Below are 230,686 nucleotides of genomic sequence, written 5' to 3'. Positions count from 1 at the left end.
ACAGGAGGAACGCGGCGACGAGCGCCAGGATCACCGTCAGCGCCATCGGCTCGAACATCTTCCCCTCGACGCCGGTGAAGGTGAGAAGCGGGATGTAGACCATGATGATGATCGCCTGCCCGAACACGGAGGGCTCGATCATCTCGCGGCTGGCCAGCAGGACCTCGTGCAGGCGTTCCGCCAGGGTCAGCATCCTGCCCTCGTGGTGCTGCCGCTCGGCCAGACGCCTCAAGCAGTTCTCGGTGATGATCACCGCGCCGTCGACGATCAGGCCGAAGTCGAGGGCGCCCAGGCTCATGAGGTTGCCGCTGATGCCGCCGCGGATCATGCCCATGCCGGTCATGAGCATGGCGAGGGGGATCACCATCGCCGTGATTAGGGCGGCGCGGACGTTGCCCAGCAGTGCGAAGAGGATCGCGATGACCAGGATGGCGCCCTCGGTCAGGTTCTTCTCAACCGTGGCAATCGTGCGGTCCACCAGCTTGGTGCGATTGAGCACGGTCTTCGCCCGCACGTCCGGCGGCAGCGATTTGTTAATCTCCGCGATCTTCTTGTCCACCGCCTCCGAGACGGTCCGGCTATTCTCGCCGATCAGCATGAGCGCGGTGCCTACGACGACTTCCTCGCCGTTCTCGGAGGCAGAGCCGGTGCGGAGCTCCTTGCCGATCCCGATCGTCGCGATGTCCTTGAGGCGGACGACGCGGCCGCCGCGGTTGGCGATGACGACGTTGCCGATCTGGGCCGTATCCTGGACTCGGCCGTCGGCGCGGACGACATAGGCCTCGCCGTTTTTCTCGATGTATCGCGCGCCGATGCTGGTGTTGTTGCGCTCGAGGACGTCGGCGACGTCCCCGAAGCCCAGGCCCATGGCCACCAGCTTTTGCGGGTCCGGCTGCACGTGATATTGTTTCACGTAGCCGCCGATGGCGTCGACCCCGGCCACGCCGGGCACCCCTTTGAGCTGCGGGCGAATGATCCAGTCCTGCGCGGTCCTCAGGTAGGAGGCCTGCTCGACTTCGGAGTTGAGCAGCTGGCCATCGGGCGTGAGGTAGCCGCCCTCGGGCTGCCAGCCCGGCTCACCGTCCTTGGTCGGGGCGTCTTTGCCCTTCGGATGCTGGTATTCTACGGTCCACATGTAGATCTCGCCCAGGCCGGTGGAGATCGCGCCCATCTTGGGCTCGACGCCCTGGGGGAGATATTCGCGCGCCTGCGACAGTCGTTCGTTCACCTGCTGGCGGGCGAAGTAGATGTCCACGCCGTCGCGGAAGACGGCGGTGACCTGGCTGAATCCATTGCGGGAGAGCGAGCGGGTGTTTTCGAGGCCCGGGATGCCGGCGAGGGCGGTCTCGACGGGGAAGGTCACCTGCTTCTCCACCTCCATGGGCGAGAACGCCGGAGCGACCGAATTGATCTGGACCTGAACATTCGTGATGTCTGGCACCGCGTCGATGGGAAGATCCTTCAGCGAGTAGATCCCGAACGCGGCGGTGGCGGCGGTCAGCAACGCGACCAAATAGCGGTTCCTGAGGGAGAAGGTGAGGATACGATCGAGCATCGGTGTACGTCCGTGTTATGGCAGGTTCAAAAGCGTCGGCACCACGCCGTGTTCGCGCAAGGCGCAGAGGCCTTCGAGGAGCGGGATGATCAGGAAGAAGACGGAGCCATCCAGGGCGGCCCGGAGCACGAAATAAGGCCGGACGTTCATCTCTCTCTGTCCATTCCACCGACTCTGGGCGGGTAACATCCAAAGATTTCGCTCCGGCAGCCAGCGCGGGACGCGCTCCACGTATTTTCGATAGCGGGCGCCGAACTTACGATGGAGGAAGATTTCCTCGCGCATCACCGTAATCCTGTAGTAGAGGAGAAAGGCCGCCAGCAGGACGCCGGTGAAGGTGATGCTGCCGGTCAGCAATACGAGGCCGGACATGGCGAGGAACGAACCGAGGTAGAGCGGATTCCGCACGACGGAGAATGGCCCTTCCGTGATCAGCATTTCGTTTTTCCGGCCGCCGATGAAGAGCGATGAATAGATGCGGATTAGTACGCCGCCCGCCACGAACAGATGGCCCCAGAATGTCATTATCTCATAGGGCAGGGTGTGCACTTGCCAGCGGGGCGAAGTGACTGCCACGAGGGGGACTAGCAGCAGGCAGAAGATGCGAGTGTGGCGAATTCGGGCTTTGAGCAGGATCTCCCTCGTCGAATTACCCGCTTCAGTCGCGGGCCCGGATGTCTTGTGCGTGGTCATGCCCCGTCTCAATCCTCGTCCTCGGCGCCGGCCTTGCCGATGTCGGCCTTGACCACGAAGCTGTTCTTCGCGACGTATCGCTGCCCGGCCGCCAGGCCGCCCGCGATCTCCGTCCAGGCGTCGTCGCTGCCGCCGAGGTCGACAGGCTGCGCGCGGTATGTGCCGTCCTGGTCGAGCACGAAGACGACGTTCTTGCCCTCCATGCGCTGGATCGCCTCGGTCTTCACCGCCAGGGGCACCCGGCGCTCTTCGAGTACGACGTTGGCGCGGATGTTCATACCCGAGCGCCAATGGTTGTTCGGGTTCTGGATCACGGCGCGCGCCACGACGGTCTGGCTGGATGCCTCCGTCGTCGGCAGGACGAGCGAGATGCTGGTTTCGGCCGCCAATGGGTCGTCGAGGCAGAGGATGCGGACCTTCTGGCCTGCTTTAAGGCGTTCCCCGTCCTTCGAGAAGACGAAGAGTTCGGCCCAGAGCAGGTTCAGGTCGGCCAGCACGAAGAGCGGCTCGGCCCCGGCCAGCTCGCCCGCGTTGGCGTTGCGCGAGATGATGGTTCCCGAGACGGGCGCGGTCACGGGGTAGACCTGCAGGCTGTCGTTGCTCTCGACCGTGGCGAGCGTGACGCCCGCCTCGACGAATTCGCCCGGCTCCTTCGTCACGCTCTTCACGATGCCCGGGAAGCGTGCCTTCACCTGGGTCGTGGTGTTCTGGTTGAGCGTGACTCGGCCGCTGACGGAGAGGGTTTCACGCACGGTGGCGGGGCCGACTTGGAGGGTTTCCAGATCCAGGTTCTTGGCCGCATTTTCGCTGATCCGAGTCGACTCCGTATGCCCCTCCCCTCCTTCTGCGGCAACACCGCCAGCTGGTGCGGCCTGGGGCTTATTGTCACCGGCTGCGACCTTGCCGTGCTCACGCTCGTCGGCCGAACGGCCCTCGACGACGCCGGAGTAAGCGTAGACTCCGCCGGCAAGCGCCAGCGCGGAGAGGAGGAGGAGCGGCTTTCGGCTAGTCAACATGAGGTTCTCCCGGATTCTGAAGTTTGGGTAGATTCGCCGCCGTCAGCCGCTCCACGGCGGCCCGCGCGACGTGATAGTCCCTCGAGGCGGCGACGTGCTGCCGCTTGACCTCGAACAGGCTCCGCTGCGCGTCCAGCACCTCGAGATAGGGGAAGCGGCCGAGACCGTATCCCTCCCTGGCGAGGGAGAAGGCCTTCTGGGCGGAGGGCAGGATATTGTTCTTCAGCGTGGTGGCCTGGAGGTAGGCGTTTTCCAGCTGCTGCTGCGCCCGTGTCAGGTCGGAGCTCAGGAGAAGCTCAGCCTGCCGGCTCTCCTGCTCGGCTCTGAGAACATCGCTGCGAGCCCGCTGGATGTTGCCGCGATTCGCGTTCAGGACCGGTATGGGGAGGGCCACGCCGACCAGTAGGGCCTGGCCGTTCGCGCTCGGGATCCGGGTCAGGCCCGCGTCGATGCGGGGATTGGGGATGGCATTCGCCTTCTCCAGGTCAAGCCGGGCCTTCGCCTGGCCCTGCAGCGAGGCTTGCCTGCGCAAATCGGGCCCGGCTTTCAGGGCGTCCTCGGCAGCCGGGCTCTCCGGCTTGTCGATGGAGAACAATGCCTTGCTATCGAGGGTGAACCCGCCGACTTCGTCTCCGATTAATGTTGCTAGATATTTATATGCAATCTCGCGGTTGCGCTTCGCGTTGTCGAACGCGACCGAGGCGGCGTGACGCTCGACGTCGGCACGGCTCTTCTGGATCTGCGGCGCGGCGGCGGCGTCCACGCGGGTGCTAACGGATGCGAGCACCTCCTGCGCCAGGGATTTCTGCTCGGCGGCCAGACGGACGAACTCTTCGGACGCCACCGCGTCAGCGTAGGCGACGGTGACGTCTCGGATCAGGTCCAGGGCCGCCGCCTGATGATCGAGAGTGGCGATCTCCAGGCCTTTATCCGCGACCTCCTCGCGTGCCGCAATCTTGCCTCCGATCTCCACCAGTTGCGAGACACCGTATACATTCTGGCCAGGGCTTAGGACCTTGTATGCCGAGCCCGCCGCGAAGTTCTGCTTGCTGAAGCTCACCTCGGGGTTCTGGCGGGCGCCGGCCTGACGCCGCTCGCCGGCTGCGGAGGAGATGGCGCTGCGGAACGCCTGCAGGCGGGGCGATTGCGCGAGCGCCTTGGCTACCGCGGAATCGAGCGAGAGGCGTTCACCGGCCACCTCCTTCGCTGCCTTGGTCTTCTTGCTGGCGGTCGGACGGTCTTGGGCTGCGGCGATACTGGCCGGCATCGCTGCGGAGCAGATGAGGCTCAGCGCGCATAGGGGAAGCAGTTTTTGACGTGGGGGTTTCATCGCGTACTCCTTGGATTCGAACGAGCGGGGCATGCGCTGTCGGACCGCCCGCAGGGGCGCATCCGGGCGTCGGCCCGCGGTCGGTAAGGACTAGGCGAATGAAGGGGGTTGGAGCGGTGGGCCCACGACGACCGATGCCGGGATTCCGTCATCGAGAAGTGTGTTCCTGGACGCGGCCAGCGATTCGGGAGGGACCGTGATGCGCTCTATTGACTGGGTCGATGCGTGGCTGCAGGCGCAATGGTGGTCCGCGCTGGCAGCCTTACCCTCGTCTTTCTTGTCGGCCGATGCGTCCTTGACCTGGTGCAGGGACTGGGCACCCGACCGATCACCGCAACCGTACCCGGCCGCGTGCGCCGCCGGGTTGATCGTGATCGACAGTATCAGAGCAATTAATATGAATAGTTTATTCATTCGCCAAAGAAATAACACAAACAATTAATATCGCAACGGCATAATAATTATAGAACAAATAATGGCCAAGATTCGTTAATTTTCAATTAAATAGAGTCTATTATTTATGCCGGTCGCACAGGTTTGCGATCCCGAAGCTTCTGCGTTTTGCGATTCGGCCGGAGTTCGGGATATGCCCTCGCAGCTCGGAAAGCGGGCTCCCAGGCCGCCCGCATGCATCAGAAGAGAGATTTCATTTAAGGATGGGAATATCCATCGGGGTGCGAACTTATGGGGACGCCCGCTCCCGCATTCACGAGGCCGCCGCAGCGCAGGTAGCGGGCGATTGGGTTATACCCACACCCAAGCCTACGCCTTCTTTTTGCACTCCGCGCAGAAGTGCCGGGGCAGTCCGTGCCCCTTGGGGCACATCTCGATGTCGTACTTCTTGGCCACCTCGGGGTGGCACTGGGTTCAGATGTCCTCCGGCAGGTCGCCGTGCTCCTTACATGCGACCAGCTTGCCCTTCAGCTCCTCGTGGCAGAGCGTGCAGAACTTCTCCGGGACGCCGTGCTCCTTGCAGTAGAGCCCCGCGTCGGTGGAGACGGCCTTCTTAACCGGGGTGGACGGTGATGGCGCGGTCTGGCCGCAACCGGTCGCCAGTAATCCCCCGATCATCGTGATTGCTGCCGCAAGCTTCGAGCCGCGAATGGTCCCGTGCATGTGTTGCTCCATCGGCCAGTCGAGGGCGTCCTCGATGGTGAGGGACGCGGGGATTGACGGGCCGGCCGGTCTTCTCGCCGATTATCGCAAGTTTGCCCGAAAACTGAACCCCGTCCCGACTCGCTTCGCCGATTTCGCCACGCGAGATCACTTGAAGTACGGCTGGGCCTCACGGAACTTGTATGCCCGCTCCTCGGCATCGGCCCAGTCGCCGGCCCGGGCCTTCCCGATGATCTCCTGCAGATCGCTGTGGCGAGAATCCGAGAGCTGCCCGGACGCGTGCCGCTCGTCGATCCTCCCGGCGTCCTTCTCCAGCTCCTTGGGGTTGCGGAGCGTGATCGCCGTGAGGAGCATCTCCAGCGACTTGCGGTTCTCCCGCTCGCGGTCCGTCGGGCCTCCGCAGCCGGCGAGGGCCAGCAGGAAAACGGCGATCATGGTTGCTCTTCGTCGAAAAGATGGCATCGCTGTCCCTCTCATTCGGGGGCCGATTATCAGAAGTCCGAGGAGACGATCTCGCCGGCGCCACGGCTTGAGAGGGCCGGCCAGATGGACAGTCGGAGCGACTCCTTGATGAAACGCACCGACCCGTCGCAGAACAGGGCGTTGGCGCCGCCCGGGTGCAAAGAATACATCTCGTCGGTGTGGCCGAGCGGGCTGTTGGGCGGGTGGATGGTCTGCGGGTCTTCGTAGATAGATGGGCCGCTGTTCGCCCCGACATAGCTGCCCGCGTTATCGTAGTTGATGCCAGTCCCGCCGGTGCCGGAGCTGGCGAACTGGCCATAGGAGTAATGCTTCGCGCCGGGGACGACACCCGGCCAGACGGCGTCGGCGAGGTTGGGCGAGCGCTCGCCGGCCGCGACCGTGTTGCTCAGGCCGTCCGTGATCGCCGCAAACCGGGTGCGGCTGTTGCGGTACATCACGCCGTTCGCGCCCAAGGCCGCGTTCTCATAATCGACGGTCGACGGGGCGCTCCAGATGTCGTTCCAGCCGACGTTGTGGACATAGTTGGACCTCCCGAAGACGGCGTTCTGCCAGAGCTTCAGGTCGATGTCCGTGACGCCGACCGTCGCGTCCGGGTTCGCGGCCGAGGGGCAGAGATAGACCTGCAGGCTCGTCCTCACGGCCGTGGTGTTGGCCCCGTCCCAGCAGGGCAGGTTGATGTTCGTCGCGTTGTAGAGGTTTCCCTGCTCGACGCCGGGGAGCAGGGCAGTCAGCCAGCCCCAGCCCGGGCCCCAGTCGCCCGTCTGGGCGTCGCGGAACCCGACGCCCGCGCCGGTCAGGTAGCCGGCGGGGAAGCATCCGTGGCTGCTCTCGTAATTGTGCAGCGCCAGGCCGATCTGCTTGAGGTTGTTGACGCACTGCGTGCGACGCGCGGCCTCGCGGGCCGCCTGGACTGCGGGTAGGAGTAGCGCGACCAGCACGCCGATGATGGCGATCACCACCAGCAACTCGATCAGCGTGAAGCCGCGGGTAAGGCCCATCCTAGTCCGGAAACGGTCTCCGCCACGACGCATCGGGATCTCCATCGCGGCTTCCGCCGCTCTATGGGCACTCGAACCGCTTAACCGATGGAGATCCTACGAAGAAGTCGCGTTCCTTCCAATACATTTTTTTGGTCTACCAAAATTTCGCTTCACGTTTCCCAAAGTGCCCTGTACGAGTCCGGGTTTTCGTCGAGCTTAAGAATCGAGTCCTGTCGGCCGATTAAAGGCAATGACAGAATGCGCTCCTCGAAGCAAGCAGCAGGACCGTCGCAATCGTTCGGGCTTGACCCGGGCGAGTTAGTCCCTATCATTTGAGGACGGGGTCTATCTGTTTTCTCGGGGTATTTTCCCGGTGCGAAGTCTCATCAACACACTTTTGACCTGCCTCATCCTGGCCTGCCCCTTCCTCTGCGGGGCGGACGAGGTCGGTCATAGCGTGCAGCATGGGCATGCCTCCGGTAAGACCGGGAACGACAACGCCCCGGCCCACTGCCCCGAAAGCAGCGATAATTGCGTCTGCCGGGGGGCCGTCCAGGCGACCGACTTGCGGGCGATCGCACCCGATGTTGATACGCCTGCTCCGCTCTTCCTCTTCGCCCCACCGATCCACCTCGCCCACCCTCTCCACCATCTCACGTGGGAAGGTTCGCCCACCGGCCTCGCAAGCTGGGGCGATTCCCTGACCATCCGCGCGCTCCTCCAAAACTTCCGCTGCTGAGCGCTCCCTTCCTTCTAGGCCCGCCTGGATGCCTCTGCGCGCCCTGAGCTGCGGCCATCCGCCCGATTCCGGGCCATCTAACACCTTCTCGCTACCGACGCCAGCATGGGGTCTACCCATCGGCGTGGGGTGTTGCGCATCCATTTCCGAACATGAAGGGTTTAGCCATGAAGCGATTCATCGCCATGGGTACGGCCGTCGTGGCGGCGGCGCTCATCATCGGCGCGGCCGTGGCCGTGTCCCGGCCCAACTGGTTGCCCGCCGGGGTCCGTGCTCGTCTCCCGTTCGCACAGCCCGGGGGGGCCGCCGAGATGGCCCCCGAGGACTCGGGGCTCTACTGCAAGGAGCACGGCGTCCCGGAGAAATTCTGCACGCTCTGCCACGAGGAACTCAACAAGACGCTCCAGATCTGCACGGAGCACGGCAACATCGCCGAGGACATCTGCACGCAGTGCCACCCCGAGGTGGCGAAGAAATACAACATCGAGATGTGTCCCAAAGGGCACGGTCTGCCCAAGGAGTTCTGCTTCAAGTGCGGGAAGGTGACCTCCGCGTCGGCCGCGCTGCCGGATGACGGGTGGTGCGCCACGCACGGCAAGCCCGAGGCGCTCTGTGCCGAATGCATCAAGGACCCCAAGACTCACGGGGCCGTCCCGGGCGGAGTGAAGGTCTGCCGCCAGCCACTGCCGACCGTGAAACTCGCCTCCGCCAAGCTCGCCGGACAGGTCGGCATCCAGACGGCGGCGGTGACCGAGGAAACCCACTCCCACAAGCTCGCGGCGAATGCCGAAACCGCCTACGATGCCAACCGATACGCCGACATCACGCCCCGCGTCACGGGGTTCCTGCGCGAGGTCCGGGCCGATCTCGGCAAGGCTGTCAAGCTTGGCGAAGTGCTCGCCATCGTCGACTCGGCCGAGGTCAGCGGCGCCAAGGCGCAGTACATCACCGCACAGGCCGCGGTGGGCTTAGCCCAGGTGACTTACGAGCGGACCAAATCGCTCGCGCAGTCTGGGTCCGTCGCCGCGAAATCCGAACTCGAAGCCCTCACCGCGCTCAACCAAGCCAAGGCATCCTCGCTCGACGCCGAGCAGAAGCTCAGGAATTTCGGCTTCGACGAGGCCCAGCTCGCCCGCATCATCAAGGACAACGACACGAAATCCTTCCTGAACGTCGTCGCGCCACTCGACGGCGTGGTCGTCGTGCGGCACGCCGTCAAGGGCGAGCCGGTCCAGGCGACGACGCAACTCTTCGCCGTCACCGACACCTCGAAGATGTGGCTCTGGATCGACATCTACGAGTCCGACATCACCTCGGTGAAGCCCGGCCAGAAGGTGACCTTCGTCGTCTCGGGCAACGACTCGCCCGCCTTCTCCGGCACCGTCAACTGGGTCGGCACCGAGGTCAGCCAGCAGACGCGGACGACGCGCATCCGGGCCGAGCTTGCCAACCCGGAAGGAAGGCTCCGCGCCAACCAGTTCGGCCAGGCCGAGATCCAGGTCGGCGACGAGCACAAGGCGGTGATCGTCCCCAAGGCGGCCGTACAGCGCAAGGACGGCGTCGATCTCGTCTTCCTCCCCCAAGAGGAGGGCGGCGTCTACCGACCTCAGCGTGTCATGGCGAAGCCCACCGACCGCGGCGACGTCCTCGAAGTGGCCTGGGGGTTGAAGCCCGGCCAGCGTGTCGTCACCAAGGGGGCGTTTCTGCTCAAGACAGAGATCATGAAGGGCGCCATCGGCGCCGGGTGCTGCGAATAAACCCGACGCCCATGGAGGCCGCGTAAATGCTCAATGCCCTGATCGATTTCAGTCTGAAGAACCGGTTCGTCGTCCTGCTCTTCGCGGGCATCCTCGTCACGCTCGGGTTCCGGGCGGCGACGCGCTTGCCGCTCGACGCCTTCCCCGACACCACGCCCGTCCAGGTGCAGGTCAACACGAACGCCCCGGAGCTTTCGCCCGAGGAGTCCGAGCGGCTGATCACCTTCCCCGTCGAATACGCGATGGGGGGCCTTAAGGGCCTCGAAGAGGTCCGCTCGGTCTCGAAGTTTGGGCTTTCCCAGGTCGTCCTCATCTTCTCCGACGAAACCGACATCTACTTCGCCCGCCAGCAGATCGGCGAGCGGCTCGGCGAGGTGGACCTGCCCGCGGGGATCGCCCGACCGACGATGGGGCCGGTCGCCACGGGGCTCGGCGAGGTCTACCACTACCTGCTCACGAGCGAGAACCCCGAATACGACCTGACCGAGCTGCGGACCCTCCAGGACTGGGTGATCCGGCCCCGGCTCCGTAAAGTCTCGGGGGTCGCCGAGATCAACCCCTGGGGCGGGCTGGCCAAGCAGTTCGAGGTGCAGGCCGACCCCATCAAACTCGCCAAGTTCGGCCTCACGCTCGACGAACTCGCCCTGGCATTGACCGAGAACAACAAGAACGTGGGCGGCGGCTATGTCGTGCGTGCCGGCGAGTCGAGCCTCGTCCAGGGCGTCGGCCGCACGACCACGATCGACGAGATCGCCGCCGTCGTCGTAAAAGCCGTCGACGGGGTGCCGATCCGTGTCAAGGACATCGGCGAGGTCGCCGTCGGCCACGTCATCCGCCGCGGCGGCACGACCGCCAACGGCAAGGGCGAGGCGGTACTAGGGCTCGCCTTCATGCGGATGGGCGAGAATTCGCGCGACGTCACCATGGCCCTCGACAAGGCGATGGACGACATCAAGCGGACGCTTCCTCCGGGCGTCACGATCGAGGTCGCCTATAAGCGGACCGACCTGGTCAACCACGTCCTGCACACCGTCGAGCGGAACCTTTTTGAAGGTGCCGTCCTCGTCATCGCCGTGCTCTTCGCATTCCTGGGGAATTTCCGAGCCGGGCTCATCGTGGCGAGCGTCATCCCGCTCTCCATGCTCTTCGCCGTCACGATGATGGAGCGGGTCGGCATCGCCGGCAGCCTCATGAGCCTGGGTGCCATCGACTTCGGGCTCGTCGTCGACAGCTCCGTCGTCATGGTCGAGAACTGCGTGCGGCACCTGGCGCACGACCGTGCGACCCGGCCGAAGCTCGACGTCATCCGCGACGCGGCGGTCGAGGTCCGCAAGCCGACCATGTTCGGTGAATTGATCATCATGATTGTTTATTTGCCAATTCTTACACTCCAAGGCATCGAGGGCAAGCTCTTCCGTCCGATGGCGATGACGGTCATCTTCGCGCTGATGGGCTCGATGGTGATGTCGCTGACACTCATGCCTGTCCTCGCGTCGCTCGGCCTGTCGCGAAAGGTGAAGGACAAGGAGACCTTCATCGACCGGATGGCCCACAAGATTTTCCAGCCGATCCTTCATCTCGGGCTCAGGTTCCCGTGGCCGACCCTCATCGTCGTCGGAGCGATCACCTTGGGCGCGACGATCCTCGGCCTTGGCCTGGGTTCGGAATTCGTCCCCCGGCTCAACGAGGGCTCGATCGTCATCAACACCGTGCGGCTGGCGAGCGTCTCCCTGGAGGAGTCGCTCGAATACGGCACCCACGTCGAGGCTATCCTGAAGGATGCCTTCCCCGACGAAATCGAGTCCATCTGGAGCCGGACCGGCACCGCCGAGGTCGCCACCGACCCGATGGGCTTCGAGGTGTCCGACGTCTACCTCATGCTCAAGCCGCGCGAGGGGACATATTCGCTTGACCGACCGCCGCTCCTGAGCCCGCCCGCGGCGTGGTGGCGCTACTGGACTCAGAAGCCGGTCGGCGGCTGGAAGAAGGCCGAGACGCAGGACGAGCTGGTCGCCAAGATGGCCGAGGTGACCGAGAAACTCCCCGGCATGCGGGCCGTCTACAGCCAGCCGATCGAGCTGCGCATCAACGAGATGGTAGCCGGCATCCGCGCCGACCTGGGGATCAAGATCTTCGGGCCCAACCTCGACGTCCTAAAGGACAAGGCCGCCGAGGTCGAGCGGGTGGTGAAGGAGATCCCGGGCGCCGCCGATGTCTCCGCCGAGCAGATCACCGGCCTGCCGGTACTGCGCATCGTGGTCGACCGCCAGGCCCTCTCCCGCTACGGCGTGTCGGCCCGGCAGGTACTCGACGCCGTGTCCGAGGCGGGCGGGATGAAAGTCGGCGAGGTCATCGAGCCCGACCGGCGATTCCCGCTCGCGATCCGCCTGCCCCTCTCCTATCGGGACGACCCCCGGGCGTTCGAGAAAATCCTCTTTACCACCGCGGCGGGCCAGCGGCTCCCGCTGACCCGGCTGGCCAAGCTGGAGGAAGTCACCGGGCCGTCGACGATCCAGCGCGAATGGGGCGAGCGTCGGATCATCGTCCAGTCGAACGTCCGGGGCCGCGACATCGGCTCCTTCGTAGAGGAGGCCCAGAAAAAGATCGCCGCCCAGGTCAAGCTCGACGGCGACTACCGGATCGAATGGGGCGGCCAGTTCGAGAACATGAAGCGGGCCGAGACCAGGCTCCTGATCGTCGTGCCGCTGGCGCTGGCGCTCATCCTGAGCCTGCTCTATCTGACGTTCCACTCGTTCCGGGATGCCCTGATGATTTTCAGCGGCGTCCTCTTCGCTCGGGTCGGCGGCGTCCTCGGGCTGTGGATTCGCGGCATGCCGTTCACCATCTCGGCGGGCGTTGGCTTTGTGGCGCTGGCTGGGGCGTCGATGCTCGAAGGGCTGATCCTCGTCAGCTACATCCGCGACAAAATGGCCCAAGGCCTGCCCAAGCGCGAGGCCATCGAAGCGGCCCGACTCGCCCGGCTCCGGCCGGTCCTAATGACGGGCACCGTCGCGGCGCTCGGATTCGTCCCCATGATGCTCTCCTCGGGCGTCGGTGCCGAGGTCCAGAAGCCGCTGGCCACCGTTGTTTTCTTCGGGATGGTCTGCGACACGTTCCTGACCATGCTCGCGCTGCCGGTCCTCTACCTCCTCTTCGGCAAGGGCCCGCAGGTTGAGGCGGGGCCGCGCGACGACGATCGCCGCGACCCGGAGCCCGAGCCCGGCCCCGAGCCGAGTTTCGACGCGAACGGGGAGCATCGCCCGGCCCTGGTGCCCAGGGCCCCCGAACCGGTGGGGGTCTAGCCATGGCCGACAAGGATGGCGGTGGGCTGGCTGTGAAGCGCGGAGAGTCAGATCGCAACCCGAGCCCGAATTCCCCGCCATGCGGGCGTAGCAGGAGGAGCAAAATCATGCCGTTGAAAGATCATCGGAGCCGGCGGTATGCAGAATGGACCGGCCCGGACGAGGAACAGCCGAACATGTACTTGTAGATCATCGATCAAATCGGACGCTTGCGCGAGGAGAATGACGACCTCCGGGGTCGCGTCCGGCGTCTCGAAGCCCGCTCGGGCCGCGGGATCATGCACCCTTCCGAATTCTCGGACGGCATGACCCCGAGGTCCGCATGATTGCGAACAAAGGCATCCTCAGCACCGGATGTGCTGGCGGGTGCGACGAACACCCGGCGAGGGACTCGCGTCCACGCCCGGGCGGGGGCGGCTGCAAAGCCGTCCGCCTCTCCCGGCGACCCGCACAGGGCGGGTCGTCCGCACCGCGTCTCACAACCAAGGAGCAACCGATGGACCGCAGGCAGATGCTCGGCACCCTGGGAGCCGCCGCGGGACTCGCCGCCGCCAGCGGCGTGGCCCACGCGCAGCAGGAGAAGGGCCACGACCACCACAAGAAGGGCGACGTCCACCACAAGTGCGCCGAGGCGTGCTTCGACTGCGCCCACGAATGCAGCGAGGGCTTCCACCACTGCTTCGAGCAGGTCGAGGCCGGCAAAAAGAACTACGCCAAGGCGATGCACCTCTGCCGCGACTGCGCCGACGTCTGCGCGACGGCGGGCAAGCTCGTCGGTGGCATGAGCCCGCTGATGGTCCACACCTGCCACGCCTGCGCCGAGTGCTGCGACGACTGCGTCGCCGAATGCCAGAAGCTGAACGCCCCCGAGATGAAGGAGGTCGTCGAGGCGCTCAAAGCGTGCGCCGCGAGCTGCCGCGAGATGGTCAAGGCCATGGGCGGCGCCGACCACCACGAGAAGAAGAACTAATGGTCGTCGCCCCCGCCCGCACGGGCTCACGGGCGGGGGCCCCATCCTACTGTTTGTTCAGGACAAAAGCGGGACCGTGATGGGGTCGAGTCCCGCAATCCGGAAGAGTGCGAGTCGAGCCGAGACCGGGACCAGCCAAATCGACACAGCCGTCACGACCGCGCACCCAGGCCTCACATCCAATTACGGCATATGCACATCCCGTTGGCGACGAACCGAACATGATGATGAACCCGCATTAGGCGAGGCCGGTCGGCGGCGGATGAGGTGCGGGAGGGGTAGGATGCCAATCCATTGACCAGGAGGGTTCCATGGTGTTGCCTTATCGTCTCTGTCTTTGCGGGCTCGTCCTCGCGGGCGCTTCTGGACTTTGCGAGCGGCAGGCCCGGGGCCAGGGGGCCGCGGCACTGGCCGACGAAATCATCATCATCTCCTCCGGCCAGCGGGCCAAGGAAAGGGGTCGCGACAGCACGACACTCGGCCCGGTGCATGGCACCGCCGAGCGGCCGTTCCCGAAGATCGCGGGCGCCGACGAGGCCCGGCTCGGCGGCCGAACCTATAACCCGAGGCCGGTCGACGTCCTCTCGGCGGCATCCCAGCCGAACCGGGCGGGTTCTATCACCGACCGCCGAACCGGCATACTGCCGCCCGCCCTTCCTGAGCCGTCCGCGGCGGCCATCCCGCTCTACGGGCCGCTCGAACTTTCCGCCATCGAGGATGAGGGGCCGGAAGGTGGCCTCACCCTTGAACAAGCTATGGGCGGCGTCATCCGCTCGAACCCGGAACTCGCGGTGAAGTTCCAGGAGATCCCCAAGGCCCAGGCCGACATCCTCACCGCCGGGCTCTGGGGCAATCCGCTCGTCTTCGCCAGCGCCGGCAACGTTCCCTACGGCAAATACTCGCCGCAGCGGCCGGGCTCGAACACTTACGGGGTCACCATCGTCCAGCCCTTCGACGTCAATGGCAAGCTCTGGGCCCGGACCCGGCTCGCCGAGACGGCCAAGAACGTGCTCCAGGCGCAATACCAGGACGCCGTGCGGCTCGAATTGGAAAAACTCCACCTCGCCTGGATCGACGCCCTGAACGCCCGCACGTCGGTCCAGTACCTGAAGACGAGCCTCGACGGCTACGGGGCGCTCCTGACGACGATCCAGGAGCGGGTGACGAAGAAGGTCGCGCCCGAATCGGACCTCGACACCGCGGTGATCCAGCAAGAGACCGCGATCGTGGCCTACGAAGAGGCGGTCACGCGATATCGGCAGGCCAAGCGGAACCTCATGGTGCTCCTCGGTGTCCCCTCTGCCCAAGGCGACGGCCTCGACTTGCGCGGGACGATTCGCGACCTCGCCCCTCCCCCCCCTCCGCCCGAAGAACTGGTCCGCATCGCGCTCTGCCAGCGGCCGGACGTCATCGCCAACCGGCTCGGGGTGAGATCGGCCCTGGCGAACGTCGACGTGCAGCGGCGGGAGCGATTCCCGGACGTCTTCGCCCTCTACACGCCTTACGACTTCAACGCGAATAACGACGCCCCGGGAGCCAAGGGGGCAACCTCCTGGAGTGCGGGGGTTTTTGCTACCGTGCCGCTCTTCAACCGAAATCAAGGCAACATGCGCCGCGCCGAGCGCAACGTCCACCAGACCCAGCTCGAAGTGTCCGGCCTTGAGCGCCAGGTGGTCGCCGAGGTCGAGGGGGCCGCCCTGGAGTACGACTCCTCACGGGCCGCTGTCGCACGCTTCGAGCGGACCATCCTCCCCCGCGCCAAACATTTGCGCGACGACAAGTTCCGACTCTTCAGTTCGGGCGAGGAGGGGCTCGTTACCTACCTGAACGCCCAGCGGGACTACAACGAGGCGATCCGCCAGTACCGGGACACGCTCATCAGGCACCGGCGGAGCATGCTGGGCTTGAACACGGCTGTGGGCCAGCGAATCTTGCCATGAGCCACGAAAGCTGCCATAGTCCCGCTCCGATTCTCAGTTGAGCATTCGTTCTGATATGGAGACTGTGTGACCCATCCCGCCCTCATCGCTGGAGCCTATGCCCTCATCCCGGCGGCGGCCGTCGCCGCCGGAGCAGCAATTGCGGCCTTTCGTCCACCGGGGCCGTTCGTGCGAAGCGCCACCCAGCATTTCGCGGCGGGGGTGGTCTTCGCCGCGGCGGCCGGCGAACTCCTGCCCGACATCATGCACCGGGGATCGCCCGGCGGCGTCTTCGTCGGGTTCGCCTTGGGCACGGCCCTCATGCTGGCGGTGAAGTGGTTCACGGATCGGCGGGAGGCGTCAGGCTCGGGGGGTGCCACGGGGCTCACGGCGACGGTCGGGATCGATCTCCTGATCGACGGCATCGTCATCGGGATCGGATTCGCGGCCGGCGCCAAGCAGGGCATCCTCCTCACGGTAGCACTCACCATCGAGGTCCTCTTCCTCGGGCTCTCGACCGCGTCCGCCTTAGTGAAGGCCGGGGCGTCGCGGAGCAGGGTCATCGCCATCCCCTCGGGCCTGGGCCTCCTCCTGGCAGGGGGTGCCGCCGCCGGTGCGGGCCTCCTCGGAAATCTCTCGGGCGCCGTCATGGAGGGGGTTCTGTCCTTCGGCCTCGCGGCCCTCCTCTATCTCGTGACCGAGGAACTCCTGGTAGAAGCCCACGAGGAGCCGCAATCTCCGCTCATCACCGCCATGTTCTTCGCAGGCTTTCTGCTCCTTTGCATGATCGAGATGATCGCGTAAAGCCCACCCCAACTTTGCCGGATGCACCCCATGAGTCTTCGCCGAACGACCATCGACCTCACCTCCCTCCTGCCCGAGCTGCCCGACGCCGACGATGCCTGCGTCGACCGCCTGGAGGCGATCATCGGCGAGGGACGAGGCATCAGCCGCGCCCATATCCAGGGCCAGGACGGGAAAGCCCCGTCCCTCTGCCTGCACTACGACCCGGAGGTAGTGACGCTCGCCCAGGTCGAGCGGCTGGCCACGGCCGCCGGCTTGCAGATCACCGAACGCTTCGGTCATGCGATCATCCCGTTCCGCCTGATGAGCGGCGAGGATGCGGCCCGGCGTATCGAGGCGGAACTTTCCCGCCTGGACGGGGTGCTGGGCGTCTCGGTGAGCCTCCCGGCCCAGGCCGCACGGGTCGAATTCGATCGCTCGATCGTCTCCTTGGAAACGATCGAGCAGCGACTGAAGGACATGGGTATAAATATTCCCCCACGAGGCGAGACACGCACGGCGAAAACCACCGGAGCGGCCGAGGCCGGTGGCGAAGAAAGCGAGGACCAGGAGGAGCATGGAGAGGGCTGGTATGCCCATCACAAGGAGCTGGTCTGGAGCCTCATCGGTGGCCTATTCCTCGGCCTCGCCTGGGCGGGTGAGCGATGGGTGGGCCTTCCGCGCGGGGTCGCCGTTGCCCTCTATGTCGTTTCCTACGGCTTCGGCGGCTTCGACCTCGCGGGGCATACCGCCAAATCGCTCCGCAAGGGACATTTCCACTTCGACATCGACCTCCTGATGCTCCTCGCCGCCCTCGGGGCGGCCGTGCTGGGCCAGTGGGTCGAGGGGGCGTTCCTCCTCTTCCTCTTCTCCTTCGCCCACGCGCTGGAACACTTCGCCCTCGACCGCGCCCGGGGGGCCATCCGTGCGCTCGCCGACCTCGCCCCGCCTGTAGCCCGCATCCTGCGCGACGGCCGGGAAGTCGAGGTCCCGGTCGAGCAAGTGGCCCAGGGCGAGGTGGTCATCGTCCGACCCGCCGAACGGATTCCCGTGGACGGCACCATCCGCTCCGGCCGCTCGGCGGTCAATCAGGCCCCGATCACGGGCGAGTCCGTCCCTGTGGATAAGGAGCCTGGGGCCGAGGTCTATGCCGGCACGATCAACGGCGAAGGGGCGCTGGAGATCGAAACCACCCGCGCCGCAGGCGACCGGACGCTCGACCGGGTCATCAAGCTCGTCTCCGAAGCCCAGACCCAGAAGGCCCCGACCCAGCAATTTACCGACCGATTCGAGGCGATCTTCGTGCCCGTGGTCCTCGTGGCGGACCTCCTCCTCATCGTGGTGCCCCCGCTGTTGGGCTTCTGGCCCTGGCAGACGAGCTTCTATCGGGGGATGGCGCTCCTCGTGGCAGCTTCGCCCTGTGCCCTGGCCCTGGGCACGCCAGCGGCGGTGCTGGCCGCCATCGCCCAGGCCGCTCGCAAGGGCGTGCTGATCAAAGGCGGCGTCCACCTGGAGAATTTGGGCACGCTCCGGGCGATCGCGTTCGACAAAACGGGCACGCTCACCGTAGGCAAGCCCGCGGTAACGGACCTGGTCCCCATGACCGGCATTGACGAGGACCAGCTCCTCGGCATCGCCGCTTCTGTCGAACGGCGCAGCCAGCACCCGCTCGCCCAGGCCGTGGTGCGGCGTGCGGAAGAAGCGAAGCTCGAACTTCAAGAAGTCGGGGAATTGGAGAGCGTTACAGCCCGCGGCGTTCGCTCGACGATTGCAGGCCAGAAGGTCGAAATCGGCACGCTGCGTCTGTGGGAGGGCGGCACGATCCCGGAAGAGATCCAGGCGGCCGTGAACAAGCTCCAGGACGCCGGGCGAAGCATCATGGCAGTTCGGTACGCAGACCGTTGGCTCGGTGTCATCGGGGTCGCGGATCGGCCCCGGGAAAGCGTGAAAGAGATCCTCGGCCAATTGCGCGCCCTGGATATACGCCCGCTCGTCATGCTGACCGGTGACAATCGGGGCGTCGGAGAGGCCATCGGCAAGGAAGTCGGTGTGGACGAGGTGAAGGCCGATCTCCTGCCCGAGGACAAGGTCTCGGCCATCAAGGCGATGCTCGCGAAGCACGGCCGGGTGGCGATGGTGGGGGACGGCGTCAACGACGCGCCCGCGCTCGCCCACGCGACCGTGGGCATCGCCATGGGCGGTGCCGGAACGGCCGTTGCGCTGGAAACGGCGGACGTGGCCCTGATGGGGGATGACCTGGGCAAACTGCCCTTCGCCGTGGGCCTCAGCCGCATGGCCAAGGGCATCATCCGCCAGAACCTCTTCGTCTCTCTCGGCGTCATCGCCTTCCTGATCCTGGCCACGGCGACGGGGTATTTCGGGATCGGCCCCGCAGTCTTCGTCCACGAGGGGAGCACGCTCGTGGTCCTCGCCAACGCTTTGCGCCTCCTCACGTTCGGGAATCGGGTCGCCTCTGTCGCCGCGTAATTCACGGCATACGCTTGGTGGCGAGGACACTCAGGGCCCTCATCGAGCGAACTGGGGGCCACAACATGAAAAGCCGCCAGCATCTCGCTCGGCGTACGGGCCGTCGGATTCGCCGCGGCAGGCGGCTGGGTCAATGACCGCACGACGCGCGATGGAATCGGCGCCTTCGTCGCTTGCTCCGCGGGCGCGGGATCGGCCGGAGTTTGGTAGGATTGGCGGTACAAGCATGTCCTGTTGGACGCCGCGTCGCCGTGCAAATATGTGGCCGAGCGCGCTCAGTCGGCTTTGACAGCGGTAGCGGCCGGCAGGCCGGGAGGGGTCGGGGATGTCGAAGTTTCGCCGGATTCTGTGCCCGCAATGCCACCAACCTCTCACACCAGCCCAGAAGCCGGACGGCAAAATCGTCAACAGGTGCGGCTGCCCGGGCCTGGAGAGGGAGCAAGGCGGTGAGGACCGGGACATCGAGTCCGGGGCATTGGAACTCGGCCCCGAGGAAGATGACGCCGCGAAGAGGTAATCAGGATCGAACCCGCTCACCGGCCATCTGCCCATTGCCGGCACAGCCTCATGACTACCTGGCCTTGGTGGTCGAGGCGGCGGGCCTGCGCACCACCATACCGATGATCAAGGCTCTCGATCCGGCGAAGCGCGCATCTGCTTCAATTCGGCGATCTCCTCGACCTGCTTGTCGATGATCTCCTGCGCCTTATCCTTCACCGACTGATTCTTCCCGGACTTCAGTTCCGACTTCGACATCTCGACCGCACCCTGATGATGGGTGATGGTCATGTCGAAGAAGCGACGGTCGAATTCCTCGCCCGAGGCCGACTCCAGCTTGCTCATGTCCATCATCGCCATCCCCGGAAGCTTCCGATTGACCGCCGAAGGGGCCTCTGCATCGACGTCCTCGCGCATCGACTTCAGCACCCGGATTTCGGCTTCCTGGTCATCGATCATCTGCTGAGCCTTGGCGCGCAGTGAGTCACTTCGCGCCTTGTCGACGGCCAGCCGAGACATCCGGATGGCCTCGCCGTGATGCGCCGCCATCGTGTCCAGGAACTGAACATCGTAAGGTGCCTTCGCCGCCCCGGGCGAGTTTTGCATCGCGGCGTCGACCTTGGCGTCATCATGGGCCAGCGCGAGCTGGGAGAACGCCAGGCTGAAGGCCAGCGAGGAAACAACCAAGAGGTTACGCATGCTTACGCTGCCTTCTTCATTTTGCTCATCTCGCGGCAGCTCTGCGCGCAGCGGCGGCATGCCTCGGCACAGCTTTCCATCTCCTTGCCGCCGATGCGATCGCAGGACTCGGCGCAGGCCTCGCAGATCTCGGCGCAGGCGGCGCACAAGGCACCGTGATGTGGCGAGTTTCGGTTCATGAACTCCGCGGCGGTGACGCAGGCCTGGATGCAGTCGGTCATCAGCTTCACGTGCTGGGCTTCGGCATGCTCCCCGCCCATCTCGAGGCAATGGTTGTAGAGCGTGTCCTGGCAGACGTCGCTGCATGCCCGGCACTCCTGAATACAGTCTTCCATCCGGCGATCGATATTGTGCATAATATAAGTACTCCAAAATTATTAGGATTCGCGGCATTTCGTGCAAAGTCCGTATAGGATAGAATTGCAGTCATTAAGCATCCATTCCGAATTGCGCTACAAACATAAGGAATTAGTAAATGCAGGGCATTCGGGGGGACGGCTGTGACTTCCTCGCGTTTAAACTCGAATGGCGTACATGTCCGTCTTCAGTGCTCCGATCGTGGCGGCGGGAGACGTGACTTCCACCGATATTTGGCGGGGAAGGCTGGGGGCTCCGCATTGCCGCGGGTGGGATGGATTTTCGCGTTTAGGTGTGATTTTTAGGCCTGGGATCGATGCGGCTCGCGGTGCCTGGCGGGCGTTACCACGAAGGGGGCACGCCCGCCTCGATCCCGACGCGGGCCTCCGCTGGAGTACTTGGCCACCGCGCGGTGCTTGGTCCTCGATCTCGATCCGGACAGCCGCCGAAGCACGCGGGGTTCGGCGGTGCCCTACTATTCCAGGTCCAGCTTGCGGAGCCGCAATGCGTTGGTGATGACGGAGACGGAGCTGAGAGTCATCGCGGCGCTCGCGATCATCGGGCTGAGGAGGACCCCGAAGAACGGGTAGAGAACCCCGGCCGCGATCGGCACCCCGAGCACGTTGTAGAGGAACGCGAAGACCAGGTTCTGGCGGATGTTCCGCATCGTTGCGCGGCTGAGCTTCCGTGCCCTCCCGATGCCCCGCAGGTCGCCCTTGACGAGGGTGATCCCCGCGCTCTCCATCGCCACGTCCGTCCCCGTGCCCATCGCGATCCCGACATGGGCCTGGGCCAGCGCCGGGGCGTCGTTGATGCCATCCCCGGCCATCGCCACGACGTGGCCTCCGTCCTGGAGCTGCCGGATCACCTCCCCTTTCTCACCGGGGAGGACTTCCGCGCGGACGTCGTCGAGCCCGAGCTTCCTCGCGACGGCCTCGGCCGTCGTCCGGCTGTCTCCCGTAAGCATGACCACCCGGAGGCCCTCCGCGTGGAGCTGCTTGACCGCTTCTGCGGCCGACTCCTTGATCGGGTCCGCGATGCCGAGGAAGCCCGCCATGCGGCCGTCGACCGAGACGAAGACCGTGGTCTGGCCCTCCGCCCTGAGCGTCTCGGCAGGCGCCGCGAACCCCCCGGGGTCTTGGCCCAGCTCCTGGAGCATCTTGAGGTTCCCGATCGCCACGGCCCGCCCGTCGACCTCCCCCTTCACACCACGGCCGGTGAGCGATTCGAACGCCTTCACCTCGGAAATCTTCAGCCCCCGTTCTTCCGCGCCCCTGACGATGGCCGCCGCGAGCGGGTGCTCACTCCCGCGTTCGAGGCTGGCCGCGAGCCGGACGAGTTCGTCCCCGGCGATACCTTCCACGGCGACGACTGAGACGACCCGCGGCTTCCCCTCGGTGAGGGTGCCGGTCTTATCGACCACGACCGTGTCGACCTTCTCGAGGGTCTCCAGGGCTTCGGCCTTCCGGATGAGGACGCCCGCCGTGGCCCCCCGGCCGGTCCCGACCATGATCGACATCGGCGTCGCGAGTCCCAGGGCACAGGGGCAGGCGATGATGAGGACGGCGACGGCGTTCACGAGCGCATAGGCGAGCCGCGGCTCGGGCCCGAAGACGGCCCAGACGGCGAAGGTCAGGATCGAGACGACGAGCACCGCAGGGACGAAGTAGCCCGCGACGATGTCCGCGAGGCGCTGGATCGGCGCCCGAGTTCGCTGCGCCTCCCCCACCATACGGACGATCTGGGCGAGCATCGTCTCCGAGCCGACCCGCTCGGCCCGCATCACCAGGCTTCCGGTGCCGTTCACTGTGCCGGCGACGAGCTTCGCACTCGCCCCCTTCTCGACGGGCATCGGCTCGCCCGTCACCATGGACTCGTCGACCGAACTCGTGCCCTCGAGGACGGCGCCGTCGACGGGAACCTTCTCCCCGGGGCGGACCCGGAGGCGGTCTCCGACCCGGACGTCGCTGATCGCGACGTCTTTCTCGCTTCCGTCATCGCCGAAAAGGCGTGCGGTCTTCGGCGCGAGGCCCAAGAGCGCCTTGATGGCGCTCGAGGTTTGGCTCCGGGCGCGGAGTTCCAGCACCTGGCCGAGGAGGACGAGGGTGGTGATGACCGCCGCCGCCTCGAAGTAGACCGGGATCATGCCCCCGTGGCCGAGGAGGGAGGCGGGGATAAGCCACGGGAAAATTGTGGCCAATAGGCTGTAGCCGTAGGCGACCCCGGTGCCCAGCGCGATGAGGGTGAACATGTTGAGGTTCCGGCTGCGGACGGAGGCCCATCCGCGCTCGAAGAACGGCTTCCCGCCCCAGAGGACGACCGGGGTCGCCAGGAGGAGCTGGATCCAGAGGATCACGCGGCCGGAGAGGGCCGGGAGGGGGGACCGGCCGAGGACCATCTCGCCCATGGCGAGTAGGAGGAGCGGGGACGTGAGGACGAGTGAGGCCCAGAACCGGCGGGTCATGTCCGCGAGCTCGGGGTTCGCCTCCTCCTCGCCGGTGATCACGAGCGGCTCGAGGGCCATCCCGCAGATGGGGCAGCTCCCGGGGCCGATCTGTTGGATCTGCGGGTGCATCGGGCAGGTGTAGACGGCGTCGCTCGGGGCCACTTCTCCCGTGTGATACGCGCTGCCCGCCTCGGCGGCGCCACCGAGGAACTTTCCCGGGTCGGAGCGAAACTTTCCGAGGCATCCCTTGCTGCAGAAGTGGTAGGTCTGGCCACCATGGTCGAAGGTCCCGGCCGCATCCTTCGGGTCTATGTCCATCCCGCACACCGGGTCGTGAACCGTTACGGCCGGAATTTCGCCCCCGGAGTGATGATGTTGGGGCAGAACGCGACTGTCACTGGAGGAGGCTTCCTCCGGCGGATACCCGGCATCCGTCAACACCGCGGCGAGGGCAGAACGCGAGACGCCCTCCTCATGGTCCACGGTGACGATCTTCCCGACGATGTCGACTGCGACCGCCGAAACGCCGGGTACGGTGCCCACCGCCCGCTTGATCGCCCCGGCGCAACCGCCGCAGGTGATCCTGGGCGTTTTGAAAGTTGTTTCCATGGTCGTTACCTCTCTTTTTGTTTTTTAAAACGGGCGCGGACCGTGCGGAGTTCGTCCGCAAACGGGCCCCTGATCGATTGATCTTATCGCCGCACCGGCCTATTTGTTGAACCGACGATAAAGCTCCTTGAGTTCGACAAGTTTACCCGCCTTCTCCGCCCCATCCCCTGATTCCATCGCGAGGGCAACGCACGAATCGATGTGAGTCGCTAGGATATCGGCCTCGATCGTGTTTACCGCCGCGCGCACTGCCCGTAGTTGCGTGAGGATTTCGGGGCAGTAGCGTTGCTCCTCGATCATTCGCTTAACGCCTTCAATCTGGCCGGCGACTCGATTAAGGCTTGGTAGGTGCTTGCTGTGTTCAGGATGGGCGGTCACCCGGGGACCTTTTGGTTCACGAGTCATAAATATAATATATGTGAATTTCTTGTTATGACTGGTACCCCGTGGGGTATGCAAAGTCAAGGACGCGATGACGTATAATTCCGAACTGAGAGGTCCGGATTTTTTCCAACCTGTCGTCGTGCCAGCGCTTTCCCGTCTCTGGCCCCAAGCCGTCGAGGTCGGCAGCACAAAATCAGTCACATAGCACGATGATTTTCCAGGAATCGTCCTATTCTGGCGTCGAGTCGACGTCCACCGTACTGGGCATGTGCTTCGCAATAATAACGGTCACATCGTCTTGCGGAGACACCGGCCCTCGGAACGTGGCGGCGCGATCCAGCAATCGGGCGACGACCTGGGCGGGCCGATCGGCCTCGCCCGACCGGAAGACCGCGAGCATTTCATCGCTTCCCCACAGCTCCCCGTCCAGCCCCATGGACTCTGGCAGGCCGTCGGTGTAGGCCAAGAGTTCACCACCGGGCTCCAGCTCTACCGACTCGCTGCCGTGCGGCACATCCGGCAGCACACCAAGGAGCGGGCCTGTAGGCCCTAATTCTCTCGGCGAGCCGCGCGGCGATACGAGGTAAGCCGGCGGGTGTCCGGCGTTGGCATAATGCAATCGGCCGGAACGGGCGTCGAACCATCCGAAGAAGGCCGTGGCGAAATGCTCCTCCGGGAGGTCCCGGCACAGCCGCTCGTTGAGCCGCTCCAGCACCTCGCCCGGCGACGCCGCCTGCTCGGCCTCGCGCCAGACGATCGCCCGCACCATGGCGGTGTGCAGGGCCGCCGCCACGTTGTGCCCCGACAGATCGGCCACCAGGATGCCCACGCGGTCGCCCGGCAGCGGCTGGACGTCGTAGAGGTCCCCCCCGACCGGGCCGGCCTGGATGCACCGCCCGGCGAACTCCAGGCGGCCGATCCGGGATTCCGGCGGGGGCAGGAGGTGGGCCTGGACCCGCCGCGCCGTCTCCAACTCCCGACGGTCCGACTCCGCCTGCTCGGCGATCACTCTCGACATGGCGTTGAACCGCCGGCCCAGCGCCCCCAGCTCGTCACCGCCTTTCGCGTCCACCTGGACGCCTAGCTGCCCCTGTTCGAGCAGGCGCACCGCCCGCGACAGCCGCCGGATCGGGCTGAGCACCGTTCGGCGCATCACGGCGTTGACCGCCGCCAGCAACACGACGCCTAGGCCGAGGTACCAGCCGGCCATCATTAGGATGCGTGCCCTCACCCGGGCGCGGAGCGCACGCGTCGATTCGGCCACCACGACCTTCCGGCCTTCCTGGTCGGACACCCGGACCAGATACGATTCCTGGCCCCGCCTCCGGAGCCAGGCCCCCTCTCCCAATCCCGCCAGCTCGAGCGGGTCCATCGGTTGCCGCGCGTGCACCGCGGCCTCGGCGATCAGGCTGCCGCCATCGACCAAGGCCACCTGGTGCTCGGGCGACGCGGCCGCGTCGGTGGCGTGGCAGAAGGCCCCCAGATAGTCGGCGAACCGGGTCGAACCGCCCAGCGATTCGTGGGCCGCCCGGATGAAACGGGCCTCCTCGTCGAGGCGGGCGTGGAGAACGGCCAATTCCGTCGCCTCGGACCTCCGCCATTCCCAGGCGAGGGCCGCCCCGAGGACGAGCACCAGGATCATGTTGATCGGCAGGACGAGCTTCGAACGGAGCGTCACATGAACCTCCGTCGCCCGAAGAGCGCAAGGTTCGATCCGTTTCGACGTGTCCCAGCACGGGGCAGATCGCTGACGCCCTCGCGATCACGGTCCCGGATCAGGGCCATCTGGCCGAGACCCCGTTCGCCCGTGCGGCCGTCATGGGCGACGAGGCCCAGTCGCCCGAGTTCATCGCGACTGAATGCGCAAACTGGATCGATGCAGATCATCGTTCTTCCCCTCCCCGTGGATGGATCGCCGATCGGGGCCGACGACCGTCCGCGCGCCATCCTTCACGCGACGTCGAGCCTCCAGGGCGCGACGCGAGCGAGGGGCGCAACGGGGACGCGGGGCGGTCCCGAGACATCGATTGCGATGGCCGGTGTGTTGTCGCGGCTATCTGACGCGGCCGATGGCCGCAGGCGCCGAGTGGGACGGCGGCCCGGGGGAAGGGCTCAATTCAGGAGGGGGAAGGTGCGCGGCGGTGCGGCGTGCATGGGGCGCCGCGTCGCCCGCAAGCGGTCGCAGGGCGAGGCTGCGGGGGCGATCGTCGGGCTGGACGAGTCTGCGATCCAGAGGGGGACCGAGGCGGCACGCCCGCCGGTCGTGAGGCGGTCGGTCGCCGTGCCCGGGGCGGCAGGCTCGGCGGGGCCGCACTGACAGGCCGCCCTCGGAAGGCGGCAACCGGCCGGGGCGGATTCGCCGGCAGGGATGCCGGGCCCGGACGAGCAGCAACCGCCGCATCCCGGGGGGTAGGCGTCGCAACAGGCGGCCATCGGCCGGGCTTCCGCGGGTGCCGCCCACGACGCCCCCCAGATCGCCATCAAGGCGATCCAGAGTGCTCCGGACTGGCGGCGGGCGGCGTTCATGGGCTCGAACCCTGAGTCATCGATTGCTGACCGTCGGCTTCCGAGGGCAATTCGGGCCTCGACGGACTCCAACAATCGTTATTTCGGCCGCGAACGCAACTTTGTTCGCCGAATCCCGGTCCCATGGGCGGATTCGTATCGGCAAGACGAAGGCACGGGCGTACGTTCTTGGCGGTAAATCGCCCGCCCGTGAGCCCGCGGGCGGGTCCGCCTTCCCTGGTGTTGAGCCGACATGCGGCCGGTCTTCCCAGACCGTCTCGGATTGTATGCCGGTTCGCGTCATGATACCAGCCGAATTGCCTGGGGCTGGACTCGGTACGGCGGCCATCCGTCTCCGATGTTCTCGCGTTCGATCATCCAGGCGGGAACAAGGCGATTGACGATTCAAGGAGCCGGCCGAGCCGAAGGTGCCGACGCGCCATCCGGCCTGCCTTTGGCGATCTTCCGTAGGACCGTGTGGTCGTCTCCGAATTTGCACAGGCCGGCGCAGTGCTCGCAGAGCTCCCGGAAGAGGATGTAGCGGAGTTCCAGGGCTCCGAGGTCGCCGAAGGCCGGGCGGCGCAGTTGGGCCTGGATCTCCTTCTCCCGCGCATTCGGTGCGACCAGGTAGAAGTGCAGCGAGGGATCGCCCACCGACTTGGCGAGATCCACGAGCCGGAGGATGCCCGAGTAGATCGACGTGCTCTTCTCGACCTCGAACGCGCAGACGACCCTGCCGGTGTCGGCCCGGAGCCAGAGGACGTCGATCAGGGCGATCGTCTGGGCCGTCTCGTCGGCCAGGCCGAGGTCGGGGAGGCGTTCCACCGTCAGGGACGCCAGGCATTCACCCTCGTAGGTGCGCCCCCGGTCGTTCGTCGCCACGTGGACCGAATAGCCGAGCGAGCGGCCGACGGTCGTGAGCATGTGCTGGATCTTCAGGTGCTCGTTTTCCTCGGCCCGGTCCTCCTCGACCTCGCGATGACGCCTGCGGACGATCTTCTCGACCCCTTCCCGCTCGCGGGCAAGCCCCTCGGCCAGGTTGGATTCGATAAGGACCTTCCCGACGCCGATGTCGAACAGCAAGCCGGCGAACGCGCCCAGATCGTTGGAGAGCGGGGGGCGTAGCCCCGCATTGGCGGACCTGATGACCTCCCGCATCTCGAGGTAATCCGGCCAGGAGCCGAGCTTCTTGGCGTCGGCGAAGAGCGCGTTGAAGCCACGGACGATGGCGGTGTTGAACGGCGGGAAGAGGGTCGGGTGGAGGAAGTAGAGGATGTTGGCCACGGCGGGGCCGAGCCCCTTGATGCGCCGGCGGTCGAGATCGAGGATCTCGCGCAGGAGCCGCTCCTCGCCGGGCGAGCCGAGCGCCCGCTCCAGGAGCTGGCCGAAGGCCCGCTTGTTCTCCTCGTCCTCGTAGATGTCGGGGATGCGGAGCTTGGGCTTCCAGTAGAAGGGATGGGCCGCGCCCTCGAAGACCTGTTTCTGCTCGGTGATGCTCTGCAGGACCGTCTCCAGCGGCGAACCTTTGAAATCGGCCCCGAAGCTCTCCTCGCGGATCGCCTTGACGACCTCCATCACCCCGCGCCGGATCGAGCGGAATGCCTTGAGACGTTCCGGGCTGCGGACGAACCAGGTGTTATAGACTGATTCCGGATCGCTCCGGTAACGTCTCACGACCTCGCCGAGATCCTCCGTCGTCTTCAGCACTTCCGCACCCCCGATGCAACTCGCCGCCCAAACATGGCCTCATTCAAACGCGGCACGAGGCCGAAGTCAAATCCTAACACGAGTGACACAGAGCAACAGGGGACCGTCGTCGGATCGCGTCTGACGAATCCGTCTCGCTGGCCTTTGACGCCACGGGGCGTCGCCACTTCCGCATGGCGGCCGGAAATCCTGGGAAGCTTCGCCGTAGTTGGCGTGCGTGAAAAACGCGAGCCCGCGCTCTGCCGACGGGAGCTTGGCTCGGTGGCATGAGGTTCCGCGATGCCACAGCAATGTACGGGGCCCAGCGGGCCATGCGTCCGAAGTGGAAGTAATTGTTGGGAGAATCTAGGATTTGCAGACAATGAGGCGAAGCCCTGCCGTCCGCAGGGCCGATACTCCCGATGTCTATCCGAACGCGGCGGGCTCAGCGCGTCGGACCGAGGAGCGAACGATGTTCAGGATGAACGCGAAGGGCAGGCCGCAGACGGCCCGTCCGGCGCTCGCCCACGCCCTCGGGACCGGGACGACGATCGCCTGTCTGGCGTCGCTCCTGGGTCCCCCGGTCTGGGCCAGTGCCGAGGATGTCCGAGTGCGGAGGGTCGCCCAGGCGCCGACCCACGACATGTCGTCCCACAATGCGGCGGAGCCCTCGAGAGCGGCGCTACCGGCCGCCCTGCCGGAGCCGATGGCGGCGATGGCAAGCCCGCGGCCACCCGACCCCGCCGCGGCCGGCCCGGTCGCCACTTTGAGCCTCGCCGATCTCGAGCGGCTGGCGATGGAGCGCAACCCGACGCTCCGGCAAGCCTTCGCCCAGATCGACGCGTCCCGGAGCCGCTCCTTCCAGGCCGGGCTCTACCCAAATCCGAGAATCGGCTACCAGTCCGAGCAGATGGGGGCCCCGGGCGCTGAGGTGCCGACGGCCGGCGGCGTCCTCGCCCGGGGGAGGCCGTCTCCCGGGGAGCTCCAAGGTGGCTTCGTCCAGCAGGAGATCGTCACCGGGGGCAAGCTCCGGCTCAGCCGCGCCAAGTTCGCCGAGGAGGCCAACACCGCCCAGTGGCAGGCCGAGGTCCAGCGGCTCCGGGTCTTGAACGGCGTCCGCATCGCCTACTTCGCGGTCGTCGCCGCCCAGCGGCTGGTCCAGGTCGAGGGTGAATTGGTCCGGATCAACGAGGATGCAGTGCGAACCACCGAGCAACTCGTCAACGTCGGCCAGGCGAACGAGCCCGACCTGCTCCAGGCCAAGGTCGAGGCCCACCGCGCCCGCGTGGCGCTGAGGAACGCGGAGAACCGTTATCGCGGGGACTGGCAGAAACTGATCGCCCAGGTCGGGGCACCGGAGCTGCGCCCGGTCCCGCTGGACGTCCGGCCGCTGGAGGCGGAGGCCGCCCCCCTCGACTTCGACGCCACTCTTGCGAACCTGCTCCGAAATAGCCCTGAAATTCAGGCGGCGCTGTCCCAGATCAAGCGAGACCAGATCACGGTCCGCCGCGAGCGCGCCGAGCCGATCCCGAACGTCACCTTGCAGGCGGTCGTCGGCCACAACTACGAGGTCAACACCACGACCGCAGGCGTCCAGGCGAGCTTTCCGCTGCCGGTCTGGAACCGGAACCAGGGGACCGTCCGCGAGGCGATGGCCGATCTGGCGCGTGCCCACGCCGAGCACGACCGCGTGGCGCTGACGCTGCGCCAACGCCTGGCCGATACTTTCACCCGCTACCAGGACGCCCAGCAATCGGTGCTGGACTACCGCATTGAGAGCCTGCCGTTGGCGCGGCGGGCTTTTGAGGTCCAGTCGGAAAACCTTCGGCAGCGGCGGGCGGCCTATCCGCAGGTTCTGGTGGCCCGGAGAACGCTGGTCTCGCTGGATGCAGACTACGTCCAGTCGCTCCTCGAACTCCGACGGGCCGAGGTCGAGATTGGCGGCATGCTCCTGGTCGACGGGCTAGCCGTGCCCGATGCCCCGACCGGGCAGGGCCACATCGAGGCGAACCCCCAGCCTCGGTGAGCCGGGTTCTGGCGGATACGGGGCTTTCCGCCGTCGGCGATCGTTACGGAGTCGGCTCGCGGGCGGGCGGCCCATGCGCGCGTGACCGGCCGAGGGTGCCTCGGTCCGTGCCCTCCGATGGCCGTCGCCCCGCCGCGAGGTCACGATCCCGGCTTGGTCTCCTCATCATGCTGATGACCGCCTTGCATGGGCATGGGGCCGCCGGCCTCTCCTCCGTGCGAATGACCTCCACGAATCTCGGGGGCGAGGAGCTTGGGCGAAACGCCGGCACCACCGTGATAGACGATATAACCGCCCAAGGCCCCCCCGATCAACAGGAGGACCGCCGCAACCAGGACGACGACCCGGCTCCCGACCGGTGACGGCCCGGCTCGGTGTCGGCGACGGGCGATGGCGACCCCGGTGAACAAGGCGAGCATCGTCACGTTCAGGGCGAGGTGCCAGATCATCAGCCCGTGCGCCTCCTCGGTATGAGCCATCACGGTCAAGTAGGCGACGAGCCCGGCGAGGGCCGTCAACCATCCGGTCGCGACGCCGGCGACCAGCAACCCGTACACGACCCGCGACAGGTCGTCGCGACGCCGGACCCAGGCGTAGGTATCCAGGGCCACGGAGCCTAGCAGGAAGGCGATCGGGAAGTGGACCAACGCCGGATGGATCTCCCAAGGTCTCATGGTCATTCCTCCATTGGTTCAAAGGGGATTTCGGGAGAGGGAGGCCAGTGGCCCTCGCGATATTCCGACTCAGTTGCCATGTCGATGGGGCATTGCCTCGCCCGACCTCGCCCCGGGCACGCTCGCTCCGGATTCAACGTCGCCCTTGCCCGACATCACCTGATCGAAGAGGTCCGGTGGGAGGACGCGGACCACGGTCATCAGCCCCTCGACGCCATTGAACCAGTCGCTGCGCATGCCCCGCGTCTCGCGCTTGCCGGTAAGCTTCCGGATCTCCGTCGCGGGCCTCTCCATGCCCATCATCGCTTGCGGGTAGCCCGGAACGTCTCGAGCCTCCCCCATCCGCATGCCGCCGCCCTGCGACCCCATGCCGGGCATGCCGGCCATCCCGCCCTGGTGCCCGGACCCCATGGCGGACATCGGCGGCATGTTGCCGACGGCGCGGTCCAAGCTCGTCTGCTCGCCCATGCTGCGGCCGAAGCTCGGGCCGTACGCCTCGGACGACAACGCCGAGCCACCAGTGGCGATCCCCATCCCGCCGGTCGTGCTCTGGCCGGCCCGCATCCCCTGGACCGTGTGGCCGCCCATCGGGCCGACCATCGTGCTCATGAAATTCATCATGTGGTGGAACATGTGGCAGTGGAACGCCCAATCGCCCGGGTTCTTGGCGACGAATTCGAAATCCCGCGACTGTGCGACCGCCACCAGGACGTTGTTGCTGGGGATCCAGGCGGTGTCCGGGATGCGGCCCGCTTCGGTCCCGGTGATCCAGAAGGTAATCCCGTGCAAGTGCATCGGGTGGTGGTCGATGGCGCTGAAGTTGAAAAGGCGGATGCGCACCCGCTCGCCCTGCTTGATGACTATGGGTGTACAGTAAGGGCCCGCGCAGCCATTGAGGGTGAAGAGATTGAACTCCATCGACATGGTGTTCGGGATCGAGGATCCCGGCAGGATGGCCCATTCCTGGATGATGAGGGCGATGTCGCGGTCCACCGGCGGGTCGTGGGCCACCTTGGGATGGACGATGAACAGGCCCACCATCCCCATGCCTTGCTGCATGGCCACATGCGTATGGTAGGCGAACGTGCCGTTTTGCTCGAGGGTGAACTCGTAGGCGAACGACTCGCCGGACTTGATCGGCTCCTGATTAAGGAACTCCACGCCGTCCATGGCGTTGGGGACTTCGATGCCGTGCCAGTGCACGATGGTCGGCTCGGGGAGCTTGTTGTGGACGATGACCCGGACCTTGTCGCCCTCCACGACCTCGATCATCGGGCCGGGCATGCTGCCGTTGTAGCCCCAGACGTCGATCCAGATATCGGGCAGGAACTCGCGCTTGACATGCTCTGCGGTCAAGTGGAACTCCTTGGCCCCATCGACCATCTTCCAGGCGAGCTTCGGAGGGCCGTCCGGCACCTCGACCGGGACGGGCGCCAGACCGGCCGCCCGGAAGCCCGGTACGAGCTTCCCGCGATCGGTCTTGCTCCCCACCGCGGGCCGCTCGCGCGGCTCGCCTCCCGCTTGGCCGTGGCCCTCGTGGCCCCCTCCGGCCGGGGCATCCTGGGCCGCCGCGGGGGCCGCCCCGGCGATGAGGCCGGCCGCCGCCATAGTGCCGCCTTGGAGGAATGTCCGCCTGGTCGCCTCGCTGTCCATCACATCACCTCGGTTCGGGAACAACACGTTGTGGAGACGGCCAGGAGCCCACCAGCCTGTCAGAGTTATTCTACCTGCGCTATCGGGCAGGCGCCGTGGTCGTTCGAGACCACCAGCTAGCTGGACCTTTGTTCCGGGCGGTCGACGAGAGCCCCTGGCGGCAGGCATTCGGTCATATCAAGGCGTGCCGCGCCGATCCGGCTATCAGCCATCCCATAATAAACGTCGAAGCGGTCCGGCGCGCCGAGATCGTCGCGCCGGTCGATTCCGGTGGGAAACACGACGTTCGTGACGGTACCCCGGCGTTCCTCTGGCAAGTCCGGCGCCAGCACCGGCCGCGGCGAACGGTAGCGAATGACGTGCGGATGCTCCGCCGAGAGCACCATCACCCCCGCCGAGTAGCTCAGTTTGCGCCCTCGTGTGTCCGGCTCCTCCGTTTCGCCCACGCCGTGGTACAGGACCAACCAACCGTGCCGGGACAGGATCGGGGGAGCTCCCCCGCCGATCTTGAGCCGCTCCCAGAGCGCCACCGGACTGGCCAGCCGACGATGCGAGGTAAAGTGGCAGAGATGGTTTGGCCCACAATTCTCCATGGCGAGTGGGCAGTAGGAAATCCAGATGCTTTCGCGACGGAGATCCACCGCACGGCACCCAGGGTCGCACGCCTTTTCGTCCGGACAAGTCCCGGGGAAGAGCGGCCGATGCAGGATGGCCATTGCCGGGTTCCCGGAAGGATCGGGAATGGCTACGGGGAAGACGCAGGCGTCTGTGTTGCCGACGCCGTCGAACTCGACGCCTTGATACGGACGGAAGGTGGCAAGCCCCAGACGCTTCCAGCTGAACAGGTCCTCTGATAGTGCCAGCGCGATCCGCGGACCATTGGGCGAAAGCGCCGTGTAGGTCATCACGTATCGCTGGAGCGGTTCGACAAACGAAATCCGCGGGTCCTCGCAGCCGCCGCTGCCGTCCGCTCGTCTCTCGTAATCCGCTTCGGGCTCCAGCGCAATGCCGGGACGCTCGACGCCCGTCGGATTGCCGGTCTCATTAAACCGCACTCGCGCGATCCCGATGCGCGAATAATTGCCCCGCGCGACCAGCCGCGGGAAGAGGTAAAGTTGACCATCACGGCCCCCCGAACCGCGGCCGGATTCAAGACGCCTTCGGCCTCCAGAGGGTTGCCGGGCCCCGGATCCATCACCAACCCCAGGCGTTGCAACTGAAAACCTGGCATCGACTCACCTCATAAACTCACGTGTTAATTAATATAAAACATGCACACATTTCACGTATGACCATGCAGCTCGTTGCCACTTCTTGCCTTCACTGCTGAGGACGTTATTCCGACGTAGGGTAGCGAGGTGTACCAGTGCTTTGCAGTTCGACCAAACCCTCGGCTCAGGGCGCTATGGCTGGCGCCACCCTCGCTCACATCCGCTCAGGAGCCGGTCCGCCTCGATCGGCCCCCAACTACCGGCCGAGTAATTGGGGAAGCGCGGTGCAGGCTGCCCTTCCCACGCCTCCAGGATGGGCGTGATGAACTCCCAGGCGGCCGCCACCTCGTCGGAGCGCGTGAACAGAGTCGCGTCGCCCCGTAGTGCATCCAGCAAGAGTCGCTCGTATGCCTCGGGCAGGATTTGCGGGAACGAATGCGCATAGCCAAACTCCATGCGCACGGGCTGAAGCACGAGTTGCATCCCAGGACGCTTTGCCGCGAAGGTCAGGCTGATGCCCTCGTCGGGCTGGATACGAAAGACTAGTGTCCCGGATTGCTCTCCCGCATGACAACAGTTGCAGACGGGGTGACAATGACAACGACGGTCGCAGAGGTCGCCGCCGTGCGGTGCAGCAGTGAACAGACGCCGGGGAGGCCGTTTGAACTCTACGGCAATTTCCGTCACCTGCCGGGCCAGACGCTTGCCGGTGCGGAGCAGGAACGGCACGCCGGCCCAACGCCACGTGTCCACTTCGGCCCTCATCGCGACGTACGTCTCAGTGGAAGAGTCACGGGCAACCGCTTTCTCCTCGACGTAGCCCGGCCGGGACTCGTCGTTGGCGAGTCCCGGCCCGTATTGGCCGCGCACCACCCACTCGTCGGCCGACCGGCCCTCGGGTCGAACGAGGTTGCGCAGCACCTTGACTTTTTCGTCGTGTATGTCCGTCGCCCCAAGTGATGCGGGAGGTTCCATCGCCACCAAGGCCAACAACTGCAAGAGGTGGTTCTGGGCAACGTCCCGGATGGCTCCCGCGTGGTCGTAATAGGCTCCGCGGCGTCCCTCCATTCCGCCCGTCTCGGCCATGGTGATTTGAACGTGGTCCACATATTGGCGATTGAACAGCGGCTCGAAGATGGGGTTACCGAAGCGGAATGCCAAGATGTTTTGCACCGTCTCCTTGCCTAAATAGTGGTCGATGCGAAACACCTGCTCTTCGCGCAGCACGCCCAGAATCTGCTGGTCCAGCGCCTCGGCACTGTCGAAGTCCTTTCCGAACGGCTTCTCGACCACGACCCGGGTCCACGGGCGGCCGGGTTCGCGACGCACAAGACGCGCGGCGGCCAGTTGCTCGACGATAAATGGAAAGTAATCGGGATCCGTTGCCAGGTAAAACAGGCGGTTTCCGCCCAGGCTATGTTGCTGTTCCATCTGTTCGAGCCGCGCCGAAAGCGTACGGTAGCCGTCCGCCGTAGTGAAGTCGGCGCGGTGGTAATAGAGGCTGGGGGCAAACTGCTGCCACGCTGCGTCCGCGCCGTCATCGGCCGGACCACGCGCATGGATGACGCGTTGCGCTTCCTCCCGAAGCTTGGCGTCGTCCTTGTCACGCCTCCCCACACCGACGACCGCAAACGGCTGACGCAAGAACTCGCCCCGCCACAACCGGAAAAGGGCCGGGAGCAGCTTGGAAGCGGTCAGCTGGCCAGTCGCGCCAAAGATAACAAGTGCGAACGGCTCCTCGACACACGGCCCAGACGGGTGGCCGGCGGTTGCGGGTTGGTTGCCTTGGCCCGGGATCGCCTCGGTGGACGCCATCGCGTTTGCCTCCTCCGCTCGGGTGCCTTCGCCGCAGGTAGAACGCCCCTCCGAATCACGGTCGCTACTTGTCGAGCCTCCGTTTCAGGTACTCGCCGACCAGCAGCGCCGCCGGGTAGAGGACTTCCTCCTCTTCCCCGATATGCAGGGTGAGCTGCTCCGCGAAGCCGGCGTAGTCCGTCTTCCCCTCGGCCTTGGCGGAGTCCGCGAGCCTCTCGAGCCCCTTCACGAGCTCGCCGTGATCGCGGCGAATTTGCGGCAGCGCGGCCCTCAGTCGCTCGGCCTTCCCGATGGCCTCACGCATCGCGGGCGTGACCTCCCCCGCCGCGAGCCGGGACAAGAGCCCCAGGGGCGCGAATGCCTCCTTCGCCTTTGCGAAATGGGCCTCCGCCAATTTCTCGATCGACCGGGCCGCCTCCCCGACGTTGCCGCCCTCCTTCGTGGCCTTGACGAAGTCCGCGTGGAAGGCTTCGTGCCGCTTGCGCAGGGAATCGGGCATCTTGAGTTCCAGCGGCTTGTCCCCGCCCCCATCGGCCGGTTCCGCGGTGCCGCCCGCCCGGCCCGACCCCAATGCCGCGACGGCGAGGAGGACGGCCAACACGGCCGGCAAAGCCACGCCGCTGCCTCTTGGAATGGCAGAACCCCCCTTTGCTGATTCGTGCATCATGATCTCTCCCGGCAAGCGTTGGAGCCCGGACTCAGTCGCGGCGAACGTACCCTGAAGTGCGATCCGCGGCCTCGACAACCGCCGCACATCGAGTCTTCTCGGTTGCTTCTTCGAGGGGCCGCTCAGGGCTTCGCCGCTCGCCGTACTCTCGGCGTCCTAGCTAATGGTGCTTGTAATAGCCCACGCCCTTGATATCGTTCCACGTCGTCGTCTGGTGGCACTGGTAACACTGGTTGACTTTGGCAGTCGGCTGGCGGGCCACCTTGGCCGAAACCATCTGAAAATGCATCATGTAATGGCTCGGCGGGGCCTGGTGGCACTGGGCGCAATCCGTGGATTTGGGCGAAGGATGCCGGAACTCTGGGATCGTCCATTTGGTCGCCCCGTGGCACTGGACGCAGTCCTGGCCGAAGAGGCCGAAGTGCCGATCCTTGGTGGAATGGCAGGTCGCGCAATTCAAGACCGCCTCCTGCGGAGTGAGGCTCGAATGGCCTTCCGTCCTGCGGCTCGTGGGCTGGTGTTGGCCGATCCAGTCAAGGAGGTCTTTCCGCACCAATTTGTCTTCACCGTTTGGTGACAGGTCGGCTTTCAGTTCGCGGAAGCCGATCCTGGCCAGCGCCAGGTGGTCCATCTCGGCCGGGCGCTGAACGGTCCCCCGATGCTCAGGATGGCACTCACGACAACTGCTCACGCTGGCATGAAACGCGGTCGGCTGGCGCTGGAGCAACGATTCGTTGTTGGCGTGGCAGACGATGCAGTTGCTGGCTTCGACCCCCTTGACGGGCGTGTGACAGGCCGCGCAGTTATGCTCCAGAAACTTGTGGGCCTGGGAGAGCGAACCGGGACTGGACATACGTTGCCAAGCCGTTTTGCTCAACACCCCAGAGCGTTCGCCACCGGAATGGCTCCCCAGGAGGTAATACGCGCCAAACAACGCCAAGAGCAGTGCCGACGCGATGAGCAGGATACGCCAGAGCTTCATGAGAACCACCTCAGACCGAAATGGATCCCTGCCCAGACGTGCAGCCCGAGCAAAACGTAGAGGAGGACGGAAAGAACGAGGTGCAGTTTCAGCCATCGGCTGCACCACCGCTTGAAAAGCTCGTGCGTGCGGACCGCGTACTCCAGGTCCGCCACGGATTCGGCAAGCCGGATGACCTCACGGGCCGGTCCGCCGATCGGAAGATCGAGCCCCAACGACGCTAGGCCCGCGGCCAAGAGCGGCACCTTCGGGAGCGTACTTATCTCCGGGGGCGAATTCTGGAGTGCCCCCCACGCACTATCCAGATCGCCCCTGGCGGTCTGCAAGAGGAGCAATTTGTCTCTCATGTCTTGATTGACGTAGCTGAGAAAGTATCGACCGATGAACCCGCTCAGGACGACAAGAAGCATCACAGACGTCAGCGTGATTCCGAGCCAACTGTCGAACTTGTGGCCGGTATGAACCATACCAAGCAAAGGGCCGAGAATGCCCGTGTAGACATGCACCGTAAGCAACGACTGCAGAGAAACGTGAGGAGTTATCCGAGCGTTGAGGAAACGAATACGTTTTACGATCGGATATGCGAGCGGGACAAGCATCAGCACGGCCCCCGCTATTCCAAACACCGCCCCAACTCCGCTGCCCGCGAAGCGCGGCGAACGGTGGACGAGGAAGCCCAGCCAGGCAAACACCAACACGCCGAAGACGCCGGTGACGACGATGCGTTCGCGCTCCTTCATGGCTATGCCTCCACCGCAACGTCGCTCGTAGGCTTTGCTTGGCAGGCGAGAATGATTCCGTTGATTTTGTCGTCGGCATCGAGAGCGTCCTGCACCGCCATCTCAACCTCGCCGGTAGTCAGCTTCACCTTGCACACGCCGCAGGTACCGACGCGGCAAGAGAATTCGATGCCGATGCCGAGCTCCTCCGAGAGTTCCAGGATGGTCTGCTCCGGCGGGCTATCTCCCGCCTGGAGATCGACATGGATTTTGGCCGACTTGTTGTTCTTTGAGAACGTGACCCGCGGGCCAGTGGCTGGAGTAATCGGTTTCAAGGCCGTCGCTGCAGCGGCCGGGGTGGGCTTGACTGCACCGAATGCTTCGGTCTTGACGTGGTCTGGAGCAACTCCTAACTCGGTGAGCATGGCCTTGGTCGCATCCATCATCGCGGGTGGCCCGCACAGATGGATTCTCCGCGATGCAAGATCGGGGACCGTCTGCGTGAGTAGTTCCTTGGTGATGCGTCCGCGAAGGCCTTTCCAGTCGGCCCTTTCCGGTTTAGACACCGTGACGGCGACGTGCAACTTCGGATTCGCGCGCTGGAGTGCGGCGATCTCGTTGGCAAACAGGTAGTCGGCCAAATTGTGACACAAGTAGATGAAGAAGATATCTCCGTCCCAGGACTGCTCGGTGAGATATCGGGTGATGCTGACCATCGGCGTGACGCCCACGCCGGCTGAGATGAGGACGATGCTGTCCGCCTCTGTCCCGGTAAAGGTAAACCGCCCAACCGGGCCTCCCGCTTCGATCAAATCGCCGACCTTGAGGAGATCAACGATGTGACGGGAGACCGCGCCCCGTGGCTCTCGCCGCACGGTCAGCTCGACATATTCGCGGTGCGTCGGGGAGGACGAAATGGAGTACGAGCGGTTCATTCTCGCGCCGCCAATCCAGAACGCGACGTTGAGGAACTGACCAGGCACAAAGGTGAAAGGGAGGAAGCGGTCGCCGGAGGAAGGGAGGAGCCGAAACGTTTTCGCACTTGGCGTTTCCGTGACGATGCCTCCCACGCGAAGGTACCCTCGCCAATTCGCAGCCACAGGCAACTGCGAAGTCGCCGGCGGGGCAGCTTTGGCGTCGGCCGTAGGCGGCGCGGTTTTGGGGGCAGGCAGATCGCTCATGCAGACGTTCCCTTGGTGTCTGCCGCCGTCGGCGGTGCTGTTCCTGCAAGTGGCGGGGCCGAGCCGGGGGGAGGCGGTCCCGAGTCGGACTCGATACGCCCAAAGAGGGCCGCCGCGCGGCTCATCTTGAAGAAATACATGGCGACCATCGCCAGCGCGAACGCGATGAGAAGTACCATTGTGAAGAGGTGAAATGGAGTGACGCCGAAGAGACCGCCGCGAGCTTCTACACCGTACGGCGGTTGAAGGTTCATTTCACCCTTAAACCATTGCTGGGCGACCTGGTGGGGCAGCTTGCCGTCGGCGAGAGCTCGCCGGGCGGCCAGGCCGCTCTCGAACTGCGCTACGCCCTCACGCATCTGAGACGTGGCCTGCTGCATCGCCTCGTAATCGTCTTTGAGTGTCGCCTCCGAGAGCCGGTCGACCGCCCCTGAGAGCAGAGCTATCCCCGCCGTCATACGATCACCGGCCTGACGCCCGACCTCATCCCGCTTCTCATGCGACAGGTCCGGAAGCGTCATGAGCGTGGGGTACAGTTCCTTCGGCGGCGGTGCTCCCATCCCTTCCATCATCTTGCCCATGTCGCCCATGCCGCCGCCCATTCCTTTTTTTGGCTCCTGCATTCCTTTGTCCTTATCAGCCATGCCGGGCATACCCGTCTTTGCTTCCTGCCCTCCCGTATCTTTGGCCTTCTCCTTTTCTTGTCCGGGGTGGTGACTCGCATGCTCCTCCGGCGTCATTTGGGCAAAGCCCGAGGATACCCATGCCAGCATGATCCCTAGGGCGAGCACGCCCAGGCGAACGAGCCGGGCCGACGCGGGCCTCCGGAAAGGAATCGTGCCCATGGCTATGCCTCGACCTCGATGACGCGGTTCATGGTGCCGTAAGGGTTCGGCGTGCATTTGGGACAGCCGTCGTAATGACCGTCACAACCCGGCTCACAGATCCACGCCCCATCGACGACGAACTTGAATTCGTAATGCCCAGGGGCGAGGGCAACAGAGACGTCCCAGTTGCCATCGGCGTTCCTGGTCATCGGCGTCGCCTTCGGATCCCAGCCGTTGAACGTTCCTGCGAGGAAAACCGCGCGGCCTTCCGGGGCGAGACACGCAAACCTTGTTGCTGCCGGCCGTTCCAGTTGAGTTGATTTTGCCATGACGCGGTCCTTTCTTTCGTCAGAAGATAGCTGCATGTGCCGGTGCCAGTCGAGGCAAGCAACGCTCCGCTGGACAGCCAGGAGGAGGGCGGTCGACACAAAACAAACAAACCGACTTGGGGTTGCTCGGGGCACCTTCCGCCCTCGGTGGCCGCATTTGTCGAGGTTGCATCCTCACGCCGTCAGACCCGCAGCGCACCGACAACAGTCAGTCTGGGTGCTGGTCTGGGAGTCGATCGGTCATGGCTAGTTCCGTCTAGCCCGAACAACATGAACCTCCCTTGCTTTCGCCCGGCTTTTGCGCGGCGGTCTCTTGCATCACCTTGCCGCAGCACGAGGGAGCCTTCTGGTCGGCGGGAACCGTTTTCGTCATCCCGCAAGCGCTGCATTTGTAACTGGTTTGAGTTTCGACCATCTTCAACTCTCCTAAAATGATGTTCAAGAACTCGGGAAGCCACCGCTGACAAGGTTGTGGCACAGGGGCCTCTCGAACGGACAGATCGGACACCGACTTGAAGTTGGTGCCCGGCCTACGATCGAGAGTGGGGTTAGTGCGCCATGTGCTTCATCATTTCCCGGCACGCCTTGGCGCAGTCGCGGCACGACTTCGCGCACATCGCCATCTGCTTGTCGTCCGGGAATTTCTCGCAGGCCGCCGCGCAATCGTCGTTGCACTTCGCGCAGCACTCACAGGCCGCAGCCGCGTACGGACTGTGGCGGGCACTCAGAGTGGCGGCCAGTTTGCAACACTCCGCGCAATCGACACATGCGTGCATGGTCTTAACGTGGCTCTTGTCCCCTTTGGCGACGAGGTCAGCACAGTGTTGGAAGCAGGAATCACTGTGAATCTGGCACTCGCCGCAGGTCTTGGCGCACGTCTCGAAGTGCATCTCGTGCTCGCCGCCCTGGTTCGCGAACGCATTCGCCCCCGAGGCGAGAGTGGCGAGGCCTACAGCGGACGCGGTGAGCGTACCAAGCGCTTCTCGACGCTTCATAGAAATCTCCCCTAAAAAAAGAACACCCGGATCAACCCACACGTTGTGAGTTAGTGGTCAAAATATTTTTATTCGGCAATTTGTATGCCGCCGAGGTTGCCGTGGGGCCGAATCGATAATCATTTGCGACTTCGCCGTGCTTCGTCAGTAGCGTTGCCGCCGGGTCCCAGCGGTTGAATGTGCCCGGCACGCACACGGTTTGGGCCTCCAGAACGTGGCAGGCCAGGTGAATTGATGGCTGTCGAGTTCTTTCGCCGTCCTGGTCATCGTTCAGTCCCCGAAAGGTGTTCATGGGAGTAATGCGTGTCAGGTTAGGGCTTGGCGGTTGCCGGCTGAGCAGACGCCTCCGTCACCGTCCCCGCCAACGCCTGCCGCTGGTCGTCGGTCAGCACCTTGGCGGCCTCGCCGACGGCGCGGATGAACAGCAACCGCTGATTCCCCTTCAGCTTCTCGACCTCATGGACCTTGGCCTCGATCGCGGCGGCGTCCGGTGTATCCGAAGCCGTCAATTCCCAGAGTTCCTGTTCCCCCTCCTCGACCTTGCGTTTGCAGGAGGAACTCCCCGTCAGGGCTTTCTGTTTGATTAGATTCAGCTTCTTCTGCTGATTCGCCGACAGGGTGATGTGCTCGTTGTGGTCCAGGAAGAACCCCGTCGCACCCATGTGATAGAGATGCGAGACACCAGGGAATCCCGGCAAGGCCGAGGCACGCTGCATGCTGCTCATGCCTTGCACCTTCCCCATGGCGCCCATACCCATCTCGTCGCTATCGTCGTCCATCATGGGCATGCCGCCGCCGGACTTCCCTCCGCTCATCTTCCCCATGCCCATCTCGTCGCTGTCGTCGTCCATCATGGGCATGCCGCCGCCGGACTTCCCTCCACTCATCTTCCCCATGCCCTTCATTCCCATGCCACCGCCACCCATCATTCCCATACCGCCGCCGGATTTCCCCCCACCCATCTTCCCCATGCCCATCATTCCCATGCCGCCGCCGGACTTCCCTCCACTCATCTTCCCCATGCCCCCGCCCGCCCCCGTTCCGGTGTCTGTATCTCCGGCCGTTTCCAAGTGACTTGGTGGCAGAGGGCCGCTCGGACGTGTCTGGTGGCATTGGATGCAGTTCTGAAATTTGGCGGAGACACGGCCGCTTTGGCGCGCGCCCTTATCCCCGGTCGCCGCGCCCGTGCCCGTTCCTTGATCAGGGTTCCTTGGGCTCGATTGGCCGGTTTCCTGCCCTTGTGACAAGGCGGCTTCGAGCTTCGCGACCTTCGCCCGCAGTTGCTGGACCTGTTCAGCGAGCACGTCGTTCGCCTTGGCGTCCGGGTTGCCCGGATGGACGTGCTTCGCGGAGTCAGCGGGTTTGGGCTGTTCATCGGGCTTGGTTTGGCCCCCAACCCTCATGGGCCAGGTCATCATAAGCACCGCCGCCCCGGCAACCACCGCCAGGGTACGGCGAAACGACTTACTCTCGAGGGATTGGATCATCATTCTCTTCCTTTCCGCATCCAATGTGGACACGTCGAACGACTCGTTGGGGAACATCCCCGGCAACCGGTGGGCCTCAGTCCATCGGCCTGAGCCAAGGCCTTGCCAGCCGCACGTCCCGGCCGGATGAGGGCATGACGAAGACCGCGTGGCCACTCACGAAGGGTAAGGCCCCCCCTGGGCTGGCGGACGATGGGACGCTACCATAGCCGGAAAGCGAGACCGGTGGGGGGCTCATGCGCGGCGATGTCGTGCCAGGGCGAGTGATCAGGGAGTCACCGAGCCCTTTGTAGCTCAGTCCATTGGCGATCGGAAACTGAGGCGGGACGCCGCCCCGTGGTCGGGCCGGCTTTGTCGATACGACGGCGCCGCCCAAGCTCGACGCGGTGACGAATTCAAGGGGGACTGTGAACGTGGCCGTGGGCTCGGAAGGCTCAGGAAGGCCGTCGATCGCGACGGTCACTTTCACGCCAGCGGCCGGGACGTCGCCCATCCCGATCGCCAGGTCGAGCGACGACGCCGACGGGACGGAGCGGAGAGGACGCGAGAACCAAACTTCCGGGGAATTCGGGTGGTAAAATGTCGCCGTCCCGACGATGCCGGAGACGGCGAGCGGCGTCCCCTCGGGTCGTTGCGGGAAGACCCGCACGCCGGTGCGGTAGAAGTAGACGTCGAATTGGTAGTGGCCCATCTTCGTCACGAATCCGCCCTGCGCCGTCCTGACGGGCCCGGAGTCTCCACGTGCCTCGGCGACCGCGAAAGCGCCAGCCAATGCGACGACGGCCCATACCTGACGCATCTGCTCTCCTTCACGGTTGGGGAACGTAGGTCCATTCCCGATGCGGAGACGAGCCCAACCCGTGAGCCCTCGGGTGGATGAGCTGCTAGCGATCGGCGTAATTTGCCCTAGTGTGTGTGACCGCCCGCCTTGGCCATCATGCGGCAGTGCTTCTCGGCCTCGCGGCAGGTCTTGGCGCAGTCCTGCATGATCTTGTCCCCTGCGACCTTCTCGCAGGCCTCGCCGCACTCCCGGCACACCTCGGCGCAGGCCGCGTGGGCGTGGTGCGCCACCGGGCTGCTGCTAAACGTGAGGTCGGTCGCCAGCGAGCAGAACCGCTGACAATCCATCGTCATCTCGTGGGCCCGGGCGTGGGCCTCCGCGTTCGGCCCGCCCTTGCGGAGTTGTTCCAGGCAATGGTGCGCCGCCTTGCCGCACACCTCACGGCAATCGTCGAGGGCCTTGCCGTGATCGTGCGGCTGTTGCGCCAGGGCGGTGCCGCCCAATGCGACCAGGCCGGCGGCGCTCAGGGCGCCCAGCATGTTGCGTCGATCCATCTTCGTTCTCCCCGTTGTGAAACACCGTAGATGAGGCCAGGCCGCACCGTGCGGCCCGGCCACGAGGGATGAGACCCTCGTTCCGTGTTCGCTCAGGCGGGGCGGACCATTCCGCGACGATCCGGTCACGCCACGCCGTGGCGATCTTTGGTGCCGTGGCTGTCGAGCCGCCCGAGAGATCGGTGCGGCCCGTGAGCCTTATGGAAGGTTCGTTTATTGCTTCACCGCTCCAGACTGACCGAGCTTTTCCCGGATCGCCTTGGCCCTGGCCTCAAGCTTCTCCGCCTCGGCGACGCGGTTCGTGTTGCGGAGGACGGTGGCGTACTCCTCCAGCGCCTTCGCGAAGCCCAGGGGGTCCGCACCCGGAGCCTTCTCGTAGGTCGCGAGGGCCTGCTTGCAGCACGACTCGGCCTCGGCGTTCTTACCCTGCGCGCAGCAGGCATGGGCCAGCTTCGCGCAACACCGCGCCACGTGGGGGTGGTCCGGGCCGAGTGCGTTCTCGAAGGTCGAGAGCGCCCGTTTCAGGAGCGGCTCCGCTTCGGCGACCTTCCCCTGTTTCGCGTACCACCACCCGATCGCCTCGAGGCTCGTCGCCACGTCCGGGTGATCCGCGCCGAGCGCCTTCTCGCGGATGGAAAGCGCCCGCTTGAGCAGAGGCTCGGCCTCGGGGAATTTGCCTTGGTCGAGATAGAGGACCCCGAGGTTGTAGAGGGTGGGCGCGAGGTCGATGGGGTTTGCGTTCGGCGCCTTCTCGCGAATCGCGAGCGCCCGCTTGTACGCCGCCTCCGCCTCGGCGTTCTTGCCGAGGACGTGATCGACCGTGGCCAGATTGTCGAGCGAGGCCGCGACGGCCGGGTCCCCGGGCCCTTTGGTCTTCTCGTCGAGGGCGAGGCACCGCTCGTAGAAGCGTTTCGCCTCCTCGGGCTTCCCCTGCATGTCGTAGAGACACGCGAGCGTGTGCAGGCTCTTCGCCACATCCGGGTGCTCGGTGCCGAGGGCCTTCTCGCGGATCGCGAGAGCGCGCTTCGCGAGCGGCTCTGCAACTTCGGCCTTCCCCTCGCCGCAGAGGACCCACGCCAGGTGATCGAGCGTCGTCGCAAGCCGGGGGTCATTTGCGCCGAAGGTTTCCGCCTCCTTCTCCGCCGCCCTTAGTTGTTTCTCGGCCTCGTCGAGCCGCCCCTCCTTATAGGCTTTCCAGCCCGCGTCGTGGGCCGCCTGCCATTTCGAGTCCTGGGCGAGCGCGGCCCCTGGGGGGCACGCGAATCCCGCCACGATGACCGTCGCCGCCATCCACCAAGCAGTCTTTGGAATCATGGGATGTCCCCTCCTTCTGAAAGAGTGTTCGTCGCGTTGTGCGTGATCCAGCACGGTGATCCTTCAGTCCCTCGCCTGCAGCCACGGCTTTGCGAGCGGGCTATCGCGCCCCGTCGACCAGTCGCGGTGACCAGGTCCGACGGTCATACCGCCAGGTCCGTACATGCCGGGGATGGAGGACATGTAGCTTTGACGGGCCGACTGGTGAGCCTCCGGCGCCGGGCTCGTGTATGGATAGTAACCGTATCCCTGGTAGCCAGGTCCGTAGGTGTACCGCGGAACGATCGGGACGCCGCCTTGGGGGGCCGTGGGTTGGGCGACCGTCGGCTGCGCGACCGGCTGAGGGACGAATTCCAGGGGCACGGTGAAGTTCGCCTTAGGCTCGGCGGTGCCCGAAAGGCCGGTGATTTCGAAGGCGATTTTAACACCAGACCGAGGGGCGTTCGTCAGGCCGATGGCGAGGTCGAGAGACGGGGGAGTGCCACGCAGCGGGCGCGAGAACCACGGCTTGGGCGAGTTCGGGTGGTAGAAGGTCGCGTTCCCCGCAAGCTGCGAGGCGTCTACGGCTGCCCCGGCGTGGTCCTGCGGGAAGACCCGCACCCCTGTAGGGTAGAAGAACACCTCGAATTGCTGGTGACCGGCCTTCGCCAAGAGCCCGCCCCTCGCCGTCTTGACCGGCGGCGGTTCCTCACCGGCGCCGCTCGGAACCCGGAGGCCGGCGATCAAGATCGCGGCCACCCCGAGCGCGGCAAAAGCACTTCCTCGTGGCGTACGTGTGGCCATGGAGCGTTCCTTTCCTGTGTTAACGATCGTTCGGGCGTGCCCGGCATGGGAGGCCCGGCCACGGTTGGGCATGAGGCCCGACGGATAGAGTGAATTCACTTTGATTCACTTTTTTGCCCGTATCTCCCATCGAGCCTGAGCTTTCCGAATCTCTCTAAGGCATCCGACGTGCCGCCAGGCTTGGCGAACTCCCGATTCGCATTCTTGAGGCAGCGATTGCGTCAGTATCGCCTCCCAGAGCCGGATTTCCCGGCAATTATCGATCCACGGACGTCCGGATGAGGCCGGGGACGGCAGGAAAACGACCCTGCATCGCGTCTCTCATCTGGCGAACGTTTCGCCACCTGATGAAAAACCGACCGGCCAGGACAGGTCTCCCTCGGCTGGCACGGAGGATTGCCGCGCGCGAAAGCGCATGGCCACCGATGCGGCTGTAGGAACGAATTGTTGCCGAGGATTTCCGACTCAGGAGTGGTGGCCGTCGTCAGCGAATGCCGACCGGCCAACCGCCCTCCCGAGCTGGCCGAGCCTGGTCCGCAGGGTCGCCCGGTTGATGCCCAGGACCCTCGCGGCCTGGGAGAGGTTGTTGCCTGTGTGGCGCAGGACATGAGCGAGAAGGTGACGCTCCGTCAGGGCGAGCCATTCGGCGTGAAGGTCCGTAGACCCGGACTCGAGCCTCTCGTCGATGAAGCGGGCCAGATCGGCCGTCGTCAGCGGAGCGTTCGAGGCGGTGCCGGAGTGCGCCCTCCCTTCGCCGCGAGCGGAGGCCGGAAGGAATTCCGGGAGAAGCACGGGTCCCGTGGCCTGGAGCAGCGCCTGTTTCAGGACGCTCTGGAGCTCCCTCAGATTGCCTGGCCACGAGTGTCGCAGGAGGATGTCCAGGGCCTCGGGCGCGATGCTTCCCACGTCCTTCCCCAATTCCTGGCTGAACCGCTTGAGGAAGTACCCGACGAGCAGAGGTAAGTCGTCGGCCCGGTCGCGCAGCGGCGGCAGTTTGATGGTGTAGACGTTGAGCCGGTAGTAGAGGTCGCCCCGGAACTGCCCGCTGGCGATCAACCGTTCGAGGTCACGGTTGGTGGCGGCGATCAGCCGGACGTCGGTCCTGATGGTCTCGTTTCCGCCGACCCGCTCGAATTGTTGGTCCTGCAGGACCCGCAGGATCTTCGTCTGCGTGAGCGGCGTCATGTCGCCGATCTCGTCCAGGAAGAGCGTGCCCCCGCTGCACTGCTCGAACTTGCCGACCCGCCTGCGGTCGGCACCCGTAAACGCCCCCTTCTCGTGGCCGAACAGCTCGCTCTCCAGCAGGGGCTCGGGGATCGCGGCGCAGTTGATCGCCAGGAAGGGCCCGGCCGAGCGGCGGCTGTAATGGTAGATCGCCCGGGCGACAAGCTCCTTGCCGGTGCCGCTCTCGCCGAGCACGAGCACGGTCACGTCCTGCGGGGCGACCCGGCCGATCGCCTTGTAGATGTCCTGCATCAAGGCGGACCGCCCGACGAGGGGGTCGGCCTGACCGTCCTGCCGCTGGCGTGAGTCCGAGTCCTCCGTATTCGCCTCGGCCACCACCGCGGGGACGCGCATCAAGCGGCTGATCTCGAAGGCCCGCGCGACGAGGTCGCAGAGGTGGTCGAGTTCGAGCGGCTTGAGGAGGTATTCGTAAGCCCCTAGACTCATCGCCTTGATGGCGGTCGCGGTGGTCCCTTGCCCTGTGACAAAAATGACGGGGATCTTCGGGTCGAGCTGGTGGACCCGATGGTAAGCATCCAGACCCGATTGATCCGGCAGGTCGATGTCGAGAATTACCACGTCGGTTCGCCCGCGGGCGACCTCCTCCAGGCCTTCCGAGACCGAAGCGGCCGTCAGCAAGGTGACCTCGGGACCCGGGAAGGCGCGGCGGAAGAAATGGCGGATGGCGGCATCGTCGTCGATCACCAGGAGAGTTGGCATGGATGTCACCTCACCGGACCCTGCGACGCCGTAGGCTTCGCCGGCTCCGATCGGACTAATTAGGTTGCCGCGCCGGAAGTCGGAGCACGAAACAAGCCCCGCCGCCCGGTCTGTTCTCCGCCGTGAGGCAACCACCGTGATCCTCGGCGATCCGCCGGGAAACCGCGAGGCCCAGTCCCAGTCCCGTTTCCTTACCACTCACAAAGGGGTCGAAGATTCGGGGCAGCAGGAAGAGGGCTACCCCGGGGCCACTGTCGAGCAACCGGACTTCTGCCTCGCCGCCCGTGGAAATCGCGAGTTCGACCTCTAAGCTTCCCCCACAGGGCATTGCGTCGAGAGCGTTGAGTACCAGATTGAGCAGGAGTTGCTGGATCTGGTCGCCGTCGACGTCCACCATAACCGGTGCAGACCGTCGCTGAAGAACGAGGGACACCTTCCGCTCCTCGATCCGGCCCCGGACCAGGGCGAGGGTGCGGTCCAGGAGTTCTCCCAGGCCCTGGGGGTGCCGCTCGGGCTCGGGGGGGCGGGCGAAATCGAGGAACGTCTGGAGCGTTCGCTCCATCCGGCGGATCTCCTCCTCGATGACCCGCAGGTCCTCCGACGGCAGTCCGCACGACTCCGCCTCTCGCCGGTTGACCTGGACCAGGCCCTTGATCGCGGTGAGCGGATTGCGAAGCTCGTGCGCAACGCTCGCCGCCACCTGCCCGACGGCCGCCATCTGCTCGGCCCGAAGCAGATCCCGCTCGCGTTGCAGTTGCTCGCCCCGCTTGCGCTCGGTCGCGGCGGCCAACACGTTGGCGACCGCCTGGAGGAAATTCAATCCGTCCGGCGTAAAGGCCTGGCCCCGGCTCGCGTGCGCGTCCAGGACGCCGAACGGCCGATTCTGGACGTAGAGAATGGCACTCGCGAGGCTGACCACCCCATAGTCACGCAGCAGCGGGGGGCACTCAAACCGCGTCTCCTCGCCAAGGTCCGTGACACTCAGCGGTTCGTCGACGAGTAAAGTGTAGCCGGCGTGCGATCGCGTCCCGGTCCCGACGGTTGCGTGTCCCACGATCCCATCCTTCCAACCTACCCCGGCACGCAGCAAGAACGCGTCGCCGTCCGGTAAGAGTTCCAAGACGCTCGCCCGTTCCACCCGAAGAGTCCGGGCGACGGATGCGACCGCTTCGTCCATCAGGATCGCAAGATCGGTGCCCGAGAGGGCGCGCCGGCCGAGTTCGGCCACGACGGCTTGCTGGATCGCGCGCGTCGCCAGTTCCTCCTGCGCTCTCTTGCGCTCGGTGACGTCGCGGATGACGCTCGTAATGAGGCGCCCTTCGACGGTCTCAAGGGGACTCAGGCTGATCTCCACGGGGACCTCAGTCCCGTCCTTGCGGCGGGCCGCGAGATCGAGACCCACCCCCATCGGACGCGTACGAGGCTGGGCGGAATAATGCCTCCGATGCTCGGAGTGGATGGACTTAAGGCTTTCGGGCAAGAGGACTTCGACGGGTTGGCCGAGCAACTCGCCGCGGGCGTAACCGAACATCGCCTCGGCCTGCGTGTTGACAAGGCGGATGCGTCCGTCGCCGCCGATGACGACGATCGCGTCGGGCGCGAATTCGAGCAAGCTCCGGAAGATCGCTGCACGCGCCTCCGCCGAGACGGCTCGGTCTTCCGCGCTGTGTGCGTTCTCGCGGCCGTCGATTTCCGCCATCACCTTATCCCTCCCGCGTTGCACGCCCTGGCAGTTCCGCACGGTGTCGGCCCTACCTGGTCAAAACTTGACCGGCCGGGTGTTCAAGATTTGATCGAACCTCGTGATTAGAGTCCTGCTTCCGGGAGAGCTCGATCCTGGCCACTTTGTCGAAGGGTTGGAAGATCACGCGGATATCAACAAGATTGCGCCGCCACGCCGGCCCTACAGGACGGCCGCCTCCGCTCGCTCCGGGCTGAGCCATTCCCAGCCCAACAAGGCGGCCAGGATCCTGCCCTCATCAGGGTGCGGTTCATTGGCAGGGGGAATCTGTAGCGTCATGGTTTACAATATTCTGGTCGCAGAGATTACCGACTCCGTCGCGGTCCGCCGCCCGCCTTACCCGACTTGGCCGCGATCGATTCCCCTCGTTGCGGGGCTCAATCACACAACAGAGGTCTCGACCGAAGTTCGGACGGGGGACGGGCGGCGGGCCGCGACGGAGTCGGGGGTGATGGTTTGCCAGCCGGATCCGCGGACTTCATCAGGCCATGGAAGAGCCTCCCAGTCTGGCCAGGATGCCCTGCATCTCGGAAATTTCGCGGGTTTGGGTCGCCACGATGTTGCCGGCAAGGGCCCGGATGCCCTGCTGGGCCGCCCGGGTCCGGGCCTCGCTGGCGCCGACCATCCCCGTATCATTCCCCTCGATCGCCATCATGTGATGGTCGGTCATCATCGTCAGGAATGCACGGTCGAAGGCGACGCCGCGTTGCGAGCGGAGTTCCTTGAGGTCCTGGATCTCGTCGGGGGCCTTGCCCGGCTTGAAATTGCGGACCCCGTCGACGGCCAGGTAACGGTTCATCCGGGCGATCTCCGGCGTCTGCCCGGCGATGATCCGGCGGGCCAAGCCCTTCACCTGCAGGTCGGTGGCCTGCCGCAGCGCCAGCCTCGCCATGTCGATGGCCATCTGGTGGTGCGGGATCATGCCGGTCAGGAAGTTGATTTCGAACGTCGTCGTGTCGCGGTCGGCCGGCAGCGTCACCTTCGGCGTCGCGGCCCGAGCCTGCACGATCGCGGCGGGGGCGGGCATGACGCCGCCCATCTGGCTGAGGGCCAGGCGGTCTTCGAGGGGCCCGAGGGACTCGGGCAGGAATGCGTGTCGCCTCTTCATCAACGGTCATCTCCCGGTGGGTTCGCTTACGGTCCAGGGCGGAAGCCGAAGTCGGGTGGCTCTATTTCAGTGTTGGTGGTCGTGGGCATCCTTAGCGGCCGGGGCCGACGCCTGCGCGCCGAAGAACTTATCCGGGTTCGCCTGGAGCTGCTTGAGGCACCCCTTGCAGCAGATGAAGGTGGACTTGCCACTGCGTGTGACCTTCAGCGGCCCGCCCATCGATCCGAGGTCTTCCTTGCTGACCGGGCAGTTCTTGAGCGCCAGGATGGCCTGTTCGTCGGCCGTGGTCGCCTTGGTAACAACGATCTCGCCGCTGGGCGGAGAGGAGAACGGCACGGTGAAGCTCGCCGTCGTCTCGGCCGGCTCCGGCAGCCCCTCGACCTTGAACTCCACCTTGACGCCCGTCGCGGGAACCTTGCTCAGGTCGATCGCGGAGCCGATCGAGGCCGGTGCCCGGCCAGGGCTCGCGGCCGTCGGGGCGAGCTTGCGCTCGAACCAAGGCTTGGGCGAGCTCGGGTGGTAGAACGTGGCGGTCCCGGTCAGCCGCGAGGCGTCGACCGGCTGGTCCTCGTGGCTCCGCGGGTAGACCTTCATGCCGTCCTTCGCGAAGACGACCTCGAAGTGGTACTCCTTGGTCATCGCCACCTTGCCGCCGTGGAGGGGCGCGCCGTGCTTATGGCCATCGTCGGCCGAGGCGGGGCCGCTCACGCCGAGGGTGAGGGTGAGGGTGAGGGCGAAGCTTCCGGCGAACGTCGTGAGCCGATTGATGCGAACCGTCTGCATGGATCTTGTCCTGTCCGATGAGGTAGGGCTGGGGAAAGAGCTCCCCGGAGTCCATTCCGGGGAGCGACCGGTTCTCGCAACTTAACGTCTCTGGAGCGCCATGTGGCAGTATGGGCAGTTCCCCGGGGTCGCGCTGGCGACCGTCGGGTGCATCGGGCAGGTGTACTGGGCACCGGCCGCGGTCGGCTGAGGAGCGGTCTGCGGATAGGCCGCCGGGGCGTAAACCGGAGCGGCCAAGGGAGCGGAGGCGTAGCCCCCCATGTTCATCCCGGGCATAGCCATCCCGGGCATGCTCATTCCATTCATGCCGCACCCCCCGCCGCGGCTTCCCCCGCCCCGGCCGCCGTAGGAGCCGGCGTTGAACGTGTGCCCGCCGCCGTACCCGCCGGCACCCCGGAAGCCCCCACCCCCGCCACAGCCGGCGTGGGCCGGGACGTGAACCGTCGCAAGACCCCCGATCGCGAGCACGCCGGCGAGGGCCATCGTCTTCAAGGTTGATCGCATGGTGTTTCTCCTCAAAAAAAACTGCAGGAGGGATCGCGCGGCGGCTTCGGCCGCCGCGAGCCTTGGGACGATCGGCCGCCCGTGAGCCCTCGGGCAGGACGATCCGCTTTGTTTGCATCGGTGGGCGTCCTTGTGGCCGCCCATCGCCTTGTCCGTCTCGCGGCAGCTCGCCGCGCACTTCTTGGTCGACTCGTTCGTCTCCTTCATCCTGGGGGCGTTGAGCTTCTCGCAGTGGGCGATGCACGCCTCGCGGCTCCCTGGAGCATGCGGGGTGAGATCGTTCGCACGTCCGCCCCGGCCGGCCCCACCCCATGCCCGGCCGGGGCGTGATTCGTTCAGCGAGACTCTTCCTTCTCGCTTGCCGGGAGCACCTGGGCGAGGATGCCGCCCTCATCCGACTTCGATTCCCAGACGGCGACGACGGGGCCGCGTCCGCCGGGAGCGGAGGCGATGACTGGGTCGCCCGCATGGTCGTCGAGAGTTCTCGGAGACCCGCCCCGCGGCGTAAGGGCCATGAGCTTCCCTGGGCGTTTCTCAAGCCAGACCGAGCAGGCCCCCCCGCTCCCGGACGCGGTCCACCCCTGGACGCCCCGGCCGTGCTCCCGCTCCGGCTCCCAGGTTTTCCCCCCGTCCTTCGACATGGCCCCGTAAATCTCGGTCCGCTTATTCCGGAGGTCGAGCCAGGTGGTGAACACCTTCCCATCCGGCCCCGATGCCATCCCGTGGAGTCCTTCCCGGGCGGAGGTTGGGACGGCGTTCACCCGGGTCGGGCCCGCCCACGTCTTCCCGGAATCGGTCGAGCGCCAGGCGAGGACGTCCCCGTCCTGCCCCTCGCCCTTCTCGCCGCCGATGGCCGTGACGACAACCGAATCCCCGCTCGCTACGACCCGAGGACCGCGCCGCATCCCGATCGCGAGGGAACCGGCCGAGCCTACGGGAGAGACCTGGAAACTCTCCCCGCGGTCGGTCGAGACGGCGAGCCGCACCGTGCTACCCGCACCGAAGGCGACGTAGATCCGTCGGGCTCGGTCGACCGCCGCTTGCGGTTGCTTTCCGGCTCGGTCGGGCCCGTCCGGAGCGACCAAACGGACCGGCCCGCCGGGCGTCTTGCCCGCCCCGTCCGCGGCGAGGGCGATTCCACCTAGCCCGGTGAATGCTGCGGCAAGGAGTAAGACTTTTCGATGCATCATCAACCTCCTCCGTTACGAGACCAGGACCGCATCTTCGGAGACGACCGGGACGACCCGGACGCGGTCTTCAAAGACGCCGAGATGATGGATCTTCCGCCACTGCCACTTCTTCACGGCGAAGTAGAGGACCGGGAGGAAAATATCGATAACTTCGTCTGCGATGAGCAGCCCGCCAAGGACGGGCGCGGCCATTGGCCGGATGACCTCGGAGCCGACGCCGGACGCCCAGAGCATCGGCGCGATCGAGATGATCGTCGTCCCTTCCGTCAGGAGCTTCGGCCGGAGGCGGTGGATCGCGCCTTCGAGGATTGCCTCCTTGAGCGCGGGGACCGATTGAATGTTTTCGAGCCCGCCCCGCTCATCGATCGCTTCCCGGAGATACACGAGCATCACGATGCCGGTCTCGGTCGCCATGCCGAAGCAGGCGATGTAGCCGACCCAGACCGCGACCGAGAAATTGAAGCCGAAGAGCCACTGGAAGATGGCGCCCCCGGCCAGCGCGCCGAGGACGCTCGTCATCATCAGCCCCGCGTCGATCCAGCTCTTGTAGGTGAGATAGAGGATCAGGACGATCACCGCAATGACCGCCGGGAAGACGATTTGCAGGGTCTTCCGGGTCTTGAGCTCGTTCTCGAACTGGCCCGACCACTCGACGTACATCCCCTGGGGGAGCTTCACCTTGTCGGCGACGACCCGCCTCGCCTCCTCGACGAAGCCGACCTCGTCCCGCCCGGTGACCGTGAGTTGCACGTAGGCCCGGAGGAGCCCGTTCTCACTCTTGATCATCGACGGCCCCTCGACCACCCGGACGTTCGCAACCTCAGAAAGCGGGATCTGGGTCGGCTGGGTTCCGGCCCCAGACGCCGGGGCGCCACCGGACGCCCCGGCCATGCCCATCCCACCCGGGGCGTCGAGGCCCGCGGCAGCCGAGCCCCGAGCCGCGATGAGCGTGTGCTTGAGCGCCTCCTCGTCGGTCCGGAAGTCCCGGGCGTAGCGGACGCGGACCGGGAAGCGTCTCCTGCCCTCGACGGTCATCGTGAGCGGCTTCCCCCCCATCGCGACCTCGACCACGTCCTGGATGTCGCCGACCTGGATGCCGTAGCGGGCCGCCTTCTCGCGGTCGATGTCGATCTCGACGTATCCCTTGCCGACGATCTGGTCGGGGACGACCCCGTTCGCCCCCCGCACGCCGCGGAGCACCTCGGCGATCTCCTGGCTGACCTTCTGGATCTCGTCGAGGTCGTCGCCGAAGACCTTCACCCCGACGGGCGTGCGGACGCCCGTGGCGAGCATCTCGATCCGGTTGATGATCGGCTGGGTGAAGATGTTCCCCCAGCCGGGAACCTGGAGCGCCGTGCCCATCTCGTCGACCAGATCCTGCTTCGACTTCTGCCAGAGGAAGAGCCGGTCGGAGAAGGGCTTCTCGAGCGCGGACCGGATGGCGGTGAGTTCTCCCGACGTGGCTGCCTTGAGCGTGAGCTTCTTCGCCTCTCCTCGCCTCGCCAACTCGTCCACCGCCGCCTCGGTGCCCGTCGCCACGGCCCTGTCGAAGAGTTCCCAGTTGAGCGACTTCATCCGCTCTTTGAGCTTCTCCTCATGGGCCCGGACCATCCGGTCGGTGATCCGCGTGAAGAGGGTCTCCCGGCCCTTCCCGAGGATTTCGCCCGCGAGCTCCGCGGCGTGTTCCCAGGGGCTTGGCGGGGGCGAGAGGAGGTCCGGGCGGTCCTCGAGGACCCCGAGGGCGATGAGCCGCTTCGAAGCGTCCTTCACGAGCGCGGTCACGTCGTCGAACCGCGGCTCGAGCGTGAGCCGTTCGCCGTGGACGACGCCGAGTTCCTTCGCGAGGTTCTCACGTTCCGTCGGCGTGAGCTTGCGAGGGACGAGGGCCGGGTCCACACGCGAGAGCAGCGAATCGACCGCCTCGCCCGCGAGCAGAGAGCCGAGCACCGGGCGGTGTTCCTTGATCCGGAAGAGGGCCAGGTCCCGAAGCGACTTGTCGACCCGGGCGACGACCTCCATCGCCGTCTCGTTGAGCAAGGCGTCCCGCTCCTCCTTCGTCGCGGCGGGCTTGAGCAGTCCCTTCGCTTCGAGCGAAGCGAGGGCGGCCCTCGTTTGAATCAGCGCGTCGTCGAACTTGAGCTTCCGCTTCGGCCAGAGCCCGCGGTCGTAGAGGTTGATGATCGTCTCCACCATGTCGAGCGGCGACGGGTCGGTCGCGGTCTCCGCCCGGCCCGCCTTCCCGACCACCGTGAGCACCTCGGGGAAGCCGCGGAGGACCGCGTCACGGGCCTTCAGGTCCTGCGCCGCCTGGGTCACCGACATTCGTGGCACCGAGGTCGGCATGTCGAGGATCGAGCCCTCATCGAGCGGCGGCATGAACTCGCTCCCGAGCCTCGTCGAGGCGAGATAGCCGCAGCCGAGGATCACGGCGAAGAGCCAGCAGACCAGAGTCGTCCGGTCCATCAGCCAGGAGAGCATCGGCTTGAAGATGGTGATCATCGTCCGCACGAGCCAGCTATCCTCCTCGCCCTTGATCCGCCCCCGGAGGAAAATCGGGATGAGCGCCGGGACGAGCGTGATGGCGAGGATCGCGACGCCGATCAGCGCGAACGTCTTGGTCCAGGCGAGCGGGTGGAACATCTTCCCCGACCGGCCGGTCAGGGCGAACACCGGGAGGAACGAGACGATGGTGATCAGCACCGAGAAGAAAATCGGCCGGCCGACCGTCCGGCACGCGGGGATGATCGTGTCGAGCACGTTCCCGGTCACCCGGCGATTCCCAAAGCGACGAGTGAGGTGATGCGCCGCGTTCTCGGTCATGACGACCGCCTGGTCCTCGAGGATGCCGACCGAGATGGCGATCCCCGCCAGGCTCATGATGTTGGACGGGATGCCGAAGATCTTCATCAAGAGGAAGCTGAAGAGGATCGCGAGCGGCAGCGTGATCGAGACGACGAAGGCCCCGCCCAGGTGTCCCATGATGAGGACGATCATCACGGTCGAGATGACGATCTCTTCCCTCACGGTGGCGGAGACGGTCTCCAGTGCCTTGTTGATGAGCGGGGTCCGGTCGTAGAAGGGAACGATCCGCACCCCTTCGGGAAGGCCCGCCGAGAGGGTCGTGATCTTCTCCTTCACCCGCCTCGTGACCTCGAGCGGATTCTCGCCGAAGCGCATCATCACCACGCCGCCGACCACCTCTCGGCCGTCCTTCTCCAGCACGCTCCGCTTGAACCCCGGGCCCATCTGCACCGAAGCGATGGTCTTGAGATAAATGGGGACGCCGCCGCGCTCGGCAACAACCGTTGCCTTCAGGTCCTCGATGCTCTTGATCCAGCCGACCGAGCGGATGAGGTATTCGGCGTTTCCCTTGTGAATGACCCGGCCGCCAACGGCCGAGTTGGAGCGTTGCACCGCCGAGTAGACCTCGCCGAGGCTCAGGCCGTAGGAGCGGAGTTTGTTCGGATCGAGGTCGATCTGGTATTCGCGCGGCGCCCCGCCGACGGAGGCGACTTCCGCCACTCCGGGGACGGAATTGAGCTGGTATCGCACATACCAATCCTGGATCGCCCGGAGTTCTCCGAGATCCGTCTTCTCGCCCTCAACGGTATACCAGAAGATCTGGCCCACGGCCGTGGCGTCGGGGGCCATGTAGGGCGTCACCCCTTGGGGGAGTTCCGGGGCGACCGTGGCGAGACGCTCTAGCACGCGTTGCCTCGCGAAGTAATAGTCCGTCGCGTCGTCGAAGATGACGTTGATCATCGAGAAGTTGAACTCGCTCGACGACCGGACCACCTTCACGCCGGCGAGCCCCTGAAGCTTCGTCGTGAGCGGATAGGTGACCTGGTCCTCGATCTCCTGTGGGCTGCGGCCCATCCAGTCGGTGAAGACGATCACCTGGTTCTCCGACTGATCCGGGATGGCGTCGACCGGCATCGTCATCAGGGCGCGGAATCCCGCGACCCCGACCACGAGCGAGGCGAGGATGACGAGGAAGCGGTTCCTGATGGACCACTCGACGATTCCTTCGATCATGGACCTGCCTCCTTTCTCAGTGCCGGTGGGCCGCCGCGACGGGTGCCGCGGCCGACCGGGTATCGTCATTTTTCGGGGCGGGAGAGTCGCCCTTCTTCACGGTACTCTTCGGGTTCAGCCGGTTCTCGGCGTCGATGAGGAACGACCCAGCGGTCGCGACCTTCTCGCCCGAAGCGAGGCCATCAAGGACCGGGTAGCGGTCGCCGGAGACCGGGCCGAGGACGACCTCACGCCCCTCAAAGACCCCCGGATCGGTCTCGACGTAGACGATCTTCTTCGTGCCGGTGTCGATGACCGCAGACTCGGGGACGGTGAGGACCTCGTCCTTCGGGGCGGGCTCGAGCCGGGCGAGGTATTTCGCCGGTTCGGCCTTGAGCTTCGGCGGGCACGCCTCGCAGCAGGTCCAGACTTTCCCGCCCTCGACATCGGTTGAGACCGGTTCTCCCATCGCGCCGAGCTTCAGGGTCGTCACTGGGCAGATCCTTTGCTCCTCCACGGTGAAGCTCGCGTGCTTCGCGCGGGGCTCCTTCGGCCTTGAGGCCGCGATTCGGGATCGGAAGGCGGGCGTGTCCGCAACCGGGGTATTGAGCTTCACCGTCGCGAACATCCCCGGCCGGAGGCGGTAGTCCGCGTTCTCGAGGTCGTAGCGGACGTCGACCGTCCGCGTCTGGGGGTTGAGCGCCGGCGCGATGAACGCGATCTTTCCACGGAAGACCTCCCCGGGGTAGGCCTCGACCCTGGCCTCGACCGCCTGGCCGAGCTTCAGAGCCGGGAACTGGTCCTCGTAGACCTGGGCCTGGACCCAGACGTGAGTCAGATCGGCAATTTCGAACATCGCCTCACCCTCGGCGACGTACTGGCCCTCGACAACGTTCTTTCGGGTGACGATGCCGCTGATGGGAGAGAGGATCGGGACGTTATGCGCGGCCATGCCCCTGGCGAGGATGTCGTCGACCTGTTTCGCCGTGATCCCCCAGCGGGAGAGCTTCTCCCGGGCGTGGTTCACCATCTCCCCCTCGCTGCCGAGGAGCGAGCGGCCGAAGGTGCTCTGGGCCGGCGGACGCTCCTTCGCCGATCGCTGGGCGAGGAGGAGCTCCTGGATGGCCTGGTGGAGTTCGGGGCTGTAGAGCTCGGCGAGCGGCTCGCCGGCCTTCACCGAGTCGCCGGTGAAGTTGACGTGCAGCTTCTCGAGCCGGGACATCCCCCTGGTCTTCGACGAGATCCGCGCGAGCCGCCTCTCGTCATAGGTGACGGAGCCGACCGTGGTGATCGACTCGGACAGCGGGGCGTAGGCGACCTCGCTCGTCTCGATCCCGGCCTGGGTCACCCGCATCGGGCCGAGGGCGAGCCGGGACACAACACCCGGGGGGAGCGTCTCCTTCTCGCCGACCTTCCGCTTTGAGAGCGGCATCCCGCAAATGGGGCAGCTCCCCGGCTCCGGCTGGATGACCGTCGGGTGCATCGGGCAGTAATACTCGACGTCGGACGCCGCAACGTGGGCCTCCCCGGTCGGGCGGGTCCACTTCTCATAGTGGTTCCAGATCGTGTCCCAGTAGCCGAAGACCAGGCCCGTGGCGGCCATCAGCGCGATGAAGCGGAGCCGTAGCTCGACGACCTTCACCACCATCCGGAACTTCTGCCACCGCGTGAGCGGCGGCTCGGACGGAGTGAGAGGAGCAGGCGCAGGCCCCTCGGGAAGAGCCGCGTTCGGCTCGCGAGAGTTCGTGTCGGAAGGCATATAGACCATCCCCCGTGACGGCCGAGGCCGATAGGCCCAGGCCGGGGTTCAACCGGAATTCGAAATCGAGATGGGATGTTAGCGGAGAGGCGCCGGAGCATGACCCACGGTTGGACCGGGGGCGCTGACGCCTACCACATGACGGGACGAGGAACGTCCCGCAGGGATGGGATCAAACGAGGAGATGGAGCGTGCGGAGGTAGAGGGGGGACTTCAGCGGGCTCGCGTTCGCTGAGGCGAGCCTGAACGCCGGTATGAAAGGCCGCGGAGCGTAAGCGAGGTACGCGATGACCTCGCCGTGGCTCTGATCGGTTCGGCTTTCATCAGAGGTGCGGGAGTCGGGCTTCGGCGCAGGTGCTCCAGGAGGGTTCGCCCGGCACTCGCAGGAGGTCCCCGGCCCGGAGGCGTCGAGCCCCGCCGCGTCGGAGGACGCCGACCACTCGACTCCCTCGAACCGGGCAGTTCCGGAGAGAGGAGCGGACGACTCGGACGAGCCGCAGCAATGGCAATCGGCTGCGGGGTGCGCCCGGCAGCACGCCTTCGGCACCTGGACCTCGGCGCACGCCTTCGCCGGAGCACCGACCGACAACGCCCCTACGATCGCCAGAAAGGCGACCCAGAGGAAGTTCAGGCGGTGGCGGTGGTTGGCCATGTCGGTCCAGGAATTAGGCGTGAGGCATCGACGAACACAGCATCAGTATATAGCGCGGACGTTGGAAGAACAAGGTCGGTCGGAATTCGATGGGGGCTTGAATCAAAGCCGCTGTCCCGTGGCCGATTCTACGCGGCAGATCCCGGCGTTGTTCGGAGACGAAGAGCCAAGGCGTCATTTTCGGCGAAATCGGCCCGTTCGAAATATTCAGCCAAAGCGGCATGGCGTTTCCGGCCGATGCTCCAACCGGGCTCATCGAAATCGGCATTGCCGGTTGCGCGGATGCTCCGCGCGATCGGCGGCACTTGGGAGAAAGCCCGCAATGAGATCGAACTTGCCCCTCACCCTCGCCGGCGCCCTCGTCTGCGGTCTGGTCGGCTGCGCGCAGGTGTCGAAGCGGCCTGGGCCGGTGAGCATCCCGGTTTCCGAGAAGAGTCCCGCGAAGCTCGACGGGTCGGTCGCCGCTGCTGCCTTCCACCCACCGCACGTCCATGCCCCGGGCGAGCCGACGGCGACGGCCATCGAGCCCGCCCCGGCGGCGTCTCCCGATCTCTCCGGGCCGCAGCCGGTCGACGCCTACATCCGTCGGGCGCTCGCCGAGAACCGGACCGTGCAGGCTGCCTTTCATAACGTCCAGTCGCTCAAATACCGCATCCCCCAGGTGACGACGCTCGACGACCCGGTCGCCTCGAACACCATCTTCCCCATCCCGGGGGTCGCCCCCCAGTATTCGCTGATGGGCTACAACCCTTACAACCTCACCCTCGCCCAGCAGTTCCCGTGGTTCGGGACTCTCCGGCTCCGCGGCGAGGTCGCCGAGCGGGACGTCATGGTCGCCCTCGCGGAACTGGCCGCGGCGCAGCTCGACACGGTCGCGGCCGTGAAGCGGGCCTATTTCGACCTGTACGTTAGTCAGAAGACGGAAGTGATCCTCGCCGATAACCGGAAAATCCTCGAGGACTTCCGGACGCTCGCGAAGTCTCGACTCGAATCCGGCGGCACCCAACAGGACGTGCTGCGGGCCGAGGTGCTCTTGAGCGAACTCGACCGGGAAGCGGCGAACATCCAGCAAGCGATAGCGACCGCCCGTTCGTCCCTCGTCCGGCAGCTCCACGTGAGTCCCGAGACAGACCTCATGACCCTGCCCGAGCTGCCGAGGGCCGCCGTACCGGCCGAGATGGAGCGGCTCTATCAGCTCGCGATCGCCGTCCGCCCCGAACTCAAGGGCCGACTCGCGGCCGTCGCCCGAGACGAGAAGGCGGTCGAGCTCGCGAGGAAGCGGTTCTACCCGAACGTCACCCTCGGCCTCACCTACATGGACATGGAGAAGACCAACGCCATGACCCCGCTGACGGCGGGCGGCATGCCGAACGTCGGGTTCTTCGTCGGGCTCAACCTGCCGATCTACCGGGCCAAGTACCGGGCGGGGGTCTTCGAGGCGGAGGAGCGGACGAAGGCGGACGCCAAGCTTTACGAGGCCCAGCGCGACGAGACCCTCGGCGAGATCAAGGATTTCATGGTGCAGGCGAAAGTGCAGCGGGACGTCATCGGCCTCCTCCGGGACAACATCCTGCCCCGGACGAACGCCACGCTCGAACTCGCCCGGAGCGACTACGCGAAAGGCAACGTCGACGTCGCGACGGTCTTCTCGGCCCTCCGGGAGGTGCTCCAGATCCAGCTCCAGGTCGCCCAGGTCGAGGGCGAGCTGGGGAAGGCGCTCGCCTCGCTCGAGCGGGCGGTCGGCACCCAGATCAACGAGCACCCACCCGCGCGAGGGGAGGAGGCCGTGACTCCGACTCCGACCTCTCCCCCACCCCCGCCCGCGGACTCGGGCCCCTTCCGGACGAATGCGTCCGCAGCGTCCCGGGAGACGGGGCGACCCGAGCCGGTGACGCCCGGGACGCTCTGAATCCCGCGTCACATCGACATGCCCGCCCCGGCGGTCGATGCCGGGACGAGGCTCGGCGGCTGGCGGAATGGATAGCCGAGGCTCGGCGGCATAACACCCATGCCGCCGGGGCCCGGGGAACGCTGGCCCATCCCTCCGCCAGCGCGCAGCCCACCCGGGCCGCCAAAGGCCGGGGCCATCCGGGCGCCCCGGTTCTGCCCCATCGTGCCGGACAGCGGGGAAAGGCTGAAGGAGGTCCGGGCGGAGCCCATCGCCGCGCTCGGCCGGGAGCGGTAGGCGAGCGGATTCCCCCCGCCCATCCGGGAGGGCATGAAGCCCTCGAACATCCCGCCATAAGGAATGATCATCGGGCCGCTTCCGCCGCCCCCCAGCTCGGGGTTCGAATAGACGGGCGCCGCGCCGTATCCGCCGAGGGAGCTGGAATTCCCGGGGCCCTGGGCCTTGGCTGCGCCTCCCAGGAAGGCGAATCCCGTAAAGACCGCGAAAAAACCGCGAAAGGCCAATCTCATGATTTCGTCCCTGTCGAAGCTGGTCCGAGACCCGACCAGAGGTATGAGCCCTGACGTAGTGGATCGGCATGGTCCATGCCAATCTCTCGCCAAAGATGCGGGGTGATCGATCCCCACCCACCGGCAAACAGATTTCAAATCTGTCCGCCAAGCAAATCAATCGTCAGTTACGAATGGCACGAGGATAAGAGCAGATGTCCACTGGAATCGGCCGAAGAACTACTGTACAAGGGCACGAAAACCCACTGTACAAAGTCCTTATCCTCGTGCCATTCTCGTCAGTTACCGTTTCTAAAGCAACCTCTTCCTGTAAATGGCGTGTCATGCCCGTCAGCTCAAGATTCGTCGCTTCTTCCGCATCAACCGCGGGCGGCTCCAGCGACAACGGATTTGATCATTTCACGCTGATGGGTTATTAGCCCCCTTCTCAGTCTTAAACATTAGCTCCGATGAATCGCCTGCACCGTTCATATTCTCCATTTTCGTGCGGCTGGCAAACGCGCATGCGAGTCATGAAAGTTCGTCGTTTCGATCCTTCTTTGACGGACGTCCTCGACCCGATACCGGCGTCTGTCCATGGGAGGCAGTTCCCCCTCTCCCGCTCGCTACGAACTCGTGATGGAGCATGAAACGATGGACGCTGTGGGTACGCCTGTGCGTTGATTCCTTGGCGTGGGCATCGCCCGGACGGCTCGGCGATTCGGTCCAGTCGCCGGGCGGGTCCATGCCCAAGACCACGTGCCGGACGCGGATATTGGCCAAAACGTTGCGCATCGCTCTCGGCACGTCGCCGTCGAGGACGTAGCCCAACATGCCGCCGTGGTGGACGTGTCGTCCGTATTTGCCGTCCACGAATCGCTGCATCCCCTCCTTCACGTACTCGTCGGCCAGCGACTTCATCACCCCCTTGACCCTGGCATTGAGCCTTTTGGCCTCCAGGCAGAAGTATAAATCCCCGTCGTGACCGGGGAAAAAGACGATATCTTTCCTGCCGGTCTCCTTGGCGAGATCGGCGTCGATCTCCACGTCCTCGTAGCGGATCAGGAATCGGTGGGCCTGGCGGTCGCGCTTCCTGACCATCGCGGCGTAGAGCCTGATGGACGTAGCCTCCTCAAGCTCATCCGGGACGGGTGGCTCGATCAGGGCCCAGGCGTCGAGCACGAGGGCAATCACGGTCCCCACCCCTCCCTGGGTGATGAAGTCGTCCCACGCGCTGCTATCTCCAATCGTCATGCGCCCTCCTCGGATCGCATGAGGATGGTGCCGGCGATCTCGTCGGCATCGTTGAGCGCGGCGGTGGCGGACCAGAAGCGTCGGCCGATGGGCTTGATGACGTAGAGGAGCGTCTTGTCAAAGACTTTCAGGCCACGCGCCAGCTCAAACGTGCCACGGCCTTTCGCTACGCCCCTTTGAAGCCGCTGGAGCGCGGCGAGGACGCTCGTGGTCGCCCCATCGATCTGCCCGGGAGCCTCCCCTTGCCGGGTCTTCTGCAGGACCACCATGCCGACGCCAAGGTTGCCGTCGGCCAAGGATTTGCCATGCACGCGGTACTCGGCATTCGCCCAACGGTTCAGCGTTCGGCAGAGCAGATCGACATAATCCGCATAATCGTCCGGCCGGGCCGGGAGGAGGGTGGGAACGTCCAACCTTGCGCGTGTGGGCCTAACGCTCGGAATGACGATTTCGACGGTATCGGCAACGAGTTTCCGCTCGATGTCATCGACGTCGAAATATTCCGAGATGAGCACCTCGGCCCGTGCTTGGGCGCGCCCGACGACCTGATCCCTCCCAAGGGCGGCCCCGCCCGCCTCCCTGTTGACGGCCGTCATAAGCCGACCGGCCTCCGCAACGATCTCTGTCGCGCGGACCGGCCGGTCGGCCGCGTCGGGGAGTGGAAAGGGTAGCCGCATGAGGTCGTCGATATCGACCATGGCGCGGCTCACCCCCCAGCTGGCTGAGGTATGGAAAAGGAAGTAGCGCGCCAGGCTGGATCGCAGGAAGAACGTCAGAAAGGCCAGCAGGTCGGCGTCCGCGGTTGGACCGTGGATCCCCCGAATGCCATGCCGGTAGGCAACATTGAAGTTTGCATATGCGACCTCAGGCTCGTTGGAAAAGCCTGTCTTCACCAATACCAAGGGTTTCTTGAAAATATCGGTGTTGCTGATGCCACGTCGAAGCTCCAGCTCGAGCTCATTCTCGATTTCGCAGTCTTCGGGGAAGAGCAGCAGGTCTAGGCGGTGCGTGCTCCGCTCGACCCTCGCCGTGCGGCGGAGGGTCAGCTCTCGCCTTGTTTCCGGGGCGTCGTTCGGGCCGAATGGCTCGAACCCCTCGGCCACGATCCACCGCTTGGCAACGCCCTTGCCACGCTGGCCCAGGACGTCCCGGAGGCGGGGGTACAGCCGCAGCCGGTCCAGGAGCCTGCGGTCGCGCGTGGTGGCCCAGTAGCGTTCCTTCCAGATCAGCGGTGCATCATCCCCGCGGAGGTCCTTGAGCACTTCCCCTACGCTGATGGACGCGCGGTCCTGCGGCAAGATCGAGATCACCTCGGCTTGTGTCACCGCCCAGTCGGTCTTGGGTGACCAGTATTGGATGCGGTGTCCGCTGTTGGCCGGCTTCTGCTTCTCGTAACGAACGACAAGCGCCGGCGCCTCCGCGTCTTCGAACAGGAAACGCTGGAAATCGGCCAGATTTAGGATTCGCTCGACCGCATGGGACCTGAACCAATGGCTTTGGAACTCGACGGCGCTCTTCGTGTGGTTGAACAACAGTCCATGCGGCAGGACGAAGCAGACGGACCCTTCCGGGGTCAGATGCTCGGTCGCCTTCCAGATGAAGGCCGCGGCGATCTGCTTGCCGGGAAACGGCAGCTTGCGGCGGGCGCACCACGTTGCGGCAGGGGCGCTCGCGTCCCTCACCTTCGCCCAAGGAGGGTTACCGATCACAAAATCGACCTGCCTCGTTGGGGCCGCCACGTCGGTGAAGAAGTCGGCGCAGCGGATGGTCGCCTCCCCGTTCTCCTCGCCCGCGACCAACCGCGGCAGCACCTTGACCTTCTTCAAAACCCGGCGGATATCCGGTGGGGAGAGCTGGTCGAGGAACGCGAGGTAGAGGCTGAACGCCGCGATCAGGCAGGCGGTGCGATTCTTGTCGACCCCGTACAGATTGTTCTTCAGGATCGCCGTCAGCCCTTTGAGCTTCGCGTCATAGTTGGCGGCTGGGTTTGTCCTGACCCACTCCTCGGCCAGGCGGTTGAACAGCCCAACCAAGAAGATGCCGGAGCCGCAGGCCGGGTCGAGGAACCGCTTGCCGAGCAACGAGCGTTCCCCGTCCAGGGCGCTGTCGATGACCAGTTCGGCCAGGAACCGAGGGGTGTAGAACGCTCCGGACTCCTTTTTCTCCTGCTCGCCTGCGGCCTTCAGGAAGTGCTCGTAGATGGCGCTGATGGTCTCGATCGGGATGATCCCGAATTCGTAGGGCCAGAAACGCTGCTGGCCGGACCTCGGGTCGGTTCCTCGGATGAAGTCTCCCAGGATGTCGAGATGCTCGGCCCTCACCTGCCCGGCCTCGGCGTCCAGATCCTCGCTGAACAGGTCGCCGTTGAAGTCCTGGCCGAGCTGCGCGAACAGCGTGTAGAGGTCGGCCTTCGCCCGGGAGCGGGGCTTGCGCCCGAGGATATCTGCCAGGCCCTCCACTCCTTCGATGCCGGCGTCCTCCAGGTATTTTCGGTCGATCACCTTCCGGTCGAACAGGTAGCAGGTGAAGACGATGCGACAGAGCAAGGCGTCCAACGAGACGGGATCGAGCCGGCCCGCAGGCACCTCGGCGAGCAGTTCCCGGGCGGCTTCGAGGTGTCGCAGCAGGTTCCGGTCCACCCGCTGGCGCGGGTCAAACGCCCGCCGGTGCCGGTGATAGTATTCGCCGGTCTCGACGGCCACGAGGAATGCCCGAAGCTGATCGGCCACGCGGTCCAGGCGCTCGACGAGGCCGTCCGGCTCGGCGCCGGGGGCGTGATCGACGCCGGGCTGCGAAAGGCCGGAATAGATGTGGACCTCGTCGGGCCCGATCAGCACGAGGATCGGGGCGACGCCTTGGTTCCAGAACGTGCGGTGCAAGGCCAGCACATCGGACGCATCGAGGCGTTCCATCGCCCGGAAATAAATGATCGGACCATTGTCCTGGCAGAGGATGCCGCTCAGCCCCAGTTCTTCGAAGGCCCGTCGCAGAACATGGGCCTGCGGCGCACCGCCACCGCTCGCGTCGATGTCATCGGTGCCGGAGAAGAAATACGGCGGGCGCCTCCCGTCGATGCCGAAATCCGCCTGCCAGTCGGTTGGGTGGGTAGCGGTCATGTACGGACTGCCCCCTTTGTTTCTGTGCCCGTTCCGGGTTCGTCAAATAGTTCATAAGCCCAACCGCTGGAATGCTTACGGGAACGGATCTTGTAACCTCGCTGCTTCAGGAACAGGATGTCACGGTAGACGGTCTGGTCGCAGACCTCGAGCTTGGCGGCGATGGCCGGCGTCGAATATCCGCCCGCGCGGACCAGCTCCAAAAGGCTCTCGAGCCGACCCGCGACGGCAAGTGACCGCTCATACCTCATTTTCGCATCCTCCCCAGCCTATCTCTAGCCGGAGGTGTTAGACTTGTCAACCGAGGAGGGTTGCTGGTGTTCAGATTGTCCACCGGCTGCCCGGGTCTGGCGTGAGAACCTTCTTCTCGCCGATAACCCGCACGCCATATTCGATCGGTCTAGAATAGGCGAGGTACGGCTTCGTGCCCACCCACGTGTCGTCGGGCGGAATTGACCCCGATTGCTGCGTCTGAGCACTCATTCCTGAATGCCACTTCCTGGTTGCCCCTCCCCCCGCCGTTGGGATCGTGCTCCGGACCACTTACCGAAGTTGTCCACAGGCAACGGACGTTAAGTAAGTTATATATAATACTTGAAGTTAAACAGTTAGCACCCGAACATCCGATTGAAGTTAATCGATATTCGGGCGATTCGTGCGCCTTATAGGCCGAGCCCTTGCGCCTTATAGGCCGTATTGAACTGCGCCTTATAGGCCGAGCTTGCTGCGGCTAATAGGCCGAGCCAATCCACACCAGCCAAACGTGGATTCTTCGGCGCGGTCGCCGAAGCTCCAGCATGAAGATGTGCGGCTAATAGGCCGTCCCGGTCGCCGGCTCGCTTCCGGACCCGGATTCATTCCAGAAATGCCTCGAAGAACCCTCCGAGGGCCGCCTCTGACCCCGAATTTCATTGCTTTCTGGTTCGATTGAGTCCTTTTGACGCCTGATTAGGGACGGGGTGCGCCTAATAGGCCGTGTCCCGCCTTGATCCACGAGCGGCTTTGCGGCCAATAGGCCGTGCTGAAAGGGCTGCAGATTATCCACTTACGCCTGATAGGCCGTGCCGATCACTGCGGTAGCTCGACGAATTTTAAGGACTTGGAGGAGATTCCCTGCGCGATCCGGCGTCGGGGGTGTCTGGGGGTCTCGTAGCGCGGATCGTTCACGCCGAGCTGGTCGCGCTTCAGGAAATGGACGATTTCGTCCCCCTCCTGGTTCTTGTGAAGCTGCGCGGTGTACTCCGGGAGCGAGTCTGCCTCGATGACCTTGCGGACGTCGATGGCGAAATCCGAGAAGCGAGAGGAGGAACCTGACTTTTCGTAGAGCTGGCGCATGGTGAACTGCCAACCCCCCTCCTGCTGCCCGGCGTGCTTGCGGGCGACGCGATAGAGCCACTTCTCGATCCCCCCGGTCAGCAGGAAGTAGTCTTCGTGGATGGTCAACACGCCGCCCTTCATCAGGATGCCGTCGAAGAGCCAATCGGGAAGGGTCATCGTCATGCCGGTCGTCTCGCCGGTCTGCTCGTCGGTCACCTCCGTCCAGCTCTCCAGCCAGTGGAAGGAGGCGGCCTTCTTCTTGCCTTCGGCGCGGATGTTGGTGCGCACGGCCGTGTGGGTCAGGCGTTCCAAGGCCGCGCGGAGGCGAAGGTAGTGCTCGCCACCCGTCGCCCGCCGGATCGACTTCAGGAGATTATGCGGATGGAAGTGGACCACGCGGCTCGGGGTCAGGCCGCGGTCGAGCGCCTCGGTGATCTGCGTCGAGGCCCAGATCAGGATGTCGGCGTCCCAGATCGTCGCGATCCCGAATTTCGGGTTGGCCGATACCTCCACCCAGACGTCGCCGACATTGTACTCGATGGGCGTATAGCGGGGCTTCTTCGCCAGGCTGAAGAACGGCCGCTCCATGGTGTCTCGCTGGTCGCGGATCGGGATGTCCGCGAAATTGGCGGCGAAGAGGTCGGGCTGGTGATCCCCCCTGGGAGGCAGGCGTTTGGTCATGAATACCGTCGCGGTCGATGCATATGGCTCGGCGGCTGCGGTCGTCGGGGATTCGTGTCCCCGCATCCTGCATCCGATCGCCTGGGGCGACATTAGACCAGTCCGGTGGGGCTATCAAGTGAAAGAACCAGGGACTTTCGCGTGTGAGGCGCGATTCGGGGGTCCCCCCTCACCTCCTCCCACTCAGATCGCGCGCTACTTCAGGTAACCGTTATTGCGGAGCCATGGCTCGACCGCCTGTTCGAGGATGTCCTGGAGGGTATTGGGCTCGACGCCTTCGAGTTGGCGTTCGAGGGAGGCCCGTTTGAGCGCGGCCGCGAAGTCCGAGCGCATGCGGGTGCTCAGGGGCACGCGGGAGAGCGTCGCGGTTGTGTTCGATGGCGCCGCGGCGGGTGCGGCATCCTTCTTTTCGCGGAAGACAAAGGCCTTCTCCGCCTCGGAATCGACGGCGGGGCTGGGGGTTTTAAGTCCTTCGACTAACGCACGACGTTCGGCCATGGGTTTCTCCTTCACGCGACTGCCTTGGATTTCGCGGATGCCCGCTTCTTCGCACGACCCTTCACGGCGTCCGGCAAGATCTCGCGGAAGAGCTGATCGACCTCCTGGGCCGCCTCTTGCGCCCTCGCCCCCAGGTTCCACACGACGGAGCCCTGTCCGGGGGCGTCGGCGTAGACCTGGCGGAGGATGAGGGCCCTGTCGGCCAGGGGCAGATTGAGGGCGGCCGCGGCGTCCATCATGTCCTTGGTAAGTCGATAGTTCTTACCGATCATGCTCAGCACGATCACCGCGGCGGGCTTCCCGGCGCGGATATCCTGGGCCTGCCGGAGCACCTCGGTCGCCTTGGCGAGCGCCCTCACCTCCAGCATGCTCGCCTTGCACGGCACGATGGCGAGGTCGGCGCGGAGCAGCAGGGCGCGGCTGGTCTCGGTCTGGCTCCCGGGCCCGTCGGCGACGACGAAATCAGTCTCCTGGCTCAGCGTCGGGAGGTCGTTTAGGATCATGTCGGGGTTGTCCAGGCGGACCGCCCTCACCTCCGGCACGGCCTCGCGTATCCATTCCGAGGAAGATTGCTGCGTGTCGCAGTCAGCCAACGTCACGCTGTGCCCTTGTTTATGGAGCCAGGCTGCCAGATGGACGGCCAGGGTCGATTTGCCGACGCCGCCCTTAGAATTCGCTACAACAATAATCATGATCACTGCTTAGATGATTTCCTTCCATCTGGCAAGCATTATGTGCAGCCGGATGACTGTCCGGCCGTCTTTCATGCTGGCTGGCAAGAAAGCATTACGGCAGGAAAGGCAGACGAGCGGCCCACTCGCCCAGCGCCCTGATCGAGCGGGATTGGATTCTCGCGCTTCCGGCCGTTTGCCGCTGAGGCTTCAAGCAAGAGAGAATGCATGAAAGAATGTCAGTAGGATGGAAATCTATCTTTCAAGCTTTCGGATCGAGCGATGACTCGTGCATCACGGCCCATCGGGCGCAGAGTGTCTGCCGGAATGAGATCAAGCCAGACGGAAAGAAAGAAAGCTGGAAAGACAGCCAGTAAGACAGCCAGTAAGACAGCCAGTAAGACAGCCAGTAGGACAGCCAGTAGGACAGCCAGTAAGAATGATGGATGTCCAGATTACAATAACGCCTGCGACTCACCGGATTTGGCAACACCGAATTTGACCGTGGCATCCATCCATCCGGCATGAAAGTCGGCATGAATGAAAGTCGGCAAGTCAGAAATCATGCTTTCCGGATTTCCAGCAAGTAAGCAGGCAGGCAGGCATAAGATCAGTCCAGCAAGCCGTGAGGCAATCTGCCAAGCCTGCCAGAAAGAAGGCTTTCATTAAAGTGCACCGTCAGGCCTGAAGCCAGAAGGCATTCAAATCGACCGGCTTGTTGGTTGCGGATGGCCGATAAGAAGTCAACTACCCACTCGGGATTCCAGGGTGAATTGGATGCCTCGCTCCCATAAAGAATTCCTGAATGATGGCCCGAAAACATACAAGAAAGACGGAAAGCCAGACGGCCTGCCAGTCGGCAAGGTAGCCAGCCGGGCAGAAGGAAAGATTGCCAGCAAGCTGGCATGAAAGGCTGTTTTCACTGTGAAAAATCCCCTAAGCACCGCTTAGGGAAGATGTCTGACAGAATCTAATATTTTACTTTCAAAACAGTCAGTTGGCTGGCTGTTGCTCTTCGAGGGGGCGTCGGTTGGAAGCGAGGGCCTCGGCATCCCGTCCAGGTCGCGGTCAGGTAGGCAACTGACGTAGTGGCCGTAACGGTCCGATCTGACACATGCGCGCGAACGCCACGGCCGGACTGCTCAGGAGCGAGAAGGTCGGCCCGGGCTTGCGTGCCTTCTGCTCGCGGGGAGGGGGCGGGCTGGGTAGAACACCCGGCCCGCGACGACGCTAGACGAGGGGGAGGGGCTTGAAGTCCGGGTCGGCGAGTTCCGTCGCCCAGTCCTCGGCCAGCGTCGCTTCCGCCGCCTCGATCTCGATCCGAAAGGCTTCCAGCGCCTCCGAGTTGATCCGGCAGTTCGCCCGCTCGGCGACGATGGTCAGGGCGTGGTAGATGCCGAGGAGACGCGCGCCCCGGCCTTCGATGTGGTATCGGGGATCGTCGGGGATGAAGGCCCCGTCGAAGAGGCCGGCCTCGCATGCCTTCTTCTCGAGATGGTTCATGCGGTCGCCCAGGCGGCTGGCGGCGCATCGGATGTCTTGGAAGCGTCTCTTGGGGTTGGGTGTCATATCAGTACTCCTTATGCCTCGTGTTCCCGGCCGCGCCCATCGCGGCCGAATGGCACGGCGAACAAAGCCGCTTCAGACGGGGCGCCAGCACACCGCTCAAGCGAAAGGCCGAAGGTTTCCCCTGGAAAGCGGCCTTGGCAGCTTGAGCGGCCCGGCGGCGGCTTTACGCCTGCCACGCCGAGGCCGAGTGGCGGTGGGGGCTGGAACTGAGTGGCGGCGGTCGGAACTGCGTTCCCAGGATCTCGCCCGGCTACGACGCAGATGACGGGTGATTGAGGGCCTGTAAAGAGAAGGGCCCGGCAAGGCCGGGCCCCCAAAGGATACTGTGGAATAGGTGTCTGCGATTATACAACGAATAGGTTAAGACTCCGTCAACGGCTCGTCGCGTGGCTGCAGGCCGTGCAGGTGCTCCACGGCCTTCTGGGCGTGGGCGGCGGCCTGGAAGATGGCCCGCTTGTCTTCCTTCAGGACTTCGAGCCAGTGGGCGAGGTAGCTCGCGTGGTCCTCGCGGGGTTCCGGCGTGATCCCCAGGTCGCAGCACAGGAACGCGGCCCCGATCTCGGCGACCAGTTCTTCGCGTGCGTAGCCGTCGTCGCCGAACCGCTTGCGGCCGAAATCGCGGTCGAGCCGGGCCGGGTGCTTGGTCCAATGGGTCAGCTCGTGGGCGAGGGTGGCGCAATAGGCTTCGGCGTCGCGGAAGGACTCGAAGGGCGGCATCTGGACGTGGTCGGTCACCCCGGCGTAGTAGGCCTGGTTCCCGCCGTGGCGGATCTCGGCCCCTGTGTTGGCGAAGAAGAGATCGGCCGCGTCGATCCGCTGCACGGGGTCGAGCCGGGGCGCGGCGGGCTCGTAGAACCGGTCGGGCAGTCCCTCGATCTGTTCGACGTTAAAGACGGTGTAGCCCTTCATGAAGTAGACGTCGCGCTCGGCCTCCTCGCCGTCCTCGCCGGTCTCGGTCCGGGTGAGGTGGTTGGCGTAGACGACCAGGGAGCCCTTCGCCCCCTTCCTGACGCCAGCCTTCATCTCCTTCGCCTGGTTGAAGGTCATCCAGATGGGCGAGGCGAAGCCCTGGGCCTCGGCGGCCATCCACAGCATCAGGATGTTGACGCCCTTGTAGGGCTCGCCGTTGTGCCGCAGGGGGCGGTTGATCTTGCCCGCCATATGCTCGGCATTCCAGGGCTTCAGCCAGGGCCTGACGCCCTTCTCAAGCTCGGTGATGATGGCGTCGGTGACGCGGGTGTAAACATCGTCTCGTTCGGTCTGCATGGGTCTCTCCCTCGTTTGAACTGTCCGGATGAATGCGCGCGGCATTCACCCGGGACGAAGGCGAGACTTGAATCGGGGGGAGGGAGGTCAGGGACGGCAAGGCGGGGGGCACCGGCCTGCACAAGCGCAGCGCGGAAGGTCGGGCGGAGGCCGCACGAGCCGCCGTCAGGGCATTCTTGACCCACCCGGGGGACCGCCCCCGGCTTTCCCGCCAGCGGGCGGGAGGGCGGCGCAGTCGGTCCCGCGAGGGACGGGAGCGTGAGCGGACCCCGGGAGCACGCGGCCGGCGCCAGCCGGGGCGGCCAACGATACCGGAGCGGGCAAAATACGCTTCCACTCCAGGAGGGGAAAATGATGGACTTCACAACCGACGGCATGGCCATGCGGAATACAAATCCCTTTATTCTTCGAGCTCTTGTGGTAACACTGCGACCGAGGGACTTCAGCCGTCTTCAAGAAACACGAAAGCGGAACGACATGGCATTGATAACTTGCAAGGACTGCAAGAAGAAATTCAGCACCGACGCCAAACGCTGTCCTCACTGCGGCGCAAATAAGCCGGCGGGAAAAGGTTGCCTCGTCTTCGTCATCGTTATAATTGCGATTGGGATCTTGGGCGAGGCGCAAGACGTCAAGCCACCTGGCCAGAGCAATGGCTGCGAGGACAAATGGAAGTCCTGCCGCGACAACGAAGACATGGCGAATCACTTTAAAGACTGGAGCAGGATAACGGTCGCGTGCAAGATGGCGGCAGAGAGTTCTGCGAGATACGGGACCCCCGAGTTTCCGTGGCTTCCGTTCGGTTCGTTCCGCAAGGGAAGGGACTATGTGGACACGGGGATCGTCCGCGTCTACGAGAAGGAAGCGAAGTTTCAGAACGGGTTCGGGGCCATGGTGCATTCCAGCGTAACCTGCACCTACGACCTAAATGCGGACAAGGTATTAGACATTCAGATCATGCCGAATTGATCACGTCGCCGATTTCCACCGAGTCTCCACCCGCATCACCGTCACAAGAGAGCCGGACCATGCCCAGCGACATCGACGTGGAGTGCTTTCTGGAAGCCGTCGGGGACTATCTGAGCGCCAGAGAGGAGGGCGACAAGGATGGGATGACCCGGGCCGTTGCCGAGGCCGAGAAGTGGCTCGCCGAGGACTGGTCGATCGCTCGCATCCGCGAGTCGGTCCAGCCCGCCGTGGAAGATTGGCTCCGCGAAAACGGCGGTCGTTGGGATGTGTCGCACGCGCAGCTCGTGGAACGGATCGCCGTCTCGATCGATGTCATGCTCAGCCCGGTGGATCGACCGTGAAGCCGTCCGCCTCGTGGTATCGGGCGGCCGCCGCTCGGTCGTCTCGCAGGCGATTCATGCGGGCGAGGGGAAGCGAGTGCCAGACGTTGTGGCGGGCATTTCGGATCTATCGGGAGCCGACATCGGCCGGCGTACGATGCCTGGGCCCGTTGCGGTACAACGCGGACTTGGGTCTCTATTTCTTTGATTTGGATTGCTGGCCCAGGGCGATGTTGAACAGCTTATCCATACTCATGTGAACGCCGAGGGCAAGCTGGTAGTCGGAAGCATTCACGGCGACCTGCTGCACTTCCTGCTCGATCGACACGTTATTTCCGTTCGGATTCAGCTCATCGGTGGTCGCCCGCGTCACCAGGGGATAGACGGACGGCACGATCGAATTGCCGGCGAGATGGGAGGGATGCGTTCGGGCGGCGGCGAGTGCGCTGACCGAGGCATCCAGCACCTTGCGGAAGTCCGGCTTCTGCACGTCCTTGGCCTTATAGCCCGGCGCGTCGGCATTGGCCACGTTCGAAGCCAACGCCTGATGCCGCTGCGACAAATACTTCAGCTTCTCGTCTACGACGCGAGTAAGTTCCAGACCCGAGGACGACATCGCGATCCCTGTATGTCATTAACGCAAGGAGCATACAGGGTATTTCATGATTCGCAACGCTGGAATGAACCGGCACGCTCCGAGAGGCGAACAAGCCCGCGGATCAGTCCCCCCGGAGCCGGTTCCTGCGGGCCAGCTCCACCTCGTAATAGCGGAAAGCTCGCTCCCTGGTGGCCTCGAGGTCGGGAGGGCCTTTCCGCTCGATGGAGAGCTCCACGAATGCTGCGAAGGCGCAGCCGTGGAACAAATCGTCGAGGATCTCGTCCAGCTCGCTGCTCATGCCCGTCACCTCCCGCGGATCGATGTTTCGGTATAGCGTCGCCCGGTGATGCGGGCAAACACTTCCTCGGCGTGCTCGCGAGTGGCGAAATCGCCGATGCAATCGACGCCCTGGCCGGGGATGTGCCCGTAGAGGCTCCAAAATTCGGCCTGCTCGTCGCGTACCTGCTCGCAGTACGGGCCGTTGCCGTCGTCGAATTCGCGAACGCCGTGGATCTCGTAGGCGTCGAAGCGTGCGGGGAGCGGAGGCCCTCCATCGGTGCATGACGCGGGTCGCGCTCCCGCGTGGAAGGCGACCTCGAGGGCCGCCTTCACCTGCCAGACGGCGACCTCGTGGAAGTCGAGGCCGTCCGAGCGGCGGGTTTCGAGCGTCGCGATGCCGAGATGTTCGCGGGCGATGTCGGTGAGGATGCGGTCGATTCGTTCCATGGGCGGAATCCTTTCTGGGATGGGTTATCGGGCTTTCTCGAAAATCATGCAAACGTCATGCAGGCCGGGGATGAAGCTGCTGCGGTAGACCTTCTTGCCGCTGCTCGCGCCGTGGCTGAAGCGGATGATGTCCGTGCAGTGCTGCGACAGGCCCGCCTCGAAGGCGAGTCGCTTGGTGTGGTAGACGAGGGGGACGAACCCTGCGTCGCGGTCGCTGTAATCGCCCATCAGGACGGCGAGCTTGCCGCCCGGTTTCAGGGCCTTGGCACAATTGCGGATGAACTGGCCGTAGCGGCGGAGGAAGTGCTCCAGGGTCGGGGAGCGTGAGAGGTCACGCGGGTCGTCGGCATAGAGCTTCTGCCGCCAGTAGGGTGGGTGGGCCCAGATGAAGTCGAACGTGTCCGCTGCCGGGAACTCGCGGGCGTCGCAGGCGTCGAAGCCCTCGTGGATGTCGAACGAGAAGCAGGGGACGCCGAGCTCCTGGCAGACGTCGCGGGCGGTGCCGCTGCCGGTCATCGGGTCGAAGACCAGCCCCGGGCGGAAGTAGAGCAGCAGGTCCTTGATCAAGTTGCCGCCGCAATTGCCCGGCCATTTGCGGTCGCCGTATTCGCCGGCGCGGTGGAAGTGGTAGAGGCTCGTGAGGTGAGGAACCGGGCTTGCGTTCCTCGGGGCGAGGGGGAGGCGGGCGTAGATCTCCCGCACGGGCTCCTCGTTGCCTGGACCGGCTGACCGCTCGATGCGTGCGGCGTAGAAGGGATTGATCGGCGTGGATGTGATGGTCATGGCATTACTCCTCTGGGGTTGACGTGGTGGTTTCGTTCGCGGCGATGGCCGTGCGGAGGGACGGCTCATAGCTGTCACCTCGCCAGGAGTTGACCCCGAAAGCGATGTTTCCGACCGCGAGCTTGTCGAGGTTGAAGACCGCGACGTGGTGCTCCTGCTCGAAGACGATGCCGAGCATCCGGCCCTCGTCGGGGTCGCGGAAGATGAGGACGTGGAAGGGTGCCCCGGAGATGCCGTTGCGATGGTGCTGGATGTTCTCGATCCGTACTTTCATGGTGGGTCCCTTCACTGGTGGTTGTCGAAATGGAGTCGTAGCTCGGCGAACTCGCGTTCGAGTTCCTCGAGGTCTGCGTCGAAGTCCGGGTCGCAGCCGGCGGAGAGTCCGTCGTACCGCTGGATGAGGTCGTAGCCCGCGGCGCGGATGTCGTGGGGGTGTTGCATGGTCCAATTCCTTTCCAGGTAGGTGGGCGGGCACTGCGGCCCGCCCGGTTGATCCGTCAGTCTTTCTTCTCGGTGGCTACGCGGAGGGTGATGCGGCCGTCGAGCGGCACCACATCGAGCTGGACGTTGAAACCCTTGCCGTCGGCGTGCGGCCAGACGCTGCCGATGCGGGTCCAGAAGCCCTTCTGCCCCTCGCGGTCGCGGACCTGGTAGGCGGTGTGGCTCGGTGCCTTCGATGCGGTCTCGTTGTTCTTGCCGTCAGACATGGGATGATCTCCTTCACTTCGTGATTCCGGCCGCGACCATCGCGGCCTGATGTCACCCTGGGAAAGCCGCCTTAGCCGGTGCGGAGCGAGCGCCAGCGACCGGGCAAGCGGAAAATTGGGGGAGACCCTCGGGGGGAACCGATTTTCCGCTTGAGCGGACCGGCGGCGGCTTTAAACGTGACAAGAAGCAGGCCGTGGTTGCGGATGGAACAGATGAGGGGAGGGCTGGACACTGGCGGCGAGGCGGACATGGAAAGCCGAGGCGAGAGGCCCGCGATCCTCGGGAATTCCGATCGAGGCGTTGCAAGACGCGTGACCCGCTGGATCGGTGGCCCAGGTCCGGACAGGAAAACGGAGTCCACGACGATGCCGCGACCGGCACACGGTGTCCGATGGGGATGGGAATGAGGGGGACGGGCCACCCGCGCACGGGCCGCTCGGCCGAGAATCGGTATCGCGCACACGGCCCGTGACAGCAATTAGTTCATCTCATCGTAGAGAAGATCCGGTCCATCCCGGCCCATTTTAGCGAGCAGACGCGGAGCCATTCGGTCGTGATGGCGCCGAGCCGTTCGACGCGCCCTAGCGTCGTCATGGCCATGAACATGGCCTTGCAGAGCATATGCGCCGGCCCGTCCAGGCCGTGGACGCCGCCCTCGCCGAAGAACGTCTTCCTGAGCCAACTCGCCGCGACACCCGCGGGCGAGGCGTTCTTCGTCGTAAAACAGAGCCGCCGCCGACGCCCCGGTCATGCAGACGGTCCTTCTCAGCATGATCCGCGCCTCGAAGAGGTCGGACCGATGGCGGCGGCATCGCTCCGAGATGAACCCGTAAGGGGTTCCTGAGCAGTTCCAGGGTCGAATCGAAACTTGCATCGCGGGGCATCTCCGCCATAGACACATCCTGTTGTTTTGTCGGATTCCCCGAACACGCCCCGAAGGGATATGAGAAGGGAGGTCGGGCCCCGCAGTTTCTTCCAGCGGTCCGATAAAGATCGTGTATTCGGAATTTGTGCCGATCAGGCGAACTACCCAAGCCAATACAGTGATTTTACTTCATATTTACTTGCGTTGATTTGTAGCCACGCCTGTGTTACAGTCTTCGGGTTATGTCCATTATGAAGCGAATAGCAGCCATCGCGCTGTGTTTGAGCATCGCCGCCGCCGGGTTCCCCGCGCAGGCGAAGGTTGCTTGCATGATGGACAAGCCCTCGCAGGCCCAGCAGGCGAAGGCGGCCGCACCCCAGGCCGAGATGCCCTGCCACAAATCCTCCGAGAAGAAGACGGCCAAGAACTGCTGCTGCCAGGATATGGCATGCGGCTCGGGCGGCCTCAGCATGGACATGCCGGATCACGACGGCATGGCCAACCGTCCGGACCGGGGATCCCGCCTCGCGTTCCTCAGCGACGCCCCCCCGAGCGTGAATCCCACCAGCACCCAAGAACGTCCCCCGAGAACCCCCTCCCTGGGTTAGGCGTGTCCTGCGAGCGGCGGCCTGATCGCCGCGCGCCCCTCGACAGGTCCTGACCCCCGCTGACGCCGCGCGCCAATCGGCCGCGGCGTGCTTCACAGCAACGCGAGAGGACCTATGCCGTTCGTATTGATCGTCCTCCTCCTCGCCGGCGCAGCATCGCCGGCCTGGGCGGAGGGCAAACCGAAGAAGCCCGCGGCCGCCGAATTTGCCGCGCTCGTCGACCGGCTGCGCGACCATCCGGAGATCCGGGCGTATGTCGAGAAGGCGGAGTCGCAGCGGCTCAACGGTGAGGGCGAGCTCGGCCTCCCCGACCCGATGGTGATGCTGTCGGAGCAGGACTACCCGATCGGCCGCAGCATGTCGCGCGGGCTGCAGCAGAAGATGATCGGCTTCCGGCAGGACATCCCTCGTCTGAGCGTACGCGAGGCGAAGGTGGCGCGTGGCCACGCCGAGTCGCAGAAGACGCAGCTGATGGCGGATTACGCCCTCGCCGCCATGAAGGCCAGGCTGATCACGGCGCTCGCCGAGCTGCAGCGCATCAAGGAGCAGGAGAAAATCTTCAAGCAGCAGGACAAGCTTTTCGAGGCCGAACGCCTGGTCCTCGCCGGGCGCGTCGGCGCCGACCGGGGCGGCGTCGGCGACCTGTCGACGCAGCAGGCGGAGCGCACCGAGGTAGCGCTGAGCGTGAGCGACCTCGGCGAGCAGCGGCACGAGATCGACGCCATGCTCGTCAACATGCTCGGTAAGGCGACGAACGCCGCGCCCCCGGAGGTCAAGCCGGCGGCCTGGGAGAGCGACGTCGGGGGCACCTACCCGGTCAGGATCGTAGGCCAAGACATTGCCATGGCCAGGCAGGAGATCAAGCAGCGCGAGGGCGAATTCGGCCCCAACTTCCTCGTCCAGGGCAGTTACGCGCGGATGTACGGCAGCGACAACGCGGCGACGATCGGCGTGGGCGTGAGCGTCCCGCTCTGGGCCTCCACCAGCCAGAAGCCCAAGCTCAGCGCCGCAAAGGCGGGCCTGCGCGCGGCCGAGGCGGATCAGGGCGGCGTGGAGCGGGAGACGACGGAGAGGTTGTCTCACCTGCGGTCGCAGATCGATACCAGCACGAAGAAGCTCAAGCTACTCAAGACCAAAGAGGATTCCCTGGAGCAATCCGCCGGCGCGGCGCTCCGGGAATACGAGGCCGGGAAGGCCGACTTGCCTTCCGTCCTCAAGGCCAGGCGCGACGCCCTGGGCGTGCGCGCCATCATGGCGGCGGAGAGGGCCAAGCGGACCTCCCTGATCGCCGATTTTAACCGCTACTTCATCGAGGAAACCACACTATGAAACCTACCAAACTACTAACCGTCGCCATCGGCCTCGCCGCTCTCCAGGCCTCCCCGGCCTTTGCCAAGGACTATGTGGTGCGGGCCGTGACGAAGCCGGACGGCTCCTACGCCTTCAAGCCCGACAACTTGACGGTTCAGCAAGGTGACACCGTGACCTGGGAGAATGACCAGGACGAGATGCACAACGTCATGGCCGAGAAACTTCCCAAGGGCGTGGAATACTTTGAGAGCCCGATGTTCGAGAAGAAGGGCGACAAGTGGACCTACACCTTCAATACGCCCGGGACCTACGTCTACCACTGCCATCCGCATGCGGAGTTCAACATGCGAGGCACCATCATTGTGGGTCGTCCGTCTGAGACGGTTCCGGCGGAGGGCGGCGGTCATCACCACCACGGCGCGACATCCGAACATAAGGACTGAGGCCGGAATTGATGCCCGAACGCCTCTCCATGCTCATCCTGGGCGTCCTCCTCTCCGGCGGCTTCGCGTCCGCCGGGGAGGAGCCCGGCCGGCTTTCCCTGGTCGACGCCGCCGTGCGGCTCCGGCACAAGCTCCCGGTCTATGCCTGCGCCGCGAGACCCGATTGGTTCTCGGCCGGGCCGGGGCAGTGCCCGACCGGTGGCACGGAGCTGGAATGGGTCGAGGACATCCAGAACGGCAAGGCGGTCTTCAGGCGGAAGAGAGGGTCTAGGGCCGGGGAGACGACCAATAGTAATACGATGGAGAAAAATCTATGAAACGCTCGCTGACGCTGCTGATCGTGCCGGTGCTCGCCGTGCCCGTCCTGTGGAAATGGGTAGGCACGCACGCCCCCGCCCACGAGACGTCCTCCGGCGCGTCGGCGAGGGCCATGCCCGCCCGAGATGCGGCCAAGTTCACCTGCGTCATGCACCCGCAGATCGTCACGGAAGCGCCGGGTACGTGCCCCATCTGCGGCATGGACCTGGTGCCGATCGAGGGGGGCGAACACATGCATGAGCAGAGCATGCCTGCCGAGAACGGGCTCGCCGCCGCAAGCGGCGGAGAGAAGGATTCCTCCGGCCGCAAAGTGCTCTACTGGTACGACCCGATGTCTCCGGGCAAGCAATTCGACAAGCCGGGCAAGTCGCCCTTCATGGACATGGAGCTGCTGCCCAAATACGCCGACGAATCGGGCGGTGACGACGCCGCTGAAGGCAAGCCTGTCGTCACCCTCACCCCGGGGAATCTGCAGAAAATGAGCGTCCGCACGGGCACGGTGGTCAAGGCCGGACTGGGCGGGACCATCCGCGCCACCGGCATCGTCAAGGAGAACGAGCGAAGCCGCCGGGAGATCGCCAGCCAGGTGGAGGGGCGGGTGACCGACCTGAAGGTCAGCGCCTTGGGCGACGCAGTGAAGGCGGGCCAGCCGTTCTACACGCTCTACAGCCCGGAGTTGCTGGCGCTGCAGAACGACTACATCGCCTCGCTGGAAGCCGGGCTGAAAGACATTGCGGCGGCGTCCCGCAAGCGGATGAAGCTCCTCGGCGTCGACGACGCCGTGCTGAACGAGCTCGAGAAGGAACGCAAGGCGATGGACGAGGTGCCGTTTACAATCCCGGCGGACGGCGTCCTGAGCAAGCTCGAGATTCGCAAGGGCGCATATCTGATGGCGAATGCCGCGGTCGGCAGCATCGAGGATCTGTCCACCGTCTGGGTCGAGGCGGCCGTGCCGGAGGGCGACCTGCAGGCGATCGAGGTGGGCGACGCGGCCACCGTCACGCTCGCGGGAAGGGACGAGCCGTACCGGGCGAAGGTTGACTACGTCTATCCCGACATCACGCCGGAGAGCCGGACCGGGAAGGTGCGCCTGGTGATCGAGAACGAAGACCGCCGCCTGAAGCCGGCCGGCTACGTCGCGGTGGACTTCGGCGCCCGGGGGATGGCCGAGGGCCTCTTTGTGCCGAGCGAGGCGGTGCTGCGCGGCGGCGGAGGCCCCCATGTAATCATGGCGCTCGGGGACGGAAAATTCCAGGCGCGCGACGTCAGGACGGGTGCGTCCGCCGAGGGCATGACGCAGATCCTGGAGGGACTGGCGGAGGGCGAGGAGGTCGTCACGAGCGCGCAGTTCCTGATCGACTCGGAATCCTCGCTTCGCGAGTCGCTCCAGAAATTGTCGGGGGCCGGCCATGCGGGACGATAACCTCTCCCACGACCCGACCCGGAGCTTCATCGCCCGCGTCATCGGGTGGTCCGCGGCCAATCCGCTGCTAGTTACCATCGCGGCGATCGTGGTGCTGGTCGGCGGCATCCTCGCCGTGCAGGCGACGCCGCTCGACGCGATACCGGACCTGTCGGACACCCAGGTCATCATCCGCACCGATTTCGAGGGCCAGGCGCCCCAGATCATCGAGAACCTGGTCACCTACCCACTCTCGACGGCTATGCTCGGCCTGCCGAAGGCCAAAGTGGTGCGCGGGTTTTCCATGTTCGGTGCGTCGTTCGTTTATGTGATCTTCAAGGACGGTACCGACCTCTACTGGGCACGCTCGCGCGTGCTGGAGGCCCTGTCCAAGATACAGTCCGCCATGCCGACCGATGCCAGGGTGCAGATCGGCCCCGACGCGACCGGCGTCGGCTGGGTCTTCCAATACGCGGTCGTCGACAAGAGCGGCAAGCACGACCTCGCGCAGCTGCGCACCCTGCAGGACTGGTTTCTGCGTTTCGAGTTGGCGACCGTGCCCGGCGTCTCCGAGGTGGCGAGCGTCGGCGGGTTCGTGAAGGAATTCCAGGTGCTGGTGGACCCGGTGAAGCTGCGCGCCTACGGGATACCGCTCTCGCGGCTGGAGGAGGTGATCCGGACGTCCAGCCAGGAGGCGGGCGGGCGCGTCATCGAGCAGGCCGAGACGGAATTCGTGGTGCGATCGAAGGGCTACGTGACGAAGCTTGAAGACCTCGAGAGGCTGGTGCTTGCGGCGACGGGCGGCACGCCCGTGTACGTCTCGGACGTGGCTCGGGTGATCGAGGGTCCGGAGCTCCGGCGCGGCGTGACCGAGCTCAACGGCGAGGGCGAGGTCGTGAGCGGCATCGTCATCATGCGCCCGGGCAACAACGCGCTGAGCGTCATCCGGGCGATCAAGGAGCGGCTCGAGGCCCTCAAGCCCGGCCTGCCGGAGGGCGTGGAGGTCGTGCCGGTCTATGATCGCAGCGGGCTGATCGAAGGCTCGGTCGAGTATCTCGACCACAAGCTGATCGAGGAGTCGATCGTCGTGGGGCTGGTCTGCCTCGTCTTCCTGCTGCACGTCCGCTCGGCCTTCGTGGCCATCGTGACTTTGCCCCTGGGCGTGCTGGCGGCCTTCATCGTCATGTCGTGGCAGGGAATCACCGCCAACATCATGTCGCTCGGAGGCATCGCCATCGCCATCGGCGCGATGGTGGACGCGTCGATCGTGATGGTCGAGAACGCGCACCGAAAGCTCTCCGAGATGCCGCCGGAGGCGACCGAGCAGGAGAAGCGTGACGCGCTGCTGCTGGCGGCCAAGGAGGTCGGGCCGGGTTTGTTCTTCTCGCTGCTGATCATCACCGTCTCGTTCCTTCCGGTCTTCGCGCTCACCGGCCAGTCGCAGCGGCTGTTCACGCCCTTGGCCTTCACAAAGACCTACTCGATGGCGGCGGCTTCAATCCTCTCCGTGACCGTGGTGCCGCTCCTGATGTTGTGGCTGATCCGCGGGCGCATCCGCCCGGAGGAGGCCAACCCGATCAACCGCTTCTTCATCCGCATCTACCGGCCCATCCTGGCCCTGGCACTCCGCTCCCGGTGGCGGACCATCGCCGTCGCGGTCGCTCTGCTCGCTAGTGTCGTCGTCCCCATCACGCGGGCGGGCAGCGAGTTCATGCCGGCGCTCTACGAGGGGAGCCTGCTCTACATGCCCACGACGCTGCCGGGCGTCTCCGTCACCAAGGTCAAGGAGATCGTGCAGATCACCAACCGTGCCATCAAGCAGACGCCAGAGGTGGAGCTGGTCTTCGGCAAGGCGGGGCAGGCCGAGTCGGCCACCGACCCGGCGCCGATCTCGATGATCGAGACCTGGGTCAAGCTCAAGCCGCGCGATCAGTGGCGGCCCGGCATGACGGTAGATAAGCTGATCAAGGAGATGGACGCGGCCACGAAGATGGCGGGCGTGGTCAACAGCTGGGGCTATCCCATCAAGATCCGCCTCGACATGGTGACGACGGGTATCCGCACGCCGGTCGGCGTCAAGATTTCGGGCGCGGACCTGGCGACCATTGGCGCGATCGCCGTGCAAGTGGAAGCGGCGGTCAAGGACATCCCCGGCACGCGTTCGGCGTTCGCGGACCGCGTGGTGGGCGCGAAATACCTGGAGATCGAGCCCGACCGTGCGGCGATCGCCCGCTACGGCATCGATTTCGGCACCGTGCAACGGGTGGTGGCGACGGCCCTGGGCGGCATGCGCCTCACCGAGTCGGTGCAGGGCCGTGAGCGTTACGGCATCCTGCTGCGATACGACCGACCCTACCGCGAGTCCATCGAGGACGTGAAGGACATCCTGGTCGCGGCCCCCGGCGGCGCGCAGATCCCGCTCGGCGAACTGGCCGAGATAAAGATCGCGCCGGGCCCGCAGATGATCGTGTCGGAGAACGCGCGGCTCAACGGATGGGTCTTCGTCGACATCGCGGGCCGGGACATCGGCGGCTACGTGAACGAGGCGCAGAAGGTGGTGGCGGAGAAAGTGAAGCTGCCGGCGGGCTATTCCATCGGGTGGTCGGGCCAGTTCGAACAGATGCTGGAGGCCCGGGCGCGGCTCAAGATCGCCATCCCCGCAACGATCGCCATCATCTTCGTCCTCCTTGTCCTCCATTTCGGCCGGCTCGACCGCACGCTCATGGTGATGCTCTCGCTGCCCTTCGGGCTGGTCGGGGGCGTGTGGACGCTGTATCTGGCCGGCTACAATTTCTCCGTGGCGGTAGCGGTCGGATTCATCGCCCTGGCGGGCATCGCCGTCGAGACCGCGGTGGTGATGCTCATCTATCTCGACCACCAGGTGCGACACCATCCGCCCAAGACGACAGGGGAGCTATTCGACGCGGTGATGCACGGCGCGGTACTTCGCGTGCGTCCCAAGCTGATGACCGTGTCGGTCATCATCGCCGGCCTCATGCCAATCTTCTTCACCGAAGGTTACGGCTCGGACGTAATGCGCCGCATCGCCCTGCCGATGGTCGGCGGCATGGTCACCACCACGCTGCTGACGCTGATCGTGATCCCTGTCGTCTACTTCCTGTACGAGGGAAGGCGGCTGGCCTCGCGAGGCGAGGGGGACCGCGGGATGAAAGCTCGGCCGCCCATCGTAACACCAACGGGTGTGAATTAGATGTTCGTCGCGTATTTCGGCAATGACATCTTCCTCAATTGCTTCCGGTATCTGGCCGACTCAGATCGATTTAAGGTCCTGAAGCTTTTCTCCGCCGATTACGCCGGACAGGGGTACGACTTCGCCCAATCGACGCGACGGATCGCCCGCGAATCGGGAATCCCGGTGCAGACGACGCCCGTCCTTGCGCGGGACCTCAGGGCGCTGGAACGTCAGGGGTGTGAGGCGATCATCTCGGCCGGGTATTCCCACAAGATCCCACCCTGCTCCGGCGATTCGATCCGCTACGCCGTTAACATCCATCCTTCGCTCCTGCCGCAAGGGGCGGGGCCGATGCCGCTGCCGTGGGCGATCCTGAAGGGGCTGGACCGGACGGGCGTGACCCTACACAAACTCTCCGACGTGTGGGACGGCGGCGACCTGCTCCTGCAGGAATCCTTCGCCCTCAGGAGTAGCGAGACTCTCGAGGATTTGCTGGTCTCCAGCCAGTCGCTGGCACTGAAACTCCTGGATCGCTTCATGGACGCCCCCGACGCCTATTGGCGTCGGGCCGTCCCCCAATCGCCCGGCGGGCGGGAATACTGGCCGAGGATCTCGCCGGAGGACTACACCGTCGATTGGACCTGGGATCTGGAGAAGATCGGGCGTTTCCTGCGGACCTATCGCTATGCCTACCCCGACGGGTCGATCGAGTTCATCACGGACGTGAACGTGTCGGGCAGGCAGCATCCGCACGCCCCCGGCACGCTGCTCTCCGAGGATGGCGAGTGGCGAACGGTGGCGGTGAAGAACGGGATCGTCAGCTATCGGGTCTGCCGGAAGCTCGCCGTGTTCCGTCATGAGTGAAGCGGCGGTGGGCGGATGGATAGCTACGCCTTTCCTCGGGCGCGAAATGGTCGCCTCGCCCCCCCGATGAATGAATAATTCATTGAATTTATAACTAATATGCATTATTTAGTAAAAACCAAGAAGGAGATCGAGATGAAACTTAAAAGGCTCATACTGGTAGCTGGCGCCCTGTCGCTCGCGGCTTGTACCTCGCTTTCCTCGGGGGTAGGCGGCGGCGACCAAGCGGGCAGGTCCGAACAACGCCGGCAGAAGGTCCTGCACGAGATGTGCGACGATGACGCACGCGAGGTCGGCGGCAAGACGCGCAAGGAGCTTCACACCCCGAAAGACGTCCTGTACGACGAACGCAATGATACCGACCAGACCCTGCGTTTGAAGCGTGTGTGCCACAAGCTGACACAGGCAAACTCGTCGGGGATGACGTCCGAGGAGCAGCACGCGATGCTGGATCGGGAATGCAAGATGTCAGTCGATGACAATACCCGGTCCATGGATCCCCGGCAGGTCGAGAGCGCCGCGAAGATGAAGCGCCTCTGCGACGAGTTGACGGTGCACAAGCCGTAAGGACGGTCTATATCATCGGCGAAGCGATCTAATGAGGTCTTGCAGGGACGCCATGGTGGCCTCCATGCGGCGATCGCGTGGTCTCGCGCGAGCGTCCCTCCGTCCCCCCGCCCGGCATTCTAACCGCTCCATCGCAACGCCAGCCATCCGCCGGCGGGGGCATCGACCTTGCCGCCTGTCCGCACGTCCCGCCCCGGCACAATTTCCACATTCTAACCACGTGAGATATAACGATTCCGCTTGACCTACCCGAATAATGGTCATAGCGTCGTCCACGAGATCCCACTTGTCTGAAACGGGACGGGATCCTCGCACAATCGCCGCAAAAGACGGCGAATCTGGGGATGCAAGGACGTAGCAAGACCAGTCGAGACGCCACCGATCACTTGTTGCGGGCATGTTGCGAATCATCCAGAATACCTCGGCCACGGGCGCGAAGAGTTACTACAGCACGGCCGACTACTTCGTCGACGGCCAGGAGCTGGCGGGGCTGTGGCGCGGCAAGGGCGCGGCGCTGCTCGGCCTCTCTGGCGAGGTGGCCCGGCCCGCCTGGGAGTCGCTCTGCGACAACCGCCATCCCATGACGTACGAGCCGCTCACGCTGCGGAGCAAGGATAACCGCACCGTCGGCTATGACATCAATTTCCACGTGCCCAAGAGCGTCTCCGCCCTGTACGGCCTGACCGGGGACGAACGCATCCTGGACGCCTTCACCGCGTCCGTGAGGCGGACTATGGACGACGTCGAGGCCGAGGCGCAGACGCGCGTGCGCAAGGGCGGGAAATATGCGGATCGCACGACGGGCAATCTCGTCTGGGGCGAGTTCGTCCATTTCACAACCCGGCCGGTGGACGGGGTGCCCGACCCGCACCTGCACGCCCACTGCTTCGCGTTTAACGCAACCTGGGACTCCCAGGAGGGAGTCTGGAAGGCCGGGCAATTCCGGGACATCAAACGCGACGCTCCCTACTTCCAGGCGGTGTTCCACTCGCACCTGGCCGATCGGCTCTCGAAGGCGGGCTACGCCGTCCGCCGCACGGCCAAGGGCTGGGAGGTCGAAGGCGTGCCGGGCTCGGTGATCGACGCATTCTCGCGAAGGCGGGACGTGATCGAGAAGGCGGCGCGGGAGGAAGGGATCCACGACGACGCGAGGAAGGACCAACTCGGGGCGAAGACGCGCGAGCGAAAGGCCAAGAACCTGTCTCGTGCGGAGTTGCTCGCGGAATGGGAGGGCCGGCTCACGAGCGATGAGCTCCACGCCCTCGCGCGGGTGCGGCAGGCGGCGGTGCCGGTGCCACGGACGCGCGACGACAGGGCCGTGGCCGCGGCGATGCGGTTTGCGATCGATCATTCCTTCGAACGCAACTCCGTCGTGCCGGAACGGCAGCTCTTCGCCGAGGCCCTCAAGCATTCGGTGGGCCAGGCGGCCGTTGACGAAGTCACCCGGTCGCCGTTGCCCGCGGAACTCATCATCGGGACGGTCAAGGGCCGCAGGATGGCCACGACGTCCTTCGTGCTCGCGGAGGAGCGCCGCATGATCGACTTCGCCCGCACGGGCCGGGGCACGCGCAGGCCCTTGGGCGACCCGGCCCGACCGCTGCTGCGTGATTGGCTGGGCGACGACCAGCGGCGCGCGGTCCGCCATGTTCTGGGCTCGCGCGACCGCGTCATTGTAGTCCGCGGCGCGGCGGGCGTGGGGAAGACCTCGCTCATGCAGGAGGCGGCCGACGGCATCCGGGAGGGGGGCAAGGAGTTATTCGTCTTCGCCCCGACGGCCGGGGCGAGCCGAGGCGTGCTGCGCCAGGAGGGGTTCGACACCGCCGACACGGTGTCGCGGCTGCTGGCGGACGTCTCTCTGCAGGAACGGGTTCGCGGCCAGGTCATCTGGATCGACGAGGCCGGCCTCCTCGGCTCGAAGACAATGGCGCGCGTCTTCGACTTGGCGGGACGGGCCGATGCCCGCGTCGTGCTTTCCGGCGACCGCCGCCAGCATAGGGCCGTGGAGCGGGGCTCGCCGCTGCGGCTGCTCGAGGAGGAGGCGGGGATCGTGCCGGCCGAGGTCCGCGACATCCGCCGCCAGAAGGGTCTCTACAAGGAGGCGATCAAATTCCTGAGCGAAGGGCGGGTGGAGGAAGGTTTCGACCGGCTGGACGGCCTTGGCTGGATCCGGGAGGTCGGGGAGGGGGACCGCGACAAGCGGCTCGCGGCCGAATATATCGAGGCCGTGAAGGCGGGCGATTCGGCTTTGGTGGTGTCGCCCACGCATGTAGAGAAGGACCGCATCACCTGCGAGATCCGCATCGCGTTGCGCGAGGAGGGCCGTCTGGAGGGTGACGGCCGCGAGGTCTTCGCGCTGTCCAGCAGGCAGCTGACGGAGGCGGAGAAAGACGATCCGGCCCAGTATTGGCCCGGCGACGTCCTGCAGTTCCACCAGAATGCCAAGGGGTTCCGCAAAGGCCAGCGGGTGGACGTCGGGGGAGGGGTCTTGCCGCCCGCGGGCATGGCGGACCGATTCGAGGTTTTCCACCGTGGAAAACTATCGCTCGCGCCGGGCGACGTGATCCGGGTCACGCGGAACGGGTCTACGGCCGACCGGAAGCACGCGCTCCACAACGGGGATTTGCACAGGGTCCGCGACTTCGATCCCGACGGCGGCCTCATCCTTGAGAACGGATGGAGGATCGCCAGGGATTTCGGCCATATCGATTACGGCTATGTGGTCACCTCGCACGCCGCGCAGGGCAAGACGGTCGATCGGGTCCTCGTCGGGCAGTCGGCTGACTCATTCGCGGCGACCTCCCGCGAGCAGTTCTACGTGAGCTGCTCGCGGGGCCGGAAGGCGGTCACGGTGTACACGAACGACAAGGCGGCCCTGCGGGTGCAGCTTGCGCGTTCCGAGCATCAGATGGCGGCGAGGGACCTGCTCGGGGCGCTCCCCGTCGACAGGGAGCGTAAGATTCGGCAGAGGCAGAGGCAGAGGGAGGCCGAGCGTCGGCGGCTCGTCACGCGGCTCCCGGCCCGCACTCCGGAGCAGGAGCGACAGCATGAGCGATAGCGTCCTCAAGCGATATACGGGCCCGCGCAGCCCGCTCGGGGCCAGGGAAGATCCGCTCGAGATCGGCGACGATCCGGTCGAGGACATCGGCTGTTACGGTTGGCTGAGGGGCTTGCGGGAACGGTCCCCGATGCTCGAATTCCGCCGGAAGGACGGTCGCAGCGTGGCCTATGATTATGCCCTGCTGCGGAAGGTCTGCTTCGACCCGTCGGAGGGCATCACGATGCAATTCGACGGCGATACGGTCCGCATCGAAGGGCGGGGCCTCGCCGACGAGCTGACGCCGGGCATACAGCTGCTCCGGGGCATCCAGAATCGACGCGTGCCCTGGGTGCGCGAGCTGGGCGAGGCGGAGCTCCTGGTCGCGGCCGAGAGTGACACGGTCGTGGAACGCTTCGAGTTCGCGGAAGCCGAGTGATCTGCGCAAAAAACGACCGGGATGCGTGCTCAGGTGGTGGCGCGCTCGTCCGGAGGTCTGGCCGCGGGAGGAGCTCGGCGTGGTCCCGTCCCGTCGATGTCGGAACGAGGCTTGCGGCCACGCGGCGGATCGCCGACGCGAAGTTGCCCGCCGCCGGATTGCACATGCGATTGGTTCATAAAATACTCATGGAAAATTTATGCGACGGCCGTGTAGTTTCACCGCATTTACGGACGATATGGATTATCCTGCAATGAGTTTATGACCGAAAACCCGCTGCTTTCCCGCTCGATTTCCCGCCGTCGCTTCCTGAAAGGATTCGGCGCGGGCATCTTCGTCACGAGCCTGCAGGGCTTGCTGCCGCTGCCCGCATGGGCGTTGGCATCCCCGCGTAACCTGCACGAAGGCCTCGCGGGCTACACGCCCCGGAACCAATTCGAGCTGGCGTTCCGCTATGCGGTCCTGACCATCGACGGGAAGCAAGGTCGGGCCACCGCGGTCAACGGCACGGTGCCAGCCCCGCTCCTCCGCTGGCGCGAAGGCAGCGAGGTGACGCTGGACGTCAGCAATCACCTCGAGGACACGCAGCACGCCTCGCTGCACTGGCACGGCGTGCTGGTGCCGCCTCGCATGGACGGCGTCCCGGGCCTGAGCTTCAAGGGCATCCCGCCGGGCGAGTCCTATCGCTATCGTTTCACCGTGAAGCAGGCAGGGACGTACTGGTATCACAGCCATTCGCGCTTCCAGGAGCAGAGCGGCGCCTACGGCCCGATCATCATCGACCCCAAGCATCCTGAGCCCTTCCATTACGACCGGGAGCACGTCGTGCTGCTCTCCGACTGGACGTTCGAAGACCCCGAGACGATCTACCGCAATATCAACCTGGAGCCGGAATATTACGTCTATTATCAGCGGACCATTCAAGATTATTTCCGCGACGTCCGGGACATGGGCTTCGGGGAGGCCAATGCCGAGTTGCTGCCGTTCCGCAAGATGAACATGAGCCCGCGCGACCTGTCGAGCGTCACGGGCTCGATCTACACCTACCTGGTGAACGGCCATTCGCCGGACATGAATTGGACGGGCCTGTTCGAACCCGGTGAGACCGTGCGCCTTCGCTTCATCAACGCCTCCGCCATGACCAATTTCGACGTCCGCATCCCCGGCCTCGACATGCGGGTGGTGACGGCCGACGGCCAGGCGGTCAGGCCGGTGGATTGCCACGAGATCCGCATCGGCGCGGCCGAGACATATGACGTGCTCGTCCGCCCGCGGGAACACCGGGCCTTCACCATCTTCGCCGAGTCGCTCGACCGCAGCGGCTTCACGCGCGGCACGCTGGCGCCGGCGCCTGGCATGTCGTCCGAGGTGCCGGGCCTCCGCCCGGTGCCCGACCGCAGGCTGGAGGACATCGGCATGGGGATGATGAAGGGGAAATATTTCGGCGGCATGGACGACGGCATGATGATGGAGATGCACGAGAAGCACATGATGATGGAGATGGACAATCCCGCCGGACCGAACGGGCCCAAGCCCTTCATGCCGGAGAAGAACGACCCCAACGTCAACATGACGGTGATGCATCCGATGAGCCGCATTGACGAGCCGGGCATCGGCCTGGGCAAGGACGGGTGGAAGGTGCTGACCTACAAGGACCTGATATCCGCGGAACCCCAGCCCTACAAGGCGACCGTCGAGCGCGAGCTCACCATCAACATCACGGAGAACATGGAGCGTTTCATGTTCTCGCTCGACGGCAAGAAGTTCACGGAGCAGCCCGGGCCGTATCTCTTCCGCCACAACGAGCGGCTGCGGCTCTACATGGTCAACCACTCGATGATGGAGCACCCGATGCACCTGCATGGCATGTGGATGCAGCTGGAGACGGGACGCGGAAACGAGGAGCTGCCCTTCAAGCACACGATCCTGATCAAGCCGGGTGAGGCGTTGTCGGTCCGCATCACCCCGATCGAGAAGGGCGACTGGGCGTTTCATTGTCACCTGCTCTACCACATGGAAGCCGGGATGTTCCAGGTCGTGAGGGTGGCATGAGCCGGGTCCTGGCGATGCTCCTCGCGACGGCGATCGGCTCCCCGGCTTTCGCGCAAGGGGGCGGGGCGATGCAGATGCAGGATCACGGCGGCATGACGATGCCGCCGGCCGGCGATCGTTCCGCGGCGCCGAAGATGCCGAAAAAGCCGACTCCGAAATACGCCGAGGTCGCCCCCGGCAAGTCGCAAGAAGATGTCGGCGGCATGGACATGGACGACAACGAGCCCTTCTTCCAGTTCCTCGGCGACCGCATGGAATATCGCACCGACGGGAACCACCCCACCTATTTGTGGGACGTCGACTCCTGGTACGGCACGGATTACGACAAGCTCTTCATCGAATCCGAGGGCCAGGTCGCCACGGAAGGCCGGACGAAGGACGCCAACGTGGAGGTCTACTGGAACCACACCTTCGCCACATTCTGGGATACGCAGCTCGGCCTCAAGCACGACTTCAAGCCCAACGACGCCCGCACGTTCCTGGCGGCGGGCGTGCAGGGGCTCGCCCCGTACATCTTCAAGGTCGACGCCACGGCCTATCTGAGCGAGGACGGCGACGCTTCCGCGAAGTTGGAGGTCGAGCACACCTTCCTGCTGACGCAGCGACTGCAGGTCATCCCGCGGCTGGAAACCAATTTGGCGCTCCAGGACGCGCCCCGATACAATACCGGCTCCGGATTCAACGACGTGGAGCTGGAGATGCGCGTCAGCTACCAGATCACCCGGAAGTTCGCGCCCTATGTCGGCGTCAACTGGCGGCGCGACCTCGGCGAGACGGCGAGCGTGAAGCGAGCCGACCGCAGCGACATCAATTCGACCTATTTCTCGACGGGGCTGAGGGTCTGGTTCTGATCGCTCCGCCGCCCCTGCGTGGGGCGGGCAACCGCACATACGCGCCAGCATCACAAAATCATGTACTAACTTTGTTTCCCCTCGCGTGTAATACCCAAGGACAACCCGCACGACCTCGCGGCAGCCGTGGTGTGGTGACCGGCATCGGCTTTCGCTGCGCCGGCGTCATCGTAGGATGATGGCAACATGGTCGGTTGACGGCGGCCGGGACGCTCACGGCCATGGCCTCCATCGGAATGGCGGGGACGTCCCCGCTGTCCGTCCTCGTCTCGCCGCTGGTCTTCGGGCTTCTGTCGCTGCCCACGTGCCCGGACGGGCCCGATTGAAGACGCTCGATCCCCCGCCCGCCCGGAATTTAAGCGGAGAGGCCTACGGGAGCGGTTAGGGAGCCGGGATGCTTGCGGCCTCGAGATCATTCCCTCAAAGGTTGAGTCGTCCGAACCATTAGGATGGTAAGACAAGCTTTTGATAAAGCTAGCGACCCTTTCTGCCAAACTCGAATAATTAACTATATTTTGACTTATATTCTAATAGATAATAAAATACAATTAATCGTGGCGGAAATTCCGGGAAGCCCGAACGACCGAACAGCCGACGTTTTGCATGGTAAGTGGGAATGGACGAGGTTGCTGACGACAAAGCAATTGCTTGGTCGCTGAAGGATTTTGTGGCGAAAGGAATGCCACAACGAGCATTCTCGAGGATGATTCGGGAGCTCAGGGATCAGGCCGAGGCCGATGCGGGGGAGCTTGCCTACCGGACGGCGACCATGCCAAGGGATGCACTGGTAGATCTTTCTCGTTATGGCAAAAATGGCTATGGGGTCTCCGCCCGATATGCACCCGCCGTGCTCCAAGCCTACGAGCAATCCCACAGGGCCCGCGAAAAGCCGGCAGACACCTGGACTCGCCTTGACTTGATCGCCAACGGCATCCCCGAAACCCTCGTCGACAATCTCTTGAAAACACTGAAAGAAGCCAAGCAATCGAAGAACAATCCCGTTTACCGCGGGATGGTTATACCGGCAGAAGACATCGTTCTGTTCGGCGATCCCAATGCCCCCACTGTCGGGGTCAAGCCCGACAGTGGTGCGAGAATAATTGCGCATGTTCTTCGGACGGACGGGATCCCCAAGAATCTGATGTCCAGCCAGGAAATGGCTGAGCTGATGGGCATCAAGGATGACGCGGCCGGGGCCATTATTTTTGAAATACGCAAGGGTTTGGAGTCGGCGCCGGATCAATCTTACGTGTACAAGCAAATGGAAATGCCTCAAGGCGTGGTCGCTCCGTATTACGAGCGGGGACAGTTGGCCTACGGCATCCAGCGTCCTTTTGGGTGTGCGATTGCAGAAGACCGTCGCGACGTGGAGAGAAAAGGAGCGGGGTATTGGACAGCGACGGAATTCAATCAGGCCGCAGGAATTGACGATGTCAACACGGCAGGAAGTATCATCGGCGATCTCTATGCCAAGGCTCTGGATCCACTCAAAGGCGAAAGCGAGAACAGAGGGATAGTTTTCACGAAAGATGATTTCAAGCACATCCCCGATATCCAGAAAGGGATGAGGCTTGCCGTGAAGAGCGAGCTCGCAAGGGCGCTGGCCGAGATGATAGCAGCGGAGAAGCGGCAACCGAAGCCGCCGGGCGGCGTCAGCGGCAAAGACCTGATGGACCTGGGGATAGGCATTGGCGACCGGCTGATGAAGGACGTCAAACAGCAGTTCGACGATGGTCATGCAAAAGCGGTCTACCTGGGGAGGAAGATGCGCCTCGAATTCCCAGCCGGCGCGATCGTCAAATACTACAATAAGGGACAGGAATCTTACTGTTTCAGCAAAGACCATGGCGAGAGGATCATCGCCGCCTATATCGCATCCGGCAGGAAAATCAGTCTGGAAGCCCTCGAGGCGAAGGGAATCACCCCGCCGTCGGCGCGCCCACTATCTGCCGTCCTGGCAAAGGCGGAAGATTTCGTGCACTCCGCCATGGGGCAGCCCAAGCCGCACACATTGTTCTGTGCCTTCCTCGACCCCTCCTCGGGGCGAGAGAACTCCATCGAATTGCGCATGTATCGCTGGGGAGAGAATCCCGATGGAGGCGGAATCATCATCCAACGCCCACCCCTTTCCCGTTCTATCAAGACGGGCGGTTCGCTGGTCTACGGCGCCGCCATGCTCTCGGAGGTCGAGGATCGCATCCTGGCGATCCCCGGCGTGCAAGCCTACCGGAAACTGAACAACCGCCGCATCGCGTTCGGCGGAGGCGATGAAATCATCCCCGACGCAATTCCCGCGAATGGTAACGGCCTTGGCGTCATCGAAGAGAAGCAGGGCACGTATCACCTGCTCATGAAGTATGGGCCGCCCCACGACACCGCCATCAGCATCAATCTGGGGCTTGTCCATACTCCGGAAAACCTCGAGGCGGTACATCAGCGTGCAGGCGTGCTGCGGCAGCACATCCAGGATTTGCACCAAGCGGGCGCGGTAGCGACCCGATTAGGTGTGACGGATTGGCTGGCGGGCCGATATCCGTTCGAATCGCCCTATTCCAACGAGCGTGTTCGCCGCATCAGGGTGGATTTCCCCACGCCGGGTGCTTCTACGCTCGTCATCTACCCTCCGAAGTTCCAGGGCACTCCGTCTTCGATGTGGAAAGCGCGTGTCGCCTTCGAGTTCAACGGGCAGCCCATTACCGGCAATAATGCGAGCCGCATACTCTCCTTCCACATCCTGGACGGGGAGAAAACGCTCGATCGGCTCGTCGGCTCAGCCCGGATCATCAAACGCATCTTGGAGAGCCAGGCCACCGGCGGGGGGCAATGGGCGTTGAACGACGAGGGGCAATTGCTCCAGCGACTGGACGACCCGGCGCGTCCGCACGACGTCGATGCCATTCGGCTGCGCGACATCTGTAATCTGGCGGCCCGCTACGAGCTGGACCATGAGGTGGCGGAAGCCCGTCCGCGATTGATGACGGAGAATGCCGGCAAGAAATTCCTGGCCGTCACGCTGGGCATCCGCAGGACGCACCGGGGGCAGCGGACGGAAGAGCTTTTTTCGGAAAGGGTGGCGCCCAATGCGCCCGCAGAACCGTTGGAGCGCACGGTGTACATTCCGGTCCGCGGCGATGGCGGTGCCGACCATGCTCGTGCGGACGCGTTCGTCGACAGGGTCCGTATGTCGGTTGACGCCTATCTGAAACGCGATTATGCGAACTTCAATCCCGTCGAACTACGCATCAGGCGACCCAAGCCGTATCAGCCTGCCTCATTCAGAAATTTCCTCGTGAGGGCGGTCGATACCGCGATCGGGGAGGAATTCAAGGATTTCAAGGTCAACTTGCCTCCACCTCCCGGCGTCGGTGTGACCCAGCGGGACGAACCACGATTTCCACCCAAGAACGGTCATATCGGAAGGTAGCGATCGTTACGAGTCGTTCCGAAATCGTGCTTGTGAATTACGGCGAACCTTCCGTCGGCGACGCTCGATCAACCCAGCCCGCCCACAGCTACCCCACGACTCCGTGCCGCCCATCCTCGCCGCGAGCGCAGCGAGCGGAAAACGGGGCCATCCGTGGCCCCTGTGTATCAACCCTGCGGTCCGGCGATCGCGTCGGCCAGACGCCAAAGTCCCCGGTTGATGCGGAGGTCCGCGTCGACGGAACGGATCGGCCGAGTCCGGATGCGTCGGCCCCCCGCGTTCACGGCCCGCAGGTCGCCCCGGACGAGGTTCTCCTGCACGCGGTTCAGCGTGTGCCAGAGGTCGGGCCGGTCATCTTCCATGCGGCGGGGGATCAGGAGGTGCGACGGCTTGATGCTGGGGTTGGGCTTCAGCTCCCACGAGGCCTCAGCGAACGAAAGCCGCTCGGGTGGCGAGAGCACGATGCCTTTCCATCCTTCGATCATCCCCTGCGTTCTGGGTGCCTCTCCGGCGACTCGGTGCGTCGCTTCGATCACCCGTCCCCGCAGATCATCCCCGCCGGAATGTCGGACGCTGATGCTGCCGAAGTCGGCCGATTGCACGGTCAGTCCGTTGCCGCAGACCAGGCGGAAGACGCCGGCCATGAAGTGGAAGGCGGAGCTGCCGTCGTGCGAGTTGGTGAGAACAAGCTCGGTCGTCTCCTCTCCTACGGTCTGGAGTCTAAGCGAATCCGCATGCCGGAAGCGGATCAGGTGTCGGGTGAAGTCCGCCTTGCCTGGGGTCCGGCTCCGGGACTGGCTGGCCCGCACGGGGTGATAACCGCGGCCTTCGAGGATGTCCACGACCTCGATGGTCGGGACCATTCGGTATCTTCCGGACATGCCGTGCCAGGGTTGGGATGCGAACACGCTCCGGGGCGGCGTGCAGGATGTCTTCGCGGGAAAGGATGGCGGTCGTGGTCGTCATGGTGCAATTCTCCAGAGCGGGATGAATGTTGGGGTGAGGGGGCATCCGTGCCCCGGGATGGTCTAGGCAATGGCGGGCACGGGCTGGCCGATGGGGGCCAGAAGCGAGGGCAGGTCCTTGGGCTTGCGGATGACCGTCTCGTTGACGTTCCGCCACCAGTGGAGGCCGTTGTAGCGCCACCCAGCGGCGGCAAGTGCCCTGCGGGTCGCGGCGTCGGGCCTGGTGGTGAAGGCGAGCTTCTCGGTGCGGGAGGTACGATGGACGATCTGCATGGTCGGTCTCCTGATGCTCATGGCCTGTTGGCTGGTCATGTCGTCACGCGCGACATTCAACCGGCCAACGGCGGCACCAGGTGCCGGATTGATAGAATGGGTGAATGCGTCACAGGGACGACGGGAGCGGCTGCACACGGAGCGCAGGGACACGGAAGCTGCGGAGGAGCGCCCTTGACGAAGAGGGCAAGGCCCTTCCGGACAGCCCGGTCTGCAAGACAGGTGAGATCTTTCCCGCTTGACCTCCGCCGGAGTGCCCACTATATTCGCCTACACGGATGGAAAAACCGACTTTGAACACACCGGATGCCGCCAGCGAACTCTTCAAAGCGTTCGCGGACCCTGTCCGTCTTCGCCTGCTGAATCTGCTGGCCGATGGCGAGGTTTGCGTCTGCCACCTCCATGAGGCGTTGGAATTGCCGCAATCGACGGCCTCCCGACACCTGGCCTACCTGCGGAAGCGGGGTCTCGTGGTGGGACGCAAGGAAGGTCTTTGGGTGCATTATCGCCTCGCGAAGCCGCTGGGCGGGGTGCACCGCAAGCTCCTCGACTGCCTCGACGATTGTGGCAAGGCCGATTGGGCGAAGAGCGACCGTAAGCGGATCGCGCGCAGAGCCTGCTGCGAGGAGTGAAGCGTCCGATTTTTTTGCCCAACAATATCCGCGTAAGCGGATGCAAATAGTAGGGAACCCGATGCACCTGACCCATTCAAAACACACGAACGTGCTATACGTCTGCGTGCATAATGCCGGCCGTTCGCAGATGGCGGAGGCCTTCACCAATGCCATCGCCGCGCGTCGCGGCCTCGCCGTCCGGGGGCTTTCCGCGGGCACGGAGGCGGGGGAGCGGGTCAATCCGCTGGCGGTGCAGGTCATGGAAGAGATCGGGCTTTCTCTCGAAGGGCAATCGCCGAAGCAACTGACGCAGGAGATGGCGGACTCCGCCAGCCGCATCATCACCATGGGCTGCGGCGTCGACGCGACGTCCTGCCCGGCCCGGATGCACTTGTCCGAGGACTGGGGCCTGGATGATCCTGCGGGCAAGCCCATCGAGAGAGTGCGGGAAATCCGCGACCAGATTCGTGGGCGGGTGGAAGGATTGCTATCGGAAATCGCGGCAGATCAGGGGAAGTGACCATGAGCCAAGCGACCACCTGCCGCCCGAAAGCGAAGGGCCGACTTTCGTTCCTCGATCGCTACCTCACGCTTTGGATTTTCGCTGCCATGCTGCTCGGCGTCGGGCTCGGCACGTTCCTCCCGGGCGTGGCGCGCGGCATCACGCGGCTTTCCGTCGGGACTACCTCGATACCGATTGCGGTGGGCCTGGTGCTGATGATGTACCCGCCTCTGGCCAAGGTGCGATACGAAGAGCTCGGTGCGGTGTTCCGCGACGTGCGGATTCTCGGCCTCTCGCTGGCGCAGAACTGGGTCATCGGGCCGCTGCTGATGTTCGGGCTGGCGTGTGCGTTCCTGGCCGATAAGCCAGAATACGCCATCGGCCTCATCATGATCGGCCTGGCCCGGTGCATCGCCATGGTGATCGTCTGGAATGATCTGGCGAAGGGCGATCCCGAGTATGCGGCGGGCCTTGTGGCCTTCAACTCGGTGTTCCAAGTGTTCTTTTATTCACTGTACGCATGGTTTTTTATCAAAGTGCTTCCGCCGATCGTGGGAGTCCAGTTCGGCGACGTGGATTTGTCGCGGATCACCATCGGTACGATTTCCCAAAGCGTGTTCATCTATCTGGGCATTCCCTTCGTCGCCGGGATGCTGACGCGGCTGGTGCTGTTAAGGGCGAAGGGCCGGATTTGGTACGAGCAAAGCTTCATGCCGGCGATCAGTCCGGTCACTCTGGTATCGCTGCTCTTCACCATCGTCGTGATGTTCTCGCTCAAGGGCGAGGCCATCGTCCGCATCCCACTCGACGTGCTCAGGATCGCGGTGCCGCTGCTGATCTATTTCGTGGTGATGTTCCTGGTGTCCTTCTACATGGGCCGCAGGATCGGCGCGGACTATTCGAAGACGGCGACGCTCGCCTTCACGGCGGCGTCGAACAATTTCGAGCTGGCCATCGCGGTCGCGGTGGCGGTGTTCGGCATCGACTCCGGCGCGGCGTTCGCCGCCGTAATCGGCCCATTGGTCGAAGTGCCGGTGCTGATCAGCCTGGTCAGCGTGGCGTTCTACCTACGGAGCAAGTGTTTTCCATCCGAGGCTCTCGCGATCATCGAGGATTGAGATCCTGCTTCGGGCCCTGTCGCCCTGCGGGCACAATCAGCCCGGTCCGCCGCGTCCCGTCCCGTTTTCGTTCACCCTGCGGGCAAACCCACGGTCATCCTCGCCTGCAGCCGCGGGCCTTGGCTTCTTCAATCGCGCCCGGGCGTGCATCGGGGACTCGGATAGGATGTCGGGGATCTCGCCGAGATGCGAGCGGATCGCGTCGTCCATGGCCTTGGGGGCATAGTCCGGCTTGAACGGCCGCGGCGTCTTCAGCTTGCGCATCCCTTCACGGTCGTAATTTCGCGCCGATCTCGGGTCGTATTCTTCCTCGATCGTCGCCTGGAAGGTCCGGTCGACGACCTCCTCTAGGCGCCGGACGTCATCCACCCCTTTCGCGGGCACGGAGAAGACACGCTCCACAGGCTTGGGCGGTGCCTCGGGGCCGGCATTCTCGAGCACGGGCTCGGCCAGCCCGTGGCGGCCGCCGCGGAACAATCCGAGGGCGAATCGCAGCCGGCCGTGCTCCTGCGTCGGTGTCCGCGCCACGCGGACGGAGAGGTCGCGCTTGTGCGGAAAACGCAGCTCGTTCTGGATGTCCTTCAGGCGGTTCGTGTCCAATAATTGGGGTGCGGCGTCGCGAGCGGCGTCGGAGAGGGATTGGAGCGTGTTTGGGGAGGCGGGGTCGACGGCCCAGCCCGCGCCCGGCGGGAGGGCTCGCACCTGCTCCATGAGCCGGTTCACGGTGTCGATTGCCCGTTCTTCGGCGGCGTGGCGGTCGCGGACGTGCAGGTTGACATGGGTCGAGGCATTGGACAGGCGCTGGCCGTTCACCACGATGTGCAGCGGCAAGACCCAGGTGTAATTGGGATTGCCGTCCGTCTGGAGCGTCTCGACCTGCAGCCAGCTCTCCTGGTCGCCCGCGCCGCGGAAGGGGAACCGCAGCGAGGCGGGGAAGTGCTCGATCTGCCCGTGCGTCAGCTCATGCCAGGGCCCGCCCCGGGACTGCACATGGGCCTTTAGCGAATCGGCGAGGTCGCGCTTGGTGAGCGGCAGGTGGGCGCCGTCGGGATGCGCCCGGCGGGCCTGCTCCAGCTGCTCGCGGACGAACTCGGCGCGCCGTTCGGCCTCCTCGCGATTGTCGGCGGAATAATTCAACCCGAGCGAGACGCCGATCTCCTCTCGGGGCCGTTCCCAGTTCATCTTGAGGCGATACTCGCCGTATTTCGGCGTCACACGGCTCCGGGCCGGCTCGGACGGGATGAACTCATCCTGTCCCACGTTGTAGCTGCCCTCGCGCATCGGACCGCGATAGGGAGCGATACCGGGCATGTCGAGGAGGTGGGCCTGGACGCGCCGTTTGAGGTCGAGAGCTTTCGTCGCGTCAGGCTCGTGGGTTACGATAGTGAGTATGGCCGGCTTTCCCGCCTCGTCTGCCAGATTGAGGATGATGGGATGATCCGGCGTGGGCTGGAGCAGCACCCGCAGACGGTAATGTGCGGGCAGCTTGTTACGCGCGAAGCCATCGGCGCGCGCGATGGCTGCGTCCGCCGTCAGTGGCGTCCGATCGGCCGGTTGCGGGTCGGCGTCCGGCGAGCCCTGCAGGTCTTGGAGCTGCATGGGCGGGAGTCGCGCCTCGTTGAGATGCTCTTCCGCCTTTTGATTGAGACGAACCATCGCCGCGTCGTGAAACTGGACCACGTGGTCGAATCGGTCGCTGACCTTATGGCGGTCGGCCTCATCAGCGTAGTGCGTGAGCAGGTGATGCGCCTCGCCCAGGTTGCAGGCGGGATCGTGTAGATCACTAGCCGCCGCTCGCGCGCTCGTGTCGGGGGAGTTGGCACGGACAAAGGCGGCCGTCTTCTCGTCGGGGAACATGCGGATCGGGAGTTGTGCGTTGCGATTGTGCTGCGCGAGCTCCTTGCGCTTGCGCCCCAGCTGATACTTCATCTTCTGAAAGTCGACGCCGGGCAGATGCTCGAGCTCGGTATTGCTGGAAAGCTTCAGATTGCCGGTTATGAACTGGTCGGTAATGAGATGGCTCAGCATGAAACCTGCCTGTCCCCTTGCCTTGGCATCGTTCTCCTGGAAACCCCCGACGACGATGAACGCGCTGGCATCGGATGGCCTGCGGAGGGAGGATCCCCCGCGTCGACTCTTTTGGAGGGCCCCATCGCCTTGGCCGGATACTACGAAGGGGACGCGTTCGGCGGCCAGATAACGATCGAGGGAGGCGGTGAGCGGAGACCTGTCGCTCTCCAGGTAGCTGCGTAGCGCGTCGAGCTTGCCGTCATCAGACGGGCTCACCCCCAGGCGGTGCGCCTCTCGGACGGTCGCCTTAAATTCTCGAATCACCTCGTCAAGCTCTTCCGGGCTGCCCAAGTGTCGTGCCAGTATCTGCGCGGCGGCGAGCCGGAGACTCTCCGGGGTGTGGCCGTCCGGGCCCAGGACGCGAGCCGCCTTGCGAAAGACCGGGTCGAACTCCCCGGATACGACGGCCTTCAGTGCGCCCACCAGCTTCTCTCGCACCTTCTCGCGGTCGTCGAGGTCGGACGGGCGCAACGCGACCAAGCTGTAATTGTAGGAGTCGAACAGGTTTTGTTCCGGCTCGAGGCTGTCGAATACGCTCGCGATTTTGCCGTGCAATAGCAGCACCACGCCGTCAGTACCGACGATGTCGCTGCGAATTTTCCGAGTTCCTTCTGACACAAAACACTACCGCGTTGTTACATAGCTGGCCCTCAAATTTAATACATTAACGGATTAAGGTAAGTTAATGTTTTGTGACGAATGGAATTGTTGTTATTCCATGGCTTAGCTCGATAGAATCCCCGCAGCGAACCCGCGTCTCCGTCAGATCTGGATCTTTTCGACCTCATCCAAGGTCACCTGGTCATTCGTCCGGTCGTAGAGCTTGGTCGTGCGCGGGCTGGCATGCGCGGCCATCTGTTGCGCCTTTTCCAGGGTGCCGGCATGCTCCAGGTAATTAGTGATACCCGTGGCCCGGAAGCTGTGGCAGCCGATCGCCGTCCTGATCCCGGCCTTATTCGCCCTCCTTCGTATCATCCGCCAGACGTCGGCGGTGAGCATCCCGTTCCGGGTTAGCGCGTCGCCCTTGCGTGTGGCCGTGCGGAATAGGGGGGCTCGTCGATCGCCCTCGATTCCAGCGGCCTGGACGTAGGCGTCGAGAAATTCCTCGAGCTTGTGATGGGCGGGCATCTCGTGCTGCTTGCCGCCTTTCTCTTGAAGCCGAAGCCACATGCGCTTGCCCTGAGGGTAGTAGTCCTCGACCGTCATTGTGACGACGGCGCCGACGCGGGCAAAGGTGAAGAACATCGCGGCGAGTAGGGCTCGATCCCGCAGATTCACGATGGAGACGGGCGGGATGCTGTCAAAAAGCGTCCGCGTCTCCTCTGAGGTGAGGACCGGCGTTTTGCCCTTGGTGACGACGTGCTTCGGGCCGCGGACGGCGTGGGCGGGATTGATCGGAATGATCTGGCCGGTGACGAGCCAGTCGAAGAGCATCCGAATCGTCGCCAAGTGTTGTTTAACGGTGGGCTTGGCGTGCGTCTTCCCGAGTGTCTCGATATAGGCCGCGACCATTATTGGGCGGATGTCCTTCATATCGCGGACGCCGCGACTTTCGCACCAACTCAGGAAGGTGATGGCATTGCGGAAGTAGGCGCGGCGGGTATGGACGTTGCGGATGTGGGCGGTGAAATACTCGGCAAATCGTGTGACGGCATCGTCGCCGGCATTGGCTAGGATTGCGGGCAAGAGCGTCGAGGGGTCGTACGGGCTCGACCGCCGAGGCTTGCGGATGAGGCCGGAACCTGGTGACTCAGGCGGCAAGGATGGGTACGTCATAGCCGGACAGGACCGCGTCTCTCGACACGAGGGTCATATCTTCAACCTTCGCTTGGGCGATGAGAAGCCTGTCGAAGGGGTCTTTGTGGACGGGTGGGAGATCTCGTAGGGCTGCCGCGTGGACGATCTTGAGCGGCAATTCGCGGAACCGGCACGACTCCATCAGATCCTCAGGGAACACGTTGACCCTCAGTTTCCCATTCGCCTGCTTAATGGCGATTTCAATGATCGAGGCCGCGCTGACGAAGACGAAGTTTCTTGGGTTTGCAATGGCGATGCGGGCGTCGGTGGCGAGCTGGCTGGAGTCGGAGAGCCACCACAGATAGGCGTGCGTATCCAGCAGGAGCTTCACGGCTGCTCATCGCCTTCGAAGAGTTTAATTGTCTCGTGGTCAGGTGCGTCGAAATCTTCGGAGATCCAGATTTGCCCCTTGAGCTGGTTGCCTTGGCGAGGCTGCGAGTCCATCTGAATGGGAACCAGTCGAACCAACGGCTCGCCCGATCGTGCGATCTGTACTTCTTCGCCCGCGAGCGCGAGTTCAATAAGCCGGGATAGTTGGGCCTTAGCCTGGTGGATGTTAGCGATTTCCATAGATCCTCAAATGGTTTGTTATATCCAATAATGAACTAACTTGATTCCTATGTCAACCAAGTTAGTCCGGCCCGCGGCCACCATATGAAAGATAACGTCCTTTATCTTTCATATGCGAAAATATCCATCGCGAGTGGAATTCTGTGCCATATTTAGCCAATTTGGCATAATCAATTTGCTTGCCAGAATTTTAATTTATGGCATTAACTATATATCACACAAAAAATTGATGGAATGGCGTATGGGAGCAGTCAGCCGGGGTAAAGTGTCATCGGGTCGAGTCGTCCTGCCCGCCGAACTTCGAAAGGAATTCGGCATCGAGAACGGATCGGAAGTCATCTTCAGCCGTACCGAGCACGGCATCGAGATCAGGACGGTCGACGAAACGATCCGTCAGGCACAGGAATTTGTCGCGCGATACACGACTCCCGGAGTGAGTTTGGTGGATGAACTCCTAGCGGAACGCCGGGAGGAAGCCTCGCATGAGTAGGTCGGTTCTTGATGCCTCCGCGCTGCTTGCTCTGCTGTTCAAAGAGTCCGGCTCTCAAATAGTCTGGGAGCATATTTCCGGGTCAATTATTTCGGCCGTCAACCTGTCCGAGGTCATAACGAAATCAATCGACGCTGGAATACCTGCCAAGGAAGCGAGCCAACTGCTCGCTGGATTGCCGTGCGAGATTATACCTTTTGACGCAGAGCATGCCTGTCTTTCCGCCAGCTTGAGGCCAGCGACCCGGCCTTTCGGCTTATCCTTGGGAGACCGCGCGTGCCTTTCCTTGGGCGTCAAGACGGGAGGCCCTGTATTAACGGCGGATCGGACATGGGAGGAATGCGGCCTCTCCGTGAAGTTGATCCAGCTTCGCTGAAGCCATTGATAGATAAAGCGGTTTATTTTGGTTGAAGAGAGAGTTGATGGTAGTGTCTCACTTTGAATCTCAGTTGATGTCTTTCTAAGGAAGGAACGATGCAGAAACCCAAGCCCTCAAACTCGACCATTCCCGGTGCCGCAGCCGAGCATTACGTCATGTGCCAGTTGCTGCGGCGAGGAAAGATAGCCGCTTTGGCACCTGCCGGCGTGCCTGACGCCGACATCATCGTCTCCGACCGCGTAGGAAGCGCGCTCGCGGCCGTCCAGGTCAAAGCACGACGCGATATCGGTAGCGATGGCGGATGGCATCTGAAGGCGAAGCATGAAACGATGATCCGCGGTCTGCTGTTCTATTGCTTCGTTGACTTCGGCCGTTCGCTAGACGATGCGCCGCAGTGCTGGATTTTGCCGAGTGCGATTGTGGCCAATACGCTCGCCACGTCGCACAAGGCTTGGCTCGCTGCGCCAGGCAAGGCCGGGCGTCCCCATCAGGACCACGACATGAGGCGGCTTCTGCCGCACTACCCGCAACTGGCCAACGACCCGAATTTCTCAACCGGGTGGCTCGATGCCTACCGAGAAGCGTGGGAGCTGATCACGCCCTCTTCGTGAAGCTCAAGCTGAGACACCACAGGGCTGGCAATCGACTTGTCTATGTGCATGCAAGCGGCTAATGTGGGTATTTCCTACCCATTTGCTATTGGTTTTGCCGGAATGGACTGTGGCGACTTCGGATTGTTAGATTCCAATTGAATGAACGCAAATTGGACCCGAGATTCTTGATTGTAATTTGCGAGAAATAAACTTTTAACACAATTGTCGCATTTAATAATGAGTGAACCATCAAATCAAGGATCGACCTGGCGCGCCATGGGTTTTAGGGCCGTGGTTTTCTTAACCGGTATAACGCTGTATCGTTCGGGAAAATTAGATCCTTTGATTCATACAGTCGGTGGATGGCTGGGTGTCCGTTCCCAGGTGCAGAGTGAAGGCGGCCCCTCAGGCCGTGTTTCGATAGCAGCCGAGGCCCTTGCGGCAAGCCCGAGTCCCGGTTCGTCCTCAAACATATCCGTGCCGGTGACTCCTGTGACTACCACGATGCCGCGGACGCGGTGAATCCAGTCCTTGCGGCCGACTATCTCGAGTCTGGAGAGCGGTATCGCCCGCCTTCGTTCATTCTTCTCCCTCGTCTGCGTGGTCACCTTTTAGAAGATCTCGTAATTCGGGGATGATCCTCTGCTCTTCCGTCTCGACATTTCCGCTCAGGATCCACCTGTCAGTATCGGGGTCAAAACCTACCTCGAAGAAGGTCCTCTTGGGCGAGCTGAATTTGTAACTGAACTTGTTGGGCGCCGTAGGATGGTCCCGCAAGCGTTCCAGCCCTTCCCTCAGCGAATCCGGCGGGAAATCCACCCAAGGTTGCCCCTGGAAGATCCACCCAACCAGATCTCCGATGATCCCGTCATAGTCCTGCAAGGCAACCGCGAAAATGCCCAATTCGTCGAGTTCGTAGGCGCAGAAGAGACGGCCTAACGTCTTCAAGTCTTCGAGTCCAGCGAACCCCAGGCCGATCGTGACGGTCCCCTTGCTCACATAGAGCACGACGATCTGGCGATGCGGACCGAACTTCTTGGTCACCGCTTCCATGATCGCGAGGAGGTCGGAGGTTTCGTCGAACCTCTCGAACTGCGCCCCAAGCTTGATGAAGCCTGTGCTGAGCTTCTCCGCGTCAGGCGCATCCTTCGCGACCTGGTCGTCGCGCTCGAGCAGCGATTGAACCTCGACGCCCAGCGCCTTCGCGATCTTCGCTACCGTCACGACCAGCACCGGCTTCCCGCGCTCGCAATTCGTCACGGTCCCCACCGAGCAGATCGCCTTGCGCGCCAGGTCTTCGATCCGCCACCCCTTCTCAATCCGCAGCGACGTGATGACGCCCTTCCTTACTTTGACAGTGCGGCCCCAAGGCTCTGTCGTCGGACCTTCGCCTGTCACCACGACCGTCGTCTCCTGTCGCGAAATTGCGGGGAATGACTGCAGCTTGCAGGCAGTTTCTGTCCAGGTTGGCGGGAGCTTAAACCCCTATAGCTCTATGATTTTGATCGAGGGCCGAGACGATCGCAAGCCTCGCCCGAGACCTGTCCCCAACGAGGAGGAGACCGATGGCACCGGAGATTATACAGGCCGTCCCGCTCAAGAACATCGAGCTGGTCCCGCTGCTCAGGAAGTCGATCAACGAGGAGAGCCTCGCCGGGCTCATCCAGTCGATTCGCGAGGTTGGCTTGCTCTATCCGCCGCGCCTCACCCCTCAGGGGGACAAGTTCCTGCCGGCCGACGGATATCACCGAATCCTTGCAGCCATGAAGCTCGGCTGGGCCGAGATCCCGGCGATCATCGAGGCGAAGCCCCTCTCCGAGGGCGAGATGATCCAAAAGGGATTCATCGCCAACTCGCAACGCGTCGAGAACTCCCACCTGGAGAAAGCCGAGGGCATCGCACGGCTCATGGTCGTCACCGGCTGGAACGCCTCGACAGTGGCGGAGAAGCTGGGGCTGTCGAACGCGACCGTCTCGCGGTTGCTATCGCTTCTGGAGCTGCCGGAGCCGATCCGCGAGCGGGTCCACCGGGGCGACATCTCCCTGAGCGCGGCCTGCGAGCTGGCGCGGGTCGAGGACGGCGAAACCCAGGCGTCTCTGGCCGGTCAGGTCGCCGCGGGCAAGCTGAGCCGTGACGCACTGGCTGGGTCGGTGAAGTCGCAGAAGCGTGCCGCCTCCGCTCCGGCGACGACGGCACCGTCCCGCGTCACGGCGAAGCTCGGCGGCGGCCGCACCGTCTCGGTCGTGGGCGATTCCCTCGACCTTGAGGGCTTCATCGAGATGCTCGAAGAGGTCCTCACCAAGGCGCGCAAGGCGAGGAGTCAGGGGATCGAGGTCGGGACCTTCGCCAAGATGCTGCGCGATCAGGCGGGTTGACCAGCCCGCCTCCGGTGGGGCTGGCCGACGTGAGCTGCGTGGAAAAAACTCGGGCCGGGGAGGTGGCCGATGTGGGGGAAAAAATCAGAAACTTCGAGGCCTCGCACGCCATGGCACCTCTCCGAGCCGCTGCTCTATCTCTCGGAGGCGGACCCGTGGTCGAATGCGGACGCCTTCGAAGGGACGCTCGTATTGGGCGCCACGGGCAGCGGTAAGTCGTCGGGGAGCGGCCGGGAGCTCGCGCTTTCCTTCCTGCGGGCCGGGTTCGGGGGGCTGGTGCTGACGGCCAAGCCCGACGAGCGGACACTGTGGGAGTCGTATTGTCGGGAGGCGGGTCGCGAGGGAGACCTGCTCGTCTTCGGGCCGCTGCAGTCCCTGTGCTTTAACTTCATCGACCACGAACTCAAGCGTCCCGGCGCCGGCGCGGGATTGACCGAGAGCATCGTCAACCTCCTCTCCACGGTGCTGGAAGTGGCCGAGCGCGGCGCGAGCGGCGGCCAAGGCGGGCGCGAGGACGAGGGCTATTGGCGCCGTGCAATGCGGCAGCTGATGCGCAATTTGGTGGATCTCCTCGTGCTGGGCAAGGGGAGCCTCTCCATCCCCGACCTGTACCGCCTGGTCGTCTCGGCGCCGACATCGACCGAGGAAGCCCGGTCTCCTGAGTGGAAGCGGGACTCGTTCTGTTACGAATGCCTGAAGCGGGCCGACGAGCGGGACAAGACGCCGCGTCAGCGGAAGGATTACGAGATCGTCGCCGATTACCTCATGCTGGAATTCCCGGCGCTTTCCGAGAAGACCCGATCGGTGATCGTCTCGACCTTCACCAGCATGATCGACGTCCTCAACCGGGGCATCCTGCGCGACCTCTTCTGCGGCGATACCAACGTGACGCCGGAGGTAGTGGAAGCGGGCAAGGTCCTGGTGATCGACCTGCCCGTCAAGGAATTCTCCGAGGTCGGCCTCTTCGCCCAAGTGCTCTGGAAATACGTGTTCCAGCGATCCATCGAGCGGCGGGACTCGGCCGCCAACCCCCGGCCAGTCTTCTACTGGGCGGACGAAGCCCAGAATTTCGTGACCTCTTACGACATGCAGTTCCAGACCACGGCGCGCAGCTCCCGCGTGGCGACGGTCCTGCTCAGCCAGAATCTCTCGAACTTCTACGCCGCCCTCGGCGGCGGCGATCGGGGAAAGGCGGAGGCGGACTCGCTCTTGGCCAATCTCAACACCAAGATCTTCCACGCCAACGGCGACCCAGTGACGAACGAGTGGGCCTCGACCCTCGTCGGCCGCACGCGGCAGTTCTTCGTGAATGGCGGCAACAGCTACCAGACCGTCGACATGCTGAGCTTCCCCTGGATGCGTTCCTTGCCGTCGATCAACGCCGGCATCTCCGAGTCGTTCGAGTTCGAGCTGCAGCCGAGCGTCTTCACGGCGCTGCGCAGGGGCGGCTTCGCCAACCATGGCGAGGTGGACGGGATCATTTTCCAGGGCGGCAGGCGGTTCCGCGCCAACGGCCGATCCTGGATCCGTCGGACCTTCCGCCAGCGCGGATAGCCCCCTCGCCTCTGTTGATCCCAATCTCATCGGCCGTTCGCTCGGCTTCGCGGGGAAGCTGCGCGCCGGCCGAGCCCTCAACCCTGGGAGGTGTCCCTTTGAACGATCAGCAAGGCCAGGCCCAGAACGGCAATGTGAGGCTGACCTTCTCGCAGCTCCTCTTCATCCCACGGTCGCTCGCGTTCTCGGTCGAGGTGTTCCTCCACACCAAGATGGGCGATCGCTACTCGGACGTGCAGGCGGCGGCCGTGCTGTTCCTGGTCCCGCTCTATGCCGCCCTCTGGGAGGGGCGCGATCCGACGCCTCTGTTCATCTTCCTGGCGCTGTACGTGGCGATGTGCCTGCGCAACCGGATCGAGTGCTTCCTCCGGCGCGGCAAGCCGCCCGTCTGTCACTCCCGCTACACGGGCCTTCCCCGGCTGATGGGGCAGTGCCCCGGCCGCGACGAAGTGTACGTGAAGCAGCATGTCGAGCCGGTCGTGGTCTTCGTCTTCGGCGGGGCGCTCTGCCCGCTGTCGGAGCCCCTCGGCGTGTACCTGATGCTGGCGGCCGCCGGCCTGTTCTTCTCGGTGCTGGCCTCGGCGGCCGTCGACCGCCAGCTCGTCCTCGACATCAACGACCTGATGATCGAGCAGCAGGAGCGCGCGGAGCAGTTCCGCGCGATGCGTGATGACCAGCCTTGAACCCGGAGGTGGACGATGTCTGGGAGCGAAGCAAAACCCAAGATCGGCGCCGAGCACGCTTCGGCGATGTGGCGCCAGGGCCTCCGCGAACTGCGGTCGGCCGTGTATCCCGAATCCAACGTGTCCCAGCCGCCCGAGTACGGCGTCTACGGCACGAAAACGCCCGGCGAGGTCGCCCAGGATCGCCGCAGCGACGCACGCGACACCGAGGACGGGAGCGTGAAGTCCAAAGAATCTGCCCTCGAGGCTCGCGCACGCCAGGCCGAGACCCGGGCCGCCAGGGCCGACGCGGGCAAGGGTGTCGAACGCGGCTGACATCGAGTCATTTCGCAGGATGCAGGCACGGGCACGGATGCCCTGCGTTTCCTTCCTTAATTCCTTCGAAGCCACTGAGGGGTCGATTCAATGTTCACGCTGATGAAAGCCGGGCTCGCCGGCCGGCGACTTCCGATCTTCTGCGCCGCGTTCGGCATCGCGGCCGGGTTGGCGCTCGCCATGACGAGCTATTGCCCGTGGTATCGTTACGGCCCGGTGCGGTTTCGGGCCTGGAAACAAGTGGCGCCGCGGATCGAGCAGTCCGCCGCGGAAACCCGGGCCGAGGCCGAGGCGTCGATCGGCCAGGTCGGGGAGTTCTTCGCGGAGCGGCGGAAAGGAGCCCGCGCCTTCGCCGCCGACATCCTCTCCCTGGGCGGGAAGTGGGAGTTCGTGCGCGGCAAGTTCGAGACGGGAAGCCACGAGCGGTATCTCGAGGATTGCTTCCGGCGCCACCTGTTCCGCCCCGACGAGTTGAAGGCGGTCATCGAGTCGGCCGTCACCAGATTCGTCAGCGAGGCGCAGGGCCGCGAGAACCAGCTCCTGATCGACATCCGCGCCGACCTGGCCGACGGCGAATTGGCAGGCCAGGACTACCTCCCCTCGCTCCACAGCGAGGAGGAGTTCCACCTGCGGTTCCAGGCCGTGTTGGAGGAAATCCTGCCAATCCTCAGCCGGGACGTCGAGGCGATGGTCGGCCGGGAGATGGTCTCCTTCGTGGCGTCCGAGATCGCCACCCAGATCCTCACGGAAATCGGGACCTCACTGGCAATCCGGCTCGGCCTCTCGGGAGGCATCCTCGGGACCGGGGCCTTCACGGCCACGGCGAGCGCGGGCCTCACTTTAATCGGCGGCCTCCTTGTCGACCAGGCGCTCAACTGGGTTATGCGCGAGGCGGGCTACGACCCGGAGGGCGAGATCGCCGCGCAGGTCGAGGCGTCGCTCGCCCGCCTCGAATCGCTCATCCTCGACGGGCCGACCCCGGCCGACTTCCCGGATTACGATCCCGCCGCCAATCCTCTGGCCGACCCGAAGTTCAGGGTGCTCTTGCTGCCGCGCGGCGAGCCCATCCCTGACGAGGCGACGATGACCGCCCTCTTCCTGGAGTTCCGGTCCGTGCAGGCCCGGGAGGAGCTCGCCCGCGCGGCCCACGAGCGGCCCGGGAGCCTCGGCCTGCGCAATCAGCTGCGACGCCTGGACGAGGGCCGATCGAAGCTACGCGAATCGGCGCTCAGGCGCCTGATCCTGGAAGGGGGTGTGCGATGAGGATCCTGCGCAGCCTATCCATTGCCGTCCTCCTCACCGCGTTCGCAGGAACCGAGGCGTGGGCCGACCTTCGCAGCAAGGCGGCCCGGGAGGCGGCCGAATACGTCCTGAAGAAATTCGGCGTGACAGTCGTGCGCGAGGGAAGCGAGACCCTCGCCGAGCGCATCGCCGCGGCAGCGTTACGCCACGGCGACGACGCGATCACGGCCGTGAGAAAGGTCGGCCCCAAGGCCCTCACCCTGGCCGACGAGGCCGGAGAGCAGGCCCCGAAAGTCTTGCGGCTGCTTTCCAAGCATGGCGAGGATGCGGCCGTGTGGGTCGTCCGCCGCCCTGGTGGTATGGCGTTGCTCTCCCGTTTCGGCGACGACGCGGCGGAGGTCTTGATCAAACACAAGGGCCTGGCCGAACCCCTGCTCGAGCGCGTGGGCGGCCCCGCAGTCAAGGCGCTCGGGGCCGTCGGCCCTCAAGGCGGCCGGCGCCTGGCCATGATGGCGCAGGGCGGGGAATTGGCGGCGATCGGCCGCGGTGCCGAGCTGATGCAGGTGATCGCGAGCCATGGCGATCCGGCCATGGATTTCATCTGGCGGAATAAGGGGCCACTAGCGGTAGGGACCACCCTCACCGCCTTCCTGGCCAAGCCGGAGGCGTTCATCGACGGGACGAACCGGCTGGCCGGCACCGTCGCTGAGAACGCCGTGAGGCCCGTGGTCCAGGAGACGGCGAAGGCCTTTTCCTGGCTCCTGCAAGCGGCGACCACCATCGCCCTCCTGGGCTCCGCGGGCGGGGTCTTCCTCGCGGTCCGCTACCCGCGGGCTGCGTCCGGGCTGGCAAGAATCGCCTTCGCGAGCCTGCCGAAGGGACCGCGGTCGTGAGGCCATACCGAATTTGAGCCGGTCCGGCGGCGGGGATTGCGCGTGTTGGTGCATCCCGCCGGGTCCGGATGTTCTTTCGGGCGGTCTCCCGATCCGTCCGCAAGCGAGGAGGTCACAATGTTCATCGAATCGCAGGCAGCGGACCCGGCGGTGCACCGACTCTGCATCCGCATTTCTCGCCGCTGCGTTCACGTCATCCAGGCGGTGTTGCGCGAGGAGGAACGCATCGAGGCGATGCGCGAATTCTACCGCGTCTGTCGCGAGGAATTGGACAAACCCACTTCTGTCGGGGAGGTGTGACGGTGGCGGACGAACGACTCCCTTCGGCCGAGGATCTCCAGGGACTGAACGCCGAATGGGCCGCGGACCAGGCCGCCGCCCGCGATCGCGACTTCGGCCCGGTGGACGCGGCGACGTACGAACAGCGCGTCCGGGAAGGTGTGGCCAGCGTCCGGCACCTAGAGCCGGAGCCACCCAAGCCGGACGCCTCCGAATTGGGCCGAATCCTGGACCGGATCGAGCGATCCTGGCCTCGCCGGGAGGCACAGGGCCGCGAGCTGGAACGATGAGCGGAGGCAGGCATGGCCGACGATCCGCGATCAAAACCCGATGCACCGCCGAGCGCCTTGGAGCATCGGTTGTGCGCCATGGACGCCGTGTACCGGCGATTCGGCCGCGATGGGCTTCGGGACTATCCGCTCAGCGACGTCTCCCTGCTCCTGTCCTCGAAGCAGATGGAGCTTCGCGACGCGCCGCAGGGACGTGATGCCGACGAGAAACAGCGTGCAGCGAACCGGCTGCTGGAGCTCGAGATCCGCGAAATTTCCGGCCATGTGGACGCCGTGATATCCGGCGCCGGGCTGTCGACGCTGCAGCGTGCCGAGTCGCGGCTCAGGCCAAGGACCGAGCGCGGAGGGCCGAATGGCGGGCACCGCCCCGAGAAGTCGGGCCGCAATGTTGACCGCGAGGGTTAGACCGAGGCGATCGTGGCGAGAGAACCCAAGCCGAGGAGCATTATCGATGGAGACGCGAGAAATGGCGGCCGTCCTGATCCCGGCCGAGGAAGTGGCTTCGATGCTAGGCGTATCGGAGCGGACGCTGTGGCGCCTGCTCAGCGCAGGCAAGATCCCTGAGCCGCTGCGGATCGGGCGGAATACCCGATGGCGGTGGGCGGAAATCCGGGAATGGATCGAACGCGGTTGTCCGAAACGATGACCTGGCGCAATTGTGGCAGTGAACTTATAATTAGGGTCGGGTGACCGTCCCGCTTATCAGGAGACCGGCCGATGGCCTCGATCTTCAAGCTCAGCCGAGACAAGGGGAAGAGAAACCGCCCGTATTACATCCAGTATTTCGACCACGACGGCAAGCGGGCCACGGCGAAGGGCTTCACCGACAAATCCCTGACCGAGCATCTGGCGGCCAAGCTCGAGAACGAGGTCATGCTCCGCAAGCGGGGGATGATCGACCCGGCGCAGGAACGGCTCCTGGCGATCAAGCAGTCGCCGATCGCCGATCATCTGGCCGCCTTCGAACGGTCGCTCTCCAATACCACGACAAAGCACCAGAAACTGACCATGACCCGCATCCGGAGGGTGATCGAGGGCGGCGGCTTCCGTTCGATCGGCGAGCTGGACGCCGAACAGGCGGAGGAATGCCTGAAGGCGGTCCGCAACGCGGACGACCTGGGGGCGAGGACGTACAACCATTACCTGCAGGCGGTCGACGAATTTGGCAAGTGGCTGGTCTCGACGAAGAGACTGCCCTCCAATCCGCTGGCCGGGATCGACCGCCTGAATTCCGAGACCGACGTCCGGCACAAGCGGAGGGCTCTCAGCACGGAGGAAGTATCGCGCCTGGTGGAGTCGGCCCGGACAAGCGGGGAAGTGGTTCAGGGATACGAGGGCGAGCTGCGAGCGCGGGCCTACCTGATGAGTTTCTACACCGGCCTGCGTCGGCAGGAAATCGGCAGCCTCACGCCACGCTCTTTCCGGCTGGATGACGTCCAGCCGATCCTCACGGTCGAGGCCGCCTGCTCGAAGCACCGCCGCAAGGACGTCCTGCCGATGCACCCGGACCTCGTCGAGATGGTGCGTGATTGGGTGCGTGGCATCGGCTTGGATGAACTGCTTTTCCCCCGGATCGAGAGGAAGAAGACATGGTTGATGGTCAAGAAGGACCTGGAGCGGGTCGGCATCCCCTACGAGACGCCAGACGGGATCGCCGACTTCCACGCCGCGGGGCGGCATAGCCACATCACGGGGCTCGTCCGATCCGGCGCCTCGATCATGGAGGCGAAGGAACTGGCCCGGCACGCCGACATCCGCCAGACGGCGAAATACACTCACATCGGGATGGAGGACAGGGCGGAGGCCCTCGGCAATCTGCCCTCGCCGGACGTATCAGCACACGTTGATCGTCTGCACATTGTCTGCATTTCGGGCGGCGTCTTGGGTCGGGAGGTGTCGCCCGTTGTCATCGAGCCCGATCAGTACGCTCGGCCCGGAAACGAACAAACCCCTGATTGCTCAGGGGTTGTGTCGTCTTCTGTCGCAAGTTGTCACCAGATGGCAACTTGCATCGAAGTGGAGGCGGCGGGAATTGCACCCGCGTCCCGAGATCCATCCGTGAGGGCATCTACGTGCGTAGCCGCTCATTTGATTGTCGGCCTAGGAGCCCCGGTCGGCAGGGTCCCTTTCGGCTTATCCCATCATGAATTTAGCCCAAGCCGCAACGGGCGGTTAAGCTCGGGCGATCCCGCTTTAGCGTCTTCGGACGGGGCTCACGGGAAAAGACCCGTCACGAAGCCGTTTCTGCTCTTAGGCAGCCATACGGAGAGAGGGAGTCCTCTCGGCAGATAAATTTTGGTCGGCTTTTTACGAGGCCCGCTGACCAACCTCGGCACGCCACCTTTCACTTCAGCAATCCGGTCGATCCTGGTTCGCCCCCGTACCCAATGCTCGGCCGGGAGACTCGCCATTCAAGATTCATTATGACCGGAGAAACCACCGCGTCAAGGGTATGAAGACCGTGGCGCTCTCCAAACAAGACCGGTCAGCCGCGGCCTCGGACGGCTCGATCCATGTCGCGCTTGGCATCCTGTTTCTTGAGCGCCTCACGCTTGTCGTAAAGCTTCTTGCCGCGCGCGACGCTGATCTCAACCTTGGCGATCCCGTCCTTGAAGTAGATTCGTAGTGGGACGATCGTGAGGCCTCGCTCCGATGCCTTCGCGACGAGCTTGTCGATCTCCTTCCGATGGAGCAACAACTTGCGAGGACGCTTGGCTTTGTGGTTCATGCGGTTGGCCTGGAGGTATTCCGGGATGTCGCAACCGTAGAGCCAGACTTCCTCGTGATCGATACCGGCGTAGGATTCTTCGAGGCTCGCCTTGCCGTTCCGAAGGCTCTTCACCTCGGTCCCGGTCAGCACGATCCCGGCCTCGACCGACTCCATGAGCTCGAACTCGAACCGGGCGCGACGGTTGCGTGCGACAGTCACGAACGAGACGTCGTCCGCTTTGCCTTTCGATTTGCTTTTGCCGCCGCTCTTGGCCATCGCCTCGGCTCCTTGCCTCGCTTGTGTGACTTGCCTTTGATGAACGAATTATAAAGGGCGGGGCGCAGTCGCGGCAATCGGAGCGGCGACGGATCACCGGCCAACCCGACTCGCGTCGCAAGCCGCCAGGATCTCGGCCGCGACCGCTATGGGATCGCCTTCGGGGTCGACTTCGAGGATCGGAGTGTCTCCCAAGGCGTCGAGTCCGTTCCAGTAAGACGAGGCTCGTGCGAAGAGGCGCCGCGAGCTTGCAGGAGCGACGACGAATGTGGGAGTGAGCATTCGTCGGCGGTAGAACTCGACTCGATCGCGACTCAACAGACCCTCGGTACCTCGGCGAAGTTCGGCGACCTCTGCGTCAAACCAGAAATCACTGAGGATCCAGCGTTGCTCCTCGGTCGACTTGGCCCAACGATCGAGGTTGAGTCCTTCACATCGACTCTCAAAGGCTCGGACTCGATCGGCCAGGCTTTGTCGCTCTCTTGACTCGGGTGTCGGGTCATACCCAACGGGGACGATCTCCGCCTCCAGTTGGCGAGAAAGGTGGGGGAGTAACTCGACTGCAAAAGCTTTGGGAAAACCGAAGAGGGCCAAATTGCTGGGTCGTCGGTCGAGGTTGATGAGCAGTTCTCGGATCGTTCGGCACGTCAGGGGATCAACTGCCTCGGCGGCGATTTCGGCCAGCGGGGCGAGGACGAATCGACGCACGGCCATCCTTGGGTGCGGAACAATGAGAGAGAGCGAGGGATCGGCATCGTTCCCCAGGTTCATTGCCCCGGTCTCGATGATCTGCTGGTCGAAGAGGAGGAGATCGAGATCAATCGGCCGCTCTCCCCAACGGACGGTTCGGATCCGCCCCGCTTGCTTTTCGAGAGACTGGAGGAGTCGGAGCAGGGCAGGGGCGTCGAGCTCGGTTTGGAGGGCCGCCGCGGCGTTGAGATAGAATCCCTGGCCGCCAGGTCCTCCGACGGAAGGCGTCTCGATGAACTGGCTTACTGCGTGAACGGTGACCTGACCCGAGGCGGCCAAACCTTCGATAGCGGCTTCCAGGAAGGCCCTGCGTTCGCCGAGGTTACTCCCGAGGCCGATGAAGGCGTTTGTGTTCATGTGTTGAGTCTGCCCGGCTCAGGTCGTGGGTGGCTCACCACCCCGACAACAATTCATCCCATCCGCGGATCAACAGGAGTCGTTCGATCAAATGCGTTATGTGATCCAGGTCATCGAGCGCATGGATTGCCTCACTTGTTGCTTGATCGGGTGGGCCGAATCGGTCGGAACCGACCTTCAGAAGAACTTTGGTCGCCCCTGCGATCTCTCCTTCCCGTCTTCCTTCAAGCTTTCCTTTCGCTCGGCCTTCCTCGAGGATCATCTGATAGATGGAGGAATCCTTGAGATCGAGCACGGTCCAGACCTCATCGATCAAGGGTTTCGTGAATTCGGGAGGATAGCGGAGGCCGGTAAGGATGAGGAATGCAGTCCAAAGCGTGACTGCGTCACTGGGAGTGGTTTCCGAGTACAAACGCTCGGCGACCCGATGGACGAGCGCGGGGAATTGCTCTTGAGAGATCCTCGCGAGCGAGGCCAAGGGGAGGGTCGAGAGGCCTCCTTCAAGCACTTCGGCCGCCGACTTCTCCCAGGCCCGGATGACGACGTAGTGGAAGACAAGAGAGGGCCTTCCATCCGGTAGTCGGACCTCGAAGACGCCCGACAGTCGTGCCCGCTCCGACTCGGGACGCAACAGGACGGCCACAGTCTGGACCGGGGCCTTGTGCCGTTCTCCCAGCAGGACATTATAGCGGAGGAGGCGTGTCTCGAAGCTCTGTCGTGGCTGGATTGGAACTCGAGATGGACGAGCCACGGCTTCGGGCCATCGACCCGAACGACCGCGTCGGCCGCGGCGGAGACCGTGCAGAGGTCGGTATCCAGGACGTGAAGAGGGCCGTCGGGCACGAGGCTGGCCGCGGCCAACCAGGTGCCCGGGTCGGTCTCGAACAGGTGCTTGGTTGCGGCGTCGAAAGGTTTGGCCACGAGCCAGGCGCTTCGGCAACGGTCAGAGCTTCAATTTGCCGATTCGCTCGACGGCTTCGATCAGGCGAGGGGTTTCGACGGTCAAGGCTGCGCGGATGTACTGATCGGCGGTCCGGCCGAAACCGAGCCCCGGGGTCGTCACGACGTCAGCCTCGTCGAGGATCCGGCTGCAGAGCTCGCTCGAGGTGTATCCCTGGGGGCAGGGGATCCAGACGTAGAAGGTGGCTCCGGGAGTCGGGACGTCCCAACCGATCGACTTCATCTTGGAGACGAAGGCGTCGCGACGCTCTTTGTAGAGGGCACGAATGGGAGGGGTGAGCGTCTCGTACTCGTCGAGCGCGGTTTTCCCCGCGAACTGGATCGCCGTGAAGATGCCCGAGTCGGTGTTCGCCTTCACCTGGCCGAGGGCCGCGATCTGGGGAGCTCCGCCGATCGCGAAGCCGACGCGCCAGCCGGTCATGTTGAACGTCTTCGAGAGGCTGTGGAACTCGATCGAGACCTCCTTGGCACCGGGCACCTGGAGGATGCTCGGGGCGGGATGGTCGTAGTACATCTCGTTGTAAGCCGCGTCCTGGGCGATGACGAGGTTGTGGGTCTTCGCGAGGTCGACGACCTTCTCGAAGAAGGCGAGGTCGGCCATCCCCCCGGTGGGATTGTTCGGGTAGTTCAGGAACATCAAGCGGGCGCGGGTGAAGACGTCGGCGGGGATCGAGTCGAGGTCGGGGAGGAAGCCGAGGCTCGGTTCGAGCGGCATCGTATAAACGTCGGCACCGGCGAACATGCTGCTCGAGCGGTAGACCGGGTAGCACGGATCGGGGACGAGGCTGATGTCGCCCGGGTTGAGCACGGCGAGGGGGAAGTGGGCGATCCCTTCCTTCGAGCCGATCAGGGGCAGGATCTCGGAGTTGGGGTCGAGGTCGAGGTCATATCGCGCCTTGCAGAACTTGGCGATCGACTGGCGGAGTTCGGGCGCCCCCTGGTCGAGGGCGTACTGGTGGAACGCCGGGTTTTCGACGTTCTGCTGGAGGCTCTGGATGATCGCCTTGGGGGTCGGCCGGTCCGGGTCGCCGACGCCCAGGTTGATCACGTCGCGTCCCGCGGCCATCGCGGCCTTCTTCTTCTTGTCGATCTCGGCGAAAAGGTAGGGCGGGAGCTTCTGGAGACGCTCGGACTTCACGAATGACGTCGACATCGAAATTCCTGCGGAGTAAGAGGGAAAGTCGGCGATGGGCGGGGCTTGGACCTCGACCCTCGCTCGATCCTCTCGAACCAGGAAGCCCTCGCCACTTCGGGAGGATTCAACTGGGATGATCGGGGCCACTCCCCGGGTTCGAGGTGGGCCTGGTTGACCGCTGATTGGAATCAGGGGCGATGCCGATCCAAGAGGAGCCGAACGAGAACGCTTTCTGATGCCAATCTTTCAACGCACCAGGGTAGTCGCCCCAGGAATCGGAAGTCAACCGGTCGAGGATGCCGCGGACCGTCTCGCGTTACGGTTGTGGCGACCTGCGATTGGCCCCAGTCGCGGTCCGCGATGTTTGCACGGGAGCGGGAAGGCAATGTCAGTCATAGACCTTGGTCATGTGCTGACATGAAGTCGCTTGCCTGACGCGATGGACTTCGAGGTTTTCCCGCGGTGACAGGCTCGACCGTCGCCATGATGCCGACTTCGAGGGTCGGGGGCCCACTCGGGCTAGACCTTGTGTCGCACGAAAAGACTTCATCTGCCGGGACGTCTACGCTGTAGCCCCCTCGGGGATGTTGTCGTTGGCGTAAACGTTCTGAACATCTTCATTCTCGTCGAGCAGGTCCCGAAGCCTGAGCATCCGCTTACCGTTGTCGATGTCGAGATCGACCACGGTGGTTGGGATATAGCTCGTCTCGGCGCTCTCCGTGGCGATCTTGTGGGTTTCGAGACCCTTGCGGATCACCTCGAAGGACTTCGGGTCGCACGTGACCTCGTAGTAGTCGTCGACCCGCTGCAAGTCGTCGGCACCGACCTCGAGCACGACCTCGGTCAGGCGATCCTCGGCGACGGACTTGGCTTCGATGACGAAGATACCCTTGAAGGAGAAGAGGTAGTTAACGCAGCCGGTCGAGCCGAGGTTGCCTCCGCAAACTTCGAAGATCTTGCGGAGTTCGCTCGCGGTCCGATTCCTGTTGTCCGTCAAGACCTCGCAAAGGACCGCGACACCACCCGGCCCATAACCTTCGTAGATGACTTCCTCGTAGTTCTCGGCACCGAGTTCGCCGGTCCCTTTCTTGATCGAGCGCTCGATGTTGTCCTTCGGGCAGCTATAGGATCGCGCCTTGTCGATCGCGTAGCGGAGCTTCAGATTGGCGTCGGGGTCGCCGCCGCCGCGGCGGGCGGCGACGAAGATGGCCCGACAGAGCTTGCTGAACAGCTTGCCGCGTTTGGCGTCGACGACTCCCTTGCGGTGTGCGATGTTCGCCGAATGGGAATGACCAGCCATGTTCCTTCCAGACTCCCCACGTTTCTCGAAGTCGAATCCGCAATGACGCCGGGGACGCCTCGAGTCCCGGCGAACGAGGATGCGGCGGGGAGGCGACTTCGCACTCACCCGAGCCGCGTCCTTGCGTACATTCTGACGTGTGATGGCCGACGCGAAAGCCTTTCGACTCGCGATCAGGGTGTATCGCCGGAGGCCGGCTTCGGGGTCGGGGCGAGTTTTCCCAGCGACTCGAGCTTCTTTCGAATCTCGGTCAGACGCTTATCGCTGGGGATGGCCTTCTTGGCGGACTGCTCCGCATGTTCCCAGGCCTCTTTGGCCTTGGCATTCTCCTGGAGCCGGAAGTAGACGTCGCCCAGATGTTCGTAGATCGTCGCGTCACCACCTCCGGAGAGCTGTTTCACGGCCCTCTCGAGTGGCTCGACCGCTTCCTGGAACTTGTTCCGCTTGTAGAGGACCCAGCCGAGGCTGTCGAGGTACGCCCCTTCGTTGGGGCGACCCTGAAGGGCCTTGCGGATCATGGACTCGGCTTGCTCGAGATTCTTCCCCTGGTCGGCATAGAGGTAGCCAAGGTCATTGTTGACCCCGGGATCTTCCGGGTTCCGTTGGAAGAGGACTTCGAGCTCGGCCTCGCCCTTGGCGTAGTCCCCGACGTTCACATAAGCAACCGAAAGGCCTGAGTGGGCGGCTTCGGCCAGCTCCTCGTTATTCGGGAAGCGCTCGAGGAGGTCCTTGTAGAGTGTGATCGCCTGCTCATTCCGACCGAACTGCGTCAGCAACGAGCCGTAGAGCCGGTTGAAGAAGACGTTGGCCGGGTCGTTCTTGATCGCCCCACGGAGGGAGTCGAAGCCCTCGTCGAGCTTGCCCGAGAGGACCAGCGACCAACCGAGGATGACCTGTCCTTCAGGGTTCTGCGGTTCGAGCTTCAGGCCCTCACGGACGGTCTCCACCGACTTGTCATACTGTCCGGCGCGATGATAGTACTCTCCGAGGCTGATCAGAGTCCTGACGTTCCGCTCGTCGGGAAAACGCGTGAGCATTTCATTGACCGTCGCGGCGGCCTCGTCATACTTGTGCATCTCGTCGCCCAACGAGTGCGCGATCTCGCGATAGATCTGCGGGCTCGGGTTCTGTTTGAGGAGGACGCGGAGGATCGGGACCAGTTTCTCCGACTTACCCGTATCCTTGGCGATGGCCGCGAGGATTTGCACGGACGACCCAGGAATCTGCGGCGGCTCCGCGGACAGCATCTTCAGGCCCGCGTCGAGTACCCCATCCGCGAGCGCCGAATCCTTGACGACGGCTTCGAGCTGCTTCTTGACGGCCTCGTAGCCCGATGGCTTGCTGAGGGCTTCGACGAAGACTTTGAGGAGCTCGTCGGCCTTCCGACGCTTCAACAGCGAGGCGGCCAGGGCCGCGTATCCCTCGGGATTGGGGTGGGCCGCGAGAAGCGACTTATAGATGGCTTCGGCCCTGTCCACCTGGCCGATCTTGTGATAACGATCAGCGAGGGCGTATTGCAGCGAGAGGTTGCTCGCATCCGTCTTGGCCGCTTGCTCGAGTCTCGGGGTGATCTCGGCCTCGCGGTGTAACGAGGTCAGGATCTTCTCGATCAGTTCGTACGCCTCGCTCCCCTGGGGCTGTCGCTTGAGGTAGGCGTCCACGATCTCGAGCGCCCGGTCGCCCTGACCCGCGCCGAGAAGGGCTTCGGCCAGGCTGAGAGAGAGGAGCGAGTGTTCGTCGTCGTAGACGAGACCGTGGCGGAACGCCTTGATGGCGAGGTCGTATTTGTTGGCCTTGAGGAAGACCTTTCCGAACTCGAGATAGGCTTCGGCCGGGTCGTCGCCGAGGATCCGCATCTGGTCGACCGGCGAGAGTCGGTTCGCCGTCTTCTCGTCGAGCGACTCGAGGACCTGGGCGTAGGCCTCCGCGGCCTTGTCGTCCCGCTGGAGTCGGTCCGCGTAGAGCTTCCCGAGCTCGAACTCGGCGAGGATGTCTCCCGGGGAATGACGGGCGAGGCGAGGGTTGGCGAGCACCCCTTTGAGAATCGTTTCGACGCTCGCGTGATCACCTTTGCGGTTGTAGTGAGTGACGAGTCGGCTGATGGTATCGGTGTCGCCCGGGTCGGAGTCGAGGACTTTCCGGGAGTATTGGAGGGCTTCCTCGACCTTGCCTCGCATGAAACAAAGGCGGCTCAAGCGCTTCAGGATGGCCACCGAGTCGGGCTCGGTCTTGAGGGCCTTCTCGAGCAACTCGATGGCTTCGTTCCAGGACCTATGGTCCTCGAGCGCCCTCGCGGCACTGTAGTCACGAACCGCCTCGATTTCGCGCCGGGTTTCGACGGTTCGAGGGGTCTTGGGGACGAAGAGTGCAGGCGGATCCTCATCGGGCAGGCCGAAGAGGGCCGAACGGTCCCGATCCGGGGTCGAGGCCTCGGGGGTGGGTTTATCGGCATCGGGGGGAGCGGCAAAAGACGAGGTTGGGGCGTATCCAAGCGCCACCGAGACCCAAGCCAGTGCCAAAATCCATGCACGGAGTGTTCCGATCATGATCACGCCTCCCCTGCATCACGCCGGACGTTGTACCGAGTCGTCGCTTTCGTGCTCCCACTCGGCGGCCGGTGGGACCGGACTACCCGTAAGACCTCACGAATCACTACTCTACGACAAACAGTCGCAACCGGCATCGTAACACGTTACGACGATTCCTGCCAAGCCCCGCATCCCTCCCGATGTCACGTACCAATGACGAGGGGAGGGACTGGAATTGTAACTTCGTATTCCGATGAGATCGGGCCGCGAAGTGATCCCTTCGATATCGGTCGGACTGGGAGAAACCCCGACGTTGCCGGGAGTTTGACGTTGCCTTGAGGTCGTTACTTGGCGCCGCCGGTCTTCTTCTTGGCAGCCTTCGAGTCGGTGTCCTCCGAGGAGGACGATTTGGGCGGACTGGGAGCGGCGTCTTTGGTGGGGGATTTGGCGGCGACCTTGGAAGTGTCGTCCTTACGGGAGAGGCCGGTGGGACAGACCTTCTTCAACTCGCAACGTGGACAGTCGGGGAGGTCCGCGACGCAGGTGTCGTGGGCGAGTTCTTCGAAAAGCTCAAGGAATTCCGCACCACGATTCTTGGGGACCGCCCGTTCGACGACGCCGCGGAGCGTCGGCGTATCGACCTCGGGATCGGCGATGCCGAGACGCTCGAGGGTGCGTCGGACCGAGGAGTCGATGGGCATGGCGTGGCCGCCGAGCGACTGCTGGGTGACCGTGGCCGTGACATAGTCCGAACCGAGGGCTTCGTACTCCTGGAGCGACTTGATCGATTCCTTCAAAGGCTTCTTCGTCATCGCCTCGAGGTTGAAGCCATAGGTCTTTTCAAAGAGCTGACGGAGGAAGCGCCGGAGGCGCAGTGCGCGTTCGTCGGGATTGGGCAAGCCGACGAGGACTCGCTGGATTTCCTCGAGGGAGCTGACGCGGACCTCGTTCCAGTCGAAGAACTCGTCCTTGAACCGAGAGAGGGCCTGATTCGCCTGCTCGGCGGTCGTCTCTTCGTGGCAAATGCCATAGACCACGGATTCGAGGACGGTCAGCCTTTGCGCACTCCGCTCGGGCTTGAGCTTATAGCGCTTCTTCAGGTATCCGTGGATGTCGTTCAGGAGCTGCGCTTTGCTTTGTGTTGCCATAGGATTCGGATATTTCGGGGCAAGCTCGGTGTCGTATGTGAGGATGGATTAGGGCGAGCAGGGCCGCGGGCCGCCGCGGGCTTCGGTCAGTTCGGTTCCGGTGCGGCCGGCTCGAGATCCTCGGCGTCTTGCGGTGCGGCCGGCTCGAGATCCTCGGCGTCTTGCGGTGCGGCCGGCTCGAGATCCTCGGCGTCTTGCGGTGCGGCCGGCTCGTCGGGATTGGCCTGGCGGTCCGACGCGATCGCGGTGTCGATCAGGCGGGAGATCTCGATCGACTTCTTGACGCTGTCGTCTTTCTTGAAGACGAGCGCCGGCGTGAATCGCATCTGGAGCCTGGCGGCGACGCGCGATTGCATGAAGCCGGTCGCATGCTTCAGGGCGTTGTGGACGCGGACTTGTTCGGCCTCGGGGCCCATGATCGAGACGTAGATGCTGGCGTTGCGGAGGTCGCCGGAGACTTCGACGCGGAGAACCGTGACCTGTTTGATCCGGGGATCGGCGATCTCGAAGAGGATGGCTGAGGCGACAACCTCACGGATGGCCTCGGCCACTCGTAGGCTACGGTGGGATGGCATGAAGGATTAGACCTCCGTGATGTCTTGGCTGAGGAGCTCGGCACGAGGGTAGGCGGCGACGGCGTCGGCGACGCGGTCGAGGGTCTCACGGGCGTCGCGCCGGGTGCGGCCGACGGCGGCGATCAAGAGCTCGGCGCGGGTCGGATCGTCGGTGCGGTCGTCATCGGCCACGGAGATATTGAAGTGGCGATGCAACTTTCCCACGATCAACCGCATGCGACGACGCTTCTCCCGCACGGAGGTGCAGTTCCCGACCAGCAATTCCAGGCGGAGGGTAGCCACGGTCATCGCGCCCACCTTGCCGTGCCCCGCGTTGCGGTCTTTCGATCGCGTCAAGGCCGACGAGTCCTCTCCCCGCTCGTCCGAGGGAGGACCCGTCGGTGTTCTGAACCACCTCAAAGTCAAAGCGTCCGACGGATCACGTCGACCCGGTAGGCTTCGATCACGTCGTCGGTCTTCATATCATCGAAGTTGGTGATCTTGATACCGCACTCGAAGCCCTCGCGGACTTCCTTGACGTCGTCCTTGAAGCGTTTGAGGGCCTCGATCCCCCCCTTGTAGATCTCCCGGCCTTCCCGGATGATCCGGGCCTTGGCCGAGCGCTCGACGGTCCCCTGGGTGATGAAGCAGCCGGCGACCATCCCGACCTTCGAGATTCGGAAGGTCTGCCGGACCACGGCCCGCCCGAGGTGGACCTCCTTGATCTCGGGGACGAGCATGCCCTCGACGGCCTTCTTGATCTCGTCGGTCACCTGGTAGATGATGTCATATCGACGAATGTCGATCTTTTTCTCGTCTGCCAAGGTGACGGCGCGGTCTTCGGGGGCGACTCGGAACCCGATGACGATCGCCTGCGAGGCGTCGGCCAGCAGGATGTCGCTCTCGCTGATCCCGCCGACACCCTTGAGGAGGATGCGGATCGGGACTTCGGCGTTCTCGAGCTTTTCCAGCTCCTTGACGAGGGCTTCGAGCGAGCCTTGCACGTCGGCCTTGAGGATCAAGTTGAGGCTCTTGACCTTCTGCTCGGCCATCTTGCTGTAGAGGTTTTCGAGCGTGACGGCCTGGCGTTCGCCCAGTGCGACGCCGCGGGTGCGGAGCCGGCGGGTCTCGGCGATCTCGCGAGCCCTCGAAATGTCGTCGACGACCGCGAACTTCTCGCCCGCGGTCGGGACGGCGTCGAGCCCGGAGACTTCGACCGGCGTCGAAGGGCCGGCTTCGAGGACCGATCGCCCCTTGTCGTCGAAGAGGGCACGGACGCGGCCGAAGCCATCGCCGCAGACCAGGACGTCGCCGACTTTCAGGGTCCCGTCCTGGACGAGCACGGTGGCGACCACGCCTCGGCCTTCGGAGATCGACGCTTCGAGGCAGGTTCCCGACCCAGGTCGGGTCGGGTCGGCCTTCAGATCGCAACGGAGCTCGGCGACGATCCCGAGCATTTCGAGCAGCTCGGGGATCCCCAGCCCGCTGATCGCCGAGGTCTTGATGACGGGGGTATCTCCGCCATATTCCTCGGGTGCGAGATCCTGCTGGGAGAGCTCGCCGTAGATCTTGTTCAGGTTGACGTTGGGGAGGTCGATCTTGTTGAGCGCGACGACGATCGGCACGTCGGCCGCCTTGGCGTGCGCGATGGCCTCTTGCGTCTGCGGCATCACGCCGTCGTCGGCGGCGACGACGAGGACCACGATGTCCGTGACGTTCGCCCCTCGGGCGCGCATCCCGGTGAAGGCTTCGTGGCCTGGCGTGTCGACGAACGTGATCAGGTGGCCTTCGTGCTCGACTTGATAAGCACCGATGTGCTGGGTGATGCCACCGCTCTCGGACTGCACGACGTTGGTCTTGCGGATCCGGTCGAGCAGCGACGTCTTGCCGTGGTCGACGTGCCCGAGGATGGTGATGACCGGCGGTCGGGGCTGGAGGTTCTCCGACGAGGCGTCGGCGGGCTCCATCGAGTCGAGGAGGTCGTCCTCGGCCGTCCGCTCATGGACGACTTCGAGCTCGACGCCGAACTCGAGCGCGAGCATGACCGCCGATTCTTCCTCGAGCGTCGCGTTGATGTTCACGAGCTGACCGAGGCTGTTCATCATCCGCTTGATCAGGTCGTTGGCACGGATCCCGATCGCTTCGGAGAGGCTGCGAACCGTAATCGGCGGCTCGATTTCGGCATGCGACTTACGCGAAGGGGCGAGGGCGGCCCGATGGCCCCCCTTGTGCGGCTTGCGGCCGCCCCTCGAACGTCGTGCCGCTTCCTCTTCGGTTTCGTTGAGGATCGTGGAAGCGGGCGTCGGGGACATGCCGCGACGTTCCGTGGCGCGCTCGGTCCGCTTGGCGCGTCGACCTGCGCGATCGGCCGGAGTGCCGAGTCGCGCGGCGTTTCCGGCACCCTTGCCCTTGCGATCGTCATCCTCGTCGGGAGGCGGAGTGACGGGCGGAGCGACGGGTGGCGGGGTCCCGGTTCCGGGTCGTCGAAGTCCGGGGGCCGGAGGACCGCCAGGACGATGCGCCATCCCACCGCCGGCACCCGGAGGGCCGGCCGGGCGGGGGCCCATCCCGGGACGATTCGGGCCGGCACCCGGGCGCGAAGGCGCACCGGGCGGTTGATTGTTCAACTGGCCCGACCGCATCATCGCCATCAGTTCTTCGGGCGTGTAACGTTTTTCGGGCCGCTGCGTCTTCACCTCAGGGCCGCCGGTGCCTGGCCGGGGAGGCGCGGGCCTGCGGGGCGGCTGAGCGGGCCCCATCGAGGCGACGGGCGGCAAGGGTCGGCGCGGGCCGCTCGGCGGTTCGCGGCGACCACCTTCGTTCGACCCGCCCTGGAAGGAGTCTTCCTCGTTGCGGCGCCCGGGGGGAAGCACGGGCGGCGGGCCCGTTCGCGGCAGCGGCTGTCTCATCCCGGCGGGCGAGACATAGTCGCCACGCTTCAGGGGAGGCGGAGTCGAGGGGTTGGGACGATAGTCGGCGGGGGGCGTCGGGGGACCGGCGGGACGAGCCGGGGCACCCGGATTGGTCCCACGGTGCGGCGTATGTCCGGAGAGAGGACCGCCTCCCGACCTCGGGGGCGAGGACAGCCCCGAGGAACGGGTCACTGGGGGAGCCCCAGGTGCCGTCGATCCCGTTCCCGTCCCAGTCCCAGTTCCGGGACTGGCGCCAACGCCTGCAACGGGACCGGCTCCCGCGCCGGGTCCGGCTGCGGGACGCGGCGGGGCCTGTCCAACCGCGGGGCGGACGGGAGGGGCCGGAGCCTGGGCCTGGGGCGGCGCCGCGGGCCGGGCTGCCACCGGGGGCTGTGTCGTCGCGGCCGTCGCCGCGGGGGGGACCGGAGGAGTTGCGGGGGCCACCGGCGCGGGTGGTGTCGCCGCGGAGGAGGCCGGCGGGGTCGAGGACGCGGCGGGGCGTTCCGGGGATACCGTCGGGTTGGGACCCGGACGGGTCGACGCTGGGGCTGTCGCGCTGATGGCGGGCGTCTCCGGGGGACTGGGACGGGAGGGAGGCGAAGTCGGGGCCTTCTCGAACGACGGCGCGGTCCGCGGCTCCGCGGCCGACGGACCCTGCATCAATTGCCTGATCCGGTCGACCATCGACGGGTCCAAGCTCGCCAGGGCGCTGAGCTTGACGTCAAGCTCCCAACGCTGAATATGGTCGAGCAGTTCCTGACTCTTCAGACCCAGTTCTTTCGCCAACTCGTGGACACGCGTGGACAACGGCAACTCCTCCTGGGTGAGGCTCCGGCCCGGGACGCTCGCCCGGGCCTGCCCGATCGATCAAGGATGAAAAACCCTGCCGACCGGTCGCCTACCCCCCCAGGCTGAGTGGCTCAAGGGGGCGGTTCGAAGCGGTCGGACCGCGGTGGTAGGCCCATGTGGGGCCTCATGGTTGGTGCATATCCGAATCACGTCCCTCGACCTCGTCGGCCGAGAAAGAGTCTGTGGGTGGCAACGGGGGGACATCCCGCCCTGCGCCGGCTTCGGTTTCCTCGACGGGGCTACCCGATTCGACAGCTTCCGTCACGATGTTCATCGTCTCGTCCTGATCGGCATCACTCGGCGGCGAGGTCACCTCGTGACCGTCACGGTCAGTGAGCGGCTCGGAGGCCAGCGAGAAGTCGCGGATCTCATCCGAGTTTTCGGAGGAAGTCAAGTCCGATTCCTCGTCGCCGGATTCTCCCGAAGGGTCACCCTCGCCCTCGGAGGGGGCATTTTCGTCGTTGCCAAAGAGGTCATCGAGGGTGGGACGAGCGGCCCGACCGGCGCGGCCATCCCCTCCATCGCCGTTGCTCCCTTCGGTGTTCGACTCGACGGCCGCTGGGGCTGGTGTTCGGGCACCCTTGCGTCGGGGCATCTCCTCGGCTTGTTCTTCGGCCAGGGTCTCGGCCTGGCCCACGAATTCGACCGCCTGTTCTTCGGTGAGGCCGTCGATCGTGTTCACCAGGTCGGAGATTTCCATCACCGACAGGTCGTCGTAACTGAGGATCCCCTGTTCGACGAGCTTCTCGGCAAGGTCGGTGTCGATCCCCTCAATCTTCGTGAAGGCGGCAACGGCCTTTTCAATGAGTTCGTCGAGCTCCTCGCTGGTCATGATCTCGATGTCCCAGCCGACGAGCTTCGACGCGAGGCGGACGTTTTGCCCGCGACGCCCGATCGCCAGGGACAGTTGGTCTTCGCGAACGAGGACGATGGCCCGGCCGAGGAGTTGGCAGAGCATAACCTCGTCGATTTCGGCCGGCTGGAGGGCGTTGGGGATCAAGACCTGGAGCGACTCGTTCCATCGCACGATGTCGATCCGCTCGCCCCCCAACTCGTCGACGATGTTCTTGATGCGGGTCCCGCGAACGCCGACGCACGCACCCACCGCGTCGACCTTCGAGTCGATCGAGGTGACGGCGACCTTGGACCGATACCCCGCCTCGCGGGCGAGGGCGCGTATGGAAATGATCTGGTCGGCGATTTCGGGGATCTCAAGCTCGAAGAGGCGACGAACGAAGTCAGGATGCGTCCGGCTCAGGATGATCTTTACCCGTTGTCCGACTTTCCGAACGTCGAGGATGACGGCGCGGATTCGTTCGTTCGGGTGATGGCTCTCGCCGGGGATCTGCTCGCTGCGGGGGAGGAGGGCGTCAGTCTTGCCCAGGTTGACCGTGACCGCCCCGCCTTCGAACCGCTGGACGGTGCCCGTGATAAGGTCACCGCGCTGGTCTTCGAACTCATCGAAGAGGCTATCGCGCTCGGCCTCGCGAATCTTCTGGATAATGACCTGCTTCGCGGTCTGGGCGGCGATTCGCCCGAGTTCGGCGGGGTCCATCCGGTGGCCGTCTTTGGTGGCCTCGATCGTGCCGGATTCTTGATCGATGTGGACGAGGATCTCGGTCGCTTCGGGATAGTGTTTCTTCGCCGCGGTGGCGAGCGCCGACTGGATGCCCTCGAACAGAACATCCTTGGGGATGTTCTTGTCGCGGTGAATGCTATCGACAATGCGAACCAGATCGACGCTCATTCGACTCCTCCGAGGCGTAGCACGATTGCGAGGATCGACAGGAACCGCGCAAAACCTGGACATCACGCCCCAAGGAGGCGTGATTCAGGTTTCATGCCGCAGCGTGCCGACCCAGGCCACGCCTCCTTGGACGCCCTCGAATCGCCCGACTCGGGAGTGACCCGGGCCGTGGAGACTCAAGGTTCATGCCGGAGCGGATCCAAAATCCGCATACGGCCCCAAGAGTTTAATCTAACAATCGGTTGACAGCACTGTCAAGCGTCCGAACAATTGGCGGTATTCTCCGGAAAAGTGAGGTCCGCTTGATGTCACCCGCGCTCGATCCCGATGGCTTGAGGACGGTCTTGGAGGCCGCCGGTTGGCGGTACACAGCCCAACGTTTGGCGGTTTACGAGCACCTGAGTGGTGCCGAGCACCACCCGACGGCCGAAGACGTCTTTCGCGGCGTTCGGAGCCGTGTCCCCAAGATCAGCCTCGCCACCGTCTACAAGGCGCTCGAGACTCTGGTGGCGTGCGGACTTGCGACGAAGCTCACGGCCGGCGACGGATCGGCACGTTATGACGCCCGGAGCGATCACCACTACCACCTACGTTGCCTCCATTCAGGTTCGGTCCACGACCTGCCAACCCAGTTCGATCCTGACCTTATCGACAAGCTCGACCCGGACCTGACCCGAGAGCTTCGGCAGCAGGGCTTCCGGGTGACCGGTTATCGGCTGGAGCTCGTGGGCTACTTCGACCCCTCCTCGGCCGAAAGTGGTGACGGGGCTGTCGATCGATGATGAGGGATGCCTTGACCACGCCGACGCTCGTCGACACCCATGCCCACCTCGACGACCCCCGACTCTACAACGACCTCGACGCGGTCCTCACCCGAGCTCGTCTGGCCGGGGTTGGCCAGGTGGTCGCAATCGGCACCACCGCCGAAGACAGCGGTCTCGTGGCCGCAATCGCCCGAGAACGTCCCGGGGTATTCGCAGCGGTCGGGATCCATCCCAACCACATCACCGAGGCGAGGGACGGAGACTGGGAACGAATCCTCTCCCTGATCGGTCAACCCAAGGTTGTCGCGGTGGGGGAGACAGGCCTCGATCGATATCGCGACAACACTCCCTTCGAGCTGCAACAAGAGAGTTTCGACCGTCACCTGAGCCTGGCGAGGGAATGCGACCTCCCCGTCGTGATCCACTGTCGCGAGAGTGCTCGCGATATCCTCGACCAGTTGAATCGAGGTCTTCGTCCTATACGAGGGATCCTCCACTCCTTCACCGGGAGTTGGGATGAGGCTTGTGAGTTCCTCGAACTGGGGCTCCACCTCTCATTCGCGGGGATGCTGACCTTCGAGAATAAGTCGCTCGACGACCTCCGAGACGTCGCCTCCCGCATTCCGCTCGACCGACTGCTCGTGGAGACGGATAGTCCCTACTTAAGCCCACATCCCTTCCGCGGGAAGACGAACGAGCCCGCTCGCGTCGCGCTGACCGCCGAAACGCTCGCCCGGCTGAAGGATATCCCGGTTGCGAGCTTGGCCGAAATCACGACCGCGAATGCGCGGAAGCTTTTCCGGCTGCCCGATGACGATCGGCTGGTTTGAGACAGACGCGTGAGCTCAGTCGGTTTCGAGGAAAATCCTTCCTCGAAACTTGAAGGAAAATCGATTCGGCTCGCGGATTTTCAGGGAGGTAGAGAGAATCGTGAACCGCGTTTCGCCGGGACGAGAACATTCCAAAAGGCCGGTTCATTTTCCCAAAATCCGGTCGACGTCGGGCCTTGGAGTGGTGTTGCAGCCCCTCGATTTTACCCAGTCGTCATAAAATCGCGGATTCTGGGGAAACATTTCCGAAAATCGGGTATACTCCCACGAGCAAAGATTGGGGTTTGGTATGGGTCAGTTCGGGATTGCCGGTCTCCTCTAAGGACACCCCTCCCGGGAGATTGGCCCGAACTTTGCTCTCACATCCAGCGTCTTTACTCTTGCGAAAGAAAGTCGTCGGCCAAGTGGGTTCGGAGGTCGGTGATGGACGCCTTCTTGAATATTAAAGCGATCCTGGTGTTTGGGCCGATCGTGGGTCTATTCGTGCTGGGCCTCGTGATCACCCTTCGCAGCGGCGTCGCCAACGTGTCGACCCATCAGGGGATCGAGCGACTCGTCGGAAACCTCTCCCGAGTGCTCCTCCGTGTCGCGGGGTATCTCATCGCCCTTTTGGCCCTTCAGCGCCTTGTCGGTGCGCCTGCCGAGGTCTCCCTGTGAGCTAGGCCTGCGGGCGCGCTATCCAACCAGGCAGCTAACAACGAAACACATGAGCGGCCGAGACTGCCGGGCTATGACGGCGGGCTCGGCCGTTCGTCTCTGAAACAAGGCCAAAGCGCAAGTGAGTGAATTGCCTTCGATTGATTGAAGGATCTACTCGCTTGAGATTCGTGGTTGTGCTGGGACGTTCGGCCTTGACCGACGGGGACGTGCCTACCCGGGCGTCTAGGGTTCCAGCCCGAAGCCGCGGATGAGGGAGGAGATGCGTCCGCCGTCTTGGTCAAACGCCGCGAGCGTTGGGATCCCAAAGGATCTTGTGCTGCTGGAGTTGGAGACGGATTGGGAGCCGGGTCTCGAGGATCCAACTGGCGAGCTCGGTCGGGTTGAGCTTTCCGTGGACGACGCTGAACAGGACGGGGCAGCGTGAGGTGAGGTCGTGTGCCTGGACTTGAGCGATGGCCCACTCAAAGTCGTGGCGATCGCAGAGGACGAATTTGATCTCGTCCTTGGGCTTGAGCTTCGGAATGTTGCTCCAGAGGTTGGCGTCGACTTCACCTGACCCGGGGGTCTTGAGGTCGAGGATGACGTGGACGCGAGTGTCGACGGGGCCGATGTCGAGGGCCCCGCTCGTCTCGAGGAGCACGGTTTTCCCCGCGTCGGCCAGCCGGGTCATTAGCGGTAGGGCTTCCGGCTGGAGAAGTGGCTCTCCGCCGGTCAGCTCGACGAGTTCGTCCCCGAGCGCGAGGGCCTGGTCGAAAACCTCGTCGAGGGTGAGCGGGATCCCATGCCCGAAGGCATGCGGCGTGTCGCAGTATCGGCATCGCAGATGACATGCCGTCAACCGGACGAAGACGCAAGGGAGGCCGACGAATGTGCTCTCGCCCTGGAGGCTCCGGTAGACCTCGTGGACGATGAGGACGCCCGAGGGCTTGCCTTCCAGGGCCTTCAGACGCTGTGGGAACAAAGCCATCGCGTTCGGGAGGAGCGGAAGTGTGCTCGTGCTCGGCGTCAGGTTTTCGTCGACCGCGAATTCGGGCATGATCATCGCTTTGCTGGAGACAATTCGTTCATCGCGAGTGGGACAACAATCGAGTCAACCTGGTTCAAGGCATGACAACCCGACTGATCCGTTGTGTCTCGGCCTTGAGGAAATCGACGTCGAGGAACGGGTCGGCGGAGATGCGCTGGAACCGGACGCGACCCTGGTTGTCGAGCAAGAAGGTGCCGTGGAGCGGCTGATTCTCGAAGTCATCGAAGACCCGGAAGCTCTTGAAGACCTCGTGTCGAGGGTCGGCGAGCAAGGGCATCGGGAAGGCGATCTTATCGGGGTTCGCCTTCAAGGCTTTCAGTTCTTCGGGGCTGTCGGTGCTGAGGGCCACGACCTCGGTGTTGAGCTTCGCGAACTCGCCCAGCTCTTTGCCGAAAAGCTGTAACTGCTGCATGCAGTGGGCGCACTTTCCGCCGAGGACGAAGAGGACGAGGACGTTTTTCCCCTTGTGATCGGCGAGCGTCCAGGGCTTGCCCGTGGTGTCGAGATTCGAGAACGCCGGGGCGGGGTAGGGTGACCACGTCAACGGCCCAAGGGTGGTCAGATCGATCCGACCCACGGTCGCGTCGTCGGTTGAGGGATCCGAAGACTCACCCGGGCGTCGTTTCTCGGACTTCCACCCGTCGACGATCGGGGCCAGGCGTTTGAAGACGGGCAGGTCGCGGTCGGCGGACTTCGCAAGGTCGAGCAATCGGCGATAGGCCTCCTGGGCCTCGACGTCCTTGCCGGTGGCGTGGAGGATTTCGACCTGGGCCGCGACGGGAGGGATCTGGTTCTCCAGGTTCTCCACGGCCTTCTTGGCGAAGCTCTCGGCAAATCCGAAGTTACGAGCGGCGAGGTGGGCGCGCGCCAGGGCTTCGGGCCGCATCGAGGTGGCCTTGGCGAAGCGCCGGAATGCTTCGTCGACGTTACCCTTCGCGAGTTCCTGATAACCTTCCAGCTCGGCCAGGGCGGATTGGGTCGCCGGGCTGGCTCGGTCCCAGGGATAAGTGGTGGGTGGGGCGTCTTGCTTTCGCTTGTTCGAGTCGGTGCCGGCCTTGGATTCCTCCGTCGCCAGGGCCTTGAGGGCCTCGACTTGCTCGCCGAGCTTGGCCTGGTCGCCCTTGGCCGCATAAGCGAGCCCCAACGTGTAGGCCCGCTCTTTTTTCTCGATGGGCAGGTCCGACCAGTCGAGGACGCCCGAATTGGTGGCGGCGATCAGGTCGTCCCAGAGCTCGTAGCGCGCGAGGGCCTCGGCCCAGCGGACTCGGCCGCTCCGCTGGGGTGAACCCCCGTCATTCTTGGTGTTCTTGTTCGGGTCGCGCGGCTGTTCCACGAGGTTCTTCGCAACGGCGATCGCCTCGCGCACGCGGCCGATGTGGCTCAAGCTCGTGGCGAGCCATTGGTTATTATGAGCATAGTTGTGGATCTCGAAGGGCATGATCCGGTCGCGGGCCATGGACGCGTGGTCGACCCTGGCGGAGCCTTCTTGCTGATACGCCGCGTCGGAATAACGCTTCAACCCGGTGTAGGTGTGGCCGGGCATGTGCCAGGCGTGGGCGATGCCGAGCGCCGTCTTCGCATAAAGGGCGGCCGACTTCTCGGCCCGCACCGGCTTGACGCCATCCCAAAGGTGGATGCGGTAGTGGTGGGAACCGGGGTGCATCGGTTCGCCCTGCATGACGGATTCGATGAGAGTATCGACCGCCTGGCGGCTGCCGATCCCGTCGTTTCCGGCATTCTGCCAGGTAACCATCGCCAGCCATGCCCTCGCGTCGAGATCGGCCGGGAACTCCTGAACGATCGTCTCGAGGCCGAGTAGATGATTCTTCTTCCGAGTCTTTTCGTCGACCCCGTCCTTATAGAGGGCCTCGAGGGCGTCGAGGTAGAGCTTCTCGCGAGGCGAGAGTTTCGCGTCGCGTTTCCGTGCTTCCTTGAGGAACCCGCGAGCCCGCTTGTCGTTGTTGACGTTCGACATCGCCAGCCCCCAGTAGGCCATGGCGCAGTCGGGATCGATCATGGCGGCCTGTCGGAACGACCGCTCGGACTCGAAGTAGTAGAACGAATGGAGTTGCGCGACCCCTTGATCGACGAACAACTGGGCGTCCGGCTTCGTCGTGGTGACGGAGAAATGGACCTTGCCCATTCCCGGCATCAGGTAAGCCTTCTGCCTCGGCCCGTCATTGAAGGCCTCGCCGTGGATCGAGTGCCCGAACGCAGGGACCGCGGGGTTGGCCTCGGTCGCTGGCGCGGAGGACTGTGCGGGCTCGTCACCTCGCGTCGAGGCGACGGCGGCCAGGGCGGTCGCCAGCCCCAGGATCCAACTCGGCGTTGAACGCATCTCGGAATCTCCACTCGTCGGACCCTACTGACGGAGGCAACCTTACGGAGCCTTGTTCGCATTCGTCCGTTCGATTTTTGCGGAATCCCTTCGAAATTGCGAGCCTTCCCGCCCAACATCCAGATTGCGTCGGAGGTTGACAGTCCGAAACCTCAGACCCATAGTGGTTCGGGTAGACGCTGGTTCGAGGGACTCTCACCAGGGGAGAACTCGCCGATGCTCCGCAGCTCACTCGTGGCCTTTGCGATCGTCTCGAGCCTGAACCTTGGCTCAGGCCGATGGGTGTGGGCCCAACGACCCGATCGGTCGGAGTCCGTCGGTCGAGACGTTCCCTTGGATAATGAGCAGGACCCATTGCGGCCCTTCACCTCACGGAAGGCCCCGGCGAACCTCGACCGCGGCTACGCAAGGCCGGTCCCACGCGAGGCACCCGTCCGTGCCAATCCCTACGCACGACGCTATCAGTATTTCCCCCGGGCGGTCCAGAGCCCGAACGCCGCCGCGGTCCGGCACCACTGCGTCCCGAGCCGACACGGAATGCTCATGCGTTGAGATGTCCTGATCCTTCAATTATTCGATCGGATAACCCCACTCCTCGAAGCTGCGACCCCATTCCTGATTGATCACCCGACGGGTCGAGTCGGGGAGGCGTGGATATGCATTCTTGCGGTAGCTCGCCAACGAATCGACGTATTCCACCAATTGGGGTAGGGTCGCGTCGTATCCGTCGAGGTCGAGCGCCTCGTAAACCGATCGGATCTGGCCGATGGGATCGAGCTCGAGGTCCTCGAAGGCGAGCTCGTGGAAGCGTCCTTCGGGGATTAGGTGGCGTTCCTCGAAGAATGCGTCGTGCATGGCCCGGTAGGTCCGGATGACCACGGCGTCCAGGTCCTCCGAAAGGGGACGTTGGAACTGCAAGGATCGCGTGAGGATATCGTTGAGATGCCGGGTTGATTGGAACACCGTGTACGGGTTGCGCCGGATGTGGACGAATCTCGCGTCGGGGAAGATCTCGAGGAGGCGACGGATCCGACCCGTGTGCGGGGGCGACTTGAGGAGGAGCGGACGGTCGTACTTCAGGGTGAGTTTCTTGAGGAACCGGACGAGGGCGTTCTGCCAGCGTACGACCTCGGCCTCGGGAACATCTCGGAACGTCAGGTATCGCTCGTAATGTTCCCTCCGCTTCGGGAATGCCCAGGCCAGGTACGGCGAGTGGAGCGACGCCGTCGCGGTTGCAAACTCGTCCTCATTGGGCATCTGCAGCCCCTGGGCAACATTGTCGAAGGCGCGGGTATGGGGGATCAGGGGCCGGACGAGGCTCGTCCTGGCGTCTTCGGTCCCCAGGAACGTGTGGGGGAAGAAGACCTGGTAGAGATTCGGGAAGGCGAACTGGTCGTCGAGGGCGAGCAAGGTGTGGAGTAAGGTCGTCCCGCTCCGCCAGTGCCCGAGGATGAAGAGAGGTGGCTTGACGGTGACGTCCCGGAGTCGAGCCCCGAACTCCCGGTCTTCTCTGAAGCCGTAGTACGAGTTCAGGAGACTTCCAACCGTCAACAGACCCGCCCGAGGCAAAGCGGGCAGGTCGATGGCAAATCGGTTGTCCCGGACGATCCGGCACCAGTCGCGGAAGGTCACGCCGCAGAGGTTCGTGAATAGGGTCTTGAACATCCAGACGCGGATCGACTCCGTCCGCTCCGAGACGGACGCCTGGGGCTCGGTCGCAACAAAAGTTGCCACGTTGACTCCTTCGATCGACTCCCCCGGCCGGGCGGTTCGATGGTTGGTGGTAGATCTTTTCTAAGGTGCGCCGCTTCCCTATATTGTGCATTCTGTGCGCCATTTGGCGAATCAAACGAGTGGGTCTCTCGTCGTTTCTTCGAAATTAACTCGGAGGGGATCGTCCCTGGTCTTGTCGAGAACCGACACGTTAAGATGCCTCCAGACGCTCGAGGGGTTGGCCTCCGGAGCGTTTCTCGAGGCTAATAGACTCCTTTCGATGAGATAGGCTTGGGGCGGATAGGGAACGAATGGCGGGAATCAGTCTCGAAAAACCCCTGGTCGGGGTGGTGATGGGAAGCCGCTCCGACTGGGCCACGCTCCGGCATTCCTCGGAGGTCCTCAACGATCTGGGGATTCCTCATGAGACCAAGGTCGTCTCGGCGCACCGGACCCCGGATCGGCTGTACGCCTACGGACGCGAGGCCGAGGAACGGGGCCTGGAGTTGATCATCGCCGGGGCAGGGGGGGCGGCACACCTTCCCGGGATGCTTGCCGCGGTCTCGATCCTGCCGATCCTCGGGGTGCCCGTCGAGAGCCAGGTCCTGCGCGGGGTCGATTCCCTGCTCTCCATCGTCCAGATGCCAAGAGGCATTCCCGTAGGGACCCTCGCAATCGGGGCGTCGGGGGCGGCGAACGCCGGATTGCTGGCGGCCGCGATCCTGGCGAGGAAATATCCGGGGATCCGAGACGCCCTGGAACGTTTCCGCCGAACGCAGACCGAGTCGGTCGCGGAGTCGCCCCAATGAGCCCGAGCGGCCCTGCCAACGTCCTCCATCCCCCTGCGTCGCTCGGCGTCATCGGCGGCGGTCAACTCGGACGAATGTTCCTCCAGGCGGCTCAGCGCCTGGGATTTCGGGCCGGCGTCCTTAGCGCGACCGATGACTCACCGGGGGCGCAGGTCGCCAACTGGTCGGTGATCGCGCCTCCCGATCATCTCCCGGGACTTCGAACGTTCGCCGAGATGGCCGAGGGTGTGACGGTCGAGTTCGAGAACGTCTCGGCGCCTGCGTTGCGTTGGCTCGCCCGTCGACGACTGGTCCGGCCGGGTTGGCGGACCGTCTGGGTGAGCCAAAATCGGCTCCGAGAAAAAAGCTTCCTCGCACGGAGCGGGATTCCCCTCGCGCCTTGGCGGCCGGTTCGCACCGAGGCCGAGCTTGCCGAGGCGGTCGAGTCTCTCGGCTGCCCCCTCATTTTGAAGACGGCCGCCTCGGGCTACGACGGCAAAGGGCAAGTCCGCGTTGATCGACCCCAGGACGCCGCCTCGGCGTGGTCGAGCCTCGGTCACGTGGCCTGTGTCGCGGAAGGCTGGGTCAGCTTCGAGGCCGAAGTCTCGGTCGTCGTCGTCCGAGGCTACGACGGTGCTTCGGTCGCCTATCCCGCGGGGCTCAACCGGCACGATCGGCACATCCTCGCCTCGACGGTGATGCCCGCTCCGATCGGTCCCGTGGTCACCATGGAAGCCCGAGCTCTGGCACTCTCCGTCGCCCAGGCCCTGGGGACCATTGGGGTGCTGACGGTCGAGTTCTTCCTGACGTCCGGTGGGACGTTGCTCGTCAATGAACTTGCACCTCGGCCGCACAACTCCGGGCACCTGACGATCGAGGCGGCGGTCAGCAGCCAGTTCGAGCAGCAGGTCCGGGCCCTCTGCGGCCTACCCCTCGGCCAGTCCGACCTGATCGTCCCGGCCGCGATGTTGAACCTGCTGGGGGACCTCTGGGGCGACGGGATGCCGGACTGGGAAGCCGCGATGCGGCTCGACCCGGGGATCAAGCTGCACCTCTACGGCAAGCGAACCGCTGCTCCCGGCCGGAAGATGGGGCATATCACCGTGCTCGATCCCGACCCGGACGCTGCGCTCCGCAGGGCCTTGGCAGCCCGTCGTGCCCTGAACCCGAAGGTTTCGTGATCCCATAAATCTACGATAAGCCTCTCGCAATCCTACCGACCACGGCCGGACGACCTCCAGGGGCGAGCTATGACCCAACGCGATTGGATTGCCCGAGGTCGTAGTGTCTGTACACCTTGGCCGGGACAGCTTTGACCTTTTCGTCTCCAGGGGTTGCCGCTAGGATCTGGCGCCATAGATCCGGAGGGGCCAATTCTCCAAAGGCCCGGAGACAGGGAGGTCTCGGCCCATGTTGCCACGTCGAACGGGCGTCATCCTGTTATCGACCGCGAGTGTCCTGGCGTGTTTCTCCTTCGCCCTCCTTGCGGAGGAGGAAGCCCCGAACGCGCTCCGCGAGGGGTTTGAATCGTCGCGTCCCGTCTGGCGGCAGGAACAGACCGACGCCACGGTGAACCTGCTCGCGCACGATCGATCGAAGCGTGCGTACCACGAAGGTCGGCTCTCGGAGCATTTCAAGTTCGTCGCCGGCTCGGGTAGTTCGTTCTTTTACAGTTACCCACTACCGAAGATCCCGGTGACCCAGGCGCTCCGCGTCGGCTTGTTCGTCCGCGCGAATCACGCGGGCGTTCGATTGTTCGCTCGAGTGGTCTTGCCCTCCGACACCGACCCGGAGACGCGCCAGGCGTCGTTCGTGCTCGTCCCCGGGACGACGTACGAGAACGTCGACCGCTGGCAGCGACTCGAGTTGTCGGACATGCTCCCCTCGATCGAACGACAGGCACGCGTCCTGAGGGCCACGAGTCGGCGTCCGGTCAGTCTCGAAGGGGCCTACGTCGAACGCTTGGTCGTCAACCTATTCGGTGGGCCGGGCGATTCCGAGGTCTTCATCGACGACTTGACGATCGCCCCCGTGCCCGCCGAGCTGGTCTCGGAGAATCACCCTCAGACACCCGAAGTTCAGGCACCCAAAGTCGCTGCCGAAGCACCCGAGGCGTCAACCGTCAAGGGTGACCGTCGCTCGGCCCAGGTCGCGCTCGTCGAGAACCGGTTGAAGCGTCGGGCCGACGACGGGCAACTTTACGACTGGCTCTTCACGGCGATCCAGGCGCCCGGCGTCGACCCTAAGATGCTACGCGAGGCGGGTTTTGATGTCCTCTCGGAGGGCATCGGGGCCGACCCCAAGCGAATCAAGGAGGCCATCAAGCACGGCTTTCTGCTCATGCCCAACCTGGCCACGACCCTGGAAGGGCGCCCCGTCGAGGCTGAGCGGATGATCGCCGAGGCGAAGGCGTACCCATTCCGGGACAACGTGGCCTTCTGGAACGTCGGAGATCAACTCGGTCGCGGTCGGGATCTCGAGACCCGCAAGGCCGAGCTCGATCGAATCCGGGCGACGGTCAGCGGCCTGCGCGACCTGCCCGACGGTGTCTCTCCCCTGACTCTTGCGACGATCGACGGTGACCACCGTCTTTTCGCAAACCGGCCCAAGAACATCTCGCTGTTCGGCGTCCGACCCAATCCCTGGGGCTCGGCCCAGGCTCCGCTCGACAACTATTTCGACCTGAAGCAGCACCGAGAATTGACGGCCCTGGCCAACGCCTCGAGCCTTTTCTTCGCCTGGATCCCCGTGACCCCGCCCGCCGCCACGACCGCGGCGATTTGGGGACAGGAGACACCCCCACCCTGGGGTGTGCCGCAGGTCCAACCGGAGCAGGTCCGACTCAATACCTACATCGCCCTCGGCGCCGGCTATCGCGGGCTCATCTACCACGCCGACTCGAAGCTCACTGGGCTCTCGGGGCGGATGGTGTTGATCGAGATGGCGTTCCTGAATCACGAGATCAAGCTCTGCGAATCGATCCTCGCGAACGGCAGCGACCCCATCCCGCTCTACAACACCTACGTCGCCGACCCGTCGAACATCCCCACGCCGGGGAGCCGCGTGAACATGCGAATGCCGGTCCTCAAGGAGCTGGAGCCGAACCAGACGATCCGGGCGGCGGGAGTTAGCACCCGCGACCGCAAGGGCACGCTCCTGCTGGTGGCCGACTACGCCCAGAATGCGCAGTATCAGCCGTCGCAGATGGCGATGAACGACCTGAAGATCACGTTGATGGTCCCCGAGGCCTCCCAGGCGTTCGAGATCACGCCCGGCGATGTTCGCCCACTTGATCGCGAACGCGTGCCGGGGGGGATCCGCATCAGCGTCCCTGATTTCAGCGTCACGTCCCTGATTCTCGTCACCACCGACTACGGCCTGGTCGGCCGATTAATGGAACAGGTCACTCGGGTGCGCCCGAAGGCCGTCCAACTCGCGATCGAGCAGGCCAGGCTCCAGCTTCAGGGCGTTTCCGTCATCAATGAGATGCTCATGCAGCGAGGCCTGAGGCTCTACAACAAGGAAGATCCCAAGACGCCGCCGCTCCCCGACGGATCGCCGATCCCGAACGACGAACAGCAGCTCCTGTCCAAGTCGGAAGAGTCCCTGAAGGCGGCGATGGAGGCTCAGGAGCGCGAGGATTACCCGTTGGCCTGGTCGGAGGCGCGCCGGGCGAGTCGCCCGCTCCGCCACTTGATGATCAACCAATGGGCGAAGATCTTTCAGATCCTCCACAACAAGTTCATCCCGGCGGACCCGAAGCCCCAGCCGACGCGCACCGGTCGGCCCTCGAACAAGGATCTGACGGCGATCGAGATGGAGAGACGGCGACGCACGCCCTACCTGGTGCTTCCCATCGACTGCCCGCCGCTCGTCTCGTATTACACGCTGCCGGTCTTCGACTACTGGCTCGACTGGCTCGGCCAGCCCTTCGGCCGAAACCTCGTGCCCAGCGGGTCGTTCGACAACCTCTCGGAGATCGAAGCCGCGGGCTGGATCGACCAGTGCTATCAGTACGAAGGGCTCATCGCCAAGGTCTCGCATGTGCCGGACAAGGAGGATGGCCGCTTGGGGACCCTCACGCTCTCGGTCGCCGCCAAGGATAAGAAGCAGATCGACACCCTGATCCCCTTCATGAAGCTCCCGGCCGCGGCGATCCGCTCGCCCGCCATTCGGATGGAGCGAGGAGAACTCTACCGGATCTCGGTGCTCATCAAGAAAGACTATGCGTCGCCGCAGGGGATCGGTGGGATTACGATCACCGACTCGATCGGCGGGGAACCGATGCAGTTCCGCACCAGCTCCGCAATGACCAAACTTTCGCGCGTGATCCTCTACCGAAGGGCCCCGAGTAAGGGAATGTTGACGGTGACCCTGGGCCTGGCCGGATTCGGAGAGGCGATTTTCGAGGACTTCCGCGTCGAGCGCCTCGACACCGCGTCCCGCGTTTCCCCGGATGAGTATGCCAATCGGCAGTCTCCTCGCCGACTCACGCTCGACGATATCCTCCCGCCGGCAACGGCGACTCGCCCCCTGCCTTCGACTCGCTCGAGTCAGTAAGATCGAAAGGGTGTGGTTCCCGGGCCTCGGCACCTGTCGGCGACGACGGAGCCGGGGCCAGGGTGTCTGAAGCCGTTGTCGGAGCGATTCCGATTGCTCGCGGGAGGAATCATGGGGCTGCCGGGCCGCGAGCATCCCGCTTCCCTCGAGACCGATCGACTCGCGTCCCAGTGCGATGTCCGACGGACCCGGAGGTCGGGGCCGGGTGGGCAGAATCGGAACAAGGTCGAGACGGCCGTGGTCCTCGTCCATCGACCTACCGGAATCAGTGCGGAGGCCAGTGAGCGTCGGACCCAGGGTGAGAATCTCCGGGCCGCCTACTTTCGACTCCGCCTCAACCTCGCGTTGCAAGTCCGTCGCCCGATTGAACCGGGAGAGTCCCTGCCGAGTCTCCTCTGGCAGTCACGGTGTCGAGGCGGCCGAATCGTCGTGAGTCCCGACCATGACGATTTCCCGGCGCTCCTGGCCGAGGTTCTCGACGTGCTGGCGTCCTGTGCTTACGACGTGAAGCCGGCTTCCGAGACGCTCGGCTGTACCGCGACCCAACTCACCAGGTTCCTCCGAGACGAGCCCAGGGCTATCCTCCAGATCAACGACCTGCGTCGTTCACTCGGTCTCCATCCCTTGCGTTGAATCTCCGAAAAAGACTCCTATCTCTCGATTGGACTGGCTCCCCGCACGACTCGCGCCTACGATGGTGACGTCAACGGCCCTCGTTTTTCGAAGTGGATTGAGACGTCGAGCGAGCAGGGATCGCCCCAGTCTGTGACGACCCCCGATTCGTCCGGGAAGAATCTCCCCACCCGGTCTATGGACCGACCATCCTGGCGACCTCTCTCGATTCTGCGGGCCACGCCCCGCATCCGAATGCTGGCCTTCCGGCGAGCTCCCTTCGCCTGCCTCGAGCGGCCAGCCAAATTGCAGGAGCGGCTTGAATGGAATCCGAGAGTCTTGCGACGAAGCCACGGCCGGGGATTTCCCCGGAGCCGAACGTGTCACCGCGTCAGGTCCATTGGGATCGTTGGCTGCTGCTGATCGGGGCCGTGGTCTACCTCGCTTACTCGATCATCCACGCCACCAGGAAACCCCTCTGGTACGACGAGATCTTTACGTTCGACGTCGCATCCCTGCCCCGATTCGGCGACATCTGGAAGGCTCTGGCCGTGGGGACCGACTTGAATCCCCCGCTCTATCACGTCATCTCGCGGGTCTCGTTCATGATCTTCGGAACGACGCCGCTCGCCGTTCGCATGCCGGCGATGGTCGGTTATTTGATCATGACCCTCTGCCTCTATCGATTCGTCTCGAGGCGGCTCGGTCCCGCGTATGCCTGGGTCGCGGCGAGCTTCCCCTTGATTACTCAGGCTTATCCGTATTCGTTCGAGGCGCGTCCCTACGGACTTGTCCTGGGATTCAGCGGGTTGGCGCTGGTCGGTTGGCAGTCGGCGACCATGATCGAAGGGCCGAGGAGGGCCTGGGCGCTGGCCGTGATGACCCTCGCTTTGGCCGGGGCCCTGGCGACCCACTACTACTCGGTGCTCGTCTTCGTCCCGCTCGGGCTCGGCGAGCTCGTCCGCACCTGGACCCGCCGGAAGATCGATTGGGCCGTCTGGGCTGGATTGATCGCGGGGCTTTTCCCGCTCGCGATGCTCCGCGAACTGCTACATGCGGCCTCCGAGTTCAAGACGACGTTCTGGGCTCGGACGAGTTGGTCGCTCTGCCTCCAGGTCTATCTGTTCCTTTTGAAAGGGGCGACAATCCCCTTCGTCGGCCTGCTGCTCTGTCTGGCATTCATGACTCGATCCCGAGGCCGCTCGGCGGGCGACGTTGAACGAGCCTCGGGAACAGGTTCGCACGAATGCGTCCCTCTGCATGAATGGGCGGCGGCGGTTGGATTTCTGTTGCTCCCTTTCGTCGGAATTGTCCTCGCGAAAGTCGCCACCGGGGGAGCGTTCACGGAGCGTTATGCCTTGCCCACCGTCCTCGGGCTCGCTTTGGTCCTAGCGATGGTGGGCGACCATCTGTTCAACCGGCGATGGGTTCCGGGGGCCATCGTGGCCTTCTGCTTCTGCGGTTGGTTCGTGTTGTACGAACTCTATCTCATCAAACGCGAGCCCGATCCCCACCTCATCGTGGCGTCCGCGGACTACCGTGTTGTGTCCTCGAACGATCTCCCGCTCGTCTTTTCCTGGTCGATCATGTATCTCCAGGCTCAGCGCGAACTTACGAAAGAACTCTCTCGGCGCTCGTGCTTCCTTTCAGAGAATAAGACGACCGACGAACTTGCGTTGCGAAAGCTTAGCCAGTGGGTACCGTTGAACATCTTCGAACGAGAGCGATTCCTCCGAGAGCACGACCAGTTCTACCTTTGCGGCTTCCCCGGTGATCCTACCTTCGTGGCGCTGCTTTCCGAACAATCGAAACTCACACTGGTCCACTCTCGTCGGTTCCGAGAAGGAGAAGTGCTCCTCGTCCACGTCGACCAAAAGACGAAGGCCCCGAGGACTGCGGCGGGCGTTGTCCCAACGCTTGATTGAATTCTGATTGAATCTCGCCGAACGTACGCCGACGCCTAGAATGGGTTGTCGGCTTCGTGTCGCGCGGGGCCGGATCTCGTCGGGGGTCGAGAACGGACTGCCGCATGTTGGCTGCGAAACCGCTTCTGTCGCCGACCGAGGACGGCCTGTATTGCGAGGCGGGCGACTTCTACGTCGACCCGTGGCGACCCGTCGATCGCGCGGTGATTACGCATGCGCACGCGGACCATGCCTGCTGGGGGTGTCGTCGCTATCTGACGACGACCGATGGATGTCACGTCCTGAGGGCTCGAGTTGGGGCCGAGGCGCTGATCGAAACAGTCGCCTATGGGAACTCGGTCGAGATCAACGGCGTACGGGTCTCGCTCCATCCGGCCGGGCATATCCTCGGCTCGGCGCAAGTGCGCGTCGAGCATCGCGGGCTGGTCTGGGTCATCTCGGGCGACTACAAGGTTGAAGCCGACGCGACCTGCCTCGCATTCGAGTCGGTCCCTTGCCATGCATTCGTCTCTGAGTCGACCTTCGGACTCCCGATCTATCGATGGTCTCCCCAGTCCGAAATCTTCGACGAGGTGAACTCCTGGTGGCGAGCGAATCAGGAGGCCGGTCGGGCCAGCCTGCTTTTTGCGTATGCCCTGGGTAAGTCGCAACGACTCCTCGCGGGAGTCGACGCGAGCCTCGGGCCGATCTACACACATGGTGCGGTCGAGAAGATGAATCGGGCTTACCGCGAGAGCGGAATCCGCTTGCCGGAGACCACCTACGTCGGCGCCGCGACGGGGTCCGATTGGTCTCGGGCACTGATCGTGGCACCTCCATCCGCCAACGGGACGCCGTGGGCGCGAAGATTCGGGCCCGCATCCACCGGGTTCGCGTCGGGCTGGATGCGGATCCGGGGCCCGCGTCGGCGGCGATCGGTGGATCGAGGGTTCGTCCTCTCCGACCACGTCGACTGGCCCAGCTTACTCGCCGCCGTCGACGCGACCGGCGCCGAGCAAATCTGGTTAACCCACGGCTATTCTTCGGTCGTGGCGCGAAGATTGGCGGAGTTGGGGAAGGACGCGCGGATTATCCCCACGCGCTTCGAGGGCGAACGGGATGATTCCTCGGCCGATGACGACAACACGCCGGGGGATGCCGAGGACTCGTGATCGTCCACGATTCCAGCGTCAGTGCAACTCCTCGGAGCCGCGAGCCGAATCATGAAGGCGTTCGCCGACTTGTACACCGCGCTGGATTCGACGACGAAGACATCGGAGAAGGTCGCCGCTCTCGTCGCGTACTTCGGTTCCGCACCGGCCGAGGATGCGGCCTGGGCGGTGTATTTCCTGATCGGTCGAAAGCCGAAGCAGGTGGTCCCTTCGGGAAAACTGCGGAGCTGGGCGGCACAGGAGGCAGCGATACCCGATTGGCTCTTCCAGGAGTCGTACGACGCGGTCGGCGACATCGCCGAGACCATCGCGCTGCTCTTGCCGACACCCGAACATTCGAGCGACCTTCCCTTGCATCTCTGGGTCGAAGGACGTCTCCTCCCGCTTCGCAAGGAGGGCGAAGACACCCAACGCGACGCGATCCTTGCCGCCTGGAGTGAGATGGACGGCCCGCAACGCTTCGTCTGGAATAAACTAATCAGCGGAGGCTTTCGGGTCGGAGTCTCACAACAACTCGTGACGCGAGCGCTCGGGAAGGTCCGCGGAATCGACGAGAAGGTGATTGCTCATCGGCTTATGGGCGAATGGGAGCCGACCAAAGACTTCTACGAGCGACTCTTGCTCGTCGATGCGACGGATGCCGACCACAGCCGCCCCTATCCGTTCTTCTTGGCCTATGCCCTGGACGTCGCTCCCGAATCGCTCGGCGAGATCGCGGACTGGCAGTCCGAATGGAAGTGGGATGGGATCCGTTCCCAGTTGATTCGGCGCGGGGGAGACACCTTCCTCTGGTCGCGGGGCGAGGAACTCGTGACCGAACGCTATCCCGAAATCGCGGCGGTCGGCGACGACTTGCCCGAGGGGACTGTCGTCGACGGAGAGATCCTTCCCTGGATGGACGGAGAACCCTTGCCGTTCGCCCAACTCCAACGGCGAATCGGGCGGAAGACGGTCGGGAAGACGATCCTGGCCGAGGTCCCCGTGGTCCTGATGGCGTACGACCTCCTGGAGAACGGAGGCGAAGACGTCCGATCCCAGCCGTTGAAATGGCGCCGGGAACGCCTCGAACAACTTGTTGCGTCGTCCTCGCTCCCCGGCCGATTCCTCCTCTCGCCGCGTGTCGATGGGAACACGTGGGAAGAAATCGCCCAACAACGACTCACCAGTCGTAGACGCAAGGCCGAGGGGATCATGCTCAAGCGGGTCGATTCGAGCTATGGCGTTGGACGGCGCCGGGGCGATTGGTGGAAATGGAAGGTTGCTCCGCTGACCGTCGACGCCGTGCTCATCGCGGCTCAACGGGGCAACGGGAAACGCGCGAGCCTTTACACCGACTACACGTTCGGCGTCTGGGACGCCGGTCGCCTTGTCCCGATCGCCAAGGCCTACTCCGGGTTGACCGACGCCGAGATCCGTCAAGTCGACGGATTCATACGTCGAAACATGATCGAAAAATTTGGTCCTGTCCGAACCGTCAAGCCGGAGCTCGTATTCGAGCTCGCCTTCGAGGGCTTGAACCGATCCACCCGGCACAAGTCGGGCGTCGCGGTCCGATTCCCGAGGATCCTTCGCTGGCGCACCGACAAGCTTGCGGAGCAAGCCGACACGCTCGAAGCGGTCCGGAGCCTGATGGATTCGGCCGCATCGGAAGGGGAAGAGCCCGACGAAACCTGATGGGCTGGCAGAGATCGGCCAACTCATGCACCGGACCGGTCACACATCCACTGGTGCTGGACAATTTCTCAGGGCGCGGAAATCGTCGTGGCTTTAGGCGCCGGGGCGGACGTGATCAGCCCGAAGACTCGATGGACCGAGCGAGCGTCGGGCGCCATGGAACTCGCCGCGAACGCACTCTGAAAGAGGTCGAGCAATGCCAGCGCCCGATCGAGGTCTTGCGCGGCATCCCGGATGGAGGATTTTTGATTCTTGGCGATCAGTCGGGCTAGCGAATCGCGACGGGCTTTCGCGAGTTGATGGATGGCCCCGAGGTCGGCACAGAGGAACCTGTCGAACTCAGAGAAATAGGTCGATCGGAGCCGTTCAAAACGCACGTTCGGTGTCAGGTTCGGATCCAACGAACGGATCAACGCTTCCACTGATCGACTCACGATAAGTCGGTCTGGCCCGATTCCATAAGCGAATGGCGAGGTTGGTCGGAGCGTGCCGACTTTCACCCCGTGATGTTCGCTGGCCTCGAAACGCGAACGGGGTTCTCCGGCTTTCTTATCGAGCGCGGAGACGGCAAGGACGGTGCGGAAGGCATTGTCGAGTGCGGCCCCGACGATGGCCGGGCCGTCGAACCCGACCACGACGATCACCGAGAGCTCCGGCTTCTGATCGGTTCGAGCCTCGACGTGTGCAGTGACGTCGGGACCGAGGTGGGGGAGCATCGCCTTCAGATCGTGGCCCAGGAGGATTCCATCGAGAGCCAAGCGGAGATTCTCGACTTGAGGCCGATCCTCGTCGGGAATGACGTCCTCGAGGAAGCGATGCAGGGTCTCGAAGTTGATCTGGAGCGAAGCGAGGACGAGGGCATCGGCGGGAATGGTGCCGAGGGAAGAACGGCGTGGAGCCCGCGCCGGTCCGGGTCGGAAGTGCGGAGAAAACTTCTCCGGTTCGACGGATTCTTCGGTGTGGACGATCAAGCCGTCTCTCAACTCCACCGCGAGGCCTGCGTAGTCGAGTGCGCCAAGATAATCGCCGAGCCAGGCGAGAATCCGACGGTCTTCTTCCTTCGGCGAGTCGGGCTCAGAGCTCGCCATCATCGTCTCGAGGAAGCGAGGATTGACGAAGATGCTGAGAAAGGAACGACCGGGCAGTCGGTCACGAATCCGCCTGAACCTCGAATCGTCGCCGAGACCCGGCTGGCGGCCGGCCTTTCGGTCGATCACCCCACGGATCATCGATTCGGAGTTGGACCAGGCGAACGTCGTCGCCTCGAGAATCGTGTAGTATTCGTCGGGCCTCCCGCAAGCCGGCGCGAATTTGCGGAGCCAGAAGGTCGTGTCGCCCTGCCGCTTCTCGACGATGCGATCGAGTTCTCCTTTTTTCGACTGGGCGGTATTGATCCCGGAGATCAATCGGTCGAGGAGGGGCCGGTCGCGGACCTTGGCCAACAAGAGCCCCTTGGCCTCGTCTTGTCGGCCGTTCTCTGGGAGATGCAGGCTCAGGACGACCGCGTCTCCGAGGAGCTCGTCTCGAATCTTCGAGACGGACTCACCAACCGCGCTCTCGAATCGCGCCTTGACCTGCTTGAGCGATTGAAATCGTCCGGACGCCAACCAATCGCGCACGGCCGGTAGCCGACGGATTCCCGCCGCCAGAGGCGACTCCCGATATTCTTTGGAGTGAGCCCGAAGGTCCTCAACCGCGAACGCCACGCCCGCGTTGGGGGGGACGAGCCGAAACAGGGCGTCGGCCGGCCCCGCTCCTCTCGCGACGGCGACGATCGAGAGCCAGGTGAACAGGACGAGAACAGCTCGTGAAAGATCCATCGGCGCTAATCCCACGGAGTCAAAGGGGGTGTGGGACGAAACCGGGGCGGAACATGTCGTCACCCCCGAACATCAAGTCGGCGGAACCGTTTTCGCGCCGGCTGCCGGCGTGTCGAAGAGGAATCCGAACGCATGCCGCGCGGTGTCGGAAAGGGGGGTAACTCCCGCGTTGACACGGTTGCCCACGCTCTGGAGAACGTCCGACGAAGTCGTTGAGGGGAGGGATGCCGCGGGACTCGACATCTCGCGAATCGTCGCGGACTCCAGGACGCGGAGCCCGATCCGGGCCGCGGGTGCCGAGGTCTCGCGGGCCAGGGCGATTGTCTCCAGTTTCGCTATCGTGAGAGCCTCGCCGACCGAATCGGGGTCGATCGACCGGATCGTCAGGTCCCGGTTCGCGATCGCCTTACCCGGCTTCGACTCTCGAGCTTGCCGGATTAACAGGAACGCCAGAAGCAGCGAGGCCGCAGTCGCGAACGTGACGACGCCTGCCGGAATGCGATGGCGTGGAAACGCGATCGACGGCTCGGTCATCGGGGGCGTAAGGATACGGGAGGCGAGATCCTGAGAGACCTTCGGCGCAGGTCCCGTCGATCGAAGGGCCATCCGGAGGCGTTGATATCGAGCGGCGATGACGCGACAGGGCTCGCAGCTCGCGGCGTGGATCTCGAGCTCGTTCTCGATCGAGGCCGAAGCCTCCTCGCGGGCGTCGAGCTGTTCGTTCCAGATTCGTTCGAAGTCGCGACATCGCATGAGCTTTGGTCCCGAGGCTCCTTCGCCGCATTCGCGGTGTCGAGGCGGTCGTGGGGGGACGAGGCGAACCGATCGAAAAACTTGCGATCCTTACATCCTGCTCAGGCCATGGGAATCGGCATGAGACCGAGGACCGCAACCGCTGTGGAAAAATTTGTTGAAAACAACGTCATATCTAAAGAATGTGATGATTAACAATGGACGCCGCGGCGGGCCAGGTGTTCGGCGAGCTCGGCCCGAGCTCGGTGGAGCCAGGTCTTGACCGTCCCGACGGGCCGGCCGACGGCGGCCGCGATCTCGTCGTAGGCCAAGTTTTGTTCGTGGAACAGGGCGAAGACCATCCGATACTCGGGGCGGAGCAGGGCCAGGGCACGCTCGAGTTCCCCTGCGAGATCGTCGGGGTCGCCCAGCGGTGGCCGAGTATCGACCTGGTCGACGACCGCTTCCGACAGGCCGGGGCGACGTGTCCGGTTCACCAGGGCGGTCCGACATCGGTTGGCGGCGATCCCCAGCAACCAGGGACGGACGGGGCGTTGGATATCGAAGCCGCCGATGCCTCGCAAGGCGCGGACGAACGTCTCCTGGGCCACGTCCTCGGCGTCGTGGCGATGCCCCATCATCCGGAAGCAGAGTCCGAAGACCACGCCCTGAAACCTCTCGATCAGCCGTCGAGGCGCGTCGAGGTCGCCGTCGCGGAGTGCTTCGATCAACGCGCGGTCGTCCATCACCCTCATGCCTTCGCCCGGCCCCCGGGCCGCCGTCAATGGCGCTGTCGCCGGGAATACCCCGAGGTGGAACCGTCCGTTTCAGAATTCGTCGTCAACGCGTGAAGATTTCGGGGAGGTTCAGGAAATCGTCGGGGCGGCATAAACGTCGACGGCGGCCGAGACCCGAGGGTCGCGGCCGCCGTCGATGCGAGTGGGGTTACACGAAGGAAAACGAGTCTCGATTAAAACTCGGCCGGAGCCGAGAGATCGGTCAATTCCTCGGCAGAGAGCTCGTGGAAATCCCGTCCTTGGAGTTCGAGGCCCGCCTCGAGCCTCACGGCGATCTGGTGCAGCTCGGGGGAATCGATCCGCCACGCGATCTCGGCCAGTTCGGTCGGGGTCACGTCGGCGAGGTCTTGTCCCAGGCGGTCGAGCTCGGACTCAAGTCGAAGGATCGTCTCCAACATCTCGGCGTGGGTCTCGGCAGAGCCCCCGACCAGCAGGCAGGTATCCCCGGTGCTGAGTCGTTGTTGGCTGTCCCTGGAGTCGAGTCCGAACCCGATGATCGCGGCTCGCATCCGGCGCGGTCCGCCGTCGGGTTGAGTCTTCATGGTCATCTCGAGGAGGGCCTTTCGCGAGTGGGATGCCGTCAAGGCGTGGCGAGTGGCCAGGGTCCCAGTCCCCCGCGTCGGCCCGTCTCACCACGCGATTCTTATCGGCTTCTGACCCGCGGTCGAACAGCGTCGAGTGTCCGATTCGGCCGCACCCCCGGTCTGCCACCGGCAACGTTCTTACGACCCGCTCAGGCATTCCCTGGCCGTGTTTCTCGCCACACGATAGGCTGCACGAACCGTGATCGCGCGCGCTTCGATCTGCTCCTCGCTGAACAACCGTCCCTCGCTCGGAGGTAAACCCGCGAGCGAAATGGTCAATGGCAGGAGGTCGAGGAATTGTCGGTATTTTTGCTGAAGATCGCCCGCCGCTGTCGCTTGATCTGACACGAGGATGGCTCCTACTCGACGCGTTCTGGTCCCAGCCCATACCCAGGCACCGGTCTCTCGCGAGCAGACTATCCGCTCGGTCGAGGAAATGCCCACGACGCCTGTCCGACTCGCTGCGCCCGGTCCTCCTTAGACACTAGCGCGCACGTCCCGACTTGGGCAAGCGAATTCGGTCCGGAGACCTATTCTCGTGGTCGTTTGAACACTGCGAAGACGATGTGCAGGATGGGGGGCCGGGGTAACCGACCCCGCGTTCGATGGGCGAGACAGCCTCGAAGAGACGACATCTGAAAAAGATCGTGCTGCGATCCGCGACGTCGGGCCTCTATACTAGGGAGACTTTCGTAAGCGATCCAGAACGCGGAGTGGCCGGAGCCCCAGGCGACGGCAGGGGGGCTGTCGACGATGCGGTGGGCCGAGCCGGGCTGGTTCCTCCTGATGATCCTCGTGCCCCTGCCTTGGTTCTTCGAACGGGCGCGTCCCAGGATGAACTGGCCGACCTTCGGCGGCTTCAAGTCCTCTCGTACGTTCCGGACGTTGCTCAAGCGGCAGCTCCCCATCCTCGCGAGGGGGGCGGCCATCGCCTGCATCGCCGTCGCGCTTGCGAGGCCTCAGACGGTCGGCGGGACGACTCGGATCGCCGGGCAGGGGGTCGCCATCGTCGTGGCCCTCGATCAGAGCTCGAGCATGAAGGCCGTCGACTTCGCTTCCAGGGCCGACGCCTCGGCGGTCTCTCGGCTCGACGCCGCGAAGGAGACCTTCTCTCGATTCGTCTCAGGCCGGCCCGACGACTTGATCGGGCTCGTCGTCTTCGCCAATTACCCCGACCCCGCTTGCCCGACGACCCTCGACCACGCTCGACTCCTCGAGACCGTCAGGACCCTCCGGTACGCCAGGCCGGGTGACGACGGGACGAACCTTGGTGACGCCATCATCTTGGGTCTCGGTTTGCTCCGCGAGACTTCGCCCAAGAAGAAGGTCCTGATCCTGCTCACGGACGGCCACAACAGCCCGGCCGTCCCTCGTCCGAACGACCCGGAGCTGGCCGCTCGGCTGGCTCGAGAACTCGGGATCACCCTGCACACGATCGCGATCGGGCAAGGGGAGGGTGTCCTCCGAGGGGTCGAGCCCGTGACTGGGCTCGATCTCGTGGCTCAGGTCGATGCGCCCGACTTCGAGCTCCTGAAGCGGTTGGCGAAGCTCGGTGGCGGACAGGCCTTCGCCGCCGCCGACGTCGGTTCCCTCGACCAGGTCTTCAAGAAAATCGACAACCTCGAAAAGAGCCCCGTCCAGAGCATGATCCTGACCCGCTACCGCGAACACTTCGCCCCCTGGGCGGCCGCCGCGCTGATCCTCCTGGTCGTCGACCGGTCCCTCGTCAAAGGATGGCTCCGAAGCCTCCCCTGAAACATGAAAATGCAAAAATTCGAGAATATGTTCAGGTGTGAATGAAATATGGAGATGGCATGAGACGTGCGCGAAATTGGTGGGACACACCTCAGACTCCCGTAAGGCGTCTCGGTTTGCGAGAGTTCTCTGCCTCCCCTCCGGCCCGCCGGTCACCTTTCCCATGAGCGTCTTCGCGCATCCAAGTCGCCTCTGGTTGCTGGCCTTCGCGCCGATGGTCCTCGTCTGGATCCTGAAGGGGCTGCGACGGCGTCGCACCGACTGGCGGACCCTCGGCCAGGGGGGAAGGCTCCTCGGGGACGGCGCCCTCGGATGGCTCGGCGCGATGGCCTGCCTCGTGGTGGCGTTAGCTCAACCGCGTTGGGGACTCTCGCTGGCCTCGGCGCTTCCCCCCGGCCATGACGTCGTCCTGCTCATGGACGTCAGCCGCAGCATGGGGGCCGAGGATGCCGTCCCGAATCGGATGGGAGTCGCCGTCGAGTCGGCCGAGAGCCTCCTCGTCGCCCTCGGCCGCGGCCGTGGGAATCGGGTGGCGGTGGTCGCTTTTGAAGGGAGAGGGGTGATCCGATGCCCCCTCACCGAGAACCTCGGGGCTGCCGCCGACACCCTGCGATCGCTCCGTCCGGGGAGTGTCCGCCCCGGTGGTACCAATCTCGGCGCAGCACTCGAGGCGGGAATCGACGCCTTCGACTCTCAGGATCACGCCGAGGGCCGGACGATTGTTCTCTTCTCGGATGGCGAGGATCACGCGAACACCTGGCCGACGACCTTCGACCGGCTCCGGGCCATGGGGGTCGTCGTCCACTCGGTCGCGATCGGCGACGTCGAGCAGGGCCATCCGGTGCCCTCCTCGGCCAAGGAACCGGGGGCGCTGACCTATCGCGGCACCCCAGTGCTCTCCAAGCGAGACGACCGGCCGTTCGAGGCCCTGGCGAAGACGACCGGCGGTGCCATGGTCCCGCTCGGCCTCGCCCCGGCCGACCTCGGGAACCTCTACGTCTCGAAGATCGCACCGGTCGCCCGCCAGAGGCGTGAGGCGATCCGGCCCTCGGAGCGGACCGAGCGATTCGGCCTCTTCCTGGGGGCCGCCCTCGGTCTGGGACTCGTGGGATCCTGGCCGGGGAGGGGGCGTTGGCCGAGGAGCTACCGCTGGTTCTTGAGCCTCGGGGCCCTGGTCCTGGTCGCCGCGGACCCTGTCGGCGATCGCCTCGCGAGGGAGCATGCCGACGGGCGCTCGGCCTATGCGGCCGGACGATTCGTCGAGGCCCTCGCCGCTTTCGACCGATCGATTGGCCTGGCACCGAAGGACCCCGTTCCTCGGTTCAACGCCGCGGCCGCATTGTTCCAACTCGGCCGTTATCCCGAGGCCCAGGCCCGGTACCGAGAGGCTCGCGACCGCGCGAGTGCGGCGTTGCAGACCAAGATCGATTATGCCCTGGGGAACACGACGCTCGTCCTCGGCGACATTCCCGCGGCCGTGGCCTACTACGACGCCTGCCTTTCGTCAAGCGCCAAAGGGCCGGGTCTCGACGCCGTTCGAGACGACGCCGCGATCAACCGGCAGTTCGCCGAACGGCAAGCGAAGACCCCGCCGGTTCCCCCCGACCCCCAAGGCGATTCGCAGTCGCCCTCCGGGCGGTCGCGGGCTCCCAAGCCCTCCGGCGAAGACGACGGAGGACCGGGCGATCCCACAGCCTCCGACGACCCGACGGGAGGTGGCGACGACCCTAGGCGCGGCCCGCGGTCCGGACGTCGCGGGCCCGGGGGCGCCGGCGGGACCGGCTCGCCGTCGGCCAAAGGAGATTCGCCCGATCAACGACTCGCCTCGGCCCTCGAGAACGTCCGAGAATCGCGAAACCGTCGGATCGACGAAGAGGCCTCGGCTCCCGACAAGGATCGCATGGACTGGTGACCGGCCCCCCCGCACCGGGATGTCACGCGCTCAGATCACCGGGTTTTGAATCGACAACATGAACTTATCGGTGCGCCTCTCGCTCTCAGTCGTATTCATCCTCTCGAACTCCGGCTCATTGCCCGCACAGGCCCAGGATTCGGGTGCGTTACGGGTCCGGAGCCAGGTCTCGAAGGGGCCCTACTACGTGGGGCAAGAGATCCTCGTCGAGGTCGAGACCGTAGCGGAGAGCGAGCGTCCCCGGATCGTGCCCCCGAAAGTCACGGGGGCCGACTTGCATCTGGCGGATACGAGCCTGAAGCCGATCACCACGAGCGCGATCGGCGACTTCGTGATGGAGAAGATCAGCTATCGGTCGAAGTTTCGGGTTGTCCCGAAAAGTGCGGGGTTGTTGATCATCCCTCCCTTCTCCGCCAAGTGGGGCGAGCGGTCGGGGAGTTCCCGTCTCCTCCGCTTGAGCATCCTCGACGTCCCGTCGATCGGGCGGCCTCCTTCGTATCTCGGTGGAGTCGGACCGATCACTCTCGAGGCCGAGACCTTACCGGCTTCCGTGCGCTTGGGGCAGTCGTTCGAATTCCGGATTGCCGTGAAGGGGCCCGGATCTCGAGGGATGAGCCGTTCTCCCGTCCTGGAACGGTTCGACCGCGTCCCGCTCGGGTTGCGCGTCGAGCGTAAACCCGTCGAGGCCGTTGCCGAGCCGGCCTCACGTGTCTTTCGCTATCGAATCCGCCCGACCCGGACGGGAACGGCCACCTTGCCGCCCGTCGCTATCTCGACCTTTGACCCGCAGACCGCTCGGTTCCTGACCCGGGTCACCTCCGGGCTATCCGTACGCGTCGCGGACGTCCCTCGATTCGATCCGTCGACGCTCAACTACGAGCCGATCGTCTCACGGTCCTCTACGAGAGCCGCCGGGTTTGCCGCGGGGATTGCCGCCGCGTCGACGATCGTCTTGCTCGTCGTCGGCTGGATCGTTTACAGGCAATTCTCGTCGAGGCGGAGGGACTGGGCCACGCGACGAGTCCTGACGCATCTGACCCGACGTCTCGACGAGTCGGCCTCGGCCGAAGACGTTGGCCGTCGGATCACGGAGGGATTGGCGGAGTACCTCCATCTGAGGATCCGGAGACCCCGGGGAGCGCTCACTCCCGAAGAAGCCTGTGCCGGGTTTTCGAAGGCCGAAGGTGACGAGGCGATCGGTGGGAGCGCGGAACGGCTGGTCGCGCATTGCGATCGGGCGCAGTATTCCGGATACGGTCGCGATGCGCGATCGCTGATCGCCGAAGCCAAAGCCTGGCTGGAAGAGCTTTCGCGACTTCAGGGACGGGGGCGGGGCTCGGGTGGGGGGTGAAGACCGAGAGAGGCAGTCGAGACCGCGCCGGAAAGAGCGTCGGCGGTCGGAACTGCCTCTCCTTGCGAACCTGTCGAGAAACTTACCAGCGTGCAAATCACGGAAGCAAGGGGACGGGAGCTACGGGCGGGGTCATCTCAGGAGCCGTAGAGAATGGCGTCGGCTCAATGATCCCCGTAAGCGGAGCGCGTCCTGGCGGTGCTGTAGATCTGTCGGAAAGCCGAATCTTTCTTCGGTTGACGCCGGTAGGCTTCGAAACCGTCCAGGGGAAGGGTCGGGATGGTCTTGTTGATCAGGTTCTCGATCGCGGTCAAGGGTTCGCCCTGATCGGGGCAAACGAACATATAAGCGAGGCCGTCCTTGCCCATCCGGCCGGTCCGGCCGATGCGGTGGACATAGTTCTCGGCATCATCCGGGACGTCGTAGTTGATGACGTGGCTGATGTCGTTGACGTCGATGCCGCGGCCGACGACGTCGGTGGCGACGAGGACGGGGATGGTCCCGTTGCGGAATCCCAGCATAACGCGGTTGCGGACGGTCTGGGCGAGATCGCCGTGGATAGTGGCGACGCCCGCGACTTTGCCGCGGAGCTTTTCGGCGAGTCGTTCCGCCCCGCGCTTCGTCCGTGTGAAGACGATGCACTGGCGCGGCTGGTCGCGGCGGAGCAGGTGGACCAGCAAGTCGAACTTGCGGTCGTTCTCGATGGTGATGTAATACTGCTTGATCGTCTCGACCGAGGGCTCATCCTTCGACAGGTTCAGCTCGACCGGCTCGAACATATAACGCTGAGCCAGCTTGCGGATGTCGGCGCTGATCGTGGCCGAGAGGAGCAGGGTCTGGTGGGGATTCGGCACCTTGCGGAGGATCCGCTCGATGTCCGGACGGAACCCGATGTCGAGCATCCGGTCGGCTTCGTCCAGGACAACGTGGAAGATCTCGCCCAGGTAGAGCGTCCGCCGCTCGATGTGGTCGAGGACTCGTCCCGGCGTCCCAACGATGATGTCGACCCCGCGCTGGAGGGCTCGGAGTTGACGCTCGATCGGCTCTCCGCCATAGATCCCGCAAATCGCGACGTCCTGACCGGTGGCGAGCTTCTGGAGCTCGACGACGATCTGCTGGACGAGCTCGCGAGTCGGGGCGAGGATGATCGCCTGCGGCCCTTTGCCTCGGGCCTCGAGCATCTCGATCAGCGGAATCCCGAACGACGCGGTCTTGCCGGTGCCAGTCTTGGCCTGGCCAATCACGTCGCGACCGTCAAGAGCTTCGGGGATAAGCTCCGCCTGAATCGGCGAGGGAGTGACGTAACCGATGTGCTTCAGAGCCCGGAGCATGGGGGAGCTCAACCCCATCGAGTGAAAGCCAGGAGGAGAATCCTCCTCTGCGCGTTGAATCAAACAAACCTCCTAAACGGGTTGGAGAATGGACTTGGTCGCCGCCGTCTCACTGACCACAACGGTCAAGTCCTCTTGAGGATTTCTTCCATAATATCAGTTTAACACGTTTCCGTCAAAGGCAGTACGATCCTTCAGCCCAAAAGTTCAGGCGATCCGGTACCTGGGTTGGAACTCTTGCGATCAGGGGGGCCGCGGTCACTACCTCACGACGGATCTTCTTGAGCGGACAGTCTCTTCCGCAATTCCTCCGGCGTCATCTCGAGGAATTCCCCGAAGCCCAAGTCCGGGAGTCTCGAGCCGAGCAAGCCGTGCGGCGTCTCACCCATGCGACGGCCCGTCCGAAACCGTCGCAACTTCCAAATGCAGATGCTTCAGATCCAGTAACCCCTGCGTCATCTTCCGATGGCGTGCCTGCTGCATCCGCGCCACGCTGTTGACGCATTCCACGAGGCGGCTCGCTCGCGACACACCCCGGAGCACGCCCGGACCCGTCGCCACTCCTCACGCCAATCCGCGCTGGCCTTCGTCAGTTCGACCGTGCGGGCCTAGGCCCAAGCTCCCGTGGCGGCCGATCGCCGCCTCGGCTGCCGCCTCAGTCCCTCCAAATCCAACAAGGCCGCGACGACGTCGGGGGCCAATCCCAACTCGACCAACCGTCATGAGACTTGATCCAGGAAGGTGAAGCTCTCCCGGCGGAGCAGCAACCGACGAGTCTTGGCCCACGCCGCGCCGTCCAAGGCGGGCAACGATGCCGCCACCACCGCCTCGGCTCGGACCCGATCGTTGAGCCGACCTTCGGGGGTGAAGATCTCGAACGCCCCCTTGGCTCGTCCCCAGGCCTCCTCGGCGGCCACGGCTTGATCCCAGGCCCGCTCGGCGTGGCGCCGCAGCCGTGTGGTCGCCGTGCCATGCCCCTGGCGGGATCGTCCCTGGAGGCCTCGCGGGAGAGCGATTGCCGCGAGTACTCACGATCGCGGGCCATCCTCGGTAACGTCACCGTATCGTCCGCAGAGGACAGCGAAGGCGCTAGCGATGGGTTGTGGGATCGTGGACATGGGACGTCGCTCCGTCGAGGCCGATCGAGAGATCATGACTCGATTGCACACGTCCCGACGGGAATTGTGCACGGACGCCCCCTTGAACAAGGCCAGATCGGGATAGTCCCCATTATTCGTTCGCCGAAGGGCGAATCCTCCGCCGACGACGATGGAAATCTGGCCGAGGCCAAGACCTGATTTAAGCTCGTTCAGATCCAGATTTGATGTGACTTTGAGCGAGGAAAGGAGGGGAGTGGGAGTCGGCTGTTCGATCTCTTGCAGGTGTTAAATCTTACCCAAAAGGTGAAATTCCGACGATCCGGAGGCCTTCCGAAATCCGCGTGGTAGATTGAATTATCACCTTTGACTGAGGAACTCCGATGAACCACGCGGCGACCAGGATGTTACCCCGAACGGACGACACGGTGCCGTCCGAGCTGATGGATCTCCTCGACCGGATCAAGACCCAGCCATACGAGGTGCGCGCCGAGCTCGAGCCAATCCTCGACGAAGTCCTCGAGCATGCGAGGTTTCGGGGGAGGATCCTCTCGGTCGCAAGGGAAGCCCTCGAGCGGCTCCGGCTCGAACGCGACATGGCTCTGTTCGACCTCGATGCAACACGTCGCGAACGCGAGAGCCTGCGGCAACTCCTGGACGACGACCGCTGAGATTGTCGATCCAAGCACGTTCCGACGGAAACGGCTTGCCCGAGTCGGCTCGACCGACTCTTTCGGGGTTTGCTCGTGTTTGCCCTCAGGGCATCGGCTCTCGGAAGCCTCCGCTTGAGGCAAGGGTCATCGTCTCTTCGGTGGGTTCTGAGCGAGCCAGGCGGTGACGACCCGGCCGACTTGAACGAGGCTCGTGGCCGAGCAATTCTCGGGGATGTCTCGCGAGGTGTGCCAGTACGGGTAATCGAAGTCGATGAGGTCGATGGCCGGGATGCCGCCGTTGTTGAGCGCGAGGTGGTCGTCGAGGACGGCTCGGCCAACGCGGTTTCGGAAGGCGTTGGCTTTCAGGCGACGGGCGATGCTCCAGACCTCCTGGACGATCCTTGGGGCGAAGTCGAGGCTGTACGGCTCCTGGGAGATCCTCGCGTCTCGCCCGCCGATCAGGTCCAGGACGATCCCGGCATCATAATGGATTGGGTTCTTGCGCCCTTCGGCGTCTTCGACATAGACGCGTGCGAATTCCTTCGAGCCGAGAAAGTATTCGCCGTCCTGGCCGTAGACGAGCTCCTCGGCGTCGAAAAGGACGAGGTCGATCCCCCAACCCGTGGGGAGGTCTTTGAGGTGATGGGCGATTTCCATCAGGAGCGCGATGCCCGAGGCTGGGTCATTCGCGCCGATGAACGGGATCGCGCGCCGGGCGGGGTCCTTATCCTGGTCGGGGAAGGGGCGGGTGTCGTAGTGGGCCCCCACCATGACCCGCCGAGTTCGCTCGGGATGCCAGGAGCCGATCAGGTTTGCGAGCTCGATCGGTACGCCGGTGGTTGGGTGTCGTGACGAGAACCGCTGCTCGTGGACCTCGCCTCCCATGGCCCTGAAGTGCTTGGCCACCATCTCTCGGAGCTTGGCGTTGGCGGGAGTTCCCGCGGGCCTCGGGCCCATCGCGAAGATCGTCTTCAAGTAGTTGAACGCCCGCGTCCCGTCGATCGGGGCCGGTGTTGGCGCGACGTTCTCGCTCGCCTCGGAGGCGTTGTCCCAGTCCGCGAACGGGTGGAAGAGCGTCATGGACGAGCCGATCGCAAGGAGGACGGAGAGGCCGGCGACCGAAAGTTGCAGTTTGCGCCCGAATGGCATGAGGCTGCGCCGCGACATGGGATCGGCTCCAGAGATTGGGAAGCACGCCGCGCCATCATACGTCCCGCGGATTATCGTGTCAGGGCGGAATAGTCGCGAAGCAGGGCCGCGAGTCGTTCCATCGGCAGGCCGACCACATTGGTGAAGCTGCCCCCGACGACCGAGACGAAGGGGTCATGGTCCTGGACTCCGTAAGCCCCGGCCTTCCCCTCCCAACGTCCCGAGTCCAGGAACGATTGGCGCTCGTCATGTTCGAGCACCCGAAATCGGACGGTGCTCACCTCGACAGCCCCGACCCACTCGTCGCGATCGGCCCGATAGAGGCAAAGCCCCGTCAAGACCTCGGTATCCCGGCCTTCCTGGAGTCGAATCATCCGCTCGGCATCATCCCGGTGGATCGGCTTGTTGAGAATCTCCCCGGCGACGGCACACGCCGTATCGGCGGCGAGGATCAGGCCGGCTTGACGTCGGCGGGCGATGGTGGCGGCCTTCGTCCAGGCCAGTTGGCTCACGTATACGAGCGGCGAAGTCCCTGGCGGCGGCTCCGGCTCGTCGATGTCCGAAGGCTCGACCTCGAAGGTGTACCCGGCCTCAGTCAGAAGTTGCCGACGCCTCGGCGAGGCGCTGGCCAGGATCATCGTGGGAGCCATGGGCGAACGGAGCCTCTCGACGGCGGAAGGCGGCCAGCGGGCGATCCTATCGCCACTCGCCCCTTGCCAACAAGCCGGAAAGCGATGACTTTGTAGTCTCAAGGCGTGTCGAAGGGCTCAGGAATCGACCTCCATGAAACCTCGAGGACGACTCGTCGTCCTGGTGCTCCTGCTCGCGATGTCCCCCCTCCGTTCCAACGGTCAAGGTGCGTCTTCAGCCCGCGTAGTTGAGCAAGAGAACCGCGAGCGATTGGCCGGGCTCCTGCGCCCTCAAGAGCCCCTGGCCGTTCAGGAGGCTGCAGTCAGGAGGCTGGCCAAGTCGGATACCCCGAGCTTGCCCGATATCCTCCTCGACGGATGGCGGGGACATACTCCTCGAGTTCGACGGGTCATCCTCGACACGCTGCTCACTCGAGAATCCTGGACGTCGGCACTCCTCGACTCCCTCGAAGACACCTGTACGCCTCCAGAGGAACTCGAAACACGCGACCGCCGCCGCCTGCTAGACCATCCGAACCGCCGGATTCGAGCCCGGGCCGTCGCGATCTACTCGAATCGACCGAAACCCGAAGATTCGCCGATCGAAACGTGCCGCCTGGCCCTCCGAATCAAGGGAAATGCAGCGGCCGGTGAGATCGTCTTCCGAGAACGTTGCGCGGGGTGTCATCGGATCGCCGAAGTTGGGAGCGTCGTGGGGCCCGATCTCGCCTCGTTGAAGAATCAAACGCCCGTCGCCCTCATGATTGCCATCACCGACCCGAATCGATCGTTTGACGCCGGGGCCGTCGGATATCGCCTTCGAACTCGAAATGGATCGGAGCGGACGGGGTTGATCGTCGACGAGACCTCAAAAACCCTGACATTCCGAACCCAAGGCGGAAACGACGAGGTACTCTCCCGTTCGGCCATCGACCTGTTGGCCTCGACAGGGCAATCGCTGATGCCGGAAACGGAGGAGTCGGATTGGCGGCCGGAGACTCTTGCCGATCTGGTCGCATTCCTCGCGACACGAAGAACTGTCAATTCGGGCGAATAGTTTGTTGAGTCGTCACGAGTATAAATGATTTCATAAATTGATCTTGCCTCGGGCTCAGTTCAGGGGAAGGTGAAGACGAACCCCGAGCACTTCCGGTTGAATCAGATTTTCCCGGAATTTTAACTGTGATAATTTAAGCTATCTGTTGATGGAAGATCCGTGACTTGCTTCGGCCTCGCAACTCGTCCGAGGTCTCAGGGATTCGGGGAAACGACCCCTTGGCGAAGAGAGGATTGTGAACATGAATAAGATTTTAATTACAATGATCGGCTCTGCCCTATGGATGGCCATCTCGGAGGTCCAGGTCGTCGCGTCGGGGCCTTCCGTTGTCAAGACCGGTGGGCTCGAGGACTTCGAGGTGAAGTCGGCAGCCCTTGCGAACAGCAAGGTCGGGACGAACACGACGAGGCGGGCGATGGCCTATCTCCCTCCAGGTTACGGGACTTCGGCGCGACGGTATCCCGTGATCTATTATCTCCCGACCTCGTTCGAGGGATTCCGATCGGCCTTCAATCGCAATGACGGCTGCGGGTTCTTCGATCGCGAGATCTCCTCAGGTGTGATCGAAGAGTTCCTTTTCGTTTGCGTCGATATCGGCACCCCCCTCGCGAATTCCTGGGGAGCGAACTCGTCGGTCACGGGAAACTGGGAGGACTTCATCGTCAAGGAGGTGGTCACTCAAGTCGACTCCACCTTCAAATCCCGACCCGAGAGGAATTCGCGCGGGATTGTCGGCGAGTTCATGGGAGCCCACGCGGCGATTCGAGTGGCCATGGCGCATCCGGACGTCTTCGGGTCGGTTTACGGATTGCATCCCGTCGGGACCGGGTCGGGTGTCCAGATCATGCACGGTCGGCCGGATTGGGACCTCCTCGGCCGGGCCAAGTCCGTCGAGGAGATCAAGGGAAACGGCTTTTGCGTCATCTTCACCGGCATCTTCCAGGCGTTTCTCCCCAACCCCGACAAGTCACCTTTGTACGTGGATCTTGCGGCCCGTCGCGATGGAAAACGACTCGTGGTCGACAGCGAGCTCACTGAACGGCTTCGCCGCAATTTCTTCCTCGAGTCGTTGATTCCCCAACATGCCGAAAAACTCAAGACGCTTCGCGGCTTCAAGTTCGACTGGGCGCGTACCGACCAGAACTGGGACCACGTCTATTCCAACCAGGCCTTCACCAACAAGCTCAACGAGTTCGGCGTGCCCCATCAGGCGGAGGAGTACAACGGCATGTGGGTCGACGGCGACTGGACCCGCGACAGTCGCTTTGCCACCGACGTCCTCCCCTTCTTCGAGAGACATCTCGCATTCGACCGCCCAACGGACTAAAACTCGTCGGCGATGGACCACAGTCAGGAAGGGCAGATTTATCCGCGGATGACGCAGATTGACACAGATGAGATTTGGAGAGATTCGAATTTCATCGGTGTCAATCTGCGTCACCCGTGGATTGTCTTCTGTCTCCTGATATTAGCCTGAACTTGGGCCGTTAATTTTAAGAATGTTTATTTTTGTGATGCGTTGTGGGGATTCCTTCGCATGGCACGAGTCTCGTCGCCACGGGGGGGCTGGCTCATTGACCCTGGCAATAGGCGACCGCCGTCAGGGCATAAACCCGGGCGACGCGGACCAGGTCCTCGATTGAGACCCACTCGTCGATCGTGTGCTGGCCGCCTGCCCGGGGGCCGTGGGTGATCGCGGCGACGCCTGCGTTGGCCCAGAAGCTGTTGCCGTCGTCGACGAAGGGTTTGGGACCACTCGGTAGGGGTTGGCCGGCGACCGACGAATAGGCGTCCTGGAAATCTTGCACGACCGGGTCGTTTTCCTCGAGATGAAACGCGTCGCGGATGACGATCCACTCGCAATCGATGTTGGTCCGCGTCGAGGTCGCGACGTCCTCGAGAATCGACCGGAATTCCCGCTCGACGTCGAGATGTGAGGTGCCCGGCAGCCAGCGTCTCGTGCCCTGGAGCCAGCATTCCTGGGGATACTGGTTATAGATCTCGCCGCTGTGGATCTGGCCGATGAAAACGCTCGCGGGCCCGCAGATGGGGTCGGGATCGGCCGAGAGGCGTTGGTCGAGCTGGCCGAACGCACGCACCAACTCCGCGCCCGCCGCGATCACGCTGGGCTCTTCCCTGGGGCGCATGACCTCGTGGACGGGAGGGCCGTCTCGGCGAATGGTCAGCTTCCAGGTGGCGGCCCCTCGACCGCGAACGGCAAGCGTCTTGTGGGACGGCTCGGGGATGAGCACGGCGTTGCCCACGCACCCCTCTCGGATCATCCGGTCGAGTTGCCGACCGTCTCCCCAGGGGGCCTCGTGGAGGTCGTGGGCCGTCAAGAGGATCGACCCGCCGGACAGGGCCTCGGCGTCCCGAAGCGCCCGGAGCGCCTCCACGGCCGCGGCGACGCCCGCCTTCATATCGGCTGCACCGCTGCCGCGGATGAACTCGCCGTCGACGGTCGGCCGGACGAACGGAAGGTGCACCGTGTCGAGGTGACCGTCGAACTGCAACGTCCGACCGGGACGTCCCGTCGGGAATCGGACAACGACTGCGGGCGCCTCCGGGTATCCACCGTCCGGTCGTTCGACGAGAAAGCCGTCCGCCTCGAGGATCTCGGCCAGCCGATCGGCGGCTGCACCGGCCTCGCCGGTCCGACTGGGGACTTCGATGAGGCGGACCGCGGTGTCGATCAACCGCCGCCGGTCCACACTCGAGATCAAACGCTCGCGAAGGCTCGGTTCGATGTTCATGATCGAACGATGATAGTCGAGCGGTCGAGCCGTCTCCATCGTTTGCAGGACAGCGTGTCGGGCGAATGTCCGAGCGATGCCCTTCTTATGGGGACCATCGAAATCGGGAGGGGAGCCGTGAAACGACCGAGGCTCGGCCAATCGCTTCCGAGCCTCGGCATCGGAGCCGTCAACGCGGTGTCAATCTTCTGGATCAGGGCTTTACTTTCTTCTCAGAGGGCGTGGTGAGCGGAGGCTCCAGCTCGATCGTGGAATCGTCGTCGGGCTTGGATTCGATGACCGCCGACGGGGGACGCGACTCGATGACCGTCGACGGGGGGCGGGTTTCGATGACCGTCGAGGAGGGGCTGGATTCGATGACCGTCGCGCCTGGGCGAGTCTCGATCACCTTGACAGTCTTCACGATGCCAAGTTCGTCGACGACGCGCGAGACTCCGATCGTGTTCTGGACAAGGTCGACGAGACGGGTCCTGACCAGCTCATCGCGGACGGATCCTCGGAGGACCACCGAGCCTCCTGGTTGAGAGTCCAGCTGAATGGTGGATCCCACGAATTGCTTGTCCCACTCGATCCGCCGCGTGACCCGGTAGAGCACGTCGCGTTCCTGGGCGGTAACCTGTCCTCGAACGACTTCGGTCTCGACACGTGTGCGGATGTTCCTGCCGGCGTTGTCGAGGGCACGGCCGGCCCTTCGGAGCGGCCCATCCTGTCCGAACGTCGCCGACGAAACGATCGCAATCGTGAGCAAGGAGTGGCAAAGAGCCCGCAGCATGGACGTTCTCCGGCAAAATGATGTCTGAAGACTCGATGTCTTGGGAATGATGCGAGGATGTGCGTCATGGTGTGAGCGGTCATCCGTCGACTCAGGCCCTTCTCTGGAATCCGCCGAAACGGGAGGTAGGGCCGCCAGATCGATTTCCGCTGCGAACTATTTATCGCAATCAGCGTGCCAGTCAACGGGAATTGGCGAACTCTCCAATCGTCCGACACCTTCTAATTGGCCATCCCAGGCCTTTACGCGCGCCTCGAGGTCTTGCATCGTAGCCTTCGTCCTGGAGCGGAGGCCGGATCCACAGCGGACGTTCTTGCGTAACTTTTGTGCTGACATATTTCGATTCTTGTATTGAAGTCGGACTGCACGGATTGGAATCAAGTGTAAGTGCTCCAGCGACTTGGACCAGGTGAGTCGGGGTAGGTTATCGACCCGGACGGCCCCGGCGACTAGACTTGGAATTCGACTAGGTCCGCCTACCCTCGCGAGCCGTCCCACCGCAGCGATTCCCCGCATTGGCGTGACCATGACCTTTGGCCTGGCCCGGAGCATCCTCGTGAAACGATTTTTCCCGTTGTTGGTCGGGCTTTCGAGCCTGATCGGCGCGTCGACGGCCCTTGCCGCCGATCCTCCCAAGATGGCGCTGAAGGACGGCGACCGGATCGTTCTGATCGGCGACACGTTCATCGAGCGAGACCAGAAATACGGCTACCTCGAGACCCTGTTGACCCTGCAGAATCCGGACAAAGCTCTCGAATTCCGGAACCTGGGTTGGAGCGGCGACACCGTCTACGGCCACGCCCGGGCCGGGTTCGGGACCCCGGTGGATGGGTTCCGGCTGCTCAAAGAGCACGTTCTTGCCCTCAAGCCTTCGGTGCTCATCGTCGGGTACGGGATGGGTGAATCCTTCGACGGCGAGGCCGGCCTCTCTCGGTTCGACGAAGGCCTCAATACTTTGCTCGACACCCTCGCCCCGACGGGAGCCAAGGTCATCCTGCTGTCGCCGATCACCCATGAAGACATGGGACGGCCACTCCCCGACCCGGCATCTCACAACAAGTCGCTCCTGCTCTATAGCAAGGCCATCGAATCCATCGCGCAGAAGCGAGGTGCTCGCTTCATTTCGCTCCAAATGGACCCCGAGACGCGAAGTGCGAAGGGGATCCGCAGGCCGCTCACGGACAATGGCATCCACCCGACCGACTTCGGCTACGCCCTGCTGGCCAAGATCATCGCCGGGCAGTTCCAGTCCGCCACGACCTCTTCGTCTTGGTCCGTCGATCTGGTCGTGGGCGGCGCGTTGGCCAAGGGGGATGTTTCGAGCAATCCCAAGGTCTCGGGCCAGGTCTCGTCACGCGACGGAGTCCGGTTCGAAACGACCGATGCCGAGTTGCCCGAGCCGAGGACGGTCGCGGCCCTGGCCGCTTCGGAGAACACGGGTGCGTCGGCTTCCGGTCGAAGTTTGAAGGTCAAAGGGCTGGGCACCGGGCGCTTCGCCCTGAAGGTCGACGGCCGAGTGGTCGCGGTGGCCGAGGCCGACGACTGGGCCAAGGGAAAAACCCTCCCGGCGACGACCCCCGAGTTCGCCCAGGTCGAGGCACTCCGCGCCACGATCAACGACAAGAATCTCCTGTATTTCCACCGCTGGCGTCCCCAGAACGAGACCTACCTCCTCGGGTTCCGCAAGCACGAACAGGGGAACAACGCGAGGGAGATCCCGCTCTTCGACCCGCTCGTCTCGGAGAAGGAGCAGGCGATCGCCAAACTGCGCGTCCCCAAGTCCCATGTCTATGAATTGGTGCGTGAAAGCGAGGTGGGCAAGTGAGCTGGCGACGTTTCTCAATCGTGACCGCATGGGCGGTCCTCGGGCTCACCCCGGCCCTCTACGCCCAGCGTGGGCTCAGTAACATCCCCGACCCGGATCCGGAGCTCGAGCGGCAGTCCTTCCAGGTCGCCGAGGGGTTCGAGGTCAACCTCTTCGCGGCCGACCCGATCCTCGCGAAGCCCATCCAGATGAACTTCGACTCGGACGGCCGACTCTGGCTCGTCAGCTCCGAAGTCTATCCCCAGATCAAGCCCGGGCAAACGGCCAACGACAAGGTCGTCGTCCTCGAGGACGCCGACGGCGACGGCCGAGCCGAGAAGACGACGGTGTTCGCCGACGGCCTGCTGATCCCGACCGGCATCGAGCCGGGGGATGGCGGCGCGTATGTGGCCAACAGCACCGAGCTTCTCCACTTCAAGGACACCGACAAGGACGGCAAGGCCGACTCGCGTCGGGTGGTCCTCTCGGGGTTCGGCACCGAGGACACCCACCATATCCTCCACACCCTTCGCTGGGGATATGATGGGATGCTTTATTTTAACCAATCGATCTACATTCACAGCCACATCGAGACCCCCCACGGGGTGAAGCGATTGGGCGGCGGCGGGATCTGGCAGTTCCGTCCCGAGACGATGGAACTCGACGTCTTCATCCGGGGGCTCGTCAACCCCTGGGGCCACCACTACGACCGTTTCGGCCAGTCGTTCGCGACCGACGGCGCCGGCGGCGAAGGGATCAACTACTGCCTGCCGGGAGCCTATTACTTCACGGCCCCCGACGCGGTGCGAATTCTCCAGGGGCTCAACCCCGGCAGCCCCAAATACAGCGGGGCCGAGGTCCTCAGCGGACGGCACCTGCCCGTCGAATGGGCCGGTAGCATCGTCACCAATGACTTCCGAGGCAATCGGGTCTGTCGGTTCGTCCTCAGCGACGACGGTGCGGGGTTCGCCTCGCGCGAGCAGACGGAGTTGATCAAGACGAGGCACGTCGCGTTCCGCCCCATCGACGTCAAGGTCGGGCCTGACGGCGCGATCTACATCGCCGACTGGTACAACCCGATCATCCAGCATGGCGAGGTCGACTTCCGCGACCCACGCCGCGACCACACCCGGGGCCGCATCTGGCGCGTCTCGGCCAAGGGGCGTCCGCTCGTCCCCCGTCCGAAGCTCGTCGGGGCGTCGACTTCGAGCCTGCTCGAGTCGCTCAAGGCTCCCGAGGACTGGACGCGACTCCACGCCAAACGCGTCCTCAAGGATCGCGGAGCGAGCGTCCTGCCCGAGCTCGCGACTTGGGTCAAAGGGCTCGATCCCAAAGACGCCGACACCGAGCATCGACGACTCGAGGCCCTCTGGACCTACCAGTCGCTTGATGTGGTCGAGCCCGACCTCCTCGCCGCACTCTTGCGTTCGAACGATTCGCGCGTCCGCGCGGCGGCGACGCGGGTGCTCGCCCATTGGATCCCGCGAGTTTCCGATCCACTCGGACTGCTGGCGACCCAGGTGGCCGACGAGAATCCCCGCGTCCGCCTCGAAGCCGTGCGTGCCCTCGCCCGTATTCCGCAGGTCCGGTCGGCTGAGCTTGCCATGAGGGCCCTCGACCAGACGGTCGACCGGTTCCTGGACTATGCCCTTTGGCTGACCGCCCGCGACCTCCAGAACGTCTGGCTCCCCGAAGTCCAGGCCGGCCGCTTCGATTTCGGCGGGAACAGTCGTCACCTCCTCTTCGCCCTCCAGTCGGTCAACACGCCGGGGATCGTCAGACCTCTCGTCGAAGCCCTCCGTGCGGGACGAATCCCGAAGGCGGAGGAGGACAGGGCGCTTTCGATGATCGCCTCGCTCGGCGAACCTCGCGACCTGGCCATGATCCTCGACCTCGCCGTGAACCCCGGCGACACTCCGGCCCCGCGCCGGGCGGCCTTGTTGGATTCGTTGATCAAGGCGACCCGTCAGCGTAAAGTCCGCCCCGAGGGCGACCTCGTTCGGGTTTCGCCCTGGCTCGAGAGTAATGACGAGACACTCCGCCGGGCCGCCGCCGGCGCCGTTGGCCTCTGGCAAGTGGAATCGTTGCGACCGAAGCTCGTCGAGATCGCCAGGAACGAGACGACCTCGGACGCCCTCCGTCTCGATGCGATCGAGGCCTTGACCCACCTCGGCGGTCCCGAAGGCCGTCGGACGGTCGAAGAGCTCGCCGGCCCCGACTCGCCGGGTCGAGTCCAGGCGTTGGCGATCGGTGCCCTCGCCGCGATCGACGCCAATGCCGGAGCGGCCCGCGCGGTGGATCGACTCTCCAAGGCGAAGGACGGGGCCGGCGTCGACCATCTGCTCCAACGGCTCGTCCAGCTCCGTGAGGGGCCCGACGCCCTGATCGCCGCACTCGAAGGCAAGACGCTCCAGGCGGACGTCGCCAAGGTCGCCATCCGAGCTATCCGCAACTCGGGACGAGACGCCACCAAGCTCGTCGACGCCCTGTCGAAGGCGGGCGGCCTCGGGTCGAGCGCGCAGCCCCTCACCCCCGAGCAGATGTCGCAAACTGTGGCCGAGGTGATGAAGTCAGGGAACGCCGCGCGGGGCGAGGCGATCTTCCGCCGGAAGGACGCGGCCTGCCTGAAATGTCACGCCATCGTCGGTGCAGGGGGGCAGGTCGGCCCGAGCCTCGAGAGCGTCGGTGCCAGCGCGCAGGTCGACTACCTCGTCGACTCCCTCCTCCAACCGGGCAAGGCCGTGAAGGAGAACTATCACGCGGTCGTCGTCGCCACCGCCGAGGGCCAGGTCATCACCGGGATCAAGGTCCGCCAGACGGACTCGGAACTCGTCCTCCGAGACTCGGAAGACCGCGAGGTCGTCGTCCCCGTTTCTTCGATCGATGAGCAAAAGCCCGGCGGCTCGCTGATGCCGGCGGGTCTGACGGACACGCTGACGCGTGGTGAATTCCTCGACCTCGTCCGGTTCCTCTCCGAGCTCGGCAAGATCGGGCCTTACTCCGTCAGCAAGGCTCGAGTCGCCCGGCGCTGGCAGGTCCTCGACGTCACTTCCGAATCCGGGACCGCCGCCCACCACGGCAACCTCGATTCGCTCCTCGCGGGCAATTACGCCCTGTCCTGGAGCCCGGCCTACAGCCAGGTCTCTGGCGTCCTCCCGCTCGAGGTCCTTCCCGTGCTCCGGACCCCGGGAAACCGCGTCGGCCTCGCTCGGGCCCAGCTCGACGTCTCGACCGCCGGCAAGATCAAGCTCGCGTTGAACTCGGTCGAAGGCCTGAAGCTCTGGGTCGACGGCACCGCCGTCGAGCCCAAGTCCGAAGCCCTCCTCGACTTCAAGGCCGGTGCCCACATCCTGACCATCGCCGTCGATCTCGACCGACGCAAAGACGGGCTCCTCTACACCCTCGAGGAAGTCCCCGGGTCGCCGGCCAGGGCCCAGTGGCTCGTCGGCAAGTAATCACGATCCTCGAAATCGACGAACGCCTCGTCCGGCCACTCTCCGCGGCCGGGCGAGGCGTTCTCGTTCGTCCTCTGGGACTCATCAGGGATGAGGGGAAGGAGAGGGGCCAATTGATCAACAGATGACGCAGATGGACACAGATTTCTTAAATCAGATTTTTTAGAATCTGCGTCCATCTGCGCCATCTATTGATCAATCGTTACTCCCCGGATTCCATCCGTGGTCAAAACCCCCGGCGACGAGATCAACCTGATCGCCCTCAGATCCAGGGCGAGCATCGACCTTATTCGATGTCAGGGGATATTGAAGAGATACCCCTTGTTGTCGGACGCCGCGATGGCGACTTGCTTGCCGTCGGGGCTCCAGGAGACACCGTAGGCCATGGTGTTGGGGGCGATCTTCTGGTGGAAAATCGGCTTGGCGCCGTCGACGTCCCAGACGTAGAGGTTGCCCCCATAGCCGATCGAGGCCAGGCGCTTGCCGTCGGGGCTGAAGGCGATCGAGTAGACGTCGTCGGGGTGGCCGTCGAGCTTGGCGAGCTCCTTGGCGTCGGCGACGTTCCAGATACGGATCGTCTTGTCGACGGATCCGGAGGCGAGCTTCGCGCCGTCGGGCTGGAACGCGAGGCAGTAGACCGCCGCGCCATGGCCGGTCCCCTTGCGGAGTTCCTTGCCGTCGGCAGGGTTCCAGAACTTGACGAGCTTGTCGTCGCCCCCGGTGGCGAGAAGGTCGCCCTTCGGGCTGAAGGCGACGGAGTAGACGACGTTCTCGTGGGCCTTCTCGATCGCCCGGACCTGGGCACCCTTCTCGACGTCCCAGATCCTCGCGGTCTTGTCGGCGGCGCCCGTCGCGGCGAGCTTCCCATCAGGAGACCAGGCCACGCTGTAAACCTGCCCTTGGTGACCCGCAAGATCTTTGAGCGCCCCGACGGGGACGATGCCCCAGAGCTTGATCGTCTTGTCTTCCGAGGCGGTGACCAGAGTCGCGTTGTCGGGCAGGATCGCGACGGCGGTCACGGGTCCGGCGTGCCCGGAGATCACTTGGCGCTCGGCCTTGGCTGGGTCGGCCTGGGTCAGATCGAAGAGCTTGGCGGTGTTGTCGGCCAGGCCGACGAGAAGGAGTTTGTTGTCTGCCGAGGTCGCCAGCGAGAGGGCCTGGTTCGGTTGGGCCGGATACGTTGAGAGGAGCTTGCCGTCGGCCACATTCCAGGTCTTCAATGTCTTGTCGGCCGAGGCCGAGAGGAGCTTGGCGCCGTCTTTGGTGATGGCGAGCGCCTTGACGCCGTCGGTGTGACCCTCGAGGGCCCTCACCTGGTTCCCCGTGTTGGGGTCGAAGACCCTGACGGTCTTGTCGGCGGAGGCGGTATAGACCTGGGATCCGTTCGGATGGATCGCGAGTCCGAAGACGGGCCCTTGGTGTCCGGCGAAGACGCGGACGGCAGCTGGTTTCCAGACCCGTAGCTTATTATCCCCGCCCGCCGAGACGACGGAGGCGTTGTCGGGCAAGATCCCGACGCCAGCAACCGCTGACGCATGGGCCCCGAGCTGCTCGAGCTCGCGTGCCCCGGCGACGTCCCAGAAGCGGACGGTGTTGTCGGCGGAGCCGCTCGCGAGCCGATTGCCGTCGTTCGAGAGCGCCACGGTTTGGACGGGGGCGTAGTGGCCGGCGAGCGTCGCGACGTTCTTGGCGTCGGCGACCGTCCAGACCTTGATGGACTTGTCGGCCGAGCCCGTCACGAGCTTCGCGCCGTCCCGGCTCACATTCAAGGCAAGCACCGCGTCCCCATGCCCGGCGAAATCGCGGAGCGACTTGCCCTGCGCGACGTCCCAGACCTTGGCCGACTTGTCCGCCGACGCCGAGATCAGGAGGTTTCCGTCGTTGGGCGCGAACTCCAGGGCGTTGACCTTCGCGGTGTGCCCCGCGAGGGCCTTCACGATCTTCCCGTCCGCGGCGTTGATGACCTGGATTTGGTTGTCGGCGCCCGCCGCGGCCACCTGGCTCCCGTCGGGGCGGAAGGCGAGGGATGTGATGGGGGAGGGGAGGGGATCGGTCTTCTTGACCTCGGCCCCGTCGGCCGCGTTGACGATCTGCACGACGTTATTCCCGAAGGCGAGGGCGAGGAGACCCCCATCGGCCTTGAACGCCAACGCCACGACCGGTTGTTCCGAGGCCGGGAGTTCCTTGACGAGGGCCCCGTCGGCCGCATTCCAGACACGGACGACCTTATCGGCCCCGACAGTCGCGACCCGGGACCCGTTCGTGCTCGAGGCGAAGGCTCCGATCGGTGCCTTGGCGTCGACGACCTTGGGTTCCGTCACGGGCAACTGCCAGAGTCTGGCCAGGCCGTCGGAGCCCGCGGAGACGAGCTGGGTGTTGTTGGGCAGATAGGCCAGGCCGAGGACCGTGTCGGACGGGGTCTCGATGAGCCCTTGGGGCGCGAAGTCGGCGGCGTTCCAGAAGCGAATGGTCCGCGCCTTGTCCCCCGAGGCGACCTGGGCGCCGTCGGCGCGCCAGGCGACGCTCTCGACGTCGCTGGCGTGTCCCGCGAGGTCCTTGAGCGGAGTGCCGGCGGCGAGGTCCCAGACCTTGACCACATTGCCGGCCGCCGCGGCCGCTTGCTTGCCGTCGGGCTTCACCGCCAGGGCATGCACGGCCGCGCTATGTCCCGTGAGCTCCTTGGACGCACCGGCGCCGGGGACTTGCCAGACCTTGGCGGTCTTATCAAGGCTTCCCGAGAGGATCCGCTTGCCGTCGGGCGACGGGGCCACGGTCAGGACGAGGTTCGTATGCCCCTCGAACTTCTTCAATTCCTTGCGCGTGGCGGCATCCCAGAGCCGGACCGTATTGTCGAACCCGCCGGTCACGAGGGTCTTACCGTCGGGACTCCAGGCAATCGTGTAGACCGGGTCGCTATGCCCGTCGAGGGTCCCTACCAGCGTCGCCGCTTGCTGTGCAAGCGCGATTCCCGTCGTGGCCAGGGTCGTCAGGGCGACGGCGACCCACCTCGCGCGGTGCTTTACGATACCAAACATGGTACGACTCTCTTCGTTCAGGTACGTGGAGCCCGGGAGGGGACGAGCGGGAACTCCCCGCCCGGAATCCGGGTCTCGCGCAGCCCGTTCGCCCCGCCTCAAGGGTCCACGGCCGTGGGGTATTCATCCCTTGTTGAACATAGACGGCCGACGCGGCGGTTGCAAGGTTCTCCCGCGTCCACACGGATGGCGGCCAATCTTGAAATTGGCTGGTTCATGTCTACATTTTATGAAATTGGGGAGTCGTTATCTCGGGAAGGGACGCGAGGAATTGGGGCGGGGTGCGTGGGAAATCCCGAGCCGATTCTGATAAGATCGGATCCATGGAGTTCACAGGGCAGGAGGGGGGCGCTCGAAGCGAAGCCGACGCCACTCCCCCGATGATCCAGCGGCTGGTGGGCGAATTCACGGGCGAGCCGCTTCGGCTGGCCCGTGAGAGCGCCTTGCTGCTGATCCTCAGCACTCTCGACCTCTTGATGACGTATGCCCTCTTGCGTCGAGGGCTGCGGTTTTACGAGTCCAACCCGGTCGCCGACTGGTGGTTCGCGCGCTGGAATATGGCGGGGATGACGGCGTTCAAATTTCTCGTCGTGTCCGTGGCGATCGTCGCCTGCGAGGTCGTGGAGCGGCGAAGGCGGGGGCTCGGGCGCAAGGTCGTCCGGTTCGGGGCCCTGGCCGCGGGGCTCGTGGTCGCGTACAGCCTCGCCCTATTCTTCCGGGAGGCGATCCTGGACTTCGATTCGACGCCGATCCGGAACACGTTTGATGCCCCTTCACGCTGAAGATTCGTCCTCGCCAGAACCGGCCTCCCCCCATCCGCCGGCACGACATGACCCCTACGCCGCCCTTCGACTTCGCGACTATCGCCGATACCTGCTCGGCTCGGTCGTCTCGATGGTCGGCGGCCAGATCCGCGGGGTCGCGGTCAACTGGGAGCTCTACGAACGGACCGACTCGGCGGTCGCCCTCGCGCTCGTCGGCCTGATCCAGTTCCTCCCCGTACTCCTCCTCACGCTCCCGGCCGGCCACGCCGCCGATCGTTATCGGCGTAAATACGTGATGGTCGCCGCCCAGGCCGTCTCGGGCGTGGCGGCGCTCGGGCTCGCCCTCACGTCCTGGACGTCCGGGCCGATCATCCTCTCGTATGTCTGTCTATTGATCGCAGGCGTTGGCAGAGCCTTCGGGGCCCCGGCGCGCTGGTCGCTCCTCCCCGAGGTAATCCCGACGTCCTTGCTCAGCAATGCCGTGACGTGGAACAGCAGCGGGATGCAGGTGGCCTCGGTGGCAGGCCCCGCGCTCGGCGGGTTGGTGATCGCGATCACCGGAGGCGCCCCATTGGCCTACCTCCTCGACGCGTGCTGCTCACTCGTGGTTGTCGCGTCGATCTTGTCGGTCAAGACCTCGGACTCTCCCCGGCTCAACGAACCGGTCTCCCTCGAATCGCTCCTGGCGGGCTTCCGATTCGTCAGTCGTAACGAATTGATCCTCGCGACGATCACGCTCGACCTCTTCGCCGTCCTTTTGGGTGGGGCCACCGCCCTCCTGCCGATCTTCGCACGGGACATCCTGCACATTGGGCCCGTCGGGCTCGGCTGGCTCCGAGCCGCCCCATCGATCGGGGCCGTCGCGATTGCCCTGGTCATTGCACACCGACCACCGCTCCGGAGCGCGGGGATGGCCCTCCTCTGGTGCGTCGTCGGGTTCGGCCTGGCAACCGTCGTGTTCGGCCTCTCGCGCAATGTGATTCTCTCGTTCCTGATGCTCGCGTTGACGGGGGCCTTCGATAATATCAGCGTCCTCGTCCGCTCGACGCTCGTCCAGGTCCTCACGCCGAACAGCATGCGAGGCCGAGTTTCGGCGGTGAATGCGATCTTCATCGGGACGTCGAACGAACTCGGCGGATTCGAGTCGGGCATGACCGCGAGATTGTTCGGCCCGGTGGCCTCGGTCGTCGGCGGTGGGATTGGTACGATCCTCGTCGTCTTCGCGGTCGCCCTCATCTGGCCGCGGATCCGCCACCTCGACTCCCTCCACGACGCCAAGCCGATGGACGAGCCCGCACCCGCGACATGATGAGGGTCGGCGGGCTCGTGCCGAAGGCCTCGACGTTCCGACGCTATCTTGGCTCGAGGCGAGGAGCCTTGTTCGAAAGCTCGTCCTTGATGACCTTCCCACCTTTCATGACGAATCCGACGGACTCCAGGACTCGCACATCCGCGAGGGGATCCTCCTGCACGGCGATCAAGTCGGCGTAGTGTCCCGGGGTAACCTGGCCGACCTCGTGCGAACGGCCGATGAGCTCCGCGGCATCGCTGGTCGCGGAGCGAATCGCTTTCGCGGGAGTGAGGCCGTAACGGATCATGATGGCGAACTGGCGGGCGTTGTCGCCGTGAGGGTAAATGCCCGCGTCCGTCCCATAGGCGATCCTGACGCCCGCCTTCGCGCACTTCGCGAAGTTCTCGCGCTGGAGCCGGCCGATGGCCTTCTCCTTGGCGATCGACTCCTCTGGGAGGTGGATCTCGACCGCCTTGGCTAATAGGTAATCATCATTGTAGATATCGGCGACGAGCCAGGTTTTCCGCTCGACCATCATGCGGATCCCTTCGTCGTCGATCAGGCTCCCGTGCTCGATCGAGTCGACTCCCGCGATCAGGGCGTTCCTGATGCCCTGGGCGCCGTGGGCGTGAGCCGCGACCTTCCGGCCGGCGGCGTGGGCCTCGTCGACGGCGACCTTGAGTTCCTCGACCGAGAACTGGGCCGCCCCGGGATTGGTCCCGCGCGACATCACGCCGCCTGAGGCCATGATCTTGATCACGTCGACCCCATGCTTCAATTGGGCCCGGACGACGTGGCGCACTTGATCCGGGCCGTCGGCAATCCGGAAGTCGCGTTCGTCGGGGAAAAGCGAGACCCGGACCTGGGGCGCGTACATGTTCAGGTCGCCATGACCTCCGGTCATGCAGATCCCCGGGCCGCTGGCCACGACCCTTGGTCCGACGAGAAATCCCTCATCGATCGAATCGCGCAGGTCCACCGCCAGGAACGGTCGAGAGCCGAGGTCTCGTACGGTGGTGAACCCCGCTTCCAGCGTTTTCTTCGCGTGGAGCACCGCCGCGAACGCATTTTGATTCGGCGTTTCCTTGAACCGGCGGATCTCGTCGAAACGATCGGCCCGAGTGCCGAGGTGGGTGTGGCAGTCGATCAGCCCCGGCAGTACGGTTGCCCCGGTGAGGTCGAGGATTTTCGTGTCCTCGCCACCGACGACGTCACGATTTCCAACGGCCTTGATTCGTCCGTCTTCGATCAGGATCCACCGGTCTTCGGAGGCGGATTCCCCCGTCCCGTCGAAAAGCCGGCCCGCGTGGACGACGATCGTGTCGGCCGTCCCGACACCACCAGGGGCAACACTCAACCACAACGCAAGTCCGACACATCGGGATTTCCAATTCAAAGCATCCGCTCCTATCATCGATAGAGCCTGCGAGTCGGCCCGGAAGGTTCATGGAGAGTGTAACGACGTTCCTCGGTGGAGTGAATCGGCCTCGACGGTTGTAAAAAATCCTTAATCGTTGGATCGTGGCCGAGGCGTGGGATACACTCGGGATGTTTGATGCTCTCCCGCGTGTGGTTCCGATTGATGGGGTGCTTTGATGGAGTTCTGAGATGGAACACTTCGTCCGATTGGAAAAACTCCCCCCTGGATTTGAATTCCCCCCCGCCGTCCGCGACCGGATTCGCTTCGAGCCCGACCGATCCCGCCTCGTGTATCAAGGTTTCATGAGCAAGGGCGAATTCGACAAGCTCAGTTGTCTGAGCGATGACTGGAGCTACCGACGCCCCCTCGAAGAGCTGTTCCGCCGTTGCACGGCGGACGATGTCACACCTCGCTCGACGTTCCTCGGGGCCCTGACCTCCCTGGCGGGCCTGCTGAGACATTGAGTGACGAGAGGCTCCTCGTTCGCAATTCCTCCCGACGTGCTTAGGACTCTTGGCACCAGAAGTGCCCAAGTGTCTTCTTGCGCGTGCGTGGTCAGGGCTGGCGTGTGACGGCCCGGTCACCCGGCGTTGCGAACGAGGAGCGGATCAACGTGTCAACTCCCCCCGACGACTTCACGATCGGCGTCGAAGAAGAATATCAGATCATCAACCCGGAGACTCGGGGGCTGAAACAGGCGGCGACGGCGATTCTCCCCAAAGCGAAGAAAACGATCGGCGAGGACGTGACGACGGAACTCTTCCTCTCTCAAATCGAGATCGGCACACCCGTTTGCAGGACGCTCGGAGAAGTTCGCTCCGAGCTCCTGAGACTGAGGCGAGGGGTCATCGACGCCGCTCGGCGTGAAGGCAGTCGGATCGTGGCCGCCGGGACGCACCCGTTCTCGCATTGGGAAGACCAGACCCTCACACCGAAGGCGCGTTACTACGGGATCGCGGCCGACTTCCAGCAGCTTGCCCGCGAGCAGATCATCTTCGGATGCCACGTCCACGTCGGGATCCGCGACCGCGAGGCCGCGATCCAGGTCATGAATCGCGCCCGACCCTGGCTGCCGACGCTCCTCGCCCTCTCGACCAATTCGCCATTCTGGCTCGGCATGGACACCGGCTACGCCAGCTATCGGACCGAGCTCTTTCAGCGGTTCCCGATGACCGGCCTACCCATCGTCCTCGCTTCACGCGCCGAATACGACGACCTCGTCTCGGCCCTCGTCGCGACCGGCAGCATCGACGATGCTTCGAAGATCTATTGGGATATCCGCCCCTCCTCCCACTTCGAGACTTTGGAGTTCCGAATCGCCGACGTATGCTCGACCGTTGACGAAACGGTCATGATCGCAGGACTCTGCCGAGCCCTGGCCCAGACTTGCTACGATGACCATCGCGGCGATCTGCCGGTCAGCCACGTCCGACCCGAACTCCTCCGGGCCGCGAAATGGCGAGCGTCCCGGTTCGGGCTCGAAGGCGAGTTGATCGACACCTTCGCCATGCGTGCGGTCCCCGCCGAAGCGATGGTCGAACGCCTCCTCGAATATCTCCGCCCGACCCTCAAAGCCAGAGGCGAGTGGGACGAAGTCGCCACGCTCGTCCGAACGACCCTGAACCAGGGCACCGGCGCTCGTCGTCAACGCCAGGCCTTCGACCGTCGGCAACAGTTCGAGGATATCGTCGATCGCTTGATGGAGGAGACCGAGATCGACCTCTGACCGACTCAAGACAGTGGCGGTCGGCTCGACCTCCCGACCCACCCCATGACTTCGCCGCGGGCGCAGGTTGCCCGCGGCCTCTTCGTTTCATGACATATCGATCCCGGAAAGTCGACGTCACGGCGACACGTCCGCTTCAAGGAAAAAAATGCCGGACGGATCCTCTCGCTTGACACCTCAGACGACTTGTCTTAGACTCTCCCTCAGACAGCTTGTCTTGGGGAGCTTGCCGCATGAGTGATCGGAATTCGGATGTGACCGACGCGGAGTTGGCGATCTTGCAGTCGCTCTGGGATGGCGGCCCCGCGACCATTCGTCAATTGGTCGAGCGGGTGTATGGCCAGGGCGGGGCGTCGGTGTATGCGACCGTGCAGAAGCTGCTCGACCGGCTCGAGGCGAAAGGGTGTGTCGGGCGCGATCGGGGCGGTTCGGTGCATGTGTTCCGGGCTGCGATCCATCGTGATGAGTTGATCGATCGCCGGCTCAGGGCGGTCGCCGACGCGCTTTGTGGAGGCTCGTTGTCTCCGCTCCTGAGCCATCTGGTCGAGGGGAAGGGCTTCTCCGAGAAGGAGCGTCGCGAGCTTCGCGACCTCGTCGACCGGCTCGATCGGAAACGTTGATGCGGCCTTTCCAAGACTTGCTCCTTGTCGATTGAGAGGGATCGGCTGTGGATACACTCATTCGTGCCGCGCTGAGCAACGCCGTCTCCGCGACTTTGCTCGCCCTCCTTGTCGTCGGCCTTGGCCGCGCCCTCGGTCGGCGCCCGGCCTTGATGCACTGCCTCTGGCTTCTCGTGCTCCTGAAGCTCGTCACTCCTCCGCTATACCAACTCCCCGTGCCTCGCCTCGGGTTGCCGAACTCGGGTGATTTCCTCGACGCCAACGGGCAGATCCTTCGATTCGTCGTCGAAGGATCGAACGAAGGGACTGCGTCTTCGACGACGGCTCGGAACGTGAGGTTCGATGCCGTTCTCGATGCAAATGAGCCCCCGACGAGCCCTCAGCGAAAGATGCTGAATGCCGTTGTTGCCGAGATCCGAGTTTATGGGCCTCCCGTGGCGCTGGTCATTTGGATCACGGGGACGGTCACGACCCTGTTCGTCACGGGACGACGAGTCCGACGCTTTCAAAGCCTTCTCAACGAAGCCAAGCCCGTACCTGACCCTATCCAGGATTGGGTCGAGGAACTGGCGGGGCGCCTCGGCTTGACCAATCCACCGCAGGCCTACTGGGTCTCGGGCCGGCTCTCGCCGATGCTCTGGGCGCTCGGCCGAAGGCCTCGGCTCATCATACCGACCGAGCTCTGGAAGAAGCTGGACGAGCACCAGCGGCTGACGTTGATCGTCCACGAGCTCGCCCACCTGTGCAGGGGCGATCACCACGTCCGACTCTTCGAGTTCGTCGTCACGGCGCTGTACTGGTGGCATCCCGTGCTCTGGTGGAGCCGCAAGGCACTCCACAACGTCGAAGAACAGTGCTGCGACGCCTGGGTCGTCTGGACCCTCCCCGACTCCGCGCGGTGCTACGCGGAGACGCTCCTGGAAGCGATCGATTTTCTCCACCAAACCGACCGACCCGAGCCTCTGTTGGCCAGCGGCTTCGGGAAGGCCCATCATCTCAGAAGGAGGTTGACGATGATCATGACCGGAACGACTCCTCGTCTCCGAGGTGCCTGGGGTACACTCGGCTCCATCGGGCTTGCCGCCGTCCTGCTGCCGATCAACCCGACGTGGGCCCAGAAGGCCGATGCCGATCCCGAGGCGATCCAGGTGTTGGTCGACGAGATCGACACGCACGCGAAAGCGGGCGAGCCGGTGAAAGAAAGCGACGCCAAAGATCGCACCATTCCCGACGAGGACAAGAAACGCGAGATCGAACGGACCGTGGCCTCGATCGAGGAATTGGAAAAGGTACGTGCGGACCTGAATGCCAAGATCGAAGCCTTGCAGAAGAAGTTGAAACAGACCGGCAGCGATCCGGCCATTCATGCCCTCGAGCTTCGGTCCAACAAACTCCTGAACAAGCTCATCCTTCTCAGGAGTTCCGTGGCGAGTGCCAAGCCGAGCACGGCTACGACCACGACCACGACGGATGTCACCTTCGTGGCGACTCCCAAGTCGACCAAGACCACGACCACGGCGGATGTCACCTTCGTGGTGAATCCCAAGGCGGAGAAGGCCACGACCACGGCGGATGTCACCTTCGTGGTGAATCCCAAGGCGGAGAAGCCCGTCGTGGGCACCCTGACACCTCGGACGGTCACGTTCGAGGGAGTTCGGGCACACGTCGCTCCAATTGAGAAGCAATTGGCCGTGACGTTTGTCAATCCTCTCCACATCACGACCCGGGGCCCGGCCGTGGCTGTCGAGGACGCTCGAGTGGGCCAGCCCGCTAAAGCCCCGATCGTGGTCGTCGAGGGGATGCCGGCGGCCCAGGCCGTCAAACCCCAGAAGGTGGTCGTCGAGGAGGTTCGCATTGCCGAGGCCCCCAAGTCGCCGCTGGTCATCGGGGTCGAAACCGCGAAAGCTCACGCGATCACGATCCAGGGGAGTGCGATCCAACTTTCCGATAAGGACAGGATCGCCCAGCTCGAAAAACGACTCGAAGCTCTGCTCAACGAAGTGGCCACGCTCAAGAAAGAACAGAAGGGCGAGTCTCGCCCCAATGGCGGCCTGGGCCAATAGTTTATCCCCCAGCCCGTTGAAAGATTCCCCACGCAGCTCGATCCGCCGATCGGGCTGCGTCGAGTCTTTGGTCTTGGTCGCGCACGACGACCAAATTCTCCACCGTCGCTCGAGAAGACCGACTGGCGATCCCCGACGGTCCTTACCCAATGAGGCAGAACGCCTCGAGAACTCGTTGTTCGCTTCAAAATTCAATCACAAATCTATCGGAAACGTCTCCATGAACCGATCGATGGGGAACGGCTCTGCTCGACTCGCTGTGGCTCTCACTCTTGTCGCGTCAAGCGTTGTGGTCGCGGAGACGACTCCTTCTCCGCTACCACGGTATGATCTCAAGCCGGGAAGGGAATTCCGCTATCGCTCGAGCAGCGAATTCGACTACGGCCGAGGGGGCTACACGACCAAGATCGAGTGGCAAGGATGGGTAACTCGCCAAAACGCCGATGGTTCCTCTCGGGTCATTCTGAGGCATCAAAATCAATTCATTTCGCGTTCATCTGCGACCGCCGGCAAATCGGCACCGGAACCGCCCCCTCGCGTCACGATTGCCTACGTCGACATTTTCCCGGATGGCCGGATCCTGGAAAATGAAACGCTCGGCACCGAGATCGCCCCGGCTCATATCTTTCCCGCCCTGCCGTCGAACGCCGCCCAGGCCAAGGATCGCTGGGGCGTCGCGGGGCGAGAGGTCGACTCCCGGGTCGAGCTCAAGCCGGTGGTCGGTGATGCGAAATCGCCCGAAGTGTGGTCGTTCCAGGCGGAATGGTTCGGCCCGGCCAATCGGATCTATGAGACCAAGTTCCAGGTGAAATTCGCCTTCGACCCCAAGCTTGGCCTGATCCGCAGCGCCGAGACCCAGAACACCCAGAGCTACGGCATCGACGGGAAGGGGAAAGGGACCACGGAGCTCGTAACGACCGAGCAACACAATCCAGGCTGGACAAAAACGTTCGCCGACGAGGCGGACCGATACTTCGCCGCCAATCAAGCGGGCGAGACCCTTCTCGTGGGTATCACCAAGGATGCCGATCGCGTTCCCGCCATCATGGCAGAATTCGAGAAAGCACTTACGAACGCCAAGGAGTCGCTGACACTACCAATTTTCCGCGATCAGCTCGACCAACAGATCCACCGCCAGAAGAAACTGGCCTCCTACTACACCGAGGAAGCCAAGAGCAACGCCAAGGCGATTGGCCGGATGGCCGCCGAGTGGACGACGACCGACCTGGAGGGGAGGTCGCACTCGCTCACCGATTATCGAGGCAAAGTCGTGATCCTCGATTTCTGGTCGCGAGGTTGCGGGTGGTGTGTTCAGGCCATGCCTCAGGTCAAGCAACTCGCGGAGGAGTTCAAGGACCAACCCGTCGCCGTTCTCGGGATGCACACCGACTCGGATGAGGCGGATGCCAGGTTCGTCGCCGAGATCATGAAACTGAATTATCCGTCGATGAAGGCGGAGAGTCTGCCGGAGAAATATCACGTCCGAGGTTTTCCGACGTTGTTCATCGTCGATCAAAACGGAAAGATCGCCGACATCCACGTCGGTTACTCGCCGACACTCCGCGCAGCGGTCTCGAACCGAGTGAAGCAACTCCTCGCGGGCAAGTAACTCGAGTCTCTACGAAACGAGCCACCTGCGGTGCGCCGCACGACCCAATCGAATCGATCTTCGACCGTGTCCGACGCGCGTCTCGTTCTTGATAACCCAGGTGACGGGGCTCGTGAAACGAGCTCGAACACAGGGCCGAACGATACGGAAGGACAACGGATATGCGGACATTCGAGCGAAGTGCCGTGGAAGACGGGCGCAATGCACGCGGGATCAAGCGAGTGCTCCTGGTTGCGTTGTTGGGCCTTGCCGGACTTTCGATGACCATTCCCGCCATGGCCAACGGCGGACGAGGTGGACATGGCGGTGGCGGATACGGCGGGGGCAGCTACGGCGGCGGTGGCTATGGGCGAGGCGGATACGGCTCGCCTTGGGGTGGCGGGAACTCAGGCTACCCCGGGCGCCCACCCTATGGTGGAGGCTACTGCCCGTATCCTGGAGGAGGATGCTTCCCCCAACCCGGCGGATATGGTGGTTACGGTGGTTATGGCGGTTACGGTGGTGGGTACGGTGGGTATGGCGGGGGCTACGGCGGCTACGGCGGTGGCTATGGCGGATTTGGTGGACGTGGTGCTCGTCGATAATCCGAACCGACCCTAACTTCAATGCGTCCACCAAACAACACTTGATTCCATTTCGACCCCGTTCCCTCGACCCCGAGCGAGGGAGCGGGGTCGTTGCTTGCACCACATTTCTTAACACAAGATGTGCGTCACGAACGGATTTCGTCGACACGCCCTGCTACTCCGATTCGGGGTTGACGGGATTGTCTCGTTCGCCAAAATGCCCGTGGAACAACTCACCTCGATCGGCCGGTGGTCATCTCGGTTTCCCAACTCGCCCCAACACCCGGTACGCAACTCAACCGACTTCCGAAGGTACGCCTCGGTCGTCCCGATCAAGTCCCCCAGGGTCAGGAGTCCTCTCATGGATGAGAGCAAGGCCAGAGCGTACCGACGAAATCGCAAGCACGTGGCCCCCTGCCTGGAGTCGCTGGAGGGTCGTCGACTGATGACGGCCGGAGTCTCTCAACCCCAGGTCACGGAAGGGACCGTGAACGGCGTCCCGATCCTCCTCGTCACGGGGACGAACAAGGCCGACATCATCAACATCAACGACAACGGCACCGACGCCGTCGGGAATATCACGCTGACGTTCGGCGACGGCCGAACCTACACGACGCAGACCGCGGTCTCCCTCGTCCAGGTCCAGGCCAAGGGGGGGAACGACCAGGTCAATTACACGCTCACCGGCGACCTCGTCATTCCGAGGACCGTCCAGGTCTCGCTCGGTGCCGGCAACGACCAGTTCACGGCCGATCTCGCGGCCAACATCAACAACCCCGTCGGCCTGAACCTCGAGGCCTACGGGAACGCGGGCAACGACACGATGGCCGTGAAGCAAAGCGGCTCGACCCTCGCCGGGACGTTGAACCCCTATCTCGAAGGCGACGCCGGCAACGACAAGCTCAGCTTCGCGAGCGTCGGCACCGTCGCTGCGGGGGCGTCCTTGAGTCCCGCGTTCTCGGGAGGCGGTGGGAACGATACCCTTACGTCCAATTATATGGGTCAAATCAACGGAAATTATATCTATAATCTTGCCATGGACGGTGGTGCCGGCAACGACACCCTCACAAATATCATCCAGGTCGGCGCGAATTCGACCGGAACCATCGGAACGAGTTCCGCGCTCCCCGCGATCGTCGAGGGAGGGAGCGGGAACGACACGATCAACTATGGAATCTTCGTCGACCCGACCGCGACCCAGGCCCAGGTCTTCGCGAGTGCCTTCGGTGGCGCAGGTCGCGACACGGTCGAGCGGACGTCGAACGTTCAGAACGACGCGACCAACGAGAACGACTCGGTCGTCTCCTGACCGGATCGTCCGACCATCGGGGCTCGTCCCCAACCGTACGTGCCTGCGGGACACACGCCCGATCCGGGCCGTTCCATCGGGCGATTCGTCATGATGAGCGGGCGTGGTCACGAAGCTTGATCAGGTAGGCAACCCGCTCTGGCGAATGGATCATTCTCGTACTTCGCAGGCTCGTAACATCGTCGCCAATGACTCCGGGTCGGCGAGTCGGTGGTCGTGGCCGACGACGATCAGGCTCGAGACGGGGAGCTTGCTGAGGCGGATCAACTCCCGACTCTCCGCGAAGGGGATGACTTCGTCGGCTTCCGCGTGGAGGATGACGGTGCCTGCCTTGACCGAGTGGGCCGTCCCCCAACGTTTCCATGCCGGGCAGAGCAAGACGAGTGGAGTGTCGCCGACGTCGAGGTTCATGGCCACGGCCCCACCTCGAGACGACCCCACCACGACGTCGGGGTGCCGCCCATCAAACTCGCCTTGAGCGGTGAGTCGGGCCCTTTCGAAGTCGTCGTCGTCGAGCGCGGGATTGCACACCTCATGCCCGTGCTCGGCGAGATAACTCGGCTTCACGCCTCCGGGGACGGAATGCCACCCGTGCAAGAACAGAACTCTCATGACTACGTCTCGTGATCCCGACGCTTCTGACAGAGGATCGCTGCCAGACTTGGCCATGGTCAAAAATTTTGCGTAAGTCGACTTGAATCAGTTTTGCAGACTTTCATGATCCGTGTCGAGCAAGGTGGATCAGGCTGTGGGCGAGGACTTTAGCTCCGACGACGAGGGCCCGTTCGTCGATATCGAAGTGGGGCGAATGAAGATGGTGGCTGGTCTCGTCCCCGCCGGCGACGCCGAGCCGCATCATGCAACCTGGGGTGTGGTCGAGGTAGCCTGAGAAATCTTCAGCCCCCATACTGGGGAGTGGTATTTCCTCGACGCGTTCGGCTCCGACAACCTCGCGGGCCGCCAGGGCGCAGGTCTCGGTCACGCTCGGGTCGTTGTGGACGGCCTCGGTTTCCCCGGTGAAGGTGAGTTCGATTTCCGCGAGGGTCGCCTCCGCGACTCCTCGAGCGATTCGTGCGAGTCGCTCGCGGACCCGTTCGGCCGAAGCGCTCCCCATCGTGCGGAGAGTCCCCCGCAAGATAACGCGATCGGGGATTACGTTGCAGTTGATCCCCCCGGAGATCGCGCCGAAGGAGACGACGACGGGGTCTCTGGCATCGAGCGATCGCGGCATGAGCTGGTAAACCGAGGTGAGGAATTGGGCCGCGGCGGCGATCGGGTCGACCGTCAAGTGGGGGCGGGCGGCATGGCCTCCGACGCCTCGAATCGTGACGTCGATCTCCTGACAATAGGCGGTCAGAACACCGAAACGAATGCCGAGATGACCGAAGGGCAGGTCGGGGGCGACGTGGAGTGCGACGATCGAGTCGACACCGTCGACGGCACCGGCATCGACCATCTCGGCGGCCCCTTCGCCGACTTCTTCGGCGGGCTGGAAGATCGCTTGCCAGGAGACGGGCCAGGGGATCGCCTCAACGCAACGGTGCAACGCGATGGCCGCACCTAGCGCCATGGTCGAGTGGGCGTCGTGGCCGCAGGCGTGCATCACGCCGTCTCGCGAGGACCGATAGGCCACCTCCTTGAGGTCCTGGAGACGTAGCGCGTCCATATCCGCCCGGCAGGCGACGCGTCGCAGTCCCTTGACCGGCTCCGGGCCCGCGATGATCCCTCGCCCCGAGGGGACGACGCGGAAGGGGATTCCCGCCTCCTCGAGCTTCCGGCCCAGGAAGAGCGTGGTCTGATACTCTTCTCGGCTCGGCTCGGGGTGAATATGCAAATGCCGGCGGATCGCGCGCAGGTCGTCGGCGAGGCCGTCTAACTCCCGGTCGATTATCATCCGCCAGTCGGTCATCCGGCGCAAGTCCCTTCAATCCGCGGAAGGACGAGGCCCCATCCGCAGATGTTGGCAAGCCCCGCCTTGTCTGGGCCATTCAACGCGTCGACCGGAGTGCTGCCGGTCGACGCTGTCCTGGATTAGTTCATCTCGGGTTCGAGAGGGCCGGCGAGACCCTTGTGGAAGAAGAGGCGGCCGGGGAGGGTGGGCATGAACGAGCTGGGGACCCAGGGGTCCGGCCCGTAGCGGAGCGTCATCCAGAGGCTGGTCCCTTGCCACTGCATCCCGCGGTCGAAGACCCCGTCGGCCCCACCGATGATCCGATCGGCCTGGAGGAAGAGGCCGGGTCCGATCGTGTTGGCGAAGGCGGGGACGAGCGTCGTTCGGCTCTTGAAACTGGTCAGGGCGTTTTGCTCGATCGTGAGCGGATGCAGCCGCGCACCGATCCGGTGCGTCTGCGACTTCCACTCGTCGACCGAGCCGTATTCCTCGGCGAAGTGGGGCTCCCAGAAGGCGATGTGGCAGACGCGGCCGATCCCGAAGATGACCGAGAGCTCGGCTCCTTTCGCCTTCAGCGCGGCGATCTTGTCCGCATACTGGGGGAGGCTCTCCGGGACGGCGAAGTTGCGTTGCGAGGCGGGGACGGTCAGCTTGCCGAGGGGGCCGTAGAAGGCGTTTTCCATGGCGTTCTGGAAGGCGCCGGGGTCATTCGAGGCGAGGGTCTTCCCTTCGCGGTCGCTCCACTCGTCCATGTTGAAGCCGTGGACATGGTCGCAGGAGACGCCCCATTCTTTGAGGAAGAAGACCGCCCAGCGATACATGCCCATCGGCCCGACGGGTAAGATGAGCGAGCAGGGCCGCCCTTGTTCTCGCGTTCGCCGGATCGTCTGCGCGATCTCGTGGCCGAGCATGACGTCGAAGTCGGCGAGATCGTTGCACGGGATCGGCTCGAACTCGTTGTGCCACCAGGGCTGGCGTGCGGTGACCGACTCCGGTGGCTGCGAGCAGCAGGCGTCGATCTTGGCGAGGTCCCACCCTCGCGGGAGGAAACCCTCCATCATCGAGCCGGCGAACGTGGTCAAGAGATTCATGGGGATGGTTCTTCCTCGATCGTAACACCAAGGCCAGGAAGCCCCGTCGGTCCTGGCCGCCACCCTAATTTACTGTGGTCCACGGTCGGGGGTAAGAGATGATCCGCTGGGTCTTCCTGGATGTCGGGAATGTCCTGCTCGACGAGGACCCCCTCGGTTATGTCAACGCTCGAGTCCACTGGGAAGAAGTCTGCCGGGTCCGGCCGGATCTGGGGTTCCGAGACCTGCTCGCGACGCGAGAACAGCTCGTCGCATCGGGGTCACGTTGGCCCCTCTTCGATGCGGTCCATCCGATCCTCGGAGATGAGGGATGCTCGGCGGTGTGGGCACGCGCTGAGGGGTTGATCCGACCTCGTTACGCGGAGTTCTCTCCCGCGATCCTGGGGGCTTCGGAAGCCGTCTCCCGCCTCTCTCGGCGCTTTCGTCTCGGGCTGATTGCCAACCAGGGCGGGGAGTGTCGTGAGGTCCTGAACAGGTTGGGCATGCTCGAAGCCTTCGAGGTCGTGGCCTTGAGTGAGGAGGTCGGCCTGGCCAAGCCGGATCCCGATCTCTTTCGGTTCGCAATCGAACTGGCCCGCGCCGAACCGAAGGAGTGTTTGATGGTCGGAGATCGACTCGACAACGACATCATCCCCGCGTCCGTGCTCGGGATGCAAACCGTCTGGATCCGTTGGCCCACCAGATCGGCCAAAGGGTGGCGACCCGACGACCCCGACGCCCTCGCGTGGCGAGACTCGCTCGAACGTTCTTCGGCTATGGCAACGACCCTATGGTCGTGCCCTCTGACGACGGTTATGATTGACAGCATTCAAGATCTTGATCGTGTGTTATAGATTTTGCAGGGCGATGTCGCTCCGCCCCTCTCGTCGTCGATCAGATGAAGTCCGGTCCAGGTCACACTTCTCGACCGGAATCGAACGCCTCGTAGATCAAGCCTGTCGCGGCGTTCTGCGCAAGTGGATTCGCGGGCACGCGCAAGGTATTGCTCGATTCGGATTCGATCGAGATGAGGCGATCGTATTCGAGGGAGATCGGACCGCCTCCCAGCGGGTTGTCAAGAAAGCCGTCTGTGTTAAGCAGGATGTCGGCGAATATTGCCTCTACAGGTACGAGAGTTGCCTGGATCTCGCTATAGTTGGCAAGACTTTCTTCGCATCCCGGGGAGTGACATCCTTGCTCACCGTTGAAACTCGAGAACGGAGTGCCTGGGGAACCGTTGGCAGGACTACCGAGATGACTGCCCGCCGCTTATTGATCGTCGAGGACGATTCGATCTCGCGACGCGCGATGGAGGCCCTCTTCCGTCGGCAAGGCTGGGAGGTCTCCTCAGCGAAGTCGGTCTCGGAAGGATTGGCCCTTCTCGAGCCCCCGCCTGACTGCGTGGTGCTCGACTTGATGCTGCCCGACGGTAACGGCGAGACGATCCTGAAACGCGTGCGTGACGCCCAGCTCTCATCTCGGGTCATCGTCGTCACGGGTTGTCAGGATCGCGCCCGCCTCGATGCGCTGGCGATGCTCAAGCCCGAGGCCATGCTTCGCAAGCCGCTGGATTTCGTCCAGCTCTGCACCTTGTGCAAATAACCTCGGCCGGGGAACGGAGGGGCTATCCAACCTTGGCCGAAACCAAGCCAATCAATCGCGATCGATTAAGCCGGTTAGTGGCCGGACATAACTTCGGTGGCGACCTCCGTCTCGGAATCGGAAACGGAATCGTCATCCTCGGTTTGCGGTGCCGCCGCAGGCTTGCGACTTTTCAGGCCGATCGAACAGACGATGATCAACGCGGCAACCGCCGACATCTGGAAGAAAACGTCGCGGAGCGAGAGCCCCAAAGCTTCCTGCACGACCCGGAGCTGCTGCGGAGAGAGCGAGGCATGCGTCTCGGGGCGAAGCGCCGCCGAGACGTCGATCCCGGCACCTCGCTCGGTGTCAAGGCGTTGGGCCAGCTCGAAGCCTAGGGTCGCGCCGAGGATCCCGACCCCGAGTGCTCCTCCGAGAGTCCTGACGAAGGAGATAGCGCCGGTCGCGACGCCACGGCGGTCCCAGGCGACCGCGTGCTGGACCCCGAGGATGTAGCTCAACGACGTCGGCCCCATCCCCAGGCCGATCACGAAGGCGGAGACCATGAAGATTGGGCCTGACCAGGCGGGCTGGGCGGCTCCGAAGGCCAGGGCCAGCGAGCCCGACGCGATGAGCAGGGATCCCGCGACCGCGGTGCGTTGGAACCCGAGGCGAATTAAGACTTTCGCCGCGATCGCCACGCTGATCGCCCACGCGAAGAAGAGCGGGGTGATCACCCGGCCCGCTTCGGTCGCGGTCCCTCCCTTCACGCCCTGCACGTAGAGCGGCAAGTAGGTATCGATCCCGAAAAGCAGAACCCCGATCAAGGTGCTCCCGACGATCGCCGACGCGATCGGGGGGGACAGGATCAAGTCGAGCGGCAGGATCGGGTCGGCCGCCCGTCGTTCCTGGCGAATGAAAAGCACGAGCAAGATGAGGGCGAACGACATCAGCCCAAGACTCGCGCCATAGGCCAGTTCCCGGGCATTCAGGACGACCACGAGGAGCACGGTCGAGCTGACCGTGAACAGGGCAGCGCCCCACCAATCGATCGGCCGGGTTTCTTTCCGGACAACCCGCTCGTCGAAGAAGAAATAAAGGATCCCGATCGCAGCGATCCCGAACGGGACGGTCACGAAGAAAACCCAGCGCCAGGAGAGTTGGTCTGTCAGAAGGCCCCCGATGGCCGGCCCCACGAGGCTCGAGCCTCCCCAGACCGCGCTGAAGAGCCCCTGGACCTTCGCCCGCTCCTGGAGCGTGAACAGGTCGCCGAGCATCGTCAGGACGATCGGGCCGACCGAGCCCGCCCCGAGGCCTTGCAACACACGCATGGCGATGAGTTGCGACATGCTCTGGGCCATCCCCGAGAGGGCCGAGCCGACGGCGAAGAGCGCGAGCCCGAAGATCAAGACCCGCTTGCGGCCCAGGATGTCGGCGAGCTTGCCGTAGATCGGGGTCGAGACCGTCGCGGCCAAGAGATAGGCCGAGAACACCCACGGGTAGATCTTCAACCCCTTGAGGTTGGCGATGATGCTCGGCATCGCCGTCGAGACGACGGTCTGCTCGAGGGCCGCGACCGCCATCGCCATCAAGAGCGCGGACGTGATCATGGCCCGATTCGGATGCGTCGTACTGCCAGCCTCGCCCGACATCGCTCGAACCCCCCCGGCCTTCGGAACGCGAGATCTACCCCGCGGAAGACACTCGGTCATTCTAGCGGGTTCGCCAAGGGTACCCCAGTCGAGCTTGCGGAATCGTCGGAACATTTGTTCTGCGTTCGATCACTCCGAGCGGAGCGCCTCGACGGGGTCCATCATCGCGGCCCGGCGGGCCGGATAGACTCCGAAGATCACCCCGATCACGAGGGCGATCAGGAACGCGACGATGGGCGACTCCGGCCGGATCACGGCAGGAACCCCCGAGAGCGACGAGACGATCGGGGGCACGGCCATGCCCAGAGCCACGCCGATCGCCCCTCCCGAGGCCGAGATCACGACGGTCTCGGTCAAGAACTGGAAGATGATGTCGCGGCGTTTCGCCCCCAGGGCGCGGCGGATCCCGATCTCTCGAGTCCGCTCCGAGACGGTCGCCAGCATGATGTTCATGATCCCGATCCCGCCGACGATGAGCGAGATCCCCGCGATCGACCCGAGCACGAGGTTGAAGATGCGCTTCGTCGCCTCGGCCTTCTCGAGCAACTCCAAGGGGACGGTGACGCTGTAATCCTTCTTGGAGTGGAACTGGAGGAGCAGGCTCTCGAGCGAGGCGGCGGTGCGCTTGACCTCGTCCATCGTCCGGACGGTCACCGTGATCTGACTCAGCTCGAGGCGTTCGGCCGTGAACTGGCCCTGCTTCTCTCCCATGAGGAGCTCGCCGAATCGGGCGCGGTCGGTCGTCAAGGGGATGTATACATCCTTGTTCAAATCCTGGGCCGAGAGACTGCTCCCCGTCCCCCCGGAGGGGGCCTTGAATGCCGTCACGCCGACGATCAGATAATAGTGGTTGTCGCCGACCCGGACTGACTGGCCGATCGGGTCCCCGAATGGGAAGAGCTTCTCGACGATCTCGGACCCGATCACCGCCACATTCGAAGCCCGCGCCATGTCGAGGTCGGTCAGGAACCGCCCCTGCGCGAGCTTCTGCCCGGTGATCGCCAGGCAGTCGGGGTTGGCCCCGACGACCCGGCCTTCAAGTTCGCGGTCGAGGTGGCGGACGTTCTTGCGGAACTCGCGAAGCGGGGTGGCGCCGACGACCGTGGGGATCGTCTGCATGATCCGGTCGAAGTCCTTGTTCGTCAGCCCGTAGTTGAAGACGAAGCTGTCGTTCGCATTCTTCGACGGCTTCACGTCGTCGACCGGCTTATTGCTCCGCAGGATGATGTTCGTCGCCCCGAGTTCGGCGAGTTGTCGCTGGGCCTCGGCGCTCGCCCCTTCGGCGATCGCGAGCATGGCGATCACCGAGGCGACCCCGAAGATCAGTCCCAGGGCTGTCAGGAGCACGCGCAGCTTGTGTAACGTCAGGTTGCGGAGCGCGAGCTTGACGGTGTTCCAGACCTTATTCATCAGCAATCACCGATGTGAGTTCGACTCGCGCTGCAATCAGGGGATATCCAGTTTGGAGAGGATGTCGGTCGCATCGCATTCGACTTTCTGAGAAGGCTCCGCGAGCGATAAGGATTGCCTCGCACTCTCGTTCCCGGGGTCCCCGCTATCCCTTACCCATACATCACAGGGGCTAATTCCCTCGTTCTCACGATCCCCGTGGGACGAGAATTGAGCATTCAACGACGGCTGGTGCCTGAGAGCAAAGGCCCGCAACCACGGAAGCTTGACTCGACTCAGCATGTGAGTAACGGATAGCGGGGACCTTGGGAAAGAGATTCTTCGTATGCGATGCGAGTGAGAACCGCTCTACGCCCCAGGTGATCCAGGCCCGCTCCCCTTAGCTGGCGGCGTTGTCTTCGTGTCCTGGTTCTTATCTTCATCCTTGAACTCTTCTGCGACGCGCGAACGGGCGTCTAATGCGACCGTCTCTCCTTCTTTCAAGCCCTCAAGGATCTGGACCTGGAACTCGTTCGTATCACCGACTTTCACGGCCCGACGTTTCACGCCTTCCGGCGCGAGCACGAAGGCATAAAAAGTCCCCTTGTGCTGGGCGACGGCCTGGACCGGGACCATCAGGACGTTCGGGAGCTCGCCGACCAGGATCTTAACCTCGGAGGTCATCCCGGGCCGGAGCTCTTCCTTGGGCATCGACTCGATTCCGACGACGGTGGAGTACTCCTTGACGCCGCCGTTGAGCCATCCACGGTTGGAGTCGGCCAGTTGCGAGACGGTCTTGACCTTGCCGACGATCACGATGTTCGGGAAGGCATCGACCCGGATCTCGGCCATCTGCCCCGGCTTGATCTTCTTGATCAACGACTCGTGGATGCTGACCTTGACTTGCATCGAGGACAGGTCCGGGAGGCTGAAGATTTTCTGCCGGGAGTAAGCGGTGGCCCCTTCGCGGATCTGCCGGCTCGAGTCGTACCAGGCCTCGTTGGCGTAGGCGACGATCCCTTCTTGTTCGGCCTTGATCGTCGTCTTGTCTTTCTGGCTCTGGAACTCCTTGAGTTGCTGATCCTCGATGACGAACGTCGACTTGGCCGAGTCGAACTCGCTCTCGGCCTTGGCGATGGAGGCCTTCGCGGTCGCCTGGGCCTGGGCCACCTTCTTGCGGGCCTGGTCGACCTTGGCGGAGAACTCGGTCGACTTGCGCCGGAACTCGTATTTCTCCTTGACCATGAGCTTGGCCCTGGCCCCCTTCAACGTCAGGTCATCGCCGTGGAGCTCGCTCTGGGCCGTCCGGAGCTCGCCGGGGGTCTTGAAACCCTTCTTCACGAGCCCTTGAAATTGCTCGAGTTTGTTCTTGGACTCCTCCAGCTTCTTGGTCTTGAGCCCGATGTCTCCCTTGATCTCGTCGGTCTCGAAGACATAGGTGCCGTTCTGATACATCTCGAGGTCGAGCTCCCCGAGCTGGAGCTCGACGTTCGCGGCGATAATTTCGCTCTCGCCCTTATTCTTCGCGATCTCGACCTCCTGTCGGCTGGTCTCGATCTTGGAGGACGCCTGCTTCGACTTGATCTCCTGCTGCGCGATGTTTTTGTCGATCGCGGCCGAGTCGAATCGGCAGACGATCTCCCCTTTGACGACGTGATTGCCCTCGGGGGTGAGCTGGATGATCTTGTTTTCGTAGCCGGAGAGCTCGCAGACCCCGTCGACTGTCTTCACGCTCTCGAGGTTCCCCCGCTCGGTGACGACGATACGCAACGTGCCCTTGGTGACGAGCACGTTGAGCGGTTTATCCTTGTCCGACCCGCCTTTCCAGCTCGGGATCAAGCCGAAATACCCGACCGCCGTGATCCCGCCGGCGATCGTGAGGAGGACGAGGAGCCGGATCGGGAGCCCTCGTTTACGGCGTCGCGAAGGGGCTGCGGGTTGCGGGAGCGGGAGGAGGGAGGAGGTTTTCTCTCGGGGCTCCGACGGGGTCTGGGGTGGCGGGAACGGATCCCCCGTTGAAGGTTGGAATGCTGTCGTCATTGGTCCAGACCCCTTGCACATCGATGTTCATGACGTCGAAGTCTTTGAAGAGAGTCAAGCGTGACTCTTCGTATTGGATCCAGTTGCCGATCAGTTGGTTCTTGGCCTGGAGCAGCGACTGCTGGGCGTTGATCACGTTAAGGCCGCTCGTCTGGCCGGCCCCCGAGTCCGCCCCCGTGCTACTCCTCGCGTTGTTCTCGGCCTGGTCCACCTGGCGTGCGGCGATCAACAAGGCCACACGATTGATCTCGAATTGCCGACGGTTCAGGTTCAGGCTTCGCATGTCGAGGCGGATCGTTTGCACGATCTCGTCGTGGTTCAGCATGTAGGCACGGCGGGCCTGTTGATAGAGGATCTGGTCGGCCCGGTAGGTATTTCGCTGCGTCCTCCGCACGATCGGCGCCGCGAACTCGAAGCCCGTGAATTGTTGCGTGTCGTGGGCGTCGAAGCGGAGCAGCCCGAGGTGGTTCGGGTCGGAATTGATCTGGGCGTTATAGAAGACGTTCAAGCCCGCGAGGAGCTGATTGCCGGCCGCCTCGACGTTCCGCCACGTGTCGGTGACCGCGCCGAGGCTGTTCATCAGGTCGAGCCGATTCGCCAGCGCCGTTTCGATCGCCTTCTCCACGGTCAGGTCGACCGGTTTCACCTCGATGAGATAGACGCGAATCTGCGTTTGGATCACCAGTAGCTCGGTGAGCCTCGACCGAAACTCGCGGCTGATGAAGACGTCATGGAGCGTCCGCCAGGCTTCGTTCAAGTCCGTCTTGTCGAGCGTCTCCAAGTATTCTTTGATGTCTCGGACGTCTTCTTCAAGGTCGAAGCGGGTCGCGGCGTAGGCGTCGACCAGGCTCTTCGACAGTTCAATCTGTCGGTCGAGGCTCTCGCGCTCATCCTGCTCGGTCGGCCCGGGGCCTGTCCCGACCTTCCCCTTTTCCGCCTTGATCTGGGCGAGCCACTGATCCAGCTCCTTGCCGACGCCCTGGCCTACCCCCTTGAGCTCCTCGATGTCCTTGAGAAGCCTTTGAGCGGTGTCGCCCATGAACGACTTCGAGGGAGGCTCGTCATACTGGAGGAGCGAGAGATAGAGCTTCTCGCTCTCGGCCCGCATCACGTCGAGACCGGGATCGTTCAACTCGAAGCCTTTCAACATCTCCTCGTCGAGAGTCATGGGAAAATCGGCGGGAAGCCCGAGCTGAGTGACCCTGTAGGCGTCGAGGGCCGTCTGGTAACTCGCTTCCTGCCCGAGCAAACTCGACAAGGACTGCTGATACGACAGGGCGATGAAATCGCGCTGGAGCGGAGTGACCAGGCCGGCGCGGACGAAGGCGTCGTTGATGTCGAGGTTGCGCTTGAAGCCGTCGACCTGGTTCTGCTGGTTCCGGATCTGCTGGAGCGATAAGAGGAGATCGAGGTAACCCGTGATGGTGTCGACGTAAAACTGCCGGCGGTAGTGCGCGAAGGTTCGCACCGTGTAGAGGGTCTCGCGTTCCGCCAGCGACAAGGGCTGTGTGAAGTTGCGCGCCCAGGCTCCTTGAAGCAAAGGTTGCGTCAGGCTGACGGTCAGGCCGGAGTTGACCGTCTGGAAGCCCTTGCCGGTGTATTCGAAGACCAGTGTGTTCGCGAAGTTGACGAGGAGCTGCGCCCCGGAATAGAAGGTCCAGTTCAGGCTATCCTGGGTGAGCAACTGGAGTTGGTTGCTCTCGTTCTTGTTGGCCCCGAAGCGTCGGTATTGGGTTGTCTGATTGCCGAAGAGCTGGGGGAAGAACGTGAAGCGAGTCAGCGTCAGCGAGAGGGCCTGGAGATAGACCTGCTCGACGTTCGTCTGATACTGGCGGTTGTTCATCAAGGCGATCTGCATGGCCGAAGGACCGCTCAACTCGACGGTGCCGTCTTTGCCGCGAGGGATGCACTTGAGCCAGTTCATGTCCTCGACCGCGGCCACCCCGCGCTTCTTCCACCCGTGGAACTCGAACGGTCGTCCCGCGGTCACCTGGAAGGGTCGGGCCCCGGGGTCGTCGGGCGGGATCGGTTCGTGGTTCGGGTCGTGGACATCGCCGATGCGTGAGCGAGGGTCGGCTTCCACCGGCCGGTCGGGGACCTGCCAGCGCCAGTCGTCCATCCGCTCCTTCTCGATTCGGTAGACGTCGCGATCCGCGAAGTCGCGGTAATATCGCCGCGTGCAGCCCACCAGCGCAGGGAGCAGGATACCGGCCGCCAACAGCCAGCACAGTCGTCGAACGATCCAGCCTCGCCCGTGCTCATCCTGAGCCGGCATGGACATGAATTCCTTTCCGATCGCCCCCCACGGCCTTCCATGGTCGCGGGACAACTGTCAGGGACTTTGATTTGCAGTATAACAAAAGTCGGAGGAGGGGCAACCGAGAGTTTTCAGAATTCCCAACCGTGTTGCGAGGCGGCACAAGATGGGCAGTATTATGACAAAGGCACGAAGGTCACAAAGGGAATCGAAAAGGACTGATTGGGTTCCTTCCTTTCCCTTTGTGTCCTTCGTGCCTTTGTGGTGAATCGTTACCCGTTTTTCGTGAGAGATCGGACCGTATTCGTGTTATCGCTTCCGGAATCGTTCGGCATCGGCGCCGGTCAGGGTCAAGCTCGCGTAGGAGTCGAAAACGCGAGCGTTGAAATTGATCACGACCGAATCGACCTTGGTTTCGATAAACGCGATGTGATCGACACTAATCCAGTACATCCCATGCCGCTCGAATCGCCCGCCCGTCCGGCCCTTGTCATTGAAGAGCGACCTGGCTTGCGCAACGTCCTTGGAGCCGGTCAACCTCAGGGGGTCGGGGGCTCGTGCCGCCGAGCAAGCGAAATAGATATCGAACAGCTCGCCGCCGTCGCTGACATAGGCAATATTGTTGATGTTGACAATCTTGTTACTGTCCAGGGAGACGAAGTTGGCGTCGAGCGTCGACTTCGAGGCACCGCCCCCGGACTGGGCGAAGCCGGCTTCCAGGCCGGCGAAAGTCGCCGCGACGAGGAATAGGCCCAAAACGATCCAGGATGCCCGTCGCGTCCGCAACGCCATGGGATTCGCCTCTCGAATAACCTTGGAGAATTGACGTCAAAACGATGACGTCATTGTGGAGGCATCGAGCCCCCAAGGGAAGTGTACCCCGAGACTGAACTGACGTCAGTTCGTTCGTACGTCAATCGGCCTTGCTGGCCTCGGCCGCGACGGGAGGGAGGTCCCTCTGGATCGCGTCGAGTCGGTACCCGAAGCCGGGCCCGCCGATCGTCGAGAGGTCGAGAGTCCCGCCTTTGCGACGGTACAGGCCGGGGTGGACCACGGCTTCGGGGCGGGAGGCCTCGGGATAGAACTGCATCCCGTTCGACTCGACGCCCATGATCGTCCCCGCGTTCGCGGCCAGCAGGACGTGGGGGATCTGGGCGAGCATGGGGTTGGTGAGATCCTGGACCATCAACGTCATGCCGTGGGCCTTCGCCCAGCAAAGGCTGAGCAGGGCGCCGGTCTGGGTCTTGCAGGTCTTGAGGGCGACCCCCGTCCAACCGAGAGAACGGCCGAGCTTGACCAGGTGCCAGTCATGGGCACTCTCGTCCATGAACAGGGGCTTCCTCGCCGAGACGCTGTGGACGTCGATCCGGTACGTCTCGAGGTCGTAGGGGAAGGGTTGTTCGACGTAGAGGATCATCCCATAGATCCTCGGATGCTCCTGAACCAGGCGGTCGAGGATCGTGTTGACGTAGGCGGGCTGCTGGACGGTGCAATTGAAGTCCGTCGTAAGCCAGTCGACCGACTCCTCCTCGGCGATCTTCCCGACCTTGACCAGCCGGTCGTAGTCCCAGGCCGCGTCGTCGCCTCGGAGCTTGACCTTGAGGCAGTTGAGCCCGTCGCGGCGGATCCAGTCGCGGAGCAAGACGGGGTAGTCGTCGTCGGGTTCGGTCCCGGTCAACTCCGACTCGTCGATCGGATCCTTTCCCCCGATCAGGTGCCAGGCGGGGAGCGATCCGGGGCGCGGGCTTTCGAAGAAATCCTCGGGGTAGAGACCGTCGAACGACACGTCGGCACCGTCCGCGGGCGTCAGGTAGTGGGCGAGGTCGGCATTCATGTACCGAGCGTTATAAGTCGAGTAGGTCGGGACGCCGTGCAGCACGCCGTAGGCGTCGTGGAGCGCGAGGTCGAACGCAGAGTTGCACACGAGGGCCGCGAGCCAGGGGATCGGGTCGGCGTCGCGGCCGGGAGCTGCATTGGCCTGGGCCAGGCGCTTCGGCAGGATTTCGGTCTGGAAGGCGTGGCCGACCTCCATCGGGTGGCCCACGGTCTCGAAGCGGGCCCAATCCGCCACGAGGTCCTGACAGAACCGCTTGAGGACGTCATGACGAGCCTCATACGACAACGGGCTCGGCCAGACCCACTGGACGCTCAAGGGGGACTCACCCCAACCTTCCGCGGTGCGCCCCTGCCGGTCGGCGACGGTGAGACGGACCCTCGCGCAAGTCACTTCCGTCGTGATCTCCGGCCCGAACTTGAGCGGCATCCGCGTCTTGATCGGCAGGAAGGTCAGCGTTGCGGCGATCGGGACGAGATCGAGTGGATTCGACGAGGGCATGGGAGGTTTCCCGTCCACTGAAAGGTGGGGAGGCGAACCGAGGGGTCGGGAGGATTCTGTGCGCAGAGGACCGAGTCGGTTGGCAACGACCCGGCCCTCCACCTCGCAGCAACAGACCTGGGTCAGGCCCGACCTCGGAAGCGTTGGTTGAAGGCGACGGCGAGGACGACGACGGTGCCGAGCACCAGGCCCTCGACCTGGGTGCTGTCGAGGTCTAGGACGACGAATCCGGTCCCCTTGATGACGATCTGGATCAGCAAGAGGCCGAGGACCGTGCCGCGGATCGATCCGACCCCGCCGGAGAGACTACAGCCACCGACGACAGCGGCGGTGATCGCGTAGAGCTCGTAGGTGACGCCGAGCCGGGGGTCGGCCTGGCCAGCTCGGCCGGTGAAGAGGATGCCGCCCAGGGCGGCGAGCATGCCCGATAGGCCGTAGGCGATCGCCTTCAGCCGTCGCGTGGACAGGCCGCTGAGCCGGGCGGCCTGCTCATTCCCGCCCAGAGCGTAGAGGTGTCGGCCGAGGACGGTGGCGCCCATCATCACGCTGGTCGCGACGGCGACGACCGCGAACACGCCCAACGCCCACCACGCCTCTCGGCCCGGCAACCGGTAAGCGTCGAAGCGGACCGTGATCGGCTGGTTCTTGCAGAGGATGGTGGCGAGGCTTCGAAGTCCCGCCATGGTCGCCAGCGTCGCGATGAAGGGTGGGAGCCGGAACCGATTGATCATGAACGCATGGCCGAGGCCGACGAAGAGCCCCAACAGAAGAGTCAGGAAGAACGCCAGCGCGATCACGCCATTGGAGGGCGGAGTCGAGGTGTTCGGGCCCCCCCGGAGCCAATCGGTCACGAGCTTGGCGCTGAAGATCGAGGCCAGCGCGACGACCGAGCCCATCGAGAGATCGATGCCGCCGGCGATGATGACCACCGCCGCGCCGACGGAAAGCACCCCGAAGAGGGCCACCTGGTGCAGGAGCGTCTTCCGGTTTTGCCACTCGAAGAAGGCACTCGTCGGCGCGAGGAAATAGATCAGGAGCAAGACCGCGCCGATGCCGACGACCAGGCCCCACTCGGGGGCCCGGAAGATCGCGAGCCAAGACGACCGGTCCGAAGATTGTTGCGATGCGGAGGCGTTCGTCATGACGATTTCAGGCCCTTGCTGCCCAGCCACATCTTCATTTCCTTGATGTCAATCACGTTGTCTCCCTTCACGGGAGAATCCTTCGACGGCACGATAACTCGGACGCCGGTGTCGATGACGGTTGCGTTATTGGGCAGCATCTCGTTAATCGTCTTCTGATCTTTCTCGATATAGGCCTTCAGGAGCCGGACGCCTTGGTATCCCATCTCATAAGGATTCTGACAGACCGAGACGTCGATCTGTCCCTTCTCGATGTGCTCGATGGCCAGCTCGTCGAGGTCGAACGTGATGACAGAGACTTTCTTCCGGAGCTCGGGAGACTGTCCGACTTCTTCGGCGATCCTCGGGGCGTTGTAGGACCAGAGGCCCAGGAGCACGCCGAGGTTGGGGTACTTGCTGATGGCCGTCACGACGTTCGACTGGGCCCGGTTCTTGTCGCCCTCGTCATTGAAGACTTCCTTCTCGATGAACGCCTTGCCCGCACCCGCGAAGAATCCCTCGCGTCGTTCGATGGCGTTGGCCGCCGAAGGCTTGCCGACGAAGATCGCGGTCTCGCCCCCCTGCGGTCGGATCGCCGCGGCCGCCTTGCCGGCGAATTCCCCGGCCTTGCGGTTATTCGTGCCGATGTAGGCGCGCCGGGTTTCGGAGGGCCCGTCCGAGTCGATCGTGATCACGACCTTGCCGGCCGACTGGAGCTCGAGCAACTTGTCGGCGATCCCCGGCGAGTCGGCTTCGAGGACCGAGACGGCCACGCCCTGGATGTCAGGGAGGCTCAAGGCTTCTTCGAGCCGCTGGATTTGGCCTTCGGTCGTCCCCTCGTTCCGCTTCATCGTCACCTGGGCGCCGAACTTCTCGCCGCCGTCGGTCATCCCTTTTTCGACGGCGTTCCACCAGTCGGCGTTGCTATTGGTGATGAAGAGGAGCTTGGGCCCCTTGGTCGAGCCCTTGGACGTGGTCGAGGGACCTTCGCCCGACGCAGGGGGCGGGGTTCCCGAGTCGCCGCAGCCGGCGAGGACCATCGAAATCGACAAGGCAAGGAGGCCCCACGGCCCGCGTCGGCACGACGTCGCTCTCACTTGTTCATCCCCCTGGGCGGATCGCCTTGAGAATCGTTGAGCCGGCCATCTTAACCGAGCCGGACGGCGAGGGAAACGTACTGGCGGTGGGCTTTACGTAACGCCCGATTCAGGCGTTTTTGGAAAGGGCAGCGTCGCCGTCGACAGGGTCCCTCGCGATCGCGGGCCTTGGTTTGGACGGAGCCCGGACGCTAGGATGGGCCTCGCGTCAGCGGCTGATCGAGGCACTCCAAGGGTCCAAGGGCGATGGCCTTCGACGATTCGCGACGGATCCGGCTTCGAGGGGTCCGTGTCCATAACCTCAAGGGGATCGACCTCGACCTACCGCTCAACCGGCTCATCGTCTTCTCGGGAGTCAGCGGTTCGGGGAAGAGCTCGTTGGCGTTCGACACGCTCTACGCCGAGGGCCAGCGGCGCTATATCGAGACGTTCTCGGCCTACACCCGGCAATTCCTCGAGAAGCTCGACAAGCCGGACGCGGACCGGATCGATGGGATCCCGCCGGCGATTGCCGTCTCGCAGCACGGCACCAGGCGCTCGAGCCGGAGCACGGTCGCCACCGTGACCGAGATCCACGACGATCTCGGGTTGCTGTTCGCGCGGGTAGGGCAGGTCGTCTGCCGGGTCTGCGGCCATCAGGTCGAGCCGGCGAGCCCGGCCACCGTGGATCGGGCGATCGCCAGCTTGCCCGAGAAGACGCGCTATCAGATCGCCTTCCCGATGGAGGTCCGGCCCGAATCGGACCGTTCGGCACTCGCGTCGATCCTCCGCGAGGACGGGTTTACTCGCGTCCAGGTCGATGGGCAGGTCCTGACGCTCGAGTCGGGCGCGTTCCCTGAACCCTCGAGTGGGCAAGTGGACGTCATCGTCGACCGGATGGTGCGCGGGAGCGACTCCCCCGCGCGTCGGCTCGACTCGATCGAGACGGCGTTCTCGAAAGGGCTGGGTCGTTGTCGAATCCTCACCGACGCCGAGACTCTCAACTTTTTTCAAGGGTGGCGTTGCGGCCATTGCGGCGCCGATTACCCCGAGCCGAGCCCTCGGCTATTCTCCTACAACAGCCCGCTCGGGGCCTGCCCGACGTGCGAGGGCTTCGGACGGGTCATCGACCTGGACCTGGAACGTATCGTCCCGGACACCTCGAAGAGTCTGCGTGATGGGGCGATCGTCCCCTGGACGACCCCAGGCTACCGCGATCGGCTCGAGGACCTGCTCGACGTCGCCCCGGCCCTGGGGATCCCAATCGACGTGCCTTATCGCCACATGTCTCCGGAACACGTCCGGCTCATCGTCGAAGGGGACGTCGCTCACGGTTATCCGGGGCTTCGGGGATTCTTCCGGGCCCTCGAGAAGAAGTCTTACAAGATGCACGTGAGGGTCTTCCTTGCACGATGGCGAGGGTATGCGCCTTGCCCTGACTGTGGGGGGACACGATTCCGGCCCGAAGTCCTCGCGGTCAAGGTGGGGGGGCTCGACATCGCGGCCGTCTCGGCCCTGAAAATCCGCGAGGCCAGGTCTTTCCTGAATCGCATCCTCGAAGAGGACGGTAATCCGATCGCGCGGCGGATCCTCAGACAGACGACCAGCCGGCTCGAGTACCTCGAACGGATCGGACTGGATTACCTGACGCTCGACCGCCAGGCGAGAACCCTTTCCGGGGGCGAGGCGCAGCGGGTGGCTCTGACGACCGCTTTGGGGTCGGGCCTGGTCAACACGCTCTACGTCCTCGACGAACCCTCGGTGGGGCTCCATCCTCAGGACGTGGGCCGGTTGCTCGGGATCATCCGGTCGTTGCGGGATGCCGGGAATTCGGTCGTCGTCGTGGAGCACGACCAGGACATCCTCCGATCGGCCGACCTCCTCGTCGATATCGGGCCCGGGGCAGGGGAGTCCGGCGGTCACGTGCTCTACGCTGGCCCCCCCGCGGAGATCGCGGGGACGGAGCACTCGGCGACCGCCGACTTCCTCACGGGCAAGCGCAGGCTCCTCGTGCCGAACCGGAGGCGTCCGCGAGATAAGGGGGCGCTCCGGCTGTCGGGGGCTCGCGGGCACAATCTCAAGAATCTCGACGTCTCATTCCCCCTGGGTGTCCTCTGCGTCGTCACCGGCGTGAGCGGGGCGGGCAAGAGTACGCTGGTCGAGGAGACGCTCTATCCGTCGCTCCGCCGGAGGTTGGGTAACGAGGCCCTCCCCGCGGCGCAACACACCGAGCTGACCGGGACGTCGGCAATCGAAGATTGTATTCTCGTCGATCAGTCGCCGATCGGCCGCTCGGGCCGCTCCAATCCCGTGACTTACCTCAAAGCGTTCGACGAGATCCGCAAGACGTTCGCCGCCTCGCACGAGGCCAAGCTCCGCAACTACGGCGCGGGCCGGTTTAGCTTCAACGTCGAAGGGGGCCGGTGCAACGCGTGCGAAGGGAACGGCTTCCAGACGATCGACATGCAATTCCTCCCCGACGTGATGATCCGATGTCCGGAATGTCAGGGGACGCGCTATCGTCCCGAGACGCTCGAGATCCTCTATCGAGACCGCAATATCGCCGAGGTGCTCGAACTGACCGCACGGGAGGCCTTCGTCTTCTTCCGCCACCGACCCAAAGTCTTGGCAAGGCTCCGGCCCCTCATGGATGTCGGCCTCGACTACCTGCGCCTCGGACAACCGGCTTCGACCCTGTCCGGCGGCGAGGCCCAACGCCTGAAGCTGGCGAGCTACCTCGCGACCTCGCCCTCGGCGATCACGCGCTCGGCCAACCGGAACCGCACCCTCTTCATCCTCGACGAGCCGACGACCGGGTTGCACCCGTCCGACACGTTGAAGCTGCTCGATGCCCTGACCTCGCTGCTCGACATCGGCCACTCGCTCCTGATCGTCGAACACAGTCCCGAGGTGATGGTCTGCGCCGACTGGATCATCGACCTCGGGCCGGGGGCCGGTGACGAAGGAGGTTCCATCGTTGCGGAAGGCACTCCTGAGGAGGTTGCCGAGATGGACACGCCGACCGGGCGTGTGCTGGCCTTGGCCTTGCGTGGATAAGTCGCGGAGACGAAATTGTCCTGGCCTTGGGAACCTTTTTCGAGAACAACGCTCTGATCTCCTTGGATCCTCGTCGATTCGGCGCCGGGTGTAAGGTGGTCACGAGGAATGGTCGGCGTCGGGTCGAAGTCAGCGACGGAGGAAGTGCGATGGGCAAAGGCGGCGGGTACACCGGACCGTTGGAGCAGGTGGGGCCTTGCCAGTGGCGGATCCCCAAGAGCTACCGATCCGACATGCGCGTCGACGGCCTGATCTTCGCCGACGAGTCGCTCATCGATCAGATCAAGAAAGATCAGGGGCCCGAGCAGGTCGTCAACGTGGCGACGCTGCCGGGGATTCAAAAAGCGAGCCTGGCAATGCCCGACATCCACTGGGGATACGGGTTCGCCATCGGCGGCGTGGCGGCCACCGACCCCGAAGAGGGGGGCGTGATTTCCCCCGGAGGCGTCGGGTACGACATCAACTGCGGCGTCCGGCTCTTGCGCACCGACCTCACCTGGTCGGAGGCCAAACCGAGGATCCGCGAGCTCGTCGACCAGCTCTTTCGCGACATCCCCACGGGGGTCGGCCAGAGCGGGAAATATCTGTTCGACAAGCCGAAGCTGAGCCAGCTCATGGAGCAAGGCTCTGCTTATGTGATCGCGCAGGGTTGGGGGGCCGCCCGAGACCTGGAGTTTACCGAGGCGCGCGGCCGGCTCGACAATGCCGACCCCGACCGGGTGAGCGATCGTGCCTATACGCGTGGGTATGATCAATGCGGCACTCTCGGCTCGGGAAACCATTTCCTGGAAGTCCAGGTCGTCGACCGAGTCCTCGACGAGACCGCGGCCGGAGTCATGGGGTTGCAGGAGGGACAGATCACGGTCCTGATCCACTCCGGCTCGCGCGGGCTGGGATACCAGGTTTGCGACGACTACCTCGGCGTCTTCAAGGGAGCCCCCAAGAAGTACGGGTTCGACCTACCCGACTGGCAGCTCGCTTGCGCTCCGGTGCGGAGCCCCGAGGGGCAGTCGTACATCGGGGCCATGCGCGCGGCGGCGAATTACGCCTGGTGTAACCGACAATTGCTGACCCACCAGGCTCGAGAGGTCTTTGCCAGGGTCTTCGGAGTGCCTTGGGAGTCCCTGGGGATGGACCTGGTCTACGACGTCGCGCACAACATCGCGAAGTTCGAAGACCACGACGTCGGTGGGGGTGCCACGAAGCAGGTCTGCGTCCACCGCAAGGGGGCGACCCGGGCCTTCCCGCCCGGGCATCCGGAGATCCCCGAAGCCTATTTCGGCATCGGTCAGCCCGTCATCATCCCCGGAAGCATGGGGACGGCGAGCTGGGTCCTCGCCGGTTTGCCGGGGAGTATGGTCCACTCATTCGGGACCACGTGCCATGGCGCGGGTCGGATGATGAGCCGCACGGCAGCCGTCAAGCTGGCCGCCGGTCGTCGGATCGATAAGGAGCTCGACGCGCTCGGGATCGTCGCCAGGGCCCGGGGCCATAAGGGGCTCGCGGAAGAGCAACCGGCGGCGTACAAGGACGTCGACCAGGTCGTCGAGGTCGTCGACAAGGCGGGCATCTCCAAGAAGGTTGCCCGCCTCAGGCCCGTCGGGGTCATCAAGGGCTGAGTGGTGCCAGGAGGGGCTGTTTCTCGAAGGGAAACGGACCCTCCCGATCGACTCCTCGTCTCGAATCGGCGAACTCGCGACGGGACGTTCCTTCACCTATAATTGGGAACACCGGGTGTCCCAAGGGAAGGATCGCTTGCACATGAGTGTCGCCGAACGCAGTCATGACCTCGAACGGACGCTCCACGAGCGCTTCGGGCTGGCGCAGTTCCGTCCCGGCCAGCGCGAGGTCATCGAGAACGTCTTGCAAGGTCGAGACGTCCTCTGCGTGATGCCGACCGGCGGCGGAAAGAGCCTCTGTTATCAACTCCCCGCGCTGCTCCTCCCCGGCCTGACCCTGGTCGTGAGCCCGCTGATCGCCCTGATGAAGGACCAGGTGGACGCCCTGACCCAGCGCGGGGTGCGGGCGACCTTGATCAACAGCTCGCTCGACGCAGCCGAGCAACGGGTCCGGATCCTCGAGATCGAGGCGGGACGCTACGACCTCGTCTATGTCGCCCCGGAGCGGTTCCGCAGCCTCCGGTTCCTCGAGGCGATGGCGAAGGCCCGACCGGCGCTCCTGGCGATCGACGAGGCCCACTGCATCAGCGAGTGGGGGCACGACTTCCGCCCCGACTACGCCAAGATCGGCCACGCCAGGCGCCGGCTCGGCTCGCCGGCCTGCATCGCACTGACCGCCACGGCCACCGACCTGGTGCGTCGAGACATTGCCGACCAGCTCGATCTCCGAGACCCCGCGCAGTTCGTCACCGGCTTCGACCGGCCCAACCTCGGCTATTCGGTAACCGAAGCTCGCCGAGACGCCGACAAGCTTGTCGCCCTGGCCGCCGTTCTCGAGCAAAATCCCGGGCCTTCCGTGATCTATGCCTCGAGTCGTGCCCGTTGCGAGTCGATCGGTCAGTTCCTCGAGCGCGAGCTCCGACGCTCGGTGGTCGTCTACCACGCCGGGTTGCCTCGCGAGGACAGGACCGCGGCCCAGGAACGGTTCATGAGCGGCGAGGCCGAGATCGTCGTCGCGACGAACGCCTTCGGCATGGGAGTCGACAAGGCCGACATCCGGTCCGTCGTCCACTTCAACATGCCGGGGACGCTCGAGGCCTATTATCAGGAAGCGGGGCGTGCCGGGCGTGATGGGCGGAACGCCCAGTGCGTGCTCCTGTTCGCTTACGGCGACCGATTTCTCCAGGAGATGTTCATTGAAAATGAATATCCTCCTGCCGAAGCGGTTTATCGGGTCTACGAGTATCTCCGTGCCCAGGATGCCGACCCGATCGAGCTGACCCATGCCGAGATCAAGGAGGCGGCTCATATCGAGCTGAACGAGTCGGCGGTCGGCACCGCCGTGAAGATCCTTGAGGGGGCCGGTGCGGTCGAGAAGTTCCTCCCGAGAGAGAACATGGCGATCGTCCGGATCAACGCCGAGGCCGACGAACCGAGCTTCCTTCCCAAGCTCGGGGCCCAGGCGCATGTCCAGCGGATCGTCCTCATGGGGTTGGAAGCCCACGTCAACCGAAGGTTCGGAGAGCCCATCTATTTCCACCCCGACGAGTTCGCGACGACCCTCGGGATCGATCGCCAGGCGTTGAATCGGGCGATCCGGGCCCTCGTGGCCGAACTTCCCATCGACTACGTCCCCCCCTTCCGAGGCAACGCGATCCGCGTCATCGATCGCACAAAACGCGCGCGGGACCTCGAGATCGACTTCTCGGTCCTCGAGAAGCGCAAGCAGCGCGAATACGACAAGCTCGAGCGGATGCTCAAGTACGCGCAGACGAAGCTTTGCCGGCGATCCTACATCCTCGGCTACTTCGGTGACTCGAACGCCGATCGGATCCACTGCGGCCACTGCGACAACTGCGGCCTGGGCGAGGGCAGAGGCAGCGGCCACTCCGACACCGAGATCGACACGCAAGGGGGTCGCGAGGTCATCCTCAAGGCCCTCTCGGGCGTCGCCCGGGCCAAAGGCCGGTTCGGTAAGACCGTGATCTCTCAGATGCTCACCGGCTCCGGTTCCGAGAAGATGGACCGGTGGGGGCTGAAACGGCTGAGCACTTACGGCGTCCTCTCGACGTTCCGCCAGACCGAGGTCGCCGAGCTCCTGGATTCGCTCGCCTCGGCAGGGTTCGTCGAATATCCCGAAGTCGAGCGGTTCCGCCCGGTTGCCGATCTCACGGCGCGAGGGTGGGAGCTTCTCAAGGGCCAGGTGGACCACCCAATCCGCCTCGCGTTGCCGGACGACCTTGCCGTCAAGATCCGCAACGGCGGCCTCGAACGGCTGGCCAAATCGCCCGAACGCACGACAAACTCTTCCCCGGCGCTCCCTTCGGCGACGATGTCGACACGGAGCGAAAGAGATGAGCCAGACGCGGAGGCGACGACGTCGGAATTTGAAGGGGACCCACTATGGGAACGTCTGAGGACGTTGAGGAGCGAATGGGCCAGGGAAGCGAAGCAGCCCCCGTACTGCATCTTCAAGAACGAGACCATGGAGGCGTTGGTCCGGGAACGGCCGCGTACCCCTCAGGCACTTGCGGGGATCAAGGGGCTCGGACCCGCCCGGATCGAACGCCATGGCGCGGCACTCCTCGCGGCGGTGGCCGAGTTCTCGGGGGTGGAAGTCGCTCCTTCGGATCGTCGAGCCGCACGCGACGACTCGACGCCGGATCGACCCGGTGATGGACACCGGGCCGAATCCACGCCTCGTCGAGACCTGTTTCCCCCTTCACGTTCCACCCTTGACGAGGAGGCCCCGACGTCGCGCGAGCCTTCGAAGCCGGTTCGTGGAAGAGAAAGAGACGACGGTGGCGGGTCGTCGAGCCCTCGCCAAGCGATCTCGACTTCCGCACCTCGGCGCGCCGAGGAATCGCATACGCCGACGGCCTCAGCTCATCCGAAGCCGGAATCTGAGAAGGACGCCGCGACCGCGCGGCCTTCTCGATCAAGTTCGAGTTACGTGCCGACCGAGGAGTGGACCTGTCGGCTGCTCGAGAAGGGGTTCACGACGGACGAGGTCGCCGCGATCCGAGGTCTGGATGAAGGAGCCATCCTTCGCCACGTCAACCTGGCGCTCCGTCAGGGACGGACGTTGGCCCCCGAGACGTTCCTCGGCCCCGACCTGGCCAAAAGCTGGGCCGCCTGGCGAGCCGAGCATGGCGACGCCCCTCCTCCCGCGGAGTCGGGGCGGTCGACCGAGTTGTGGAGCCTCTACCTGGCATGCAAGCCGAGGGGATGACGGAGCAGCTCGGGCTGGTCACTCGCCCAGGCGGGGGTTCCGCCAGACGATCTGGGCGCGGTTGCCCGCGGGGTCATTGAAGAACGCGGTGCGGATCTTGTCGTTGTCGGCGACGGTGTCGGTCTCGAAGACGATCCCCCGGGCTTCGAGGTCGGTGCGGGCCTTCGCGAAGTCGTCGACCCAGAACGCGACGTGGCAGACCCAGCGTTGGTTGACCGCCGACTCCGGGTCCGGGCGGCCGATGATCTCGATGGCCATGCCCGCGTCATCGGCCAGGAAATAGCCGGGCGGGTTACCCCCCCCCTCGACGAGGACGCGCATTCCAAATGCGTCGACGTAAAAATCCTTCAGGGCTGAGGTGTCGTCGGCATAGATCGCGAAATGCTCGAGTCTGGCCATGGTGAATGGGCTCCGGGGTTTCGCTTCAAGATTGGGGGGCGTTGTCGGCCAGCGCCATAATCGTGTCCCACTCGCCGGCGCTGACCGGTTGAATCGAGAGGCGACTTCCCTTTCGGAGCAACTCCATCCCATCGAGGGCCGGGACGTTCCGCAAAGAGGGAAGGCTGAGGGGTGGGTCGATCGCCCGCACGCCTCGGATCGACACCTGGAACCAGGTCGGCTTGTCCGGCTGACTCTTCGGGTCGTAATGCTCGTCCGAGGCGTCGAACGCGGTCGGGTCGGCGTGTCCCTCGAGCACGACCTCCGCCACTCCCGCGATCCCGGGCGGCTCCGCGTTCGAGTGGTAGAACAGCACGAGATCTCCCAGCCGGACCTGGTCCCGGAGCATGTTCCGCGCCTGGAAGTTCCGCACGCCGCCCCAACCGGTCGTCCGGGCTGGCTCCGCCATCAGGTCGGAGAAGGAATAGCAGCTCGGTTCGGATTTAAACAACCAATAGGCCATAACTGGGTCCGCCTCTCTCCAGTCCTTAGATGGGCGTGTCCGCGTTCTCAGGGGTTGTCTGTCTAATAACCTGCAACGCTGCCGTTCCTAAACTTCGCGCCACCGCGTTCCGAAACCTTTTAATCCTTAAAGAGCGGGTTGGCTCATGAGGCGAGATTGGTGCCGACGTCATCCCACAGGTTGGGCATCGCCCACCTGTCTTTCCCAGTGGCGATCGAAGGTAGGAACGTCATCGACGCACTCCGCCCCATCTTCTATGGTTGGTGACGTCGACCAGGCCTCCCGGAATTCTGGTGGGCAATGCCCACCCTACAAGGAGCGCAGCACCGATCTCGCTACATGAGTCGACGCCCGTTCTACAACGCCGCATGCGATCCATCTCGAACGGTCCACCGTTTTGCCAGACTTCCGACTCGCTCGCAAGCTCTCCTTCGACACAGCGGTTGAGCTTCGACACTCGGCCGGTCCACTGGAAATGAGGATGCTTCGATCCATTCTCAGCGTCAGCGACGCCTCGTCAGGTCGAACGACCAGTGCTATCCTCTGTTGATCGTGTCAGAGGAGCGGGTTTCTCACGGATCCTGACTGCAGCGATGGGAGAAACCCCGGCCGGGCTTCGCCCGTGACGATCCGAATCCAGGTCGAGGAGTGAGTGGTGCGCGTTCCGTCCCTCATGAAGCGATGAGTCTCTCGGTCGTCGGCCTGGTGCTGTTCTCGGCGGTCCTCCATGCCTCGTGGAACGCCCTGTTGAAGGGGGGATCGGATCGACTTCGATCCGCGACGATCATGGCCATGACCGGGACCGTGATCTCGGTGGTCCTGGTCTCAACCCTCCCGGCGCCTCGACAGGCGAGTTGGCTTTACATTGGTCTCTCGGGGGCGCTCCACGTCGCGTACAACGTCCTGCTCGTCGCGACCTACCGCGAAGGTGATCTCGGGCTGATGTACCCCATCGCCCGAGGGTCGTCGCCGATGCTGGTGACCCTGGGAGCCGCGGCGGTCGCCGGCGAACGACTCGACTCATCCTCGTTGCTCGGCGTGGTGCTGATATCGGGTGGGATACTCGGTCTTGCTCGCGATCGACGAGGCCTCTCCACGTCCTTTTCCATCGCCCCGGCCTTGATGACTGGCGCGACGATTGCCGCGTATACCGTCGTCGACGGGGTCGGGGCCAGGCTTTCGGGCGATTCTCGAGCGTACGCCGCCTGGCTGTTCTTGCTCGATGGTCTACCTATGCCGCTGATCCTGATGGCTCGAAGAAAGGAGGGTTCCGGTCTCCGACTCGACGTCGAATTCCTCCGATCCGCCCTCGGAGGCATCGTCTCCATGGTGGCCTACGCGGTCGTGATCTGGGCGGCGAGCATCAGCCCCATGGGCGAAGTCTCGGCCCTCCGCGAGACTAGCGTCGTCTTCGCCGCACTGATCGGCCGCGTCTTCCTCGGCGAATCCCTTGGCGTTCGACGACTTTCCGCATGTGCTGTGGTTACGTTGGGTGCAGCTTGTCTGGGATATCATCACCGATGAACGCTCGGTGGGCGATGCCCACCCTACGGGGATGGAGAACACTTCCCGCAGGGTGGGCATCGCCCACCGGATTCGTTGAGAGACATGATTCTATGTAGATATTTGGTCTGTTTCGTCGGGAGTTGTCAATAGTTCGGGTTCAGGCGACCGAGATGACCACCTTGCCGGTCAGTGTCCCGGCCCCACCGACGGTGTTGGCCTCCAGGAACTCCTCGGCCTGGGCGGCCTGATCGAGCGTGAAGGCCTGCCCGACTAGCCCCTTGAGACGCCCGGATTCGCACCAGCGGTACATGTCGTCGGCGCATCGGCGTTGTTCGTCGGGGGAGGCGTTGAACATGGCGAAGCCGAGTAGCGAGCAGTCCCTTGTGTATAAGGGGCCGAGGGGCAGGATCGGCTTGGCCGTGCGCCCGGCGATGAGGATGATCCGGCCCTTCTTTCGGAGCAGGGGGACGGAGACCTCGAGGTTGGGATCGCGCTGGGTTTCGAACCAGAGGTCGAGGCCGTCGGGGGCGAATTCTCGGAGTCGTGCGGGTAGGTCGTCGGTCTTGTAGTTGAGCGCGAGGTCGGCCCCGAGCTTCCGGGAAAGCTCGACCTTCTCGGGGGTACCGCAGGAGGTGGCGACCTTGGCCCCGACGGCCTTGGCCATCTGGATGACCATCGCGCCGACGCCTCCCGTACCGCCGGGAACGTAGAGCTTCTCGCCTGCGGAGAGGCGGCCATGCTGGAAGAGTCCGAGGTGGGCGGTGATCCCGACGAGGGCCATCGCCGCGGCCTCGGCGTCGGAGACAACGTCGGACGTGGGGTAGAGCCAATCTTCGTCGACCGCGATGAACTCGGCGGCCGTGCCTTGCCGTCCGAACATCCCTTGATTCGAGCCCCAGACCCGGTCACCTTTGCGGAAGCGCTTCGAGCCCGGATCGACCTCCTCGACGGTCCCGGCGAAGTCCGAGCCGATGACGTAGGGCAAGGGGGACAGGATCGGGAGGAAGCCGGAGCGGAAGTAGAGGTCGATCGGGTTCAGGGCCGAGGCGCCGACCTTGACGAGCACCTGTCCGGGGCCGAGTTTAGGGCGAGGCAGTTCGCCCACCTGGATGACCTCGGGGGATCCTGTCTTCTCGAGATAGGCGGCTCGCATCGGTCTGGCTCCGGTTCTGGCACGAGGTCTCGTCGCGGGTAGGACCGGGGCTCGGCTCAGTCGATCCGGACCTGGATCTCGTCCCCGACGACACGGGTGGGGTAGCTCCCCACGCAGGTCCGGAACCCCCCGATGTGGCGGCCGTCGACCAGGCTGAACCGCCACCCGTGCCAGAGGCACGTGACCGACTTGTCGTAAACGATCCCGTCGTGGAGCGGAAGGCCCTTGTGCGGGCAGATGTCGTCGATCGCGTAATACTCGCCCGACTCCAGGAAGACGGCGATCGGACGACCGTCGACCTCGGCCGGATGTCCGCGTCCCTCGACGATCTCGCCGACCCGGGCGACCGTCTGATAATTTTCGGCTTCCAAGGCTTGCGCATCCTGGTGGGGGCGGGGGACCGGACGCGCCGCGACCGTCCTCTTGCGGGGCGTCGTCGTGAACCCCATGATAGCGGCCGGTGTCGAAGGGGGGGAACCCCAAGAGGATTCTCGCAAGGTAACCGGAAACATTCCGACGATGAGCGACCCCAAGCCCTCGACGTCGCCCCCCAACTCGCCCTTTCCCGAGGCGTCCCCGCTCGGGAACAAGGTCCTCGACCACACCGACGGTTTGAAACTCGACGACCTCGGCGAGGAGGCCGCTGACCAAAAGCTCGCGGAGATTGAAATGATCGGCGAGGAGGCGGCCGCAGGCTGGAGGCCCTCGCCCCATCAACCGCTCGCACCCGAGGTGCGCTACCTGCACATTTCTCGGACCATCAATCAACTCATCACCGACCGCAATCGGTCCGTTGGGATCTTCCTCGGGATGGCCTCGCTCCTCTTCGCGGCCTCGACCGCGCTCCTGAATGCCAGGCCTGAAGTCGTTCCCATCATCCCCTTGAACCGGATCCAGTACTGGTGCCTCCCCGTCACGTTCGGCACCTTGGCTGTGATCGGGGTGTTCATGTGCCTGATCCTGGTCCGCACGCGAGTCGGCCTGATCTATGAAGTTGCGAAGATGAATTCCCTCCTCGGCCTCCCTTCGGAGCGAGTGAAGCGGGTGAATCCATTCTCGATCTTCTTCCTGATGTACCTGATGGTAACGCTCCTCGCCTCGGCGTGCGCCGGGCTGACCGTGGGGTGCCTGGTTCCCGGGGCGTCGGCGGCGCCTCCGCCGAGTGCGAAAGAAAAGCTCCGCGAGATCGCGGTCGAGGCGGCCTCCGGAGAGTCCGGAGTGATCGTGGGACTGATCGTCGCGGTCGTCTACACGCTCTTTTTCCTCGGATCGTATTACGGCCTGGTCCTGAATGCGACCACCGAATCCAAGCTCGTCAAGGCCCGTTCTTGAATCCTCATGCCTGAACGTCAGCATGTCTGCGTTTTTTGTGGATCTTCCCCTGGCACGCGTGAAGTCTACCTCGAGACGGCCGTGCGACTGGGGCAATCCCTGGCGCTTCGCGGACTCGGCCTCGTCTACGGCGGCGGTCGAGTCGGCCTGATGGGGGCCGTCGCCGACGCGTCGCTCAAGGCCGGCGGTCGCGTCGTCGGCGTGATCCCCGACCCGCTCGCGACGAAAGAAATCGCGCACGACGGTCTCTCGGAACTTTTCATCGTCCGGGGGATGCACGAGCGCAAGGCGTTGATGGCATCCCTCTCGGCCGGATTCCTGACGCTCCCCGGCGGGATCGGGACCTACGAGGAGCTCTTCGAAATCCTCACCTGGAGCGCCCTGGGACTTCATCGCAAGCCGATAGGAATCCTCAACGTCGCGGGCTACTTCGACCCGCTCCTGTCGCTCCTCGACCACGCGGTCTCGGAAGGCTTCCTGAAGCGGGACGAAGTCCTCGACATCGTCGTCTCCGACGATCCCGACACGATCGCAGGCCAACTCCTCGAGCACCGCCCACGATCCAAGCATCGGACCTGGATCAAGATCGACGAGACCTAATCCCGGGGCCCGCGACTCGGAACGACCCCAGCCCGTCGACCTGCTGTCGCGAGGGTTTTGGTTGTGTCGAGGCGCGATCCCTGCGAATTCCGCTTGATTTTGGGCCGCCTACCTAGCAATAATCTTCCCTTCGGCGCGAGCCTAGGCTCGCCCACGGTACGTACGGAGTTGGCTGAGTCCATGAAAACGAAAACCAAGCATCGCAAGAGTTACAAGTGGCGCAAGAAGGCCGATAGCTCGCCGATCGCCAAGGGCCGCCGCCCCAAGCGTCACGGGGTCCGCAATCCCAAGAAGCGTAAGCATATTGGCGGTGCCGGCCTTTGATCGGCCCGAATCTCGAAAGAGAACGCCCCGATCCACCAAACGAACCTCCCGGCTCAGGCCCTTGACGACCCCTTTTTGGGGGAGGGCGTGAGCCGGGAGGTTCGGCGTTTGGGTTCGGTGGGTTCGCGGGAAGAAGTTCAGACCAACTCGGGCATCGGCGTAAAGGTATCGACGAGGTAATTCGGCCGCCCGAACCGATTCGGGATCGTGGTCGAGGCGTCGATGCCGAGGTTGTGGTAGAGGGTGGCGAAGACCTCCTGGAAGGTCACGGGGCGATCCTTGGGGACCTCGCCGAGGCGATTGGTCGAGCCGATGACCTGACCCGTCTTCATCCCCCCCCCGGCGAGCAAGGCACACGCGACGCTGGGCCAGTGGTCGCGGCCGGCCTGGGCGTTGATCTTCGGGGTCCGTCCGAACTCGCCCCAGACGACGACGGTAACGTCCTTGTCGAGGCCACGTGCGTGGAGATCTTCGATCAGCGCCGAGAGGCCCATGTCGAGCTTGGGAAGCCGTTCGCGGCACTGGCCGAAGTTGTCGCTGTGGTAATCCCAGCGGCCGAACCCGATGGTCACGCATCGGACGCCCGCCTCGACGAGCCTGCGGGCCATCAGGAAGTGGTCCATGCAGCAAGGGCCACCGTCGTCGACGTTGACCATGTCGCCGTGGCCGTACTTCGCGCGAAGCCTGGGGTCTTCCTTCGTCACGTCGAGGGCATCGACCAGCTTGGTCGAGGTAAGGACCTCGAAGGCCCGGCGCGTGAAGGCGTCCATCCCCTCGATCGAGCCGTTCGCGTCGACGTCCTGGCGGAGGGCGTCGAAGCTGCGGAGCAGGCCTTTGCGGTCGTCGAAACGGCCGAGGCTGATGTTCTTGAGAGTCAGATTCTCGAGACCTGCCCCGTTCGGAGTGAAGGGGGCGTACTTGACGCCGAGATAGCCGGGGTCGCCGTTGTTCGCCCAGGGCATGTGGCCCATCTTGGGCGAGAGGCCGACGAACGGGGGGACCGCCGAGTCGACGGGCCCCTGGAGCTTCGACACGACGGCACCGAGGCTGGGACGTCCCCCTTGTTGCTTGCTGTCGGCGGCCGAGTAGCCCGTGAGGCACTGGACGGCGGCGTGCTCCCCGCGCGCACCGACGAGCGAACGGATGACGGCGATCTTGTCCATGATCTTGGCGAGGCGCGGCATGTGCTCGCAGATGTCAAGGCCCGGGACGTTGGTCGGGATCGACCGGAACTCGCCGCGGATTTCGGCCGGGGCGTCGGGTTTGAGGTCGAACATGTCCTGGTGCGGCGGGCCGCCCGCCAGGAAGACCATGATCACGGCCTTGTGCGAGAGCCCCATGCCCGACGAATCCTGGGCCGCGAGGACCTGAGGAAGCGACATTCCCCCCAGCGCCAGGCCACCGATCTTCAAGAAATCTCGGCGCGAGATCCCATCGCAGAAGCCGCCATGGCTCCTGCCTTGAATGGTCAGCATTCGTCGGTCCCCCGGTAGGGCTTGTTCGCCTTCGCCTCGCGGTTCGGCAAGTATTAAACATTGTAGTCCGCACCCGTTCCTGGTGCAAACCATGCCCTTAAGAATTCTCCATCAAATCCAAATTTCGGGGATGGAGAAACCTTGCGGGAGTTTTCGCAATTCTTTTTGTCGAAAATGCCTCAAGTCCGATAGACCCCGGGCGTCCGTCCCCTTACAATTCCTGAGGTGTGACCGATGAGCACGACGGCCGGATCGTTCCGTCGTCGGGGTGCAGGTCGGGTGTCTGCGAGGAGAGACGGATATGACCGAGTCTTCGGATCGTTCGCTCCTCGATTTGATCCGACGTCACGGTCCGCTCTCGGTGGCGGAGATGGTGGAACGCCTCGGCGTGACGCCGACCGCGGTCCGCAACCGCTTGACCCGGCTGGTGGGCTCCGGCATGGTGGAACGCCGGGCTGAGCACGGGGGCCGAGGGCGCCCGAAGCACGCCTACCATGCCAGTGCCGAGGCGCATAAACGACTCGGCCAGAATTACGCGGACCTCGCCGTGGTCCTCTGGGACGAGATGATGCACGCGGTCGAGGACCGCAAGCTCCGCCGGCTCCTCTTCGGCCGGATCACGGAACGACTGGCCGAGCTCTATCGCTCCCAGGTGACCGGGGACGAGTGGGAAGGCCGGCTTGTGCAGCTCGGGACGATCCTCCACGACCGCGGCGTCGAGACCGAGGTCACGCGAGGTGAGGGGGGTATGATGTCGGTGCTCAAGCAGCACTCCTGCCCCTATTACGAGCTCGCCGAAGTCGACCGGGCCGTCTGCGCGATGGAACGGAAAATGTTCGAGAAAGTCCTCGGTCGTGGGCTCCGCCTGAGCCAGTGCCGGCTCGACGGGCATCGCTCGTGCGACTTCGAGGCCAAGCCAATCGTGACGTCTGGGCCGGCCAAGGCCGTCTGAGTGGGGTCCCGCGGGTGCGCGGGCCCGCCGACCTGACCGCATAGGAACCTCTTCGACCGGATCCCAACAGGGCAGGAGACTGATGAGCAAGGTCCTTCAGATTACCGACCTCCACGTCGCCATCGACGGCAAGGAGATCCTCAAGGGGGTGAACCTCACCATTCGCCAAGGTGAGGTGCATGCCTTGATGGGTCCCAACGGTTCGGGCAAGAGCACCCTCAGCTACGCGCTCATGGGGCATCCGAATTACGAGGTCACGCAGGGCTCGGTGACACTCGACGGGACCGATTTGCTCGAGCTCGAGGCCGACGAGCGGGCCAAGGCCGGGGTCTTCCTCGCCTTCCAGTACCCGACGTCGATCCCGGGCGTGACCGTGGCCAACTTCATCCGCCACGCCGTCACCAACGTCCGCCGCCCGGACCGCAAGGAAGGCCAAGACCTGATCCCGATGCGCGAGTTCCGCAAGGAGCTCCGCGAGCAGATGGATGAGCTCGGGATGGACCCCGACTTCGCCCGCCGCTACCTCAACGAAGGCTTCTCCGGCGGCGAGAAGAAGCGGGCCGAGGTGCTCCAACTGGCCATGCTCCGGCCGGCGTTCGCGATCCTCGACGAGACCGACAGCGGGCTCGACATCGACGCGGTTCGGGTCGTCTCCGAGGGGGTCAACCGGGTCGCGGCCAAGAACGGCACCGGCGTCATGGTGATCACGCATTATCAACGCATCTTGAACTATATCAAGCCGGGATTCGTCCACATCTTCTACGGTGGCCGGATCGTCGAGAGCGGCGGCCCCGAGCTCGTCACGCTCCTGGAGGCGGAGGGCTACGACTGGGTCCGCTCCAAGTACCCCGAGGCGGCCAAGGACGAGGAAGAGCTCGAGCAGCAGGCGGCGTCCTCCGGCCGTTCGGCGTTCTGAAACATCCACCACCGAGGAAGGGATAGACCGCAATGGCGACCGACCTGGGCAGCCAAGTTCAAGGGATCAAAGACGAGTACAAGTACGGGTTCCACGACTCGGAGGCGAACTACTCGTTCAAGAGCGGCAAGGGACTGACCCGCGAGATCGTCGAGCAGATCTCGGAGATGAAGAACGAGCCCGACTGGATGCGGCAACTCCGCCTCAAGGCGCTCGACGTCTTCTGGCAGAAGCCGACCCCGACCTGGGGCGGCGAGCTCGCCGAGCTGAACTACAACGATATCCACTACTACATGAAGGCGGCCGACCGCCAGGGGAAGACCTGGGACGACGTCCCCGCCGACATCAAGAACACGTTCGAAAAACTCGGCATCCCCGAGGCCGAGCGGAAGTTCCTCGCCGGCGTCGGCGCCCAGTACGAGTCCGAGGTCGTCTACCACAGCCTCCGCGACGACCTCCAGAAGAAGGGGGTCATCTTCGTCGACACCGACACCGCCCTCCGCGAGCACCCCGACCTCCTCAAGGAATACTTCGCGACGATCATCCCGATCCACGACAACAAGTTCGCCGCGCTCAACTCGGCGGTCTGGTCGGGCGGCTCGTTCGTTTATATCCCCGCCGGCGTGAAGGTCGACATCCCGCTCCAGGCCTACTTCCGGATCAACGCCGAGAACATGGGCCAGTTCGAGCGGACGCTGATCATCGTCGAGGAAGGGGCCCAGGTCCACTACGTCGAAGGGTGCACCGCCCCGATCTACACGACCGAGAGCCTCCACTCGGCCGTGGTCGAGATCGTCGTCAAGAAGGGGGGCCGCTGTCGCTACACCACGATCCAGAACTGGGCGAATAACATCTACAACCTCGTGACCAAGCGCGCCGTCGCCCACGAGGACGCCCTGATGGAGTGGGTCGACGGCAACCTCGGCAGCCGCCTGACGATGAAATATCCGGCCGTGTACATGGTCGGCAAGGGAGCCCGGGGCGAGATCCTCTCGATCGCCTTCGCCGGCAAGGGGCAGCACCAGGACGCCGGAGCCAAGGTCGTCCACGCCGCCCCCTACACCAGCTCCCGGATCATCTCCAAGAGCATCAGCAAGAACGGTGGTCGGGCCAGCTACCGAGGCCTCTTGAAAGTCGCCAGCGGCGCGAAGGGGGCGAAGTCCAACGTCGTCTGCGACGCCTTGATCCTCGACCCGATGAGCCGTTCCGACACCTACCCTTACATCGAGATCGACGAGGACGACGTCAAGATCGGCCACGAGGCCAGCGTCTCCAAGATCGGCGAGGAGCAGCTCTTCTACCTCAAGAGCCGCGGCCTTTCCGAGGCCGAGGCCTCCACGATGATCGTCAGCGGATTCATCGAGCCGCTCGTCAAGGAGCTCCCGATGGAATACGCTGTCGAGATGAACAAGCTCATCCAGCTCCAGATGGAAGGGTCGGTCGGCTGACGACTCGGACCCTCGAGGGCGTCGGCGTCCGAGTCGATCGGTCCGTCGACGTCCCCAACGGCTCTGCGCTTCCCCCCAGGCGCGGTCGACGGGTAGGCCCCGTCGAATCGCCCTCTGGACGAGAAGAGGAGCCGCCGGGTTAGATCGGAGCGACTCGCCCGAATGCTCGGCGAGGGTGATCGACGACGGAGGCCATTTAACCTCAGGGTCGTTCGCCGTCGGGCGTCCCCCGACATGCCTCGCGCCCTTCTCGGGCCGCGACGTCGATCCTGGACGTGACTCTTACAACGATCGGGATGGGATCGTCCCACCTGAGCCCTTGCCGCAAGACGCACAGAAAGACCGATGAGCGCCACAGCTACTCTTCAAAGCGGCTTCAATCAGGCAACGTTCGACCGTTTCTTGAAGGGCCGCGACGAGCCGAAGTGGCTCCAGGACCGTCGCCGGCAGGCGTTCTCGATCTTCCAGGCCATGGCCTGGCCGACCAGCCGCGACGAGGAGTGGCGCCGGACCGACATCCGGGCCCTCAAGCTCGATAACTTCAGCCCCCCCGAGACGGCTTCCCCGGATGCCGAAACCCGCAAGGCGCTGGAACCGGCCTGGGACGCGCTCGTCACGAATTACGCCACCGGCATTGAACATGTCAACGCTCAACCCACACGCTCGGCCGACCCCTCCAGGCTTGGCGGGGCGGTCTTCATGGACCTCGGGCGGGCGGTCAAAGAATTCCCCGAGCTGCTTGAGCGGTACCTCCTCACGGAAGTCGTGAGCCCCGGCACCGATGCCCTGTCGGCGCTCCATGCCGCGTTTTGGACGGGAGGGACGCTGCTCTACGTCCCTAAAGGGATCAAGGTCGAAGCACCCCTGTTCAGCCTCGTCGGCCTCGCCCGGGAGGGGAAGGTCGACCTCGACCACACGCTGATCGTGGTCGAGGATGAGGCCGAGGCGACCCTGGTTCGCGAGACCGCGGGCCGCGACCGGTCGAACGCCCCGGGCTTGCATGTCGGGGCCGTGGAGATCGTCGTCGGGCGGGCGTCTCGGTTCCGGTTCGTCAACATCCAGAACTGGGACGCCGGGACCTGGCACTTCAGCCGCGAACGTGCCCTCGTCGGCGCGGATGCGACCTTGCAGTGGACGGTCGGCGGCCTCGGATCGCGCCTCTCGAAGGTCAACCAGGAGGTTGCCTTGACGGGGCAGGGGGCTCGGGCCCAGGTCAACGGTGTCATGTTCACGACCGAGCGTCAGCACCTGGCCTACTTCACCCGACAAGATCACCAGGCCCCGAACACCACGAGCGACCTCCTCTACAAGGGAGGCCTCAAGGGCAAGTCGCGTGTGGTCTGGAAGGGAATGATCCGGGTCGAGAAGGACGCGCAGAAGACCGACGCCTATCAGAAGAATGACAATCTCGTCCTCTCCGAATCGGCCCGAGCCGACTCGATCCCCGGGCTCGAGATCGAGGCGAACGACGTCCGCTGCACCCACGGCGCGACCGCTGGCCGGGTCGACGAGGACATGATCTTCTACGCCCTCTCGCGCGGCGTCGATCGGGAGACTGCGATCCGCCTCATCGTCGAAGGGTTCTTCGCTAACGTCTACGACCGGATTACTCTCGAGCCGGTCCGCGAGACGCTCCGACAAGCCGTCGCCGACAAGCTGCGCGGTCTCGAGGATTCGCCGACAGCCTGATCCCTCGGCGAGATGCTCCGTCGAACGCACCTTCGTTTCGACGTCGACCGAACATCGAAACCCAACGCGAACGCCACGCCACTCCAACGGAGAATGCCCGCCATGGGAGAATCGTACGTCCATCCCGAGGTGCTCGTCTCGGCGGACTGGGTCGAAGAGCACAAGAACGACCCCAAGGTCCGGATCGTCGAGAGCGATGAAGATGTCTTGCTCTACGACATGGGGCATGTGCCTGGCGCGGTGAAGATCGACTGGCAGGGGGATCTCCAGGATCAGATCGTCCGCGACTACATCGACGCGGAGAAGTTCGCCGCCATCTGCTCTCGGGCCGGCATCGCCAACGACACGACGGTCGTCTTCTACGGCGACAAGTCGAACTGGTGGGCGTGCTACGCCTTCTGGGCGTTCAAGTTGTTCGGCCACAAGGATTGCCGGATCATGAACGGCGGCCGGAAGCTCTGGGTCGACCAGAATCGGCCCCAATCGAAGGACGTGCCGCAGTATCCCGCCACCGACTACAAGGCCCAGCCCGGCCAGGAAGAGAAAATCCGGATCTTCCGGGACGCCGTCCTCGAGCACTCGACGTCCGGCAAGCCCCTGCTCGACGTCCGCAGCCCGAAGGAGTTCACGGGCGAGAAGCTGCACATGGAAGACTATCCGCAGGAAGGGTCCCTGCGAGGCGGCCACATCCCGGGCGCGGTGAGCGTCCCCTGGGCGAGGGCCGTTAATGAGGACGGGACGTTCAAGTCGGCCGACGAGCTGAAGGCAATCTACCAGGGCGAAGTCGGCCTCAAGCCCACCGACGACGTGGTCGCCTACTGCCGGATCGGCGAGCGGTCGAGCCTCACCTGGTACGTGCTGACCTATCTGCTGGGGTACGGCAAGGTCCGCAACTACGACGGCTCGTGGTGCGAGTGGGGCAACCTCGTCCGCGCCCCGATCGCCAAAGGGGTCTGATACGTTTCTCGGTCGATCACACCGTCCTGCCAATGGTGGCATGAGACGGATCAGCCGGACCGGCGTGACGGCGGTTTCCCTGTCGTCACGGCGGGCCTGATGAGTTGGAGCGACGCTCCGTTTTCCAACAAACCGGGCGGGAGCGACTCGCCCCACTCACTCGGGAGGGCCCATGGCCGCCTCGCTCGACTCGATCGTCACGGAACTCGGCGAGGCCGACCGGCAGGAGCGCATCGAGCTCTTGATCGACTTCGCCAAGAACCTCCCAGCCTTGCCGGATCGTCTCGCCGAACACAAGGACGCCGCCCACCGGGTCGAGGAGTGCCAGTCGCCCGTCTTCTTGTTCGTCGAACTCGAAGCGGACAAGGTCGCGATCCATGCCGACGCCCCGATCGAGGCGCCCACGGTCCGAGGGTTCGTCGCGATCCTGGTCGAGGGCCTGAACGGGGCTTCGGTCGAAGAGGTCCTGGCCGTGCGAGACGACCTGATCGATCGGATCGGACTGCCGGAGATCCTCGGGATGCTCCGCGTCCGCGGGCTGAGCGGGGTCCTCCGGCGTTTGAAGGCCGAGGTCGCCCGTGCCGCGATCGCACGCGCCTCGAACTCGAACTCGAACTCGAACGGTTCCCCGGCCGAAACCAACCAATCCTGAGGATGGTCCCGACATGGTGGATTTCGTGAAAGTGGTGGACCGCTCGGAATTGCCCCCGGGCGGCAAGTATTTGGCCGAGGTCGACGGTCGACCGATCGCGGTCTTCAACGTCGACGGGTCGTATTATGCGATCGACGACGTCTGCACGCACGACGGTGGACCGCTCGCCGAGGGAGACCTCGAAGGCTGCGAGATCCAATGTCCGCGCCACGGGGCCAGGTTCGACGTCCGGACCGGGCAGGCCCTTTGCTTCCCGGCCGTCGAGCCGGTCACGAGCCACACCGTCCAGGTCCGGGGCGACGACATTTTCGTCGCGCTCAACGATTGAGGCATCACGCCAGGAGACTCTCGCGATGGCCGACCAAGAGGCGATTCTGAACGCCCTCCGCACCGTCATGGACCCCGAGCTGAACGTGAACATCGTCGACCTCGGGCTGATCTACACGATCCAGACCCGCGAGGAAAACGTCGACGTCGAGATGACACTGACGACCCCCGCATGCCCCGCCGGCCCGGAAATCCTCCGCAACGCCGTGACGGCGATCGAAGGCATCGAAGGTGTCACCAAGGCGAACGTCAAGCTCGTCATGTCCCCCCCCTGGTCCCCCGACAAAATGTCGGACGAAGCCCGCGACGAACTCGGGATCTTTTAAAAGAATGTTCTTTAATTGGCCAGCCGCCGCGACTCCTCCCCCGGTGCAAGTAAACATGGCTTTCTTCTGACGCGATGCTTCGCCGCCACATCCTTGAGATTTTTCAGGGAATTGTGTCAAAGCTGGTGACCCCGCCGAATTCCTCTGATACACTATGTCTTCGAAAGCGTGGGCACGAAGGGCTTGCATCGAGTTAAAGAAGGTCTCATAGGCACCCGATCCTGGAATGATCGGGCGGCATTTTTTCTTTCTAGGCAAGATACAAGCTTTGCGATGCCTTGGCAATGGGTGGGGTAGCCCCTGGGGGGGTCCCGTACGCGGGATTGAGCGTCGTGGCTCGAAAGAAGACACCGAAAGTTCGTGTGAACGTGAAGGCGTCGCTCTCGCGTCGCCTGAGGGAAGTGCGTCAGGAACTCTTTGGCGAGCACGGCGGCCCCGAACTCGCCCGACGGCTCGGGCTCCCGGCCCGGACCTGGTACAACTACGAGACCGGTGTGACCGTCCCGGCGGAAGTCCTGCTCGCGTTCATCGAGCAGACAGGCGCCAACCCCGCCTGGCTCCTTTCCGGGGACGGGCCCAAGTATCTCCGCTCGGGCGTCGGGGCCCTTACTGATTTGACCCCGATCGAGCTGATCCGCCGGGGCCTCGAGAAGCTCGAGCAGACCCCGCCTCCGTCGTCCTTCTCGAATGACTCGCTTTCCGGTTCCGGCTCGTCGGAGTTCGTCCCGATCCGGCTCGTCGGGCTTCGCGACCTCGCTCGCAAGCCGTTGGACCGTGCTCGAGCGAACGGCCAGGTGATGGCATTCCGCCACTGGGTCCCGAACCCGGAGGAAACGGTGGGTGTCCGCCTCGATGACGACACCATGAATCCGATCCTCCCGCCAGGCTCGGTCGTGGCCGTCGATCGGTCGGTCAACGATCCCCAGCGCCTCCAGGGGCAGATCGTCGCGGCCTGTCCCGAAGGACAGCCCGTGATCCGTTGGCTCGACGTCTCGGAACGCCATCTGATCTTTCGACCGAACCAGCCCACACGCGATCATCCGTTGATCCCAATCGAACTCGACCGCTCGGTCCGCGACCTGATCATCGGGCAGGTGGTCTGCTCGTGGAGCAAGTTCAACGAGTCGTGAAAGGCCCGATCGATCTCCCCCCCTGATACCCCCCCATGGCTCGACCGGGCGTCGGCAAACGCCGGCCCTCGACCCTGAATCACCGCCCGAACCGTTCGCGGTGACGTCGGGCGACGGCCAATGCACCCGACGCCGAGGCCCTCTCGATCAGGTCGTCGTGGAGTTCCTCGACGATCCCACCGTAACCCTCACCGAGCAACCCCGCGTATAAACTCCGCTGCGGTTGGCGACCGCCGACCAGAACCCGACCTTGTCCTGAAAGGATCGGGTGCCGGATCAAATGGCCGACATCGTCGGCGATGACCGCACCGATCCAGAACGAGGCGCGGTGGTGGAGGTCGAGCGCGGACATGACGGCGGCGATCCGCACCAGGAATGCCGCGCGTCCCAGGCCCTCGCGTGCCACGATCCGGGCTCCCGCGGCGACGGACTCGGGATCGGGGTCGTCGGGCAAGGCTTCGGGAAGGCTTGCCGCGATCAAGGTATGTCGAGCAATCGCCGATGTGATCTCACCCGCCAGGGTCGTATGACTGCGGACGATCCGTCCCGACGGGTCGACGACGACGACCTTGGTGTGCGAGCCGGGCCAGACGTAGACGGTCTCCCCGGAGGGCTCCGAGCCTCCGTCTCCTTGAGCACGCAACGACCACGCCCCGAGCGTTTCGCACTCCTCACCGCGCATCATGTCCGCGACCGCCCAACCGTCGAGTCCGGCCGAGGGCATCGTTCGAACACCAGGGACGAAAAGAATCGGTTGGTCGGAGACCTCGGGCAGATCCCGGAGGACCGCGGCTTGTGCCAACTCCTCGACGCCGGCCGGGGCGACGACGTGCGGCACGGAGGCGAGGCCGACATCGGCCGAGAGCATCCCGGCGGCCACGATCGCGTCGAGCGTGATGCTTCCGTCCGAACCCAGGACTTCTTCGATGGCTTCGCGGACCGCCTGGGCGAGTGTCGCGGGCCCGGCGCCTCGCACCGAGTCGCGGACCCCGACGGCTCTCCGGGCGGTGCTTACCACCTGCCCTTCATGGATCAGGCGGGCTCGCGTATTGGTCGTCCCACCGTCGAGCGCGACAGCCCAGCGGATCGGTTCTCGGCTCATTGATTTCTCTTGCCTTCGACTCGGGCCAAGATGATCCTAGGACGATCGTTCATCCCGTCTCTCTCCAAGAGTAATCGATCGGACACATGGCGTCTTCTCGCATTTCGGGCGCCAGGCTGGATGGCCTCTGGCAACACGTTCGCGAGCCCGCGTTTTGGCTCAGTGCCGATTGTCGTGTGATCTGGGTCAATCGCGCCTGGGAAGATCTCACCGGCTACTCCGCCGAAGAGGCCGCCGGCGTGCTTTGTCACGCGCACGGCCCCTCACGCACCGGCGACCTGGCGGGTTTAGGCGGGAGTTTCTACCCTCCCCCAGAAACACTTGCCGGCAAACCCTCGGCGGCACAGACCCTGGTGGTTCACCCGAGCGGGGAGCGACGTTGGAGGTGGGTCGAGTACCGTCCTTTCCACGACGACAAGGGGGTACTCCAAGGGATCTTCGGTCTGGTCGGACCGGCGGACACGCTCCCCGTCGCCGCCGAGGCCCCTTCGCAGCGATTACGAGCCGAATTGCTCGAGGTTCGCGACCAACTGCTGAGCCGCCACGGATCCGACAGCCTGATCGGCACTGGCCCCGCGCACAGGAGACTCCTCGACCAGGTTGCCGCGGCGGCCTCGACGTCGGCCGCAGTCTTGATCGTGGGCGAACCCGGGACCGGTAAGCGATTGATCGCCCGCACGATCCACCTGCAAAGCACCCGACGCCAATCGCCGATCCTCCCTTTCGATTGCGCCGCGCTCCCTGCCGAGGTCCTCGAACGTGAGCTATTCGGCGCCGACGAGGCACCAAGGTTGCCGATACCCGAAGGGGCGTCACTCCTGATCGGCGACATCCTCGAGCTCCCTCGCGACCTTCAGGGGAGGCTGGCGATGATCCAGGATTCGGGTGTCCGCATCATCGCGACGATGAATGGGGATCCCGATGCGGCCCTCCGTGACGAGCGACTACGCCCCGACCTTTACTACGCCCTCACGACGATGGTGATCCGCCTCGCTCCTCTCCGCGAACGACTCGACGACCTCCCGTTGTTGGCCCAGCAACTCCTCGAACGAGCGAACGCTCGCGGAGCCTGTCAGAAGGGAGGGTTCACCGAGGCGGCCCTCTCGACCCTCTCCGGCTACGACTGGCCGGGGAACGTCCGAGAACTGGCCAGGGTCGTCGACGAGGCCCACCAAAATGCCGAGGGAGACCTGATCACACCGGACGATCTCCCCCAGGCCATTCGAGGCCACCTGGGATCGGCCTACCTGCCTCCGCCCCTCCCGCCGCCGTTGACGCCCCTCGACGAGCTCCTGACCCAGGTCGAGCGGCGGTTGATCGAGAGTGCGCTCGTGCGAGCCCGCCAGAATAAGTCACGCGCGGCCGAATGGCTCGGCATCTCCCGTCCGAGACTCTATCGGAGGATCAAGGAACTGGGGCTGCCCGACGTCCCCGAGCCCGCGGAAGATGTCCCGCCGACGAATGCGCAGCGAACATGAGATGAGCATGGCGATGGTCAGATCCGCCATCGCGATCCATCAACCTGATGGACGATGTCGATGAAAGGCCTATCTTGGCCAGCCGTGAATGCGAAGTTAAGGGACAAGACGGCGCTCGCGAGGGCCGGATCGACTTCGGCGACGACTCGGCCGACGAGTGAGAGTTCCTCGTCGTTGAGCCTATAGAGCTCGAGGGTCCAGGGATCGCGGTCGATGAGGAGGAGCTCCCGGACGCCGATGCCAGCGTAGAAGGGGAGCTTCTCCCGGGCTCGGTCGTGGGGGCTGAGGATCTCGACGACGAAGTCGGGCCCGCCTCGGTAGTGAGTGACAAGGTCTTGGGCCTTGCCGCCCGGGAGCATCACGGCGACGTCCGGCTGTCGGTAATTCTTGGCCCAGCCCTTCCCGCGATCGCTGACATTGACCTGGGTGCAGACTAGACCTCCGCTAGGCAAAACGACCGTGCGGAGCACGATCGCGAGTTCGAAGGCAAGCCATTGATGAAGGTTATTGGGAGAAGGTGACATGACATAGGTCCCGTCCCAGACCTCATCCCAGCGGTCCGCTCCTGTTCTTCTGCGACGAGTGATCAGGCGGCGCTGTAACCAGGGATCCGTCACCAGGATGTCCATCGATGCGTCCTCACCCGGAGACTGCGGAACGATCCCTCTCCACCATCAATCTCAGTTCTCACACGTTTGCGGGTGAAAGGTCCAGAGGAGCGGCCCCATTTTAAATTATGCAATTAATTTAAATTGAAACATTAAAAACTCAATGGTTTATGCCGCGAAGCTCAGATGTGACTCATCACCTGCCGGCCGGGGTTCCATCGACAGTTTGATGGATCCTCAAACTTTGCATTCCCGATCCCGAGGACCAAGCCCGTTTTATGAACTGCGACCCACTCGACTACGAGTTTGGCGATGGTCAGATCCGCCATCGCGATCCGTCAACCTGATGGACGATGTCGATGAAAGGCCTATCTTGGCCAGCCGTGAATGCGAAGTTAAGGGACAAGACGGCGCTCGCGAGGGCCGGATCGACTTCGGCGACGACTCGGCCGACGAGTGAGAGTTCCTCGTCGTTGAGCCTATAGAGCTCGAGGGTCCAGGGATCGCGGTCGATGAGGAGGAGCTCCCGGACGCCGATGCCAGCGTAGAAGGGGAGCTTCTCCCGGGCTCGGTCGTGGGGGCTGAGGATCTCGACGACGAAGTCGGGCCCGCCTCGGTAGTGAGTGACAAGGTCTTGGGCCTTGCCGCCCGGGAGCATCACGGCGACGTCCGGCTGTCGGTAATTCTTGGCCCAGCCCTTCCCGCGATCGCTGACATTGACCTGGGCTAGGACCGTTCCTTCCACTGGCTCGACGGCCATGCTTAATACGAAGAGGAGCTTACTGACCAGCCATTGATGCAGGTTATTTGGGAGAGGCGACATATTATAAATCCCGTCCCAGACCTCATCCCAGCGGTCCGCGCCTGTTTTTTTGCGGTGGGCGATCAGTCGCCGTTGCATGAAGGGGTCTTTCA

General features: G+C 64.2%; 195 protein-coding genes, 1 other RNA gene and 2 pseudogenes (2 of these 198 cut by a window edge). 89 read left to right on the top strand and 109 right to left on the bottom strand.

Annotation, left to right across the window (positions count from 1 at the left end):
• The 7 genes from ACYOEI_RS05685 to ACYOEI_RS05655 form a co-directional block, all read right to left on the bottom strand.
• A protein-coding gene (locus tag ACYOEI_RS05685; RefSeq protein ID WP_462848373.1) for an efflux RND transporter permease subunit crosses the window boundary here: on the bottom strand, positions 1–1,555 show its 5' end (the start). Its footprint begins 1,718 nt before the window's first position; 1,555 of the gene's 3,273 nt are visible here — the first part of the coding sequence; the start codon lies at positions 1,553–1,555; its stop codon lies beyond the left edge, outside the window.
• Between the two features lie 15 nt (positions 1,556–1,570).
• Entirely contained in the window at positions 1,571–2,248 is a 678-nt protein-coding gene (locus ACYOEI_RS05680) for a methyltransferase family protein (protein ID WP_462848372.1), read from the bottom strand.
• A gap of 8 nt (positions 2,249–2,256) precedes the next feature.
• Entirely contained in the window at positions 2,257–3,264 is a 1,008-nt protein-coding gene (locus ACYOEI_RS05675; RefSeq protein ID WP_462848371.1) for an efflux RND transporter periplasmic adaptor subunit, read from the bottom strand.
• The gene (locus ACYOEI_RS05670; RefSeq protein WP_462848369.1) at positions 3,254–4,594 is read right to left on the bottom strand and encodes a TolC family protein; all 1,341 of its coding nucleotides are present in this window, start codon (positions 4,592–4,594) and stop codon (positions 3,254–3,256) included. Before ACYOEI_RS05670 ends, ACYOEI_RS05675 begins: the two co-directional genes overlap by 11 nt.
• An 867-nt stretch (positions 4,595–5,461) precedes the next feature.
• Positions 5,462–5,710, bottom strand: coding sequence for a hypothetical protein (locus tag ACYOEI_RS05665; RefSeq protein ID WP_462848368.1), 249 nt, complete (start codon positions 5,708–5,710; stop codon positions 5,462–5,464).
• 147 nt (positions 5,711–5,857) lie between these two features.
• Positions 5,858–6,145 carry a hypothetical protein gene (locus tag ACYOEI_RS05660; protein ID WP_462848366.1) on the bottom strand — a complete coding sequence of 96 codons (288 nt, stop codon included), beginning with the start codon at positions 6,143–6,145 and terminating at the stop codon, positions 5,858–5,860.
• A gap of 56 nt (positions 6,146–6,201) precedes the next feature.
• Positions 6,202–7,191, bottom strand: a complete 990-nt coding sequence (locus tag ACYOEI_RS05655; protein WP_462848364.1) for a DUF1559 family PulG-like putative transporter — start codon at positions 7,189–7,191, stop codon at positions 6,202–6,204.
• A gap of 355 nt (positions 7,192–7,546) precedes the next feature.
• Here ACYOEI_RS05655 and ACYOEI_RS05650 point away from each other — a divergent pair, with 355 nt between their 5' ends.
• The 7 genes from ACYOEI_RS05650 to ACYOEI_RS05620 all read left to right on the top strand — a co-directional run bounded on the left by ACYOEI_RS05650 (position 7,547) and on the right by ACYOEI_RS05620 (position 19,130).
• A complete protein-coding gene (locus ACYOEI_RS05650; RefSeq protein ID WP_462848363.1) occupies positions 7,547–7,912 on the top strand; it encodes a hypothetical protein in 366 nt (121 codons plus the stop codon).
• 167 nt (positions 7,913–8,079) lie between these two features.
• The gene (locus tag ACYOEI_RS05645) at positions 8,080–9,669 is read left to right on the top strand and encodes an efflux RND transporter periplasmic adaptor subunit (protein ID WP_462848362.1); all 1,590 of its coding nucleotides are present in this window, start codon (positions 8,080–8,082) and stop codon (positions 9,667–9,669) included.
• 26 nt (positions 9,670–9,695) lie between these two features.
• Positions 9,696–12,971 carry an efflux RND transporter permease subunit gene (locus ACYOEI_RS05640; protein WP_462848361.1) on the top strand — a complete coding sequence of 1,092 codons (3,276 nt, stop codon included), beginning with the start codon at positions 9,696–9,698 and terminating at the stop codon, positions 12,969–12,971.
• A gap of 496 nt (positions 12,972–13,467) precedes the next feature.
• Positions 13,468–13,941: a four-helix bundle copper-binding protein gene (locus ACYOEI_RS05635; RefSeq protein ID WP_462848360.1), complete on the top strand. Its 474-nt coding sequence runs from the start codon at positions 13,468–13,470 to the stop codon at positions 13,939–13,941.
• A 311-nt stretch (positions 13,942–14,252) separates the two neighbouring features.
• Positions 14,253–15,881 (top strand): TolC family protein, encoded by a 1,629-nt coding sequence (locus tag ACYOEI_RS05630; protein ID WP_462848359.1) that lies wholly within the window; start codon positions 14,253–14,255, stop codon positions 15,879–15,881.
• A gap of 66 nt (positions 15,882–15,947) precedes the next feature.
• Positions 15,948–16,664: a ZIP family metal transporter gene (locus tag ACYOEI_RS05625; protein ID WP_462848358.1), complete on the top strand. Its 717-nt coding sequence runs from the start codon at positions 15,948–15,950 to the stop codon at positions 16,662–16,664.
• Positions 16,665–16,694: 30 nt separating this feature from the next.
• A complete protein-coding gene (locus tag ACYOEI_RS05620; protein WP_462848357.1) occupies positions 16,695–19,130 on the top strand; it encodes a heavy metal translocating P-type ATPase in 2,436 nt (811 codons plus the stop codon).
• Between the two features lie 624 nt (positions 19,131–19,754).
• Here ACYOEI_RS05620 and ACYOEI_RS05615 read toward each other — a convergent pair.
• From ACYOEI_RS05615 to ACYOEI_RS05585, 7 genes are all read right to left on the bottom strand, one after another.
• Positions 19,755–20,387 (bottom strand): DUF305 domain-containing protein, encoded by a 633-nt coding sequence (locus tag ACYOEI_RS05615; protein ID WP_462848356.1) that lies wholly within the window; start codon positions 20,385–20,387, stop codon positions 19,755–19,757.
• The gene (locus tag ACYOEI_RS05610; protein ID WP_462848355.1) at positions 20,330–20,683 is read right to left on the bottom strand and encodes a four-helix bundle copper-binding protein; all 354 of its coding nucleotides are present in this window, start codon (positions 20,681–20,683) and stop codon (positions 20,330–20,332) included. Before ACYOEI_RS05610 ends, ACYOEI_RS05615 begins: the two co-directional genes overlap by 58 nt.
• Positions 20,684–21,159: 476 nt before the next feature.
• A complete protein-coding gene (locus ACYOEI_RS05605) occupies positions 21,160–23,739 on the bottom strand; it encodes a heavy metal translocating P-type ATPase (protein ID WP_462848354.1) in 2,580 nt (859 codons plus the stop codon).
• Positions 23,740–23,838: 99 nt separating this feature from the next.
• Positions 23,839–24,039 (bottom strand): metal-sensitive transcriptional regulator, encoded by a 201-nt coding sequence (locus ACYOEI_RS05600; RefSeq protein WP_462848353.1) that lies wholly within the window; start codon positions 24,037–24,039, stop codon positions 23,839–23,841.
• Between the two features lie 313 nt (positions 24,040–24,352).
• Entirely contained in the window at positions 24,353–25,801 is a 1,449-nt protein-coding gene (locus ACYOEI_RS05595; protein ID WP_462848352.1) for a PP2C family protein-serine/threonine phosphatase, read from the bottom strand.
• A 434-nt stretch (positions 25,802–26,235) separates the two neighbouring features.
• On the bottom strand, positions 26,236–26,649 hold the full coding sequence (locus tag ACYOEI_RS05590) for a hypothetical protein (RefSeq protein WP_462848351.1): 414 nt from the start codon (positions 26,647–26,649) through the stop codon (positions 26,236–26,238).
• Positions 26,650–27,033: 384 nt separating this feature from the next.
• Positions 27,034–28,335, bottom strand: coding sequence for a hypothetical protein (locus ACYOEI_RS05585; RefSeq protein ID WP_462848350.1), 1,302 nt, complete (start codon positions 28,333–28,335; stop codon positions 27,034–27,036).
• Positions 28,336–28,786: 451 nt separating this feature from the next.
• Here ACYOEI_RS05585 and ACYOEI_RS05580 point away from each other — a divergent pair, with 451 nt between their 5' ends.
• Positions 28,787–30,340 carry a TolC family protein gene (locus ACYOEI_RS05580; RefSeq protein WP_462848349.1) on the top strand — a complete coding sequence of 518 codons (1,554 nt, stop codon included), beginning with the start codon at positions 28,787–28,789 and terminating at the stop codon, positions 30,338–30,340.
• Between the two features lie 140 nt (positions 30,341–30,480).
• Here ACYOEI_RS05580 and ACYOEI_RS05575 read toward each other — a convergent pair whose 3' ends face one another.
• From ACYOEI_RS05575 to ACYOEI_RS05455, 25 genes and pseudogenes are all read right to left on the bottom strand, one after another.
• A complete protein-coding gene (locus ACYOEI_RS05575; RefSeq protein ID WP_462848348.1) occupies positions 30,481–31,014 on the bottom strand; it encodes a DUF2231 domain-containing protein in 534 nt (177 codons plus the stop codon).
• A gap of 69 nt (positions 31,015–31,083) precedes the next feature.
• Positions 31,084–32,667, bottom strand: coding sequence for a multicopper oxidase family protein (locus tag ACYOEI_RS05570; protein ID WP_462848346.1), 1,584 nt, complete (start codon positions 32,665–32,667; stop codon positions 31,084–31,086).
• Between the two features lie 116 nt (positions 32,668–32,783).
• Positions 32,784–33,898: pseudogene (locus tag ACYOEI_RS05565) on the bottom strand (glycoside hydrolase family 130 protein).
• A 172-nt stretch (positions 33,899–34,070) separates the two neighbouring features.
• The gene (gene zwf, locus ACYOEI_RS05560) at positions 34,071–35,693 is read right to left on the bottom strand and encodes a glucose-6-phosphate dehydrogenase (protein ID WP_462848345.1); all 1,623 of its coding nucleotides are present in this window, start codon (positions 35,691–35,693) and stop codon (positions 34,071–34,073) included.
• Between the two features lie 64 nt (positions 35,694–35,757).
• Positions 35,758–36,309, bottom strand: coding sequence for a hemerythrin domain-containing protein (locus ACYOEI_RS05555; RefSeq protein ID WP_462848344.1), 552 nt, complete (start codon positions 36,307–36,309; stop codon positions 35,758–35,760).
• Between the two features lie 211 nt (positions 36,310–36,520).
• Positions 36,521–37,342: a multiheme c-type cytochrome gene (locus ACYOEI_RS05550; RefSeq protein ID WP_462848343.1), complete on the bottom strand. Its 822-nt coding sequence runs from the start codon at positions 37,340–37,342 to the stop codon at positions 36,521–36,523.
• The gene (locus tag ACYOEI_RS05545) at positions 37,339–38,082 is read right to left on the bottom strand and encodes a hypothetical protein (RefSeq protein ID WP_462848341.1); all 744 of its coding nucleotides are present in this window, start codon (positions 38,080–38,082) and stop codon (positions 37,339–37,341) included. The genes ACYOEI_RS05550 and ACYOEI_RS05545 overlap by 4 nt, the downstream gene beginning before the upstream one ends.
• 2 nt (positions 38,083–38,084) lie before the next feature.
• Entirely contained in the window at positions 38,085–39,242 is a 1,158-nt protein-coding gene (locus tag ACYOEI_RS05540) for a 2Fe-2S iron-sulfur cluster-binding protein (RefSeq protein WP_462848340.1), read from the bottom strand.
• Positions 39,239–40,087 (bottom strand): hypothetical protein, encoded by an 849-nt coding sequence (locus ACYOEI_RS05535; protein ID WP_462848338.1) that lies wholly within the window; start codon positions 40,085–40,087, stop codon positions 39,239–39,241. Before ACYOEI_RS05535 ends, ACYOEI_RS05540 begins: the two co-directional genes overlap by 4 nt.
• Positions 40,088–40,089: 2 nt before the next feature.
• The gene (locus tag ACYOEI_RS05530; protein ID WP_462848336.1) at positions 40,090–40,398 is read right to left on the bottom strand and encodes a glycogen-binding domain-containing protein; all 309 of its coding nucleotides are present in this window, start codon (positions 40,396–40,398) and stop codon (positions 40,090–40,092) included.
• Positions 40,399–40,946: 548 nt separating this feature from the next.
• Positions 40,947–41,393, bottom strand: a complete 447-nt coding sequence (locus ACYOEI_RS05525; protein WP_462848334.1) for a four-helix bundle copper-binding protein — start codon at positions 41,391–41,393, stop codon at positions 40,947–40,949.
• A gap of 311 nt (positions 41,394–41,704) precedes the next feature.
• Positions 41,705–42,883 carry a Spy/CpxP family protein refolding chaperone gene (locus ACYOEI_RS05520; protein ID WP_462848333.1) on the bottom strand — a complete coding sequence of 393 codons (1,179 nt, stop codon included), beginning with the start codon at positions 42,881–42,883 and terminating at the stop codon, positions 41,705–41,707.
• Positions 42,884–42,956: 73 nt separating this feature from the next.
• Complete coding sequence (locus ACYOEI_RS05515) at positions 42,957–43,679, bottom strand: hypothetical protein (RefSeq protein WP_462848332.1); 723 nt, start codon at positions 43,677–43,679, stop codon at positions 42,957–42,959.
• Between the two features lie 107 nt (positions 43,680–43,786).
• Positions 43,787–44,215, bottom strand: a complete 429-nt coding sequence (locus ACYOEI_RS05510) for a four-helix bundle copper-binding protein (RefSeq protein WP_462848331.1) — start codon at positions 44,213–44,215, stop codon at positions 43,787–43,789.
• 213 nt (positions 44,216–44,428) lie between these two features.
• The gene (locus ACYOEI_RS05505; protein ID WP_462848330.1) at positions 44,429–45,529 is read right to left on the bottom strand and encodes a tetratricopeptide repeat protein; all 1,101 of its coding nucleotides are present in this window, start codon (positions 45,527–45,529) and stop codon (positions 44,429–44,431) included.
• A gap of 63 nt (positions 45,530–45,592) precedes the next feature.
• On the bottom strand, positions 45,593–46,312 hold the full coding sequence (locus tag ACYOEI_RS05500) for a hypothetical protein (protein WP_462848329.1): 720 nt from the start codon (positions 46,310–46,312) through the stop codon (positions 45,593–45,595).
• Between the two features lie 465 nt (positions 46,313–46,777).
• Positions 46,778–48,256, bottom strand: a complete 1,479-nt coding sequence (locus tag ACYOEI_RS05495; protein ID WP_462848328.1) for a sigma-54-dependent transcriptional regulator — start codon at positions 48,254–48,256, stop codon at positions 46,778–46,780.
• 55 nt (positions 48,257–48,311) lie between these two features.
• Positions 48,312–49,955 carry a PAS domain S-box protein gene (locus tag ACYOEI_RS05490; protein ID WP_462848327.1) on the bottom strand — a complete coding sequence of 548 codons (1,644 nt, stop codon included), beginning with the start codon at positions 49,953–49,955 and terminating at the stop codon, positions 48,312–48,314.
• Between the two features lie 523 nt (positions 49,956–50,478).
• Complete coding sequence (locus ACYOEI_RS05485; RefSeq protein WP_462848326.1) at positions 50,479–51,105, bottom strand: DUF305 domain-containing protein; 627 nt, start codon at positions 51,103–51,105, stop codon at positions 50,479–50,481.
• 66 nt (positions 51,106–51,171) lie between these two features.
• Positions 51,172–51,888, bottom strand: a complete 717-nt coding sequence (locus ACYOEI_RS05480) for a hypothetical protein (RefSeq protein ID WP_462848325.1) — start codon at positions 51,886–51,888, stop codon at positions 51,172–51,174.
• An 81-nt stretch (positions 51,889–51,969) separates the two neighbouring features.
• A complete protein-coding gene (locus ACYOEI_RS05475) occupies positions 51,970–52,392 on the bottom strand; it encodes a heavy metal-binding domain-containing protein (protein ID WP_462848324.1) in 423 nt (140 codons plus the stop codon).
• 335 nt (positions 52,393–52,727) lie between these two features.
• The gene (locus ACYOEI_RS05470) at positions 52,728–53,582 is read right to left on the bottom strand and encodes a beta propeller repeat protein (RefSeq protein WP_462848323.1); all 855 of its coding nucleotides are present in this window, start codon (positions 53,580–53,582) and stop codon (positions 52,728–52,730) included.
• A 12-nt stretch (positions 53,583–53,594) separates the two neighbouring features.
• Complete coding sequence (locus ACYOEI_RS05465) at positions 53,595–57,617, bottom strand: efflux RND transporter permease subunit (RefSeq protein ID WP_462848322.1); 4,023 nt, start codon at positions 57,615–57,617, stop codon at positions 53,595–53,597.
• Positions 57,618–57,633: 16 nt separating this feature from the next.
• The gene (locus ACYOEI_RS05460) at positions 57,634–59,355 is read right to left on the bottom strand and encodes an efflux RND transporter periplasmic adaptor subunit (RefSeq protein WP_462848321.1); all 1,722 of its coding nucleotides are present in this window, start codon (positions 59,353–59,355) and stop codon (positions 57,634–57,636) included.
• 172 nt (positions 59,356–59,527) lie between these two features.
• Positions 59,528–60,007, bottom strand: coding sequence for a hypothetical protein (locus ACYOEI_RS05455; protein ID WP_462848320.1), 480 nt, complete (start codon positions 60,005–60,007; stop codon positions 59,528–59,530).
• Between the two features lie 322 nt (positions 60,008–60,329).
• On the opposite strand from ACYOEI_RS05455, the gene ACYOEI_RS05450 reads away from it, so the two are divergent.
• The gene (locus ACYOEI_RS05450) at positions 60,330–61,916 is read left to right on the top strand and encodes a TolC family protein (RefSeq protein ID WP_462848319.1); all 1,587 of its coding nucleotides are present in this window, start codon (positions 60,330–60,332) and stop codon (positions 61,914–61,916) included.
• Between the two features lie 8 nt (positions 61,917–61,924).
• On the opposite strand, the gene ACYOEI_RS05445 is transcribed toward ACYOEI_RS05450, so the two are convergent.
• From ACYOEI_RS05445 to ACYOEI_RS05405, 9 genes are all read right to left on the bottom strand, one after another.
• Entirely contained in the window at positions 61,925–62,425 is a 501-nt protein-coding gene (locus tag ACYOEI_RS05445) for a hypothetical protein (protein ID WP_462848318.1), read from the bottom strand.
• Positions 62,426–62,935: 510 nt separating this feature from the next.
• On the bottom strand, positions 62,936–63,598 hold the full coding sequence (locus ACYOEI_RS05440) for a hypothetical protein (protein ID WP_462848317.1): 663 nt from the start codon (positions 63,596–63,598) through the stop codon (positions 62,936–62,938).
• Positions 63,599–63,654: 56 nt separating this feature from the next.
• On the bottom strand, positions 63,655–66,774 hold the full coding sequence (locus tag ACYOEI_RS05435) for an HsdM family class I SAM-dependent methyltransferase (RefSeq protein WP_462848316.1): 3,120 nt from the start codon (positions 66,772–66,774) through the stop codon (positions 63,655–63,657).
• Positions 66,771–67,025 carry an HTH domain-containing protein gene (locus ACYOEI_RS05430; protein ID WP_462848315.1) on the bottom strand — a complete coding sequence of 85 codons (255 nt, stop codon included), beginning with the start codon at positions 67,023–67,025 and terminating at the stop codon, positions 66,771–66,773. The genes ACYOEI_RS05435 and ACYOEI_RS05430 overlap by 4 nt, the downstream gene beginning before the upstream one ends.
• 817 nt (positions 67,026–67,842) lie before the next feature.
• Positions 67,843–68,772, bottom strand: coding sequence for a replication initiator protein A (locus tag ACYOEI_RS05425; RefSeq protein ID WP_462848314.1), 930 nt, complete (start codon positions 68,770–68,772; stop codon positions 67,843–67,845).
• Between the two features lie 195 nt (positions 68,773–68,967).
• Entirely contained in the window at positions 68,968–69,270 is a 303-nt protein-coding gene (locus tag ACYOEI_RS05420; RefSeq protein ID WP_462848313.1) for a hypothetical protein, read from the bottom strand.
• An 11-nt stretch (positions 69,271–69,281) separates the two neighbouring features.
• Positions 69,282–69,962 carry a division plane positioning ATPase MipZ gene (locus ACYOEI_RS05415; RefSeq protein WP_462848534.1) on the bottom strand — a complete coding sequence of 227 codons (681 nt, stop codon included), beginning with the start codon at positions 69,960–69,962 and terminating at the stop codon, positions 69,282–69,284.
• Positions 69,963–71,171: 1,209 nt separating this feature from the next.
• The gene (locus tag ACYOEI_RS05410) at positions 71,172–71,510 is read right to left on the bottom strand and encodes a hypothetical protein (protein WP_462848312.1); all 339 of its coding nucleotides are present in this window, start codon (positions 71,508–71,510) and stop codon (positions 71,172–71,174) included.
• A gap of 360 nt (positions 71,511–71,870) precedes the next feature.
• A complete protein-coding gene (locus ACYOEI_RS05405) occupies positions 71,871–72,776 on the bottom strand; it encodes an ArdC family protein (protein WP_462848311.1) in 906 nt (301 codons plus the stop codon).
• A 351-nt stretch (positions 72,777–73,127) separates the two neighbouring features.
• Here ACYOEI_RS05405 and ACYOEI_RS05400 point away from each other — a divergent pair, with 351 nt between their 5' ends.
• Positions 73,128–73,745 (top strand): hypothetical protein, encoded by a 618-nt coding sequence (locus ACYOEI_RS05400; protein WP_462848310.1) that lies wholly within the window; start codon positions 73,128–73,130, stop codon positions 73,743–73,745.
• Between the two features lie 59 nt (positions 73,746–73,804).
• A complete protein-coding gene (locus ACYOEI_RS05395; protein WP_462848309.1) occupies positions 73,805–74,086 on the top strand; it encodes a hypothetical protein in 282 nt (93 codons plus the stop codon).
• Between the two features lie 175 nt (positions 74,087–74,261).
• Here the strand turns inward: ACYOEI_RS05395 and flgB are convergent, their stop codons facing one another.
• The 7 genes from flgB to ACYOEI_RS05360 all read right to left on the bottom strand — a co-directional run bounded on the left by flgB (position 74,262) and on the right by ACYOEI_RS05360 (position 76,879).
• On the bottom strand, positions 74,262–74,681 hold the full coding sequence (gene flgB / locus ACYOEI_RS05390; RefSeq protein ID WP_462848307.1) for a flagellar basal body rod protein FlgB: 420 nt from the start codon (positions 74,679–74,681) through the stop codon (positions 74,262–74,264).
• A 103-nt stretch (positions 74,682–74,784) separates the two neighbouring features.
• Positions 74,785–74,961, bottom strand: a complete 177-nt coding sequence (locus ACYOEI_RS05385; RefSeq protein WP_462848306.1) for a hypothetical protein — start codon at positions 74,959–74,961, stop codon at positions 74,785–74,787.
• 5 nt (positions 74,962–74,966) lie between these two features.
• Positions 74,967–75,389, bottom strand: a complete 423-nt coding sequence (locus ACYOEI_RS05380) for a DUF6900 domain-containing protein (protein WP_462848304.1) — start codon at positions 75,387–75,389, stop codon at positions 74,967–74,969.
• Between the two features lie 24 nt (positions 75,390–75,413).
• Positions 75,414–76,172: a TRM11 family methyltransferase gene (locus ACYOEI_RS05375; RefSeq protein ID WP_462848303.1), complete on the bottom strand. Its 759-nt coding sequence runs from the start codon at positions 76,170–76,172 to the stop codon at positions 75,414–75,416.
• 4 nt (positions 76,173–76,176) lie between these two features.
• On the bottom strand, positions 76,177–76,446 hold the full coding sequence (locus tag ACYOEI_RS05370; RefSeq protein ID WP_462848301.1) for a hypothetical protein: 270 nt from the start codon (positions 76,444–76,446) through the stop codon (positions 76,177–76,179).
• 11 nt (positions 76,447–76,457) lie between these two features.
• The gene (locus ACYOEI_RS05365; protein WP_462848300.1) at positions 76,458–76,613 is read right to left on the bottom strand and encodes a hypothetical protein; all 156 of its coding nucleotides are present in this window, start codon (positions 76,611–76,613) and stop codon (positions 76,458–76,460) included.
• 56 nt (positions 76,614–76,669) lie between these two features.
• Entirely contained in the window at positions 76,670–76,879 is a 210-nt protein-coding gene (locus tag ACYOEI_RS05360) for a hypothetical protein (RefSeq protein ID WP_462848299.1), read from the bottom strand.
• Positions 76,880–77,996: 1,117 nt separating this feature from the next.
• Between ACYOEI_RS05360 and ACYOEI_RS05355 the strand changes: the two genes are divergently transcribed.
• The 13 genes from ACYOEI_RS05355 to ACYOEI_RS05295 all read left to right on the top strand — a co-directional run bounded on the left by ACYOEI_RS05355 (position 77,997) and on the right by ACYOEI_RS05295 (position 96,251).
• Positions 77,997–78,353 (top strand): hypothetical protein, encoded by a 357-nt coding sequence (locus ACYOEI_RS05355; protein WP_462848298.1) that lies wholly within the window; start codon positions 77,997–77,999, stop codon positions 78,351–78,353.
• 114 nt (positions 78,354–78,467) lie between these two features.
• A complete protein-coding gene (locus ACYOEI_RS05350; RefSeq protein WP_462848296.1) occupies positions 78,468–79,682 on the top strand; it encodes a TolC family protein in 1,215 nt (404 codons plus the stop codon).
• Positions 79,679–80,107, top strand: a complete 429-nt coding sequence (locus tag ACYOEI_RS05345) for a cupredoxin domain-containing protein (protein ID WP_462848295.1) — start codon at positions 79,679–79,681, stop codon at positions 80,105–80,107. Before ACYOEI_RS05350 ends, ACYOEI_RS05345 begins: the two co-directional genes overlap by 4 nt.
• 11 nt (positions 80,108–80,118) lie before the next feature.
• Complete coding sequence (locus ACYOEI_RS05340; protein ID WP_462848294.1) at positions 80,119–80,424, top strand: hypothetical protein; 306 nt, start codon at positions 80,119–80,121, stop codon at positions 80,422–80,424.
• Positions 80,421–81,848: an efflux RND transporter periplasmic adaptor subunit gene (locus tag ACYOEI_RS05335; RefSeq protein ID WP_462848293.1), complete on the top strand. Its 1,428-nt coding sequence runs from the start codon at positions 80,421–80,423 to the stop codon at positions 81,846–81,848. Before ACYOEI_RS05340 ends, ACYOEI_RS05335 begins: the two co-directional genes overlap by 4 nt.
• A complete protein-coding gene (locus ACYOEI_RS05330; RefSeq protein ID WP_462848292.1) occupies positions 81,835–85,038 on the top strand; it encodes an efflux RND transporter permease subunit in 3,204 nt (1,067 codons plus the stop codon). Before ACYOEI_RS05335 ends, ACYOEI_RS05330 begins: the two co-directional genes overlap by 14 nt.
• Positions 85,039–85,884, top strand: a complete 846-nt coding sequence (locus ACYOEI_RS05325; RefSeq protein ID WP_462848291.1) for a methionyl-tRNA formyltransferase — start codon at positions 85,039–85,041, stop codon at positions 85,882–85,884.
• Positions 85,885–86,019: 135 nt separating this feature from the next.
• Positions 86,020–86,451: a hypothetical protein gene (locus ACYOEI_RS05320; protein ID WP_462848289.1), complete on the top strand. Its 432-nt coding sequence runs from the start codon at positions 86,020–86,022 to the stop codon at positions 86,449–86,451.
• Positions 86,452–86,848: 397 nt separating this feature from the next.
• On the top strand, positions 86,849–89,506 hold the full coding sequence (mobF, locus tag ACYOEI_RS05315; RefSeq protein ID WP_462848288.1) for a MobF family relaxase: 2,658 nt from the start codon (positions 86,849–86,851) through the stop codon (positions 89,504–89,506).
• Positions 89,496–89,924: a hypothetical protein gene (locus ACYOEI_RS05310; RefSeq protein WP_462848287.1), complete on the top strand. Its 429-nt coding sequence runs from the start codon at positions 89,496–89,498 to the stop codon at positions 89,922–89,924. Before mobF ends, ACYOEI_RS05310 begins: the two co-directional genes overlap by 11 nt.
• Positions 89,925–90,185: 261 nt before the next feature.
• The gene (locus ACYOEI_RS05305) at positions 90,186–91,976 is read left to right on the top strand and encodes a copper resistance system multicopper oxidase (protein ID WP_462848286.1); all 1,791 of its coding nucleotides are present in this window, start codon (positions 90,186–90,188) and stop codon (positions 91,974–91,976) included.
• Entirely contained in the window at positions 91,973–92,827 is an 855-nt protein-coding gene (locus ACYOEI_RS05300) for a copper resistance protein B (RefSeq protein WP_462848285.1), read from the top strand. The genes ACYOEI_RS05305 and ACYOEI_RS05300 overlap by 4 nt, the downstream gene beginning before the upstream one ends.
• Positions 92,828–93,443: 616 nt before the next feature.
• Positions 93,444–96,251 carry a hypothetical protein gene (locus ACYOEI_RS05295; protein ID WP_462848284.1) on the top strand — a complete coding sequence of 936 codons (2,808 nt, stop codon included), beginning with the start codon at positions 93,444–93,446 and terminating at the stop codon, positions 96,249–96,251.
• A gap of 167 nt (positions 96,252–96,418) precedes the next feature.
• On the opposite strand, the gene ACYOEI_RS05290 is transcribed toward ACYOEI_RS05295, so the two are convergent.
• The gene (locus tag ACYOEI_RS05290; RefSeq protein WP_462848533.1) at positions 96,419–97,132 is read right to left on the bottom strand and encodes a DUF932 domain-containing protein; all 714 of its coding nucleotides are present in this window, start codon (positions 97,130–97,132) and stop codon (positions 96,419–96,421) included.
• 147 nt (positions 97,133–97,279) lie between these two features.
• Positions 97,280–97,489, bottom strand: a complete 210-nt coding sequence (locus ACYOEI_RS05285) for a hypothetical protein (RefSeq protein ID WP_462848283.1) — start codon at positions 97,487–97,489, stop codon at positions 97,280–97,282.
• Positions 97,490–97,782: 293 nt separating this feature from the next.
• Here ACYOEI_RS05285 and ACYOEI_RS05280 point away from each other — a divergent pair, with 293 nt between their 5' ends.
• From ACYOEI_RS05280 to arsB, 3 genes are all read left to right on the top strand, one after another.
• Positions 97,783–98,121, top strand: coding sequence for an ArsR/SmtB family transcription factor (locus ACYOEI_RS05280; RefSeq protein ID WP_462848282.1), 339 nt, complete (start codon positions 97,783–97,785; stop codon positions 98,119–98,121).
• Between the two features lie 61 nt (positions 98,122–98,182).
• Positions 98,183–98,623: an arsenate-mycothiol transferase ArsC gene (locus ACYOEI_RS05275; protein ID WP_462848281.1), complete on the top strand. Its 441-nt coding sequence runs from the start codon at positions 98,183–98,185 to the stop codon at positions 98,621–98,623.
• A 2-nt stretch (positions 98,624–98,625) separates the two neighbouring features.
• On the top strand, positions 98,626–99,723 hold the full coding sequence (gene arsB, locus ACYOEI_RS05270; RefSeq protein WP_462848280.1) for an ACR3 family arsenite efflux transporter: 1,098 nt from the start codon (positions 98,626–98,628) through the stop codon (positions 99,721–99,723).
• 36 nt (positions 99,724–99,759) lie between these two features.
• Here the strand turns inward: arsB and ACYOEI_RS05265 are convergent, their stop codons facing one another.
• The 4 genes from ACYOEI_RS05265 to ACYOEI_RS05250 form a co-directional block, all read right to left on the bottom strand.
• A complete protein-coding gene (locus ACYOEI_RS05265) occupies positions 99,760–102,411 on the bottom strand; it encodes a hypothetical protein (RefSeq protein ID WP_462848279.1) in 2,652 nt (883 codons plus the stop codon).
• Positions 102,412–102,555: 144 nt separating this feature from the next.
• Positions 102,556–103,479 carry a tyrosine-type recombinase/integrase gene (locus tag ACYOEI_RS05260; RefSeq protein WP_462848278.1) on the bottom strand — a complete coding sequence of 308 codons (924 nt, stop codon included), beginning with the start codon at positions 103,477–103,479 and terminating at the stop codon, positions 102,556–102,558.
• A 64-nt stretch (positions 103,480–103,543) separates the two neighbouring features.
• A complete protein-coding gene (locus ACYOEI_RS05255) occupies positions 103,544–103,921 on the bottom strand; it encodes a type II toxin-antitoxin system VapC family toxin (RefSeq protein ID WP_462848277.1) in 378 nt (125 codons plus the stop codon).
• Positions 103,918–104,160 (bottom strand): type II toxin-antitoxin system Phd/YefM family antitoxin, encoded by a 243-nt coding sequence (locus ACYOEI_RS05250; protein ID WP_462848276.1) that lies wholly within the window; start codon positions 104,158–104,160, stop codon positions 103,918–103,920. Before ACYOEI_RS05250 ends, ACYOEI_RS05255 begins: the two co-directional genes overlap by 4 nt.
• 229 nt (positions 104,161–104,389) lie before the next feature.
• On the opposite strand from ACYOEI_RS05250, the gene ACYOEI_RS05245 reads away from it, so the two are divergent.
• From ACYOEI_RS05245 to ACYOEI_RS05235, 3 genes are all read left to right on the top strand, one after another.
• Positions 104,390–104,650 (top strand): AbrB/MazE/SpoVT family DNA-binding domain-containing protein, encoded by a 261-nt coding sequence (locus ACYOEI_RS05245; protein WP_462848275.1) that lies wholly within the window; start codon positions 104,390–104,392, stop codon positions 104,648–104,650.
• On the top strand, positions 104,643–105,026 hold the full coding sequence (locus ACYOEI_RS05240; protein WP_462848274.1) for a type II toxin-antitoxin system VapC family toxin: 384 nt from the start codon (positions 104,643–104,645) through the stop codon (positions 105,024–105,026). Before ACYOEI_RS05245 ends, ACYOEI_RS05240 begins: the two co-directional genes overlap by 8 nt.
• A gap of 98 nt (positions 105,027–105,124) precedes the next feature.
• Complete coding sequence (locus tag ACYOEI_RS05235; RefSeq protein WP_462848273.1) at positions 105,125–105,640, top strand: hypothetical protein; 516 nt, start codon at positions 105,125–105,127, stop codon at positions 105,638–105,640.
• Positions 105,641–106,201: 561 nt separating this feature from the next.
• Here ACYOEI_RS05235 and ACYOEI_RS05230 read toward each other — a convergent pair.
• The gene (locus tag ACYOEI_RS05230; protein ID WP_462848272.1) at positions 106,202–107,023 is read right to left on the bottom strand and encodes a helix-turn-helix domain-containing protein; all 822 of its coding nucleotides are present in this window, start codon (positions 107,021–107,023) and stop codon (positions 106,202–106,204) included.
• 164 nt (positions 107,024–107,187) lie between these two features.
• Here ACYOEI_RS05230 and ACYOEI_RS05225 point away from each other — a divergent pair, with 164 nt between their 5' ends.
• From ACYOEI_RS05225 to ACYOEI_RS05175, 11 genes and pseudogenes are all read left to right on the top strand, one after another.
• Entirely contained in the window at positions 107,188–107,997 is an 810-nt protein-coding gene (locus ACYOEI_RS05225) for a ParB/RepB/Spo0J family partition protein (RefSeq protein WP_462848271.1), read from the top strand.
• A gap of 69 nt (positions 107,998–108,066) precedes the next feature.
• Entirely contained in the window at positions 108,067–109,551 is a 1,485-nt protein-coding gene (locus tag ACYOEI_RS05220; RefSeq protein WP_462848270.1) for a type IV secretory system conjugative DNA transfer family protein, read from the top strand.
• Between the two features lie 98 nt (positions 109,552–109,649).
• Entirely contained in the window at positions 109,650–110,234 is a 585-nt protein-coding gene (locus ACYOEI_RS05215; protein WP_462848269.1) for a hypothetical protein, read from the top strand.
• A gap of 15 nt (positions 110,235–110,249) precedes the next feature.
• Positions 110,250–110,549, top strand: coding sequence for a hypothetical protein (locus ACYOEI_RS05210; RefSeq protein ID WP_462848267.1), 300 nt, complete (start codon positions 110,250–110,252; stop codon positions 110,547–110,549).
• A 90-nt stretch (positions 110,550–110,639) separates the two neighbouring features.
• On the top strand, positions 110,640–111,812 hold the full coding sequence (locus ACYOEI_RS05205) for a hypothetical protein (protein ID WP_462848266.1): 1,173 nt from the start codon (positions 110,640–110,642) through the stop codon (positions 111,810–111,812).
• Complete coding sequence (locus ACYOEI_RS05200) at positions 111,809–112,684, top strand: hypothetical protein (RefSeq protein WP_462848265.1); 876 nt, start codon at positions 111,809–111,811, stop codon at positions 112,682–112,684. The genes ACYOEI_RS05205 and ACYOEI_RS05200 overlap by 4 nt, the downstream gene beginning before the upstream one ends.
• Positions 112,685–112,801: 117 nt before the next feature.
• Entirely contained in the window at positions 112,802–112,984 is a 183-nt protein-coding gene (locus ACYOEI_RS05195; RefSeq protein ID WP_462848264.1) for a hypothetical protein, read from the top strand.
• Positions 112,985–112,986: 2 nt separating this feature from the next.
• Entirely contained in the window at positions 112,987–113,253 is a 267-nt protein-coding gene (locus tag ACYOEI_RS05190; protein WP_462848263.1) for a hypothetical protein, read from the top strand.
• Between the two features lie 12 nt (positions 113,254–113,265).
• Entirely contained in the window at positions 113,266–113,658 is a 393-nt protein-coding gene (locus tag ACYOEI_RS05185) for a hypothetical protein (protein WP_462848262.1), read from the top strand.
• A gap of 46 nt (positions 113,659–113,704) precedes the next feature.
• Positions 113,705–113,899 (top strand): helix-turn-helix transcriptional regulator, encoded by a 195-nt coding sequence (locus tag ACYOEI_RS05180; protein WP_462848260.1) that lies wholly within the window; start codon positions 113,705–113,707, stop codon positions 113,897–113,899.
• Between the two features lie 71 nt (positions 113,900–113,970).
• Positions 113,971–114,978, top strand: a pseudogene (locus ACYOEI_RS05175) (tyrosine-type recombinase/integrase); the annotation flags it as partial.
• Between the two features lie 289 nt (positions 114,979–115,267).
• On the opposite strand, the gene ssrA reads toward ACYOEI_RS05175, so the two are convergent.
• The 11 genes from ssrA to infB all read right to left on the bottom strand — a co-directional run bounded on the left by ssrA (position 115,268) and on the right by infB (position 127,844).
• Positions 115,268–115,633, bottom strand: a transfer-messenger RNA (tmRNA) gene (gene ssrA / locus ACYOEI_RS05170).
• A 105-nt stretch (positions 115,634–115,738) separates the two neighbouring features.
• Entirely contained in the window at positions 115,739–116,239 is a 501-nt protein-coding gene (gene smpB, locus ACYOEI_RS05165) for an SsrA-binding protein SmpB (RefSeq protein ID WP_462848259.1), read from the bottom strand.
• Positions 116,240–116,332: 93 nt separating this feature from the next.
• Complete coding sequence (folK, locus tag ACYOEI_RS05160; RefSeq protein WP_462848258.1) at positions 116,333–117,346, bottom strand: 2-amino-4-hydroxy-6-hydroxymethyldihydropteridine diphosphokinase; 1,014 nt, start codon at positions 117,344–117,346, stop codon at positions 116,333–116,335.
• 34 nt (positions 117,347–117,380) lie between these two features.
• Positions 117,381–118,097: an RpnC/YadD family protein gene (locus ACYOEI_RS05155; RefSeq protein WP_462848257.1), complete on the bottom strand. Its 717-nt coding sequence runs from the start codon at positions 118,095–118,097 to the stop codon at positions 117,381–117,383.
• 192 nt (positions 118,098–118,289) lie between these two features.
• Positions 118,290–119,459, bottom strand: a complete 1,170-nt coding sequence (locus ACYOEI_RS05150; RefSeq protein WP_462848256.1) for an LL-diaminopimelate aminotransferase — start codon at positions 119,457–119,459, stop codon at positions 118,290–118,292.
• A gap of 544 nt (positions 119,460–120,003) precedes the next feature.
• The gene (locus tag ACYOEI_RS05145; RefSeq protein WP_462848255.1) at positions 120,004–120,741 is read right to left on the bottom strand and encodes a YebC/PmpR family DNA-binding transcriptional regulator; all 738 of its coding nucleotides are present in this window, start codon (positions 120,739–120,741) and stop codon (positions 120,004–120,006) included.
• 173 nt (positions 120,742–120,914) lie between these two features.
• A complete protein-coding gene (locus tag ACYOEI_RS05140) occupies positions 120,915–123,287 on the bottom strand; it encodes a tetratricopeptide repeat protein (protein ID WP_462848254.1) in 2,373 nt (790 codons plus the stop codon).
• A 326-nt stretch (positions 123,288–123,613) separates the two neighbouring features.
• Positions 123,614–124,417, bottom strand: coding sequence for an endonuclease III domain-containing protein (locus ACYOEI_RS05135; RefSeq protein ID WP_462848253.1), 804 nt, complete (start codon positions 124,415–124,417; stop codon positions 123,614–123,616).
• A gap of 86 nt (positions 124,418–124,503) precedes the next feature.
• Entirely contained in the window at positions 124,504–124,992 is a 489-nt protein-coding gene (rbfA, locus tag ACYOEI_RS05130) for a 30S ribosome-binding factor RbfA (protein ID WP_462848252.1), read from the bottom strand.
• A 6-nt stretch (positions 124,993–124,998) separates the two neighbouring features.
• Positions 124,999–125,328, bottom strand: coding sequence for a DUF503 domain-containing protein (locus ACYOEI_RS05125; protein WP_462848251.1), 330 nt, complete (start codon positions 125,326–125,328; stop codon positions 124,999–125,001).
• Between the two features lie 65 nt (positions 125,329–125,393).
• Positions 125,394–127,844 (bottom strand): translation initiation factor IF-2, encoded by a 2,451-nt coding sequence (infB, locus tag ACYOEI_RS05120; protein WP_462848249.1) that lies wholly within the window; start codon positions 127,842–127,844, stop codon positions 125,394–125,396.
• A 148-nt stretch (positions 127,845–127,992) separates the two neighbouring features.
• Between infB and ACYOEI_RS05115 the strand changes: the two genes are divergently transcribed.
• Complete coding sequence (locus tag ACYOEI_RS05115; RefSeq protein ID WP_462848248.1) at positions 127,993–128,622, top strand: hypothetical protein; 630 nt, start codon at positions 127,993–127,995, stop codon at positions 128,620–128,622.
• 234 nt (positions 128,623–128,856) lie between these two features.
• On the opposite strand, the gene nusA is transcribed toward ACYOEI_RS05115, so the two are convergent.
• Positions 128,857–130,479, bottom strand: coding sequence for a transcription termination factor NusA (gene nusA / locus ACYOEI_RS05110; protein WP_462848247.1), 1,623 nt, complete (start codon positions 130,477–130,479; stop codon positions 128,857–128,859).
• Positions 130,480–130,784: 305 nt separating this feature from the next.
• On the opposite strand from nusA, the gene ACYOEI_RS05105 reads away from it, so the two are divergent.
• The 3 genes from ACYOEI_RS05105 to ACYOEI_RS05095 all read left to right on the top strand — a co-directional run bounded on the left by ACYOEI_RS05105 (position 130,785) and on the right by ACYOEI_RS05095 (position 132,730).
• Entirely contained in the window at positions 130,785–131,261 is a 477-nt protein-coding gene (locus tag ACYOEI_RS05105; RefSeq protein ID WP_462848246.1) for a Fur family transcriptional regulator, read from the top strand.
• On the top strand, positions 131,258–132,073 hold the full coding sequence (locus ACYOEI_RS05100; RefSeq protein ID WP_462848244.1) for a TatD family hydrolase: 816 nt from the start codon (positions 131,258–131,260) through the stop codon (positions 132,071–132,073). Before ACYOEI_RS05105 ends, ACYOEI_RS05100 begins: the two co-directional genes overlap by 4 nt.
• Positions 132,074–132,496: 423 nt before the next feature.
• Positions 132,497–132,730, top strand: a complete 234-nt coding sequence (locus tag ACYOEI_RS05095; protein ID WP_462848243.1) for a hypothetical protein — start codon at positions 132,497–132,499, stop codon at positions 132,728–132,730.
• Between the two features lie 280 nt (positions 132,731–133,010).
• Here ACYOEI_RS05095 and ACYOEI_RS05090 read toward each other — a convergent pair whose 3' ends face one another.
• Together ACYOEI_RS05090 and ACYOEI_RS05085 are read right to left on the bottom strand one after the other, a co-directional pair.
• Positions 133,011–133,700: a radical SAM protein gene (locus ACYOEI_RS05090; protein WP_462848532.1), complete on the bottom strand. Its 690-nt coding sequence runs from the start codon at positions 133,698–133,700 to the stop codon at positions 133,011–133,013.
• A gap of 133 nt (positions 133,701–133,833) precedes the next feature.
• Positions 133,834–136,098 (bottom strand): redoxin domain-containing protein, encoded by a 2,265-nt coding sequence (locus ACYOEI_RS05085; protein ID WP_462848242.1) that lies wholly within the window; start codon positions 136,096–136,098, stop codon positions 133,834–133,836.
• Between the two features lie 216 nt (positions 136,099–136,314).
• On the opposite strand from ACYOEI_RS05085, the gene ACYOEI_RS05080 reads away from it, so the two are divergent.
• Positions 136,315–136,650, top strand: a complete 336-nt coding sequence (locus tag ACYOEI_RS05080; protein WP_462848241.1) for a hypothetical protein — start codon at positions 136,315–136,317, stop codon at positions 136,648–136,650.
• 18 nt (positions 136,651–136,668) lie between these two features.
• Here ACYOEI_RS05080 and ACYOEI_RS05075 read toward each other — a convergent pair whose 3' ends face one another.
• A complete protein-coding gene (locus tag ACYOEI_RS05075) occupies positions 136,669–137,832 on the bottom strand; it encodes a sulfotransferase family protein (RefSeq protein WP_462848240.1) in 1,164 nt (387 codons plus the stop codon).
• Between the two features lie 290 nt (positions 137,833–138,122).
• On the opposite strand from ACYOEI_RS05075, the gene purE reads away from it, so the two are divergent.
• The 7 genes from purE to ACYOEI_RS05040 all read left to right on the top strand — a co-directional run bounded on the left by purE (position 138,123) and on the right by ACYOEI_RS05040 (position 148,521).
• Positions 138,123–138,620 carry a 5-(carboxyamino)imidazole ribonucleotide mutase gene (purE, locus tag ACYOEI_RS05070; protein ID WP_462848239.1) on the top strand — a complete coding sequence of 166 codons (498 nt, stop codon included), beginning with the start codon at positions 138,123–138,125 and terminating at the stop codon, positions 138,618–138,620.
• The gene (locus ACYOEI_RS05065; protein WP_462848238.1) at positions 138,617–139,780 is read left to right on the top strand and encodes a 5-(carboxyamino)imidazole ribonucleotide synthase; all 1,164 of its coding nucleotides are present in this window, start codon (positions 138,617–138,619) and stop codon (positions 139,778–139,780) included. Before purE ends, ACYOEI_RS05065 begins: the two co-directional genes overlap by 4 nt.
• A 229-nt stretch (positions 139,781–140,009) precedes the next feature.
• Positions 140,010–143,159, top strand: coding sequence for a hypothetical protein (locus ACYOEI_RS05060; RefSeq protein ID WP_462848237.1), 3,150 nt, complete (start codon positions 140,010–140,012; stop codon positions 143,157–143,159).
• Positions 143,160–143,270: 111 nt separating this feature from the next.
• The gene (locus ACYOEI_RS05055; protein ID WP_462848236.1) at positions 143,271–143,792 is read left to right on the top strand and encodes a peptide chain release factor family protein; all 522 of its coding nucleotides are present in this window, start codon (positions 143,271–143,273) and stop codon (positions 143,790–143,792) included.
• Positions 143,793–144,151: 359 nt separating this feature from the next.
• Entirely contained in the window at positions 144,152–145,696 is a 1,545-nt protein-coding gene (locus tag ACYOEI_RS05050) for a glycosyltransferase family 39 protein (RefSeq protein ID WP_462848235.1), read from the top strand.
• 104 nt (positions 145,697–145,800) lie between these two features.
• On the top strand, positions 145,801–146,847 hold the full coding sequence (locus tag ACYOEI_RS05045) for a ligase-associated DNA damage response exonuclease (protein ID WP_462848234.1): 1,047 nt from the start codon (positions 145,801–145,803) through the stop codon (positions 146,845–146,847).
• A gap of 51 nt (positions 146,848–146,898) precedes the next feature.
• The gene (locus ACYOEI_RS05040; protein WP_462848233.1) at positions 146,899–148,521 is read left to right on the top strand and encodes an ATP-dependent DNA ligase; all 1,623 of its coding nucleotides are present in this window, start codon (positions 146,899–146,901) and stop codon (positions 148,519–148,521) included.
• 68 nt (positions 148,522–148,589) lie between these two features.
• Here the strand turns inward: ACYOEI_RS05040 and ACYOEI_RS05035 are convergent, their stop codons facing one another.
• The 5 genes from ACYOEI_RS05035 to ACYOEI_RS05015 form a co-directional block, all read right to left on the bottom strand.
• Entirely contained in the window at positions 148,590–150,341 is a 1,752-nt protein-coding gene (locus tag ACYOEI_RS05035; RefSeq protein WP_462848232.1) for a hypothetical protein, read from the bottom strand.
• Between the two features lie 72 nt (positions 150,342–150,413).
• Positions 150,414–151,094, bottom strand: a complete 681-nt coding sequence (locus tag ACYOEI_RS05030) for an anti-sigma factor family protein (protein WP_462848231.1) — start codon at positions 151,092–151,094, stop codon at positions 150,414–150,416.
• Positions 151,095–151,285: 191 nt separating this feature from the next.
• Positions 151,286–151,819, bottom strand: a complete 534-nt coding sequence (locus tag ACYOEI_RS05025) for an RNA polymerase sigma factor (protein ID WP_462848531.1) — start codon at positions 151,817–151,819, stop codon at positions 151,286–151,288.
• 224 nt (positions 151,820–152,043) lie between these two features.
• Positions 152,044–152,412, bottom strand: coding sequence for a hypothetical protein (locus ACYOEI_RS05020; protein ID WP_462848230.1), 369 nt, complete (start codon positions 152,410–152,412; stop codon positions 152,044–152,046).
• A 180-nt stretch (positions 152,413–152,592) separates the two neighbouring features.
• Positions 152,593–152,802 carry a hypothetical protein gene (locus ACYOEI_RS05015; RefSeq protein ID WP_462848229.1) on the bottom strand — a complete coding sequence of 70 codons (210 nt, stop codon included), beginning with the start codon at positions 152,800–152,802 and terminating at the stop codon, positions 152,593–152,595.
• A 405-nt stretch (positions 152,803–153,207) separates the two neighbouring features.
• Between ACYOEI_RS05015 and ACYOEI_RS05010 the strand changes: the two genes are divergently transcribed.
• The 3 genes from ACYOEI_RS05010 (at position 153,208) to ACYOEI_RS05000 (ending at position 157,472) form a co-directional block, all read left to right on the top strand.
• A complete protein-coding gene (locus tag ACYOEI_RS05010) occupies positions 153,208–154,209 on the top strand; it encodes a vWA domain-containing protein (RefSeq protein ID WP_462848227.1) in 1,002 nt (333 codons plus the stop codon).
• A gap of 163 nt (positions 154,210–154,372) precedes the next feature.
• Positions 154,373–156,121 carry a VWA domain-containing protein gene (locus ACYOEI_RS05005; RefSeq protein WP_462848226.1) on the top strand — a complete coding sequence of 583 codons (1,749 nt, stop codon included), beginning with the start codon at positions 154,373–154,375 and terminating at the stop codon, positions 156,119–156,121.
• A gap of 58 nt (positions 156,122–156,179) precedes the next feature.
• A complete protein-coding gene (locus ACYOEI_RS05000; RefSeq protein WP_462848225.1) occupies positions 156,180–157,472 on the top strand; it encodes a hypothetical protein in 1,293 nt (430 codons plus the stop codon).
• A gap of 164 nt (positions 157,473–157,636) precedes the next feature.
• On the opposite strand, the gene ACYOEI_RS04995 is transcribed toward ACYOEI_RS05000, so the two are convergent.
• Both ACYOEI_RS04995 and ACYOEI_RS04990 read right to left on the bottom strand, forming a co-directional pair.
• Positions 157,637–158,803 (bottom strand): DEAD/DEAH box helicase, encoded by a 1,167-nt coding sequence (locus ACYOEI_RS04995; RefSeq protein WP_462848224.1) that lies wholly within the window; start codon positions 158,801–158,803, stop codon positions 157,637–157,639.
• A gap of 719 nt (positions 158,804–159,522) precedes the next feature.
• Positions 159,523–159,720, bottom strand: a complete 198-nt coding sequence (locus ACYOEI_RS04990) for a hypothetical protein (RefSeq protein WP_462848223.1) — start codon at positions 159,718–159,720, stop codon at positions 159,523–159,525.
• A 563-nt stretch (positions 159,721–160,283) separates the two neighbouring features.
• Between ACYOEI_RS04990 and ACYOEI_RS04985 the strand changes: the two genes are divergently transcribed.
• Positions 160,284–160,571, top strand: coding sequence for a hypothetical protein (locus ACYOEI_RS04985; protein ID WP_462848222.1), 288 nt, complete (start codon positions 160,284–160,286; stop codon positions 160,569–160,571).
• Between the two features lie 126 nt (positions 160,572–160,697).
• Here the strand turns inward: ACYOEI_RS04985 and ACYOEI_RS04980 are convergent, their stop codons facing one another.
• Positions 160,698–161,720, bottom strand: coding sequence for a M28 family peptidase (locus ACYOEI_RS04980; RefSeq protein WP_462848221.1), 1,023 nt, complete (start codon positions 161,718–161,720; stop codon positions 160,698–160,700).
• 53 nt (positions 161,721–161,773) lie between these two features.
• Complete coding sequence (locus ACYOEI_RS04975) at positions 161,774–162,352, bottom strand: Maf family protein (protein WP_462848220.1); 579 nt, start codon at positions 162,350–162,352, stop codon at positions 161,774–161,776.
• Positions 162,353–162,485: 133 nt separating this feature from the next.
• On the opposite strand from ACYOEI_RS04975, the gene ACYOEI_RS04970 reads away from it, so the two are divergent.
• Both ACYOEI_RS04970 and ACYOEI_RS04965 read left to right on the top strand, forming a co-directional pair.
• A complete protein-coding gene (locus tag ACYOEI_RS04970; protein WP_462848219.1) occupies positions 162,486–163,388 on the top strand; it encodes a hypothetical protein in 903 nt (300 codons plus the stop codon).
• Positions 163,389–163,629: 241 nt separating this feature from the next.
• Positions 163,630–164,715: an alpha/beta hydrolase-fold protein gene (locus ACYOEI_RS04965; RefSeq protein WP_462848218.1), complete on the top strand. Its 1,086-nt coding sequence runs from the start codon at positions 163,630–163,632 to the stop codon at positions 164,713–164,715.
• Between the two features lie 244 nt (positions 164,716–164,959).
• On the opposite strand, the gene ACYOEI_RS04960 is transcribed toward ACYOEI_RS04965, so the two are convergent.
• Together ACYOEI_RS04960 and ACYOEI_RS04955 are read right to left on the bottom strand one after the other, a co-directional pair.
• Entirely contained in the window at positions 164,960–166,141 is a 1,182-nt protein-coding gene (locus tag ACYOEI_RS04960) for a M20 family metallopeptidase (protein ID WP_462848217.1), read from the bottom strand.
• 193 nt (positions 166,142–166,334) lie between these two features.
• A complete protein-coding gene (locus tag ACYOEI_RS04955) occupies positions 166,335–166,913 on the bottom strand; it encodes a BON domain-containing protein (RefSeq protein WP_462848216.1) in 579 nt (192 codons plus the stop codon).
• A gap of 556 nt (positions 166,914–167,469) precedes the next feature.
• On the opposite strand from ACYOEI_RS04955, the gene ACYOEI_RS04950 reads away from it, so the two are divergent.
• Positions 167,470–168,738 (top strand): SGNH/GDSL hydrolase family protein, encoded by a 1,269-nt coding sequence (locus ACYOEI_RS04950; protein WP_462848215.1) that lies wholly within the window; start codon positions 167,470–167,472, stop codon positions 168,736–168,738.
• Positions 168,735–172,172, top strand: coding sequence for a PVC-type heme-binding CxxCH protein (locus ACYOEI_RS04945; RefSeq protein ID WP_462848214.1), 3,438 nt, complete (start codon positions 168,735–168,737; stop codon positions 172,170–172,172). The genes ACYOEI_RS04950 and ACYOEI_RS04945 overlap by 4 nt, the downstream gene beginning before the upstream one ends.
• 296 nt (positions 172,173–172,468) lie before the next feature.
• On the opposite strand, the gene ACYOEI_RS04940 is transcribed toward ACYOEI_RS04945, so the two are convergent.
• Positions 172,469–175,207, bottom strand: coding sequence for a WD40 repeat domain-containing protein (locus ACYOEI_RS04940; RefSeq protein WP_462848213.1), 2,739 nt, complete (start codon positions 175,205–175,207; stop codon positions 172,469–172,471).
• A 323-nt stretch (positions 175,208–175,530) separates the two neighbouring features.
• Here ACYOEI_RS04940 and ACYOEI_RS04935 point away from each other — a divergent pair, with 323 nt between their 5' ends.
• Both ACYOEI_RS04935 and ACYOEI_RS04930 read left to right on the top strand, forming a co-directional pair.
• On the top strand, positions 175,531–175,989 hold the full coding sequence (locus ACYOEI_RS04935) for a DUF5658 family protein (RefSeq protein WP_462848212.1): 459 nt from the start codon (positions 175,531–175,533) through the stop codon (positions 175,987–175,989).
• A complete protein-coding gene (locus tag ACYOEI_RS04930; protein WP_462848211.1) occupies positions 175,973–177,280 on the top strand; it encodes an MFS transporter in 1,308 nt (435 codons plus the stop codon). The genes ACYOEI_RS04935 and ACYOEI_RS04930 overlap by 17 nt, the downstream gene beginning before the upstream one ends.
• Before the next feature lie 43 nt (positions 177,281–177,323).
• Here ACYOEI_RS04930 and ACYOEI_RS04925 read toward each other — a convergent pair whose 3' ends face one another.
• Complete coding sequence (locus tag ACYOEI_RS04925) at positions 177,324–178,619, bottom strand: Xaa-Pro dipeptidase (RefSeq protein WP_462848210.1); 1,296 nt, start codon at positions 178,617–178,619, stop codon at positions 177,324–177,326.
• Positions 178,620–178,870: 251 nt separating this feature from the next.
• Here ACYOEI_RS04925 and ACYOEI_RS04920 point away from each other — a divergent pair, with 251 nt between their 5' ends.
• The 7 genes from ACYOEI_RS04920 (at position 178,871) to ACYOEI_RS04890 (ending at position 186,575) form a co-directional block, all read left to right on the top strand.
• Complete coding sequence (locus ACYOEI_RS04920) at positions 178,871–179,146, top strand: hypothetical protein (RefSeq protein WP_462848209.1); 276 nt, start codon at positions 178,871–178,873, stop codon at positions 179,144–179,146.
• Between the two features lie 149 nt (positions 179,147–179,295).
• A complete protein-coding gene (locus tag ACYOEI_RS04915) occupies positions 179,296–180,408 on the top strand; it encodes a carboxylate-amine ligase (protein WP_462848208.1) in 1,113 nt (370 codons plus the stop codon).
• Between the two features lie 233 nt (positions 180,409–180,641).
• Positions 180,642–181,028, top strand: a complete 387-nt coding sequence (locus ACYOEI_RS04910) for a BlaI/MecI/CopY family transcriptional regulator (protein WP_462848207.1) — start codon at positions 180,642–180,644, stop codon at positions 181,026–181,028.
• A gap of 47 nt (positions 181,029–181,075) precedes the next feature.
• Complete coding sequence (locus tag ACYOEI_RS04905) at positions 181,076–183,091, top strand: M56 family metallopeptidase (RefSeq protein ID WP_462848206.1); 2,016 nt, start codon at positions 181,076–181,078, stop codon at positions 183,089–183,091.
• Between the two features lie 220 nt (positions 183,092–183,311).
• Positions 183,312–184,700, top strand: coding sequence for a TlpA family protein disulfide reductase (locus ACYOEI_RS04900; RefSeq protein WP_462848205.1), 1,389 nt, complete (start codon positions 183,312–183,314; stop codon positions 184,698–184,700).
• Positions 184,701–184,861: 161 nt separating this feature from the next.
• The gene (locus ACYOEI_RS04895) at positions 184,862–185,284 is read left to right on the top strand and encodes a hypothetical protein (RefSeq protein ID WP_462848204.1); all 423 of its coding nucleotides are present in this window, start codon (positions 184,862–184,864) and stop codon (positions 185,282–185,284) included.
• 343 nt (positions 185,285–185,627) lie between these two features.
• Positions 185,628–186,575 (top strand): hypothetical protein, encoded by a 948-nt coding sequence (locus ACYOEI_RS04890; RefSeq protein ID WP_462848203.1) that lies wholly within the window; start codon positions 185,628–185,630, stop codon positions 186,573–186,575.
• Between the two features lie 150 nt (positions 186,576–186,725).
• On the opposite strand, the gene ACYOEI_RS04885 is transcribed toward ACYOEI_RS04890, so the two are convergent.
• The 3 genes from ACYOEI_RS04885 to ACYOEI_RS04875 all read right to left on the bottom strand — a co-directional run bounded on the left by ACYOEI_RS04885 (position 186,726) and on the right by ACYOEI_RS04875 (position 189,557).
• Positions 186,726–187,187, bottom strand: a complete 462-nt coding sequence (locus tag ACYOEI_RS04885) for an alpha/beta hydrolase (RefSeq protein ID WP_462848202.1) — start codon at positions 187,185–187,187, stop codon at positions 186,726–186,728.
• A gap of 103 nt (positions 187,188–187,290) precedes the next feature.
• Positions 187,291–188,484, bottom strand: a complete 1,194-nt coding sequence (locus ACYOEI_RS04880) for a M20 metallopeptidase family protein (protein ID WP_462848201.1) — start codon at positions 188,482–188,484, stop codon at positions 187,291–187,293.
• Between the two features lie 122 nt (positions 188,485–188,606).
• A complete protein-coding gene (locus tag ACYOEI_RS04875; RefSeq protein ID WP_462848199.1) occupies positions 188,607–189,557 on the bottom strand; it encodes a sugar phosphate isomerase family in 951 nt (316 codons plus the stop codon).
• A gap of 98 nt (positions 189,558–189,655) precedes the next feature.
• On the opposite strand from ACYOEI_RS04875, the gene ACYOEI_RS04870 reads away from it, so the two are divergent.
• Positions 189,656–190,390 (top strand): HAD family hydrolase, encoded by a 735-nt coding sequence (locus ACYOEI_RS04870; protein ID WP_462848198.1) that lies wholly within the window; start codon positions 189,656–189,658, stop codon positions 190,388–190,390.
• 400 nt (positions 190,391–190,790) lie between these two features.
• The gene (locus ACYOEI_RS04865; protein WP_462848197.1) at positions 190,791–191,138 is read left to right on the top strand and encodes a response regulator; all 348 of its coding nucleotides are present in this window, start codon (positions 190,791–190,793) and stop codon (positions 191,136–191,138) included.
• Positions 191,139–191,212: 74 nt separating this feature from the next.
• Here the strand turns inward: ACYOEI_RS04865 and ACYOEI_RS04860 are convergent, their stop codons facing one another.
• From ACYOEI_RS04860 to ACYOEI_RS04825, 8 genes are all read right to left on the bottom strand, one after another.
• Positions 191,213–192,727, bottom strand: coding sequence for an MFS transporter (locus ACYOEI_RS04860; RefSeq protein WP_462848196.1), 1,515 nt, complete (start codon positions 192,725–192,727; stop codon positions 191,213–191,215).
• 171 nt (positions 192,728–192,898) lie between these two features.
• A complete protein-coding gene (locus ACYOEI_RS04855) occupies positions 192,899–194,179 on the bottom strand; it encodes an ABC transporter permease (RefSeq protein WP_462848195.1) in 1,281 nt (426 codons plus the stop codon).
• Positions 194,180–194,527: 348 nt separating this feature from the next.
• Entirely contained in the window at positions 194,528–195,889 is a 1,362-nt protein-coding gene (locus ACYOEI_RS04850) for an efflux RND transporter periplasmic adaptor subunit (protein WP_462848530.1), read from the bottom strand.
• Between the two features lie 181 nt (positions 195,890–196,070).
• Positions 196,071–198,473 carry a TolC family protein gene (locus ACYOEI_RS04845; protein WP_462848194.1) on the bottom strand — a complete coding sequence of 801 codons (2,403 nt, stop codon included), beginning with the start codon at positions 198,471–198,473 and terminating at the stop codon, positions 196,071–196,073.
• Positions 198,474–198,764: 291 nt separating this feature from the next.
• Positions 198,765–199,247 carry a hypothetical protein gene (locus tag ACYOEI_RS04840; protein ID WP_462848193.1) on the bottom strand — a complete coding sequence of 161 codons (483 nt, stop codon included), beginning with the start codon at positions 199,245–199,247 and terminating at the stop codon, positions 198,765–198,767.
• Between the two features lie 121 nt (positions 199,248–199,368).
• A complete protein-coding gene (locus ACYOEI_RS04835) occupies positions 199,369–200,790 on the bottom strand; it encodes an enolase C-terminal domain-like protein (protein ID WP_462848192.1) in 1,422 nt (473 codons plus the stop codon).
• 122 nt (positions 200,791–200,912) lie between these two features.
• Positions 200,913–201,962 (bottom strand): ABC transporter permease, encoded by a 1,050-nt coding sequence (locus tag ACYOEI_RS04830; RefSeq protein ID WP_462848191.1) that lies wholly within the window; start codon positions 201,960–201,962, stop codon positions 200,913–200,915.
• Entirely contained in the window at positions 201,929–202,963 is a 1,035-nt protein-coding gene (locus ACYOEI_RS04825; protein WP_462848190.1) for a substrate-binding domain-containing protein, read from the bottom strand. The genes ACYOEI_RS04830 and ACYOEI_RS04825 overlap by 34 nt, the downstream gene beginning before the upstream one ends.
• Positions 202,964–203,254: 291 nt before the next feature.
• On the opposite strand from ACYOEI_RS04825, the gene uvrA reads away from it, so the two are divergent.
• From uvrA to ACYOEI_RS04810, 3 genes are all read left to right on the top strand, one after another.
• Positions 203,255–206,044 carry an excinuclease ABC subunit UvrA gene (gene uvrA / locus ACYOEI_RS04820; protein ID WP_462848189.1) on the top strand — a complete coding sequence of 930 codons (2,790 nt, stop codon included), beginning with the start codon at positions 203,255–203,257 and terminating at the stop codon, positions 206,042–206,044.
• 149 nt (positions 206,045–206,193) lie between these two features.
• On the top strand, positions 206,194–207,663 hold the full coding sequence (locus tag ACYOEI_RS04815) for an RtcB family protein (RefSeq protein ID WP_462848188.1): 1,470 nt from the start codon (positions 206,194–206,196) through the stop codon (positions 207,661–207,663).
• A 142-nt stretch (positions 207,664–207,805) separates the two neighbouring features.
• Entirely contained in the window at positions 207,806–210,895 is a 3,090-nt protein-coding gene (locus ACYOEI_RS04810) for a RecQ family ATP-dependent DNA helicase (protein ID WP_462848187.1), read from the top strand.
• An 18-nt stretch (positions 210,896–210,913) separates the two neighbouring features.
• Here the strand turns inward: ACYOEI_RS04810 and ACYOEI_RS04805 are convergent, their stop codons facing one another.
• Both ACYOEI_RS04805 and ACYOEI_RS04800 read right to left on the bottom strand, forming a co-directional pair.
• Entirely contained in the window at positions 210,914–211,294 is a 381-nt protein-coding gene (locus tag ACYOEI_RS04805; RefSeq protein ID WP_462848186.1) for a VOC family protein, read from the bottom strand.
• Between the two features lie 25 nt (positions 211,295–211,319).
• Positions 211,320–211,796 carry an EVE domain-containing protein gene (locus tag ACYOEI_RS04800; protein WP_462848185.1) on the bottom strand — a complete coding sequence of 159 codons (477 nt, stop codon included), beginning with the start codon at positions 211,794–211,796 and terminating at the stop codon, positions 211,320–211,322.
• Between the two features lie 681 nt (positions 211,797–212,477).
• Here ACYOEI_RS04800 and ACYOEI_RS04795 point away from each other — a divergent pair.
• Entirely contained in the window at positions 212,478–213,320 is an 843-nt protein-coding gene (locus ACYOEI_RS04795; protein ID WP_462848184.1) for an EamA family transporter, read from the top strand.
• A gap of 139 nt (positions 213,321–213,459) precedes the next feature.
• Here ACYOEI_RS04795 and ACYOEI_RS04790 read toward each other — a convergent pair whose 3' ends face one another.
• Together ACYOEI_RS04790 and ACYOEI_RS04785 are read right to left on the bottom strand one after the other, a co-directional pair.
• Positions 213,460–214,455: an NADPH:quinone reductase gene (locus ACYOEI_RS04790; protein ID WP_462848183.1), complete on the bottom strand. Its 996-nt coding sequence runs from the start codon at positions 214,453–214,455 to the stop codon at positions 213,460–213,462.
• A gap of 56 nt (positions 214,456–214,511) precedes the next feature.
• Positions 214,512–214,826, bottom strand: coding sequence for a Rieske (2Fe-2S) protein (locus ACYOEI_RS04785; RefSeq protein WP_462848182.1), 315 nt, complete (start codon positions 214,824–214,826; stop codon positions 214,512–214,514).
• Between the two features lie 148 nt (positions 214,827–214,974).
• On the opposite strand from ACYOEI_RS04785, the gene ACYOEI_RS04780 reads away from it, so the two are divergent.
• The 3 genes from ACYOEI_RS04780 (at position 214,975) to ACYOEI_RS04770 (ending at position 216,711) form a co-directional block, all read left to right on the top strand.
• Positions 214,975–215,787, top strand: coding sequence for a hypothetical protein (locus tag ACYOEI_RS04780; protein WP_462848181.1), 813 nt, complete (start codon positions 214,975–214,977; stop codon positions 215,785–215,787).
• A gap of 6 nt (positions 215,788–215,793) precedes the next feature.
• Positions 215,794–216,387 carry an LOG family protein gene (locus ACYOEI_RS04775; protein ID WP_462848180.1) on the top strand — a complete coding sequence of 198 codons (594 nt, stop codon included), beginning with the start codon at positions 215,794–215,796 and terminating at the stop codon, positions 216,385–216,387.
• A 180-nt stretch (positions 216,388–216,567) separates the two neighbouring features.
• Positions 216,568–216,711 (top strand): hypothetical protein, encoded by a 144-nt coding sequence (locus ACYOEI_RS04770; protein ID WP_462848179.1) that lies wholly within the window; start codon positions 216,568–216,570, stop codon positions 216,709–216,711.
• 137 nt (positions 216,712–216,848) lie between these two features.
• On the opposite strand, the gene ACYOEI_RS04765 is transcribed toward ACYOEI_RS04770, so the two are convergent.
• Entirely contained in the window at positions 216,849–218,186 is a 1,338-nt protein-coding gene (locus ACYOEI_RS04765) for a DUF1501 domain-containing protein (protein WP_462848178.1), read from the bottom strand.
• Between the two features lie 301 nt (positions 218,187–218,487).
• On the opposite strand from ACYOEI_RS04765, the gene ACYOEI_RS04760 reads away from it, so the two are divergent.
• The 9 genes from ACYOEI_RS04760 to ACYOEI_RS04720 all read left to right on the top strand — a co-directional run bounded on the left by ACYOEI_RS04760 (position 218,488) and on the right by ACYOEI_RS04720 (position 226,583).
• The gene (locus tag ACYOEI_RS04760) at positions 218,488–219,138 is read left to right on the top strand and encodes a helix-turn-helix transcriptional regulator (RefSeq protein WP_462848177.1); all 651 of its coding nucleotides are present in this window, start codon (positions 218,488–218,490) and stop codon (positions 219,136–219,138) included.
• An 82-nt stretch (positions 219,139–219,220) separates the two neighbouring features.
• Positions 219,221–220,054 (top strand): Fe-S cluster assembly ATPase SufC, encoded by an 834-nt coding sequence (sufC, locus tag ACYOEI_RS04755; RefSeq protein WP_462848176.1) that lies wholly within the window; start codon positions 219,221–219,223, stop codon positions 220,052–220,054.
• 32 nt (positions 220,055–220,086) lie between these two features.
• Positions 220,087–221,502 carry a Fe-S cluster assembly protein SufB gene (gene sufB / locus ACYOEI_RS04750; RefSeq protein ID WP_462848174.1) on the top strand — a complete coding sequence of 472 codons (1,416 nt, stop codon included), beginning with the start codon at positions 220,087–220,089 and terminating at the stop codon, positions 221,500–221,502.
• A gap of 345 nt (positions 221,503–221,847) precedes the next feature.
• Positions 221,848–223,191, top strand: coding sequence for a Fe-S cluster assembly protein SufD (gene sufD, locus ACYOEI_RS04745; protein ID WP_462848173.1), 1,344 nt, complete (start codon positions 221,848–221,850; stop codon positions 223,189–223,191).
• A 102-nt stretch (positions 223,192–223,293) separates the two neighbouring features.
• Positions 223,294–224,148 carry a sulfurtransferase gene (locus tag ACYOEI_RS04740; RefSeq protein WP_462848172.1) on the top strand — a complete coding sequence of 285 codons (855 nt, stop codon included), beginning with the start codon at positions 223,294–223,296 and terminating at the stop codon, positions 224,146–224,148.
• 172 nt (positions 224,149–224,320) lie between these two features.
• Positions 224,321–224,800, top strand: a complete 480-nt coding sequence (locus ACYOEI_RS04735; protein ID WP_462848171.1) for a SufE family protein — start codon at positions 224,321–224,323, stop codon at positions 224,798–224,800.
• 13 nt (positions 224,801–224,813) lie between these two features.
• Positions 224,814–225,128: a non-heme iron oxygenase ferredoxin subunit gene (locus tag ACYOEI_RS04730; protein WP_462848170.1), complete on the top strand. Its 315-nt coding sequence runs from the start codon at positions 224,814–224,816 to the stop codon at positions 225,126–225,128.
• Positions 225,129–225,153: 25 nt separating this feature from the next.
• Entirely contained in the window at positions 225,154–225,453 is a 300-nt protein-coding gene (locus ACYOEI_RS04725) for a metal-sulfur cluster assembly factor (protein WP_462848169.1), read from the top strand.
• A 332-nt stretch (positions 225,454–225,785) separates the two neighbouring features.
• Entirely contained in the window at positions 225,786–226,583 is a 798-nt protein-coding gene (locus tag ACYOEI_RS04720; RefSeq protein WP_462848168.1) for a S24 family peptidase, read from the top strand.
• Positions 226,584–226,662: 79 nt separating this feature from the next.
• Here the strand turns inward: ACYOEI_RS04720 and ACYOEI_RS04715 are convergent, their stop codons facing one another.
• A complete protein-coding gene (locus ACYOEI_RS04715) occupies positions 226,663–227,685 on the bottom strand; it encodes a 2-dehydro-3-deoxygalactonokinase (protein WP_462848167.1) in 1,023 nt (340 codons plus the stop codon).
• Positions 227,686–227,771: 86 nt separating this feature from the next.
• Between ACYOEI_RS04715 and ACYOEI_RS04710 the strand changes: the two genes are divergently transcribed.
• A complete protein-coding gene (locus ACYOEI_RS04710) occupies positions 227,772–229,163 on the top strand; it encodes a sigma 54-interacting transcriptional regulator (RefSeq protein WP_462848166.1) in 1,392 nt (463 codons plus the stop codon).
• A 17-nt stretch (positions 229,164–229,180) separates the two neighbouring features.
• On the opposite strand, the gene ACYOEI_RS04705 is transcribed toward ACYOEI_RS04710, so the two are convergent.
• Positions 229,181–229,792 (bottom strand): Uma2 family endonuclease, encoded by a 612-nt coding sequence (locus tag ACYOEI_RS04705; RefSeq protein WP_462848165.1) that lies wholly within the window; start codon positions 229,790–229,792, stop codon positions 229,181–229,183.
• A gap of 295 nt (positions 229,793–230,087) precedes the next feature.
• Positions 230,088–230,686, bottom strand: the 3' portion of a protein-coding gene (locus ACYOEI_RS04700; RefSeq protein ID WP_462848164.1) for a Uma2 family endonuclease. The gene runs 13 nt beyond the window's last position; 599 of the gene's 612 nt are visible here — the last part of the coding sequence; its start codon lies off the right edge, out of view — the gene reads right to left on this strand; the stop codon is at positions 230,088–230,090.

It is taken from the genome of Singulisphaera rosea, from assembly GCF_054877945.1.
The sequence above is the reverse complement of the archived record's forward strand: the minus strand, read 5'-3'. Positions and strand labels throughout refer to the sequence as shown.

What these genes read in the sequence shown, in the direction of transcription:
- ACYOEI_RS04710 (WP_462848166.1), top strand. Translation starts at nt 227,772, where the DNA reads ATGGCGTCTTCTCGCATTTCGGGCGCCAGGCTGGATGGCCTCTGGCAA.
- ACYOEI_RS04835 (WP_462848192.1), bottom strand. Translation starts at nt 200,790, where the DNA reads ATGCCCTCGTCGAATCCACTCGATCTCGTCCCGATCGCCGCAACGCTG.
- ACYOEI_RS04900 (WP_462848205.1), top strand. Translation starts at nt 183,312, where the DNA reads ATGAACCGATCGATGGGGAACGGCTCTGCTCGACTCGCTGTGGCTCTC.
- mobF (WP_462848288.1), top strand. Translation starts at nt 86,849, where the DNA reads ATGTTGCGAATCATCCAGAATACCTCGGCCACGGGCGCGAAGAGTTAC.
- ACYOEI_RS04895 (WP_462848204.1), top strand. Translation starts at nt 184,862, where the DNA reads ATGCGGACATTCGAGCGAAGTGCCGTGGAAGACGGGCGCAATGCACGC.
- purE (WP_462848239.1), top strand. Translation starts at nt 138,123, where the DNA reads ATGGCGGGAATCAGTCTCGAAAAACCCCTGGTCGGGGTGGTGATGGGA.
- ACYOEI_RS04800 (WP_462848185.1), bottom strand. Translation starts at nt 211,796, where the DNA reads ATGGCCTATTGGTTGTTTAAATCCGAACCGAGCTGCTATTCCTTCTCC.
- ACYOEI_RS05515 (WP_462848332.1), bottom strand. Translation starts at nt 43,679, where the DNA reads ATGCGTCAGGTATGGGCCGTCGTCGCATTGGCTGGCGCTTTCGCGGTC.
- ACYOEI_RS05005 (WP_462848226.1), top strand. Translation starts at nt 154,373, where the DNA reads ATGAGCGTCTTCGCGCATCCAAGTCGCCTCTGGTTGCTGGCCTTCGCG.
- ACYOEI_RS04920 (WP_462848209.1), top strand. Translation starts at nt 178,871, where the DNA reads ATGGAACACTTCGTCCGATTGGAAAAACTCCCCCCTGGATTTGAATTC.
- ACYOEI_RS05090 (WP_462848532.1), bottom strand. Translation starts at nt 133,700, where the DNA reads ATGGCTTTGTTCCCACAGCGTCTGAAGGCCCTGGAAGGCAAGCCCTCG.
- ACYOEI_RS05675 (WP_462848371.1), bottom strand. Translation starts at nt 3,264, where the DNA reads ATGTTGACTAGCCGAAAGCCGCTCCTCCTCCTCTCCGCGCTGGCGCTT.
- ACYOEI_RS05545 (WP_462848341.1), bottom strand. Translation starts at nt 38,082, where the DNA reads ATGAAGGAGCGCGAACGCATCGTCGTCACCGGCGTCTTCGGCGTGTTG.
- ACYOEI_RS05350 (WP_462848296.1), top strand. Translation starts at nt 78,468, where the DNA reads ATGCCGTTCGTATTGATCGTCCTCCTCCTCGCCGGCGCAGCATCGCCG.
- ACYOEI_RS05520 (WP_462848333.1), bottom strand. Translation starts at nt 42,883, where the DNA reads ATGATGATCCAATCCCTCGAGAGTAAGTCGTTTCGCCGTACCCTGGCG.
- ACYOEI_RS05195 (WP_462848264.1), top strand. Translation starts at nt 112,802, where the DNA reads ATGTTCATCGAATCGCAGGCAGCGGACCCGGCGGTGCACCGACTCTGC.
- ACYOEI_RS05335 (WP_462848293.1), top strand. Translation starts at nt 80,421, where the DNA reads ATGAAACGCTCGCTGACGCTGCTGATCGTGCCGGTGCTCGCCGTGCCC.
- ACYOEI_RS05450 (WP_462848319.1), top strand. Translation starts at nt 60,330, where the DNA reads ATGAGATCGAACTTGCCCCTCACCCTCGCCGGCGCCCTCGTCTGCGGT.
- folK (WP_462848258.1), bottom strand. Translation starts at nt 117,346, where the DNA reads ATGAACACAAACGCCTTCATCGGCCTCGGGAGTAACCTCGGCGAACGC.
- flgB (WP_462848307.1), bottom strand. Translation starts at nt 74,681, where the DNA reads ATGTCGTCCTCGGGTCTGGAACTTACTCGCGTCGTAGACGAGAAGCTG.
- ACYOEI_RS05645 (WP_462848362.1), top strand. Translation starts at nt 8,080, where the DNA reads ATGAAGCGATTCATCGCCATGGGTACGGCCGTCGTGGCGGCGGCGCTC.
- ACYOEI_RS05485 (WP_462848326.1), bottom strand. Translation starts at nt 51,105, where the DNA reads ATGAAGAGGCGACACGCATTCCTGCCCGAGTCCCTCGGGCCCCTCGAA.
- uvrA (WP_462848189.1), top strand. Translation starts at nt 203,255, where the DNA reads ATGGCCTTCGACGATTCGCGACGGATCCGGCTTCGAGGGGTCCGTGTC.
- ACYOEI_RS05105 (WP_462848246.1), top strand. Translation starts at nt 130,785, where the DNA reads ATGTCACCCGCGCTCGATCCCGATGGCTTGAGGACGGTCTTGGAGGCC.
- ACYOEI_RS05405 (WP_462848311.1), bottom strand. Translation starts at nt 72,776, where the DNA reads ATGCAGACCGAACGAGACGATGTTTACACCCGCGTCACCGACGCCATC.
- ACYOEI_RS05345 (WP_462848295.1), top strand. Translation starts at nt 79,679, where the DNA reads ATGAAACCTACCAAACTACTAACCGTCGCCATCGGCCTCGCCGCTCTC.
- ACYOEI_RS05460 (WP_462848321.1), bottom strand. Translation starts at nt 59,355, where the DNA reads ATGCCTTCCGACACGAACTCTCGCGAGCCGAACGCGGCTCTTCCCGAG.
- sufC (WP_462848176.1), top strand. Translation starts at nt 219,221, where the DNA reads ATGAGCAAGGTCCTTCAGATTACCGACCTCCACGTCGCCATCGACGGC.
- ACYOEI_RS05680 (WP_462848372.1), bottom strand. Translation starts at nt 2,248, where the DNA reads ATGACCACGCACAAGACATCCGGGCCCGCGACTGAAGCGGGTAATTCG.
- ACYOEI_RS04840 (WP_462848193.1), bottom strand. Translation starts at nt 199,247, where the DNA reads ATGGCGTTGCGGACGCGACGGGCATCCTGGATCGTTTTGGGCCTATTC.
- ACYOEI_RS05660 (WP_462848366.1), bottom strand. Translation starts at nt 6,145, where the DNA reads ATGATCGCCGTTTTCCTGCTGGCCCTCGCCGGCTGCGGAGGCCCGACG.
- ACYOEI_RS05580 (WP_462848349.1), top strand. Translation starts at nt 28,787, where the DNA reads ATGTTCAGGATGAACGCGAAGGGCAGGCCGCAGACGGCCCGTCCGGCG.
- ACYOEI_RS05205 (WP_462848266.1), top strand. Translation starts at nt 110,640, where the DNA reads ATGTTCACGCTGATGAAAGCCGGGCTCGCCGGCCGGCGACTTCCGATC.
- ACYOEI_RS05495 (WP_462848328.1), bottom strand. Translation starts at nt 48,256, where the DNA reads ATGCCAACTCTCCTGGTGATCGACGACGATGCCGCCATCCGCCATTTC.
- ACYOEI_RS05240 (WP_462848274.1), top strand. Translation starts at nt 104,643, where the DNA reads ATGAGTAGGTCGGTTCTTGATGCCTCCGCGCTGCTTGCTCTGCTGTTC.
- ACYOEI_RS05525 (WP_462848334.1), bottom strand. Translation starts at nt 41,393, where the DNA reads ATGAAGCGTCGAGAAGCGCTTGGTACGCTCACCGCGTCCGCTGTAGGC.
- ACYOEI_RS05370 (WP_462848301.1), bottom strand. Translation starts at nt 76,446, where the DNA reads ATGAAAGTACGGATCGAGAACATCCAGCACCATCGCAACGGCATCTCC.
- ACYOEI_RS05615 (WP_462848356.1), bottom strand. Translation starts at nt 20,387, where the DNA reads ATGCCGCCGCTGCGCGCAGAGCTGCCGCGAGATGAGCAAAATGAAGAA.
- ACYOEI_RS05435 (WP_462848316.1), bottom strand. Translation starts at nt 66,774, where the DNA reads ATGACCGCTACCCACCCAACCGACTGGCAGGCGGATTTCGGCATCGAC.
- ACYOEI_RS04860 (WP_462848196.1), bottom strand. Translation starts at nt 192,727, where the DNA reads ATGATCACGTCCGCGCTCTTGATGGCGATGGCGGTCGCGGCCCTCGAG.
- ACYOEI_RS04865 (WP_462848197.1), top strand. Translation starts at nt 190,791, where the DNA reads ATGACTGCCCGCCGCTTATTGATCGTCGAGGACGATTCGATCTCGCGA.
- ACYOEI_RS04805 (WP_462848186.1), bottom strand. Translation starts at nt 211,294, where the DNA reads ATGGCCAGACTCGAGCATTTCGCGATCTATGCCGACGACACCTCAGCC.
- ACYOEI_RS04975 (WP_462848220.1), bottom strand. Translation starts at nt 162,352, where the DNA reads ATGGCTCCCACGATGATCCTGGCCAGCGCCTCGCCGAGGCGTCGGCAA.
- nusA (WP_462848247.1), bottom strand. Translation starts at nt 130,479, where the DNA reads ATGAGCGTCGATCTGGTTCGCATTGTCGATAGCATTCACCGCGACAAG.
- ACYOEI_RS05640 (WP_462848361.1), top strand. Translation starts at nt 9,696, where the DNA reads ATGCTCAATGCCCTGATCGATTTCAGTCTGAAGAACCGGTTCGTCGTC.
- ACYOEI_RS04875 (WP_462848199.1), bottom strand. Translation starts at nt 189,557, where the DNA reads ATGAATCTCTTGACCACGTTCGCCGGCTCGATGATGGAGGGTTTCCTC.
- ACYOEI_RS05300 (WP_462848285.1), top strand. Translation starts at nt 91,973, where the DNA reads ATGAGCCGGGTCCTGGCGATGCTCCTCGCGACGGCGATCGGCTCCCCG.
- ACYOEI_RS05550 (WP_462848343.1), bottom strand. Translation starts at nt 37,342, where the DNA reads ATGAAGCTCTGGCGTATCCTGCTCATCGCGTCGGCACTGCTCTTGGCG.
- ACYOEI_RS04910 (WP_462848207.1), top strand. Translation starts at nt 180,642, where the DNA reads ATGAGTGATCGGAATTCGGATGTGACCGACGCGGAGTTGGCGATCTTG.
- ACYOEI_RS05590 (WP_462848351.1), bottom strand. Translation starts at nt 26,649, where the DNA reads ATGAACGCCGCCCGCCGCCAGTCCGGAGCACTCTGGATCGCCTTGATG.
- ACYOEI_RS05030 (WP_462848231.1), bottom strand. Translation starts at nt 151,094, where the DNA reads ATGCGATGTCGCGACTTCGAACGAATCTGGAACGAACAGCTCGACGCC.
- ACYOEI_RS05305 (WP_462848286.1), top strand. Translation starts at nt 90,186, where the DNA reads ATGACCGAAAACCCGCTGCTTTCCCGCTCGATTTCCCGCCGTCGCTTC.
- ACYOEI_RS05000 (WP_462848225.1), top strand. Translation starts at nt 156,180, where the DNA reads ATGAACTTATCGGTGCGCCTCTCGCTCTCAGTCGTATTCATCCTCTCG.
- ACYOEI_RS05250 (WP_462848276.1), bottom strand. Translation starts at nt 104,160, where the DNA reads ATGGAAATCGCTAACATCCACCAGGCTAAGGCCCAACTATCCCGGCTT.
- ACYOEI_RS05235 (WP_462848273.1), top strand. Translation starts at nt 105,125, where the DNA reads ATGCAGAAACCCAAGCCCTCAAACTCGACCATTCCCGGTGCCGCAGCC.
- ACYOEI_RS05670 (WP_462848369.1), bottom strand. Translation starts at nt 4,594, where the DNA reads ATGAAACCCCCACGTCAAAAACTGCTTCCCCTATGCGCGCTGAGCCTC.
- ACYOEI_RS04960 (WP_462848217.1), bottom strand. Translation starts at nt 166,141, where the DNA reads ATGAACATCGAACCGAGCCTTCGCGAGCGTTTGATCTCGAGTGTGGAC.
- ACYOEI_RS05510 (WP_462848331.1), bottom strand. Translation starts at nt 44,215, where the DNA reads ATGGATCGACGCAACATGCTGGGCGCCCTGAGCGCCGCCGGCCTGGTC.
- ACYOEI_RS04935 (WP_462848212.1), top strand. Translation starts at nt 175,531, where the DNA reads ATGGAGTTCACAGGGCAGGAGGGGGGCGCTCGAAGCGAAGCCGACGCC.
- ACYOEI_RS05210 (WP_462848267.1), top strand. Translation starts at nt 110,250, where the DNA reads ATGTCTGGGAGCGAAGCAAAACCCAAGATCGGCGCCGAGCACGCTTCG.
- ACYOEI_RS04815 (WP_462848188.1), top strand. Translation starts at nt 206,194, where the DNA reads ATGGGCAAAGGCGGCGGGTACACCGGACCGTTGGAGCAGGTGGGGCCT.
- ACYOEI_RS05420 (WP_462848313.1), bottom strand. Translation starts at nt 69,270, where the DNA reads ATGGCCGAACGTCGTGCGTTAGTCGAAGGACTTAAAACCCCCAGCCCC.
- ACYOEI_RS04780 (WP_462848181.1), top strand. Translation starts at nt 214,975, where the DNA reads ATGAGCGACCCCAAGCCCTCGACGTCGCCCCCCAACTCGCCCTTTCCC.
- ACYOEI_RS04810 (WP_462848187.1), top strand. Translation starts at nt 207,806, where the DNA reads ATGAGTGTCGCCGAACGCAGTCATGACCTCGAACGGACGCTCCACGAG.
- ACYOEI_RS05185 (WP_462848262.1), top strand. Translation starts at nt 113,266, where the DNA reads ATGGCCGACGATCCGCGATCAAAACCCGATGCACCGCCGAGCGCCTTG.
- ACYOEI_RS05065 (WP_462848238.1), top strand. Translation starts at nt 138,617, where the DNA reads ATGAGCCCGAGCGGCCCTGCCAACGTCCTCCATCCCCCTGCGTCGCTC.
- ACYOEI_RS05245 (WP_462848275.1), top strand. Translation starts at nt 104,390, where the DNA reads ATGGAATGGCGTATGGGAGCAGTCAGCCGGGGTAAAGTGTCATCGGGT.
- ACYOEI_RS05535 (WP_462848338.1), bottom strand. Translation starts at nt 40,087, where the DNA reads ATGGGCACGATTCCTTTCCGGAGGCCCGCGTCGGCCCGGCTCGTTCGC.
- ACYOEI_RS04930 (WP_462848211.1), top strand. Translation starts at nt 175,973, where the DNA reads ATGCCCCTTCACGCTGAAGATTCGTCCTCGCCAGAACCGGCCTCCCCC.
- ACYOEI_RS05340 (WP_462848294.1), top strand. Translation starts at nt 80,119, where the DNA reads ATGCCCGAACGCCTCTCCATGCTCATCCTGGGCGTCCTCCTCTCCGGC.
- ACYOEI_RS05225 (WP_462848271.1), top strand. Translation starts at nt 107,188, where the DNA reads ATGGCACCGGAGATTATACAGGCCGTCCCGCTCAAGAACATCGAGCTG.
- ACYOEI_RS05310 (WP_462848287.1), top strand. Translation starts at nt 89,496, where the DNA reads ATGAGCGATAGCGTCCTCAAGCGATATACGGGCCCGCGCAGCCCGCTC.
- ACYOEI_RS04845 (WP_462848194.1), bottom strand. Translation starts at nt 198,473, where the DNA reads ATGCCGGCTCAGGATGAGCACGGGCGAGGCTGGATCGTTCGACGACTG.
- ACYOEI_RS05045 (WP_462848234.1), top strand. Translation starts at nt 145,801, where the DNA reads ATGTTGGCTGCGAAACCGCTTCTGTCGCCGACCGAGGACGGCCTGTAT.
- smpB (WP_462848259.1), bottom strand. Translation starts at nt 116,239, where the DNA reads ATGGCCAAGAGCGGCGGCAAAAGCAAATCGAAAGGCAAAGCGGACGAC.
- ACYOEI_RS05055 (WP_462848236.1), top strand. Translation starts at nt 143,271, where the DNA reads ATGGGGCTGCCGGGCCGCGAGCATCCCGCTTCCCTCGAGACCGATCGA.
- ACYOEI_RS05665 (WP_462848368.1), bottom strand. Translation starts at nt 5,710, where the DNA reads ATGCACGGGACCATTCGCGGCTCGAAGCTTGCGGCAGCAATCACGATG.
- sufB (WP_462848174.1), top strand. Translation starts at nt 220,087, where the DNA reads ATGGCGACCGACCTGGGCAGCCAAGTTCAAGGGATCAAAGACGAGTAC.
- ACYOEI_RS05135 (WP_462848253.1), bottom strand. Translation starts at nt 124,417, where the DNA reads ATGGCAACACAAAGCAAAGCGCAGCTCCTGAACGACATCCACGGATAC.
- ACYOEI_RS05025 (WP_462848531.1), bottom strand. Translation starts at nt 151,819, where the DNA reads ATGGACGACCGCGCGTTGATCGAAGCACTCCGCGACGGCGACCTCGAC.
- ACYOEI_RS05410 (WP_462848312.1), bottom strand. Translation starts at nt 71,510, where the DNA reads ATGACACCCAACCCCAAGAGACGCTTCCAAGACATCCGATGCGCCGCC.
- ACYOEI_RS05575 (WP_462848348.1), bottom strand. Translation starts at nt 31,014, where the DNA reads ATGAGACCTTGGGAGATCCATCCGGCGTTGGTCCACTTCCCGATCGCC.
- ACYOEI_RS04725 (WP_462848169.1), top strand. Translation starts at nt 225,154, where the DNA reads ATGGCCGACCAAGAGGCGATTCTGAACGCCCTCCGCACCGTCATGGAC.
- ACYOEI_RS05360 (WP_462848299.1), bottom strand. Translation starts at nt 76,879, where the DNA reads ATGTCTGACGGCAAGAACAACGAGACCGCATCGAAGGCACCGAGCCAC.
- ACYOEI_RS04760 (WP_462848177.1), top strand. Translation starts at nt 218,488, where the DNA reads ATGACCGAGTCTTCGGATCGTTCGCTCCTCGATTTGATCCGACGTCAC.
- ACYOEI_RS04705 (WP_462848165.1), bottom strand. Translation starts at nt 229,792, where the DNA reads ATGGACATCCTGGTGACGGATCCCTGGTTACAGCGCCGCCTGATCACT.
- ACYOEI_RS04730 (WP_462848170.1), top strand. Translation starts at nt 224,814, where the DNA reads ATGGTGGATTTCGTGAAAGTGGTGGACCGCTCGGAATTGCCCCCGGGC.
- ACYOEI_RS05095 (WP_462848243.1), top strand. Translation starts at nt 132,497, where the DNA reads ATGGACGCCTTCTTGAATATTAAAGCGATCCTGGTGTTTGGGCCGATC.
- ACYOEI_RS05145 (WP_462848255.1), bottom strand. Translation starts at nt 120,741, where the DNA reads ATGGCTGGTCATTCCCATTCGGCGAACATCGCACACCGCAAGGGAGTC.
- ACYOEI_RS05505 (WP_462848330.1), bottom strand. Translation starts at nt 45,529, where the DNA reads ATGATTCCAAAGACTGCTTGGTGGATGGCGGCGACGGTCATCGTGGCG.
- ACYOEI_RS04775 (WP_462848180.1), top strand. Translation starts at nt 215,794, where the DNA reads ATGCCTGAACGTCAGCATGTCTGCGTTTTTTGTGGATCTTCCCCTGGC.
- ACYOEI_RS05415 (WP_462848534.1), bottom strand. Translation starts at nt 69,962, where the DNA reads ATGATTATTGTTGTAGCGAATTCTAAGGGCGGCGTCGGCAAATCGACC.
- ACYOEI_RS05035 (WP_462848232.1), bottom strand. Translation starts at nt 150,341, where the DNA reads ATGGATCTTTCACGAGCTGTTCTCGTCCTGTTCACCTGGCTCTCGATC.
- ACYOEI_RS05425 (WP_462848314.1), bottom strand. Translation starts at nt 68,772, where the DNA reads ATGACCAAACGCCTGCCTCCCAGGGGGGATCACCAGCCCGACCTCTTC.
- ACYOEI_RS05455 (WP_462848320.1), bottom strand. Translation starts at nt 60,007, where the DNA reads ATGGCCAACCACCGCCACCGCCTGAACTTCCTCTGGGTCGCCTTTCTG.
- ACYOEI_RS05320 (WP_462848289.1), top strand. Translation starts at nt 86,020, where the DNA reads ATGAAACTTAAAAGGCTCATACTGGTAGCTGGCGCCCTGTCGCTCGCG.
- ACYOEI_RS04985 (WP_462848222.1), top strand. Translation starts at nt 160,284, where the DNA reads ATGAACCACGCGGCGACCAGGATGTTACCCCGAACGGACGACACGGTG.
- ACYOEI_RS05085 (WP_462848242.1), bottom strand. Translation starts at nt 136,098, where the DNA reads ATGCGTTCAACGCCGAGTTGGATCCTGGGGCTGGCGACCGCCCTGGCC.
- ACYOEI_RS04890 (WP_462848203.1), top strand. Translation starts at nt 185,628, where the DNA reads ATGGATGAGAGCAAGGCCAGAGCGTACCGACGAAATCGCAAGCACGTG.
- ACYOEI_RS04970 (WP_462848219.1), top strand. Translation starts at nt 162,486, where the DNA reads ATGAAACCTCGAGGACGACTCGTCGTCCTGGTGCTCCTGCTCGCGATG.
- ACYOEI_RS04955 (WP_462848216.1), bottom strand. Translation starts at nt 166,913, where the DNA reads ATGCTGCGGGCTCTTTGCCACTCCTTGCTCACGATTGCGATCGTTTCG.
- ACYOEI_RS05040 (WP_462848233.1), top strand. Translation starts at nt 146,899, where the DNA reads ATGAAGGCGTTCGCCGACTTGTACACCGCGCTGGATTCGACGACGAAG.
- ACYOEI_RS05635 (WP_462848360.1), top strand. Translation starts at nt 13,468, where the DNA reads ATGGACCGCAGGCAGATGCTCGGCACCCTGGGAGCCGCCGCGGGACTC.
- ACYOEI_RS04795 (WP_462848184.1), top strand. Translation starts at nt 212,478, where the DNA reads ATGAGTCTCTCGGTCGTCGGCCTGGTGCTGTTCTCGGCGGTCCTCCAT.
- ACYOEI_RS04980 (WP_462848221.1), bottom strand. Translation starts at nt 161,720, where the DNA reads ATGTCGCGGCGCAGCCTCATGCCATTCGGGCGCAAACTGCAACTTTCG.
- ACYOEI_RS04855 (WP_462848195.1), bottom strand. Translation starts at nt 194,179, where the DNA reads ATGAATAAGGTCTGGAACACCGTCAAGCTCGCGCTCCGCAACCTGACG.
- ACYOEI_RS04715 (WP_462848167.1), bottom strand. Translation starts at nt 227,685, where the DNA reads ATGAGCCGAGAACCGATCCGCTGGGCTGTCGCGCTCGACGGTGGGACG.
- sufD (WP_462848173.1), top strand. Translation starts at nt 221,848, where the DNA reads ATGAGCGCCACAGCTACTCTTCAAAGCGGCTTCAATCAGGCAACGTTC.
- ACYOEI_RS05445 (WP_462848318.1), bottom strand. Translation starts at nt 62,425, where the DNA reads ATGAGATTGGCCTTTCGCGGTTTTTTCGCGGTCTTTACGGGATTCGCC.
- ACYOEI_RS04965 (WP_462848218.1), top strand. Translation starts at nt 163,630, where the DNA reads ATGAATAAGATTTTAATTACAATGATCGGCTCTGCCCTATGGATGGCC.
- ACYOEI_RS05200 (WP_462848265.1), top strand. Translation starts at nt 111,809, where the DNA reads ATGAGGATCCTGCGCAGCCTATCCATTGCCGTCCTCCTCACCGCGTTC.
- ACYOEI_RS05150 (WP_462848256.1), bottom strand. Translation starts at nt 119,459, where the DNA reads ATGTCGACGTCATTCGTGAAGTCCGAGCGTCTCCAGAAGCTCCCGCCC.
- ACYOEI_RS04765 (WP_462848178.1), bottom strand. Translation starts at nt 218,186, where the DNA reads ATGCTGACCATTCAAGGCAGGAGCCATGGCGGCTTCTGCGATGGGATC.
- ACYOEI_RS04870 (WP_462848198.1), top strand. Translation starts at nt 189,656, where the DNA reads ATGATCCGCTGGGTCTTCCTGGATGTCGGGAATGTCCTGCTCGACGAG.
- ACYOEI_RS05530 (WP_462848336.1), bottom strand. Translation starts at nt 40,398, where the DNA reads ATGGCAAAATCAACTCAACTGGAACGGCCGGCAGCAACAAGGTTTGCG.
- ACYOEI_RS05290 (WP_462848533.1), bottom strand. Translation starts at nt 97,132, where the DNA reads ATGTCCGGAAGATACCGAATGGTCCCGACCATCGAGGTCGTGGACATC.
- ACYOEI_RS05385 (WP_462848306.1), bottom strand. Translation starts at nt 74,961, where the DNA reads ATGAGCAGCGAGCTGGACGAGATCCTCGACGATTTGTTCCACGGCTGC.
- rbfA (WP_462848252.1), bottom strand. Translation starts at nt 124,992, where the DNA reads ATGCCATCCCACCGTAGCCTACGAGTGGCCGAGGCCATCCGTGAGGTT.
- ACYOEI_RS05355 (WP_462848298.1), top strand. Translation starts at nt 77,997, where the DNA reads ATGAAGCGAATAGCAGCCATCGCGCTGTGTTTGAGCATCGCCGCCGCC.
- ACYOEI_RS05365 (WP_462848300.1), bottom strand. Translation starts at nt 76,613, where the DNA reads ATGCAACACCCCCACGACATCCGCGCCGCGGGCTACGACCTCATCCAG.
- ACYOEI_RS04770 (WP_462848179.1), top strand. Translation starts at nt 216,568, where the DNA reads ATGAAAACGAAAACCAAGCATCGCAAGAGTTACAAGTGGCGCAAGAAG.
- ACYOEI_RS05220 (WP_462848270.1), top strand. Translation starts at nt 108,067, where the DNA reads ATGTGGGGGAAAAAATCAGAAACTTCGAGGCCTCGCACGCCATGGCAC.
- ACYOEI_RS05400 (WP_462848310.1), top strand. Translation starts at nt 73,128, where the DNA reads ATGATGGACTTCACAACCGACGGCATGGCCATGCGGAATACAAATCCC.
- ACYOEI_RS05540 (WP_462848340.1), bottom strand. Translation starts at nt 39,242, where the DNA reads ATGAGCGATCTGCCTGCCCCCAAAACCGCGCCGCCTACGGCCGACGCC.
- ACYOEI_RS05655 (WP_462848364.1), bottom strand. Translation starts at nt 7,191, where the DNA reads ATGGGCCTTACCCGCGGCTTCACGCTGATCGAGTTGCTGGTGGTGATC.
- ACYOEI_RS05080 (WP_462848241.1), top strand. Translation starts at nt 136,315, where the DNA reads ATGCTCCGCAGCTCACTCGTGGCCTTTGCGATCGTCTCGAGCCTGAAC.
- ACYOEI_RS04885 (WP_462848202.1), bottom strand. Translation starts at nt 187,187, where the DNA reads ATGAGAGTTCTGTTCTTGCACGGGTGGCATTCCGTCCCCGGAGGCGTG.
- ACYOEI_RS05395 (WP_462848309.1), top strand. Translation starts at nt 73,805, where the DNA reads ATGCCCAGCGACATCGACGTGGAGTGCTTTCTGGAAGCCGTCGGGGAC.
- ACYOEI_RS04790 (WP_462848183.1), bottom strand. Translation starts at nt 214,455, where the DNA reads ATGCGAGCCGCCTATCTCGAGAAGACAGGATCCCCCGAGGTCATCCAG.
- ACYOEI_RS05100 (WP_462848244.1), top strand. Translation starts at nt 131,258, where the DNA reads ATGATGAGGGATGCCTTGACCACGCCGACGCTCGTCGACACCCATGCC.
- ACYOEI_RS05570 (WP_462848346.1), bottom strand. Translation starts at nt 32,667, where the DNA reads ATGGACAGCGAGGCGACCAGGCGGACATTCCTCCAAGGCGGCACTATG.
- ACYOEI_RS05630 (WP_462848359.1), top strand. Translation starts at nt 14,253, where the DNA reads ATGGTGTTGCCTTATCGTCTCTGTCTTTGCGGGCTCGTCCTCGCGGGC.
- ACYOEI_RS05285 (WP_462848283.1), bottom strand. Translation starts at nt 97,489, where the DNA reads ATGCAGATCGTCCATCGTACCTCCCGCACCGAGAAGCTCGCCTTCACC.
- ACYOEI_RS05275 (WP_462848281.1), top strand. Translation starts at nt 98,183, where the DNA reads ATGCACCTGACCCATTCAAAACACACGAACGTGCTATACGTCTGCGTG.
- ACYOEI_RS04740 (WP_462848172.1), top strand. Translation starts at nt 223,294, where the DNA reads ATGGGAGAATCGTACGTCCATCCCGAGGTGCTCGTCTCGGCGGACTGG.
- ACYOEI_RS05060 (WP_462848237.1), top strand. Translation starts at nt 140,010, where the DNA reads ATGTTGCCACGTCGAACGGGCGTCATCCTGTTATCGACCGCGAGTGTC.
- ACYOEI_RS04880 (WP_462848201.1), bottom strand. Translation starts at nt 188,484, where the DNA reads ATGACCGACTGGCGGATGATAATCGACCGGGAGTTAGACGGCCTCGCC.
- ACYOEI_RS05020 (WP_462848230.1), bottom strand. Translation starts at nt 152,412, where the DNA reads ATGAAGACTCAACCCGACGGCGGACCGCGCCGGATGCGAGCCGCGATC.
- ACYOEI_RS05330 (WP_462848292.1), top strand. Translation starts at nt 81,835, where the DNA reads ATGCGGGACGATAACCTCTCCCACGACCCGACCCGGAGCTTCATCGCC.
- ACYOEI_RS05375 (WP_462848303.1), bottom strand. Translation starts at nt 76,172, where the DNA reads ATGACCATCACATCCACGCCGATCAATCCCTTCTACGCCGCACGCATC.
- ACYOEI_RS05430 (WP_462848315.1), bottom strand. Translation starts at nt 67,025, where the DNA reads ATGAGGTATGAGCGGTCACTTGCCGTCGCGGGTCGGCTCGAGAGCCTT.
- ACYOEI_RS05325 (WP_462848291.1), top strand. Translation starts at nt 85,039, where the DNA reads ATGTTCGTCGCGTATTTCGGCAATGACATCTTCCTCAATTGCTTCCGG.
- ACYOEI_RS05380 (WP_462848304.1), bottom strand. Translation starts at nt 75,389, where the DNA reads ATGGAACGAATCGACCGCATCCTCACCGACATCGCCCGCGAACATCTC.
- ACYOEI_RS05500 (WP_462848329.1), bottom strand. Translation starts at nt 46,312, where the DNA reads ATGGCCACACGTACGCCACGAGGAAGTGCTTTTGCCGCGCTCGGGGTG.
- arsB (WP_462848280.1), top strand. Translation starts at nt 98,626, where the DNA reads ATGAGCCAAGCGACCACCTGCCGCCCGAAAGCGAAGGGCCGACTTTCG.
- ACYOEI_RS05470 (WP_462848323.1), bottom strand. Translation starts at nt 53,582, where the DNA reads ATGATGCATCGAAAAGTCTTACTCCTTGCCGCAGCATTCACCGGGCTA.
- ACYOEI_RS04735 (WP_462848171.1), top strand. Translation starts at nt 224,321, where the DNA reads ATGGCCGCCTCGCTCGACTCGATCGTCACGGAACTCGGCGAGGCCGAC.
- ACYOEI_RS05475 (WP_462848324.1), bottom strand. Translation starts at nt 52,392, where the DNA reads ATGCGATCAACCTTGAAGACGATGGCCCTCGCCGGCGTGCTCGCGATC.
- ACYOEI_RS04995 (WP_462848224.1), bottom strand. Translation starts at nt 158,803, where the DNA reads ATGCTCCGGGCTCTGAAGCACATCGGTTACGTCACTCCCTCGCCGATT.
- ACYOEI_RS05010 (WP_462848227.1), top strand. Translation starts at nt 153,208, where the DNA reads ATGCGGTGGGCCGAGCCGGGCTGGTTCCTCCTGATGATCCTCGTGCCC.
- ACYOEI_RS05140 (WP_462848254.1), bottom strand. Translation starts at nt 123,287, where the DNA reads ATGATCGGAACACTCCGTGCATGGATTTTGGCACTGGCTTGGGTCTCG.
- ACYOEI_RS05295 (WP_462848284.1), top strand. Translation starts at nt 93,444, where the DNA reads ATGGACGAGGTTGCTGACGACAAAGCAATTGCTTGGTCGCTGAAGGAT.
- ACYOEI_RS05480 (WP_462848325.1), bottom strand. Translation starts at nt 51,888, where the DNA reads ATGCAGACGGTTCGCATCAATCGGCTCACGACGTTCGCCGGAAGCTTC.
- ACYOEI_RS05620 (WP_462848357.1), top strand. Translation starts at nt 16,695, where the DNA reads ATGAGTCTTCGCCGAACGACCATCGACCTCACCTCCCTCCTGCCCGAG.
- ACYOEI_RS05180 (WP_462848260.1), top strand. Translation starts at nt 113,705, where the DNA reads ATGGAGACGCGAGAAATGGCGGCCGTCCTGATCCCGGCCGAGGAAGTG.
- ACYOEI_RS04940 (WP_462848213.1), bottom strand. Translation starts at nt 175,207, where the DNA reads ATGTTTGGTATCGTAAAGCACCGCGCGAGGTGGGTCGCCGTCGCCCTG.
- ACYOEI_RS05610 (WP_462848355.1), bottom strand. Translation starts at nt 20,683, where the DNA reads ATGCACAATATCGATCGCCGGATGGAAGACTGTATTCAGGAGTGCCGG.
- ACYOEI_RS05605 (WP_462848354.1), bottom strand. Translation starts at nt 23,739, where the DNA reads ATGGAAACAACTTTCAAAACGCCCAGGATCACCTGCGGCGGTTGCGCC.
- ACYOEI_RS05490 (WP_462848327.1), bottom strand. Translation starts at nt 49,955, where the DNA reads ATGGCGGAAATCGACGGCCGCGAGAACGCACACAGCGCGGAAGACCGA.
- ACYOEI_RS05465 (WP_462848322.1), bottom strand. Translation starts at nt 57,617, where the DNA reads ATGATCGAAGGAATCGTCGAGTGGTCCATCAGGAACCGCTTCCTCGTC.
- zwf (WP_462848345.1), bottom strand. Translation starts at nt 35,693, where the DNA reads ATGGCGTCCACCGAGGCGATCCCGGGCCAAGGCAACCAACCCGCAACC.
- ACYOEI_RS05600 (WP_462848353.1), bottom strand. Translation starts at nt 24,039, where the DNA reads ATGATCGAGGAGCAACGCTACTGCCCCGAAATCCTCACGCAACTACGG.